Below are 228271 nucleotides of genomic sequence, written 5' to 3' on the forward strand. Positions count from 1 at the left end.
GCTCCGGCCGGACTTCTGGATGTGCTTGAGGCTCTCCCGGCGCGCCGAGACGGATATCCAGGCGGCCGGCTTCCCCGGATCCCTGAGCTTCCCCAGATGCTGGATGACCCGCATCCAGGTGGTCTGGCAGACATCCTCGCAGTCCGCCTCGCTGAGCCTGTGCCCGCGGGCTATGGCCCATATCAGCGGTGTGTAGCGGTCGACGATCCGATTCCAGCTCTCCTGACTTCCGGCCAGGCATTCGTCCACGAGCCGGTGCAGAGCACGATCTCCACGGCTCCCCCGTTGCCCATACGGTCGGCGCTTCGGCGCTGTCACACGACTGCGCGTGCGGCGACTCCCGATGAGTACAAAATCCAACTCAATAACCACCGTCCCCGACGCTACAGGCGTTGACCACAAGGCGCTGCGGGGGCCGCATGTCACTGCCCCTTGGCACCAGAACGGTCACGGTAAAATGAATCGACTTCCTCCACTTCGACAGCCTTCTCGCCTCCATCGTCCGCGTTCAGCGTCATGGTGAAGCTGATGCAAATTCATTGCAGACCGACAGTACCGGCGTACATTCGCTCCGCTATTCGTTGCCCGACCCCTCCGCCGGCCGGTGAGGACACTGCGGAGCCTCCGCTTCAGGCTCAGAGGCCGACGAGGCCACCGGATCCGCCGCATCGGGCGCGTCGTGCGCGAGCGGACAGCCGGCCCGCGCGGCGACCTCGGGCATCGTGACGTCCGGCGCGGCAACAGCCCGGGCTCCGGCGTCCGTCACCGGGCGGAGCGTCATACGGATGCCGTGCTTGGCGCGCAGCGAGATGTCCGGCTGCATCACGATCGGATGCCCGGGGACCATGTCGAGGTGGAAGCGCTGGAGCAGGCAGGCGACCACGATGGTCAGCTCCATGTTGGCGAAGGCCATGCCGACGCAGTTGCGCGGCCCGCCGGCGTAGGGCACGTAGGCGTACCGGGGACGGGCCGCGGCGCGCTCCCGGGTGAACCGCTCGGGATCAAAGCCCTCGGGATTGTCCCAGAACTCCGGGTTCCGGTGCGTGATGTACGTGCTGAGCAGCAGGAAAGAGCCTGCCGGAATGTGATATCCGCTCAGCACGTCGTCCTTCAACGGCATCCGCGCCACCTGCCACAGCGGCGGATAGAGTCGCAGCGCCTCCTGGATGAACAGCTTCAGGTACTTCAGCTGCGGCAGGTCCTCCATGGTCGGCGTCCTGCCGCCGAGGACCTTCTGCACCTCGGCCCTGGCCCGGTCGGTCTCCGCCGGACGGGTCGACAACAGATGGCATATCCACGACAAGGTTGCGGCCACCGTCTCGTGACCGGCGATGAACAGCGTCATCACCTGGTCCCGCAGCTGCTCGTCCGTCATCAGCCGGCCTGTCTCGGGGTCGGCGGTGTGCATCAGCATCGACAACAGATCCTGGGCATCGCCGTCGAGGGGCTCGGCGCGACGCTCGGCGATCAGCCGGTACACCGTGTCGTCGAGGAGCTTGCGTGCCGCCCTGAAGCGCCGGTTGCGCGGCGTCGGCACTTTCTCCGGGATGTCCGCCACCGCGATCAACTTGCCGTTGATGTGCTCCAGTTGCGTCGCCACCGCAGAACCGAGCGCCAACGCGTCCCGCGACCAGTCGGCCCGGAAGAGACAGCGCGCCAGGATTTCCAGGGTCAGGCTCTGCATTTCCGTGCGGGCGTCCAGCGTCTCGCCGTACCGGGCGATCCGGTCCCACCGCCCCAGCATCCGCTGGGTGCTGTCCACCATCACACCGGCGAACCGCTCCAGCGGCTCCCTGCGGAACGTCGGTGCGACCGTGCGCCGTTGCGCCCGCCACACCTCGCCCTCCGTGGTCACCAGGCCCTGTCCCACCGAGACCCCCACCTTGCGGTTGAAGTCGTCGGGGTGCGGATAGTTGTCGAAGTTGTCCGCCAGGATGTGCTTCAGGTCATCGGGGTGCGTGACCAGGACCACCGGCACCGGGCCACGGAACTGCACCAGGTCACCGTGGTCACGCCAGGCGCTGAGGAAGGTCTCCAGGGGGTTGCGGCGGAAGTCGAGCGCCGAGCCGAGCAGCGGCAGCCCCCGTGGCCCCGGTGGACGCCGCCGCGTACCGTTCGGACCTGGCATCACGCGGTTCCTTCCCCAGTGCTCTTGAAGTGCTGCAACCGCATCGGCATGCCTGCGCGCGGGTAGAGGAACACATTCGACGTCGGCTCGCAGACATGCCCGCCGGCAAGGCTCAGCCGGTAGTCCTGCAGCATCCTCGCGATGACCAGCGGCGCTTCCAGGACGGCCACCGACGAACCGGGGCAGAGCCTGGGGCCACGGGAGAAGGGGATGTATGCGTACAGCGGAGCACCGCCGGTCGCGCTCTTCTCGAACCGCTCCGGTCTGAAGCCCTCCGGGTTCTCCCAGAACCCCGGGTGACGGTGCATCAGATAGGGACTGATGAACACCTGCGACCCGGCGGGAATGTGATAGCCGCCGATCTCGTCGTCCTCCAGCGGGCTGCGTGACAGGGTCCACACGGACGGATAGAGGCGCAGCACCTCCTGGTAGAAGGCCCGCAGATAGCGGAGATGAGGCAGATCGGACGCGGCCGGCTCGCGGTCCCCGCACACCTCGGCGACCTCGGCACGCACCTTGCGCTCGGCCTCGGGGTGCCGCGAGAGCAGGGAGAACGCCCACACCAGGGACAGCGCCGTCGTCTCGTAGCCGCCGAGGAACATCGTCACGACCTCGTCGCGCAGTTGCTTGTCCGACATCCGCTCGCCGGTCCGCTCGTCCTGCGCGTTCAGGAAGCGGGTCAGCAGATCGTCCGGGGGCGCGGGGTCCCGGCGCCGCTCCGCGATGAGCCCGTAGACGAACGAGTCCAGGGTCGCCCGTGCCCGCAGGAAGCGCGAGCGTGCCCTGCTTGGCAGCGCCTGCGGCAGCTCGACGAAACGCTGCAGCCGTACGTTGGTGTACGCGTTGCAGATCCGCACCGCGCGGGCCAGCTCTCCCGCCCTGCTGCTCACATCGGTGCTGAACAGCGTCTGCATGACGATGGTCAGCGCCAGCCGGAACATCTCCGGCGTGATGTCGAAGGTCTCCTCACGCGTGGCACGACCGTGCCAGTCCCGTACGAGATCGCTGGTCGCGTCCACCATCGCAGGGCCGAATCCGGAGATGCGCGAGCCCTTGAAGGCGGGCTGGGCGAGCCGGCGCTGGCGGAAGTGGAAATCACCGTTACTGGTGAACAGGCCCTGGCCGACCCAGGGTTCGAACTTGCCGACGGACAGCGGGTCCTTGGGATAGTTCGGCTGCCGGTCGTCGAGCACGTGCTTGATGTGGTCCGGGTGCACGATCAGGAAAAGATTGCGTTTGCCCGGCAGCCGGAAGCTGACGATGTCGCCGTACTCCCGCCAAGCCCGGGTGAAGGTGCCGACCAGGTCGCGAACCAGGTCGGGGCCGCAGCCGACCACGGGATAGCCTGCTGGTCCCGGCGGCCGGCGGAGGTGACCGCTCAGGGTCGGACTCATGGTGCCTCGCTCTCCTGCTGGCCGGGGATCAGCGGTTGCGGATCTTGTGCTTGGCGACATGCAGGATGTTGCCGAACGTCAGCTTGAGGATCGCGCCCAGTCCGCTGCCCGGTTCGGGGGCCATCCCGCACTGCTCGACCAACGAGGCGGTGCTCTCCTCGTGCCACAGCTCGGAGAACTTGCCCTCACGGACGATGTGGAAGTCGAGCCCGGTCATCGTCATCCGCTTCCCGGTGCCCGGGAATCCGTACAGCTCACCGTGGAACGTGCCGGTCGCGGTCCAGCGGTCGACGACCCTGTCGCCCATGATCATCACATCGTCGAGGAAGAAGCGCAGGTCCGGGAAGGCATCGTGCATCAGCTGGACGGCAGCGCGGTGTCCGGCGGGCCCCTGCGGGCACCCGGGCAGCGGCATGTGGTCCTGCCAGTCGTCGGCGAGCAGCTCACGCTCGGTCTCGATGTTGTTCTGGTCCCACACCTCTTCGATGTAGCGGCGGGCCATTTCGTAGTACTTCTTGTCGAGGGAACCGTCGAAGTTGGCATCGGACTTGGTGTCCATGGACGCGGGACGGGACATCAGCAATCCTCTCGGGTGCGGCATCAGGGGAGAACTCGGGGAGTTGTACGGCTCACAGCTCCGGGCCGACATCGGTGACGCCGGCGGTACGCAGGATCTGCTGGGCGGTGTGGCTGCCGGAGACGATCACCCGGAGCGCGCTGGCCGCCTGCGCCCAGTGACCGGAGAGATAGAGCCCCTCGATCGGGGTGTGGTACGTGAGGCGCTTGCTTCCCGCCTGCGCCGGGGTGTTCTCCCAGCCGTACGCCGCACCGCGGTGGTTGCCCGTGAAGCGCTCAAGGGTGAGCGGCGTCGAGCTGGAGACGAAGGTGAGTCCGTCCTTGAACCCCGGGTAGAGCCGCTCGATCAGGTCGAGGTACTTCTCCTCCAGCTTCGGCTTCAGCTCCGACCACGGCTCAGGGCCCTCGTACGGTGCCAGCGCCGTCGAGGTGACCAGGTGCTCTCCGGGTGGACCGAGACTCGGATCGAGGAGCGTGGGCACGACCACCACGGTGGCCGGGGCCTCGCCCTCACAGAACCCGGCGAAGTTGGCGTCGTGGTCGTCGGATTCGTAGATGAAGGTCTCGTGCGCTCCGCCTGCCGCCGCGATGTCCAGGGTCGTGGCGGCGTACACGACGAACATGGACATGGAGCCCTTGAGCGAGCGCAGCCTGCGGCTGTACGCCTTCGGCAGGTGCTCGAGCCCGACCAGGTCGTGGAAGGTGTGCGTGGCATCAGCGTTGGAGATCACGATCGGCGCGCGCAGCTCCTGCCCGCCGGCGAGGACCACGCCCTGGGTGCGGCCGTCCTGGACGAGGATCTTCTCGACCGGTGAGTTGGCGACGATCCTGCCGTTGTCCCGCTCGATCGCCGTGGTGAAGGCTCTGACCAGATGCTGGAAGCCGCCCTTGCAGTGGTAGAGGCCATGCATCTGGGTGTAGAGGAAGCGGGCGAAGAGCTCGAAGGAGAGCTGGGACGGCGGCAGTCCCATGTACGGCCAGCCCGCGCTGCAGAACGCTTTGCAGCGCGGATCCTCGATGTACTGGTCGAGCACGTCCCCGAGTGTGGACATCCGGTTCCGGAAGAGGGTGGGGAACTTCTCGACGGCCCGGCCCAGTTCCTGCGGCGTCAGCTGCACGGGCACTTGGTGGGCCTCTTCGAGGAACGTCGCGCACAGGCCGAAGAAGCCCCGGATCCCCTCCTCCTCGTGCGGAAAGAGCTTGATGTGCGACTCGATGAACGCCTCGGAACCGAAGGGGGCGTCCAGGACGTCGCCGTCGATGACCACCCGGTACAGCGCGTCGGACTCGACGAAGTCACACATCTCACGCACGCCGAGGTAGCGCAACAGGACGTCGATGGTCCCGCCCTCGGCGGCTCCCGGCACGACATGGATGGCCGGGTCGTAATAGCGGTCGCCGGCCCGGAAGGCATGGGCGTACCCCCCGATTCCCTGTCCCCTCTCGGCCACCAGGACACGCCGCCCGAACCTGGCCAGGAAGGCCGCAGCAGCCAGGCCTCCCAGACCGCTGCCGACGACGATGACGTCGTAGTCGGCCTCGGTGGCGGGTGGTTCGTTCGTCGGCATGACTCTCCCAAGGTGTTGACGTGATGTGCTGGTCTCGGCAACCGATTCACTGACGAAGATCTGCACCGGCCACCAGAGATGCTCCTTCGTCCGTGCTGACGCCTGCCGTTTCGGCCGGGCCGCCACCGGCAGGGTCCCGCCGAACCGCCCGTCGCGGGGGCAGGCGCGAGTCCGGCCGATATGGCCTGGGACCTTCTTTCGGATCAAGTTGGAGAAGCGTTCGGTACCTGTCGTCGGAGCGACGCCGACGACAGGGTCCGAACGAGAGGCCTTACCGCCCGCTGCCCCGGCGTGCCTTGCGCCTCAGCCAGGCGAACCGGGCAGCGCTGGTGAAGGTGTGGGCGAGTTGCCCGAGCGGGCCGGTATTCCGTGGCGGTACGACACCCAGCTGGGTGAGCATCCCGAGGTAGTCGGCCTCCTGGTGGAAGTCGATGAGGCGGCCCTCGTCGTCCCAGTGCACGATCAAGATCTCGTCCAGCTCGACCCGGCGTCCGGTGGGCGGGATGCCCATCAGCTCACCGAGTTGGGTGCCGGTGAACCTGACGCGGCATGCCACGTACTGGCCCTCCGCGATCAGGTCGATCAGCTCGAGGCTGAGATCCGGCTTGGCCTGCCACAGATGCAGCATCAGCTCTTTGAACTCGTCGTTGCCGAGCGGGGGGCGCCCCGGCAGGTAGTACCGGGCGTCGGGCCGGGCGAGCTCGTCGAGAACGGTGAGATCGCGTTTGTCGAAGGTGCGCGCGGCCAACTGGCGCGTCCTGGCCTTGAGGTTCGGGCGAGCGCTGTTGCCCGCCGCGTTCTGGACGGTGGTCCCTTCGGACGTGGTCATGCCGTGTGCCCTCCCTGGGCGGCGTTCCGGGCCCGGCTCGCCTTGGCTGCTCTGCCTGCCTTCGCCTGGAGCACCGCGAAGCGGGCCATCAGCCTGAAGGTGTGTGCGATCTGGCCCAACGGCCCCGCACCGTCCGGCGGGGTGAGTCCGAGCTGTTCGAAGGTGCCGATCTCGTCGGCCTGGTACCATACTTCGGCAATCCTGTCGCCCTCGAACCGCAGCACGGTCGTCTCGCTCCTGCGGACCGGAAGGCCCGTGGGCGGGACGCCCATCAGTTCGCCGTGCTGGGTGCCGGTGATCTCGGCCCGCATCACCACGCGGTCGTCCTCCTGGATCAAGGTCAGCTGCCGATGGGCCAGGTCAGGCAGAGCGCGGCGGAGTTCTGCGGCCATCCGCTTGTAGGCGGCGGTGCCGCGCAGATCGGGGACGCCGGGGTAGTGGCCGACGAAGTCCGGGCTCAGATACGTGTCGGCGGCGCTCAAGTCCCCTTTGTTCCAGACGAGGTCACTGAGTTCCGCAACGCGCTTCTTGAGGTCGGGCTCTTCGGTCTCTGCTGTGTGTGCCATCAACAACCTTCCGGGCGGAAGCGGGCGCTTGCCCCACTGCCCTACTGATCCGGGCGGCACGCTGGCAGATACAGCGCGTCCCGCCGCACCTGACCACCGACAAGATCAGCGGAACTCGGCAATGGGCTCTGCGGACTCGGTGAACATCCGGCCCAGCAACCCGTCGGGCACGGCCGAGACCAGCGGGTTGCGCAGGGCGGGCGTCAGCTGCTGCATCCGGCGCAGCCCGCGGGCCCGTTTGTACGTCTTGGCCACCCGCTCGTAGCGGTCCGCCTCATAGCGGCGCAGAGCGGCGACCGGGTCGCCTGCTGCGGTCAGCCTGCGGGCCAGCACCCCGGCGTCCTCGACCGCCAGGCAGGCGCCCTGGCCGACTGTCGGCAGGACGGGGTGGGCGGCGTCACCGAGCAGGGTGACCCTGCCTCGGCCCCAGGCACGGCCGGGTGCCCGGTCGCGGGCCGAGTCGCGCCACATCAGGTCCTCGGGAGTGGCTTGCACCAACTCCCTCACCGTCTCGGACCAGCCGTCGCCGCCTGGCGGGGCGTCGGCGGGTGCCTGCATGAACCAGTAAGTTCGCTCACCGGGCAGGCCGAGGATCCCACAGACGCCGGTCGGTCCGAACACCACGTCGAACCCTGGAAACTTGGGGCTGCCGCCCGGGGACACGCCTTGCCAGCCGGACATCGACGGACTGCGCGGCTCCGCGTGGCCGGGCGGCAGCATGGCCTTGCGGACCGCGGAGCCGACCCCATCGGCGCCGACCACCACATCGGCGCTCAGCGTCTCACCGTCGGCGAGGGACACCTTGCCGTCCTCAGTCACGGACACGACCTCGGCACCGAACCGCACGGGTACGCCGGACACTTCGCCGAGGGCGCGCACCAGGTCGGAGTGGGTGACGCCCAGGCCGGCGACGCCGTACTGCCTGAGCCAGCGACTCAGGTCGATCGTGGTGACGGTGTGCCCCGCGGCTGTCTCCATCCGGGCCTGGTCGAAGGGCTGGGCCACCGTGCGCACGGCATCGAACATGTCCTGGCCGAAGGAACGCAGCGCCATGGCGGCGTTGGGCCAGAAGGTCAGCCCGAGCCCGATGCGAAGCTCCGCCGCGCGTTCCAGGACGGTCACTTCGGCATCACTGCGGCGAAGCATGCCCGCGAGCGCGAGCCCGCCGATCCCTCCGCCCACGACGATCACATGCAGTCTAGACATCGATATCTCCAGCGTTTGGGAGTGGGGAGGACTGCTCGTCGCCGTCCGGTTGCCTACAGGGACGCGGCCTTCGTCTTTGCGCTGTCCTCTTCACCGGCCGTCGCGGCCGCCGTTGCTTGCGCCGCGGCGGCCGCCCGCGCCCGCCGGCCCGGGAGTACGACCAGTGCGACGAGCACGCCGGCCGCAGTGACCGCAGCCCCACCGAGCATGGCGTCACCAAGCCCTCCGGCGAACGCCTCGCGAGCGGTATCGAGCAGCACCCGCCCCTGTTCCCCCCCGATGGACGACGCGACTGCCGTGGCGGCACCGATCGAGTCGCCGGCCGCATCCGCGGCGGGACCCGGCAGCCCGTCCAACCCGGGCAGCGCGTCCCGGTAGGACGTGGTGAGCACACTGCCGACCACGGCGATGCCCAGTGCGCCACCGACCTGCATCGCCGCATCGGTCACCGCGGATCCGGCCCCGGCCTGGCCGGACGGTGCGGCCGACAGCATGGCGTCCGCCGAGGCCGGCATGCCGAGCCCCATGCCGAGGCCGAAGAGGGCGAGGCTCGCCAGAATCCGGCCCTCCGACTCGACCCCGGCCCCTGCGGTCAAGGCCAGCGACGCGGTGACCAGCACAAGGCCAGCTGCCACGGCCCACCTCAGGCCGATGCGCTCCACCAGCTTCGGCGAGAGGGGGGCAGCAACGATGATCGTGGCGATCGGCAGCAGCCGCAGGCCTGCCCCCAGCGGTTCGTACGAGAGCACGAACTGGAGGTACTGGGTGAGAACGAACAGCATGCCGTACATACCGAAGGAAATGGCGGTGATGACGGCTGCGGCACCGCTGAACCGGGCGTCGCGGAACAGCTCGGGTTGCAGCATCGGATGCGGGGCACGCCGCTCCCACAGGACGAACGCGACCAGCAGCAGCGCGCCGGCGGCGAGCGAGCCGATGATCACCGGGTCGCTCCAGCCGTTCCTGGACGCTTCCACAAGTCCGTAGACGAGCGCGACCAGGCCAAGGACCGAGAGCAGGGCGCCGAACAGGTCGAGTCCGGGGTGCTCCTCGTTGCGCGACTCGGGGATCAGCCACAGCGCCGCGGCGAGGGCCACGATCACCACCGGGACGTTGATGAGGAAGACGGAGCCCCACCAGAAGTGCTCGAGCATCAGACCGCCGACCACCGGGCCGAGCGGCACGCCGAGTGCCGCCGTACCGGCCCAGATGCCGATGGCCTTGGCCTGTTCCTCGGGCGGGAACACGTCCTTGATGATGGACAGCGTGGCGGGCATGATCATCGCTGCCCCGACGCCCATCGCGGCGCGCAGGACGACCAGTGTCGTGGAATTGTCGGCGAAGGCTGCTCCCACCGAGAACCCCATGAACAGCAGGAGTCCGACGAGGAGCAGCCGCTTGCGCCCGAAGCGGTCGGCGAGGGTGCCGCAGAGCAACAGCAGCCCGCCGAAGGCCAGTGTGTAGGAGTCGACGATCCACTGGAGTTCGGTGCCGGTCGAGCCCAGGCTGGTCTGGATCTTCGGCAGCGCAAGATTGAGGATCAGGTTGTCCAGGCCGATCAGGACCAGGCTGAGGCACAGCACGGCCAGGATCTGCCAGCGGCGCCGGTGGACGGATGAACGTTCCATGGTCAGTTCTCCTTCGGGTGGCATGGGTACCGCGCCGGAGAAGGGAGGGACAGCTCCGTGGCGTCTCCCCCCGTCCCAAGATCCACGCGGTGGTCGGCTGGATACAGCGGGGAGCCGGGGTGCCGGGCCGCGCGCTCGGCACAGTGGCCGACGGCCTCGAGCCGGGCGCGGCTGATCAGTCCGCTGAAGGGCTTCCAGTGACTGACCGGAAGCCGGACATCCAGCCGCCCGGCCTGCTGTCCCCCGCCCATTCGGCCCCCTGTCTCGAGCGTCGGCGACATTACGATACCGCAGTTCCGGAACTCGAGTGCCGTATATTGGTGTCATGTTGAAATCGGGACCACGACAGGGCCGCCCGAGAGACAGCCAGATCGACCAAGCCGTCCTGAAGGCCGCACGCGAACTGCTCGCCGAGTCCGGCTACAGCCGTGTGACCATGGACGCGACCGCCGCCCGCGCAGGCGTCGGCAAGGCCGCGATCTACCGGAGGTTCGGCTCCAAGGCGGAGCTGCTCTTCGCTGCGGCAGTACACGACATGGACATCGAGCCCCCCGCGGACTCCGGCTCGCTGCGCGGGGATCTGCGCGCGATGGCCCAGATCATCCACGGGCGCCTCGCCACACCCGCGGCCCGCGAAGTGACACCGGCGCTACTGGCCGAGGCGTCCCGCGACCCCGCCCTGGCCGCCCGCCTCCAGAGCACGTTCGTCGCCCGGGAGCACAGGGACCTCGAAGTGATCATGGAGCGCGCCCACCGGCGCGGCGAGCTCTCGCGGCCGGTGGATCCCGCACTCGCCCATCTGCTGCTGGGCGGCCCCCTCTTCGTCGCGCTGCTCGTCCTCACCGGTCCACTGGACGAGGGCCGTCTCGACGACATCGCGTCGGTGATCGCCGCGGGGCTCATCGCCCACACCGCCGGGCCCTCGCGGTCAGGGTGACCGGAAGGTCAGGGCTCACGGCCCACCAGCAGGACCGCCACCGACAGCACCGCTCCCAGCGGGGCCGGCTTGCGCCTCCTGGGCGCCGGATCGTCGGGCTGCCCGAGGCCGAGGTGCTCGACCTCCTCGCCGCGGCACGGGACGAGCCCGCCGACCGGGCCGCGTACCTCATGCTGATCGGACGGGATGCGCCGGGCGGCCCTCCTCACTGCGGTGGCGTGACCGAGTCGAGGAACCGGGCGGTGTGGACGCGTCCGGCGTACTCGACGAGGCGTACCAGGACCTCCTTGCCGGAGTCGCGTTCCCTGGCGTCGCACAGGACGACGGGCGTTCCCTGGTCGAGGTCGAGCGCGCACGAGACGTCCTCGGCGGCGAAGGTCCGGGCACCGGGGAAGCAGTTCACCGCGACGACGAACGGGATCCGGCGGTGCTCGAAGTAGTCGACGGCCGGGAAGCAGTCGCACAGCCGCCGGGTGTCGGCGAGGACCACCGCGCCAAGGGCCCCCTGGGACAGTTCGTCCCACAGGAACCAGAAACGGTCCTGGCCCGGTGTCCCGAACAGGTACAGGGACAGCCCGGCACGGATCGTGATCCGGCCGAAGTCCATGGCGACCGTCGTCGTGGTCTTGCGGTCGACGCCGTCCGTGTCGTCGACCGTGCTGCCGACGCTGCTCAGCTGTTCCTCCGTCCGCAGCGGCCGGATCTCGCTCACCGCGCCGACCAGGGTGGTCTTGCCGACGCCGAAGCCGCCGGCGACCAGAATCTTCAGCGCGAGGGCGGTGGTGTCCTCACCGGGGCTTGCCAGGGTCTGGGAGTCCATCGGTAGCTTCTCTCCGTGGTGAGTGGTACGGGATAGGAAATCGGTTGGCGGGCCGGCAGCGGCCGACCATGATCGGCGCATGCATGTCTTCCTGGAGACCGACCGGCTGACGCTGCGCGCCTTCACCGACGTCGACGCAGGTCAGGTGCGCGGCATCGTGGACGACGCCGAGGTCATGCGCTACATCAACGGCGGCCGTCCTTCTCCGCCCGAGGAGGTGGAGGGCGAGTTGATGCCGCGTTTTCTGCACCGTTACCCCTGCCTCGGTGGGCGGCCGGGCTTCTGGGCGGCCCAGGACCGCGCATCCCGCAGCTTCCTCGGCTGGTTCGTCCTGCGTCCCGAGGCCGACGACAGCTGCCGGGAGGTCGAGCTGGGGTACCGCCTGGGCCGGACGGCATGGGGCCGCGGGCTGGCGACGGAAGGCTCGCGCGCGCTCATGCACAAGGGCTTCTCCGAGCTGGGGGTCGAGCGGGTGACGGCCAACACGATGACCGTCAACACCCGTTCACGCCGGGTGATGGAGAAGGCCGGCATGAGCTTCGTGCGCACCTTCTTCGAGCAGTGGCCGGACGTGATCGAGGGCTCCGAGCTGGGGGATGTCGAGTACGAGTTGACCCGGGCGGAGTGGGAACGCCGGCGGGAGTTCCGACCCGGAGCCCGGTGAGCGCCCCCCGCAACGCCGGTCCGTCACAGCGCCCTCAGCCCCTCGATGACCTCCCTGAGGATCCGCTCGTCCGGCAGCTGCGCAGGCGGCACGGGCAGGCTCACCTTCACGTACCCGGCTTCGAGCAGGTCGCCGAGCAGCACCCGTACGACGCCGACGGGCAGGTCGGCATCGGCGGCGAGTTCCGCCACGGACTGCGTCTCGCACCGGCACAGGGACAACAGCACCCGGTGCTCGGGGCCGAGCAGGGACTCGTCGCCGGGCTCCGGGGCGTCGCTGTCCACGACGACGAGGGCGATGAGGTCGAACCGCACGTTGCTCGGCCCCGGTTTCGTCCGCCCGCCGGTCATCGCGTACGGCCGCACCAGCGGACCGGCGGCCGCGTCGTACCACTGGCTGCCGGTGGGGCCGGTGCCGCCGGGCCCGATGCCTGTGCCGCTCATGTCGCGTCGACGCGCGGTGGAGTGCACAGGTGTTCGCCGACGCGTTTGACGAGGCGGGCCATCTCGTAGGCCACCAGGCCGATGTCGGCGGTGGCCGAAGTGAGTACGGCGAGGCAGGACCCGTCGCCGGCGGCGGCCACGAACAGGAACCCGTCGTCCATCTCGACCATCGTCTGGCGTACGCATCCGGCGCTGAAGTGGCGTCCCGCGCCCTTGGCCAGGCTGTGGAAGCCCGATGCCACGGCGGCCAGGTGCTCGGCGTCCCCACGGCTCAGGGCACGGGACGCGCCCACCGGCAGGCCGTCGCCCGACAGCACGACCGCGTGCCGTACCTCGCGGGCGCGCTGTACGAGATCGTCCAGCAGCCAGTCGAGGTCGCCGAACCGGAAGGGGGCAGCGGCCGTCTCGTGCTCGGTCATGCGTGATCTCCTTGTGTGCCTGGTGCGGTCGGGCCCGGTGCGCTGCCGCCACCCCTGGTCCAGCCGTTGCGGTACGCGGTCATCCGGTCCCGGACCAGTTCGGGGGTACGAGTCGCGGCGCCGCCGTCCGCTGCCGCCGCGTTGCGGGGCTCCACGCGGCCGGGCGCTTCGCGCAACTGGGGGACGAGGTGGGACTGCCGCACGCGACGCGGGAGTTCGCCTTCGCCGGCCTGAGAGGGCGTCTCCCGCAGCCGCAGCGCCCGCAGGGTGGGGGGCGCCGCCGGGGCGGGAGGGGACCCGATGGCGGGCCGGTCGCCCCGGACGAGACCCGGTGCCGGAGCGGCGGGGCTCGCGGGGGAGGGGCGCGGCGGCGCCTCCTCCCTGCCGGTCGGGCGCAGTGTCCGGGCGGCGTCGTGGGCGTCGTCGGCGGCCGGCAGGGCGCTCTGCAGCAGCGCGGTGGGCAGCAGGATCACGGCGGTGCTGCCACCGTAGGGCGAGGCGCGGAGGTGGACCTTGATGCCGTGGCGGGCGGCGAGCCGGCTGACGACGAACAAGCCGAGCCGGTCGCTGTCGAGCAGGTCGAGGGCTTCGGACTCCTCGAGTCGGCGGTTGGCCTCCGCAAGGGCGTCCTTGCCCATGCCGAGCCCGCGGTCCTCGACCTCCAGGACGTAGCCGTTGCCGACGGGCTCGCCGTTGACCCGGACCTTGGTGTGCGGAGGGGAGAACTGGGCTGCATTCTCCACCAGTTCGGCCAGCAGGTGGGTGATGTCGGCGACGGCGGCGCCGGTGACGGCCGTCTGAGGCAGTCGGCGGACCTCGACGCGTGCGTAGTCCTCGATCTCGGACACCGCGGCCCGCACGACGGTGGTCAGGGGCACCGGCCTGCTCCAGGCCCGGCCGGGGGCGGCACCGGAGAGAATGATCAGGCTCTCCGCGTGGCGGCGCATCCGGGTGGTGAGGTGGTCGAGCCGGAAGAGGTCGCCCAGCTCGCTCGGGTCGTCGGCGCGCCGTTCCATGGCATCGAGCAGGGTGAGCTGGCGGTGGACGAGGGTCTGGCTGCGGCGGGCGAGGTTGACGAAGACGCCGGAGATGCCGCCGGCCAGTTCGGCGCGTTCGACGGCGGCGCCAAGGGCTGCACGGTGCACGGTGCCCAGCGCCTCCGAGACCTGTCCGATCTCGTCCTCCGCCGGAGTTCCGGGCGGGGCTTCGGTGTGGATGTCGATCTGCTCGCCGGTGCGCAGCCGGCGCATGGCGTGGGGCAGTTTGCGCCGGGCGATCTCCAGTGCGCTGTTGCGCAGCACGACGAGTTCGACGACGAGGGCGCGTCCGATGCGGACGGAGATGACGAGCGACGCGGCGACGGCGACGAGGCCGAGGAGGACGGCGGCTCCCGCGACGGTGAGGACGCCTCCGCCGAGTGGGTCGGACCGGTCGGCGGCGCTGCGGCGGGCCTGCGTGGCGATGTCGCGCATCCCTTCGGCGACGGCGGCGTACGCCGGGTCCCAGGCGCCGGCCGCGACGGCCGTCGCGGCCCTGCGGCCCCCAGGGGCGGCCAGCAACCGGTCCTCGGCCGCGCGCACTTGACGGTGGGCGGGCTGTGCGGTGAGTTCGCGCCAGGCCACCCGCTCGGGGCCGCGCAGGTCCGCGGCGGCTCCTTCGGCGAGTGCGGTGCGCGTGGCGACGGCTCCGGTGAGCGTCCGCAGCCGCTCCTCGTCGAAGGTTCCGGTGATCCGTGCGGAGGTCACCAGGACGTCCTCGCGGGCCAGCATCTCGCCGGCCCTGGTGAACTCGAGCAGTACCCGGGCGTCCGAGCCCGGCCCGTAGTCCTGTACGCCGGCGACGGCGCCGGTCACGTCGAGCGCGGCGGCGACGGCGTCGGTGTAGGCCCCGTAGGCACTGTCCCAGTCGGCTTTGCCGTCGAGGACAGCACTGCGCACTGCTCCCAGCTCTCCGGCCTGCGAGACGAACCGGTCGAGGCGCTGCGCCACGGCGCGGGGCATGTCACCGCCGTCGGCGACAGTGTGTCCCTCGTCGAGGCTCAGCCGGCCGACAGCGTCGTCGGTGCGGCGGGCTTCGAGCCGGAGGGCGGCCTCCCGCTCGCCGGAGGGGTCGGCCACTTGGTGCAGGGCGGCCCGCCGTTCGACCTGGAGCGCGGTCACGGCCGTGGCGAGCGGGGACGTCACCTCCTCCTCGATGCGCTGGGTCTGGCGCAGCCGGGCCATGTCCTGGGCGGTGGCGACGGTGGCGAATCCCCACAGGGCCAGCAGCGAGAGGACGGGGACCATGAGGAGCGAGATGATCTTCGCCCGTACGGTCCTTGGACGAAACGGCAGGCGCCGGCGGAACTGCGGCTGCGGGGGCGGCTCCGGGCGCGGTTCGTGCCCGGTGTGCCCGGTGTGCTCGACGGCCGGCGGTCCGGCATGCGCGCGGCGTCCGCGGACCGCCCGCCCGGTCGGCGGGGGCGGGAGCGGCGTCTCGCCGCCAGGGGTCGTACGGGGTGTGCGCATGGGCTCCTCGTTCCGGATACGGCTGGGGCGGCAGCGTCGCCCGGACTGGTCCAGGGCCTGTCGGGCGGATCACGGCCGGGTCGCCCCTGGGCCGGGGTCGCCGGACAGGTCTCAGGCGGTGGCGGTGTTCCTGGCGGGCCGGGCGGCGGCAGCCTCCTCTGTCCGCCCGGCCGAGGTGTAGGCGGCGCGTTCCCCGGCCGTGGGGGACAGCGCGACGAAGGCGGAGGTGACGAAGAGGTAGGAGCCGAGGCCGACGGCGAGAGGGAAGATGAACTGCATTGCGGTGGCTCCGGTCAGCTGTCCGTCGGCCGGGGTGACGTCGACGGCGACGGCGAGCATTCCCGTGTAGTGCATGCTGCTGACGGCCGCCCCCATGACGAGTGAGGCGACGGCCACCGCGACGGGTGACTTGATGTTGAGCGCCGCCCACAGCGCCGCGGTCGCGGCGACCACCGCGATCGCGACGGACAGCGCCACGAGAAGCGGGTCGTAGTGCACGGTGCCGTGCAGCCGCAGTGCGGCCATGCCGAGGTAGTGCATGCTGGCGACGCCGAGCCCGGTGGACAGGCCGCCGATCAGCAGCGCCCCGACGCGGTCGCGGCCGTAGCCGACACAGAACACGCCGGCTCCCACGACGAGCATGGCGACGACGAGGCTGAGAATGGTCAGCGGCACGTTGTAGCGGATGTCGGTGCCGCGTACGGCGAAGCCGAGCATGGCGACGAAGTGCATCGTCCAGATGCCGGTGCCGATGGCGGACGCGGCGGTGATCAGCCAGTTGCGCCGGGATCGGCCGGTGGCCGAGAGGGCGCGTACGGTGCAGCGCAGCCCGAGGGCGGCACCGGCGACAGCCATCACGTACGACAGCGCGGGTGTCAGCAGGCCGAAGGCGGCGTGGTCCAGATGTCCCATGGCTCAGGGACGCTAGACCCGAGGGGGGCGCATGTTTGGGGCGCAGTTCGAAAGCTGCTGGAACATGACAGAGAGATGTTTCTGAACGATCGTGCCGCGCTCGAACGTGTGCGCACTGCGCTCATGTCCCGCGGTCTGCCGGTGGCTCGGGACGGCGGCCCTGACGCATCGGGCTCCCATGGCGGATCATGGTGTCCATGGCCGACGATCACACACACGACCACACCCGCGTGCGGGAGTTCTTCGGCGCCCGGGCCGCGGACTGGGACAGCCGCTTCCCGGACGACGGGCCGGCCTATGCCGCCGCTGTCGGCGAAGTGGGGCTTCGCGCCGGGGACACGGTGCTCGACGCGGGCTGCGGCACAGGACGTGCCCTTGAGCCGCTCCGGTCGGCCGTGGGTCCGGCCGGTACGGTCCTCGGCGTCGACCTGACGCCAGAGATGCTGCGCGCGGCCCGGCTCGCCGGGCGTGATCGCAGCGGCCTGCTGCTGCTCGCCGATGTGGGCCGGCTGCCGCTGCGCACGGGTTCTCTCGACGTGGTCTTCGGCGCAGGGCTGATCTCCCATCTGCCCGAGCCGGCCGAGAACCTCCGCGAACTGGCCCGGGTGGTACGACCGGGCGGCCGGCTGGCACTGTTCCACCCGGTCGGCCGCGCCGCGCTCGCCGCACGCCAGGGACGCGAGATCACCGCGGACGATCTGCGGGCCGAGCCCAATCTGCGTGCCATGCTTTCCCGTTCGGGCTGGCAGATGATCTCCTACGTCGACGAGGACGACCGGTTCCTGGCGCTGGCGGTGCGGCAGGAGGGGGCGGCGGAGGGCTGATCAGCGCGGCCACCAGGCCGGGTCTGCGGTCCGGTCCGCGAGACGGCGCCGCCCATGCCGTGGCGACGATCTCGGAGGGACCGGTGCCCTCCCTCCTCGAGGACGGCGGCGAGGGCCCCCGCGTGGTCCTCGAGGGCGTAGCGAAAATCTGCGGGCCGGTCGCTGATCCCGTGGCCAGCAGGTCCGAGGAGTCGGACGACCCCTTCCGGCAGGGCATCCTCACCGTCGGCCGGGCGACGACGGCCGGGCTCGCCCCGACTGCCCGAGACCCTCGGCGCATTCGGCGAGGGAGTCCGGCAGGCGAGAACGTCCGAGGCACTCTCGTCACCGTTCGAACGCGGTGCGAAAATGGAACACTTCACATGTCGGCGTGTCCGCCGCCCCGGAGAAGGTGGTCCCTGTGCTCGCTCGACTCCGCAGCTTCCTCGCCTCCCGCCCCTCCCGGTCGCAGGCGCGCGAGCACTCACGGCAGCACAACATCTTCGAGGCCGCCGCGACGTATGTGACGGCGGCGATCGAGGACGACGACGACCGGCTCGACGAGGCGGCCGGCTGGGTAGCCCCCGAGGCGCTCATGTTCGGCATCAATGAGCTCGCCTGCCGCGCGGTGACCGAGCTGGCCCGGGAGCGGAACGAACCCGTGGAGGTCGTCGCACGCCGGCTCCTCGGTCTCCCACGAGCAGAACGGGCCGGTTCGAATTAGCGGCCTTCCACCCTCGACGTGCGGGTTACCCACTGGTTAAGGTGCGCCGACTGGTTAAGGTGCGCCGACGACCGATGGGAAAGGGAGGTTGCCGTGGCCGGGGCGGAAGACACCGTCGACGACGACTCGCTGTACGTGCTGACCGCGGTGCTGCTCACGCCGGCGCGGTTCCCGAGCGTGCTCGGCGACGACTACCCGGCCGCCTGCGAGGCACTGGCCCTCGAGCCGTACGCCGAGGGCTACGGGCTGGTCCTCGGGCAGGACTGCGACGGGGCGCGCTGGACCGTCGTGGTCGACGACGTGTCGCTCGTCGCCGTCGCCATCGCCTCGTGGGACTGCGGGATGGACTACGACCTCTCCCCCGACGAGCGCAGCGTCGTCGCGGCGCTGCCCGGCTGGCCGCTGGCCGTCGCGGTCGCCGCGCCCGGGGTGCCCGCGCCCCACGACCCCGTCCCCGAGGAGGGCGACCGGGCGCCGCTCGCCCCGCCCGACTGCGACACCTGGGGTCCGGCGCAGCGCCGGCTCGGCGCGGACGAGGTGGCACTGCAGTGGGCGCAGTGGCGGGAACAGATCAACGACGGGGAGGCGGGGATCGCCTCGGACACGCCGGAGGAGAAGCGCAAGAAGCCGCGCGAGGCTGTCCGCCGCGCTCTCGAGGCGGCCAAGGCGTACGTGGAGTCGGCCCCGCCGCCGGGCCGGGTGCGCTCGTCCTTCGCCTCGGACGGGGCCAGGATGCTGCGCGCGGACGGGCCCGGCTGGTCGCTGGTGGCCAGGACCGACGACATCGCCTTCCTGCTGCTGGACGAGGAGCCGGGCGAGGTGGTGGCGGTCGGGCGCGGCCCGGAGCTGCCGGGCCTGCTGGAGGCGCTGGAAAAGGTGGCGGTCCACCCCTCCTGAGCCACGCGGCCCGGCGACACGGCCGAGTACGGCCCCGGGCACGCGGGGCCGTACGACGGGGACCGGGTCAACCGGCCGCCGGTGCGGCGGTCAGCGGCCGATCTCCTTCCGGGACACGCGCCGCAGCCTGCGGCGCTGACTCGGGTCGAGCATCAGATACGCAACCGCCGGCACACCGAGCACCACCAGCAGCGACAGCCAGAACCCGATCAGCGGCATCAGGAGAAGGCCGACGGCCACTCCCCCGACAACGATCTTTGTGCGTGTCGACATTTCCGACGCCTCCTCCGCGGCCGTGGCCGCTCCTGCTGTGAGAACGTGCGCACTCGCCCCTGGGTTCCACTATGCGGCGGTGCGCAGCGGTTTGCCGACCTCGTGCAGATGGGCGAGGGCCTGCCGGTACGACTCGACAGGTCCGGTCTCCGTGTACGGGATGCCCAGTGTGCGGCAGTGGGCGCGCACCAGCGGCTGGGCGAGCCGCAGGTGCGGCCGCGGCATGCTCGGGAACAGGTGGTGCTCGATCTGGTAGTTGAGGCCGCCGAGGAGCCAGTCCGTGACGTGGCCGCCGCGGACGTTGCGGGAGGTCAGGACCTGTCGGCGCAGATGGCCCCAGTTCTTCCCGGTCTCCTCGTCCGGCATCTCCATCCCCTTGTGGTTCGGGGCGAAGGCCATGCCCAGGTGGAGACCCAGGACCATCTGGTGCACGAGCGCGAAGAGCACTGCCTGCCCGACGGGCATGGAGACCAGCAGCAGGGTTCCGTACGCGGCGACGTGCGCGAGGAGCAGCGCGCCCTCGACGACTCGCTCCCCGCGCGACTGGCGAGAGCCGCCGCTGCGGGAGAAGACGGCCCGGAAGCCGTAGACCTTGAGTGCGATGCCCTCCAGCGTGGTCAGCGGGAAGAACAACCACGCCTGGTGACGGGTGAGCCAGCCGCGCAGTCCGGCGCGGCCGGACACGTGCTTCTCACTGAAGACCAGGACTTCGGCCGAGACGTCGGGGTCCTTCTCGATGTGGTTGGGGTTGGCGTGGTGCCGGTTGTGCTTGTCGTTCCACCACTCCTGGCTCATCCCGAGCAGCAGGTTGGCATGGACCAGCTGAAGCATCCGGTTGGTGCGGCGGTCCGCCGCGATCTGCACATGTCCTGCGTCGTGGCCGAAGAAGGCGGCGCGGGTGGAGAAGAGGGCCAGCAGCGGCGCGAGGAGCAGCACCCACCAGGAGCCGCCGGTCAGCGCCACGCCGGTGACGACGGCGGCGAGAGCCGCCAGGTTCCCGATCATGCCGCGGGCGTACCATCCGGTACGGCGCTCCAGCAGCCCCTGTGCCCTGACGGTCCGCAGCAGCGGTGCGAATTCGCTGCCGGCCTGACGGGCGGCAGCGGTGGGGGGCGGGGCGAGGACGGCGGTGCCCTGAGGCATAGGGGGTCTCCGGTCTGTGGACGACGGGTGTGCCGGATGCGCGCGAGCGCGGATGACGACGGGTGCGCCGGATGCGCGACCTGTCCGACTGCTCCGGCCTGACAAACGTATGGACCGGGGGCCCTTCGGGGCGATGACGCCAGCACCCGGGACCCGGCGGGGGCAATCCCGCTCCCCGGGGGTGGCGCTGGCTGCACCTTCGACGGTACGGCAGTCGGAGCGCAGCAGCGGAGTGAGCCATGTCACCGGGCCCGGGCCGCCGCACCGCGGAACGGTGCTGTACCCTCGGCGCTTCGGTCCCCGCAGTAGTCAAATTTGAGGACACGTCATCGCTGTGCATCCCGACCTGCCCGCGCTCTCCGCACTCACCCACTGCTCGGCCGTCTTCATCCCGGGTGATCCCTCCCGTACAGGCCACGTCGCGTTCTGGAACCCGCACGGTGGCGCGCTCCCCGTCACCGGCGACGCGCTGCACCCCCTGACCGTCGTCACGGCCGATGTCCGCACCGCCGAAGTGCCCGCGCTGCTGCTGCCCGTACGGGACGCGCTGCCGGTCCTGACCCGGGCCCGCGCCGCCGCCACCGACGCCTCCCGTTCGGCGGCGTTCTGGGGGGCGGCCGCCCTGCTCGCGCTCCAACTGGCCGCACGCGGCCTGCTGTTGCCCGGACTGAGCCCCACCGACATGGACGCCTGGCGGATCGGTCCCCTGGCACCGGAGGACCTGGAGGGCCTGCGCATGCTGGCGGCCTCCATGCCGCCCGCTGCCCACGCTGTGCCGCTGGACAAGGCGGCCAGGACGCTGTTGCTGCCCGAACCGGAGCATCTGCTGCACCAGTTCCTCGACGCGGTCGCGGACGGACTGCCACGCTCGCCGGCCGCCCCCGTCGCCGCCGGGGGGCGGGCTTTCGCCGCTTGGGAACCGCAGCATCTACCGGGCCTGCGGGCCTGGGCCACGGACATCGCCGCCGGTTACGACGCGGGGGTGCGGCTCTCGCTCAGGGTCGAACTGCCGGGCCTCGAGCGGGCCGGTACGGCGGACGAGGCGCCCGCGTTCCGTGCGGTGCTGCAGATCCACAGCGTCAGCGACCCTGCGCTCGTCGCCGATGCCGCCGACGTGTGGGCCCAGGCACCAGCCGCCGGTTTCGGGCCGCGTGCCCGGCTGGACGCCCTCCTCGCGCTGCGCCGCGCGGCCCAGGCCTGGCCGGCGCTGACGCCCCTGCTCCAGGCCGCCGTGCCCGACGCCGTCGAACTGGCCGACGAGGACGTCACGGAGTTGCTGGGCGACGCGTCACGCGCGCTCGCGGCCACCGGCGTACAGGTGCACTGGCCGCGGCAGCTCGCCCGCAAGCTGACCGCGCGGGCCGTGATCGGCCCTTTGGACCAGAACTCCGTCCGGGGCGAGCGGTCGTCGGGGCTCGGGTCCTTCCTGTCCGCCGACGCTCTGCTCTCCTTCGACTGGCGTTTCGCACTGGGCGGGAGACGGCTCACCCGGGCGGAGCTGGACCAACTGGCCGAGGCGGGCCGGCCGGTGGTGCGGCTGCGTGACGAGTGGGTGCTCGTGGACCCGGCCGAGGCGCGGCGCGCCCGGGAGAGCCAGGACCGCAAGATGTCCCCCGCCGACGCGCTCGGCGCCCTCCTGACCGGCTCCACGGAAGTGGACGGCCGTACGGTCGAGGTGGAGGCGTCCGGCGCGCTCGAGCGCCTGCGCGAGCGGCTCGCCGACCCGGAAGCCGGGCCGCAGGAGTTCGCGCAGCCGGCGGCGCTCGCGGCGAGCCTGCGCGACTACCAACTGCGCGGTATGAACTGGCTCCACCGGATGACGTCCCTCGGCCTCGGCGGCTGCCTCGCCGACGACATGGGGCTCGGCAAGACCATCACGCTCATCGCTCTCCATCTGCACCGGCAGGCCGACGCCTCGGCCGCCGGTCCCACCCTCGTGGTATGCCCGACGTCGCTGATGGGCAACTGGCAGCGCGAGGTCGAGAAGTTCGCCCCGGGCACCTTCGTACGGCGCTTCCACGGCGCCGCCCGGTCCCTGGAGGAGCTCGCCGACGGCGAGTTCGTACTGACGACGTACGGCACGATGCGGCTGGACGCGGCACGGCTCGCCGAGGTTCCCTGGGGCATGGTGGTCGCCGACGAGGCGCAGCACGTCAAGAACCCTCACTCGGCGACCGCGCGGCAACTGCGCACCATAGGTGCGAAGGCGCGGGTGGCCCTGACCGGGACGCCCGTGGAGAACAACCTGTCCGAGCTGTGGGCGATCCTCGACTGGACCACGCCCGGACTGCTCGGGCGACTCGGCACCTTCCGCAGCCGCTACGCCCAGGCGGTCGAGGGTGGCACGGACCCTGCGGCCGCCCGGCGACTGGCCGCGCTGGTCCGGCCGTTCCTGCTGCGCAGGCGCAAGTCCGACCCGGGCATCGCGCCCGAACTGCCGCCCAAGACCGAGACCGACCGGGCCGTTTCGCTGACGCCCGAGCAGACGGGTCTGTACGAGGCGGTGGTGCGTGAGACCCTCGCCGCGATCTCGGAGGCGGACGGCATGGAGCGGCGGGGCCTGGTGGTGAAGCTGCTCACCTCGCTCAAGCAGATCTGCAACCATCCGGCGCAGTATCTCAAGGAGGAACGGCCCCGCATCGCGGACCGCTCGGGCAAGCTCGAACTGCTCGACGAGCTGCTGGACATCATCCTGGCCGAGGGCGCGAGCGTGCTGGTCTTCACCCAATACGTGCAGATGGCACGGCTGCTCGAGGAGCACCTCGCCGGGCGCGGGGTGCGGACGCAGTTCCTGCACGGCGGCACGCCGGTGCCGGAGCGCGAGGCGATGGTGGGTCGCTTCCAGAACGGCGAAGTCCCCGTTTTCCTCCTGTCGTTGAAGGCCGCGGGCACCGGCCTGAACCTGACCAGGGCAGAGCACGTGGTGCACTTCGACCGGTGGTGGAACCCGGCCGTGGAGGCGCAGGCCACCGACCGCGCCCACCGCATCGGGCAGGACCGTCCGGTGCAGGTCCACCGGCTGATCGCCGAGGGCACGATCGAGGACCGGATCGCGCGGATGCTGGAACGCAAGAAGGACCTGGCCGACTCGGTGCTCGGTTCCGGCGAGACGGCCCTGACCGAACTGACCGACGACGAACTGGCCGAGCTGGTGGAACTGCGAGGAGCCGGACGATGAACGCACCCGACGGACCGGACCCGCTCGAGCGGACCTTCGCCGCACTCCCGCCCGCCCACGGCAGGGGCTTCGCGCAGACCTGGTGGGGCCAGGCGTGGATCAAGGCCCTGCAGGACACGGCACTCGACGGCGAGCAGCTCAGGAACGGCCGCCGGCACGCACGCCAGGGCGCGGTCGGGGCTGTCTCCGTCCGCCCCGGACGGATCACCGCGGTGGTAACGGACCGCGACGGCACCGCGTACCGCAGCGATGTGCTGCTCCAGGAGCTGGGCGACCAGGCCTGGGAGCGGTTCGTGGAGATGGCCACCGACCGGGCGGGGCACATCGCGGCGCTGCTCGACCGGGACATGCCGCCGCATCTGGTGGAGGACGCCGCCGCGGCCGGTGTGGAACTGCTTCCCGGCGTCGGAGACCTTGAGCCCGAGTGCAGCTGCGAGGCCTGGGACCACTGCCCGCACACGGCGGCGCTGTGCTACCAGGTCGCGCGTCTGCTGGACCGGGACCCGTTCGTGCTGCTGCTCGTGCGCGGACGCGGAGAGCGCCGCCTGCTGGACGAACTGCAACTGCGGAGCGTGGCACGGGCGAAGGAGCCCGCGCACGACGAAGCACCGGCACGGGGCGCGGTGCGCGCGGAGGAGGCGTTCGGGGCGATCGACATCCTGCCGCCGCTGCCCGCTCCGCCCCCGCTGCCCGACGAGCCGGGACCGGCGCCCGCACTCGACAGCGAGGCGCCTTCGGTGGAGGGAATCGACACCGCAGCACTGGAGTTCCTCGTATCGGACGCGGCGGCACGCGCACGTCTCCTGCTGGCACAGGCGCTCGCCCCCGGACATGACGGGCAGCCACCGCAACCGGTGCCGGCCCTCGACCAGGACGCGGTACGGATGGCCGCGTCGGTGCCGGGCCCGGTGATCGCCGGCCGGCTCGCGGCGGGGACGGCCAGGACGCGCGCAGGTCTCGATCTGGCGGTCCGCGCGTGGCGGTACGGCGGAGCCGCCGGGCAGGCGGTGCTGGAGGAGGACTTCGTACCCGACCCGGAGCAGCAGGCGCGGGCTGTGCGCGCGCTCGACGCCGCCTGGGCGGAGGCGGCGGAGGCGGACCGGCCACGGCTGCGTCCCGCGGGGCCGGCCCGCTGGACGGTGCTCGGTGCCGGGGCGCAACTGCGCCTGGACCCGGACGGGCAGTGGTGGCCCTTCCGCAAGGAACGGGGCGTGTGGGCACCTGCAGGACCGGCTTCTTCCGATCCGGCCGAGGCACTGGCGGGCGCGCCGGACGATACGGCGTGACCGCAGGGGTTACGGGCAGAAGGCCGCGCTCACCGCCCCGGTCTGCGACCGGTACGGCATCCTCAACGGCCGGGCGCAGATCATCGCCCACTCCGAGGTGCCCGGCGCCACCCGCGCCGACCCCGGTCCCTACCGGGACCGGGTGCGCTGCGTCTCTCCGGTGAACCTCTCGTGACGCCGGGCCGGCCGGTGCCCGGGGCCGGGCGTCAGCGGCCGGCCATGGGCGACATCCGGGCGAACGCCTGCGCCCTCGCCGCTTCCAACAGGGCGAGCAGCACCGTCTTGCTGGAGTTGCGGTCGCGGACGTCACACAGGATGACGGGTGTGCTGGGGTCCAGCGCCAGCGCGGAGCGGACGTCCTGGCTGGTGGACTCCCGCCGGCCGTCGAAGCAGTTGACGCCCACGGCGAAGGGAATCTGGCGCTCCTCGAAGAAGTCCACCGAGGCGAAGGAGGCGTCCAGCCTCCGGGTGTCGGCGAGGACCACGGCTCCCAGCGCGCCCAGGGCCAGGTCGTCCCACATGAACCAGAAGCGGTCCTGACCGGGGGTGCCGAACAGATAGAGAACCAACTGGGGGGAGATGGTGATCCGGCCGAAGTCCATCGCGACGGTGGTCGAGGTCTTGCCTTCCACACCCGCCAGATCGTCGATCCCGAAGCTGGCCTCGGTGATGCGCTCCTCGGTCTCCAGCGGAGGCACCTCGCTCACCGAACCGACCATGGTGGTCTTGCCCACGCCGAAGCCGCCCGCGACAAGGATCTTCAGAGCGGTCGGCATGACCGGCTCAGAGCTGGCGGATAGCATCCATCACCCTTTCGATGAGTTCCACGCTCGGCTTCTCCGACTCGTCGGGCGGGGACTGGACCAGGATCAACGAGGAGTTCAGCAGGTCCCCGCAGAGAACTTTCACCACGCTCACCGGCAGATCCAGGTGGGCGGCGATCTCGGCCACCGCCACCGCGCGATCCCGGCAGAGCTCCAGGATCTCGGCGGACTCCGGCTCCAACGGCCCGTGCCCGACGTCGTCCAGGGACCGGGTGACGACCAGCGTGATCAGCGCGAAGGCGTGCTGGCTGTGGCGGGTGCGGCCGCCGGTGATGGCGTACGGCCGGACATGGCGTCCGGCCCCCTCTTCGTCGAACCACGGCGCCTCAGGCATCCTGGATGTGACCGTGGAATGAAGCCTGCACGCGGGGCGCGGCGCTGAGGTACTTGCCCACCTGCTTGACGAGCGTGCCCATCTCGAACGCCATCATCCCGACATCCACTTCCTCCGAGGCGATCGCCGCCAGCCTCGCTCCCCGGCCGGCCGCGGTGACGAACAGGAATGCCTTGTCCATCTGGATGACCGTCTGCTGGACCTCGCCGCCGTGGAAGTGGCGGGCGGCACCGCGGGCCAGGCTGTGCATGCCGGAACCGACCGCCGACAGGTGTTCCGCGTCGTCCCGGCCGAGGCCCCTCGATTTACCGATGAGGAGGCCGTCCCCGGACAGGACGATGGCGCAGCGGATCTCCGGGATCTGCTCGACGAGGCTGTCCAGCAGCCAGTCCAGTTGGGGAGTGGCTCTTACCTGCTCAGTCATTACTGATCTTTCCCTCACAGTTAGTTGGGGCCGCGGTCAGGCGACTCTGCCTGCCCGTCGGCACCAGCCGACTCGTCGGTGTCGGAGATCCGGGCCCGCTTCATGCCCTGCTGGATGGCCATCATGGTGCGAGCCGAGTCGCCGGGGGAAAGGCCGCTGCTCTGGCCCTCGTCGTTCTCGGTCTGCTCCTGCGCCGCTTCCTTGCGCAGCTGCTGCGCGAGGCTCGCACCCCGGGTGCGTTGCGGAAGTACGCGCGGAGTCACCAGTGGCGCGGGCGCGGCCTGGGCGCCCCCGTACACGGCGTGCCCCGCAGGGCCGGCGTCGGGGGCGGGATGCTCCTGGGGCGGCGTCCACTCCGGCACCGGAGCCGGAGCGGGCATCGGCGCCGGGGCGGCGACAGGGCCGGGGGCAGGCGAGTGAGCTGATACGGCCGGCAACAGGCCTGCACCTCCGTACTCGGGGTATCCCTGAGGGTCGTGGATTCTGTCCCGCACGGCTGTGGCTGCTCCGGCGGACGCCATGGCGGGCGGCGGGACCGCGGCGTGGGCCGCGGGTTGGGCGGGAGCAACGGGTGGTGCGGGCTCGGCGGCCGCTGATTTGAGGTGCTCCATCAGCGGGGAGTCCTGCTCCTCCAGCAGCTCCGTCGGTACGAGCACGATGGCGAGGGTCCCGCCGTAGACGGACTCGCGCAGTTCAACCTTGATCTTGTGCCGCTCCGCGAGCCGGGCCACGACGAAATGGCCGAGTCGCGGGTCCTCGCCCAACGTCATCATGTCGAGCTTGGGCGGGTTCACCAAAAGCTGGTTGGCCCGGGCGCGGTGCTCCTCCGGCATACCGAGGCCGTGGTCCTCGACCTGGAGGGCCAGTCCCCTGGCGACCTTCGTCGCGCTGACGAACACCTGGGTGTCGGGCGGGGAGAAGTTGGTGCCGTTCTCGATGAGTTCCGCGAGCAGATGGGTGACGTCGGCGACGGCTCGGCCCGCGAGCGATATCCGACGTCCCGGCGAAAGGTTCTTCACCTTGACCCGGGTGTAGTGCTCGGTCTCCGCCACGGCGCTGCGCATCACGTCGGTGATGGACACCGGGGCGGTCATCCGCCGGGTGGGCGGGGAGCCGCCGAGGATCACCAGGTTCTCCGAGTGACGCCGCACGCGGGTGGCGAGGTGGTCGACCTTGAAGATGTCCTTCAGCAGGTCCGAGTCCTCGTGCTTGCGTTCGAGGTCGTCCAGGAGCGAGATGAGGCGGTGGATGAGGGTCTGGGTACGGCGGATGAGCTTGGCGAAGACCTTCTCCGAGCCCTCACGGCCGAGGGACTGCCGGACCGCGGTGTCCGCGGCGACGCGCGCCAGTTGGTCGATCGCCGCGTCGAGCCGTCCGAGCTCGTCGTCGGCGTGCTGCCCCTGGGCGGGGAGTGTGCCCGGCTCGACGGGTTCGCCCCGTTCGAGCCGGGCGAGTATCTGCGGCAGCCGGGTGCTCGCGAGGTCCTCGGTCCTGTGCTGCAGCTGCGCGAGGCGTGCGAGCACCGAGCGGCGTACGCGCAGGGCCAGCACCCCGACGACCGCCAGGGCGGCCGCGGTGCCGGCGCTGCCGAGTAGGGCGCCGAGCAGGAGGTCGTCGGCGCGGTCCGAGCCGATGCCGGCCAGGTCCTCGAGGAAGGCCGCGTTCAGCTCCTGAAGGTCCTTGACGACGCTGCCGGCGCCGTCCGGCCACGCCGTGGCCTTCTCGGGCAGCTCGCTGTCGCGGTCGGCGGCCACGGCGTCCTCGATCGACGCCAGCGCCGTCCACCGGGGGCTGTCGGTGATGCGCTCATAGGCGGCGGCGCCACCCACCGGCAGGTCGGGAGCGTTCAGGCCGTCGGCGGCCTCGCGACGGACGGCCGTGTACTGGCCGAACCGGATGCGGTCCGGGGCGGCCATCCGGCCGGACGGCAGCGCCCCGGAGATCATCGCGTCCTCACGCGAGAGCATCTCCGTGACCTGCACGAGGGAGGCCGCTGCGGCGACGGTGTTCGCCATGCTTCCGTCGCCGGCCCGGGTGGCCGCGGTGAGCAGGCCCGCGGCGCCGCCGATGGTGTCCGTGAAGTACTGGAAGGCGTCGGTGACGGAAAGGCCGCGCGCATCGATCGTCTTGCGCCGGTCGGACAGCTTGCCGATCGCCTGGTCCAGTTTCGCGGCGCGGCTCTTCAGCGCGGCGGTGTCCAGCCCGGAGGGCGGGACCCGGCGGTAGTCCTCGACCGCCGCGTCGGTCCTGCTCCTGGCGCTGTCCAGGACGGCGCGGGACTCAGGAGTGCGATCGGCCTGCCAGACAGCGGTGAGGCGGCGCTCGTCCTGAAGACTCGACAGCACACCGTGCGCGGGCTGTCCGACGGACACGACCCGGTCCACGTCGGCGCCGAGCCGGACCCGCTCGTCGACGAGCCCGGTCGCCGTGTAGCCCCACAGTCCGGTGAGGCACAGGGCCGGGACCACAAGGGGCACAGCGATCGACATGCGGAGAGATCTGCGAGGGGCGGACCTGTGAGTTGTCCGCTGTTCGCGGGTGCCTGGCATCTGATTCCTCATACGCAGCGAAACACACCACTCATGGCAGTAAGGGACGATTCAATGTCCAAGTAACCCCCACGCGCCACGTTCTGATGGGCCGTCATACGAGGCGTCGGGGCGGTTGAACCGTACCAGGATCATGCCGTACCTTCACCTGCGCCCTTCGGCGGAATTGATCTTGCGGTCCACGGTGGGCCGGCCCGGCCGTTGCACACGCCGCCGAGCAGGTCACAGGAGCGCCAGCAGCTTGGGGGTGTAGAGGGCGCCGACGCTCCCGATGCCGGCGACCATGTCGAAGTAGACGGACGTCAGTTCCGGGTCCTTGCTCACCGCGCGCAGCAGCGACAGGCGCTGTTCGTGGGGAGCCAGTTGTGCCGCCGACAGTGTGGCCTGATATCCCGGGGCGAGGGAGGTGTCGCGCTCTTCCGCGTAGCTCCGCAGCGCCTGGTCGAGCTTGTCGGGGTCACCGCCGAGCAGGCCGCCCACGTGCCGGGTCAGCGCTTCGGCCTGGAGGAACGCGTCGCTGATGCCGCGGGCGGTGATGGAGTCCTTGTGGTGGCCCGCGTCCCCGACCAGGGCCCAGCCGGAGCCGGTGGCCCTACGGAAGAAGTTCTGCTGGTCGCCGGTGCCGCGCAGCCGCTCGACGCGCCGTTTGCCGTCGAGCCGCTCGTACAGCGCCGGCGCCGTGGCCCGTATCTGCCGCAGATAGGCGGCGCGCGGGTCGGTGCGCACCTCCTCGAACCGTGCCTGCGGGAAGTAGGCCAGGACGAGCGTCGCCTCGTTGTTGGTGGGAACGGTGGCCACCCAGCTGCCGGGACTCTCGTACAGCTCCAAAGTGGCCGGCACGTCCTCCCAATAGCCGTAGTAGGCACAGGTCAGCCGTGGGTCCCGGACGGTGAAGCCCGCCTTGGCGAGTCTCGCGACGGTGGAGCGCATTCCGTCCGCGCCGATCACCAGGTGGGCCCGTTCGGTGAAGGAGCGGCCGTCGTGCCGGCCCTCCACGCCGACGACACGTCCGGCGTCGTCGTGCAGCAGGCGGGTCACGGAGCACCGCTCCCGGAAGTCGACGCCGGCGACGACGGCCGCGTCCGTCAGGACGGCGTCCAGGACGTGCCGGCGGGGAGCGTAACCGGCCCGCTGCCCCTCCACCCCCTGTGCGCAGCCTTCGAGGCGGATGTCGGCCACCTCGTAGACCGCGCGGTCCAGCGGCGGGCAACCGGTGGCGCGCACGGTCTCGAGCACCCCCCAGCGGGCGAGCGCTGCCACGCCGGGCTGGTGGATGAGATGGGTGGAGAGGGTGTCGGAGGGGAAGCCCGCCCGGTCCAGCATCAGCACCCGGTGCCCCGCGCGGGCGAGGAGCATGGCTGTGGGGGCTCCGGCGCAGCGCGCCCCTACCACGATGGCGTCGAACATCTACCTGCGTACCTCACAGACGTTGAGAGGATCTGGGGCGCGAACGGTGCGTGCGCCTGCGGTGCGGACCGTTCGCGGCGGGACTCAGCGGCTGCGCCCCAGCCGTGCCAGCAGGGCCTGCCGGTCGATCTTGCCGTTCGCATTGAGCGGCAGCTGCTCCAGGGTGACGATCCGGCGGGGCAGCATGTAGGGCGGCAGTCGCTCGCTCAGCGCGGAGTACAGCTGCTGGTCGGCGCATCCGTTTCCGCTGACCGCGGCCTCGAGCTCCGGTTCCCCGTCCGACGCCTGCACCGCGACGACGACCGCGTCACGCACACCCGGCTGCTGCCTCAGCATGGCCTCGATCTCGCCGAGTTCGATCCGGTGGCCGCGGATCTTGACCTGGTGGTCGGTCCGCCCCATGTGCACCAGGTGCCCGTCGTGCATGGCGGCCCGGTCCCCGGTGCGGTACCAGTGCTTGTCGGTCAGCGGCCGGCCCGCGCTCCCGCGGGTCGCGGCTGCGCCGTCGTCGGAGGGCAGGAACCGGCCTGCGTTGTTGGCCGGGTCCAGATAGCCCGGGAAGCGCTGCGGACCGCGGACGCACAGCTCGCCGCTGTCGGCGGGCCTGCCGTCGTCGTCCAGCAGGAGGATGTCCAGCGTCGGATAGCCGGTCCCGATCGGCACCGTCCCGTTGGCCGTACGGGGCCAGTCCGCCCGGCGGCGCGGCAGCCGGTAGGCGGTGCAGGAGATGGTCAGTTCGGTCGGTCCGTAGAGGACCTCGATGGCGCTGTCCGGCGCTGCCGTCTGCCACTCCTCCGCGGCCGCCAGGGTCAGCGGCTCACCGCCGAACACGCTCCAGCGCAGGGTGGGCATGCTTCCCGGTTTCAGCGTGCCGAGGCGCGAGGCGAAGGTGATCAGCGACGGCACGGAGAACCAGTGCGTGAGACCGAGGGCGTTGACCGTCCTGACCGGTGACAGGAGCTGGCTGCGCTTCGGCACGACCAGCGTGCCGCCGGACGCCCAGGCCACGAACAGGTCGTGCACGGAGCCGTCGAAGGTCAGGTCGAAGGTCTGCGAGAGCCTGCTTCCCGGCCCGATGTCGTAACGGGGCGCCACATGGCCGAGGTAGGCGCAGAGGTTGGCGTGCGAGACGGGAACTCCCTTGGGGGCCCCCGTCGAACCGGACGTGAAGATGATGTACGCGACATCGTTCGGATCCGTCTTCGGATCCGGCAGGTCGGCCGGCGGCCCGGCCGCCAGGGACGTCAACTCGTCGGGTCCCAGCACAACGAGCGGCACCCCGGGGTCCGCGCCGACCGCGGAGGTGTCCGCGAGCACCAGCTCCAGGCCCGCAGTCTCCGCAATACGGGCGGTGCGGGCGGGCGGGTGCTCCGGGTTGAGGGGGACGACGGCCGCACCCGTGCGCAGGACGGCGAGGTAGCCGGCGTACGCGGTCACCGACCGGCTCGCGAGCAGCCCCACCCTGCGGGGCGCCCTGCCGCCGCCCGCCGCGACCAGCCGGGCAGCGATCCGCTCGGCCAGATCGTGCAGTTCGCGGTAGGACAGCCGCTCGTCGTCCACTTCCAGTGCGGTGCAGTCGTCACCGAAGACGGCGGCGGAACGGGCGAACCACCCGTACACGGTCTGCGGGTTGCTCATGCCGTCCGCGCCTCCGTCGCCCGGATCCACTCGCGCAGCGCGCCCACCGTGCGCAGTCGGCCCAGTTCCTCGGGGTCGATCTCATGGCCGGTCTGCTGGGACAGCTCGACGATGATCCGCAGTTTGGCCAGCGAGTCGATCCCTACGTCGACGAGTGTGGAGTCGTCCTCGTAGGTGGTGCGCGCGTGCTCGCACAGTACCCATTCGGCCAGGTCGCCGGTGCGCTCCTCGCACTCCCCGTCGGGCCAGTAGCGCTTGGTCTGCCAGGGGTAGCCGGGCAGCGGGACGAAGCGTCCGGGCTCGCCGGAGATCGCCTCCCAGTCCACCGTCCCGCCGTTGCGGTAGAGCTCGACCGCCTTGGCCAGTTTCCTGGGCGTCCGCCCGTGCCCTTGGCTCTCGCCGGACCCGCCGAGTACCGCGGCCATCTCCTCGTGCGACGACGCGACGACGGCCAGGCGGTGTTCGTGGTGCTGACGGCGGACCGCCGCGCTGTAGCAGATGTCCCGGAGGGGGAACGCGCTGCCGGGCCCGTCGGCGCCGAGGTATGCGGTGTAGGCGCGGCGGAGAGCGGCCAGCGCCTCAGGAGTGCGGGCGGAGAGCGGCAGCAGGTACGGCCGGCCGGCCTTCTCCTTCGTGGCGACCGCCGGTGGGGGGTCGGCCTGCCGGACCACGACGTGTGCGTTGAGGGACGAGGAGCCCTGCCCGGAGACTCCCGCCCGGCACGGCCGGCCGTGGTCCGGCAGGTCGTGCAGCTTCTCCGGTACGAGCACCGGCAGTTCGTCCCAGGCGACCTGCGGAGTGGCCGTGTCCAGGTGCAGACTCTGCGGGACCTGGCCGTGCTCCAGGCACAGTACGGTCTTGATCAGACCGGCGATGCCGCCAGCGGCCTCCGCGTGGCCGATGTTGGTCTTGACCGAGCCGACGAGCAGCGGCCGGTCCGACGGCCGGTCCTCGCCCAGGACTTCGCCCAGAGCGGTTATCTCCAGCGCGTCCAGCACGGGCGAGCCTGCTCCGTGCGCCTCGACGAAGTCCACGTCGGCCGGTGACACCCCGGCGTCCTCGTACGCCCAGCGGAGCACCTCGACCTGGCCGGTCTTCGAGGGGTTCAGCACCGAGCCGCTGGTGCGTCCGTCGTTGCCGACGGCACTTCCTTCTATGACGGCCCGGATCCGGTCGCCGTCGGCCAGGGCGTCGGCGAGGCGCTTGAGGACGACGACACCCACAGCGTCGCCCGGGGTGTGGCCGTCGGCAGCGGCATCGGCGAACTTGCTCCGGCCGTCGGCGGCCAGGGCCCCTGCCTGCGTCATCATCACGCCCTCGTCGGGACGCAGAGCGAGGTTCACTCCGGCGACGAGCGCCAGGGGGCTCTCCCTGACGCGCAGGCTCTGCACCGCGCTGTGCACGGCAACCAACGAGGAGGAGCAGGCCGTGTCGATCAGGACGCTGGGCCCGCGGAGGTCGAGGAAGTACGACAGACGGGCGGGCAGCAGTGAGCGGAAGTTGTTCAACTGCGAGGCCGTCACGCTCTGCAGGCCCTCGCGGAACCGGATCTCCAGGTAGTCCGCCCGCGCGTTGCCGACGAAGACTCCGGTCCGTGTCCCCGCCAGCTCGTCGGGCCGGCGACCCGCGTCCTCGAGTGCGTCCCAGGCCGTCATCAGGAGCAGCCGCTGCTGCGGGTCGAGTTCGACCGCCTCGGTGGCCGACATCTCGAAGAACTCGGCGTCGAAGTCCGCCATACCGGCCAGGTAGCCGGCGCGGCGGCTGCCGATCGTCCCCGGCCCGGGACGCTCGGAGTGCAGCGAGTCCACGTCGTAACGATCAGGCGGTGTCTCGCTGGTGGCGTCCACACCGTCCCGCAGCAGGTCCCACAGCTCGTCGGGCCCGTCGGCACCTGGCAGCCGGCAGGCCATGCCGATCACCGCGATCGAGCGTGCGCCGACGTCGTCCGTCCTGTTCATCAGACCACTCCTTCAGATGCTTCGCTTCGTGATGCCGATGCACGAACGCGCTGTTCACGTACTGCCATGAGGATCCCTGGGAGCGGTGGCGGGCCTGTCGCTTCCGGCGGGCGTCGCCGATCTGCGGCAGGCCCTGCACGGCCGGCCGGGAACGGCTCGGGGTGGACCGAACTCCGGTTCGCCCTGCGGCCGGGTTCGGTACCGATACGGATGTCAGGCCTGTCACGGACTCTCACGGACAGGCACGGGTCACGGGCGGCGGGGACGGCGCCGGGCCCGCGGCTCGAGGTGCTGTCCATAACGACGTAGGGGCGTGATCGGTGGGGCACTGCGCCACGGCGGGATCACCGGCAGGGCGGCACTGCCCGTGGCCGCGGCAGTGTCCCTGCTGTCCGAACCGCACTTGCCCCACTGCTCCGTTCCCCTCCCTGCGCTCCCACGGCACAGCCCGCCGCATGAATACCCACCGCATGATTGTCATATGTAAAACCGCTGCGGCCGATTCCGGTTGATGGTTTGGCGGGAAGTGATCGCCCAGCGTCGAAGCCTTGCCCGATTGAGGCGGAATGCACAGTTCGAGCTGCATGGACAGTGCCGTCACGGTAGACATCACCCCCGCCTCGCCGCCCCTGGCGTATCTCAAGTGAAACGGAAAAGACGGCACTTGGTTCGTCCACAGTGCCGAACATCTGATTTCATCTGGCGCATGGACCCCCTGACACCCGATCAGACCCGTCACGCAGCCGAGCAGCGCAGGCTCCGCTTGCAGGTCCTCGGCCTCAACACCGTTGAGGCCGAGGCGACGTTCGACCGAGTGGCGCGGCTCGCGGCCAGCTTCACCCAGTCACCCCTCGCCATGGTCAACTTCATCAACGACGAGCGGCAGATGTTCCGCGGCATGTACGTGCCGCCCAGCTCCCCCGACGGTGCCGCCGACACCGAGAGCCGCGGCATCGTCTTCGACCTCAGCGACATAGCCCGCGAGGCACCCACCGACTACGGCTTCTGCCCCCACGTGGTCGCCCAGGGGTCCCAACTGGCCCTGGACGATGTCTTCGACTACCCGCGGTTCCGAGGCAACGCGCTGGTCAACGACATGGGCGTGCGCTCCTATCTGGGCACCCCCCTGCGGGACAACACCGGCATGATCCTCGGCACGGTGTGCGTGGCCGACATGGTGGCCCGCACCTGGGACCGCAAGATCAAGGAGGGCATGCAGGAGCTCACGGAGACCCTGCTGTCGGAGTTCAAGCTGCGGGACAGCCTGCTCGCGCAGCAGCACGAATTGTTCGCTGTCTTCGACGGCGCGCCCTTCCCCATCATGCTCACCGAGGGGCCGCACCACCTGCTGCGCTACGCCAACGGGAAGCAGGGCGCGGCCTTCGGCATGGTCCCCCAGTTCAGCCCCGGGCGGCAGGTCCTGTCCGGGCTCGACTCCGTCGGCGTCTTCAACGCGATGGACGAGGCCTTTCACACCGGCCAGACCACCACGCTCCCCCATGCGGCGATCACCACGTACGACTCGCCCTCGCCGCAGGCGTTCAGCTTCCTGTGCACTCCGGTGCGGACGTCACCCACCGCACCGGTCAGCGGAGTGCTCACCGTGGCCATGAACAGCCACGAGTCGTATCCCGTCGCGGAGCAGCACGTGTTCGCGGCCAATGTCCAGGAGCGCTTCGAGCAGTTGGGCAGCAACGGCTTCGGCGGCGTGGTCCCCGGACGGTAGGGCGTACCGCCCCGTACCCGGACCGGTACGCCCGCCGGCGTACCGGTCCCCTGGCGTTCAGCGGTCGCGGTCCGGCACTTCGGCGACGAAGACGGGGATCTCCCGGTCGGTCTTCTTCTGGTAGTCGTCGTAGTCGGGATACGCCTCGACCGCGCGCGCCCACCACACGGCCTTCTCCTCGCCGGTCACCTCTCGCGCCGTCATGTCCCTGCGCACCGGGCCGTCCTGGAGCTCGATCTGTGGGTCGGCCTTGATGTTGTAGTACCAGACGGGGTGCTTGGGCGAGCCTCCGAGGGACGCGACCAGAGCGTAGGCGCCCGCGTGTTCGACCCGCATCAGCGGGGTCTTACGAATCCTGCCGCTCTTGGCACCCCGGGTGGTCAGCACGATCACCGGCATGCCGCGCAGCGTCGTCCCGCTCCGGCCGCCCGAACTCTCGTACTCCTCGACCTGTTCCCGTACCCATGCTTCGGGGCTCGGCTCGTACTCACCCTCGAGAGGCATTGCCCACATCCCGTCCTCGTTGCTCGACCGCTCCACCCGGAGACCGGCACAGCTGTGCTGCTTCCCACCCTGCCACCGCGCAAATCAGGGGCGAAGGCTGCCCACGACATTGGCCGTGGCCGCGATGCCCTCCTGGATCGTCGGCGCCATGCTCGTGCCCGCCAGGAAGAAGCCGAGCAGTGCGCAGACGATCGCATGGCTCAACTTCAGCCCACCATTGCGCAGGAAGATCACTGCGAGCACCAGCAGGAGCAGCACCACCGAGATCGAAATGGCCATCGCCAACCTCCTTCGCCGCGTCGGAATTGCGGCATTCGGCGGCCAGTCTGGCGCAGTGGAGGTCCCTTACGGCCGACTGGCGTGTCCGCCGTACGGGTGTACCTGACCGGGAGCCGGGCAACGGCTGTCGCCGGCCCGACGGGTCGACGGGGCGACGAGCCACTTCCGGCAACTCCCAGGGGGGTGTGCGGGCTCGATCCTTTAGGACCTAGCGGTCATGACGGCGCAGGAAGTGCTCGAGGCCCGCCAGGTCGTCGGTGTTGATGTGGTCGGCGCCGGCGGTCAGCAACTCGTGCCACACCGCCTCCCGCGCCGGGCCCGGGACGTCGGGGGTGGCCCAGAAGCGGACCCGCTGGGAGCGGCGGTGGGCGGTGGTGACGAGGGTGTGCAGCTTCTCGCGTTCCGCGGGCGCGAATTCACCGGTGCCGAGCCAGCTGAAGCTGTGCGTCCAGTTGCTGGAGATCAGCGGGATGAAGGAGGCCGGCGCCGGGTCGGCGGCGGCGAGGTCTTCCAGTCGGCCGTCGTAGAAGGCGTACCGGACACGCTGCGCCTCCAAGGGGGCGCGGGCCGAGCGGTCGCCGGAGATCAGCGGGGTGACGGCACCGGGGCGGACGTGACCGTGGGCGCAGCTGCTCAGCATGCGCCGGTAGCGCCGTAACAGGCGGTCGAGCTCGAGATAGGCGGCGACGCCGTCGGTCTTGATGTCGATCAGCAGCTGGAAGGAGCGGCGGTGCCCGCGGTACACGCCTCCGTGGTTGGCCCTCACCCGGGCGAGCAGCGGGTCCAGATAGAGGGAGCGGAGGGTCCGGGCAGGGTCGAGTTCGGCCGGTTCGTGTGCGACGAGCAGTTCGCCGTCTACGAGGAAGACGTCCGCCTCGACGCTGGTGAAGCCGTGCGACAGCGCGTCGTGCAGGGGCCGTTGGTGAAGATAGTCGTTGTGCGCGTGGGCCCGGCGCAGCGGCGCCGGGCGGCCTTGCCCGCCGGTGGCTGCGGCATGGACGGGCGCCCCGAGGGCACCGGTGAGTGCGGCGGCGAGGGTGGTGACGACTGCGCGACGAGTGGTCGGCACGATGACCTCCGGGCTCTGCGGGTCGGGAGGGACACCGGTGAGTATCCGCCGGGCCGGACGCGATGGGCAGGGTGGCAGGGAGAGTTCGGCCATCCGTCATGTGCGGTACGGGCACCGGGAGTTCACCCGGCCGGGGGACCGTTCACGCCGGTGCGATGTGCGACCACTGGACGGTCCGGTCGCGCCGGCGGTCCGGCAGGGCCTGGTCGTGGCCGACCGCGAGCAGTCATCGCGACGTCTTCGCGGCGGTGGTTCTCGACGACGGCCACCAGCGCGGCCGTCGTCGACGCGTCGAGCATGGGCGTCATCCCGTCGCGGACCAGCCGGCGCGGCCGCGGTGCCGGTGCCCTTGCCAGGCCGGCGCGTTGCCGCTGTCCGTCACTCACCTCGCGCGGCCGCCGGCCGAGGAGTTGGCAGGTGAGACCTACGGCGGCCGGCTCCTCGGTACGGGCGGCGGCTTCGGCCCGCCTCCGGCCGGTGGCGCGCAGCGGCTCGGTGGTCAACTCGCACAGCGACAGCCGCGGGTCGGCCGACATCCGCGGCTGCTGGAAGACCACGCCGGCGGCTGTGCGCAGTTCGCGCGGCACGCGGTGGCGCCGGCCGTCGACGGGGTTCGCCGTCCATGACGACGCGGCCGGCGTCGGGCCGGTGCGGCGGCGCGGCGACCTTCGCCGTGGACCCACCGGCGCCGCCGGGGTCGGAGCAGGCCGCCGTGCCGAAGCTCGATACGGGCCATGGCCGTGGCGGCCGCGGCCCGTATCGATCGGCCCGTCATGCGCGTACACCCTGTTCGGGATCAACTGCTGTTGCAAGCCTTTCGCTTGAGCAGCATGTAAAGGGTGCGGCGTGATCGGGGTTTGTTACGGAGCCTGAAGATCGACGATCCCGGCCAGAGCCTCCTTGTGCCGTCCCGGCGTGCCGAGGGCGATCTCGTCGGCCTTCGCCCGCTTGAGATACAGATGGGCCGGGTGTTCCCAGGTCATGCCGATGCCGCCGTGCAGTTGCACGCACTCCTCGGCCGCGTGGACCGCGACCCCTGAGCAGTACGCCTGGGCGAGGGCCACCGAGAGCGGGGCCTCGGGGCTGCCGGTCGCCAGCGCGTCCGCGGCGGCGCGGGCCGCCGCCCGTGCCGAGACGACTTCGAGCCACAACTGCGCCATCCGGTGCTTGAGCGCCTGGAACGAACCGACCGGGCGGTTGAACTGGTGCCGCTCCTTGGTGTACCGGACGGTCTCCTCAAGGCACCACTCGGCGAGACCCAGTTGCTCGGAGGCAAGCAGGCCGGCCCCGGCGAGCAGACCGCGGCGCACCGCGGCCTCGCCCTTCGGCGCATCGGCGAGCAGCGTCCCGCCGTCCGGAGCGGTGACCGCCGCCAGCGGACGGGTGAGGTCGAACGGGGTCAGCGGCTCGACAACGGCCCGCGCCGCCTCGACCGCGTACAGGCCGTCGGCCCGCAGCACCAGCAGCACATCGGCGCTCGCCGCGTCCGCGACACCGGTGATGCGGCCGGCGCCGTCCGGCAGCGGGCCGTCGGGCGCCGTGGACAGCGGCACCACGACGACGGCCGTGCGCCGTCCCTCCGCGAGCTCGCGCAGCAGTTCGGCAACCGCCTCCGTCCCCGTGTCGAGCGCCAGCAGCACCTCGGTCGCCACGACGGAGCTGGTGAGGTAGGGCGCGGCGACGACGCCCCGGCCCAGCTCCTCCAGCACGACTGCGGCCTCGCGGTGGCTTGCGCCCTGGCCGCCGAGCTTCTCCGGTACGAGCAGGCCGGCGGCGCCCATCTCGGCCGCGAGCGAGGTCCACAGCTGCGGGTCGAGCGGGGAGCCGGCCTCGGCGCGCGCGGCGAGCGCCGCGTGGTCGCCCCGGGCGGCGACGAGCGACCGCACGGCGGCACGCAGGTCGTCCTCGGTCTCCGAGTAGAGCAGATCTGTCATCGCGCGAGGTCCTTCCAGGCGACGTCCTTGTCGTTGCGCGGCTCGGCGGGCAGCCCGAGGACGCGCTCTGCGACGATGTTCAGCAGTACCTCGGTGGTGCCGCCCTCGATCGAGTTGCCCTTGGACCGCAGATAGCGGTAGCCGGCGTCCCGCCCGGTGAAGTCGACCAGATCCGGTCGGCGCATGGTCCAGTCGTCGAACAGCAGCCCTTCCTCGCCGCGCAGTTCGACTTCCAGACCGCTGATCTCCTGGTTGAGGCGGGCGAAGGCCAGTTTCGTGGCGCTGCCCTCGGGGCCGGGCTGGCCGGCGACGAGCTGCTGGCGCAGCCGCTCCCCCGCGAGCCGGGCGACCTCGGCCTCGACCCACAGGGTGAGCAGCCGCTGGTGCAGGTCGTGGGTGCGCAGCTCGGGCCGCTCGCGCCAGGTCCGGGAGACCGGGCCGATCATGCCGCCCTCACGGGGCAGGCGCATGCCGCCGATGGAGACGCGCTCGTTCATCAGGGTGGTCTGCGCGACCTTCCAGCCCTCGCCGACCTCGCCGAGACGGTGCGCGTCGGGAATGCGCACCCCGGTCAGGAAGACCTCGTTGAACTCCGCCTCGCCGGTGATCTGGCGCAGCGGCCTGACCTCCACGCCGGGATCGGTCATGTCGCAGACGAAGTACGTGATGCCCCGGTGCTTGGGCAGGTCGGGGTCGGTGCGGGCGATCAGGATGGCCCAGCGGGCGGCGTGCGCGCTGGAGGTCCACACCTTCTGGCCGGTGACGATCCAGTCGCCGGAGTCCCGGTCCCTGACCGCACGGGTGCCGAGCGCCGCGAGGTCGGAGCCGGCTCCGGGCTCGCTGAACAGCTGGCACCACACCTCCTCGCCGATCCACAGGGGGCGCAGGAAGCGCTCCTTGACCTCCTGGGAGCCGTACTTGAGGATCGTCGGCGCGGCCATGCCGAGGCCGATGCCGAGGCGGCGGGGGTCGTTGTCGGGTGCGCCGGCGGCGGTGAGTTCGGCGTCGACGACGGCCTGCAGGGCGCGCGGGGCGTCGAGTCCGCCGAGGCCCTTCGGGAAGTGGACCCAGGCCAGGCCCGCGTCGAAGCGCGCCTTGAGGAAGTCGGTGCGGTCGGTGGTGGCCGGCGGGTGGTCGGCCAGCAGCTTTCGGGTGAGGCCGAGGAGTTCGGCGGCGTCCGTCATCGATTCGCTCCGTCCGGGACGACGACCAGGCGGCCGGTGGTGGTGCCGTCGGCGACGCGCTGCACGGCGCCGGCCGCGTCCTTGAAGGCGACCCGCTCGCTGACGAGCGGCTTGATCAGACCCTTGGCCGCGTACTCGGTGAGCGTCGCGTGGCAGCGGCCGATGGAGCCCGGGTCCTTGGTGGCGTACAGGCCCCAGTGCAGGCCCATGATCGAGTAGTTCTTGACCAGGGCGTGGTTCAGCGCCGGGGCCGGGATGTCGCCGCTGGCGAAGCCGACGACGATGATGCGGCCCTCGAAGGCCACGCACTTGGCGGACTTCGCGTACGCGTCCCCGCCGACCGGGTCGTAGATCACGTCCGCGCCGCGTCCCCCGGTCGCCTCCTTCACGGCGGCGACGATGTCGTCGGCGCGGCGGTCGATGACGACGTCGCAGCCGATTTCTCGGGCGACGGCGGCCTTCTCCGTACCGCCGACGACGCCGATCACCCGGGCTCCGGCCGCCTTGCCGAGCTGTACGGCGGCGCTGCCGACCCCGCCGGCCGCGGCGTGGACGAGCAGGGTCTCGCCCTCCTTGAGCGCGGCCCGGCGGTGCAGACCGAACCAGCCCGTCTGGTAGCCGATGTGCAGCGCGGCGGCCTCCGCGTCGTCGAGCGCCTCGGGCGCGGGGAGCACGGCGCCCGCGTCGGCGACCACGTACTCGGCGAGTCCGCCGCCCGGCAGGACGGGGTTGGCGATGACGCGGCGGCCGTCCTCGGTCTCGCCGCAGATCTCGACGCCCGGGGTGAACGGCAGCGGCGGCCGCACCTGGTACTGCCCGCGGCAGAGCAGTGCGTCGGGGAAGTTGATGTTCGCCGCTCGGACCTTCAGGAGGAGCTGTCCCTCGCCGGGCGTGGGTCGGTCCACCTCTTCGAGCCGCATCACCTCGCTCGGCTCGCCGTTGCGGTGCACTTGCCATGCCTGCATTTCGGGGCCTCCCACACGTAGGGCAGTACTGTGCTGCGCCGCATACTAAGCGGTCGCTTGCCTCCGGGGAAGCCCCCTCAACCCCCCTTGGGCCTCGCCCGCACGTGCATCCGCTCGCCCTGTGGGCCGAACAGGCTCAGAAACTCGACCGGCGTGTCGTCTGCACAGCCGAACCAGTGCGGCACCCGGGTGTCGAACTCGGCCGCCTCCCCGGCGGTGAGCACCACGTCGTGGTCGCCGAGAACCAGCCGCAGCCGACCGGAGAGGACGTACAGCCACTCGTAGCCCTCGTGCGTACGGGGCTCCGGCGTCTCGCCGAAGACCTTGTGGATCACCTTGTACGCCTGGAGCCCGCCCGGCCGCGCAGTGAGCGGGTACATGGTCCGGCCACCGCGGACGATCGGTTTGGCGCGCACCCGCGGATCACCGACGGGCGGTGCGCCGACCAGTTCGTCCAGCGCGACCTGATGGGCGCGGGCGATCGGCAGCAGCAGTTCCAGACTGGGGCGCCGGCCGCCGGACTCGAGCCGGGAGAGGGTGCTTACGGAAATGCCGGTCGCCTCGGAGAGTGCGCCGAGAGTGGCCCCCCGCTCGCGCCTGATCCTGCGGAGCCGGGGGCCGACCTCGTTCAGCACGGCGTCGAGCCGCGCGTCGTCGTGGTGGTCGTGGTTGCCGTCCCTGCGGTGGCCGTCGTCGCTCATGCCTCCATTGCAGAAACAGCAACGCTCCTTGTCAAATATGTACGATCTGGCGAGGAGGCCTCAGCGCCCGAAGAGCTCGAACGCGACGGCGGGACGGCCGCCGAAGCGCGGCGCCGCCATCTCTGCCATGCGGGTGAGGAACGTGTGGCAGTACTCCTGGGGGTCCTGGTCCGTCAGGCCCTCGATGTACAGCCGGTGCTCCATCAGCGAGGCCACGGACCGCTCGAGCCCCGGGCCCGCGTCGACCGCGTGGGTCGGGCTCGTCGAACCCGCGACGGCCACCCAGCGCACGCCGGCCCACGGCTGAAGGCCCTGCTCGGAGATCAGCTCCGGAAAGATCCAGCGGTTGCCCGCGTCGGCGGCCGCGTCGAGGGTCGCCCGGCCGACGGCGCGGTGATCGGGCGTGTTCCAGGCGGTGCCGCCCCAGGTGTCGCGATGGTTGAGCGTGATCACCAGCTCCGGCCGGTGCCGGCGGATGGCCGCGGCGATGTCCCGCCGCAGTGCGGTCCCGTACTCGATCACGCCGTCCTTGTGGTCCAGGAACTCCACGGTGGAGACGCCGACGACCGCCGCACTCGCCCGCTGCTCGCGCTCGCGCAGTGGCGCACACTCGGCGGGGGCGATGCCGTCGATCCCTGCCTCGCCCCGGGTGGCCAGCAGATAGGCGACGTCGCGGCCCTGGTCGGTCCATCCTGCGATGGCGGCCGCGCAGCCGTACTCGAGGTCGTCGGGGTGGGCGACGACCGCGAGCGCGCGCTGCCATTCGGTCGGCATCTCCTGGAGCTGTTCGGTCTTCTGATCCGTCATGTCCCGCAGGATACGGATCCGCTGATCATGTGTCAGAGCTCCTGCCGGGCGAGCGCCCGCAGCCGGTCCAGTACCCGGGGCACGCCCGCCCGCACCCCGTCGTGCTCGTACTCGTCGGTGACCCAGGTCCGCAGCCCGCTCACGGCACGAGCGGTGCGCAGTGGCGGTGTCCACGTACACCGTCCGGTGCCGCGCGCTGGTCGAGGAGGAGTACACGCAAGTCCTGCACCGCCCGCCCGAGCCAGGCCTGCTTGCCGGCGAAGCGGCGGACCGCGTTGCCGGGGCCACCCCCCAGCTACACCAGCCAGGGCCGATCCTCGGACATGTGGGACGCGGAGGCGACCTCCCTGCCGTAGGGCTCGATCCGCTCGCCCGCCGGGTCGCCGTGGTCGAGCGGGACGGTGAAGTGGTGGTCGCCGAGAACGACTCCCGGCTGCCGGTAGCCGGCCACCGCTGCTCCTGTTCCTGTGCGGCCCCGCCCGTCCAATGGCTCACAGCGGCCGGGCGGGGACGCAGTCAGGTACCGGTCAGCCCGTCGGGAAGCCGTCCGGTGTCCTGATCCGGTCACGGATCCAGACACCGGCCTCCTTGAGGGACGACGTGCCGGTCCAGGGGCCGGCTGCGGCGCAGGTGCCGGTCTTGAAGACGGCGCCGGACCGGTGGTCGTCGGAGAAGTTCCAGTTGACCCAGCTGATCTTCTTGGCTGCCATCAGGTCGAGGTAGCGCTGGGCCATCGCGAAGTCGTTGGCACCCTCTCCCGCGTAGTCCTGGGTGCCGAACTCCGTGACGAACATGGGGATCCGATCGGCGGCACGGGCGAGCGCGTTCAGGTTCTCCTCCCGGTGCGAGGCCGCGTAGAAGTGAAAGGTGTACATGACGTTCGGTGCGTCGACGGGGTTGTTCACGACCTCGCTCTCGTCGCCGCCCTCCGAGAGACCGAGCGACGACCAGGCGCGGGTGCCGACCAGGACGGGGGTGTCGGGGTCCTGCCTGCGGATGACCGGGACGAGTTCCTCGGCGTAGCTCTTGATCCGCGACCAGCTCACCCCGTTGGGCTCGTTGGCGATCTCGTAGAGCACGTTGTTCTTGTTCTGATGGCGCTGTGCGATCTCGGTGAAGAAGGTCTTCGCGCGCGGGAGGTTGTGGTGCGGGTCGCCGGGGCTGAGCATGTGCCAGTCGACGATCGCGTACAGGCCGCGGGCGGTTGCCTGCTCGATGATGGCGTGGACCTTGTCCGTGAAGCCGCGCGGGTCGGTCTCGTAGCCGCCTTCCTGGACGTACATCGAGATGCGCAGGACGTCGGCCTTCCAGTCGGTGGCGAGCGCGTCGAGGGAGCCGCCGGTGACGCACTGGCTGTACCACTGGAGCCCGTGGGTGCTCATGCCCCGCAACTGGACGGGCTTGCCGTACTGGTTGCACAACTTGGTTCCGCAGACCTTGAGCTGTCCGTTGACGCCGACGGGGGTCGAGTCGGTGGTGGGGGCGGTGTCGACGGCCAGATGGTCGACGTTCGGCCCGCCGTCGGCGGTGGTGGCCGTGGCTCTGACGGTGTTGCTCCCCGCTCTCAAGTCGGTGGTGACGGTTGCCGTCGACCAGGAGGTCCAGGAGCCGGTGCCCGCAATGGCCCGATCGTCGACTGTCGGCGCGCCGTTGACGGTGATGTCCATCGGCCGGTCGGCGGGAGTGCCGTTGGCGAAGCGCAGCTTCAGCGTAACGCGGCCGGCCCGGGCGGCGTCGACCGTCCACTGGACGTAACTGCCGACGGAGTTGTCGTAGTTGACGAAGCCGCTGCCGGTGAAGCCGGCGTGGTTCGCATCGACCCGGCCGCGCGAGACGGTCGCGTCCTCCGCCTCGTAGGTGGCGGCGGCCGGAGTGAACGGGGTGGCCGCGGGGGCGGCGGGGGCGGTGGGGGCGGTGGTGAGGGCGAGAAGCAGGGCGGCGCCGAGCGCGCCGGCGCTGCCGAAGGGGCGTAGCCAGAACCGTGCCGGTCTCATGTGGGGGACTCCGTTGGCTGGGCGGACAAGGCCGGAGGGGGCCGATGAATCGGCCCGGGGAAGATTGAAAGGAAACTTTCCTAACGGAGGAATAGCAAGGGACGCGCACCACGGCAAGGGAAAATGACGCAAGAGAACTCTTCCGGCGCCGGCCGGGTCCCGAGCGGCGCGTCGCACTCGTGGCCGGGCTCCCTCGACCGCGTTCGCCGATGCCCCCGTCCTTCAGACGGAAAGCGCTTGCTCATTCCGCCTCGGCGGCTCGCCGCCGCGCCCCCGGGAAGTGTCCGGAGGACCAGTGGTGACCACGGCGGACATCACCGGGGCGTCGGCCGTGACGGTCTGCCGGGCGGGATCGGCGTGCGTCCCCTCCCTGCGGGTCTACGACACCGGCCGAGCCACCCCCTTGTGACGGTCCCCGGCCGTGCGTCGTTCAGCGGCGGGGCAGGCGGTGCAGTTCGACCCCCGACAGCTGCCCTCCGGCCACCCGGGCGGTCATATAGGTGCAGTGGGGCTGTCGCCGGCGGTCGGTCGGCGAGCCGGGATTGAGCAGCCGCAGGCCGGTCGGCGCCGTGGTGTCCCAGGGGATGTGACTGTGTCCGAACACCAGCACATCGAGGCCGGGAAACCGCTCCGCGCACCGGCGTTCACGCCCCTGGGCGGCGCCGGTCTCATGGACGACCCCGATGCGCACGCCGCCGAGCTCGGCCAGCGCGACCTCCGGCAGCCGGGCCCGCAGCTCGGGCCCGTCGTTGTTGCCGTGGACGGCGAGGAGGCGCGCGGACCACGACTCGAAGAGGTCCAGGGTCGCGACGTCGATCCAGTCGCCGGCGTGGATCACCACGTCCGCCTCGCGAACGGACTCCATGAGCTTCGCCGGCAGTCGGCGGGCGCGGGCGGGCACATGGGTGTCGGAGGTCAGCAGCAGGCGCATGTCACCACGATGCGCCGTGCGGCGGCCCCGCGCAGCCCCGTCCACGGCAGTCCCGGGGGGCGCGTTACCGAGCCGTACGAAGTCGTATGCATACCCGGCCGTGGACCGGGCAGCTGAAGCCTGAGCGCTCGCCCGGCCCATCCCCCCCGGCCGTCGGTGAGGCGTCGCGGCCCCGCCCTCGTCCCCCCGGAGGCGGGGCCGCTCTCCGTGTCGTGCCGCCCGGGTCCGCAGGTGTGCCGTGCCGCCAGGCCCCGGTGGTCGCCCTCCATGGGTACCGCCGCGCGGCCCGCGTCAGGGGGGCGCGTCCTCGGGCAGCATCGGGTGGTCCGGGTGCCCAGGCGTCCTGCGTGCCGCCCTCATCTCCGCCTCGTAGAGATGGCCCACCCCGTCGGCCAGTTCCTGCCTGATCTCCTCCTCGACCAGGGCGAAGGGCCGGTAGTACGTCGCGTCGTACTCCTCGACGATCTGGAAGGTCCAGTGCCCGGGGATCACGTTCCGGCCCACGATGTCCCGCTCGACCCGCTCCGCCTGAGCACTGTGACCGGCCTGGCGCAGCAGCCGCACGGCCTCGTCGAGCTGCAGGTCCGCCGTACCCGTCAGCTGGTGGAAGGAGTACAGGTGGCCGCGGGCCCGCTCCGTCGTCTCCAGCGCCTTCGACAGGGCGCCCAGGGCGGCGACCGCGGCGTCGCTCATGCCTTCGGGGCGCCGGGGGACGGGGGGCGGCTCATGCCTCGTTCGTCTGTCCTGATCACCACTCACTCATCGCATGTCCCCGTGCAGCCGTCGTACATGCGCCGCCCTTCGAGTGATCGGGGCGCCCTCCCGGGCACCCCGTCGCCGCACGGGAAACGGCTGATTGGTGGCGTTCCGGTGGAATCGGTGCCCACAGCGGGTACCCGCCAGGGACCCGCCGCCGCCGACGGCCCCGTCACGGCCCTCCGCAAGCGGCCCGACAAGACAGCCCCCCGAGGGCCAGAAGGACAGGTGAACGCAGTGACCGCACCTCCTCAACCACAGCGGGACGAAGGGCGGCCCGTGGGGGTACGGGCATACGCCGAGGCCGAGGCGGTGGAGCGGGAGCTGCCCGCCCTGCTCTCCGACCGCGGGCATCCACCCCAGTTCCGCGCCGGGGTCACGGCGGGATACAGCTGGGCCCTGGGGCGCGAGGCCCGCTCACCCGTCACCGGAACCGGCGCCGACGGAGTGCCCGACATGGAGTTGCTGACCGCGGAGATCGACGCCGCGGTGGTACGGGAGGACGAAGCCGCGGGCGATCCCCTCACGCGGGACTACGTCCGCGGCGTGCACTCGGCGCTGGCCTGGATCTGCGGCTACAGCAACCGGCGTGTGTAGCGGGCGTGCGAAGTGGCCCTCAGGGGCAGGCGTACAGCCCGTCCCTCAGGACGGCGTCCTGCTCATACCTTCTCCGTCCGGGCGGTCACCGGCAGCTGATGCGCCTGGTGGCCACCGCTCGCCAGCATCCTGACCTCGCCGCGGTCGCTGATCTCGGCGCGTACTATCCCGGTCTCGTCCTCGTAGATCGGGCTGCCGCCCGCTCCCGACTGATCGGTGCGCCGGACCACTACCACGTCGTCCACGGCCGACGCCTGAAAAATGAGCTCGTAGCTCTCCGGATATTGCTCCATGACCGCCTCCCGGGCGCTGTGCCCGACCGGGAAATGCTGGTGCCGGCCGTGCGGCGCCCTCCTTCCATCGTCACTCCGCTCCGGGCTCGGCGCCTGTCCTGCCCGCCGGTGGCTCTCCCTGCGGACCGTTCCCGGGCGTCTGCCGGGTCCGCCGGCGCCGATACGCGTTTGGGCGGTCACTCCCGGCCATGGAAGGGTGACCCGGGTGACGACGAATGCGGACACGGGTGGGGAGCGGCTGCTCTACGGGTGCATGGGCCTGGGCGGGAGCTGGGACACGACGCCCCACGGCGCGGCGGACGTCGCCGCCGCCGAGCAGGCGATCGAGGCGGCACTCGACAGCGGGATCACGGCCTTCGACCATGCCGACATCTACCGGCACGGGAAGTCCGAGGCGGTGTTCGGTGAGGTCCTCGCCCGCGCGCCCGGGCTGCGGGAACGCATCGTCCTGCAGACGAAATGCGGCATCCGGCTCGCCGACGGCGACGTGCCGGGCATGTACGACCTGCGGGGCACGAGTATCGTCCGGCGCGTCGAGGAGAGCCTGGGCCGTCTGCGCACCGACGTGCTCGACGTGCTGCTGCTGCACCGGCCGGACCCGTTGGCCGACCCGCAGGACATCGCCGACGCCCTGACGTCACTGCACCGGCAGGGGCTGGTCCGCCGCTTCGGGGTCTCCAACATGAGCGCGGCGCAGATCTCGCTCCTGCAGGACTGCGTCGGCCTCCCCCTTGTCGCCAACCAGCTCGAGATGAGCCTTCACCGGAGGGACTGGCTCGAGGCCGGGGTGCTGGTCAACACCGCCGAGGCCGCGTCGAACGGCTTCCCGCTCGGGACCCTGGAGCACTGCCGGGCGGAGGGTGTCCGCCTGCAGGCGTGGGGCGCCCTCGCGCAGGGACGCTACACGGGCCGGGAGGAGACACCGGCGGAGCGGGCGACGGCGCGGCTCGTCGCCTCGCTCGCAGAGGCGAAGGGCACCACGCCGGAGACGGTCCTGCTGTGGTGGCTGCAGCGTCATCCGGCCCGGATCACGCCGGTCGTCGGCAGCGCGCGGCCCGAACGCATTCGTGCCTGCGGCGACGCCGCCCGGCGCGAACCCGAGCTCACCCACGAGGAGTGGTACCGGCTCTGGATCACCGCCCGCGGCGCCGCGCTTCCGTAGATCTTTCACTGGATCAGGCCGGATCGGTGAGCGCGCCCGCGCGCCCCGTCCGGTGCACTGCCGACGGCAAGGCCGGGCCGGGCGCAGCATCCGCTGAGCCCGGCCCGGCCGACTCGCCGTCAGTGACGGAAGACGTCCTTCGCCTTCTCCTTCGCCTGTCGGGCATCTCCCTTGGCCTGTTCGGCGCGGCCCTCGGCCTCGAGCCTTTCGTTGCCCACGGTGCGCCCCGCCGCCTCCTTGACCTTGCCCTTGGCCTGTTCCATCTTCGCGCGGGATTTCTTCTTGGCCACGGAATTCACATCCAAGCTGGATTCGATGTCTCTCGGCTGGTTCTCGTGTTTCCGTTGAGCCCTGGATCAAACCCGCCCTCGACAATCCGGAATCGACCTGCCACACATAACGTGATTCTCCGTGACGCTGGGGAATGGCGCAGGAGGCGCATGGGCGAACCCGCTTTGCCGAGCGGCAAGGGAAATCGATGAACGACGGTTGGCCGAGGCGGGAGTCGCTCCGGGTTTGTTCGATCTGCTGATCCGCGCCCTGCTGCCGCTTCTGCCGCCTCCCACGGCGGCTTGACCTGGTACGTCGGCGGCTGAGGCGCCGAGGCGAACGACTCGAGCGGTCACCGGGGCGGCCACGGCAGACGTGGGTGGCCGTCACTGTTCCGAAATCGAGAAAGGCCTGTCGGTAGCGCGTCCGGTCTCCCGGTGTGACGCTGGAAAAATGAGCTGGGCGTCTTGGACAACTCGCGATGTGTACACAGGGCGTGGCGGCGCTCTCACGGTGGAGGCCGGCGTCATGACGGGCAATCTCACCGTCCATACGACATGGGCCGATGGCACTGCCCAGGTCGCCCTGCAGTACACGGGCGCGACCGATTGGTTCACGATGGCGGGCAGCCCCACTCCATGCCCTTCGGAAGAAGAAAGCCGGGAACTGCATGACGCCGTCGTGCAGGCCGTCCGCGACGGGGCGGGGGCGGTGGTCCCGTCCTGGGCACCCCGGGAGGGGACGGGCCACTGAGGGGCCGCGTCCGGTTGTCGTCGGCATCTCCCGCCCCCCGGTGGGCACACTTTCCCGGCCGGGCTTCCTTGTACGGCTCCTCCGGCAGGGATCGGCTCGCCGCGTCCTTTCGACGATCAGGAGATTCACGTTGCACGGCATGTGGGCCTATTCACCCGACAGCGGCTACGACCCTGCGCTGGACCTGACCGGTTTCACGGTGGAAGCACCCGACGGGGTGCTGGGACATGTCGACCGGCAGTCCCACAGGGCGGGACGGCAGCACCTGGTGGCCGATACCGGGGCATGGGTCTTCGGCCGCAGCGTGCTGATCCCGGCGGGTTTCGTGCGGCGGATCGACGTCGCCGCGCGGACCGTCACCGTGGCCGCCACCAAGGGCCAGATCAAGAACGCCCCCCGGTTCAACATGGACAGCGAGACGACGGACAGCCGCTATCTGGACGCTGTCGCCCACTACTACGCGGGGCTCGACGTCTCGGATCCACCCCTGTGACCGGTCTTCCCCACGCGCCGAGCCGCCCGTCCTGTGCCCTCGGCGACGGTTCGACGGGCGCGGCCCACCGCGGCCGTACGGGGGGCTGTCCCGAGCCGGTAGGCGCCTTTGCCGTCGGTGGCCGGGCGCTCGGAACGGGGCTCGGGGTCGGCCCCTCGCGGCCGGTGCCGGCCGTCTCCGACGAGCTGACGAAGTCCTTCGGTGCGGCACCACGCGCGGCCTCGGCGCGGATGAGGGCGTTCAGGACGGCACACGGATGCCGGACCACGCGCCGGGGGCCACATGCTCAGCCGTCAGCCACGGCGGCGGCCGGGGCACAGGGCACTGCCCGGAACGTCTCGCCGCCCGGCCCGGCGGCCGGCGTCAGCGGCTCCGGCGGGCGGCACGCCGCTTGAGCTTGCGCCGCTCGGTCTCGCTCGTGCCGCCCCAGACGCCGAGGTCCTGTCCGGTTTCCATGGCCCAGCGCAGACACGGCTCGCGTACCGTACAGCGGTCGCAGACGGCTTTGGCCTCCGCCTCCTGCAGCAGGGCCGGTCCGGAGGTGCCGATGGGGAAGAAGAGGTCGGGGTCCTCGTCGCGGCATGCCGCTTCGTCACGCCAGTCGTCCATGTCTGCCTCGCAATCGTGAGTGGCGCCGGGTGTCGGCGGTTGATGTGCACGTCCTGTTCGGGTGGCCGCCACACGGGCGTTGAAACGGGGCGGTCGGCAGGTTCCCCGAGCGGGGCGTCACGACAGGTGCGGCCGTTCGGGTCCCGTGCCCGGAACGCGCGACGTCGTCCGCGCGTTGGCTGGGTGAGCGCCGTGCGGCGCGCAGAACGACCCGAGCGACATGAACAGAAGCCGAGGTGGCACCAGTGGCAATGTGGGACCGGATCAAGGACCAGGCCAAGAGTCTGCAGCAGGCCCAGGGCACCCGGAGCACGGGCGGTCACGGGCCCGGCTCGCACTCCGCCGGCGGCTCGCGTGCCCAGCTGGTGAACACGTTGAAGTCGCAACTCACTTCTTTGAAGGCGGAGTTGAAGAGCGGTGCCTTCAGGGACGCGAGCATGGCCATGTGCGCGCTGGTGGCGGCAGCCGACGGGCATGTGGACGCGGCGGAGCGGCAGCACGTGGAGTCGCTGATCCTCACCAACGACGTCCTGCAGAACTTCCCCGCGGACCAGTTGCGCCAGCGGTTCAACAAGCATGCCGACCAGCTCTCGGCCAACTTCCTGCTGGGCAAGGCGGGAGTGATGCAGGAGATCGCCAAGGCCGCGAAGAAGCCGACGGAGGCGAGGGCCGTCGTCCAGACCGGCATCGTCATCGCCGGTGCGGACGGCTATGTCGAGCCGGCGGAGCTGGAGGTCATCCGGGAGGCCTGCGCCGCGCTGGGCCTGTCCCCCACGGAGTTCGGCATCTGACAGCACGCCGCTGTCGCCGGTGCCCGCGGTCTCGTCAGGAGTCCCGCGAGCACCGGCGCGCATCGACGCCATGGGCGGTCAGCGACGGGGCGGAGTTCCTTGCGCGGCAACGCGCTTCACGGTGCCAGACGCTGTGCGCAGCCCGTCGGCGGCTCCCAGTGGTCGCGGGTGTATCCGTGGTGCGGCCCGCGACGCGGTCGTCGCCGGGCAGTCGCAGAGCGCTCATGCGAGACGGTCAAGCCCTTCTCGTCGTACCGGGTGGGCGAATTCCGCGCCGGAGGCCCAACGGGCGACCTCGGCTACGGCCAGCTCTGCGAGCCGCCCCCATTCGTTGCCCAGTGAGCCGGCGAGGTGCGGGGTGATCGTGACGTTGTCGCACGTCCACAACGGGTGGTCGGGCGGCAGCACTTCGGGGTCGGTGACGTCCAGTACGGCCCGCAGCCGGCCCTGAACGGCCGCCTCGGTGAGTGCGTCCTGGTCGACGACGGCGCCGCGGGCGGTGTTGATGAGGACCGCGTCGGGCCGCATGGCACCGATCAGTTCCCGGTTGACGAGGCCGTGGGTGGCAGGCAGCAGCGGCGTGTGGACGCTGACGACGTCGCTGCGGCTGAACAGCTCGCCGATGCCGACGGACCGCACGCCGAGCAGCGCCGCGTCCTCGTCGCTGATGTACGGATCGTGCAGCAGCACCTCGAAGTCGTAGGGACGCAGCAGCTCGATCACGCGGCGCCCGATCATGGAGGCGGACAGAATGCCGACGGTCCGGCCGAAGTTGCCGACGTCGCGGGGCGTCGCCGGCAGGTCGGGCCGCCGGCGCTCGGCGCGCAGCTTCCGGGCGCTCTCCAGGGCTCGCTTGCCGCTGAGCAGGATCATGGCGACGGTGTACTCGGCAACCGGCAGGGCGTTGGCGGCGGCCGCGGAGGACACCACGATGCCGCGCTCCCAGCAGGCTTCGGTGATGTGCCCGCGTACGGAACCGGCGGCGTGGACGACGGCCCGCAGCCGAGGTGCGGCAGCGAGCGCTGCGGCGTCCAGCGGCGGGCAGCCCCATCCGGTGACCAGGACCTCGGCGTCGGCGAGGACGTCGCGTGCCCGCTCGGTGGAGAAGTCGTCGAGGGCGGGGCCGTGGGCAAGGTCGCAGACCTCGCGGAGGGCGGCCAGGGCGGCGGGGTCGAGCACCGCGGCGGTTGCGTCGGCCGTCATGGCGAGTGCGGCGCGGGGGCGGTCGGCGGAGCGGGGGGCGGCACTGGTGGTGCGGGGCATCTCTCTCCTGGTACGAGTCGTCAAACCCGGTACGACTCGTCGAAACGGGCCGGCTACTTGACGGCTCCCGCCGTGAGCCCGGGGACATGGCCGCGGCCGGAGGTCCTTTGGCAGGAACACTTCCCGGTGGCTGCGCAACGTGGACCAGAAGGTGACGCGGGTGGCCCTGGTCCTGCTCGCGAGCGGTCGCGAGCCCTTTGCGCGGGCGTCGAGGGCTCAGCCGCTGGTCTCCTCGGGCGCCGGCGTTCCCGGGCCGCTCACTCCCGGCGATCCGGGGAGTCCGGCCCCGGCCTCGTCCTCATCGGGGACGTCCTCGCGGTCCTCCGCGGACTCCCCGTGATCGCCGTCCGTCCCCCGCGGCCGGCCCTCCTCCCCTGCCCGCGGCGCCTCCGCACCGGCCTGCTGATCGGGCATGTCGCGCGGCAGCGGCTCGTCGCTGTCCTCGAAGCCTTCCGGGCGGTACTCGTCGCTCATGGCGGCCTCCCTCGTGGTGTGTGCGTGGCGTGATCGGCACGCTCCACGGGTACCCGCCCGGCCTTTGCCGACACGGGCAGCGACGACCGCACTCTTCCGGTCGGAGTGGGAGCAGCTGCCGCTGACCGGCCGCAGGAGCCGATGACATCCGTCGCCGAAGGAACCCCGCCGCGACGGGGGAGGCGCGGCGGGGCCCAGTTGGCCTATGCCCAGGTGGCGACGGTCCATGCCTGCAGATCAGGGCCGGCACCTCAGGCCCTTTCCGTGAGGCGGGTCAGCATCCGGCCACCGGCCCGTCCTGCACCCTCGGCAGCGTCCCGGCGAACGCCGGTGAGATGCGTCAGCCAAGAGGTCCGGACCGGCGGGGGTTGTGTGCGGGCTCAGCGACCGTTCCTGAGGCCCGCGGGCTCCGGTGTCCTCAGCCCCCGGCAGTCCTGCGGACACAGGCGGCCACCACGTCCCGCAGACTGCCCGTACGGTGCATCAGGGCGCGCTGGAAGAGAGCTCCGTTGCCGGTCTTCCGCAGCGCATCCACCGCCTCCTCCACCTGGCGCGCATCGCCCGAGTCCTCAAGGGCGTCCCTGACGTGGTCGACCAGCGCCCGGACCACGTCGGGCGCGGGCTCGGGGCGCATGGTGAGCGGATGGATCAGCTGCTTCTCCAAGCCGGAGCGACCCGCCCGCCACGAGGCCAGACGCAGCAGACCGATGCCGTGCGGTACGGGCGGCAGACCCGCGCGCCACTCGCGGGCCGCGGTCTCGACCAGCCCGCGGACGAGGGCGGCGACGAGCACGGTGGCGGCCGGATCCAGGCAGACGTCGGCCACCCGGATCTCCACGGTCGGGTAGGTGTAGGAGAGCCGGGCGTCGAAGTAGATCATGCCCCGGTCACGCAGGGCGCCGGTGCCGACCATCGCGGACACCTGCTCGTGGTAGCGCTCCGCCGATCCGAAGAGCTCCACCGGCCCGGCCGACGGCCAGCGGCCCCAGACCCTGCTTCGGTAGCTCGAGTAACCGCTGTCCCTGCCCTGCCAGAAGGGCGAATTCGCGCTGATCGCCACCAGGACGGAGAGCCACGGACGGATCCGGTCGAGGACCGCGACGCCCTCTTCGTCGGAGTCGACCGACACATGGACGTGGCAGCCGCAGGTGAGTTGTTCCTGTGTGGTCAGCGCGAACTCCTCGGCCATCCAGCCGTACCGCTCACCTGCTGCTAGCGAGGGGCTGACGGGCAGCGGCGACGTCGCCAGGGCGGCGACCGCCGCGCCCAACCGTTCGGCGTGACGGGCGGCCTCCGCGCGCCAGCGGACGATCTCCTCGCCGAGATCGTCCATCGAAGTCCGCGGGATCGTGGCGAACTCGAGCTGCTCCCGCTGCAGCTCCGCCTCGAACACCTGCTGGACGTCCCCGCCCTCCTGCCCGGCCGCCGCGAGCACGGCCGCGGACAGTGCTCGCGGTTCCCCGGAGTCGGGATCCACGAGGAGAAGCTCCTCCTCCACGCCCACGGTGCGCACGTCCATCACTTCCCTCCAGCGGCCGAAGTCGAGATTTCTCATGTGCCCTGACATGCGGACTCGATGCGCGCCCGGCCGAGCCAGGCGGGTCCACAGGACCGCACGTCTCTTCTGCCCGGCCGACCGGACACGATGTCCCTGGCCGGGTCGCGGAGGGACAGCGTCGCGTAGGGCGTCGTTCTGGGGGCAGACGCACGGTATGGAGCACTTCGTCCGGCCGCCGGAGCAGCACATGCCACGCCATCGCCTCGCCACCCGCGCCCTGTGCGCTGCGGACCCGTACCGCGCCGCGCCGAGACCTCCGGGCGGCGCCCGCGGCAGGGAACCGGCGCCGTGATACCGGGCGCGGCGGGCGCCGTGGCTCTGGTGGCCGCCGTACTGCTGCCGACGCTGCTCCTCGGACTGGTGGTCGCGCTGGACCGCTACGAGGAGCGTCTGTTCTCGGCGCACGCCGCACGGCGGCACCATGCCGGCCGGCATTCGCGGCCCCGCGGACGCCGCTCTGCGCAAGGACGCGGCTCGTCCGCGCCGCGTCGCACCGCCGGCGCCGGCCCCCGTTCCACGGCCGGCGGCCCACCGGCGACGATCCGGTCGAAGCCGCCTGTCGTGACGCCGTGACGACGATCGAACCCTCGCGCACGGCCCTCGTACCGATCGACGTGATGGACCGGATCGTGGCGTTGCCCTGCCCCCTCAGCGGCGACGATGTCGTCCGCAACGCCACTCACCTGCCGACGCCCACGGGTACACGCTGCTCTTCGCCGAGGACGTGAGGGCGGCGTTCACGGCGGAGGAGCGCACCATGACCTTGTGCTCATGTCGGAGAGATCACCGACACCGCGTCGGCGCCGGCCGGACTCGAGGCCGCACCCGCCCGGCAGTAGCCGACACTCGCCCCGGAGCGGGACACCACGCGCTGCGCGCGCCCCGTTTGCGGGCATTTCTGCGGCACCGGAGGGTAGGCGGGGACGGCCCACGGAGGCAGAGACGCACAGCGAGGAGGAGTCGGTCGTGCCCGAGCAGAATGACGAGGCCAGAAACCCGGTGTCGAAGCATCCGGAACCGGAGTTCCCCCAGCAGGAGCAGGAGCACCCCGGCTGGACCGGGCCGATGGATCCGCCGCCGGACCACGGCGAGAAGAGCTACCGGGGCAGTGGTCTGCTCCGCGACCTCAAAGCGGTGCTGACGGGCGGCGACTCGGGCATCGGCCGGGCGGTCGCGCTGGCCTTCGCGCGCGAGGGCGCCGATGTGCTCTTCACGCACCTCCCCGAGGAGGAGAAGGAGGCGGCGCAGACGCGCGCGCTCGTCGAGGACGCCGGACGCAAGGCGGTGGCCGTGCCCTGCGACATCCGCGAGGAGGACCAGTGCCGGCAGCTCGTCGACCGCGCCGTGACCGAGTTCGGGCACATCGACATCCTGGTCAACAACGCCGCCTACCAGATGTCGCAGCCGGACGGGATCGGCGCGATCACCACGGAGCAGTTCGACCGGGTCGTGCGCACGAACCTGTACGGCATGTTCTGGCTGTCCAAGATGTCCCTGCCCCATATGCGCCGGGGCGGATGCATCATCAACTCCACGTCTGTGCAGGCCTACAAGCCCAGCCCGCATCTGCTCGACTACGCGATGACGAAGGGCGCGATCGTCACCTTCACCCAAGGCCTCGCGCAGATGGTCGCGTCGGACGGGATCCGCGTCAACGCCGTCGCGCCGGGTCCCGTATGGACGCCCCTGATCCCCGCGACCATGCCGGACACCGCCGAGTTCGGCAAGAACTCACCGTTCGGACGTCCCGCGCAGCCCGCGGAGATGGCACCCGCCTATGTCTTCCTGGCGTCACCGCAGGCGAGTTACATCACGGCCGAGATCGTCAACGCGACGGGCGGGACTCCGCTGCCCTGACTTTGTGGGCGCCAACCTGCCTGCCCACGAGGAAAGTCGGGGCCGGTACCACGGCGGACGCTCAGGCGGGCGGAGTTTGGACCAGCCGTCACCGGAAACCCGCGCATGACATCGAGAACGCCGCGCTCCACGAGGGCCACATGCACTCGGCGCGGCGGACCGAAGCCCTGTGAGGAGGTCCGGACGACATGACTGTTGTCCAGGCACAGCAGACCGGCAGCCGCGGTGGTGGAACCAGCGGACTGTACGACGTACTCGAGCTCGTCCTCGACCGGGGGCTCGTGATCGACGCTTTCGTGCGAGTCTCGCTGGTCGGCATCGAGATACTGAAGATCGACGTACGTGTGGTCGTCGCGAGCGTCGACACGTATCTGCGGTTCGCGGAGGCGTGCAACCGCCTCGACCTGGAGGCCGGGGCGAGGAAGAGCCCCGGCCTGCCGGAGATCGTGGGAGGCATCACCGAGTCCGGTGCCGCATCCGGCGCGAGCGACAAGTCCAAGGGGGCGCTGTCGGGCCTCGCACAGACCGTTTCCGACGCCTTCCAGCAGGGACGCGAGGGGTCGCAGGACGACTCGGGGCAGGAGGAGAAGCCGCGTGCGCGGCGCGCCTCCCCGAACTCGAAATCCGCGAAGTCCGAGGCCGCGCCGCGTACCCGGCGCACCGCATCGGCCCGCGGGAAGGACGAGGAGGAGTGAGCGCCACATGAACAGCCGACTGGCCGTGGGACTCGCGGTGGGAGCGGGCTATCTGCTGGGCCGTACGAAGAAGGCGAAGCTGGCGTTCGCCGTGGGAACCGTGGTGCTCGGCAGGAAGCTGGAGCTGAGCCCGCAGGGCGTGGCCCGCCTGGTGACGTCCCAGCTGCAGCAGAATCCGCAGTTCAAGGAGATCGGGGACCAGCTCCGCGAGGACATCCGCGGGGTGGGCCACGCGGCCACCGGTGCGCTGGTCAACCGTCAGTTGAGCGGTCTGGCGGACCGGCTGCACGACCGCACGCTGAATGTGCGGGACAGGACGGCGGGTCCGGTGCCGCACGGCGACGACGACACGGCCGGCGAGGACCGGGCCGATCGGAACGAGGCGGACCGGCGCGAGGACTCGGAGGACTCCGGCACCTCCGGCGAAACCGCGGAGGAACGGCCCCGTAAGAGGACGGCGTCCGCACCGCGCAAGACCGCCCCGACTGCGAAGAAGGCCGCGCCGAAGAAGAAGACCGCCAAGAAGACGACGACGGCGAAGAGGGCGGCAGACGCGAAGAAGACGTCACCGGCAGCCGGCAGGCGGGCTCCGCGGCGGGCGACCGGCGCGAGGGGAGGCCGGTCCCGTGACTGACAACGGCTCCGCGAAGGGCGGACTGCTCGGCAGTGTGGACAGCGAGGTGACGGACCGCCTCCAGGAGGAGCTCAGGAGCTACCTGCTCGCCCACGGCGAGCGGATGCTGACGGGCCTCGGCCGCAAGCTGGGCGAAGGCACCTCGAAGCTCGAGGGCATCGCGCAGGGCAGCAGTCCCGGGTTCGCCCGGCTCGCGGCCGACGGCGGACGCAAACTCGCCGAAGGCAAGGGGCCGGTGCGCAGCGCCGTCGAGCTGGGCGCGGGGCGGCTGAAGGACACCGCGGCCGACACGGTGAAGGGCCTGCTCGGCGGCATACGCGGCAGAAGGGGCGGCGGCGGGCAGAATCCCACCGTCATCCTGGAATCCGTGGACGTCGGCGTGCCGGTCCGCGAGGCGTACAACCAGTGGACGCGCTACCAGGACTTCCCCACATTCGCGCGTGGCGTCAAGAGCGCTTCACCGGTCGACGACACCAGTTCCGACTGGAACCTCAAGGTCCTCTGGTCGAACCGCAGTTGGAAGGCGCGCACCACGGAGCAGATTCCCGATTCCCGGATCTGCTGGACGTCGGAGGGCGCCAAAGGGACGGCCAAGGGTGTGGTGACGTTCCATCCGCTGGGCGACAGCCTGACGCGGGTGCTGCTGATCATCGAGTACTACCCCAAGGGGCTGTTCGAGAAGACCGGCAACATCTGGCGTGCGCAGGGCCGGCGGGTGCGTCTGGACCTCAAGCACTTCGCCCGCCATGTGTCCCTCCGCGGCGCGCCGGCCGAGGGCCGGCGCGCAGAGATCAGCGACGGAGAGGTCGTCCGCACCCACGAGGACGTGGTGGCCGAGGAGGAGGGCGAGGTGGAGCCGCTGGACGAGACGTACGACGACGAGGAGTACGAATACGAGGCGGAGCCCGAGCCCGATGCCCTGGCCGACGAGGACGAGGCGGAGCCGACTGCGGCGGACGCCGTGGACGCAGACGCTGACGCTGACGACGCGGAGTACGACGGGGAAGAAGAGCCGTACGACGAGGAGCCGGAACCCGCGGGCCGGGGCGCCGGTTCCCGGACCGCGCGCTGACGGTCCGGCAGGGCGGGCTCCCGCCGTGGCGATCCCCCGCGAACCTGGCTCCCGCACCGGAGCAGGTCATACGCGGATGGAGCCCTCGCCCGTCCACCCCGGAAGGCGCATGGATCAACGGGCGGGGTCGAGAAGGATCTTGCGAACGCCGTCGGCGCGGCTGTTGAACAGTTCGTACGCTGCGGGGCCCTCGGAGAGGCCGAGGCGGTGGGAGACCACGACCTCCGGGGTGATACGGCCGGCTTGGGTGAGGGCGAGCAGAGTAGGGAGTTCGTAGTGGACGGAGCACAGTCCGATGGCGAACTCCAGCTCCTTGACCTGGGCCAGCCCCATGTGGAAGGGAAAGTCCTTGGTCTGGCTGACCCCGATCACGCTGACCCGTCCGGCCTGCCTGACGGCTTTGAGGGCCAGTTCGATGGTGGCGTCCGAGCCCACGGCCTCTACCACGGCGTCCGGTCCGCGCCCTGCGGTCATCTCCCGTATGACCGTCCGTGCGTCCTCGCCTTCGACCGGCTCGACGCCCAGGGTGGATGCGAAGGCGCGGCGCTCCGCGACCAGATCCGCGCCCAGCACACGGGCGGCGCCCATCGCGAAGGCGGATTGGGCGGCCATGAGGCCGACCGGGCCGAGGCCGATGACGAGGACCGTCTCGCCGGGCCGGATGCGGGCGCGGCGGCAGCCGTACCAGGCCGTGGGGGCGTTGTCCGTGAGGACCACGGCGGCTTCGTCCGAGATGCCCTCGGGCAGGTGCACCAGGTTGACATCGGCGTAGGGCACCGCCAGGGCCTGGCCCTGGCTGCCCGGGAGTTGCGGACTCACGCCGTAGCAGAGGTCCGTCATGGTCTTGGCACGTTCGCACCGGGCGGTGAACCCGGCCGCACAGGCCCGGCAGCGGGTGCAGCCGACCGAGGCGGGGACCAGGACCCGGTCACCGGCCTTGAAGCGGGTGACCTGGTCGCCGGTGTCGACGACCACGCCGACGCACTCGTGTCCCGGTGTGTAGCCGAGTTCCGGGCTGAACGGGTTGCCGCGGTAGATGTGCAGGTCGCTGCCGCAGATACCCGCCGCGGTGACCTGGATGACCGCGTCGGTCGGGCTGGTGACGGCCGGGTCGGGGACGTCCCCGTAGCGGATGTCGTGGCGACCTTGGTAGGTCAGTGCCTTCACCGGATGTCTTCCTCTCCTCATGCGCTGCTCGCCGGGACCTTGAGCACCAGCTTGCTGTGGTCGGCTGGTCGGGCCGGCCGGCGCAGCCTTCAGGCTGCTCGTCGCCGCGAACCGACGCGCCATGCAGGACATACCGTCCAGTCGGTACGACGCCGTGAGCCTACGGTGTCGCCTGCGCCGGGGGCAAGGGAATCGTGGTGCGACGTAGGACGCAGACGACTTAGGTCAGAGGTTCGGCCAGGCACGGGATTCGGATGCACTGCCCAGGGGCTTTCGGTCACCTGGCGCAGTCAGGCCGCGCGGGCGCGGAGGCGGCGCAGCATTCGCGGGTCCTCGAAACCGACCGAGCGGGCGGCGGCGTCGATCGTCGCGCCGTGGCTGATCAGGTGCTGGGCGCGTTCGAGGCGGAGTGTCTGCTGGTAGCGCAGTGGGGTGAGCCCGGTGGCGCGGCTGAAGAGGCGGGTCAGGGTGCGTTCGCTCACACCGACGGCCGAGGCCAGTGTCGGCAGGGGAAGCGGTTGGTCGAAGCGGGCGTCGATGAGGTCCTGGGCGCGGTGCACGGTGTCGTCGAGGTGGGACCGACACCGGAGCATCGCGCTGGACTGCGGCTCATGGCCGTTGCGGCGAGCGTAGACGACCATGTCCCGGGCCACCTGGGCTGCGGCGGCGGGGCCGTGCCGGGTCGCGACCAGGTGGAGGGCCAGATCGATGCCGCTGGCGATGCCGGCCGAGGTGATCACCCGGTCGTCGGCGGTGAACAGGACGTCACGGACGACCACCGCCCTGGGGTGGCGCAGGGCCAGCTCCTCCTGCACGTCGTGGTGGGTGGTGCAGTGGCGGCCGTCGAGCAGGCCGGCCCGACCGAGCGCCTCGGCTCCGGCGCAGACGCTGGCCACCGTCCCGCCCCTCGCGTGATGGTCCCGGAGGACCTGTAGGGAGGCGGCGCCGATGACGGGGCCGTCGGCCAGGGCGTCTGTCCGCCAGCCGGGCACCAGGATCAGATCCTCAGGCCCGAGTTCTGGCCAGTCGAGCCCGGCCACCAGCGGCAGCCCCTGGGCGGTGGGGACCTGTGGCTGCTCGGCGACGTAGGCGAGCGTGTAGGGGTGCCCGAAGTCGGCGGCGCTGGAGAAGACCTGCGCGGGGCCGGCCAGATCCAGCAAATGGACTCCGGGCACCAGGAAGAAGACGATGTGACTCACGATTCGGTCATCATGCCTGAAGTCCTGTCGCGGCCTCCAGCTGGTCGAGGGTCGTGATGGTGGCGAAGCGTCCGGCGAGGGCGTACTCGGTGCGTCTGACGACCTCTTCGGCAGACAGCGTGCGAGGGTCGGCCAGCAGCTCGGCGACGCTCTGGTCGGCGGGAGCGTCGCGGTGCGGGATGGGATTGGTCGCGGTCGCGTCGATGACGAAGGTGACCTGGTAGCCGAGGTCGGCGGCGACGCGGGTGGTGGTCTCCACGCACTGCTCGGTGCGGATGCCGCAGACGGTGAGTTCGCGGACACCGCGCTCGGTGAGGAGTTGCTGCAAGTTGGTGGTGGTGAAGGCGTTGTGCGAGGTCTTGTGGATCAGCGGCTCTCCATCCACCCGCTCCAGCTCCTCCATCAGCCGGACATGGCCGGAGGCCGGGTCGAAGACGGTGCCGGTGCCGGGCTCGGAGTGCAGTACCCACACGACCAGGTCCCCGGCGTGCCGGGAGAGCCGGACCAGGCGGTTCACCTGGTCGGCGATCTTCAGGTCGGAGGTGGTTTCCCACAGCGGACGGGCGCGGAAGGACTCCTGGACATCGATGACGATCAGTGCTCGGGTCATGCCCCAAGACTGAACCGCGCGGGCGGGGCGGCGACAGGCCGCATCGGGTCCGGCAGCGGACCGATCCGGTCATCGGCAGGTCCTGGACTGTTTCGTCGACCCGCCTGGCCGAGTTCCAGTTTGCGGACGCTCGGCCGGCCTCACGCCGAGCCGACGGGGGCGCGCGCCCGTCGGCTAGCCGAGCTCGCCGTGCAGCAGCCCGAGCAGCCGTGCCACCTCGGTGGCGACGGCGTCACGGGCGGGGCCGAGGTACTTGCGGGGATCGGCGGTCTCCGGGTGGGCCTCCAAATAGGTGCGGGCGGCCCGGGTGAAGGCCTTGTTCAGGTGGGTGGAGACATTGACCTTCGTCATTCCCGCCTCGACGGCCTTGGCGAGGCCCGCGTCCCCGACTCCGGAGGAGCCGTGCAGGACGAGCGGCACGCTCACGGCGTCCCGCAGCCGGCTGATGAGCGCGAAGTCGAGGACGGCGTCCCGGGTGAGCATGGCGTGCGAGCTGCCCACGGCCACCGCGAGGGCATCGACGGCGGTGGCGGCGACGAAGTCGCGCGCCTCGTCGGGGTCGGTGCGTACGCCGGGTGCGTGCGCACCGTCCTTGCCTCCGACCTCGCCGAGTTCCCCCTCGACCCATACGTTGCAGGCGTGGCAGTGGTCCGTGATCTCCCGTGTCGTCGCCACGTTCTTCCCGTACGGGAGCCTGGAGGCATCGAACATGACGGACGTGAAACCCAGTTCGACTGCCTCGTGCACCAGGTCCGCGGACTCGGCGTGGTCGAGGTGGACGGCGACCGGGGCGTTCGACGCGCGGGCGACGGCGAGGGTTGCGAGCCCGATCGGACCCAACGCGCCGTGATAGCGGGCGGTGTTCTGGCTGATCTGCAGGATCACGGGCCGCCCCGCGGCCTCCGCCCCGCTCACGATGGCCTCGGCGTGCTCGAGCTGCACCACGTTGAACGCCCCGACACCGACGCCGCCCCGGGCAGCGGAACGCACGATCTCGTCCGTGGGCGTGAGCGGCATGGACTTCCTCCACGAGTACGGCGGTACGGAAACGGCGGTAGGTGCCGACGTCGAAGTCGCCGGCCACGGGACAGGGGACGGCGGCGGCCGACAGCGCCACGGCTTCTGGCAGAACGCCGGGCCACGGCGCGCCGGTTGCAAGCCCCGCCGCGATCGCGGATGACGCATGCGTCGTCCGCCCCGGTGAGGTTCCCGGCGAGTTGCTCCGGCGGTGCGGCGCGCCAGGCACCGTTCGGGGTGACTGCGTGGACGCCGCCGGGACCGGACGACGCCACGACGGCGCGGGCTCGTCGTGTACCTCAGACATGACTGTTCTCGAGGACGACGGACCGGGTGAGATTGCGGGGCCGGTCGGGGTCGTACCCGCGTGCTTCGGCGAGGACGACCGCGAGCCGCTGGGCGCGGACGAGGTCGGCGAGCGGGTCGAGGTCGTGGCCGGCGCCGGTGGAGGCGGCGACCAGGGTGCCGCCGGTGCGTGCGACGTCGTCCGCCAGTCCGGTCGGCAGTGGGCCGAACGCCCAGGCGACGCGGCCGGGTCCGGTGATGCTGATCGGTCCGTGGCGGTACTCCATCGCCGGGTACGCCTCGGTCCAGGCGCCGGCGGCCTCCCGCATCTTCAGCCCGGCCTCCAGTGCCAGGCCGTATGTCCATCCGGTGCCGAGGAAGGTGACCTGCTCGGCACCGCGCACGGCGGCGTCGAGCGGCTCCGCGACGGCCCGTTCGGCGTCGCGGATCGCGGCGTCCAGGGGCCGTACGCCTGCGGGCAGGGCGTCCTGCGCCTCCAGGTGAGCGCGCAGCAGTGCGAGGTTGGTGGTGGCGAACCGGGTCTGGACGACGGACTCCTCGTCGGCGAAGTCCAGTACGGCGACGGCATCGGCCGCCTCCATGACGGGCGTCGTGGGGTCGGCGGTGATCGCGCCGGTGGGCACGGTGCCCTTCACCCGGCGCAGCAGGCCGAGGACTTCGGTGGTGGTGCCGGATCGGGTGATGGCGAGGATGCGATCGTAGCGGCGGCCGTGCGGGAATTCGGAGGCGGCGAACGCGTCGGTCTCGCCGTGGCCGCCGCTCTCGCGCAGGACGGCGTAGGACCGGGCCATGAACCACGAGGTCCCGCAGCCGACGACGGCGACGCGCTCCCCCCGGCGGGGCAGGGCCCCGGCGTGCTGCGGCAGCGACTGGGCGGCCTGCCGCCATACGGCGGGCTGGGAGGCGATCTCGGCCGAGGTACGGGAGGAGGTGGTGGCGGACAAAGTGGCGTACTCCTTCGGGAAGGACGGGTCGGAGCGGATGCGGCGGGGGCAAGGACCGGTCTACTTCACCGAACCGGCGGTGAGCCGGGACACCACCTGGCGTTCGATGAAGGCGAACAGCACCCCGGCGGTGCTCCTGCTGCTGGTCGGCGGACCGCCGCACGCTTGTTCACTGCCTCCTTAACCACCTTGTCTGCGCGTAGTTGCGCAATTTACCCCCCTTTCAAGCATGTGTGAGCACCCGCCGTATCGCGCAGTATTCAGCAGAAGTGAAGGCCAGGTCCAGAGGTCGCTACGCGAACGTCGCCAAGAAAGACGCGCCATGGTTGGCCACAGATGCTTGGAAGGCATGGGTTTCGATCAGCTTCGCGCTGGAACTGCCCTCGATCACTGCTCGCCCACGCGTCCTTTAACGTGTCGACTGCGCAGGACCGACGCCCGAAGGAGTCCGACACATGTCCAAACATGAGCGGTGGAGCAGACTGCTCGAGTTGCTGGCCGCCGAGGGCAGGCTGGACGTCGAGGACGCGGCGACGACCCTCGCGGTGTCACCCGCCACCATCCGACGGGATCTCGACGAGCTCGCCGACCAGCACATGCTGGTGCGCACCCGGGGCGGCGCCATCGCGCACGGCGTCTCCTACGAGCTGCCCCTGCGCTACAAGTCCTCCCGGCACGCCTCCGAGAAACAGCGCATCGCCGCGGCCGTCGCCGAGCTGATCTGCGAGGGCGATGTGGTGGGCCTCAACGGGGGCACCACGACGACCGAGGTGGCGAGGGCGCTGGCGCTGCGTGCGGGGGGCAGCGGCGGCGGTGGCCGGCGGGAGTCGTCGGACGCCTCCGCTCCCTCGTTCACCGTGGTCACCAACGCGCTCAACATCGCCGGTGAGCTCGCCGTGCGCCCCCAGATCAAGATCGTGGTCACCGGCGGAGTCGTACGTCCCCAGACGTACGAACTCGTCGGCCCCCTGACCGTGGGGGTGTTGAACGAGGTCGTCCTCGACGTCGCCGTCCTCGGGGTCGACGGCGTCGACCCGCAGCTGGGCGTGATGACCCACCAGGAGGACGAGGCCAGCATCAGCCGGCTGTTCACCGAGCGGGCTCGCCGCGTCATCGTGGTGACCGACTCGTCGAAGATGGGCAGGCGCGCCTTCGCGAGGATCTGCGGACTGGACCGCATCGACGTCCTCGTGACCGACTCGGCGCTGCCCTCCGACATGGCCGCCCGGCTCACCGAGGCGGGTATCAAGGTCCACACCGTCTGACGCGACCGCCGACGGCACGCCGCGGTGTGCGGCACGCCGCGGTGTGCGGCGGGCCGTCGGTGTCTTCGGGTCGTCGGTGTCTTCGGGTCGTCCCCACGGGGTCAGGGAGCGATGGCCATGTCGAAGACGTGGATGTTCCCGTTGCTCGGCAGGACCACGAACTCGACCTGCTTCGCCGCTTCCAGCGGAGCGGAGTGGGCGAAGATCCGGTAGGCGATGCCCGCGTTCCCGTATCCGCTCGGCCGGTTGCGCCGTCGGACGAGGCGACCAGCGTCGCGCCATGGGCGTTCGCCGGGTCGAACGGCCAATTGGGGAAGCCGAACGAGCCAGACCAGCGGCACCCGCCGGCGAACCTCGGGGCCGCGTACAACAACGTCGGCGTCACGGACGAGAGCAACACCGCGCCCGGTAACCACGACGGCAAGGGCCCGGCCCGAGCCACCGCGCCGGAGGGACCGACGGGCGCCATCCGTCTGCGGGACCACGGGAACAAGGTGCACTACCGCAACATCTGGATCGAGCCCGGTCAGGTAGGGACGCAGGCGGCGGCCGTCCCGGGGACACTCTGGACGGCCGCCGCGGTCGAGAACGGCGGCGTCCCCGGCACCGGCGCAGCGGGCCGTGGACGCCGCCCGTCCGCGGAGCGCGAGTCCTACCGCCCTCCTCCGCTCAGCCACTGCCCCGCCGCACCCAGGAGCGCCCGGACGCCGAGTTCGATGGTCGGGTCCTGGAGGGGCGCGTACTGCGGCGAGTGGTTGTACGGCACCCCGGGCGGCAGCCCGCCGCCCACCAGCGCCTCCGGCGAGGCGTCAGGGAACAGCTGCGGGTCCGCGCCGCCGAAGTGCCAGTACACGGACGGCACCCCCATCGAGGTCCCGAAGGCCCCGAAGTCCTCGCTGCCGGTGATGGGCCCGGGCAGCGTCCACACCCGCCCCTCGCCCAGCACCGACTCGAGCCCCGCCGTCGCCCTCGCCGTCGCGTCCGCGTCGTTGAGGGTGAGCGGGAAGCTGTGCAGCGGGGTGATCTCCGGTTCCTTCGGCGCGCCGGACGCGAGCGCCTCTGCCCGTACGATCCGCTCGACGGCGGCGAGCACCCGTTCGCGTACGGCCGGGTCGGAGCTGCGGACGTTGATCTTCATGTCCGCGGTGTCCGGGATGATGTTCTCCTTGGTGCCGCTGTGCAGAGACCCCACGGTGACGACGGCGGCCTGGTTCGCCCCCACCTCCCGGGACACCACCGTCTGCAGACGCATGACGACCGCGGCCGCCATGACCAGCGGGTCGACGGTGTTCTCCGGTGCGGACCCGTGGCCGCCCCGCCCGAAGAGCCGCACGGCGAAGCTGTCGGAGGCGCTCATGACGGCGCCGGGCCGGGTGGCGGCGACGCCCGCGGGGATCGGCCCCACATGCTGTGCCAGGCACACGTCGGCCCGGGGGAACCGCTCCGCGAAACCGTCGTCGATCATGGCCTGCGCCCCGCTGACCTCCTCGGCCGGCTGGAACACGGCGACCACCGTGCCCCGCCACGCGTCCCGGTTGGCGGCGAGCAGCGCGGTCGTGCCGAGTAGACAGGTGACGTGCATGTCGTGCCCGCAGGCGTGCATGACCGGCACCTCGTTCCCGTCGGCGTCGACGCCGGTCCGCGTGGAGGCGTACGGCAGCCCGGTCGCCTCCCGCACCGGTAGGCCGTCCATGTCCGCCCGCAGCAGGACGACGGGCCCGTCCGGGGATCCGAGCACGCCGACCACGCCCGTGCCGCCCACCCGTTCGGTGACCTCCCAGCCCTGCGCACGCAGCAGCTTCGCCACGATGCCGGCGGTGCGCACCTCCTGGAACGACAGCTCGGGATGGGCGTGCAGGTCACGGTAGAGCTCTCGCAGTGCGGGCAGTTGCGCGTCGAGTCCGGTGAAGAGCGACGTTGCTTCGGTCACGGGTGCGTCCTTTCCACGACGGTTACGCGGTGGTGCGCAGCCACTGTCTCAGCCGGCCGGGTCCTGGCGGCGTGGCCCGGGTGACTCCTTGATGAAGCGGCGCAGTTCGGCGCAGAGACCCTCGGGGTTGTCGAGCGGTACGAGCGTGCGGGCGCCCGGGATCTCGACGTACTCGCCGCGGGGCAGCAGTGCGGCGAGGCGCCGGCCCGTCTCGTGCGGCATCATGCGGTCCTCGGCACCCCACGCGACGAGCGCCGGACCGCGGAACCCTCGCAGCCGCCGGCCCGCCCGCAGGTACGTGTCCTTGCGCGTGCTGCGCAGGAACGCGGTGAAGTCCCGCCGGATCCGCCGGTCCGTGAGCAGGGGCCCGTACCAACGGCGGACCAGCTCGTACGGGATCGGGCGTTCCGCCATGCCGCCGAGCGAGTTCGGCAGCCGGACCAGGAACGGCACCCGGAAGGACTGCAGCAGCAGGAAGATGCCGCCCGGGACCCGGCTCAGTGCCTGCAGGGTCCTGCCCTGCACACCCGGAGGGTAGTTCTCCAGGGCCTCGCACGAGGTGAGGACGAGCCGGTGAACACGCTCGTCCCGTACGCCGACGAGCAGTTGGGCGGTTCCCGCGTCGTTCTGGACGAGCGTGACGTCCCGCAGATCGAGCCGTTCCAGGAACTCGGCCAGGATGTCCGCCACGCCCTGCGCGGACAGGTCGGCGTCCGGGCGCATCGGTCTGCGGTGGCTGCCCATCGGCAGAACGGGCACCACGACACGGAAGTCGGACCGCAGCCCGTCCACCACCCGGTCCCACACCGACTCGTCGAAGGCGAGGCCGTGCAACAGCACCACGGTCTCACCGCTTCCTCGGGTGTCCGTGTACTCGACGGTCCCGGCACTCAACTCGATCTCCGGCATCGGTGACAGCCCCCCTACTGGATTGATCGATCTAGTGAGAGACTAGCCGAGATGAGAACGACGGGCGACACCAGAGCGCGCATCCTGACCGCGGCGACCGAACTCTTCCGCCGCCAGGGCTACACGGCCACGGGCATGAAGCAGATCCTGGCGACGGCGGAGGCCACCTACGGCTCCGCCTACCATTTCTTTCCGGGTGGCAAGACCCAGCTGGGCGAGGAGGTGATCCGCGCCTCCGGCGCCGCCTACCAGGGCCTGATCGCCGAGTTGTTCCAGGGGGAGGGCGACCCGGCAGAGACGACCGCCCAGGCGTTCACCGGAGCCGCGCAGACGCTGCTCGACCTCGACTTCGCCGACCCGTGCCCCGTCGCGACCATCGCCATGGAGGTCTCGGGCACCAACGAGGCTTTGCGGCTGGCCGGCGCGGAGGTGTTCGCCTCGTGGACCGAGGCCCTCGCGGCCTTCTACGGCTCCCGCGGCATCGCCGAGCCCCGTACGACGGCGACGGCGGTGATCGCGCTCCTCGAAGGCGCCTTCATGCTCGGCCGTGCCTCCCGCTCCACCGCCCCCGTCCTCGACGCGGCCCCCGCGGCGGCGGCCGTCGTCCGGGCCGCGGCGGGCCCGCCCTCCGTCGGAGGGTGAACCCGGACGACGGTCCCGAAGGACAGCGCCGCCGATCCGCGGTCGAGGGGTGTCCTTCCCACACGAAGCCGCCCGGCGATACTTGCCCTGTTGCGCCGTACGACCGTGCCCGAGGGGATGGACCCGGCGCGGGCGGTGCTCGCCAGCTGCCGCACGAATGATGAGCCGGGCGCCACGCAGGGCGCACCGCCCGCTCCCGCCCACCCCGGACGCCGTGGCCGCCCGCGAGCGCGTCAGAATCTGAGTCTCCGCCGTCCGCGGCGGCCGAGGACCGACCTCCGGCCGCCGACACCGAGAGACAAGGAAACGCCCCTGTGATCGTTGTGGCCGGTGAGGCTCTGATCGACCTGGTGCCGCAGCCGGGCGCCGGTGTGCCGACACCGTTGCTGCCCGCGCGGGGCGGCGGCCCGTACAACACCGCGGTCGCGCTCGGGCGGTTGGGGGCCCACGTCGCGTTCTGCTCGCGGATCTCGACCGACGCCTTCGGCGAGTCGCTGATCGAGCGGCTGCGCGAGGAAGGCGTCGGGCTGGACCTGGTGCAGCGCGGCCCGGAGCCGACCACGCTGGCCGTCGCGTCCATCGGCTCCGGTGGTTCCGCGGCGTACACCTTCTACGTGGAGGGCACCGCGGACCGGCTCTTCGAGGTGCCGCCCGAGCTGCCCGCCGCGATCCGCGCACTGTCGCTGGGCACCTGCTCGCTGGTGCTGGAACCGGGGGCGAGCGCGTACGAGGAGCTGATGCGCCGGGAGGCAGGGCGCGGCGTCTTCATCGCACTCGACCCGAACATCCGGGCCGGGCTCATCCCCGACGCGGACGCCTACCGGGCGCGGCTGTGGAGCTGGCTCCCCCATGTCTCGCTGCTCAAGCTCAGCGAGGAGGACGCCGACTGGCTCGGGTACGACGTGAAGGAGCTGGCGGCCGCCGGCCCCTCCGCGGTCGTGATCACCCGTGGCCGGGACGGGCTGACGGCGCTCACCCGCGGCGGGGACACCGTCTCCGTCCCCGGCGAACGGGTCGAGGTGGTGGACACCATCGGGGCCGGCGACACGGTGAACGCGGCACTGCTGCACGCCCTGGCCGAGCGGGACCTGCTCTCGCCGGACGCCCTCGCGTCGCTGACGCCGGGCCGCTGGCGGGAGGTGCTGGGCTTCGCCGCCAGGGCCGCGGCGCTCACCTGCTCGAGGGCCGGGGCGGAGCCGCCGTACGCCGCGGAGCTGCGGTAAGGGTGACGTGCGTCATTTGTCCCGGCGGGCGGCGGCGGTAGTTTTGCGCCCCATCTGTTGTCTCTCGATCCGGGCGGCCCCGCTGTGCATGCTGATCTGTCGCCGCTCATAGCGGCGACCACCACCTGGTTCACCCGCGCCTACCCTGCCGTCGGCGGCGCGATGGCGTCGGCGCTGTGCGAGGCGCAGGCGCGTCAGGCCGTGACCGTCGCCGCGCTCCTTCGCTACCCGACGCCGATGGACGCCTCCCTGGTCGCCATGGTCGGGCCTGGCGGCTCCGGAACGCTCGACTCCCTGAGCGACACCGGCCACGCCGGCGCCGGCACTCCGCAGGAGCACGCCTGGCGCAGCTGGGTGGACGAGGTCGTCGCCAGTTGGGCCGCCGCACTGCTCGTCGGCCCCGATCTGGCCGCCGCCGCCGTGGCCGGGCTCGACGACGGTGTCCCCGGCGTCTACCGGCGCCTGGTCTCGCCCGACGAGAGCGACCGGCGGGCCGCCGCGCTGCTGCGCCATCCCGATCTCCTGGCCCCGGTCGCCGAGCTGCACGCCGATCTGCTCCGTGCCAGGCTGCGCCCCGCAGCCTCGGACGCGGCCTGACGCATCCGGTCCCGCTCCAGGGGTGAACAGCGCACCGGTGGTGGATCCACCGGGTGTCGCACCGCCCGGTGGGCGCGCCGGAGCCGGGTACCCGCGTTAGGGTCGCCGGTGAGGCGAGGCAGCCAGGCCCGTGGGGGGACCCTTCGCAGCGAGCGAGAGAGGACGCCAGGACATGGGACACGGCGGGAACGTCATCCAGGAGCTGACGGCCGACCACCGCGAGGTCGACCAGATGTTCACCGAGATCGAGGCCATGGGCCCCGGCGCCCCGCGGCGCCGGGAACTGGTGGACGAGCTGACCAAGGAACTCGTTCGGCATGCGGTCGCCGAGGAGGAGTACCTCTATCCCGCGGTCCGCCGCTTCGTTGACGACGGCGACGACCTGGCGGACCAGGAGGTCGCCGACCATGCGGAGGTCGAGCGGCTGTTGAAGGAGCTCGAGGGCTGCGAGGCCGGCGACCCCCGCTTCGACACGCTCGTCACCCAGCTGAAGTCGTCGGTCACCTCTCATGTCGCCGACGAGGAGAAGCGGCTGTTCCCGCTGCTCGCCGAGTCGTGCAGCGCCGACTTCCTGATGGAACTGGGCGACAAGGTCCGCCGGGCCAAGGAGACCGCACCCACCCGCCCGCACCCCTCCGCCCCGGACACGCCGCCGGCCAACAAGCTCCTCGCGCCCGGGATGGGCATGGTGGACCGGGTCCGCGATCTCCTCACGAGCCGCGGCAGGGGCTGACCGCAGCGCGCGACGCGCACCAGGAGCCCGGCCCTGAAGGCCGGGCTCCTAGCCGTGCGATCACACGCCGCCGGCTGTCAAACCTGTACGCCCGGGACGCCGTCCTCGACGACGGCACTGGCGCGGGTGCTGATCGGGGCGCCGGGCCGGGTCACGTACGGGAGAACCCGGAAGTCCGACGTCCAGCGCTTGCGGTCGACGTTGACGCGCACATAGCCGCGTTGGCCGTTGAAGAACTTCATGTGCGGGTTGGCCGCGAGGAACTTGGTGCCCTCGGCCGTCATGTCGGCGCCGTCGCCGCCGCTGGTGATGGACGTGCCCACGAACTCGGCTCCGACCGTGGCGGACGTGGGGTCCGCGAAGTCGCGCTTGAGGTCCCATGCATAGTTCTGGTGGCGGTCGCCCGTGATGACCACGAGGTTGCGCACTCCGCGGGTGTCCGCCTCGGCGAGGAGACGGTTGCGCTCGGCCACGTAGCCGTCCCACGGGTCCATCCAGACCGTCGTGCCCGGGCCCGGGTCGTGATCCGTCTGACCCATCGGCGCCTGGTTCCCGAGCACCTGCCAGCGCGCGGCGGAACGGCTGAAGCCCTTGAGGACCCAGTCGCGCTGCCGGGCCCCGAGGAGGCTGCGGTCAGGAGAGAAGCGGTCGGCGCAGTCGGCGGAGATGCCGTCGCCGCAGGGCTGGTCGTCGCGGTACTGCCGGGTGTCGAGCATCGTGAAGTCGGCGAGCCGCCCGTAGGAGAGCCGGCGGTACATCTGGACGTCGGGGCCGTCGGGCAACTGGGCGCGGCGCAGCGGCGCGTGCTCGTACAGGGCCTGGAACGCGGCCGCCCTGCGCTCCACGAAGAGCTTCGGGTCCTGGTCCTTCTCGGGGATGTCGTCGGCCCAGTTGTTCTCGACCTCATGGTCGTCGAAGGTCATGATCCACGGGAATCGGGCGTGCGCCTGCTGCAGTGGGGCCTCCGACTTGTAGAGACCGTACTGGAGCCGGTAGCGGGCGAGGTCGAGCGTCTCGGTGTGGAATCCGGGGTCGGTGGTCACCCCCCGCCGGTTGGACTTGACGCCGTACTCGTAGAGGTAGTCGCCCAGGTGCACCACCAGGTCGAGGTCCTCCTCCGCCATGTGTTCGTAGGCGGTGTAGAAGCCGTCCTGCCAGGCCTGGCAGGACGCGAACGCGAACGTGAGGTCCTTGGGGGTCGTCCACGGCAGCGGGGTGGTCCGGGTGCGGCCGACCGGTGAGACCTCGGCGCCGGCACGGAAGCGGTAGTAGTACTCCCGGTCCGGCCGCAGGCCGTGGATCTCGGGGTGCGCCGAATGCGCCAGCTCGGGCGTGGCCACGACGCTGCCCCGGCGCACGACGCGCCGGAACCGCTCGTCGTGGGCCAACTCGTAGTGGACGCGGACGGGTCTGGCGGGCATGCCGCCCATGCCGTCCTGGGCGAACGGGTCGGGGGCCAGCCTCGTCCAGAGCACCACGCCGTCGGACCGCGGCTCCCCCGAGGCGACACCGAGGGAGAAGGGGTTGCCCTTCATGGCGGGGGCGGCGTGGGCGGAGGCGGAGCCCCACTCGCCGGTGCCGAGCATCAGCGCGGCGGCACCCGCTCCGCCGAAGCCGAGCAGCTGCCGCCGGGAAACGGGACGTATGCCCACAAGATCCTCCTTGGCTGTTCGGTGTGAACCGCCCGAAGTCTTCTGTGGGTTGATGTCAGGTGACCGCCCGCGACGTGGCCGGTTGTCTAGGAGTGCGTGAACGCCCGCCCGGCCGGGTCGACGAGGGCGCGGGTCAGTTCCATGAGGCGTTCACGGGCGCCGGTGTCGTAGGCCTGTTCGTGAGCACGCGCGTCGGTGAACCGGTCGAAGTAACGGCCCGTCACGGCTGCCAGCTCCGGGTCGGTGAGCAGCCTGACGGTCGGCCGCACGCCTTCGTCGATGCCGGTGACGGGCGTGAGGCCGTGCTCGCGCACGCCTTGGGTGTCCATCAGGTGGGCCGGGTGGAGGGCGTTCACGGTGACGCCGGTGCCCGCGAGTTCCTGCGCCAGCTCGAACGTCGCCATGATCAGGGCGAGCTTGCTGCGGCAGTAGGCACGCAGCCCCTCGTAGCCCTGCTCCAGCATGATGTCGTCGAAGTCGATGGTCTCCTGGCCGATGGAGGCGACGTTGACGACGCGGGCGGGCGCGGAGGACGTCAGCAGCGGCAGCAGGTCGCGGACGAGGGCGTACGGCGCGAGGTGGTTGACGGCGAAGCGCAGTTCGTGTCCCTGGGCACTGAGTTCCCGAAGCAGCGGCTCGGCCCCGCCGCCGGCGACCGCGTTGTTGACGAGCGCGTCGAGACGGGGCTCGCTCTCGAGGATCCGGGAGGCCATGGTGTGCACCTGATCGAGGTCCGCAAGGTCGGCGAGAACGGTACGGACCGTCGTGTCGGGCGCGGCTGCCCCTACCTCCGCCGCGACCGCCTCGAGGCGTGCGGCGTCGCGGCCGTGGAGCAGCAGAGTCCCGCCGCGGCGGGCGAGGTCGAGGGCGATACCGCGGCCGAGGCCCTGGGTAGCACCGGTGATCAGGGTGGTGGGTCGGTTCATGACGGTGATCATGACGGGCACGCAACCGTGCAGGGAGTGCGTGCTGAGCCTGGTGTCAGCGCCACCAGGCTCGCGGTCCACGCTCCGCGGTGTGCGGTATTGCCCGGTTCACGGCTCTGGGAACCTTCGGGCCCCGGCGCTGCCCTCCGCCGCATGATTCCGACGGCGGTGTGGGGCACGGGCAATGTCGGCCGCGCGGCCATCCGCGCCGTGGCTGCCCACCCTGCGGCAACGACGTGGACACGTGTGCGTGCTGCCGGGGCATTGAGTTCCGCCGTCACGCTCACAGGTCTTCGGCGATGATCCGCTCGATGTTCCGCTCGGCGAGCGCCGTGATCGTGACGAACGGATTCACGCTGGCGTTCCCGGGGATCAGCGCACCGTCGATGACGTACAGCCCCCGATAGCCGTGCAGGCGGCCGTGGTTGTCCGTGGCCCTGTCCAGCACGGCGCCGCCCAGCGGGTGGTACGTGAGGTGGTCGCCCCAGATCTTGTACGCGCCGAAGAGATCGGTCCGGTAGATCGTCCCCTCCTTCGCGTTGATCCTGTCGAAGATCGTCCTGGCGGCGTCGATGGACGGCTGCTTCCATGCCGTCCGCCAGTCCAGGTCGACCCGGCCCGCGGCGGCGTTCCACGTGAACGCAGCCCGGTGCGGATTCTTGGTGATCGACAGATAGAACGAGGCATAGCTCTCGATGCCCGTGGGCAGCGGTGCGACCTCGGCGAACACCCCACCGGCCGCCCAGTTGTCGATGCCGGCCGTGGGCATGGCGGACTGCAGACAACCGGTCGCGTCCCACATGTGGTTGGCGCGGCCGCACATGACGTTGCCGTTGTCGCCCCACCCCTTGCCGATCTCGGCGTTGAGAGCGGGCAGCACACCGGTGGCCTTCAGTCTGGTCAGCAGCTTGCTGGTGCCGACGCTGCCGGCCGCGAAGAACACCTTGTCGGCCGTGACGGTCTTGGTGGCCGTAGTGACCCCGGTGGTGTCGAGTTGGTCGATGAGGACCCTGTAGCCGCCGCCGACGGCCGGCGCGACCGAAGTGACCTTGTGCAGCGGCGAGACGGAGACCCGGCCCGTGGCCAGGGCCCGGGCGAGATAGGTCTTCTGCAGCGACTTCTTGCCGTGGTTGTTGCCGAAGAGGACCTCGCCCTCCAGCGCCGAGCGTGGCACGGTGCCGGCCGCCTCCTGCTCCATGTAGTCCCAGTCGTACACATTGGGCACGAAGACGAACGGGAAGCCGGAACGCTCCGCGTGCTTACGGCCGACCCGGGCGTACTGGTAGCAGGCGGCGCTCTCCCACCAGCCCTGGTCCACGGTGGCCACCCCGAGCCCGGCGTTGGCGCGCGGGTAGTAGACGTCGTACATCTCGCCGGCGTCGACGGTGGGCAGGACGGCTGGGAAGTTCTCCCGCCGGGGCGTGACCGCCATGCCGCCGTTGACCAGGGAGCCACCGCCGACGCCTCGGCCCTGGTAGACGGTGATGCCGCCGAATTCCTCGGCGTCCAGGATCCCGGTGTACCGGGGGACGTCCTTGTCGAGCGGGAAGCCGAGGAAGTTGCTCAGCGGCTGCTTGGTCCTGGTGCGCAGCCAGAACGACCGGTGATCGGGCTCGGTGGTGTTGGCGAATGTCTTGCCGTCAGGGCCGGGCGTGTCCCACGCCATCCCCATCTCGGCCATGTGCACGTCGACGCCGGCGCGGGCCAGGCGTAACGCGGCGACGCAGCCGCCGTACCCGGTGCCGACCACGAGGGCCGGGACGTGCGCCCCGGCGTCGAAGGGGGCGGCGACCGGTGCGGGCCGTGCGTGGGTCGCGGACGCGTGTCCTGCGAGGAGTACGCCGCTCAGAACAGAACCGGTTCCAGCGATGAGGTGACGACGGGACATGCCCTCAACGGGTCTGTCCTGCCCGACAGGAGGGCTCATACGATGTTCCTCACCCTTGAGTGAATGGGAACACGTTCTACTGCCGTGCGTGCTGGAAGTCACGTCATACCTATGGGTAATTTGGCCCCGGCACCCGTACCGCGCGCGCCGCATTCCCTGCGGGTTCGTTCGTGGTCGTCATCGCGGCAGCGGCCGGCTGCTCACACCGGCCCGAGACGGCCCCGTCGACAAGCCGGCGTTCCACTCGTCGACGGGCGGCAACCACCCTGATCCGTATTCCTGTCGACAGGTCGGCAACCGTGCCCGGTCGAGAGGGAGGCCAGCAGTGACGGACGTCGTGGAGGATCGGGGCGGGGTTCAGGTGGACCTCATCGGCTCGGTCTTCCTCGGCGCCGAGGTGGTGGTCGTCCCCGCCGAGCGGCTGGACGAGCAGTTCTTCTCCCTGGGCACTCGCTTCGCGGGCGAAATCATGCAGAAGTTCGTCAACCACCGGCTGCGCCTGGTCGTCATCGGCGACATCTCCCGTCACCTGGAGGCCAGTTCCGCCCTGCGCGCCCTTGTCCACGAATCGAACCGGTCCGACCACGTCTGGTTCGTCCCTGGTGTCGACACTCTCGACTCCCGTCTGAAGGCCATGGCCTGACGTCACGAGTCGTGATCGACGACCTGTGCTGCAGACCTGTCCCCCTGTCGCCGGCATGCGACCGCGCGACGGGCGGAGGGTTTGCCGGCAGCGCAAGGTAGCCCAGCGACGAGCGAAGGGGAACAACAACGTGCGGCCGGGTGATCGGTCGTGGTGGGAGCACTGCTGTCGCCGGCCGGAGCACCTGGCTCAGGAAGCCGGCCACGACTGATCCCGGGGCAGGCCGCCTCGACGGCCGTGCGGCGCGGGGTGCGGCAGCGGCCGCACCTGGAAGCCTCCCGCACCGTCGAATCGCACTTCGTGCACGGCGTCGAAACCGTCGGCGAGGGACGGCCGGCGCAGTCGCCGGAGCGTATCGTGCACACCGACGTCCGGAACCCGTTCCCGCCCCTGACGGGCGGCGTTGCGCCGCAGCGAGCCGTCGAGGTCCGGCGGGAACCAGTACGCCGTCACGGTTGCCCCCATGGCATGCCCCAGTGCGATCAGCGGTCCCCACTCCCTCGGCGACGGGTTGGTGTTGTCCACGGCGACCGGCCGTCCCGACGCCAGTGTTTCCTCCACGAGGCGCATCTGCCGCCGCTGCTTGTTCCGGGCCGCGCGAGGGAACAGATCCTTGCTCACCTGGTCATGGCCGGTGGAGAGGCACTACCGGTAGAAGGTGGATTTACCGGCGGCCTGGAGACCGACCAGCACCGCGACATCTCGGCGCTCGAACGCGTCGGGCTCGAGGCCGGCGTGACGGAGGAACTCCTGCAGGTCCCGCAGGCTGTGGCCCATGCCCATGATCCGGCCCGCGATGCGTACACGCCGGCCATCCGCGGAGGACGGTTCGATGCCGACGACCGGCGGCAGGATGCCCATACGCCCAGTCTGCGCCGACCCGACCGCCGGGGCAGCCGGGGCAGCCGGGGCAGCCGGGGCACGGTCTCCGGACCTGCTCACGCCAGCGCGTTCACGACGGCGGCGAACAGGCGGGGCATCCGCTCCGCCATGGGTACGATCCGCCGGGCCATCGCAGGATGCCGTCGGGCTCTGAGCAAGCACTCCGTCAGCAGCCGGTGCCGTTGCGTGGCACGCCGCCAGGCCGCTTCGTAACCGAGCGGCGTGCCCCGGCGCAGGTGGTCGACGAGGACTTCGGCGCCGGCCAGGGCCAGCGAGATCCCTTCGCCGGTCAGCGCATCGATGTATCCGGCCGCGTCGCCGACGAGCAGCACCCGGCCGTGGACCCGTGTGTGCGCCTTCTGTCGCAGTGGCCCGGCACCACGCACCGGCGTGACGGCCGCCGCAGCGGGGAGCCGGGCGGCCAGTGCGGGGAACGCGTCCAGTTGTCTTTCGAAGGGCGAGCGCTCCGAGGTCAGCAGCGCGACCCCCAGGAGCTCCGGGCCGAGCGGTGTCACATACACCTCTCCACGTCGGCCCCAGTGGACTTCCACGCAGTTCGACCGCGGCGGTACGGCGTAGTGCCTGCGCAGGCCGTACCGAGGCGTGCCGGCGGTCGTCACTCCGAGCCCGAGTGAGCGCCGTACAGGAGAGTGCAGGCCGTCCGCGGCGATCAGCCATCTGGCGCGCAGCCCGGCGTTGCCTTCGGTGACACCCGTGGCGGTCTGCCGTACCTCTCCGACGCGGACGGGCAGTACGGGGACTCCCGCCTCGACGACGGCGGCGTGGAGCGCGGCATGCAGGCTGATGCGCCGCACACCGAGGCCAGGGCCGTGCCGGAACATCGCCTGGACACCGCGAGAGCCCTGGACGTAGTGGATGCCCTCGATCGGCCGGCCGGAGATCGTGAGACCGAGTGCCCGCAATGCCCGGACCGCGCCGGGCATGAGTCCCTCGCCGCATGCCTTGTCGACCGGCGCACTGCGCGGTTCCGCCACGACGACGTCGAAGCCGGCCCGTGCGGCGTGCAGAGCAGTCGCCAGACCGGCGGGTCCGCCCCCGGCGACGAGGAGGTCGTGGATACGGCTCACGCGGTCACTGCCGTGCCCAGGGCGGCGTTCTCGCATCGGATGCGCACCATGAGCAGCATCACGTTGGCCGCGGTCAGCACGCAGGCGGTCATCCACGCCGAGTGGACCAGCGGGAGGGCGGCGACTTCCGCAACGACGGCGACGTAGTTGGGGTGGCGGACGAAGCGGTACGGTCCGGCGCGGACGAGCCGGGCGCCGGGGATCACGATGACGCGGGTGTTCCAGTGCGGTCCGAGGGTGGTGATGCACCACCACCGCAGCGCCTGGGCCAGCAGCACGACGGCCAGCATGGGCCAGCCGAGTGCGGGAAGGAACGGCCGGTTGCCGAGCACCGGTTCGATCAGGCAGCACGCGAGCAGAGCCGTGTGCAGCGCCACCATCACGGGGTAGTGGTTGCGGCCGTGCTCCACACCGTTACGCGAGAGGGACCAAGCCGCATTGCGACGGGCTACGACAAGTTCGACGAGGCGCTCCGCCGCGACGGCCATGACGAGAAGTACGTACCAGGACATGAGCAGTTCCTCACCAGCGCAGGAGGACGAATTCGGCACAGAAGCCGGGCCCCATGGCCAGCAGGACGCCCCAGGTGCCGGGATCGGGTCGGCAACGCGTCGCGACGTCCTCGAGCACACGCAGTACCGAGGCCGACGACAGGTTCCCCACACCGGCCAACGACCGCCAGGAGGAGTCGAGCGCGCCGTCGGGCAGCTCCAGCGCGTCGCCGACCGCCACGAGAACCTTCGGGCCACCCGGATGGCAGATCCAGGTACCGATGTCGTCCGGGACAAGGCCATGAGTGGCGAGGAAGTTCCGCAGATCGTCGCCGAGATGAGTGCGGACAACGTCCGGGATCCCGGCGTCGACGACCACGCGGAAGCCGCTGGCACCGATCCTCCAGCCGAGCAGATGCTCGGTGTCCGGGTAGAGGTGTCCGCGAGTGGCGGCCACCATCGGCCAGCCGGCGCCCCGCCGACCGGCGTCGCCGCCGCGTGCGACGACCGCCGCCGCACCGTCACCGAACAGGGCGCCGGCGACAAGATTCGCGAGCGATCCGTCGCGCTGCAGCGTCAACGAGCACAGCTCGACACTGAGCAGCACCGCCGTGTCGTCCGGGTGCCCGAGCAGGTAGTCGTGCAATCGGCCGAGTCCGGCCGCGCCGCCGACGCAGCCCAGGCCGAAGACCGGGACCCTCTTGACGTCGGCCCGCATGCCCATGCGCAGGGCAAGCCGGGCGTCGAGCGAGGGGGCGGCGACACCGGTGATGGACGTGCAGACCAGCAGATCGATGTCCGCGGCCGTGAGTCCGGCCGCGTCCAGGGCGCCGGACAGCGCTTCCTCTGCGAGGGCCAGACCGACCGTCATCCAGGCGGCATTGGCCTGGCCGAAGTCGCCGAGCCCGGCATACTGCTCGATCGGCAGAGCGAGGTGACGGGTGCGTACTCCGGCCGAGGTGTGCAGACGGCGCAACAGCGCACGGTCCGCCCCGGGCTCGAGACACAGGTCTCCCATCAGCTCCGTGAGGTCACTCTGGGCGTACCGGTGCGGCGGCAGAGCCGTGTGGACGGCGGCGACGGACGTCCCCCGGTCGATGACGGTGTGCCGCTCCCCCACGGTGGAGGGCGCAACGAGATCGTCGACGGCCACAGGGACACGCATCCGGGAATGTCTCCTCACGTCCTGAACGGCGAATACCTTGCCCCCGTGTCTCTATACCCCTCTGCGGCTTCCCGGCGGGCGACACACCGGCTGACGGTGTTGCTGCGCTCCTGCCATCCCGAACCCGCGGTCGCCGTGACGCTCTTCGCGACGGCGCTGGCCGTGTCGGTGGGCCGCGGCCCCGGCGGCTGTGCGGCGGTCGCGGCAGCGGTGCTGGCGGGGCAGCTCTCCGTGGGGTGGTGCAACGATGCGATCGACGCACAGCGTGACACCGCGGCCGGTCGCCGTGACAAGCCACTGGCAGGGGGCGCTCTGCCGCCGCGGGTGGTGGCCGCTGCGGCCGGCACGGCGCTGCTGGTCTGCGTACCGCTCTCCTTGCTCAGCGGAGGCCTTGCCGCGGCTGTGCACCTGGCCGGAGTCGCAGCCGGCGGCTGGGCGTACAACCTGGGCCTCAAGGGCACGGTTCTGTCCCCGCTCCCGTACGCCCTCGGCTTCGCCTCACTTCCTGCCTTCGTCACCCTCGGCCTCGCCTCCCGACCCTGGCCTGCCTGGTGGGCGGTCACCGCTGGTGCCCTGCTCGGAGTGGGTGCGCATTTCGTCAACGTGCTTCCCGACATCGAAGAGGATCTCGCGGGGGGCGTACGCGGGCTGCCGCAACGCCTTGGCGCGACCGCGTGCCGGTGGCTCGCTCCCCTGATGATGCTGGCGGCTGTCGGCGTGCTCGTCGCAGGACCGTCAGGTGCGGTCGGGGCACCGGGTCGGGTAGTGGCAGCCACGGCCGGCGCTGTCGCGGTCGCCGGTACCGCTGTACGGTCCGACGCCGGCAGCCGGTGGCCCTTCCGGGCGGCGATGGCGGTGGCAGGACTGGCGGTGACGCAGCTCCTGCTGAGCGGGGCCGACATGGTCGGGTTCGGCTCCTTGTGGGGCCACGGACCGCCGGACCGACCCTGATGAGGCAGACGCCGACTGTTCGCCGCGAGCGGCTGCAAAGGCCGTGGACAAAGATCGCGCGAGCGGCAGACTGGTCGCATGACCGCAACGGATCCCAAGGCCGACCTCCACTTTTACCTCCAGTCCGCCCGTGATGCCCTGCTGTGGAAGCTCGAAGGGCTCTCGGAGTACGACATCCGTCGCCCGCTGACGCCGACCGGCACCAACCTCCTGGGCATGGTGAAACACGCGGCCGGCGTGGAACTGGGCTATCTCGGCGACACCTTCGGACGGCCCGCCGGCGAGCCGCTGCCCTGGCTCGAGGACGGCGCTGAGCCCAACGCGGACATGTGGGTCACCGCCGACGAGTCACACGAGGACATCGTGGGGCTCTACCGCCGGGCGTGGGCGCACGCGGACGCGACGATCGAGGCACTGGCCCTGGACACGATCGGCACGGTGCCGTGGTGGCCGAGCAACAGGAACAAGGTGACGTTGCATCATGCCGTAGTGCGCGTGATTGCTGATACGCACCGGCACGCGGGACACGCCGACATCGTCCGGGAACTCATGGACGGGGCCGTCGGGATGAACAAGGACAACGACAGCATGGCGCAGGGCGACTCGGCGTGGTGGGAGAACTATCGAAGCCGGCTGGAGCGAGCGGCTCAGGAAGCCGGCCGCGACGCGTGACTCCTGGACCGGACCGAGTCGGACGACGACCGGCGTCCCCTGGCCGGCGGATGCTGCTGCGCGAGCTCGTCGGTCGGTGATGCCTTCGAGGACCGGGAGGTGTCGGCATGTGGACGCAACACTCAGGGAGGCTCGCCGATGCGCAAGCTCGTCGTCACCGAAAACATCACCCTCGACGGTGTGATCGAGTTGTCGGGGGGATGGTTCGACCCCCTGGGCAAGGACATCGACCAGTCCGACATCACGGCGGCGAACACCGAACACCGGGAGGCTGCTGACGCGCTGCTCGTGGGCCGTAACACCTTCGAAGCTTTCCGTGGCTTCTGGCCTGAACAGAAGGACGACCGCACCGGCGTGTCCGCCTACCTCGATGAGGTGGACAAGTACGTCGTCTCCCGCACGATGGAGGACCCGGGCTGGGAGAACTCCACCGTGCTGCGTGGTCCCCTGATCGATGAAGTGCGGGCGTTGAAGGAGGCACCGGGCCGCGACATCGTCGCGACGGGCAGCGTGCAGCTCGTCCACGCCCTGATCGCCGCGAGGCTGGTCGACGAGTACCGGCTGTTCGTCTTCCCGGTGGTCGTCGGCCACGGCGCGCGGCTGTTCGAGTCCGCTGACGCAAAACTGGACCTTCTGGAGACACGACCGTTCGTCTCGGGTGCGGTACTGCTGCGTTATGCGGACAGGAGCGCCGGCTCTTGCGGGCGCAGCGGTAGGTAGAACCCGGTCGGCGCCCTACCGCAGAGCACAACTGCGGTGGTACGACGCCCCTAGCGCGTGGGAGTCCTGCTCGGGTCGGCCAACTTCCGGACGTCTTCGCGTACTTCGCCGGGCGGTGGCCGCTCCCGGTGTCGTCGCGGCGCAGGCACGGGACACGGCGGCCAGGACGGCCTCTGCCGACCGGCAGCACCCAAGGGCGCACTCGTCCGGCCGCAGAACGCGGCGGGACGGCAGAACTACGTCTTTGGTGCCGGTCCACCAGGGCCTGCAGGCCGATTCGCCAAGACCCGACGATGTCTAGCGTCCACACCATGCGTATAGGACTACTTGGCACCGGCAACGTCGCCCGAGCATTGGCACACGGCTGGGGCGCCGCAGGACACGACGTGCTCCTCGGTTCACGACGGCCGACGGACCGGACGGACCTCGGTCTCCCCGTGGCGGGACTGAGCGAGACAGCCGCCCACGCAGAGGTACTGGTCAACGCCACCCCGGGTGCCGTCTCCGTGGAACTGCTGCACTCCATCGGGGCACCGGCGCTGGCCGGCACCCTGCTGATCGATGTCGGGGTCGGGCTCTCCGACGACTTCACCAAGCTCTCGCACCCCAACAGCAGCCTGGGTGAACAGATCCAGGAAGCCTTCCCCCTGACACCCGTCGTCAAGACGCTGTGCACCATGGACTCCACCGTGATGATCGCCCCGGACGGTCTCGACGGCCCGAGCACCGTCTTCCTCTCCGGCGACGACGCCGAAGCCAAACGGACCACCGGCCGACTGCTCACCGACCTCGGCTGGCCCCGGTCGTCCCAGCTGGACATCGGCGGTATCACCACCGCACGGGGACAGGAGCACTTTGCCCTGCTCTTCATGGGCATCGCGGGCGGTCTGGGGGCCCACACGTTCAACATCAACGTGGTCACCCGCCCTTCCGCCCATGTGTAGGAGGCCAGGACGGTGCTGACTCTTGCGCTGAGGCGTGATGCTGGCGGTTGGCCGCCGAAGGCCCCGTGGGGTCACTGGTAGTGGGGTGCCGTGTTCAGTGCTTCAGCTCGTTGGCTTTCAAGAGAGGGGGATCGCCAGCCGCCCCGTAGGTCGGTGGCACGCAATCCGGTGGCCATGAACTGCGATACGGAAAGCGACCGCCCGATGTCCGCCCGGGGCATCGGGCGGTCCCTTTGAGCACCTCTTTCTGAACTGCTGTCCGCGGCAACCGGCTTGGTCCTGTCAACCATCGTCGTATCAGCGAGCACCCAAGATGCCCACGAAGATCCGTACACAACCTGCTGGCCCCTCCTGCGGGATCTTCCCGGAAGGGAATGCATCCACAGGCTCGGAATCTCACCAATCAGAGTGTGACCCTGTACTCGAGCCCGGCCTGCCACGGCGGACCGCTGAGGCCCTGGCTCCGGTGCCGTCGCGTCCTCGATCGTGTTCTTCACTGCCGCATGAACCGTGATGGCGGGACGCATTGAGTGGCAGCAGCCGGATTGGCGGGGACACGTCTGCCTGCCAATGGGGTGATCTTCGCGTACGACACGGTCTATGTGCGGATCGCACGGACGTCGCTCTTGTGTGGATGGCGTACGACTGGTTCACCGACCAGCTCATGGAGTCGCAGTAAAGCGTCTCCACCTGCGAAGAGGGATGTGTCGGTCGTGTCCGTGGGGTATTGCCCGTTCCAGAAAGGTCTTCCTGTGAAGCGGAAAGCGCGTCCGTACCCCCGCATCAGGGCAGTCACCATGGTCTCGGCGGGGACGCTTGCCGCAGCCCTCAGCATGCTCCCGAATACGGTCGCTTTCGCCGATGCGATCCACAGGTCCGGCCTCGGGAACAGCCAGGGGCTTCCCGGTCCGAACGGCGCCACGAGCGATGACTTCACTTCCCGAGCACGACTGGGCGAAATCGATCGCGATCGCGACCCGCAAGGTCCCGGGCGACCGCACCGGGGCGAAGGCCGACCCGGGCCACAGGGGCCTCAGGGCACTCAAGGAAGCCAGGGCGCGCAGGGTGACACCGGCGCCCAAGGGGTGCAGGGTTCCCAGGGGCCGCAAGGTGACACCGGTATTGGAACTCAAGGGCCCCAGGGCGAGCCGGGTACGGCCGGATCGCAGGGATCCCAAGGAAGCCAGGGCGCACAAGGCCCGCAGGGCGAGCCGGGCACGCGGGTGGAGGAAGTCTTCGAGCTGGTCTCGAGCGTGACTCAATCCAGCTTCATCGATGTGGATGAATCGGCCGCTACCAGTCTGGGGGATGAACAGGTCTCCAGCGGGGATCTCATCCGCGACGGCGTCACGGTCGGTGACTTCGGCTCGATCTGCACGGTGACCCGTACCGCGCCCGGCGATGAGTACGACCTGCAATGCGCGGTCACACTCCACCTTCCCGAAGGACGGATCACCGCGGAAGGCCGGTTCACCGTCACCAGCGTCGGTCCTGGACCGATCACGTTCGCGATCACCGGCGGTACGGCGGACTACCGCACGGCCCAAGGCTTCATCACCGCCGACCCTGTCAACGAATCGGAAACGAACCTCACCGTCAACCTCATCCTGTGACGTTCTCGGCGGCTATGAGTACCGCTCCCAAGCTCTTCCTACTGCCGCGAGTGAGTCGACGGGTCATCAGGGTGATGGCAACCCAGGTGATCAGAGTCTCGGAGTGCTGGACGAGCCGTTCGTAGTCGCGCGCATGGCGGCGGGCGTGCATGATCCGGGCGGGACTCCGTTCAACGACCCAACTTCGGGGCAGGACGACAAACCCGGAGGAGTCCTTGGGGCGGCTGACGGTCTTGATCGTGAGGTTGAGGTGTCGTTTCCCCCAGGTCCGTTCATCCTCGCCGAGGGTGCGGTCCAGCAGGCCGTGGACCGCCTGCCCGGCTGCGGCCACGAACGAGTTGCAGGCGGACCAGGTCCAGGAACTCCACTGTCCGGTCGATGTGGCAGACGGTCGGGGCGACCGGGCTGGTGTCCTCGAAGTGTTCGCGGGCCTGTCGGCCCCGCTCGACCTGAGCGTGATTGACCTGGTGGCGGGCGGTGACGTCGCTCATCGCCTTGAAAGCGACCTCCGGCCGACGCAGCAGACCGGTGGTCACCGTGGTGGCGACCTGCTCGTCCCGGGCCAGAGTGTGGATCGCGGTGATCCCGAGCGCCGGTCGACGCCGACGATCCAGCGGGCCCCACTCGGGGCACTCGGCCTCGCCCTGCACCGTCCTGCACGGCCGCCAGGCGCTTGCGTAACCTGCGTTCCGTTCGCCACTGCCTGGCACGGCATGCCGAAGAACAGAACACCGCGTCCGGCCGGGCACCCGGCCTCAGCCCTTCGCCACAAGACGACAGTTCCTCTCCCCGGCCTGCCCGGTGCCCTTGAACACCACGTCGGCGTAGGACCCAGGGCTATTCAAAACCGGGACTGAGTCGGACCTTTCCCCCGACTGCACGCCGACCTGCTCACCGTGCGAGGCCGGGGCGGCCTGCGCGGCAGCCGCGGCGGACGCTGTTCCGGGTGCCTCGCGACTCGCAGAGAGGGTAGAAGTGTCTCGGCCCGTTGAGCACGGGCACGGGGTGACCGTCCGACCAGGACCGGGAAATCGAGGCCCACAGCACCTCGCGGGGCAGGAACGCCGTGCCCTTCGGGTCGTCGTCCCAAGGAGGGGGAACGTGAAAAGGTACCTGCGCCGGGTGCGGATGGACGAGCCGACCGTTTCCGCGGCCGAGCAAGAACTGTTCGGCGGGCCGCTGCGCTATGACATGGCCTGGGCCGAGCACGAGCGCGCCCGCCTGGATCTGACGATGCTTTCCGCCATTCGCGCCATGCCCCGGCTGGTCGGAGGCACGTTACGCAGGGCCTGGGCCGCCGACCGTCCGGCGCTGCTGGCGGTCGGCGTGAGCGAGATCGGTCAGGGCATCGCGGCAGCCGTCACCCTCCTCGCGGTCAACGCGGTGATGCACGCTGTGCTCGGCGACGGCACGCCCCTCGACCGGTTGCACAGCGCTCTTCCCGCCCTCATCGCCGCCGCGGCCGTCGCCGTGGTGAACGCCGGTCTCGCATGCTGGTCCACCTCCCGGGCCGGACGCCTCGAGCCCTTGGTGGAGAGGATCGCCACGACCGAGTATCTGGCCGCGGCCACCGTGGTGGAGCTCGAGGCCATCGAGGACCCGGAGTTCCGCAGGCTGATCGACGTCGCCCAGTACGGTGCCGCCTCCGCCCGGCGCATGATCAGCGCTTGTGTCGCCGCGCTGAACGGCACCATCTCCCTGATCGCCACCGCCGGCGTCCTCACCGTCCTGCACCCCGCGCTTCTGCCCATGCTGCTCCTGATCGCGGCGCCGCGCGGCTGGGGAGCGATGCGGGTGGCGCAGGAGCGCTACGTGTCGGTGATGACGTGGGTCGAGCATGTGCGCGCCAGCCGCTTGATCGGCAACCTGCTGACCGAGCGCAGCGCCGCCCAGGAGGTGCGGATCCATGCGGTCGGCCCGTTCCTCCTGGAGAAGTACCGGGGCATGGCCGAGAGCGCCGAGGCCGAGCAGAAGCGGCTCGCCAACGGCAAGGCGCTCACCGAACTCGTGGCGGCCGCCGCGTCAGGCGTGGCGATGGCCTGCACATACGGGGTGATGCTGTGGCTGATCACGGCCGGGCACATGAGTCTCGCCGTGGCCGGCACCGCGGTGATCGCCGTACGGTCCGGCTCGGCGAGCCTCGGCGCGCTGGTCATGAACGTCAACGACCTGCACGAGGAGTCCTTGTACGTCCAGGACCACGACCGGTTCCTGACGGAGGCCGCTCGACGGGCCATCCCCGCGGGCGGGGAACAGTTGCCGGCGCGGGTCGACCGGGTCGTCCTCGACAAGGTCACCTACCACTACCCGGACCGAGACGCTCCGGCGCTGGACGGGGTCTCACTCACACTTCCCATGGGGTCGGTGACCGCCGTGGTGGGCGAGAACGGCTCGGGCAAGAGCACGCTGATGAAGGTCCTCGCCGGCCTGTTGCTGCCGCAGAGCGGAACGGTGCGCTGGGGCGAGGCCGAGTTGTCCGGCCTGGACCGCACCCAGGTGTTCGACCGCGTCTCCCTCCTGACCCAGGACTTCGAGCGCTGGCCGGTGACGGCCGCCCTCAACATCCGCATCGGCCGGCCCGACCGAGAGGCGGACCAGGACGACCTGCGTCCGTCGGTGGACTACGCCGGCGGGTCTTCCGTCATCGCGAAGCTGCCTCATGGGCTGCGGACCCTGCTGGCCCGGATGTTCCGCGGGGCGTCGGAACTGTCCGGCGGAGAGTGGCAGAAGATCGGACTCGCGCGGACGCACTGGCGCACCGCCACCTGCCCGGCGGACAGTGTGCTGATCGTCGACGAGCCCACCTCCGCCCTCGACCCCGAAGCCGAGATCGCCGCCTTCGACAGCATCCGCCGGCTCGCCGGCCCGCACCGGGCCGTCGTCCTGGTCACCCACCGCATGTCCGGCGTCCGCCACGCGGACACCATCTACGTCCTCAACCAGGGCCGCCTCACCGAGCACGGCAGCCACGACGAACTGATCGCCGCCCGGGGGCGCTACGCGGCCATGTTCCGCACACAAGCCGCCCAGTACGCGCAGCACACCCCCGCCACCAAACTTCCGCACCCCAGCGCCCCGCCCGTCCCGGACCTCTCATGAGACCGCCCACCGAGCGGACCCCAGGGCCGCCACCCGGCCCCACCACACCGACGCGGACCGGTACTCCTCACCTGCTGCGGAACCGGCTGACCGACCAACTCCCGGCAGCCGGAGGGATCGCGCCACGGCCGTCGAGGCCGCCTTCCGCCGGGTGCCACGCCACGCCTCCGACCCGAGGCCGCCCTCGAAGCGGCCTACGCCGACGGCGTCGTCGCACCTCCCCCACGGGCCTCGGCCCGGCCCACATCGCAGCACGGCGCCCGAAAGGGCAGCGGCGGGCGCTTCGGTGGTTGCCCTTGCAGGCGTGTGCGTCAGGCGCCGCCTGGCGCAGCATGGTTGCGGAAGGGGTGAGGGGTCCGTGGTCAATTGCGCAGCCTGCGGGAATCGGTGTGATCCCGGCGAGCAGTTCTGCGGCGCCTGCGGGGCCTTCCTCGAGTGGGCCCAGCCGAACGCCCCGGCAGCCGCGGCAGAGCCGGACGGCGCAGTCCCGACTCCGACAGGGCCCGCGACCGCCACGCCTCGGGAGGAACCCGCAGCCCGGTCGAGCGGGCCGACCGTCCCGCCGAAGCCCACCGCCCCACCCCTCCGCGCCGTACAGCCCCAGGTCGAGGAGCCCGGCCGTCAGGTGCCGCCGCCGGCACGGCACGGGGACGCCGCCGAACCACCGCCCCAGGCCGGCGACCTCATCTGCGGCCAGTGCGGCAGCGGAAACGTGCCGACGAGACGCTACTGCCGACGCTGCGGTGCCTCCCTCGCGGACGCGCCTGTCGTACCCCGCCCGCCCTGGTGGCGGCGGCTGTTCACCCGCCGCCCCAGGCCGAAGCCCGTCGCCGGGGAGCGGCCACCGCGCCGGCGGTGGCGGCGGCCGCGGTTCGTCCTGCCGCTACTGGTCCTGTGCGTCCTCGTCGCGGTGGGGTACGCCTTCCGCGACGAGGCCGGCCGCGCGCTGGAAGCAGTGAGGGACCGGATGTCCAAGACCGAGCAGCTGCATGCGGTGAAGGTGACGGCATCGAGTGCCGGGAAACAGCACCCGGCCGCCCTCGCCGTGGACGGGACCACGGACAAGTACTGGACACCTGCGCAGCCCGGAGCCGCCGAAGGGGAGTATCTGGAGGCGACGTTCGCCGAACCCGTTCGCCTGCTCGATCTCGTCGTCCATCCCGGCAGCTCCCCTGTGGCCGAGAAGTTCCTCACCCAGGCGCGGCCCCGCAGTCTGCTGGTGACCGTCACCTCGAAGGACGGCGGGACGACCGTCAGGGACGTCCGGCTGGCCGACGTGCCGGGAGGGCAGCGCTTCCACCTCGCCGTCAGCGATGCCGTTCGCGTCCGGCTCACGGTCCAGGACGCGTACGGGGGCGGGGCCGGCCGCCATCTCGCCTTGGCCGAGGTCGAGTTCTTCAGACGGCGCTGAGCCGGCTGCCGTTAGACGACGCCCAGAGTGTCCAGCATCTGCGCGTGCCGGCGCTCCGCGTGCCGGGCCGCCACCGGGTCACCGGCCTGCCGGTGGGCCGCGATCAGCAACCGCCACACCGCGTCCTGGAACGGGTCCACGGACAGCGCGTGCGCGGCGGCCGCCACCGCAGCCGCCGCCCGGTTCCGGCCGAGTTCCACCTCGGCCAGCGCATGGGCCGCCCGCACCGCCTGGTTGCGGTACCGCTCACGGATCGGCACCACCCACTCCGCCGGGCCGTCCTCCGGCAGCAACTCCCCGGTGTAGAGCCGCAGGGCCCGCCCCAGCGCCCCCGCCGCCCGGTCCGCCTCCCCGCGCGCGGCCGCCCGCAGGCCCTCCCCGGCCGCGGCCTCGAAGGCCTGTACGTCGCAGCTGCCTCCGGGGTCCAGCACCAGCATGTACGCCTCGCCCGATCGCACCAGCACCTGGGCCCTCCCCCGTCCGGTGCCCGGTTCCAGGACGGTCCGCAGAGCCGAGACCGCGACCTGCAGTCCGCGTCCGGCCGTATGGGCCGGGCTCTCCGGCCACAGGGCGGCCATCAGTTCCTCCCGGTGGATTGGCCGTCCTGCGTGGACGGACAGCAGCCGGGCCAGCGCCCGTACGCGCGGCCGGGTGCGGCTCCAGTCCAGCGGCCGCCCCGCCAGGGTGGCCTCGTACCGCTGGAAGCAGCGCAGGAACAGCGACGCGGACGTCTGTGCACCGGGAGGGTGCGGGGTGCCCGTGTGCCGGGCCGGCCGTGCGCAGTGCCGGGCCAGGTGCGCCCGCAGCAGTGGCACGTCGGTCTCAAGGCCGTACTCCTCGGCGAGTTCCGGCGCATCGGTCCCGTCGTGGCTGCCGGGGTCATCGGGTCCCCGTTCCATCAGACGCACGAGCCGGGGCGGCAGTGCCTCCAGCACTTCCCGGTCCAGATAGGTGCGCAGGGCGGCGGACTCCAGCGGGTCGCGGCCCGCAAGCACCGCCGGCCTGCTGAGTCTGAGCAGACCGGGCCAGCCCCGGGTGAGTTCGGCGAGCTCCCGGGTGAGCTCCGGGGCGTCCGGGAAGACGGAGGCGATCTCGCCTTCGGGCAGCCGCAGTTCACGGGCGCGCAGTACGGCCGTATCGGCAAGTTCCAGCCGGGTGAGGTTCAGCGCGGGCATCCGACGGCCGGCCAGGATCAGCCGCAGGTTCCGCGGCGCCAGCACGGCCAGTTCCTCCAGTAACGCCTCGGCCGGGCTGCCGTGCACATGGTGGACCCCGTCGACGAGCAGCAGGACGGGATCCGCACGGCGCTCGACCGCCAGCAGGACGGACTCCACGGACACCGGGTCGGACAGCTCCAACTGCCTTCCCAGACTGGCGAGCAGCGAAGGCACCCCGAGAGTGTCACGGCACGGCCGCCAGTGCAGCACCTTCCCGGGGAAGACGTCCGCGGCCCGAGTGAGCAGGGTGGTCTTGCCGTACCCGGCAGGAGCGACGAGCAGCGTCAGCGGTGCCGTTCCCCGAGCGAGCCCCGGCACCAGCCGCTGGCACACTGTTTTGTGCATAAAGGCCTCCTCCCCCGACAGGAGGTCAAGGATGGTGCTCACTCTCCGCACCGGCGGAGTAACTGATTACCCCATATGGGCGTGGGGGTGCAACATGAGTGCTTCCCTGGGCGTTCCGTGCGTCGCTGGTCATTCGGGACCGCCGCCCGGGCGACAGGGCGCAGCCGGCTACGGCTCCCCGATCACCTCGACGGTGAACGGCAGGTGCACCGGCCGGTTGCGGGCCACGAGCGCCGACACGGCCGCCTCGTCCACCGCCTCCGCGTCGGGAACCCGCAACCGCACGGTCAGGTGCGGCTGCGGCGCACCCGGGAGCGGGGTCAGCGCGGTCGCCGACGCCACCGTGCCGCCGCTCTCCTCGATCTCCGGGGTGACCCCGAAGACCCGGCGGATCTGATCCCCAAGGCCCTTCGCGGTGCCCCGGGAGGCGTGCCCGGGCACCGCTCCGCGCACCTCGCCCTCCGCGCCCACCCATGCCGCGAGCAGCGCCAGGAAGTCGTCGGGGGCCAGGCGTGGGTCGAAGTACGCGGGAAGGCTGTCGAGCACGCCCAGCACGGGTGCCAGCACCTCGTCGAGTGCATCCGTGAGCCGCTGGACGAGGTCGTCGTCCGCGTACACGCCCGGCAGTTGGGCTCCCAGCGGATGCCTGGTCGGCAGCCCCGGCACGATCCGGCGCTCAGTCGCCACCGGTCACCTCCACTTGTCTCACACCACCCGCACCTGGTGGTCGTAGCTGAAGACCAGCGAGCCCGCGTCCAACGTGATCCGCTCCGTCGGTTCGCCCCGCCGGCGGGTCTGAAGGTCCGCAGGGAACAGCCGTACGCTCTCCACCGCCTCCACCCCGGCGACCTGCTGGAGAACGGCGAAGGCCTCCCCGCTGTGCACGGCCCGCCCGAACGGCCAGCCGTTCCCACTCGGCCCGCCCGTGAGCGGGTTCAGACGGCGGTACAGAGCGGCGAGTGCGGCCCGCTGCACCCGGGTGGCCGGGATGCCCGGCGCCGCCTGGAGCACCGCGACCACCGTCACGCCCTGGTAGTACGGCGGCTCGACGACCAGCCGTGCGCCCAGCATGCGCCGCGCGTCCAGATGCGCCGCGACCCGGGTCAGAAGCTGCTCCGGGCAGGCCATCCGCCCGAACTCCAGGCGTCCTTCGCCGTCGTCCTCCGCGGCCGGGACCAGCAGCACCCGTACCCCGCCCGCGCCCGCGTCCACGCACCGCACCCGTGCGATCTCCGGAGCCGCCTGCCTGGTCAGGTACTCGTAGTCGTCGGCCGTTACGGCCCGCTCCCGGGTGCGCAGCGCCAACTCACCGCGCAGCCGGGCGTTCGCCACGTCCTCGCCGTCGACCCCGCCGCTCGCCGCCCGCCGGTTTTCCACCCGTGCGATGTACGGGATCGAGCTGCGCAGCACGGCGAGGGCGCGGCGCGCCACGTTGCCGCGCCGTCCGCCGCCCGCGAGATACGAGCGGATCCGCACCGGAACGCCCTTGGCGGGAACGGCCCCGTACTGGCGGAGGGTGCCGTCGGCCTGCCGTACCGCCGGGCCGAAGCTCACCTCACCGGTGCTCCGGTCCAATCGGATGTGGCGGTCCAGCGGCCCGGATTCTCCGAAGTGCCCGACCTCGGTCCACTCCGTCCAGTGGTCGCCGGGGGCCGCGGTCTCCACGACGAAGGGCGGGCCGCCCGCCACCACGGGAGCACGGTCGAGCGTGAACGTCTGGGCGGGCACGCCTTCAGAAACCCCGAGGAGCTCCTCGTCGGCCCGTTCGGCGTGAACGGCCGGGGCGGTCCCGCCGATGGTGAACGCTTCGGCGGACAGCAGCTGCGGGGTCGCGGAGTACGTACGCTGCCCCTCGACGGGGGCCTGCACCACGCACCGCAGCCAGGCCGCCCGCTGCCGGGCCTCCACGGAGGACAGGTGACCGGCAGGCAGCTGGAGCAGTACGTCGCCCGGCCGGTTGAAGCCGCCCGTACCGTCGCGGTCGACCTCGCAGCGGATCCAGCCCTCGGCCGTCCATGCCTCCCAGGCCAGCGGCGGGTGTTCGGGGTCGATGCCGTGGCCGGCCACCGGGAAGTCCAGCCGCAGCGCCACCACGCAGGAGGGCGCGGCCCGCGAGAGGCCGAAGAGCACGGCGTCGCCGGGGCGCGGCACGGCGGAGAAGCAGGGCACCCCGTGGCCGCCGGCCAGGTCGGGCCCTTGGTCGGCGGCCACGGCGCCCGGTTCTCCGGTGACGACGGCAAGGGAGGTCAACTCCACGGGGACGACGGCCAGTTCGCGGACCGTCGAGAAGACCACGGCCTCCTCGGTCTCGGTGCGATGCGTGGCGACTTCGGTCCCCTCCCGCACATGGACGGTCTGGTCCTGCGGCGCCGAGAGCCAGAACGTGACGTCGGTGCGGGCGGCCGTGGGCGGGTGCAGGGTGAGCCCGATCAGGTCGAGGAACGCCACGTGGTTCTTGGCCGGTACCCGGTTCAGCCGGTAGATCAGCTGATCGGTCATGTGCGCGAAGGCCTCGATCAGCGTGACGCCCGGGTCGGACACGTTGTGGTCGCTCCACTCGGGGCAGCGCTGCTGCAGCATCCGCTTCGCCTCGTCGACGAGGTCCTGAAAGCGCCGGTCGTCGAGATTGGGCTCGGGCAGGCTCACCGGTCACCTGCCTCCGTGGAGCCGTTCTCGTGTGTGGGAATCACATAGAACGGAAACACCAGGTTCCGGGGGTCGTTCGTGCCCCTGGGCGCGTACCGGATGTCGATGTAGAGGGTGCCCTCGTCCTGCGCGTCGAAGGTGACGCTGACGTCGACCAGCTCGATCCGCGGCTCCCAGCGTTCCAGCGACAGTCGCACCTCGTACGCGAGGTGTGCGGCGGTGGCCGCGTCTGCCGGCGCGAAGACATGGTCGTGGATCGCGCACCCGAACTCCGGGCGCATGGGCCGCTCGCCGGGCGCGGTGCCGAGGATCAGCCGCATGCTCTCCTCGATCTCCCGGTCCCCGCCGACCAGGGCCACGGCCCCGGTCGCGTCCGTCCGTACCGGAAAGGCCCAGCCGGAACCGATGAACTGCTCTCCCACCGTCCTCAGCCCCCGATCAGCACGGTGACCGCGCCCATGACGATCGGCGCCCCGCACGCGGCCAGGTCACCCACGCGCGCGGCCGGCATGCCGCCGATGAGAACGGTGGGGCAGCCGGGCGGGGCGATCGCGGACGGAGGGTGCACGGCCGGGGGCGGGAACGAGCAGATGTGAGGGGTCGAGACGACGGCCGCGGGCATCCCCGCGATGAGCACGGTGGGCACTCCGGGCGGCCCGATCACCCCAGGGTGCCCGGTGGGGTCACCGACGCGTGCGGCAGGCGGCATCTCGTAGGACTCCTCAGGCTGGTTGATACGGTTGGCGACATGGTTGGTGGTACGGCTAGTTGATACGTACGAGGGCGGCGCTGATCGAGCAGCTGGCCCCACCCTTGATCTCGGTGGCGGCCTGACCGTTGACCGCGACGGTGGTGCCCTTGACGTCGACCTGGCCGCTGGTTCGGAGCTTCACCGCGCCCGCGCCGCCGTCGAGGTCGACCCCGGTCTGGGCCTTGACCTGGACCGACTGACCGGACAGTTCGAGCTTTCCGGTGCCGGCGTCCATGCTGATGCCCTGCTCTGCCTTGACGGTGACCTTCTCCTTGGCGGTGATCTCGACCTTGCCGTCACTGTGCACGGTGACGGAGGTGGCCTTCTGGTCGAGGTGCAGGGTGAGTTTGCCGTCGCCGGTGGCCAGGCGTACGCCTTTGGGCCCGTTGGCGGCGTCCAGCAACTCCAGCCGGTTGCCGGAACGGGTCAGCAGCGAACGGCGGTTGGTCGCCCCGCTCGTGGAGTCGACGAGCGCGCAGTCGTGCTCGGAGGGCTTGTCCTGGCCGTTGTAGAGCCCGCCGAGGACATAGGGATGGTCCACCCGGCCCTGTTCGAAGCCGACCAGCACTTCGTCGCCGACCTCCGGACCGAAGATGCCTCCGCCGCCCTTGCCGCCGAGGTCCGCGGTCCTGGCCCAGTCGCTGACGTAGTCCCCGTCCAACCAGGGGAAGGCCAGCTTCACCCGGCCCCGCCCCTCGGGATCCCGGGTGTCGGTCACCGTCGCGTTGACGAGCCCGCCGATGCGGTCCTGGGAGAGTCCGCCGCCCCCGCCCGAGGCGAGCCCGTACAGCGAGCGGTTGGAGCGGCCGCCGACCGTGATCCACGTCTGGTAGCCGGTGTCGGGGTCGAAGACGTGCCGACTGCCGGAGATCGTGTACTTCCCCTCGAAGGGCGTCCCGACGCCTGCGAGGGTGACGGCTGTCCCGGCGCGCAACTGCGGGATGCCCATGGCGACCGCGTCGAGCTCCGCGAACGAGGCGGCGAGGTCCGCGGCGAGCGCCTTCGCGGCCTGGTCGGCCTCGGCCTGGGTGCCGTGCGGGGTGTCCGTGGCCAGGAAGACCGCCTTGCCGAAGGGGTCGGCGGCCTGACCCGGGGTGAGCCCGAGCTGGAGCCGTTCGCTGCGGTCGGCGGGAGCCCGGCCGACGACGGCCGCCTTCGCCTGCACGTCCCAGCCGCGCACCTCGACCTGCTGGACCTGGTCCGCGGCGGTGACCGCGGCATGGCAGCGCAGCAGGTTCCGCCCGAACTCGAGCACGTAGGGGCTGGCCTGCGGCCGGGTGGAGGTCGCGGGCGCCGCCTCGGCCCTCGCCGGATCCCGGAACGTGAACTTCCCGTCGACGACGGCGACTTCGGTGCCCGCGAGATCCGCGAGCCGGTGCAGGAACTCCCAGTCCGTGATGCCGGGCTGGGCCAGATGCTCGTACACCGTGGTCGTGGAGTCGACCCTGCCGATGGGCAGCCCTGCCCGCTTGGCCACCTGCACGGCGATGTCCGAGGCCGTCATCTGCCGGTACCCGGTGACGCGGCGGCCGCGGAAGAACCGGTGTGCGTGGTCGAGCCCGCGGACCACGGTGAAGGTGCCGGTGGAGTCGAGGTCGATCTCCACGGCCGTGACCTCGCCCGACACCAGGAGTTGGCGCTGTGGGTCGTCCCCGGCGCGGGCGTACAGCTTCATCGGCGTACCGATGGTGATGCCCGTCCTGGGCAGTACCAAGTGGTGGGGGTCGCGGAAGCGGACGACGAACAGATCGGGCAGCTGGGTGGAGTCGTCGATGTAGGCGGAGACGATCAGTTCGGCGACGGGTGCGGGCAGCGGCTGTCCGTTCACCTCGACGGCCAGGGTGTTGGCGAAGCTCTCACCGGCCATGCGGGGCCCCGATCTCCTCAGCGGCGGGCAGCAGCAGTTCCGTCCCGGGCGCCAGGCGCATGGGATCGTCGATGCCGTTGGCCTCGGCGATGTCCCGCCATGCGGCCGGGTCTCCGTACTCCCGCCAGGCCAGCAGCGCGAGCGTGTCCCCGGAGACCGCCCGGTGCACCCGGCGGGTGGCGAGCGCGCCCGAGGTGGGGTTCTGCCCCGGCACAGGCCCGCTGATCTCCTCCAGGGTCACCTGACAGGTGGCCCGGATGGGCAGGCCGCCGGGCGTGAAGAGGCTGTACTTGGCCTGCACTTGGCTGACGTACCCGACGAAACCGGTGAGCCCGCCCCAGTGGAAGATCACCCAGGGTGGCACACCCTGCTGCTTCTGGTGGGTCTGGTCGGTGGGCACACAGCAGGACAGCAGCGACTCGACGGCAGACACCACGCTGCCGTCCTGCTTGCCCGTGGCGTCGAAGAACATCTCAAGGGTGAGCTTGGACGGCCCCGCGCCCTTGAACTCCGCGGGCCCGGCCTTTTTGGCGCCCTTGGCGGTCTTCCGCTCCCACTTGGCGGTCTTGGCGAGGGTGAGTTCCTTCGGGTTGAACTGGAAGTCGATCTGCCCCATGCGCGGGCCGGGGGTTGTCGTCCCGCCGTCGGCCGGGGGCTGACGCAGCTCCAGATAGGCCCGTTCGAGCTTGGGGCGGGAGCCACCGCTCCCCTTCGGATCGGCGGGGCCGGGCGGGGCGGCGGAGGCGACGAACGCGACAGGCTGGGTGCCCATGTGCCTCAACTCCCCCCGTGGATGAAGCCGTGGTGGGCGATCTCAAGAGTCTCGGTGGCCACCTTGACGTTCTCCGGGCTGAGGGACGGCCCGGTCCAGCGCACGGGGACCACGTCCATCAGGCTCCAGCGGGCCACGACCGTGCCCTCGACGGTCATCGCGCTGATGTGCGCGGTCTTCCGGTCAACGCCGTTGATCATGCCGGACAGCCAGGCGGTGACCTTCTCGGTGTCCTTGGTGACGGGCCGGCTCAGCTTGATGTTGGAGTACTTGATCCGGGAGGGCAGCTGCCAGACGTATCCGTTGTTGCCGCCTTCCTCGCGTTGCTCCATGACGACTTCGCAGCCGAGGCCTTCACAGCTGTTGAACGCCCCCAGGTTGATGTTGTCGATCTCGACCGTGAAGCACACGCTCACGGCGGGGTCCGGCTGCTGGTTCCGAGCCATGGCTTCCCTTCAGGGCTTTCAGTGACCTTCAGTGACTTCAGCGACTTCAATGCCGGGGGTCGAGTCGTACACCGGCCCGCTCCCGATCGAGCCGCAGTTCGGCGCGGAGCAGTCGGCCGAGGGGCCCGACGAGCCGCCGGACCAGCTCGTCGGTGGACTCACCGCCGGCGGAAGCTGCGGGCGCGGCTGGAACGGCGGCCTGTTGCTGCGCCTGGGCAGGGGGTTGTTGTGGCGGCGGGGGCGGCTCAGGTGCCGGTGCCGGTGCTGATTCCGGTGCCCACTCGGGTGCTCGCTGCACCGGAGCGTGCGGGAGCGCCCAGGACACCGGTGCGGTCGGCCCTGGCTGCGGCCCTGGCAGCGCGGATTGCTGTGCGGACGCGGGCGCGGGTACGGGCCCGGGTCCCCGGAGCACCGGCCCAGGTGAGTCGGGAGCCGCGGATCGCTGCATGGGCAGAGGCGCAGCTACGGGCGGCGGTACCCAGGACGGTACGGCCGCGGACACGACGGGGCCAGGGACCACCGGCTCCGGTCGCCGTACGGGAGCAGCGGGCGGGGACGCCCACGACACCGGCACGGCAGAGGGGGGTACGGCCAAAGGCGGTACGGCCGCCGTCCCGGCGTGCCTCGGCCCTGCCGGCTCCGCCTGAACGGATCGCTGCACGGGCACGGGAGAGGCGGGCGAGGGCATCCAGGTCACCGGCACGGCCGCGGGCGGCGCGGGTTCCGGGGTCGGGGCGTCGGTCCGAGTCACGGGCATGGATGCGGACTGCGGCTCAAGTCCGCGCTCCCCCACGAGCCCGGCCATGGGCTCCGGTCCCGGCCCCGGCTGCGGTGCCAGGGTTATCTCGTCCGCGGCCCGCTGAAGCGGGGTTGCCCGTACGACCGTCAGCGGCTCCTCCTGCCGTTGGACGGGCACGGGTACCGCGAGCGGTTCCTGCGCGACCGCGGACAGCGCCTCCGGTACGACGGACACGGCCATCGCCGCCTCCGGGGCCGCCGCCTCCGGGGCCGCCGCCTCCGGGGCCGGAGGCGGTGCCGATACGTGTGCGGGTACGGGTACGGGTACGGCGGGCAGCGGAGCACCCAGACCTGGCCGCCGGGGTGCGGGGGCGGATCCTGGTGGGGCTGGAGGCTGCGGCTCCTGGCGCTGGACGGGTAGGTGTCCCGGCGCGGACGGCAGCGGAGCCCCCAGTCCGACGCGCCGGACCGGAGCGTGTTCCGCCGTCTCCGGTGGTGGAGCGCCTGCCGGGTTGAGCGGCTGCTCTCCCACCAGCGGACGCTGGGCCGATGGTTCGGCCACCCTGGCCGGGACCTCCTCCTCCAAGCGCTGTACAGCAGGCACCTCATGGCGCACGTGCGGTTCCATCGGCAGGTTCGTGGACAGCGGCGGGGGCGCCGGAGCTTCGGTGGCCGCCCGGGCCGGTGCGTCCACGGAGGCCATCGGCTCGTGCCCGATCAAGGGCCGCTCCTCCGCCCGCCCCATCTCATCGGCAGTCGTCTCTTCGGCCGTCCGGAACTCCGGCCGGGGCTCAGGCTTCTCATCCAGGCAATCCAGCGGGTCCAGGGAAGGCGAGGGCGTGCTCTGCCGCTCCTCGCACAGGGGGTCATGCCGTGGGTCAGGCAGTGGGCCATCAGCCACCCGCTGCAGGTGCTGCCCAGGATCTGGAGCCCGTTCCGGCTCAGCCGAAGGTCCTTCCGGGACGGCGTGCCGGCGCTGCGCGCTCCGCGGGGTGCCCGGGAGAGCTGGAACGATGATCGGCAGGACTGGATGCTCCGCCGGCAACGACCGCTCCTCTCCCACGAGAGGGCCCATGTCATGCGCCCGCTGCACCGCAACCGGCGCGACCGGAGCGAGCGCGTCTGCGGGCCCGGCCTCGACGGCGGGTCGTTCCCCCACCAGGGGGTGCTCCGCGTCCACGGAAGGCGCGACCGGCTCGGGTCCCGGGTCGGACTGTGATCCCTCTTCCACCCGCTGTACCGGCACCGCCTCGCGCGGCGCCGTCACCGAGGGCGCCGCCGCCGGCAACGCCCTGACCGAAAGCGTCCGCAGCGGCAACTCCGTGGCCCGGGCCAGGGTCAGCGACTGCTGCGGCGCGAGCGGAACCACCACAGGAGCCACCGGCGTCACGGGGGCGACCGCCGCCGTGACGATCCCAGGAGCAGACTCGTCGACCGAGGGGGCCGCCCCCACCGACTCGACCGGCCGGACCGACTCGACCGGCCGGGTGGCCGCAGCCCCCTCATCGCCGGCCGCCTGTCCCACAGGCCGCCCACGCGGCGGCACCTGTTCTGCCGACGACTCCCACCTCTGCACGGGCGCGGGACGCGGCGTGGGCTCCAGCACTCCGCCGACGACCCCCGACGGCGCATCCGCGCTCACCGCGTGGCCCAATCGGCGCTGCAGCGACGGGTTGCGCCAGGAGGCCAGCGAGCCGCCGAATCCCTGCGGGTCGCTCACCAGCTCCGGCGGCCCGAACGTGAGCCGCTGCACCGCGAGGTCACGCCAGCCGCCATCGGCCTCGGGAGGTGGCACGGCGGCCCGCGCCGTGTCCGGCCCCGGGCCGGCCGCGGGGGCGCTGCCCCGCAACCAGCTCCGCAGCGCGTCGAACACCACCGCTCACCGCCCCCCGGCCAGCCGGTTCAGCCGGGCGATCTGGTCGACGTAGCGGCGCCGCTCGGGGTGTTCCAGTTCGAGGATCGCATCCATGGGCCAGTGGAAGTGGTAGGCGATGTACGCGACTTCGTCGTAGAGCTGCTCCGTCGCGTACGTCACGATTCCCCCAGGCGCCCACCACCCGCGAGGTCGACCGCGAAGGCCGTGTCACACGAAGGGCACGTCACCTGCGCCCGTGTATGCCCCTCGGCGTTGATCCTCCGGTAGAAGTCCTGCAGGAACGCCAGATCGGAGGCGAACAGGTCCTCGATGACCCCCGTGTGAATGTCCGTCACCGGTCCGATCCGCTCCACCACCCGTCCGAGCAGTACGACCGACAGATACGCCGGGTTCTCACGCACCCGGTCGTCCCGCAGCGGTACGAGCTCGTCGCGGGCGGTGGCGAGCCGCATCACCCCACTGCGGTGCACATTGCCCGCCCCGTCGACGTATCCGCGGGGCAGTTCGAAGGTGAACTCGGTCCGCATGGAGTCGGCTCCGCCCTCGGCCCGGGCCTCGACCGTCCCGACCGCATCGACGGTTCCGGTCCCCGTCCCGTCCTTCTCCCCGACGACGGCCGTCGGCACAATCTTCCGTCGCATCAGGCGATCACGCCACGTCCATCTGCTCGTACGTGATGACGAGCTTCTCGGTCAGGACACTGGTGTCGCCCGCCTTCAGCGAGCTGATCTCCAGGCTCTTGGGCCAGGCGTTCACCAGGGTGTAGCGCTTGATCGCCTGGCCTTCGTAGTCGAAGACGATGATCGCGCCGCCTTTGCGGGCCGTGCCCATCTTCCCGAACCGGGCGTCCTTGATCCATTTCTCGAAGTTGTTGTCCGCGGTCAGACCGCGCGTGAGCGTGACCTCGCCCGCCTTCGGCCGGCCGGGCAGCTTCTTGATGACGTACTTGCCGTCCGCCGTGTTCTGCTTCAGCTCGATGACGTCCTGCTCCATCTTCAGACCCGTCACCTCGTTGATCTGCTTGATGACGACCCCGTCGATCTCCAGCCCGAAGGAGTGACCGACCGAGGTGTCCATGTCCGGCAGTGCCATGCCATCCGCCCCTTACCTGCTCGTGCTCTGCTTGGCTGCTCTACTCATTGACGAGGCTGGTGCCGCCCGAGAACTGGGCCAGCCGGAAGATCACGAACTCGGCCGGTTTCACGGGCGCGATCCCGATCTCGCAGACCACCTGACCGGCGTCGATCCCCTCGGCCGGGTTCGTCTCGCGGTCGCACTTCACGTAGAACGCCTCGTCGGGCGTCAGCCCGAACAGGGCGCCCTTGCGCCACTCGTTGACCAGGAAGGCCGAGATGGTCCGCCGGATACGGGCCCACAGGGCGTCGTCGTTGGGTTCGAAGACGACCCACTGGGTGCCGATGAGGATCGACTCCTCGATGTAGTTGAACAGCCGCCTGACGTTGAGGTAGCGCCAGGCCGGGTCGGACGACAGCGTCCGTGCCCCCCACACCCGGATTCCGCGTCCCGGGAAGCTGCGGATGCAGTTCACACCGATCGGATTGAGCAGATCCTGCTCGGCCTTGGTCAGATGGACCGCCAGGTCCACGGCTCCCCGCACGACCTCGTTGGCGGGAGCCTTGTGCACGCCGCGGCTCTCGTCGTTCCTGGCCCAAACGCCCGCCATGGCTCCGCTCGGCGGCACGAACTTCGTCTGGTTCGGGGCCGTGGGGTCGGCCACCTTCACCCACGGGTAGTAGAGGGCCGCATACTTCGAGTCGTACCCGGCGCCCGTCATCCGCCAGTCCTTGACCCGCTGAGGCGAGAGGTCCGGCACCGGGTCGAGGATCGCCATGCGGTTCCCCATCAGCTCACAGTGCGCGATCATCGCCAGCTGCACGGCCTTGACGCCCTCGGCGTCCAGCGCGCCCTGCTGGTAGGCGCTCATCAGGTCCGGCACGGCCAGCATCGTGATCTCGTCGATGGTCTCCAGCCCGCCGAAGCCGGTGCGTTCGTCGGCGCTGCCGACGTAGTCGGACGGGCTGAGGACCGCCGGGACGGCGGGCGGGACGGCGGGCGCGGGAGCCGGAGCGAGACCCACCGTCTGGTTCTCGGGCCGGCCCAGCACCTGCGCCGGACCCGAGTCCTCCACGGTGATCAGCCGCGACTTGTCGCGTACCACCGTCACCACGTAGTTGCGGTGACTCCGCTTGGCGGAGACCTCCCAGGTCTCCTCGACCCGGTCCCCGCGCTTCACGTTCAGGGTGAAGGCGTCCTCGCCGGACGACTCCCCCTTGGCATCCGCCACCTCGACAGCGATCCCCTCGCCCGTCCCCTCCAGGGCGGCGGCCTGAAACCCGCCGAGCGCGCTGCGTGGCCCCGCGGGCAGCGACCCGGCTTTCCCGCGTTTCCCCGCGGCGGCCGCGGGCCGCGACTCCTGGGCGGGAAGCTCGCCGTCCCCGCCGATCCGTACGACGTAACAGGTCCCGCCCCCGTTGAGGAAATAGGCGTAGACGGCATGGGCCAGGAACGACCCCTCCACGAAGTCGCCGAAGGTGGAGGTGAACTGACTCCAGTTGGTCACCAGGGTCGGCGTGTTGTACGGCCCCTCGGCCGCCAGCCCGACGAAGGCGGCCACGGCGGTCCCGACGCCTTCGATCGGGCGCGAGCCGGCCTCGACCTCTTCGACGTAGACGCCTGGTGACAGGTACGACGGCATCCTGGGCCCTCCCCTGGGACGTAACGGTCGCCCCAAGCGTGCGCCGTGTGCCCGTTCAAGGTCATGACCTGCCGTACGGCCCTGGGGGAATCCCGGGGTGCCCCTTCGGGCAGTCAGTCGAACCGGATGGTGATCTGCGTGTCCTCGGCAAGGACGCCGGCGGGCACGACTCGGGTACCCCATTCCCGATGGGCGTCGGCACGCTCCCTCTCCCCGGCAGAGCCGTCGGAGAAGCCCGAGATATTACCCTTCTCGCCCGACTGGTACGGGTTCCGCACATCGCCGTAGTCCAGGGTGGAGGCGATGGGTCGGCCTTGCTTCCGCCGCAGTTCTGCCAGCATGTCCCGCATGACCTCGGAGCAGCGCCGGCACGGCTCGAACCTTCCGCTCACCCGCAAGTGGAGGGATTTGACCACGGGCCCGCCCGCCTTGGCGACGCCCTCGAGCCAGCTCACAACCTGGCCCTCGGCGTGCGAGGCGTGATTGTCCTTCTGCCCCTCGCCGATGTTCCAAGAGCGCAGCAGCACCTCGTTCTTGGTGTACTCGCCTCGACCCGCCGACACCGTCCGTGAGGCGTCGGGGCCGAACTCGAAGCCGGTTCCGCCGTGCTCGGCGGCGGCCTCCGGCCTGGTCTCCCCGTTCACCAGGATGGGCCGCGGCAGGTGGCGGGGCTCTATGTCTGTCGTGAAAACGATCGAAGCCTGGGCGTGCACGGCGATGCTCTGGCCGCCCCGGTCGGTGAGTCGCGGGGACAGAGACGCCCCCGGGGCCGGTGCCGCCGTTGCGCCGGCGGTTCCCTGATGGGCGAGGACACCATGGAAATCCAGATTCCTCAGGCTGGTGCCCTTCTTCAGCTCAATCCAGTACCTGGGGTGTTCCTTCTTGACCAGGGCGTGGTCCAGATTGTGGAGGGTCTTGACCTCCATCGCCTTCCCGCGCAGCGTCTGAAGGGAGGTCGCCTGGATCCCCTTCGCGACCATGTCGTTACGCGCCGCTTCGATGATGACCGCATTGCCTTTGCTGCCCTTGTTGGTGCGTTCCCGCTTGTCGGGATTGACCTTGCCCTCGATCGCCCAGAAGTCGCCGTCCTTGATCGCGACGAGGGATGCGAGGCCGTAGCGCATGCGGATGCCCGCCAGCACGGGCGTCATGATGGACTGCGGGATGTCCCTGCCCGGTAGCGCGTTGACCGTGCGCAGAGCAGCAGCCATGCCCCTGTCCAACCGCGCCTGCTTCCCCTCCGGGGAGTCGTCGCCGCCCTGGACCTTCGCCTTGAGCTTGCTGAGGACCTTCTTGCCCGCGGTGACGATCTTGTCGATGACCCAGTCGACCGCCTTCATCACCGGCGCCTGGACCTTCTGCAGGATCTCCTTGATCTTCGCCGAGATGCCGCCCAGGCCCAGCAGGCTGGCCAGGAAGTCCAGGACCACCGGGACCGCCTTGGCCAGGCTCTGCTCGATCAGGGCCGGGACGCCTCCGCCACCGCCCCGTGCGATGCCTTCGACCGAGTCGAGGACCGAGTCGACGAAGCTCTTGATCTGCGCCGCGCGGTTCACGAAGAACATCACCACGTCGTAGATCGCCTTGCAGGCCCGCACGAACGCCGACGCCGGGTTCAGCAGGGAGACGATCCACGTGATGCCCGCCGTGACGATCTTCTCCGTCACGAAGTCCTTGATCGCGCCGATGACCGTGTCCTTGAGGTCGGACAGCTTCTCGACGATCCACTTCCACAGGCCGCCGACGCCCTCCGTCACGAGGACCTTGACGATCTCGAAGCCGGTCTCCAGCGCCCCCATCGCGCGCTCGCCGATCCGGGCCACGATGCGGGTGCGGATGCTGGCCCAGGTGAGGCCGAGGATGGAGAGGATCAGCTTGAGGATGCCCTTGGCGTCGAAGGTTTCCGGGATCTCGATGCCACCCGCCGAGAGCTGGCCGAACAGCCACTGCTTGAGGCCGTTCTTGAGGTGTTCACCGATCCGCGCGGCGAATCCCGTCACGCCTGCCTTGACCGCGTTGACGAGGTTGCCGAGGAATCCGATCGGGTTGGAGATGATCTTGTCGATGGCGCCGGCGGCCCGGGCCAGGACGCCGAGGAGCATGTCCTTGAGCTTCATGAGGGTCGCGGCGGTCTCCGCGATCGCGTCCTTCGCCCTGCTCAGCAGGCCCTTGTTCTCCTCCTGAAGCTTCTTGATCTCCTCGTCGAGCTCGCCGCGCGCCGCGACGTACTTGTCCGCCAGGTCCTGCACCAGGCTCTGGGACTTCTCAGAGACCGAGGACTCGAGCTGCTCGAACTCCCCGCCGATGTCGTTCGCCGCCTGCTGCGCGAACTGCCTGATGTTCTTGGGCTGTTGGGCGACCTTGTCGGCGATCTTCTGCTTGCCTCGCGCGATCGCGTTCGAGGCGTCGGCCAGCCGCTTGCCGATCAGGTCCGCGATGTTCGAGATGACCGACCGCATCTCGCGCTCGTAGACCAATCGCGCTTCGGCGAAGATCTGGTTGGCGCGCGGCGGCGGGTCCAGCACCGCGTCGGCGAGCCAGCGGGCCGCGCCCGTGATGCCGGAGTAACGCTCGTCCTTCCAGGCCTTCATCTTGGTCTGGTGGTCGGCGTCGAAGGCCGCTTTCGCGGCCTTCTGCCCGTTGTCGAACGCCGTCTCGACTTCGGTGTCGAGGGCGCCGAGGATGCCCTCGACCTCCTTCTTCGTCGTGTCGAAGATCCCCCTGATCTCCGCCGCGACGCGCGCCCGCTCCTGTTCCTCCTTGGACTGCGTGGCGCCCTGTCCTGCCGCGACCTGCTGCGCGGCACCCGCCCTCGCCGCCGTCATCGCCTGGACGCCGGCCGGGCCGGCGGCGGCCGCGCCGCCCTGCTCGGCGGCCACCCGCGCCGCCTCCGCCGCCCGGAACCGGGCGGGCGCCGTCGCCGCGTGCGCGTCGGTCGCCTTCTTCGCGTCCAGCGCCTCCTTGAACTGCGGCTCGTTGGAGTGCGCCAGCTGCTCCGGGGTGACCTTGGCCTCCGCCATCATGGCGTCGGTCTCCTCGGGCCCCGTACTCAGGTCGGTCTGCTCGGGCGGGGCCTTCGCCACCGCGGCCGCCTTGGGGTCCGGGGGCGCGAGCGTGGGCGGTGCGGGCTGTCCCGGCAGCGGGGTGACCGGCTTCTCGACGGCCTTCGACTCGTCGGGGGCCTTGGCGGTCTTCTCGGTGATGTCCTTGGCGGAACCCTCCTTGCCCGCCTTCACCTGGCCGGAGACCTGGGACTTGATCTCGTCGGTCTTCCCGGAACGGGTGAACTTGTCCGCCTCGTCGAGGGACTTGGGTGCCTTCGCCGCGATCGCGGCGGACACGGCGGCGATGAAGGCCTCCTTGTCGAAGGAGCCGGGCTTCGCCGCGCCCATCTCGCCGGCCTGTGCGGCCTTGGCCTGCGCCTCCTTGTCGTCACCGGGCGGCTTCGCCGCGTCTTTCGCCGCCTTCACCTGGGACGAGGTGCTCGGATGGGCCGCCAGGGCGTTCTTCTTGGCCCGGATGTCACCGGCGACCTTCTGGAAGCGCGGGTCCGTCTCCGGGGTGAGGCCTGTGGGGGCGACCGGCAGCGCCGAGCCGGAGTCCAGCCGCTGTACGGGTGCCGGCTTCGGTTTCGCCACGAGGCGGGCCACGGCGGCGTTCCCCGCACGGGCCTGCAGGCGCTGCACCGCTCGTGGGTCCAGTACCCGGGGCCGTGTGGCCGCGCCCGGGCCGCCGTCCGGAGCCCGGCGCGGCGACGCCTTGGTCTCCCGTGCGGGTTCGTCCCCGGCGGCCCGGTCCGCTGTGGCCTTCACCCCTACTCCGCCGGGGCCTCGTCCTCTTCGGCCTCCTCGGCCGCCGCGCGCTGCACGAACATGCCCTGTACGGACGTCTCCTGGGCCTCCTCGGCCTCCTGGCCCTCTTCGGCCTCTCGCTGCACCGAGGCGGCGGCTACCACAGGGGCCGGGGCGGACATCACCCGTTCGGCGTTGGCCACGGCCTCGCGCTCGAACCGGTCGGACGGATCGCTGACCTTGATGCCCCCGGCGGTCTCGGTGCCGTCCACCGGCCCCGACCGCTGCTGCACGACGTGTGTGAGCTCGTGCGCCAGGGTGGTACGGCCCTGGTGGGAGCCGGGATCGTAGGCGTCCCGCTGGAACACGACATGCGAACCGGCCGTGTAGGCATGGGCGTTGACGGATTTCGCCGATTCGTGCGCGACGGAGTCCGTGTGCACCCGTACGTCGCCGAAGTCGTGCCCGAGCCGGGCCTCCATGTCGGCGCGGACCTCGGCGTCGAGCGGCCGGCCGCCACCGGAGTTCACCACGTCGTGGACGGAGGAACGCTGCACCGCCGCCCCGACACCGCTGTTGCCGAGGGCCCGTTGCAGCCGCAGCATCCCGCCGGGACCCAGCACATCGGCCCGCCCGCCGGCCGCCGCCTTGAGCAGCAGAGCGTCGGAGGCTCCCGCGTCGTCCTGCTCGGCCTTGGGCCGCGGACCGGCCACGCACTCCGCGTCGTGCTCGTGGCCGTGTTCGTGTCCCTGCATCTCTCCCCCTGACCCGGGTGCCGCTGTGAGGCTCGGTTCGCCTGGCTCACCCGTCACCATCCGCTGTACGGCGCGCTTCGGATAGAGGCCCCTGGTGCCCCCTGCGGGCAGGCCGGCTGCCCCTTCGGGCAGAAGGCACCGGCCGACGGCTACCGCACAAGGCCCACATACGGCCCGAACTCGCTCTCCAGGCACAGCCGGCCCAGCTTCCGGTACTCCCTCGCCACCGCCGCCACCAGATCCGCCATCGAGACCGGACGCTCAGCCTCCGCCGCCAGGTAGGCCGCCGTGACCGCCGCCGAGCGGATGTCGCCACCCGCCAGCTCGAACGCCGTCCCGCAGAAGGCCAGGTCAAGGTCGTCCGCCCGTGGGAGCGCCGTGCCCAGGCAGCGGTCCCACAGCGCCTCCCGCTGCTCCGCGTCCGGCAGCGGGAAGTCCACCACCAGGTCCAGGCGGCGCGTGAACGCCTCGTCCAGGTTCGCCCGCAGGTTCGTCGCCAGCACCGCCAGCCCGTCGAACGTTTCCATCCGCTGCAGCAGATACGCACTCTCCACATTGGCGTAGCGGTCGTGCGCGTCCTTCACCTCGGAACGCTTGCCGAAGACAGCGTCCGCCTCGTCGAAGAGAAGCACCCCGTTGGCACCCGCCGCCTCAGTGAAGATCCGTTCCAGGTTCTTCTCCGTCTCTCCCACGTACTTGTCCACGACCGTCGCCAGATCGACCGTGTACAGGTCCAGTCCCAGCGCCCCGGCGATGACCTCCGCGGACATCGTCTTGCCGGTGCCCGAGTCCCCGGCGAAGAGCGCCATCACCCCGTGTCCTCGCCCTCCTCCCGGCCGCATCGCCCAGTCCCCCAGCACCCGGTCCCGGTGCCTGGCCCGCGCTGCGAGCTCTCGCAGTTGGCCCAGTACGCCCAGGGGGAGTACGAGGTCGTCCCAGCCCACCGCCGGTTGGATCCGGCGGGCCAGTCGCTCCAGGCCGGAGGTGTTCTGCGCCCGCGCGCCGTGGAGCAGTTCCGCCTCGCCCACCGCGCCTCCCCCAAGGACCGCCTGCTGCCGTGCCGTCGACGCCGCGCGCCGCATCTGCTCGGGGGTGAGTACGAAGGCCGCCACGGCGTCCCCCGAACTCCCGTCCCCCAGCACCTGTCGCCACAGCGCCGCCCGCGCCGCGGCCCCCAGCCGCTCGACGTCCACCATCAGAGGCGTACGGTCCGACCACTGCGGGTCCCAGCCCGCCTGGCCTGCCAGCAGCACCGGTACGGACAACCCGGCCAGGGCCCGCAACAGCTCCAGGCGTTCGGCCAGCGCCTCGACCGGGGCCGCGATCAGGCCCGCCCCTTCCAGTGCGGCCTCCCGGCCGGCCGCCCGGACCAGTGCCTCGGGGCCGGTCTGCCGGGCCAGCCGCGCCAGGTCCAGGGTGAACGCCGTGCGCCCCGCCCCGGCCAGGGCGTCGGCGGCCAGCTCCTGCGCGGTGCCGCCCGCGGCCTCCCGTAGATACACCGGCGAGATCGCGTCCCGGACGGCACCGGCGAGCCGCTCCGGCAGATCGCCCAGGACCCCCTCGGGCAGGGCCCCGGCACGCACGGGGCGCATCACGTCCACCAGTACGGGGTCCATGGCGTCATCACCCAGCAGATGGCTGGTGACCCGGTCCGGGACCCGCAACGACCTGCCCAGGAAGGGGCGCTCCGGCTCCTCCACGAGCAGCAGTCCACGCTCCGCCAGCGGTGCGTCGGCTGCGAGCCGGCCCCGCGCACCGGCCGAGACGGCGGCCACGCCGCACAGGCCCAGGGCCAGCCCGATCGTCGGGCGCCGGCGCGTCACGTCGTCGTTGAGATAGCCGTAGAGCTGCTCGAACCGGCGGTCGAGGTCCGGTGCCAGCGCGATGAGCAGCAGCTCCACGTCCAGCGGCGTCAGGCCGAAGTTCTGTTGGAGTGCGGTCAGCCTGGAGGTCTCGGCAGCCCGCTCCACGGCCTCCCGGGCGGGCACGTCCACCGGGTCGTCCGGCCATGGCACCGCCTGGGTCTCGTCCAGGATCCGCAGGACCGCGTCCTCCGACAGGTACAGACCCCGGAAGGGGTCGTCCGCCTCCGGGTCCACGGCCCGTCGTGCCTGGACGGCCCGGCGTACCCGCGCCTCGACGATCCCGAGCCGTCCCAGCAGATGGTCCATCAGGCTCCCGTCCGGTCGCCCGGGCGGCGGGCGCGTCGCGGGCCACGCGGCGCCGGGAGGGGCACGGACGCGGGGGCGGTGGTCGGCGCATGGACGTCCGACAGGTCGACCGACAGCCCCTCCTCCACCGGTGGCCCTGCCGGGTAGACCGGTGCCGTGGTGACCGGCGCGCTCACCACGACGTCGAGCGAAGGCTTCAACTCCCCTCCCAGCGCCGACCACACATCCGCGAACGCCCGGTCCTCCGGGGGTGGCAGTGCGATCGAGACCGGCACCGGCAGCCCTGTTGCCGTCAGCTCGGGCCCCAGCCGCCCGCCCGGCAGTGCGTCATGCCGGAGAAAGCACGCCAACAGAGAGGACAACAGCCGGTGTTCGTCCTCCGGCCGCTGGGTCCACGCACTGATCAGGTACGAGAGTTTGAAGTAACGGGGCGGCAGGGTCCGGGCGGTGACCCGGCCCTGCTCGTCATAGATGTTCTGCCGTCCGCGCGAGCGCCGCCGCAGGTCCTCCCGGATGTCGTACAGGTAGAGGTTCACGGTGGGGGTGTTGCGCCGGGCCGCCCAGTCCCGGGTCGGTGCGTCGAGGACGACCTCGACGTCCGCGCCCTCCCCCAGCGCCTCCCCTCGCACCAGGTCCCGCAGCGCCTCGTCCACTTCATGGATCATGTCCGGTTCACCTGCGCCACTGGAAGTCGGACGGCTGCAGCGCTCCGGGCACCACCAGGTACTCGGCCTTCACTTCGCGGAACAGCGGCACGGGCACTGCGTCGTGCGTCGCCCGCAGTTCCCGCGGCCCCAGCGCGTCCTGTACGAGCACGAGCACCGGGGCCGAGAAGGTCCCGTCCGCGCGGACCACCAGCGGCGCGGACGCCGCCGTCACGCCCTCGCTCCAGCGCAGCCGGACCGTGGCCCCGGGCGGGAAGGAACTGCCGCGGGCGTGGGTGACCGCACCGGGCGGTCCCAGCTCGGGGTCGAGCCGGAGCACGGGTCGACGCACGGTCAGCGGTGCGCTCGACGTGTTGTTGGCGGGGTTGCTGTCCGATCCTGTTGTGGTGACCGCCGCCGTGATCGCCCCGGTCAGCGCCCCGTCCGCCGCCAACTGCAGCCGTACGGTGGTACGGGCCCCGGGCGCCAGGCTCCCGAGCCCGCAGCCGTCCGCGGTCGGACACGGCGGCCGGGACACCGACACGATCCGGAGCCCGGGCGGCACGACGACCTTCAGCGTCAACCCGGTGGCGGTGACCGGCCCGCCGTTACGGACGCTCACCTCGGCGGTGATCCGGCCGCCCGAGTAGGCCGTGCGCGGTCCGGCGGTCACCGAGACGGAGGGGTCCGCGGAGCGCCGCGGAGGCGGCGGCCGCTCGTCCACGGTCAGCGGCGCCGAGGCGGAGTTGTTCCCCGGGTTGGTGTCGGGGCCGGGAGTGGTGAGCGTACCGGCGACGGACCCGCGCAGGGCGTTGTTCGCGGTCACCACCCGGGTCACGGTCACCCTGGCTCCTGGGGCCAGGTCCCCGAGGGCGCAGCCGGTGGCGGGGCACGCGGGTGTGGCCGTGACGACCGTCAGCCCGCTCGGCAGTACGGGCGTCAGCAACACCGACTTCGCGGGGGCGTCACCGAGGTTGCGTACCGTGTAGACGACGGTCGACCGGTCACCGGCCGGTATCCGGGAGGGCGCCGCGGTCACGGAGATCGCCGGGTCGGGCATCCGGGGGTCGACGACGGTCAGGTCCACCGACGCGCGGTCGTTGTCGGGGTTGATGTCCCGCGTGGTCGCGGTCGCCCTGCCCTCGATCGTCCCGGAGAAGGCGTTCTCGGCCGTGTAGACGAGGGTCACCTTCTTCTCCGCACCGGGAGCGATACTGCCGAGGTCGCAGCCCGCGGCCGGGCATTCCGTGCCGGACACGAGTGTGAGACCTGGCGGAACGGTCAGCGTGAGGCGGACGTTCCCGGCCGTTGCGGTGCCGTCGTTGCGGACCGTGAACCCGACGGTCGAGTGCTCGCGGATCTTGATGACCGGCGGGGTGGCCGTGGCGGTGACCGCCAGGTCCGGGACCACGACCACCACCACCAGGTCGTCGGTGTTGTCCTCGGGCTGATGGTCACTCAGCCCGCCCTCGGCGGTCGCCGCGATCGTCTGAGAACCGGGTGCCGCGCCCTTCACAGGCAGCTCGATGCGCACCTTGGTGCCGGACGTCAGCACGCCCACCTCGCACACCAGTTGCCGGGCGCCGGCCGGATCGGTCGTGCAAGCCCCCTCCGGGTCGGACGGCGCGACGAAGTCCAGTCCGGTCGGCAGCTCGACGCGGACCCTGGTGCGGGGGGAGTCGGCCACGCCGTGGTTCCACACGACCAGGACGACCGTTCCCCTGTCGCCCAGCATCAGCGGCGAGTCGCGTGTGGTGAGGTGGACCCGCAGGTCGGAGCTCGGCTTCCAGGTTGGCTGCTGCTGCCCGTTGTGGAGCTTGCCGGGCAGCGTCTCTCCCTCGCCGTTGGCCGGGTCGACCACGCGGATCCGGCGGTCGGTCACCGAGTCCCAGCCGGACACCACCACATCGACGGCCAGCCGGTGGCCGTCGGGCGACCACGCGGGGTTGTCCGGCATGTCGTAGCCCGGCCCGTCGCCGTCGTCAGGGGGCACGGCGAGAGGGCATGCGTTTGCGAAAGGCACCAGTCCTCGGCAGCGGGTGCCGTCGTCGCCCACCTCGAGCACCATCCGCGGCCCTTCGTAGCCCGAGACGGGTGCAGCGCGCAGACCGGGTTCGCTCGGCACACTGGTCTGGCGGACGAAGGCGATGCTGCCGGTGCCGGGCCGGTAGGCGGGCCGCAGGTCGACCACGGCGCAGTCGGGACTGCCGCACTGGGCGGCCGACACGTCGAACTGCACGCCGCCCGGCTTCGCCTCGGCGGTCCAGATGTGGCGGTCGCGGGTGTCGTCACGGAATCGGACGGGACCGTCCGACGTTCCGGCGCCGTCGTCCGAAGGCGGTCCGTCGTCGAGAGGAGGCCCGCCGCCGTCCGCCGTACCACCGCTGTCGTCGTCGACGGCGATCCTGGCGCCACCCGGGGCCGGCCCCTTCAGCGGTTCCCCCGGAACCGCATTGATCCTCGAGCAGTAACTCCACCGCGAGAAGGCGAGCTTGCCGCCGTCCGGTGACCAGGTCGGGTCGCGGTCGTCCGAGTAGCACCCGTATCCGGGCCTCGTCCGCTTCGGCACCACGTGGAGGAGCTGCCCGTCCTGCGGTCCCCGGGAGATGTCCACGACCACGATCTCCGCAGCCGGATCCGGCACGTCGGGGTCGGGAGGCGCCGACCGGGCGAAGGCCAGCCTGGTTCCGTCCGGGGACCAGGCCGGCCGCTCCTGATGTTCCCCCTCGTCCATTCCCTCGTACCGGAGCGGCACCGCCCGGGCCAGCCCGAGCTCGTCCCCCACGAGGATCCGCTCGCTGTCCGGTGCATCCGGCCTCCCAGTGGTCCGTACGAAGGCCGTCCTGCGCCCGTCCGGCGCGTACGCGGGGTCGGCCAGGGCGCTCTCCTCGCCCTGTGCGGCCCGCAGTTCGAGACGGTCCAGCGGTACAGCGGCCCGCTGGCTCTCGATGTTGAAGTCCTCGGGGTCCTTCCCGGACACCAGGACGGCAGGCTCGCCCCCGGCCGGGCTGAACCAGCCGACGTTCTCCGTCTCGTACGGCACCACGTCGTCGGGGTCGAACAGCGGCGTGCCCCGGCAGGTGCCGCAGGCTTCGGCCCCGGCGTCGACGAGGTACGGCTCACCGGACAGGAACACCAGCTCGTTGCCGTCGGGCTTCCATGCGGCGCCGTGTCGTCCGTACTGGTAGCGCTCCCCGACCGCCAGGATGTCGGCCGGCGTCTCCCCGCGGCCGGCCGCGGGGACCGTGGCGAGCGCCTGCTCATCCTCGCCGGTGCGGGTGATGTACGCGATCCGGTTCCTGCCGCCAGGGACTGCGGGCTCCCAGACCGGCTTGGCCGCCGGAGTCTCCCCGTACGAGACCGGGACCTCCGCACCGCCCGCGGCAACGGTCGTACGGTAGGCCCGCTCGTCGCGCGTGAAGACGAACTCCGTGCCGTCGGGGGACCAGTCGGCCCAGTCCGCGTTCCTGACGGCCTCGCGCAGCCCGGTGCCGTCCGTACGGACCACCCATACGGAGGGCTGCGCGCCGCCGAACCGGCCGCGGGAGTCGTCGCAGCGGTCGGCCGACGTGCGGCTGCCCTCGCCGTCGTCGTTCTCCCAGGACACGAAGGCGATCAAGCGCCGGTCCGGGGACAGCACGGGATCGGCCAGCCGCCCGCCGTCCAGTTGCACGACCGGGGTCACCGGCCCGTCGCCGGTGCGCCGGAACAGCCCCTCCCCCGTGCCGCTGCGGTCGCTGACCCAGACCATGTCGTCGCCGCGTGCCGACGCCTGGCAGTCATTGCCGGCCGCGCCGGGCGGCAGCAAGGGCGTCAGGGCGCCGTGCGTGCCTATCGTGGCCACGCTGCGATGGGGGCCGTCGCCTATGTACGCGATCCGGCCCGGGTCGGGCTGGGGGTCGTCCACGGCCCGCACGGGCGGGGGTTCGGCAGCCGTGACGGCGGGACCCGTGGCAGGTGTCGCGCCCACGAGCACCATGCCGAGCAGCAGAGCCACTCCTCGCCGCCCACGGACGGAGCGGAAAACACCTTCAAGCACGCGCGTCCGCCGGACGTTTCCCCCGCGTCTCCCGGGGGTGCCCCGGGACGGCGCCGACAGCATCCGGGCAGCCCTCCTCAGAACAATCCTGTCCCGAAGCGCACCCCGCAGGCAGCCCGGGAAGGGGCACCGGTCGGGGTAGCCCCGACTGCCCTAAGAGGCAACACGTCGGGGCCGAGCGAGAACGAGCGTGCCCGGCGACTGGGACCGACCGCGCCGGGCCGGCCCTTCGCGCGGGCCGGGTCCGGGCCGTATCAGATGAAGCCCTGCCGCATCGCGTACGCCACGGCGTGCGAACGGTTGCGCAGCTGCAGCCGCGTCGTCACGTCATGGAGGATGTTCTTGACCGTACGCTCCGAGAAGGCCAGTGTCCGCGCGATCTCCGCGGTGTCGCTGCCCTCGGCGATCAGCCGCAGCACATCGACCTCCCGAGGGGCCAGCCCGGTGAACGCGAGGCCGCGCGGATCCAGCACCTGTCGCTGCAGCCGCCCCACCTGGTCCAGCAGCCGCCCCAGCAGGTCCGCGGGCACGCTGCCCTCGCCGCTCGCCGCCGCCGTGATGACCTGCACCAGCCGCTCAGTGGACGCCTCGGCTCGTCGGACGACACCCAGCACTCCGCATTCGGCGGCGGCGACCAGCCCCGCATCGTCGATCTCGGTGGCCACGAGCACGGTGCCGCATCCACCGCCTCGCTGGAAACGGCGCAACGTCTGCATCTCCGTTTCCCCGATCCGGTCCACGGACACGACGGCCACGGCCGGCCCGTCGTACTCCTCCTCCTCGCCCAGCAGCTGGAGCCGGGGACAGTTCCTCAACTGCCCCGCCAGTCCGGCGCGCGAGATCGGGTCCTGGGCCATCAGCCGCACCCCGATACGCTCCGCGCCGCTCTCTCCTTGGTATCGCATGTTCGGCATCCCCCTGTTCGGCGTCCCCACGCCATGCGCCTCAATCCAGGCACTTCCGCACCGGTCGTCCAGTGAACACCCGGGCAGTCAGCAGCCACTCCACGCCGGCTCAACGGGCAACGCAACGTGCCCCTGGGTGTGTCCGTAGGGGAGCGGAGCGCTCCGGCCCGGGTCCCTACCGTGCCCTCATGACCACTTCCGCTCATCTGGATACCTCTCCCGGCGCGGTGCTGCCCGGCGAGGAGGCACGGATCCCGCTCGAAATCCGCAACGGCGGAAACATCGTCGAGGCCTACAGTTTCGAGATCCTGGGTCCCGCCGCCGACTGGAGTGTGGTCGAGCCCGCGACGCTGTCCCTCAACCCCGGCACGGGCGGGCAGGTGGAGCTGGTGGTCCGCCCACCCCGGGACACCACGGTCCCCCCCGGTGAACTCCTCTACGCCGTAAGGGTGTTGCCTCAAGAACAACCGCATTGCGCCACGGTGCCCGAGGGCGTCCTCCACATCCGGCCGTACGCCGACTTCACTGCGGAACTGAGCCCGCGACTCGGGCAGGGCCGCACGGGTGCCCGATTCCAGGTGGCCTTGGACAACCGCGGCAACTATCCCCTGTACGTTGCCCTTTCGGGCAAGGATCAAGGTGATCTGCTGAAGTTCGGGCTGCCTTCCGGGCCCACAGTGGTGGAGCCCGGCCGGGCGGCGTTCGTGACATTGCCCGTCAAGCCGAAGAGATGGATGTGGCGCGGGGTGGACGTGCCGCACGTCTTCCAGGTGATCGCGGCCCCGTCCCCCGGGCCGGAGGGGGCGCCGGAGGTGGCCCCGGAGCCGCTCGACGGCAGTCTCGTGCAGCATCCGATCGTCTCGGCGGGCCTGCTGAAGCTGCTGATCGCGCTGCTGGTGCTCCTCGGTGTGCTGGCGGGTCTGTGGTTCGGTTTGCTGCGGCCGGTCGTCCGCAGCGCTGCCAAGGAGGCGGTGAAGGCCCCGGTCGAAGCGGCGGAGTCCAAGGCGGCCGAGGCCAAGGACGCGGCGGACGAGGCCAAGGAAGCCGCCTCGGCGGGCGCCGGCGGCGACAAGCCGGGCCCGGGCGGCAGCGCGGCCCCGTCCCCGTCGGCCTCGGCGACTCCGGGCACCGGCCCTGCCCCGCTCCCGCAGGCCGCCCTGTTCTCGCACCGCCTGACCTCCTCGGCGCCCGCGGGGGGCACAGCCGCGGCGACGTACACGGTCCCGGACGGCAAGGTGCTGCGCCTTACGGATCTGGTCCTGGAGAACCCGCAGGGCGACGCGGGCACCATCATGCTGTCGGTGGGCGGCAAGACACTCCTCGCTCCCGCGCTGGAGAACTTCCGCGAGCAGGACTTCCACTGGGCATCGGCGATCCTGGCGGGCCCGGAGCAGAAGGTCACGGTGACTCTCACCTGCCGCACAGTGGGCCGCCCGCCCTCCGGCCCGGCCCCCGACCGCTGCAACTCGGCGGTGCTCTTCAGCGGCACCCTGGAGTGACAGGCGTCCGGGACCGTGCGGTAAGAAGAAGCCTTGGCAGCCGCAGGTCGCACGCCCCGGCTCAGCGCACTCTCCCCCGCGCCTTCAGCGGCGTCGCCGGCAGTTCGGGGGCAGCAAGCGGAGGGCCGTCGTAGCCCTTGACCTCGCCGAACCGGGAGCCGTTCATCCAGTCCTCGCGGGCCTGTGCGATCTCCTCCTGGGACCGGCAGATCCAGTTCCAGAACATGATGATCTCCTCCTCGAACGGCTCGCCGCCCAGCAGCATCAGGCCGGCGTCGGACGCAGCACGCAGGGGGAGTTCGGAGCGGCCGCAGCCGAGGTAGAGCATCGAGCCTGGAAGGACCGGCACGCCGTCGACGTGGGCCTCGCCGGACATGGAGAGGACCGCGTACTCGAAGTCCGGGTCGAGCGGCAGCCGTACCTCCGTTCCGTGGGCCAGAGCGAGATCCGCGCCCACGATCGGGGTGTACGTCGGGCCCGGTGACGTCGCGCCGTCGAGGGAGCCGAGGACGACCGTGGCGGTCAGCCCGGGGGCGGTGACCCGGGGCAGGTCGGTGTGGTGCTGGAAGTGGGGATCGATGTGGCGGTGCTCCGCGGGCAGCGCCACCCACAGCTGGGCGCCGTGCAGGAAACGGCCGTGCGGCTTGGGGCTCTCCTCGGAGTGGCTGATCGCCCGCCCGGACGTCATGATCCCCAGTTCCCGTGGGCGGATGGTGGCGAGAGCGCCGGTGCTGTCGCGGTGCAGGACCTCGCCCTCGTGCAGCCAACTGACCGTCTGCAGGCCCATGTGCGGGTGCGGCGGCACCTGCATGCCCGGCTCGTCGGCGATGTCGTCGGGGCCGTAGTGGTCGACGAAGGCCCAGGCGCCCACCATGCGGCGGCCGAGGTTGGGCAGCAGGCGGCGGACTTCGGTGGATTCGCCGAGCGGGACCCTGCGGGGGCTGAGGAGTTCGCGGACGGGCTCGGCGACGACGAACCCACGACCGCCGCATACGGAGGGGGTGGCCTGACGATCGAGATTGCTCATGGTGCACAACCTATTCCCGTACGGGCACCGGGAGTCCACCCCGAGCGCCCGAGTTTCGTCTCGGTCGTGGTGCGGCGGCCGGGCAGCCGCGCCGAGGATCAGGCGAGGAGCCATGTGATCACGGACAGGGACCCCATGGAGCACACGGTGGACAGCACGACGGTGTCCGAGACGAGCCGGGTGTCCAGGCGGTACTGGGCGGCGAAGAGGAACACGTTCTGGGCCGTCGGCAGACCCGCGCACAGAACGACCGCCAGCAGGTCCTTGCCCTGGAGGCCGAACACCCAGCGGGCGAGCGCGTAGGCGAGCAGCGGCTGGACAACCGTTTTGAGGGTGACCAGGACGAGCCGCTCGGCACGCACGGCCGGCGCCGTTTCCGCGGGCAGTGCGTCGGCGGGCCCCGCCTTGCGGGTGCCCAGGGACATGCCGAGCGCGAAGAGCGCCGTGGGGACGGCGGCGGCGCCGAGCATCTGGGCCGGTGCGGTCACCGCCTCCGGCAGGCGCAGGTCCAGGGCGGCCGCCGCGACGCCTGCCGCCGAGGCGAGGATGATCGGGTTGCGCAGCGGCAGCCGCAGAAGGCGGCGCGTGCCGGCTGCACCGGGTGCGGCTTCGAGGTCCAGCAGGGTCAGGATCAGGGGTGTGACGAACAGGGTCTGGAAGAGGGCGGCCGCGACCATGAACGAGGCGTCGCCCAGTACGTGCACGGCCACCGGTATGCCCAGGTTGGCGGAGTTCACATAGGCGCCCGCCATGGCACCTATCGCCCGCTCGGCCCGCTTGCGGCGGAACACCCACCGTTCGATCAGCAGGCCGAGCCCGAGCATGATGAGGACGCCGGCGGCGAAGACGGCGACCCCGGGGTTCGCAAGATCGGAGACCCGGGCGCGCGACAGTGCGAGGAAGAGCAGCGCGGGCATGGCGAACGCGAAGGCGAACCGGCCCAGTACGGATTGCGCGTGCGGTCCGAGTACGTCGAAGCGGCCGGCGGCCCAGCCGAGCGCGGTGATCACCCAGATGGGCAGAAAGCCGGAGAGCACGGTCACCGGGCCAGCATGCCCGACGATGATCAAAGCCCCTTCGGCGCCCCGTTCCAAAGGGCGGCTCCCGGTCCGGGGCAGGGGAAAAAGGGAAAGACCGATCAGCCTGCCCGGTACGTCTCCAGCAGCCTCAGCCAGACCTCGCTGATCGTCGGGAAGGACGGGACCGCGTGCCACAGCCGGTCGACGGGCACCTCTCCGGCCACCGCGATCGTGGCCGAGTGCAGCAGTTCGCCGACGCCCGCCCCGACGAAGGTGACGCCGAGCAGGATCTCGCGATCCAGGTCGACGACCATGCGGGCGTGGCCGCGGTAGTTCTCCGCGTACAGCCCGGCGCCGGCGACCGAGGCGAGGTCGTAGTCGACGGCGCGGACCCGGTGTCCTGCCTGCTGCGCCTCTGCGAGCGACAGGCCCACGGCCGCCGCCTCGGGGTCGGTGAACACGACTTGCGGCACGGCGGCGTGGTCGGCCGTCGCGCAGTGCGCACCCCAGCGGTCGGACTCCAGCAGCGGGACGTGCTGCGCCCTGGCAGCGATGACGTCCCCGGCGATACGTGCCTGGTACTTGCCCTGATGGGTGAGCAGCGCCCGACGGTTGACGTCACCGACCGCGTACAGCCACTGCGTGCCCTCGACACGGCAGCTGTCGTCGACCTTCAGCCATGAGCCCGGTTCCAGGTCGACGGTCTCGAGTCCGATGCTGTCGGTGCGCGGTGCGCGGCCCGTCGCGAAGAGCATCTCGTCGGCCTCGACGCGCTCGCCGCCGGCGAGGACCAGCGTCGCGGGGCCGCTGCCGCCGGGACGCTCGACGGCGGTCACGTCGGTGTCCGTCCGGATCGTGACGCCGGCCTCCTTGAGGCTTTCGGCCACGAGCTCGCCCACGAACGGTTCCATTCTGGGCAGCAGCCCCCCGCCGCGCACGAGCATGGTGACCTGCGAGCCCAGCGCCTGCCAGGCGGTGGCCATCTCGACGCCGACCACTCCCCCGCCGACGATCGCCAGCCGCCCCGGCGCCTCACGGGCGCTCGTCGCCTCGCGGCTCGTCCACGCACCGGCGCCGGCCAGTCCGGGGATGTCGGGCAGCACGGCCCGGCTGCCGGTGCTGACGACGACGGCGTGCCGCGCGGTCAGCGAGTGGTGCTCGCCCTCCGGGCCGTACACGACGACCTTCTTGGGGCCGTGCAGAGCGCCCTTGCCGCGGTAGACGCGGGCGCCGATGGAGTCCAGCCAGGCCAGCTGGCCGTCGTCCTTCCAGTTCGACGCCTGCTCGTCACGGCGGGCGAGTACGGCCTTCGTGTCGAGAGGGCCCTGCACCGCGCTGCTCAGGCCGGGCAGCCTGCGGGCGTCGGCCCTGGCGATGACCGGGCGCAGCAGCGCCTTGCTCGGCATGCACGCCCAGTACGAGCAGTCGCCGCCGAGGAGTTCGCTCTCCACCACCGCGGTGCTCAGGCCCGCCGCTCTGGTCCGATCCGCCACGTTCTCCCCGACCGGGCCCGCGCCCAGCACTACGACGTCGTACTCCACAGCTCGGGTCATAGGGCCAGTCTGATGCGGGGTGTGCGCCTTGGCCACATGGGCAGGGGCAGGAATAGCACGGCCCCGGGCACCGTTGTCGGGGGCGAGTCCGCCGGACATCAGGAAGAGGTAGCACGTCATGAGCACCCTTGAGCTCACCAAGGACAACTTCGATCAGGTCGTGACCGACAACGACTTCGTCCTGATCGATTTCTGGGCTTCCTGGTGTGGTCCCTGCCGCCAGTTCGCGCCGGTCTTCGAGGGCGCGTCGGAGCGTCACCCCGACCTGGTGTTCGCGAAGGTCGACACCGAGGCCCAGCAGGAGCTGGCGGCGGCCTTCGAGATCCGTTCGATCCCCACGCTGATGATCGTGCGCGACAACGTCGCGGTCTTCGCCCAGCCCGGCGCGCTGCCCGAGTCGTCCCTGGAGGACGTCATCGGACAGGCCCGTGCGCTGGACATGGACGAGGTCCGCAAGTCGATCGAGGACGCCCAGAAGAGCGCTGCCGCTCCCGACGGCAGCCAGGGGGCCTGACGCGGCCCGACGGCCAGTCGTACGTGCGGGGCGTGAGGGACGAGGGCCCGATCACGCCCCGCACGTCTTTCGGTCTGTGGGTCCGTGCTCTGCGCGTCCGTGCATCTGTGCAGTGCGTCCGTGCCGGCGTCCGGGTCGGCGCTCCAGTACGAGCCGCGCAGCGGGCCGTCCCGCTACACCTCGCTCGCGTCGACGACCCGGGCCACCAGGCCCAGTGAGAGCTCCGCGCCGTCCACCAGCAGCGCCTCCACCGCGCGGGTCTCCGGGTCGATGTCGGCCTCGACGCCGTCGCCGACGTATCGGGGGTAGCCGGAGGCGCCCTGTTCTCCGGTGGCGTCGACGACGGCGGAGCGGATCGCGTTCCGGGTGAGCGTGGCGGTGTCGTGGGCTTCGACGGCTTCAGGGAGCACGAGGATCCCGAAGCGCTGCGGTTGAGTGTTCATGCAGGCGACGCTAGACACCCGCCGCGCACCGCGCACTACGGTGACGGGATGACTCGTTCCACCGCACCCGCGACCGGCGCACCCCGCCCGCACGGCTCCTCGCGCACCGACGCCTCCCCTGATCTGCCCGGCAGCACGGGCCCGACCGCCACGACGGAGGCCGATCCGGCGCGCGTCGGGCCGGTGCGCACCTCGTACGCCCCGGACCGGGACGGCGATCCGGACCCGGGCGAGATCGTGTGGACATGGGTGCCGTTCGAGGAGAACGACGGCCGCGGCAAGGACCGGCCGGTGCTGGTGGTGGCCCGGGAGGCGGCGGGCACGCTGCTCGCCGTACAGCTGTCCAGCAGGCGTCACGACCACGACCGCGAGTGGGTGCCGATCGGCGTCGGACCGTGGGACAGCTCCGGGCGCGAGTCGTGGGTGGACCTGGACCGGGTGCTGCGGGTGCACGAGGCGGGCATGCGCCGAGAGGCGAGCGCGCTGGACCGGCCCCGGTTCGACCGGGTCGTGCAGCGGCTGCGGAAGCGCTACGGCTGGAGCTGAACGCCCGCGCCGAGCCGGTCCGCGAAGGCGCTGCGGAAGGCGGCCGGGGCGGGTGATGTACCGGACCGGTCGAGGACCGCGAAGACGACCTCGTCGAAGTGGCCGGCGAACCGCCCCTCGCCGGTCAGCAGCCCATGGAAGACGCCGGCCACCACCGCCGGATCGTTGCGGAACACGCCGCAGCCCCATGCTCCGAGGACGAGACGGCGGTAGCCGCCGGCGACCGCCGTCTCCAGGACCCGCTCGGCGCGCGAGGCGAGCGCGGCGGGGATGCGGTGGGCCTCGCCCGGGGTGCGGCGGGTGATGACCCCGGCGTTGGGCGCGGGTGAGGTGAGGAAACCGACCGTGTACGGCTGCTCCAGCAGGCGGCCGCGGTCGTCACGGAAGACGGGCACGCCCGGGGAGAGGATCACCCGGTCGGTGTAGAAGACGCTGCGTTCGGCGCGGTGGTGGCCGTAGAACCCGGGCACCCGCAGCAGCGTGACGTACAGCGCGGAGGCCCGGCACAACGCCTCTTCCTGCGCCTGCGCCCCGCCCAGGTAACCGCCGCCGGGATTGCGCGCGGAGGCGAAGTTCAGAACGGCGACCGGGCCGGATCCGGCGCCGGTGAGCCGGCGCGCCGCCTGTGTGCTGCTCTCGCCCGTGACCTCGAAGGCGGTGACACGGTCGGTGTCCGGCATGACCGCGACAGGCGCGGGGCCGTACATCCGCGTGCCCTCCAGCGCCACTGTGAGCTCCTGCCGAATGGGCACCTCGCGTCCGCCGGGCAGACGGTACACCCCGGCCTCGACGATCTCCTCGGTCTGTTTCGCGATCCCCCGCAGTCGTGCACTCATGGCCGACATCATCGAGAACCTCGGGTGACGGCGGCAAACACATTTCCGCTGGGCATTCGGCTCCGAAGGTGCGCTCTTGTGCGGGGCCGAGGCCGTGGCCTTAGGTTGGCAGAGTCCCTTCGACAGGAGGAGCCGATCATGCACCCATCCGGGACGGACGACTTCGGCCGTCCGATGTCCGAGGCAGAGGCCGAGGACCTGCTCCGATGTATCTGCTTCAAGACCGGCCCGCCCCGCACCGTCGGTGTGGAGCTGGAGTGGCTGGTCCACGCACGGGAGCAACCGGAGAAACCGGTGGCTCAAGGCCGCCTCGAGGCGGCCTTCGACGACATACGCGCCCTGCCCCTGAATTCCGCGCTCACCTTCGAGCCGGGCGGCCAGCTGGAGCTCAGCTCGCGCCCCGCCGCCTCCCTGATGGAGTGCATCGACTCCACGGCCGCCGACCTGGACGCGGTACGAGCGGCGCTCCGCCCGGCAGGCCTGACTCTGAACGGGCTGGGACTGGATCCCTGGCATCCGCCCCGCCGCCTCCTCCATGAACCGCGCTACGACGCGATGGAGACGTACCTCGACCGTTCCGGTCCTTTCGGACGCACCATGATGTGCAGTTCCGCCTCCGTCCAGGTCTGTCTGGACGCCGGTGAGGAGGAGCCCGGGCCGCTCGGCCACGGCCGCCGCTGGCGGCTCGCCCATCTGGTCGGCGCCGTGCTGCTGGCGGCGTTCGCCAACTCCCCTGTGCTGGCCGGGCGCCGCACCGGCTGGCGCTCCAGCCGCCAGGCGGTGTGGAACATGCTCGACCCCGTGCGCCCCATGGCGCCGCCGCTGGAGGCGGAACCGCGTTCCGCATGGACGGCCCACGCTCTCGACGCCCCGGTGATGTGTGTGCGCATGCCGGAAGGCGCCTGGCAGTTGCCGCAGGGGCTCACCTTCCGGCAGTGGCTGCGCTCCGGTTCACCGCGGGCGGCGACGGCTCGGGACCTCGAGTACCACCTGACGACGCTGTTCCCACCCGTGAGGCCGCGGGGGCATCTCGAACTGCGCATGATCGACGCGCAGTCCGGCGAGGACGGCTGGATGGTGCCGCTGGCGGTCGCCGCCGCGCTCTTCGACGATCCGGAAGCGGCGGAGACCGTGTACCGCGCGCTCAAGCCGCTCGCCGAGTGCATGGACGCGCACGCACCCGCGCCGCGCAACCCCCTGTGGGTGGCGGCGGCTCGGCACGGCCTGGCCGACCAGGAGCTTCACGCCGCCGCCGTGACGTGCTTCGCCGCCGCGCTGGACGCGCTGGAACGGCTCGACGTGTCCACTCCCGTCCGCGACGCGGTCGCCCGCTTCAACGACCGCCATGTCCTGCGGGGCCGGTGTCCCGCCGACGACATGCGCATCCCCTCCGTGGCGAAGGAGTCCGGCACATGACCGACGAACTGCGGCGTCAGGCCCTCGACGCGCTGACCCGTGCCCGTACCCGTACCGCCGCTCTCACTTCCTGCGTGGACGACCGTGATCTGACCGCGCAGCACTCTCCCTTGATGTCACCGCTGGTCTGGGACCTGGCCCACATCGGCAACCAGGAGGAGCAGTGGCTGCTGCGCACCGTCGGCAAGGGCGATGCGCTGCGGCCCGAGATCGACTCCCTCTACGACGCCTTCGAGCATCCCCGCGCGATGCGTCCCTCCCTCCCGCTGCTGGCGCCGGCGGAAGCACGGATCTACGCCTCCGACGTCCGGGGCCGGGTGCTGGACATCCTGGAGCGGACCCCGTTCGAGGGTGGTCCGCTGGTGGACGCCGGCTTCGCGTTCGGGATGATCGCCCAGCACGAACAGCAGCACGACGAGACCATGCTGATCACCCATCAGCTTCGGAAGGGTCCGGCCGCGCTTTCCGCGCCCGAGCCGCCCGCCCATGACACGGGCCCGCTGCCGTCCGAAGTCCTCGTGCCCGGGGGGGCGTTCACGATGGGCACGTCCACGGAGCCGTGGGCGCTGGACAACGAGCGGCCCGCGCACAAGCGCATCGTGCCGGCATTCCACATCGACACCGTCCCGGTCACCTGCGGCCGGTACCAGGCCTTCATCGAGGACGGCGGCTACCGCGACCGGCGCTGGTGGGCCGCAGAGGGCTGGAACCAGATCCGGCAGCACAAGATCGGCGCGCCGCTGTTCTGGCGGCGGGAGGGCGGCGTGTGGCTGCGCCGCCGCTTCGGTGTGACGGAGGAGGTGCCGCCCGACGAGCCCGTCCTGCATGTCAGCTGGTACGAGGCCGATGCCTACGCCCGCTGGGCGGGGCGCCGGCTGCCCACGGAGGCCGAGTGGGAGAAGGCCGCCCGGCACGATCCGGGTACCGGCCGGGTCCGCCGCTACCCCTGGGGCGACGAGGACCCTTCGGCGGCGCATGCCAACCTCGGCCAGCGCCATCTACGGCCCGCCCCCGCGGGGAGTTACCCCGAGGGAGCCTCGCCGCTGGGCGTACGGCAGCTCATCGGCGACGTCTGGGAGTGGACTGCGAGCGACTTCCTGCCGTATCCCGGCTTCGCCGCGTTCCCCTACCGCGAGTACTCGGAGGTCTTCTTCGGCAGCGAGTACAAGGTGCTGCGCGGCGGTTCCTTCGCCGTCGACCCGGTCGCCTGCCGGGGCACGTTCCGCAACTGGGACCTGCCGGTGCGCCGCCAGATCTTCTCCGGATTCCGGACGGCGCGGGACGCCGAGGAGCGGAGCGGCAGGGACGGGGGCATGGCCTGATGTGCCGTCATATCGCTCTACTGGGACCGCCGGAGCCGCTGGGCGAGCTGCTCGTCGCGCCCGCGAACGGTCTGCTGCGCCAGTCGTGGGCGCCGCGCCGGCAGCGCTACGGCACGGTCAACGCCGACGGTTTCGGCGTCGGCTGGTATGCGGACGGCGATCCAGTGCCCGCCCGCTACCGGCGCGGGGGGCCGATCTGGGCGGACCTGTCGTTCACCGACCTGGCGCGAGTGGTGCGCAGTTCCGCGGTGCTCGCCGCCGTACGGGACGCCACCGCGCCCGGCGCGGACGGCGAGGCCGCGGCGGCGCCGTTCGCCTCCGGGCCATGGCTGTTCAGCCACAACGGGGCGGTGCGCGGCTGGCCCGCCTCGATGGGTGCGCTCGCCGGCGCGCTGCCGGCTGACGAACTGCTGTCGATGGAGGCCCGCAACGACTCGGCGCTGCTGTGGGCGCTGGTGCTGCACCGGCTGAGCGCGGGCGACAGCCTCGGCCAGGCGCTCGCCGACACCGTCCGTGACACGGCCGCGGCCTCGCCGGACTCCCGGCTGAACCTGCTCCTCACCGACGGCACGGCGATCGCCGCGACCGCGTGGGGCGACACCCTCTGGTGTCTCGCCGAGCCCGGCCGGCGCACGGTCGTGGCCTCCGAGCCGTACGACGACGATCCGCGCTGGCAGGAGGTGCCCGATCGCACCCTGCTCACCGCGACCCGCACAGAGATCCTGCTGACCGAGCTCAAGGAGCCGATCAAGTGAGCCCGTTCCTGCTGACCCGCACCCTGCCCGAGGACGCGACGGGCGCCGCGCTGCGTGGCGACGTGCTGCACGGCCTGACCCGTACACCGAAGTCCCTGCCGCCGAAGTGGTTCTACGACGCGCGCGGCAGCGAGCTGTTCGAGGAGATCACCCGGCTCCCCGAGTACTACCCGACCCGTGCCGAGCGGGAGATCCTCGCCGACCGGGCGCCCGAGATCGCAGCCGCCACCGGGGCGAAGACCCTTGTGGAGCTCGGGTCCGGCTCCTCCGAGAAGACCCGATACCTGCTCGACTCGCTGCCCGACCTGCAGAGTTATGTTCCGGTGGATGTGAGCGAGAGCGCTCTGACGGGCGCGGCCGAGGCGCTGCTCGCCGAGCGCCCGTCGCTGAACGTGCACGCCTTGATCGCCGACTTCACCCGGGGGCTTGCACTGCCCGGCACGCCGGGCCCGCGGTTGGTCGCGTTCCTGGGCGGCACGATCGGCAATCTGCTGCCGGGTGAGCGGGAGGTGTTCCTGAGGTCGGTGCGCACCCTGCTGGATCCGGGCGACTTCCTGCTGCTGGGGACGGACCTGGTGAAGGACGAGGCGGTGCTGGTCCGGGCGTACGACGACGCGGCCGGGGTGACGGCCGAGTTCAACAAGAACGTGCTCGCCGTCGTCGCCCGGGAGCTGGGGGCGGACGTCGATCCGGGCGACTTCGACCATGTGGCGTTGTGGGACCGCGACAACGAGTGGATCGAGATGCGGCTGCGGGCGCGTTCGGCGCTCACGGTGAAGATTCCGGAGCTGAATCTGGTGGTGCCCTTCGAAGCGGGCGAGGAACTGCGCACGGAGGTGTCCGCGAAGTTCCGTCAGGACGGAGTGCGGACCGAGCTGGTCGCCGCGGGCATGGAACTGACGCACTGGTGGACGGACAAGGAGGGCAGGTTCGCACTGTCGCTCGCGACGGCGAGCTGAGCGGCCAGGGCCAGTGAGCGGCGGTCGGGCCGGCTTCCGGGGAGGATCGGCGGCAACAGCCGGATCTCCGCGGTGAGCGCCCTGGCCGTCACGACCCGCCACAGGGAGGCGAGCAGCGGGTCGTCACCGACGAAGGCCGCCGCTCCGGTCGGAGAAAAGGTGATGCGTACGGGCTGGACGGCGACGCCGGCGTCGAGCGCGGCCTGGAAGGCAGCGGGCCGGAACCGTCCCCGGCCGCGGCCGCACCAGGTGGAGCCCTCGGGGAAGACGACGACCCGCGCCCCCGTGCGCAGCGCGCCGGCCATCACCGCCACGGTGGCGGGCAGCGTGCGCAGCCGGTCGCGCTCCAGGAAGAGGGTCCCGCCGCGAGCGGCGATCGGCCCGAGGAGGGGCCATGAACGCACCTCGCTCTTGGCGAGCATCCGCCCCGGCAGCACGGCGGCGACCAGCGGGATGTCCAGCCACGAGATGTGATTGGCGACGACGAGCGAGCCCCGCAGGCCGTGCGGCACGCCGACGACCCGCACCCGTACGCCGAACGCCCGCAGCACGGCCCGTGCCCAGCAGCGGGTCAGCCGGTGACGGACGGCGGTGCCCAGGGCCAGAGCGAGCAGCGCCGCGAACGGGCCGAGCAGCACGCCCGAGGCGACGGCCGCCAGGCCGGCCAGCAGTCGGACGGCGGCCCTGACCGGTCCGGCCGTGGCTTGGCGGTGAGTGGCGCAGCCCTGGGGTGTGCAGGGCGCTGTGGGCAGCCAGACGCTCATCGCACCGGTGCGAGGGAGAGGAAGTGGCGCAGGTAGCGGGGGTTGGTGCGGCGCAGCGACAGCAGGACGTAGAGGTCGGCGACATTGAAGTCGGGGTCGTGGGCGGGGGCGCCGCACACCCAGGCGCCGAGCCTGAGGTAGCCGCGCAGCAGCGGCGGCAGCTCGGTGTAGTCGGCGGAGCGGGTGACGGTCCCGGCGTTCCAGAGCCTGTGCGGTGTCACCCAGTACTCCTCGGGCGCGAGGTTCTTGGTCCGTACGGTGTCCCAGGTCGCGGCGGCGAGGGTGCCGCCGTCGGTGAGCGGGACGGAGCAGCAGCCGGCCAGCCAGTTGTGGCCGGTGCGGGTCATGTAACGGGCGAGGCCCGCCCAGGTGAGGGCGATCACGGCGCCGTTGCGGTGCAGTGGGTGGACGCAGGAGCGGCCGACCTCGACGAGGTCGTCCCGGATCGGGCCGAGGCGGGTGAGGTCGAACTCGCTCTCCGAGTAGAGGCGGCCGGCGATCCGGGCGCGCTCCGGGGGGAGCAGCCGGTAGGTGCCGACGACGTCGCCGGTGTCCGCCTCGCGGACGAGCAGGTGGTCGCAGTAGGCGTCGAAGGCGTCGGTGTCCAGGCCGGGCTCGGGCCCGTCGAGCCGGGCGCCCATCTCCCCGGCGAAGACCTGGTGTCGCAGTCGCTGGGCGGCACGGACCTCTTCCTGGTCGCGGGCGAGCGAGACCACGTAGCGGGGTGTGTCGCCCTGGGCAGGTCCGGGGGCGGGGGCGGGCAACGGAGCGGGGACGACGAGCGGGGATGCGGGCATGGCGGTCTCCTGTGCCGGACGGAGGGACGGACCGCGGGTGCGGCGGCCCGGCTCCTTGTTTCTTCCGTGGCCGGCTGGATTCGACATGACCGCCCGGCGGAGAGCGGATGTGAGAACTCTGAATGCCGGGCGACCGGACCGACCTCGCCCTTGGGCCCGGAAGGCCGGCTGAGACGCCGCCGGATCAGGGGCGGAGCGCCGCCGTGATCCTGCCGGAGGCTGCGCGGGCCTCACGTGCCGGGTCCTGGCCCTGGAGGACGGCCGTCATGTACGGCTTGATCGGGTTGTCGGCCTCGACCGCGGCCCACTGGGGGGAGTTGGGGGTGGCGCGGCCCTGTGCGGCGCCGGCCGCCATCGCGGCCGTGCCCTCGTTGCCCTCGATGACGCCGGCAAGAGTCGTCTTGTTGGGCACGTAGTTCATCGCCAGCGCGAGCTCGGTCTGCCATTTCTCGCTCGCGAGCGCCTTGACCACCTCGACGCCGGCGGACCGTTCGCGCGCGTTCTCGGGCACGATCAAATCGGAGCCTCCGATGAACACGGCGCCCGGCGCCTCGGCCGTCCTTCCGGGCACCGGGAAGAAGCCCAGCTTCCCCTTGAGCGCGGGGTTGGCCTTCTCGATGGCGGGCACCGCGCTCGGCACCGCGATGATCTGTGCGACGTCGCCCTTTGCGAAGACGTTCGCCTGGGGCGGTGTGACCTCGTCGGCGCCCTTCGGTCCGTCGCCGTGCGACTGGAGCTCCTTGTAGAAGGCCATGCCGCGCAGCGCCGCCTTCGTGTGCAGGGCGCCCTCCCAGTTGCCGCCCTTCTCGACGGCCAGTTGTCCGCCCTCGTCCCAGACGAACCCGGCGAGGGTGTACCAGTCCTGGCCCGAGAGGTAGATGCCCTGCCGGCCGTTGCCGTCGAGCTTCTCGGAGATCCCCAGCCACTCGTCGCGGTTCTTCGGCGGCTGAGGGATGCCCGCCGCAGCGAACAGGTCCTTGTTGTAGATGACGACCCGGTTGGCCGCGTACCAGGGGATGCCGTACTGGGAGCCGTTGATGCTGCCCGGTTCCGCGAGGCCCGGCAGCCATTCCTCGCTGCCGAGGTCCCGGACCGCCTCCAAGGTCAGGTCGCGCAGTGCGTCGCTCTGTGCGTACTGGGCGACCTGGGTGTTGCCGACCTCGATGACCTCGGGGGCGTCGTCGCTCTCGAGCACCGTCATGACCTTCTTGCCGATGCCCGTCCACTCCTGGAAGGTGACGTTCAGCTCGACGGACGGGTGCTCCTTCTCGTAGGCGCTGGTGAAACGCTCGAGGAACTCGTCGGAGACGCTGTCCCGCATCAGCCAGATGTCCACGGCGGTCTTCTGCGAACCGCCGGGCAGGACCCCGCAGCCGCCGAGCGTGACGGCACACACGAGCGCGGTGGGCAGGGCGAACGAGCGTTTCTTCACGTAGGACACCTTCTGCGTGGCACGGAGGATGGACCCGACGTTGGGGGAAGCGCTCGGCGCTCGCACGGGCGTGTGGCTGGATTTTGGTCTGTACCAAAGGTCCGGTCAAGTACGGCAACCGACGGAGAACCCGGTGAGCGCCGGACGCGGGGCACCCACGGGTTCTTCACGCCGCATTCACGCGGTGCGGCCCGAGCGCCGCCGCTCACTGCCGCACGAGGTCGGGCCGGTTCCTGCCGTACACCACCTCGACGGTCAGCCCGGGGCACTTCTCCAGCGCGGTGAGGTCCACGGCCCGGTGGACGTTCTGCTCGGGACGCAGCAGCGTCAGGCGCTTTAGGGACGGGAACGTCCGCGCGACGTGCGCGAGGTCTCCTGTCTCCAGGGCGGTCAGCAGTGTCAGCGAGCGGATGCCCGCCATCGTGGTGGGTGTGTGCCAGATCCATCCCCCGGGGGCGGCGATCGACAGTTGCAGCGCCCGCAGCTTCGGCAGGCTCTTGAGGCTCTCGAGGAGTTCCGGTACGGGCACGGGGTGCCAGAGCGCCAGGCTGCGCAGGCCCGACCACCGGCCGAGGTCGCCGACGTCGAAGCGGTCGCTGTCGACGGAGAGCCTGGCCACCGCGGGGTTGGCCGCCGGCAGCCGGCCGCCGGGCAGCCCCTTCAGCCGCAGTTCTCGCAGGTCCGGCAGTTCGGCGACGACGTCCAGGTCCGACGGCCCGAGCGGATCCGGGACCGGTGCGGACATGTGCAGTTCGGCGTACCGCACGGCGCCGAGCCGCGGAAGAAGGTGCAGCAGCTCACGCCGGTCGATCACGAACTGCAGGTCGTCGATCCGGATGTGGTCCAGGACGTCACGCGCGTACCGCCCGACGGGGAAGTCGGGCCAGGACGCGGCGATGTACTGGCGTACGGCCCGGGCGGGGACCTGGCCGTAGGCGCGGACCAGCGGCAGGCTCTCGGCCGTCCCGATCCTGCAGATGGTGTGGAGGACGAGCAACTGCTCGTGTTCGCCGAGCCCTTCGGCCTGCGGCAGCAGCGGCAGGACGTACGGGCCGAGCTTGGCCAGTTCGGTCGATCTGACGGCGTCGGAGGGCGGCAGGATGGCCGCGACCCGCTCCTCCACCGCGGTACGCGTGCTCTTGTCCAGGTAGAGGGCGCTCGTCGCGCAGGTGGCGGCCAGCAGATGCAGCCGCCAGCGCGTGGGGCCGGTCGCGGCGTCGCCCTGCGCCACCAGGCCGTCGACCACGCGTTTGACCTCGCCCCGGGTGCAGTGCCCGATGACGAGGCTCACCACGTCCTCCCACTCCTCCTCGTCCGCGTGTCGCAGCAGCTCACCGAGATGGTCGCTGTCCCTCAGTTCCTTGGCCGCCAGGTAGTCCTGGAAGGTGCGGTGGATGAACTGGACGCTGTCCTGGGTCCGTTCCTGGAGGACGCCGCTGCGGCTGAGGACGTGCCGCAGAATCTTCTCGACCGGGCCCTGGTCGGCGATCTGCGGCATGCCCTGCAGGGCTGCGGCCAGTTGCCCGCGGGCCTGCTCGTACGACAGCTGGGACTGGCCGTTGCGCACCAGCCAGGCCGCGATGCGCTGGAGCAGCAACTTGTGCTCGCCCGCGTCCAGTTCGATGCCCTCGGGCGCATCGATCCGCCGCAGTTTGTCGCGGCCGCCGAGAAGCATGTCGAGCGCGGCCACATACAGATCGGACCTGCGGGTCGGAAGCAACCCCTGGCGCTTTCTGTGCAGGGCGCAGATCACGGCGCACAGCAGGGGCGTACGGGCCAGGTCCCGCAGGGCGGGCGTGGTCTCGAACTGCCGGGCGAGCTCCTGCTCCAGCTCCGTGAGCACGGTCCGCTCGTCCGCGGAGACGGACGGTTCCAGCCGCGCGGCGTCGTGCCAGGCGCGGACGAACTCCTGGATGTGCTCGTCGCTCATGGGCAGCAGCCGCAGCTCCAGCACACCGTCGTCGAGACCGAGCCAGTCGCCCTCCACGGCGAGCGGCCGGAGTGTGACGAGGCAGCGCATCTCCGGGAACGCCTCCAGCAGATCGGTGAGCCACCGACGGGCCTCGTCCCGGTCCTCCTGCGGCACCTCGTCCAGGCCGTCGATCAGCAGCAGCCCTCGGCCGGAGTCGAGGACGCGCCGCGCCCAGCCCGTCGGGGCGGCGTCCACCGTCAGCCGTGCCACTTCGGCGAGGCCCGACGGGGTGGGGAAGGCGCCGTCGGCGCGGACGCTGCGCATGGGGACGACGAAGGGCACCAGGCCGTTGAGACGGGCGAGATGCGGCGCGAGGGTCCCCGCCGCCGCGTGGGCGGCCAGCCACCACACGAGTGTCGTCTTGCCGGCGCCCGCCTCTCCTCTCAGCAGTACGACACTCTTGTCGGTCGCCAGGAGCTCGTGCAGACGCCGTGGCCGCGCGGACCCGGCGGGCCGGCTCAGCTCACGGTACGAGGACTCCGCCTCCAGGTGCAGATAGGCGGCGTTCAGGTCCCAGCGGGAGGCCTTGTGGCCGAGTTCGTCGATGCCGATGATCTCGGTCCTGCGGAAGCGGCGTCCGAGGGCCTCGGCGTACTGCTCGGTGAAGCGTTCGTCGCGGGGGTGGACCTCGGTGACGTCCTCGAAACGGGGTGGGCCGTGCTCCCCGGGCCTGCGCGGAAGCCTGTTCTTCTCGAGCCGGTCCAACGGCTGGGCCTCCACCCGCAGATGGCCGCGGCCGCGGGGGACGTCCGTGACGATGCCGATCAGCACGCCGCCGGCGATGACGGGTGCGCCGGAGAGTCCTTCGAGAGGCGAGGTGCCGTCCGCGCGTTCGGTGGCCGGTGGCCGGGCGAACTCGCACGTGAGGACCTGCCGTGGCGATCCCGACAGCGGCAGCACGGTGACCTCGTACTGGTCGAGTTCCAGGGCGCCCGTCGGCGGGCGCCGCTGGATGTCGGGGAAACCGACGACCTGACAGCCCCGAATCGGCCGGCTCGTGCTCACCGACCCCCAGCGTGGCCGGTCCAGCCAGCCCTCCGGCGCGATCGGCAGCATCGGCGTCGCGGTCCGTAACAGGGCGATGTCGCCGCTGCGCCAGAGTTCCACGCACTCCACCCGGCCGGTGACGGCGGGATGGGCGACCCGGCCGGCGGGGCGGGGCCCGTACGAGCCCATGACGTGGGCGGCGGTGAGGACCAGAGACGGGGCTATGAGAACGCCGCTGCCCTGAAACGCTCCCTCGACCACCAGCACCCGGTCCGCCACCGACCAGGTTCGGCTGTTGTCCATCACGGCCCCCGCCCTTGAGTCCCACGGGCACGCCCCGGCCTCCTCGCGACCGGCGGCCACGTCCTCCACCCGCCCTTGGGGACGAATCCTCCCGCAGGACGGCGGCGTCGCGCGAGCGGTTCCGTGTGCCTGTGCCGGCCGACGCCTCCCGGCGCTCTCCCCGGACCGGCCCTGGCGCGACGCCTCGCGGGAAGCCTCCTCGTGGGGCACGGTGGAGTGAACGCATCGAGAGGAGTGCGACAGACATGTCGAACCACACCTACCGCGTCACCGAGATCGTGGGTACCTCGCACGACGGTGTCGACCAGGCCATCCGGAACGGGATCGCGCGGGCGTCGCAGACGTTGCGGGGCCTCGACTGGTTCGAGGTGACGCAGGTCCGCGGTCACATCGTCGACGGGCAGATCGAGCACTACCAGGTCGGTCTGAAGGTCGGCTTCCGCCTCGAGGACGGCGACTGACCGTCCCTGCACCCTCACGGGGCAGCAGCCTCAGGTGCGGCCCTCGCGCTCCTGTGCCTCCCGCATCGCGGCCGATGTGCTCGCCGCGCCCCAGCGTGCCGCCCGCACCACCCGGAAGCCGGCGCGCTCCGCGTCCTGGCAGACCAGCTCGTCGTCGTCGACCAGCACGCTGATCTCCCGCTCGCGGGCGAGTCGCCGCAGTATCTCGAGCTTGGTCCTGCGGGCCGGCCGCCGGTCGTCGTTGCGCCGCATGAAGATGCGCCCCTCGGGAAGCCCCTGGGCGGCGAGCCAGTCCACAGTGTCCGCCCTGCACCGCTCCGGCCTGCCCGTCAGATACATGACTTCGCACTCCTTCGCGGTCTCCAGGCACAGCGCCACGCCCTCGGCGAGCGGCGGGTCGTCTGGTGCGGCGGCGAAGAAGGCGTCCCAGGCGCGCGGCTTGCGTTCCAGCAGGTGCTGGCGGTGCCCGGCGTCGGAGAGCGTCCCGTCGAGGTCGAATACGGCCAGCGGCCTGCTGCTGCGCGTCACGTTCCCCACCCTATGCAGGAGAACGGGAATCCCGGCGGGCGGTGAGCGTTGAACCGGGATGTGAGCTCAGCGATCGCATCGACCCGCCTGTCCGTGCTCGACCGTTCCCGCACCCGGGAGGGGTACGACGGTCCCGCCGCCCTGCGCGACACCGTGGGCCTCGCCCGGCATGCCGAGGCACTCGGCTACCACCGTTTCTGGGTCTCGGAGCATCACGGTGTGCCGGGCGTCGCGGGTTCGGCGCCGACGGTGCTCGCGGCGGCCGTCGCGGCGGCCACCGCATCGATCCGGGTGGGGACCGGCGGGGTCATGCTGCCCAACCACCAGCCCCTGGTGGTCGCCGAGCAGTTCGGGGTGCTGGAGTCACTCTTCCCGGGCCGCATCGACATGGGGCTCGGCCGTTCCGTCGGTTTCACCGACGGCATCCGCAGGGCGCTCGGCCGGGAGAAGAAGGACGCCGAGGACTTCGCGGCGCAACTGGAGGAGCTGCTGGGCTGGTTCACCGGCGAGCAGTCCGCGCATCCCCGGGTCCACGCCCGCCCCTCCGAGGGGTTGCGGGTCCCGCCCTATCTGCTCGCCACCGGCGAGGGCGCCGGTATAGCGGCGCATGCCGGCCTGCCGTTGGTCATCGGCGATCTGCGGGGGCGCGACCGGCTGCTGACGGCCGTGGACGGCTATCGGCGGGAGTTCCGCCCGTCCCTGTGGGCCGAGCGGCCGTACGTGGTGGTCGCGGGCACGGTCGCGGTCGCCGGGACGGAGGAGGAGGCGCGCCGACTACTGATGCCGGAGGCCTGGTCCATGGCGTACTCCCGCACCCATGGGACCTTCCCGCCGCTCATGCCGCCGGAGCGGATCGAGGCCCTGGAGATGACCGACAAGGAGCGCGGCTTCTACGAGGCGGGGCTGCGGGGCCACATCGCGGGCACCGAGGAACAGGTCGCCGATGCTCTGGAGACGGCGGTCAAGGAGAGCGGCGCCGACGAGGTGCTGGTTACGACAAGCACGTACGACCGCGAGGCGCTGCTGGACTCGCTGCGGCGTCTGGCCCGGCTGGCGGGACCGAGCCCGAGGGGCTGACCAGCGACGACACCTGGACTCGTCCCTCATGCACACCCTCCCGCGCGACGCCCTGGTCGCGCTCACCGGCGTGTCCGGCTCCGGGAAGTCCTCCCCGGCGTTCGGCACCGTTGGAGGTCGTGGCCGGGGCGGACCGGGTGATCGACATGGGACCGGGCGGAGGTGACGACGGCGGCCGCATCGTCGCGTCCGCCTCCCCGGCCGAGGTGGCGCGGGCGGCCGGCAGCCGCACCGCGCCGTATCTCGCAGAGGCGCTCGGACGGCGGGACCGGTCCCCGGCCTACCGCCTGGCCTTACGGGTCGCCCGAAGCCACTCCCGGTTCATCGCGGCGATGGACGGCAGCGGGATGCCCTTCGGGCAGGCGGTGGCGCACTCCCCGGTGAGGGTGCAGCCGCCGAAGCCCTCGTCGTCCATGGCCGCGACCATGTCGAGCACCCGGGTCTCGCGCTCCGGAGCGCCCTGGGGCAGCACATTGAGGTGGTTGACCTTGGCGGAGGTGAAGAGCATCGCCGAGCCGTTGGGACAGGCCGCCACACACGCTCCGCAGCCGATGCACTCGGCGTGCTCGAAGGCGGAGTCGGCGTCGGGCTTCGGCACGGGCGTGGCATGGGCCTCGGGGGCCGAGCCGGTGGGAGCGCTGATGTAGCCGCCGGCCTGGATGATCCGGTCGAAGGCCGAGCGGTCCACCACCAGGTCCTTCACGACGGGAAAGGCCGAGGCCCGCCACGGCTCGACGTCGATGGTGTCGCCGTCGCGGAAGGAGCGCATGTGGAGCTGGCAGGTGGTGGTGCGTTCGGGGCCGTGGGCGTCACCGTTGATGACGAGGGAGCAGGCGCCGCAGATGCCCTCGCGGCAGTCGTGGTCGAAGGCGACCGGCTCCTCGCCGCGAAGGATGAGGTCCTCGTTGAGGGTGTCGAGCATCTCCAGGAACGACATGTCCGGGGAGATGCCGTCCACCTCGTAGGTGGCCATGGCGCCCTCGGCGTCCGTGTTCTGCTGGCGCCAGACGCGCAGGTTGAGCTTCATGCGTAGCTCCGCTGAGTGGGGTGGACGTACTCGAAGACGAGGTCTTCCTTGTGGAGTTCCGGGGCCTGGCCGGTGCCCCGGTACTCCCAGGCCGCGGCGTAGCCGAACTCCGCGTCCTTGCGGGCGGCCTCGCCGTCGGGGGTCTGTGACTCCGCGCGGAAGTGGCCGCCGCAGGACTCGGCGCGGTGGAGGGCGTCGAGGCACATCAGCTCGGCCAGTTCCAGGTAGTCGATGATGCGGTTGGCCTTCTCCAGCGACTGGTTGAACTCCTCGCCGGTCCCGGGCACCTTGATCCGCCGCCAGAACTCCTCCCGGATCTGCGGGATCCGGCTCAGAGCCTTGCGCAGGCCCTCGTCGGTGCGGGCCATTCCGCAGAACTCCCACATCACCTCGCCGATCTCGCGGTGGAAGGAGTCGGGCGTACGGTCGCCGTCGACGGCCAGCAGCCGCTTCAGCCGGTCCTGTGTCGCCGCGACGGCCTCGCTGACCGCCGGATCCGAGGGGTCCACCGTCTCGAACCCGCCACGGGCGAGGTAGTCGTTGATGGTGGACGGCAGCACGAAGTAGCCGTCGGCGAGGCCCTGCATGAGGGCGGAGGCGCCGAGACGGTTGGCACCGTGGTCGGAGAAGTTGGCCTCACCGACGGCGAAGAGGCCGGGGACGGTGGTCTGGAGGTCGTAGTCGACCCAGAGCCCGCCCATCGTGTAGTGGACGGCCGGGTAGATCCGCATCGGGACGTCGTACGGGTTCTCCGCGGTGATCCGCTCGTACATCTCGAAGAGGTTGCCGTACTTCTCCTCGACCTTGGCCCTGCCCAACCGGGCGAGGGCGTCGGCGAAGTCCAGGTACACGCCCTGGCCGCCGGGGCCGACGCCGCGCCCCTCGTCGCAGACGTTCTTCGCGGCCCGAGAGGCGATGTCGCGCGGGACGAGGTTGCCGAAGGAGGGGTAGATGCGCTCGAGGTAGTAGTCGCGCTCGTCCTCGGGGATCTCGTTCGGCGGCCGGGCGTCGCCGCGGGCCTTGGGCACCCAGATGCGGCCGTCGTTGCGCAGGGACTCGCTCATCAGCGTCAGCTTGGACTGGTGGTCGCCGGTGCGCGGGATACAGGTGGGGTGGATCTGGGTGAAGCACGGGTTGGCGAAGTACGCGCCGCGCCGGTGGGCGCGCCAGATCGCGGTCGCGTTGGAGTTCATGGCGTTCGTCGACAGGTAGAAGACGTTGCCGTAGCCGCCGCTGGCGAGCACCACCGCGTCGGCGAAGTACGTCGAGATCTCCCCCGTGATCAGATCGCGGGCGACGATGCCGCGGGCCCGTCCGTCGACGACGATCAGGTCGAGCATCTCGGTGCGCGCGTGCATCGTGACAGTGCCTGCCGCGATCTGGCGGGAGAGCGCCTGGTAGGCGCCGAGCAGCAGCTGCTGGCCGGTCTGGCCGCGGGCGTAGAAGGTGCGGGAGACCTGGACGCCGCCGAAGGAGCGGGTGTCGAGCAGCCCCCCGTACTCGCGGGCGAACGGGACGCCCTGGGCTACGCACTGGTCGATGATCTCGACGGAGATCTCCGCGAGGCGGTGGACGTTCGACTCGCGGGCCCGGAAGTCACCGCCCTTGACGGTGTCGTAGAAGAGCCGGTGGATCGAGTCGCCGTCGTTGCGGTAGTTCTTGGCCGCGTTGATGCCGCCCTGGGCGGCGATCGAATGCGCCCGCCGCGGGGAGTCCTGGTAGCAGAACTGCTCGACGTGGTAGCCCTGTTCGGCGAGTGTGGCGCCTGCTGCGCCGCCCGCGAGACCGGTGCCCACCACGATCACGGTGTGGCCCCGGCGATTGGCCGGGTTGACCAGCTTGGCCTCGAAGCGGCGCCTGGCCCAGCGTTCGGCGACGGGTCCGGCGGGGGCCTTGGTGTCGGCGATCGGGGCGCCGACCTTGTAGTCGGCGTAATCGGGGTAAGTCATGTCAGCTCACCACTCCGGTCATGACGGCGACGGGTACGGACACGAATCCGGCGGTCAGCACGAGTGCCAGGCCGTTTGCCATGGCCTTGAGGGCGCGGTCGCGGCGGGCGTTGCCGGCACCGAGGGTCTGGGCGGCGCTCCAGAAGCCGTGCCGGACATGGAGGCCGACGGCCAGCATGGCGACGATGTAGATCACGTTGCCGTACCAGGTGGAGAAGGTGTCCACGACGTTCTGGTACGGGCGTCCCTCCTCGAAGCCGCCCACATGGACGGTGCCGGTGGTCAGGTCGAGGATGTGCCAGACGATGAACAGCGCGAGGATGATGCCGCCCCAGCGCATGGTGCGGGTCGCGTAGCTCGCGCGGGGCCGCTTGTGCACATATGCGGTGGGCCTGGCCTTGATGTCGCGCCGGCTGAGCTGGTACGCGCTGACCGCGTGCCCGATCACGGCGGCGAGCAGCCCCACGCGGACGATCCACAGGGCCCAGGAGTGGTGCAGCACCGGGGCGCCCATGGTGCGCAGCCAGTGGCCGTAGGCGTTGAACTCCCCCGGCCCGAAGAAGATCTTGAGGTTGCCCATCACATGGGCGACGAGGTAGCCGAGCATGATCAGACCGCTGAGGGCCATGACCGTCTTCTTGCCGACGGTCGAGCGCCAGAAGATGCGTGTCATGGACGGTTGTGGTTCCGTCCGTCGTTCCGTCCGCGTTGCCAGAGCCATGAGGCCGACGCTAGGGCCGAGGGTCATCAGAGGTCCAAGACATGATTCGGCTCATGTCCATAGGCAGACCCTATCGTGGTCGTATGCAACTGCAGCAGCTCCGCTATTTCACCGCCGTGGCAGAGACCCTTCACTTCACCCGGGCCGCCGAACGGGTCCATGTCTCCCAGCCGTCGCTCTCCCAGCAGATCCGGGCGCTGGAGCAGGAGCTCGGTGCCGACCTCTTCCGCCGCGCCCGGGGCAACATCGCCCTCACCGACGCCGGTCATGCGCTGCTCCCCCTCGCCCGCCGGATCCTCGCCGACACCGAGACGGCCCGCCACGAGGTGCAGGAGGTGGCCCAGCTGCGCCGGGGCAGGGTCCGGCTCGGTGCCACGCCCAGCCTGTGCACCGGTCTGCTGCCCCAGGTGCTGCGCACCTTCCATGATCTGCACCCGGGCATCGAGATCCGGATCGAGGAGTCCGGCTCGCACGATCTCGTGCGCGAACTGGCACGTGGCGCGCTCGACCTGGCGCTCGTGGTGCTGCCGCTGCCGTCCTCGTCACCCGCACTCAGCACCGTCGAACTGCTGCGGGAGGACCTGGTGGTGATCTCTTCACCGGCCGCGCCCGCGCCGCCGGCTCCGCTGCGGATCGCGGATCTCGCGGGCGAGCCGCTGGTGATGTTCCGGCACGGCTACGACCTGCGGGAGCTGACGGTGGCCGCCTGCCGGGCCGAGGGGTTCGAGCCGTCGTACACGGTGGAGGGCGGCGAGATGGACGCCGTGCTCGGGTTCGTCAGGGCGGGTCTCGGGGTCGCCGTGGTTCCGGCGATGGTGGCCGAGGGGGTGGGCGGGGACCTGCGGGTGACCCCGCTCGCCGGGCCCGGCCTGCGCCGGACGATCGGGCTCGCGCACCGCAGTGACGTCGCGCCGCCGCGGGCGGCCCGCGAGCTCCAGCGGGTGCTGCTGGACTCGCGGGCCGAGGAGGGGCGTCAGACCGCGTCGGCCAGTACCAGGGTGTGAATCCGGTCGGGGGCACCTGGCCGCGCGTAGTACCAGCCCTGGGCGGTGTCGCAGCCGAGCTCCCGCAGCTGCTCCGCCTGCGCGCCGGTCTCCACTCCCTCGACCGTCACGGCCAGCTCCAGGCTGTGGGCGAGCGACACGATGCCCTCGACGATCTTGAGGTCGACAGGGTCCGCGGGGTGACGTTGCATGCCCTGTGTGAAGGATCGATCCAGCTTGAGCACGCTCACCGGCAGCCGGCGCAGGTTGGCGAGGTTGGAGTAGCCGGTGCCGAAGTCGTCGAGCGCTATGTCGACTCCCATCTCGGCCAGTTGCCGCAGGGGCTTGAGCCGGTCCTCGTCGGCGCCGATCAGGGCCGACTCGGTGACCTCCAGGCACAGCGCGCCCGGTTCGAGGCCCGACCGCTCGAGCACGTCGACGGTGTCGGCCACCAGCCCTGGGTGCTGGAGCTGGGCCGGCGAGAGGTTGACATTGATCCGCAGCGGTCCACCGTCGGTGTGCCGCCGGCTCCAGAACCGGGCCTGGCGTACGGCCTCCTTGAGCACCCACCGTCCCAACGGCACGATCAGCCCGGTGCGTTCGGCGAGCGGGATGAACCGGTCGGGGCCGAGCACCCCGTGCTGCGGGTGACACCAGCGCACCAGCGCCTCCGCACCGTGCACGCTGCCGTCGCCGAGGTGGACGAGCGGCTGGTACTCGATGAAGAACTCACCGCGCTCCAGTGCGGCGGGCAGCGCGTTGGTGAGCCCGTGCCGGGTGATGGCACGGGCGTCGGCCTCGGGGTCGGCGAGCTCGAAGCGGTTGCCGCCGGCGGACTTGGCCCGGTACATGGTGATGTCGGCGCTGCGCAGCACCTCGGCGCTGGTCCGCTCGCCTGCCGGCCCCTCGACGATGCCGATGCTGCCGCGAACGGTGAACTCCCGGCCGTCCACCCGAATCGGGGTGGCCAGGGCGTTCAGGATGCGGCCGGCGAGCTCGTCGACCCCGCGCCGCGTGTCGGGCCCGGTGGTCAGCGCGACGAACTCGTCACCACCGAGCCGGGCGACCATCTCGCCCGGCGCGGTCGCGCAGCTCTGCAGCCGGTCGGCGACCTCCACCAGCAGCCGGTCGCCGGTGGCGTGGCCGAGACTGTCGTTGATGGTCTTGAAGCCGTCGAGGTCGAGGTAGCACAGGCCGAAGCGGGCGCCGTCAGTCGCGCCGACGGCCTTCTCCAGGCGCTCGAAGAACAGGGTGCGGTTGGGCAGTCCGGTCAGCGCGTCGTGCGTGGCCTCGTACCGCAGCCGGAGATTGAGCAGGCGGCGCTCCGTGGTGTCCTCGAACAGCGCCAGCTGGTACTGCGGCTCGCCGTCCGCGTCGCGCAGCAGGGAGACGGTCAGATTGGTCCACAGGACGGTGCCGTCGTTGCGGTAGAACGGCTTCTCGACCCGGTAGTGCTCGAGCTCGCCCTTCACCAGCTCCCGGTACAGCTCCCAGACCTGCGGCCGGTCCTCCGGGTGCGCCCAGTCGGTGACCTTGCGCCCGCGGACATGGTTCTCGAGACCGCCGAACATCTGGGTGAGCGTGTCGTTGACCTCGAGCACATTGCCTTCGAGGTCGGCGATCCCGATGCCGATCGCGGCACCCTCGAACACCGCACGGAAACGGGTCTCGGTGGCGTGCATGGCCTGCAGCGCCTCACTGCGTGCCAGCAGCGACGAGCGGGCGATGGACTCCTGCTCGGCCAGCGTGCGTTCGCGCAGCGCCTGAGCGAAGCCGGCGGCGAGCGCGTGCTGCAGCCTGGCGCAGCGTGCCCTGCTCTCTTCCGCGCTCTGCGCGGGATCGCCGCAGTAGAGCACCAGATAGGCGTCGACCACGCCGAGGGTGCGGCTGAGGGCGTCCGGGTCGGTGCAGTGCGCGCCGACGAGCGCTGCGCCCACCTGGTGCGCGGGCTGGGCGGTGAAGGGGCGGGCATGGAGCGCGGTGCTCAACTCCGTCGCGAGCGGCAGCAGATGCTGTTCGAACTCGGGCCGGGTCATCGACGTGGCCGTGGCGGGGAAGATGGCCCGGCTCCAGATCGTCGCGAACCGCCTGAGCCGGTCCTCCAGCACGCCCGGGTGCCCCTCCGGATCGGCAACCTCTGTCGTTTGCCTCACGCCTTGCGCCCCACCCCGGCGAAACCGGAGAAGGCATACGGATCCTCCTGGCCGGTCGGCCCGTCCGGCCGCCAGTGCGGCATGGACACCAGACCGGGTTCGACCATCTCGTAGCCGTCGAAGAACCGCGCGATCTGCTCACGCGAGCGCATCACCAGCGGGTTGCGGATCCCCCGGTACACCTCGACGGCGCCACCCGCCCGTTCGGCAGGCAGTGGGATGCCCTCGAACGACGCGTGGGTGAGCAGCAGCAGACTGCCGGGGGCCAGCGCGTCACGCAGCTCGGCCACGGCCGCGTACGGCTCGTCCTCGTCCTGGAGGAAGTGCAGTACGGCGACGAGGAGCAGCGCCACCGGCCGTTCCAGGTCGAGCAGTCCGGCCGCCGGACTGTCGAGGATCTGCCGCGGTTTACGCAGATCGGCGGCGACGACGTCCGACTGCTCGTCACCGTCGAGCACGGCCCTGCTGTGCGCGACGGCCACCGGGTCGTGGTCGACGTAGAGGACCCGCGCGTCCGGGGTTGCCTTGCGTGCGACCTCGTGGACATTGCCGAAGGTCGGAATGCCGGAGCCGATGTCGAGGAACTGCGTGATCCCCGCGTCCACGGCGTAATTGACCGCGCGGCGCATGAACGCCCGGTTCGCCTGCATGATCTTGGGGAGTCCCGGCAGGAACTCCATGGCCTTGCGCGCGGCCGCCCTGTCGACCTCGAAATTGTGGGAGCCGCCCAGGTAGAAGTCATAGATGCGGGACACGCTCGGCACCGATATGTCGATGCCCTGCGGGGCCCAGGCGGGACGCTCCATCGATGTCTCCAACAAGTCGCCACGGGGGAGTTCGGCCATGTCCATGGCCGGTGTTCGAGCCGAGGCTACTGATCGCCCGCCAAGAGGGCGAGTCCAAACGGAAATTAGCGGTCCGTTCTTGGTCACACCTGTTCGTCACTGGCCCTTGGCATCCAGCCCTGTCATGAGCCTCCTGCACATGCGCCGAGCCCGCCGCACGCGCGAGGGCGTGCGGCGGCCCGACGCTGGCCGGAGGCGCAGCGTGGGGACTACTTGGGCGCTCCGACCGGCTTGCCCTCGGGCGAGACGGCGTACCAGGTGCCACCGACGCCCTGGCCGTTGGTGTCGCCCGGCTTGGCGTCGCCCTTGAAGGTGTAGATGGGCCAGCAGTCGATGGTCTGCTGCACGATCCCGTCGGGGCGGTCGAAGGTGACGAAGCCCTTCTTGAGGATTCCTTCGGTGTCGTTCTTGTCGACGGGCGCCACGACCGGCCACTTCTCGAGGCACTCGCCGGTGCAGGCCGTCTTCATGGGCCAGGCGGAGTCCTTCATGAACCGGTAGACCGTCATGCCGTTCTTGTCGACCACGATCTCGCCGAGCTTGGGGTCGTTGCGTACGGAAAGCCCCGCGAGATCGGCGGGCTCGGTGCCCTCGTCGCCGCCGGCCCCGGCGTCCGCACCCGGTGCGGCCTTCTTGCCGTCGGGAGCGGCCGCGTACCACGTGCCGCCGATGCCCTGGCCCTTCACGTCGCCCGCCTTGGTGTCCTTGGCGTAGCGGTACATCGGCCAGCCGTCGATGGTGAGCTGCTTGGTGCCGTCCGCCCTGGTGACCTCGCCGATCAGGGACGGGTCGACGCCGGGGGCGGCGGACGCGCCGCCGGCCGCCACGACGGGCCAGGTCTTGGCGCAGTCGCCTTCGCAATTCGACTTGGGCGGATTGGCGGTGTCCTTGTCGAACCGGTAGAGGGTGAGGCCCTTGCTGTCGGCGACGACCTTGCCCAGTTCCTCGCTCTCCCAGACCGCGAGTTGTCCGGCCGGCGAGGCGGCGGCCGCCCCGCCGCCCGTGTCCGAGCCGTAGCCGGCGTCGGAGCCGTATCCGTTCCCGGGCTGAGCGGCGGGGTTGGCGGCACCGACCGCCTGACCGTTCGGGGTTTCGGTGCCCTTCTCCTGACCGCACGCCGTCGTCAGCGCGAGTACGGCCGCCGCAGTCACCGCGAGCGAGGCGTTCCGCCAGGTGTTCATGTCCACTCCCGTAGTTCATTCAGACCGGTCCGGCGCCCGGAGCGCCGTTCATGGTCCTAGGTACGGACGGGAGGGCGGCACGCGTTCAACCGCATTGAAAAAAACTTTGGGGTCGCGACCGCGAACGGTCGAAATCCCGCTTCCAACAGGAGCATTCCCCTCAAGCGGAGCCGCCGGAGAATTGGCCGAAACTCAACTGCCTCATCGGACGTGTCAGTCACTCGGTGTACCGGAATCGTTCCAGAGCGCCGATGACCTGACTCCGCATCGTGGCACTCCCCTTGTGCCCGGAGTCGTCCACGATCACCAGTTCCGCACACGTCCAGCCACGGCTCAGTTCCCAGGCCGTCTCCAACGGCGAACTCAGATCAAGACGGCCGTGGAAGAGCACTCCGGCAATTCCTTTCAGGTGCCGCGCGTCACGCAGCAACGCCCCTTCCTCCAGCCATGCTCCGTGCGCGAAGTAGTGGGTCGCGATCCGCACCAGTGCGATCCGCGCGTCCGAGGGCCGCCCGCTGTAGGGGTCGGGACCGCCATTCGGCTCCAGGGACAGTACGGCGTCCTCCCAGCGGCACCAGTCGTCGGCCGCCTGCTCCCGCACCGCCCGGTCGTCGCTCTCCATCAGCCGCGCGTAAGCGGCCACCAGGTCGCCTCCGCGCCCGGCCTCGGGCACGCCGGCCCTGAAGCGGTCCCACTGCTGGGGGAAGAAGCGGCCGATACCTCGGTACAGCCAGTCGATCTCCCGCCGCCGGGTCGTCGTGACGCCGTCGACGACGATCTCGGACACCCGCAGCGGATGGCGCTCGGCGTAGGCCAGCAGCAGCGTCGAGCCCCACGACCCTCCGTACAGGAGCCAGCGTCCGATCCCGAGGTGCTCGCGCAACTGCTCCATGTCCGCGAGCAGATGGCCGGTGGTGTTGTGCCGCATGTCGGCGGCCGGGTCGGAGGCGTGCGGTGTGCTGTGCCCGCAGCCGCGCTGGTCGAACAGCACGATCCGGTAGGCATCGGGGTCGAAGTAACGGCGCATACGGGGATTGCAGCCCGATCCCGGCCCGCCGTGCACGACGAGCGCGGGCTTGCCCCGCGGGTTGCCGCACACCTCCCAGTGGACGAGGTTCCCGTTCCCCACGTCGAGCATCCCCTGCTCGTACGGCTCGATGGGCGGATACAGCTCGGCCATGGAGACGTCCCCTCGATCCAAAATTACAACAGCGCTGTTACATTATCCGTATGCCCTCCCCCGCCCAAGGCCCCTCCGCCCAAGGCCCCTCCACCCACGCCCCGTCTCCCGGCCCCGAGTTGCTCGGCACCCGTCTGCGCCTCCTGCTGACCCTGCTCGACGACGGCGTCGCAGCCGTCCATGACCACCTGGGCCTCGAAGGCGTGCGTCCCCGCTACGTCCCTGCCCTGCGCACGCTCGCCGCCGAAGGCCCGAGTTCGATCCAGGAGCTGGCCGCGGCAACCGCTGTGACCCACTCGGCGGCGAGCCAGACCGTCGCCCAGCTGGCCAGGGAGGGCCTGGTCACCGTCGGCCCCGGCAGCGACGGGCGCCGGCGCATCGCGTCGCTCACCGCGAGGGCCGAGTCCCTGCTGCCCGCCCTGGACGCCGAGTGGCGGGCGACGGCCGCGGCTGCCGCCGCCTTCGAGGGCGAACTGTCGTTCCCGCTGAGCGAGCTCATCGGCGAAGCGCTGGAAGCCCTGCGGCGGCGGCCCATGCACGAGCGCATCCTGGACGCGGCACCTCTTCCCACCCGAAACGGGCGCTGAAACGCCGACACGCACATGGTTCCCCCTGCACGGCTCAGCAGAATGACCCGTTTGCCCTACACCGATCGCGGGGGACAAACACCCCTTTTAGCGTTTCGGTGATCGAGGTGCATTTCCCGACCCCTGCGGAAATCGTTCCGCGACTGCCCCTCGGGACCGGAGGACCACCATGCGCGCGATACGTGCCGCATCCGCCGCTCTGCTGGGAGCGGCCGCACTCGCAGTGACGGCGGCCCCCACGGCCATGGCCGTCAACAACACGCCGTACGACTTCAACGTCACACCCTCCACCGTCGCGGCGGGCGGCCGCGTCACCCTCACCGCGGGCGGCTGCCCCAGCAGCACCACCGTCACCTCCGCCGTGTTCGACACCGTCACCGTCCCCCGCAACGGCGCCGCGACAGCCGTCGTCGACTGGGACGCCAGGCCGGGCGCTGTGTACACGGTGAACTTCAACTGTGTCGGACGGACCGGCACACTCGACCTCACCGTCTCCGGCGGTTCCACCCCCACCGCCGGCTCCACGAGGACCGCCCCGCCCGCGGGCGTGCGCGGCGGCGAGGGCGGCAGTTTCGAGGGCATGAACGCCGCGGAGATCGCCATCGGCGGCGCTCTGATCGCGTCCGCGGTCACCGCGACGGTGCTCGTCGTGCGCAGGCGGTCGACGAACCGTCAGCACTGATGGCCGCAGCCACCCGGCTCACCCGTCGTCCGCGTGGGCGCTCGGCCCGACCCTCCCCACCTCGGCACCAGGCGCCGACCGCTCGTCGCCCCGGGTCCTGATCAGGACCCGGGGCGATGAGCGGTTGCGGCCGGACCGGAGGTTCAACGGGTCAGGCCGGACCACCGACCGTGCGACGGCGGCGGACGATGAACAGGCTGCCGCCCACCGCCGCCGTGGCGACCAGACCCGCACCGATCGCCATTTCGGCCTTGCTCGGGCCGATCGAGCCGCCGAGTCCGCCCTGTGCGCCGCGGCCGGACAGGACCCGGAACGAAGCCGTGGCGGTCTGCCCATTGTCGTTGCACCTGACCGTCAGGCTGTAGTTGCCGGGAGTCGCGTTGTTGCGGACCCGGGCCGTGGCGACCATCTCGCCGCCCCTGCCGTTGCCGCCGACCCCGTCCCCACCGTTACCGCCCCTGCCGTCGCCGCCGTTGCCGCCCCTGCCGTCGCCCCCGCCCTCGAAGCCGTTGCCGCCCCTGCCGTCGCCCCCGCCCTCGAAGCCGTTGCCACCCCTGCCGTCGCCACCGTTACCGCCCCTGCCGTCGCCACCGTTACCACCTCTGCCGTTGCCGCCCCCGTCGCCACCGTTACCACCCCTGCCGTCGCCCCCGCCCTCGAAGCCGTTGCCACCCCTGCCGTTGCCACCCCCGTCGCCACCGTTACCGCCCCTGCCATCGAAGCCGTCTCCACCGTTGCCGTTGCCACCCCCGTCGCCACCCCTGCCGTTGCCACCCCCGTCGCCACCGTTACCCCCCCTGCCATCGAAGCCGTTGCCGTTGCCACCCCCGTCGCCACCCCTGCCGTTGCCACCCCCGTCGCCGCCGTTACCCCCCCTGCCATCGAAGCCGTTGCCGCCGTTGCCGCCGAAGTCACGGTCCCCCCGCTCCCCCGGGCTTCCTCCGGAGCCCCTGTCGGCGGGGGAGAGGGTGGCGTCCGGGAACGCGTTGGAGCTGACCACGCCGCCACGGCGGCAGCCGTCGACGGTGATGGTCAGGATGCCGCCCGGGTGTACCGCGGACGGGCTGACCTGAACGTTCCTCGGGCCGCCGCCACCGGCGGCAGCCATGGGAGCGCACAGTCCGACGGCCGCGCAAGCGGTCACCGTCGCTGCTAGAGCGCGTGAGGCACGCATCGTTGAACCTCCAGAAGGAAGACGCCCCAAAGCGGCGCTCCGGGATATTCGACGAGTACGTCTTCCATGACGAACAATCACTGGCTGGTGCTTTCATCGCATTTCGGCCTTGGTCCACCCCGGTGAGCCGACACGCCGGTGAAGCTCTGCGTGACCTGACGGAGCCGCAGGTCACAGAGCATCAGGACTTTTATCCGCCCGCATACTCGGATGGGGCACCCCGACTGGCCCCAGCCACCCGTTCGCGCTTCCCTGCTCGCCGGAGTGCCCCACCCCGCTTAGCGTGCCGACAAGCGCGCGAAGGGAGAACCATGGGCCAGGACAGGTACGGCTGGGAGTCGAGGAGGCGCTCGCCCTGGGGCGTACTGGCTCTTGCGATGCTCACCGGCATCGCTCTCGTCAAGAACGGTGTGGACGTGGGCCTCGGGCCGCCTCAGCCGGCGGCCGCCGCGTCGCAGGCCAGGGCGGGCGAGACGTTCCTTCCCGTGCCGCTCGAGCCGCTGCCGTACGCCGCGCCGGAGCGGGTGCGCATCCCCGCCCTCGAGGTCGACGCCCCGATCGTGAACGTCGGCCTGGACCAGGACGGCTGGGTGGCGGCGCCGCCTGCGCAGGACCCCAATCTGGCCGGCTGGTACCAGAACGGCATCTCCCCCGGTCAGCGCGGCACGGCCGTCATCGTGGGGCACGTCGACAACCAGGCGGGACCCGCCGTCTTCTACGGCCTCGGCTCGGTCAGGACGGGCCACCACATCGAGGTGCCACGCTTCGACGGCCGTGTCGCCGTCTTCGAGGTGTACGGGGTCGAGGTCTTCTCCAAGCACGACTTCCCCGGCGTGCGGGTGTACGCCGACACGGGCCAGCCGGAGCTGCGGGTGATCACCTGTGGCGGCGGCTACTCCAAGGCGGACGGCTACGACGGCAACGTCGTCGTCTTCGCCCGTATGGTCAAGGTGGTCTGAGGCGGACCTCAGCGGCGCGGCACCGTGATCCAGTAACCGTCGTCGAGCAGTTTCGGCAGATAGCTGCGCAGCGCCGCCACGCTCTGCGACCGGTTGCCGCCCGCGTCGTGCGAGAGCACGACCACCCCGGGCGCGGCGCCCCGCATGACCCGCCGGACGATGGCCGAAGTGCCCGGCCGTGTCCAGTCGAGGGTGTCGAGCGTCCATCCGAGCGGCTCCATGCCGAGTTCCGCGCCGATCTCGAACGAGTGCCTGTTCCAGGCGCCGTAGGGGGCGCGGTACCACAGGGGTGCCTCGCCCAGGGACTTCTCGATCACCTCGCTGGTGCGGCCCAGCTGGTCGCGAATGCCGGACGGCGGCAGCTTCGGAACCAGCGGGTGCGACCAGGTGTGGTTGCCGACCACATGGCCGTCGTCGGCCATCTCGCGCAGCAGGTCGCGGTTGTGGGTCGCCATCTCACCGCAGACGAAGAACATCGCGCGTACCCCGTGCTCGCGCAGGATGGCGAGGATGTCCGGGGTGTAGCGGGGGTCGGGGCCGTCGTCGAAGGTGAGCACCATGGTGCGGCCCATGCCCGGGATCTCGAGGAAGGGCCGCTTGCGCACGGGCGGCCGGGCACGCCGCAGGGCCGGCTCCGCATACGCCGCCATGGGCTGCAGCCGGTAGGTGGTGGCCTTCGGCGGAGGGGCGGCGGCCTGCGGGCCTCCGGCCTCCCCCTCGACGGCGGGCCGTCCCGGAGTCTCGGCCTGCTCTCTGACGAACAGGCCTCCGACCACGGCGGCACCGAGGCATGCGGCGATGCGGAACACCGAGCGGCGACCGAGAGGCATCTGATCCTTATTCATGACCAACTGCTCGCACGCCCGCCGCCGCCACCGGTTGATCAACACCTGCGGCACGAGTGAATCCACCCGATGGGAGCAGCACCCGGGGGGTCCGTACGGCTCCTGCCGAGGTGGGGCCCGGCGGGCGGTTCGCCGGGAGTCGATAACCTCGATTGTGTGACCGAGCAACCGTCCCACCGGTTCGAACGGGGCACCGACGGCCCGAAGGTGATCGTCGTCGGCCTCGACGGCTCCGACTCGTCGCTGCGCGCGGCCGCGTACGCGAGCGGTCTGGCCCGGCGGCAGAACGCGCTGCTCGCGATCGTCTACGTACAGCCGCTGATACCGGCGGGCGCCGCCCTGGGCATACCGGTGGCCGACACGACCGGAGAGATCGCCGAGGCGCTGGTCGCGGAGACCCGGGCGGCGGCCGAGCGGGTGCGGGGCATCTGGGACGTGCGCTGGGAGTTCCACACGTTCCGCGGCGACCCGTACACCGGGCTGGTGACGGCGGCGGACGAGCTGCGGGCGGACGCGGTGGTGGTGGGAGCCTCCGAGTCGGCCGGGCACCGGTTCGTCGGGTCGGTCGCCGTCCGGCTGGTGAAGGCGGGGCGGTGGCCGGTGACCGTGGTGCCCTGAGCACCGCGATCGTCGTCAGCGCCCCATGGTGAGCTTGTCTCGCGCCGCGGCCACGGATGAGGCGGCGCCGGCGGCGGCCCCGGTGGATGATCGGGTCGTGCGGGAGTGAGTCCCCGCCGGAGAGGGTGAAGCCGCGAGGCTTGGAGTCGGCACGGGCTGCCGGGGCTCGCCGAGCCGGTGCGGCGCGCGGTCGGGTGGCCGGGGTCGTGTCCGGCACGGCCCGCGGCTCCTGCGAGCGGGACGGCACAGGCGGCCGCCGCGTGGTCCGGGTCGCGAGGGCCGCATCGCCGACCAGCTCCCGTTGGATGATCAACGTGATTTGCGGACGAACCGAATCCGCAGGGGAGGAACGGCCGGCTCGAGCGACGCGACCGACACGGTCGCTGCAACGGACCCGCACGTTCCACTGGCTCCGGCGGCCCGGTCGACCGCTCACCGCACCACTCGCCGCTCGGGTGCCACCGTTCGCCGACAGACCGCGTCCCGCTGTCTGTCGCTGGGCGCCGGGGATGGGTTCCTATACGCCACGTGGCAGCGGACTCCGCGGAGAAGGGTGCAGACGATGGCGACGGCGACCGCGACGACCGACGAGCAGGCCATGGCGGAACTGCAGCGCGAGCACGGCCCCGCACTGCTGAGTTTTCTGCTGGGGCTGACCTACGGGGACCAGCAGCGCGCCGAGGACCTGCTGCAGGAGACGCTGGTACGGGCCTGGCAGCACCCCGAGGCCTTCGCCGCCCCGTACGAGTCCATGCGCCCCTGGCTGTTCACCGTGGGACGCCGTCTCGCCATCGACGCCCGGCGCTCCCGGATGGCCCGCCCCCCCGAGATCGGAGACGGCGTGCTGGCCACCACCCCGGACCCGGCCGACGTCACCGAGAGCGCGGTCGCCGCTCTCGACGTACGGGCCGCGGTCGGCTCTCTGAGCCCCGAACACCGTGCCGTGCTCGTCCAGATCTACTTCCACGGGCTGAGCGTCAACGAGGCCGCGCAGGCCCTCGGCATTCCGCCGGGCACCGTCAAGTCGCGTTCCCACTACGCGCTGCGCGCTCTTGCCCGCTGTCTGCCCGGGTACAGCAGGCGCACCGCCACCTCCGTCCCGCCAGCCACGGTGGTGGCTGCCTCCCCCACCGGCCGCGGTCGTCGGGCGACCGTATGCGAAACGTCACGCGCAAGTTGAGCAAAGACGCCCTCCCCTGCGTGTGTGTCGGTGGAGGCTCGTCATCGAGAGCGAACCCAGTCGTACGGAAGAGGGTGGGGCAACGTGCGGCCCGGAAGTACGAACGGCACCAGCGGAGGCGGGCTCGCCGTCCCCATGGCGTGGCTGTGCGCCGAATACACCGCGGACGAGATGCTGCGCACAGCGGCCCTGGTCGCACCCGACTCGCTCGAGTTCCGGGCCGGTCGGCAGACGCTCGCCCTCACCATCCATCTGTGCGCCGGCGCCGATCCGCTCGCCGGCACGGCACCGCTGGCCCGCGTCGACGACTGGCTGGCCGTCACCGCGTACGGGCACCCCTGGCCCGAGTGGGTGCGGGAACGGCTCGCGGCCCGTGCAGAACGGGAGCGGCACGGCCGCGAGGACCCCGATCTGGCGCTCGCCGCGGCCGCCTGGCGTCTGCTGCAGGGCACCCAACTCCTCGCCACCGACCTCCGGGGCCTCGAGCCGTGGCACCCCTCCCGTCCCGCGGACTCCCCACCGAACGAGGCGGCGCGGGTGTGGATGCCGGCCTGGGAGCTCGGACTGCCCCTCGGGCACCTGGCGATCCACCTGTGGTGAACCGGCCGCTGCGGCGGGCGGGCATCAGGTCAGGGTGCGGGAGGCGGCCGAGGAGTGGACGCCCGCACGGTACTTGGGGATACGGACGGTGATCTTCATCCCGGCGCCGACTGCGGTCTCGATGACCAGGCCGTAGTCGTCCCCGTACACCTGCCGCAGCCGCTCGTCGACGTTGCTCAGGCCGATGCCCGACGAGGTCGTCCGCTCCCCGGCGAGGATGCCGCGCAGCACGTCCGGGTCCATGCCCACGCCGTCGTCCTCTATGGTCACCATCGCCTCCGCGCCCGCGTCCTGGGCGGCGATCGTGACGCGGCACTCGTTCCTGGAGTCCTCGAGCCCGTGCTTGACGGCGTTCTCGACAAGTGGCTGGAGGCACAGGAACGGCAGGGTGACCGGCAGGACCTCCGGGGCGACCTGGAGCGTGACCTTGAGCCGGTCGCCGAAGCGGGCACCGGCGAGCGCCAGATACTGCTCGATGGAGCGCAGTTCGTCGGCGAGTTGGGTGAACTCGCCGTGCCGCCGGAACGAGTAGCGCGTGAAGTCGGCGAACTCGAGCAGCAGTTCGCGGGCCCGCTCGGGGTCGGTGCGGACGAAGGACGCGATCGCGGCCAGCGAGTTGAAGATGAAGTGCGGGGAGATCTGGGCCCTCAGGGCGCGGATCTCCGCCTCTATCAGGCGGGTGCGGGACCGGTCCAGCTCGGCCAGTTCCAGCTGTACGGAGACCCAGCGAGCCACCTCACTGGCCGCCCGCACAAGGACGGCCGACTCCCGGGAACCGTAGGCGACCAGCGCGCCCAGCACCCCCTCCTCCCCGGTCAGCGGCGCGATGACGACCCAGCGCAACGGGCACTCCAGCTCGTCGCACTCGGCGTGGACGCTCCGGCTGCGCCCCGAGTCGAGCACCTCGGCCACCAGCGCCATCACCTGCTGCCGGTGGCGGTCGGCGCCGGGGCCGTCCCAGGCGAGCACCGCGTCGCGGTCGGTGAGGCAGAGGGCCTCTGTCCCGAGCAGCGGGCGCAGCCGCCGGGTGGCCTTGCGGGCGGTGTCCTCCGTGAGCCCCGCCCGCAGCGGCGGCGCGGCGAGGGAGGCGGTGTGCAGGGTGTGGAAGGTGGCCCGTTCGACGGGCGTTCCGAGGTCGAGGTCCGGCCGGTCTCCGCCGCGGCCGGCCGTCAGCCGGCCGATCGCCGTACCGAGGGCCAGCAGCAGGATCCCTGCTGCGGCGAGCGCAGCCACCCCGGTCCCGGTCATCGTGGTGCTCCTTCCCGCTGTGGCCGGCCCACCAGGCCTTCCGGCAGATGCAGCCTGGCCAGGGTGGCCGCGGCGCCGACGGGTATGCGGCGCGGGGTGGCCAGCGACACACCGATCATGGTCCCGAACCCGAGCGGCACCGACCAGACGGCAGGCCAGGCCATCAGCGTGTGCGCCCAGCCCTCCGGAGCCAGCCCGGCGCGGGTGGCCATCACCGCGGTCAGCGCGGCGCCGCCCCCGACGACGAGACCGGCCGTCGCGCCGGGCGGGGTGAGGCCACGCCACCAGATGCCGAGGATCAGCAGCGGGCAGAAGGAGGAGGCGGAGACGGCGAAGGCGAGGCCGACCGCGTCGGCGACCGGCATGTTCGTCGCCACCACGCTCAGGGCGAGGGGCGCGGCCATCGCGAGCAGGGTCGCGAGGCGGAAGTGCCGTACACCGCGCGAGGGCAGCACGTCCTGGGTGAGCACTCCGGCCACGGACATGGTGAGCCCGGAGGCGGTGGACAGGAACGCGGCGAACGCGCCTCCGGCGAGCAGCGCGCCGAGCAGTTCGCCGGCGAGCCCGCCGACGATGCGTTCCGGCAGCACGAGGACCGCGGCGTCGGCGGTGCCGGTGAGCGCCAGTTCGGGTGCGTAGATGCGGCCGAGGGCACCGTAGACGGGCGGGAGCAGATAGAAGGCGCCGATGAGCCCGAGCACGACCAGGGTGGTGCGGCGGGCTGCACGCCCGTTGGGGCTGGTGTAGAAGCGGACGGCGACGTGGGGCAGCCCCATGGTGCCGAGGAAGGTGGCGAGGATCAGTCCGTACGTCGCGTACAGCCGGTAACCGTCCCGGCCGCCGGACAGCGGCTGCGACCAGCTGAACGGATCAGTGCCCCCGGCGGTCCGCCGGGGGACCTCGGCCCCCTCGGGAAAGCCCAGCGTCGTGCCCGCCTCGATGCGGTGCGTGCCTTCGGCGAGCGCGACGGGGCGCTCCTTGTGCCGATCGCCGTCGACCGTGCCGGAGACGGTGAGGGTCAGCGGCTCCTCGAAATCGACCCGGACGGTGTCGTCGACGCGTACGGCGGTGTGCTTGTGGAAGACGGCGGGCGCGTCGAACCGGGCGCGCGGGGCGTCGTCGCCGGCCCAGGCCACGACCAGGAACAGCGCCGGCACCAGCAGCGCGGTGAGCTTCAGCCAGTACTGGAAGGCCTGTACGAAGGTGATGCTGCGCATGCCGCCGGCGGCGACGGCTCCCGTGACGACGACGGCGACGACTACGCTGCCGAGCCAGTCCGGCGCGCCGGTGAGGATCTGCAGGGTCAGGCCCGCGCCCTGCAGCTGCGGCAGTAGGTACAGCCAGCCGATGCCGACGACGAAGAGGCTCGCGAGCCTGCGCACCTGTGCCGATTCGAGGCGTGCCTCCGCGAAGTCGGAGAGCGTGTACGCCCCCGAGCGGCGCAGCGGGGCGGCGACGAGCACCAGCAGGACCAGATGGCCGGCCGTGTAGCCGACCGGGTACCAGAGCATCTCGGGGCCCTGGAGGAGCACCAGCCCCGCGATGCCCAGGAAGGACGCGGCGGAAAGGTACTCGCCGCTGATGGCAGCCGCGTTGAGGGCGGGTTTGACCGTGCGGGAGGCGACGTAGAAGTCGGAGGTGGTGCGGGATATGCGCAGGCCGAGGGCGCCGACGAGCACGGTGGCGAGCACCACGACGGTGACGGCGGTCACCGCGTAGGTCTGGTTCACGTGGCTTCTCCCGCGGGCCCCGTCAGCGGCCCTCGACGAGCCGGCTGAAATCGCGCTCGTTGCGCTCGGCGCGGCGCACGTACCAGCGGGCGATCAGCCACATCACGGGGTAGACGACCACACCGAGCGCGGCCCAGACGAACGGCTCCGGCGACCCGGGCGAGCCGCCGAGGGCGGCGGGCAGTGCGAACAGCAGCGGCAGCGAGCCGACGAGCAGGGCGAGCGTGCCGAGCGCGTACAGGGCTGCCCGCAGCTGACTGCGCATCAACGAGCGGACATAAGTGGTGCCAAGGGTGGTCTGCTCGCTGATCTCGGAGCGGGCGGGCGCGTGGCCGGGCGGGCGGCGGGTGCCGCGCGGCACACCGGTGACCACCTGACGGCGTGGGACTTGCTCTGCAGACATCGTCGTCCGCTCCAGCGTCTGTCGGCGAACTCGGGGAGATGGTGGAGTCTACGCAGGAGCGATTACCGACGGTAGAGACGAGATGAGCCGTCCCCGGCCGCCGCGGGGCGACGGGTCAGCGGCCGGTGTCGCGGACGCAGTCGCGCAGCGCGATCTCCAGCTCGACGTAGGACTCCTCGGCCCTGCGGAAGGCGACCTCCAGGGCCGCTTCCGCACGCGGCCCGGCGATGCCCCGCGCCGACTGCCGGATCTCGTACAGCACATCGGCCCAGCGGCCCGCGGCGCTGCGCACGGTGGAGAGGAGCGCTTCGAGGTCGTGGGCGTCGGCCGGGCAGGTCGGCGGAACGCCGCGGAGCTCGTCCAGCAGTGCGTCGATGTCGCGCATCAGGCCCTTTCTTCCCGGCCCGGTCAAGGTTAGGCGGCAGCGGGTTTCGGCCGTGGCCAGGTCCGGTGCCGCGTCGCCGTGCGGCAGGATCCGGGCGGCGAACGGTCGCCGGTGATCGCCGAACGGTCGGTCCGGGCCTGATCCGCCGGGCAGGGTCTAACCTCTGGCGTGCCGCAGCAGCAGGTCACGCAGCTGGCGGGCGTGCCGTCGGCTGACCGCGAGTTCGGCGTCACCTACCCGTACGGTCGTCGCGCCGGCGTCCAGCCGCAGTTCGTCGATGCGGCCCAGGGCCACCAGGTGGCTGCGGTGGATGCGGACGAACCCGCGCGATGCCCAGCGCTCCTCCAGGGCGGACAGCGGGATACGGACCAGATGACTGCCCGCGGCGGTGTGGAGGCGGGCGTAGTCGCCCTGTGCCTCGACATAGGTGATGTCGTCCACTGCCACGAAGCGGGTGACCCCGCCCAGCTCGACGGGTATCTGCTCCGCTCCCCCGCCCGGGCCGGCCGGCACCGTCTCCGGCGCCGGCGCGGGCTGCTCCGCCCGCTGCGGTTCGCGCAGCGCGACGACCAGGTCGCGGACCCTGCGCACCGCTTCGGCGAGCCGTTCCCTGCGCACGGGCTTGAGCACGTAGTCGACGGCCTTCAGGTCGAACGCCCGGACCGCGAAGCCCTCGTGTGCCGTGACGAAGACGATCAGCGGCGGCCTGGCGAATCCGGCGAGCAGCCTCGCGACGTCGAGTCCGGTGAGCCCGGCCATGTGGATGTCGAGGAACACGACGTCGATCGCGTCCTCACCGTCGGGTCCGGCCTCCAGGGCCCGTCCGATGCGGCGCAGCGCCTCCGTGGCGTCCGTTGCGCCCTCCGCGCTGTGGATCCGCGAGTCGGCACGCAGGAGGTAGAGCAGTTCCTCGAGCGCCGGTTTCTCGTCGTCGACAGCCAGTACGCGCAGCATGCAGCGGAGTCTAGGGCGGCTCCGGGCGGTGCGGCCACGCCCTGAGGGGGCGGCCGGCTTTGCGATTGCGCCTGTCTGGCCCCGGGTTGAGCAGAGCGCCTTCCTGCTGCGTATTCCCGGGTGACCGCCCGTAACACCTGAGGAAACGAGGACCGCCCATGAGCCGGCAGCAGCCGCACCAGGATGTGGCCGCCTATGCGCTGGGCATCCTGGAACCGGCCGACGCCTATCGATTCGAGGAGCATCTTGCCGGTTGCGTCGGGTGCACGGTGGGGCTGTCCGACTTCACCCCCGTCGCGACCGCGCTGTCCGAGCTGGCCGGACCCGGCCGGATCGACGCCCGCCCCGGTCCACAACTGCTCGAGCGTCTGACCGGCGCCGTGGTGGTGCAGCGTCGGCGGGACCGCAGGCGCCGCTTCCGGCTGGTGGCCGTGGCTGCCGCGCTGATCGTCGCGCTGCCCGTCGCCGTGGTGACGGTTCGGGGCGCCGAGGAGCCCGCCGCGCCGCGGGTCGTGGCGTCGGATCCGGTCTCCGGTGTCACCGCGTCGGTGGCGCTGGAGGACCGCGACTGGGGCACGACGGTCGCGATGCGACTGACCGGGCTCGCCGGTCCGCGTACCTGCCGGCTGGTTGCGATCGGCAAGGACGGGGTCGAACATCCGGTGCTCAGCTGGTGGGTGCCGAAGGGCGGCTACGGCGTCCAGGAGGAGTCCGGCCGGCAGGGACCGCTGGACCTGGAGGCGAGCACGGGCCTGCACACGGCGGAGATCGGCCGCTGGGAGGTCCGTTCGGACAGCGGCGAGCGGCTCCTGTCGATCGGCGGCTGAGCCCGCGGCCAGGCGTCACTTGAGCAGGCGGGAGAGCCTGCGGTCGGCGAGCGGCTTGCCACCGGTCTGGCAGGTGGGGCAGTACTGCAGCGACGAGTCGCTGAAGGACACCTCGCGCACGGTGTCCCCGCAGACGGGGCAGGGTTCGCCGGTGCGGCCGTGGATGCGCAGTCCGCTCTTCTTCTCCGACTTGAGCCGGCCCGCCGCCAGGCCGCGGGAGCGTTCGACGGCGTCGCCGAGCGTCGCACGCAGGGCGTCGTACAGTGCGTCCCGCTCCGCGTCGTCCAGGTTCTGCACCGGTTTGAAGGGCGACATCTTCGCCGCGTGGAGGATCTCGTCGCTGTACGCGTTGCCGATGCCGGCGATCAGGCTCTGGTCGCGCAGCGCGCCCTTGATCTGGCGCCGTTCGCCGGCGAGCACCCGGGCGAAGGCGGCGCGGTCGAAGTCGTCGGCGAGCGGGTCGGGCCCGAGACTGACGACACCGGGGACGTCGGCCACATCGCGTACGAGGTGCACGGCGAGGCGTTTGGTCGTGCCGGCCTCGGTCAGGTCGAAGCCGTCGCCCTCGGCAAGAACCGTGCGAAGGGCCAGCGGGCCCTTGCCGGGCCGGGGCGGCGCCGCGGGGAACTCGTCCTTCCACTGGAGCCAGCCCGCCCGGGCGAGGTGGATCACCAGGTGGAGGCCACCCACGCTGATGTCGAGCCACTTGCCGTGCCGGTCCACGGCGGTGACCTGCGCACCTTCCACGGCGGAGAGCGGCGGGTCGTACGTCTTGAGCACGCTGATGGCCACCGGCAGCACACGGGCGATGCCGCGGCCCACCAGATGGCTGTCGAGGAACTCGCGCAGCGCCTCGACCTCGGGCAGTTCCGGCATGCCTCCACCCTGCCGCAGCAGGCGGGCCGTCGCGCGCCGAATCGCTCGAAGCAGCCGTCGGCGGGTGCGGTTCGAACAGCAACGGCGGCTCCATCTGCCCGGGACCCCCGGAGCTTGGGAGACGGGAAGCCGGGTACCCGCGATCCGCACGGGCCGCACCGAAGGAGATCTCCATGCCTGCCCCGGACGCCCTGGCGGAGTACCGCCGCAAACGCGACTTCCACCGGACCAGCGAGCCCTCGGGAAGCGGCGGCCCCCGAGACGCAGACGCCCGCTCCTTCGTGGTGCAGATCCACGACGCGAGCACCATGCACTTCGACTTCCGCCTGGAGGTGGACGGCGTGCTCAAGAGCTGGGCCGTCCCCAAGGGGCCGTCCGCCGATCCCGGGGCGAAACGGCTGGCCATGCCGACCGAGGACCATCCCATGGAGTACGCGGACTACGAAGGGGTCATCGCGCCGGGCGAGTACGGGGCCGGAGCCGTCATCATCTGGGACGAGGGCACCTACCGCAGTCTCGCCACCGACCGGCGCGGAAACGAGGTCCCGTTCGGCGAGGCACTGGAGAGGGGACACGCCTCGTTCTGGCTCGACGGCTCAAAGCTGCACGGCGGCTATGCGCTCACCCGTACCCGCGGCGGCAAGGACGGTGAGCGCGAGACCTGGCTGCTGGTGAAGAAGCAGGACCGGCACGCCTCCTCGCACAACGCCCCGGAGCCGCGCCGCGCCCGGTCGGCGCGCACCGGCCGCACCCTCAAACGGGTCGCGGCGGATGCGGCGGCGGACCGTTCCTGAATCGGCGCTCGCACCGCGCCGCGGCCGAGACCGTGGGCGAGGATGGTGCGGATGATGTTCTCGGACGCCGTCTACGCGGCCCTGGGAGTCGGCGCGCTGGCGGCCGCGGTCGTGCCGCGGATGGTCTTCCGGCGCCCCTTGTCGATGCCCATGGTGTTCCTCGCGGCGGGCGTGGTCCTCGCCGCGCTGCCCCTTCCGGTGCCGGTCGTCGACCCGGTACGGGACCGGCTGTGGGTCGAGCACGTCACCGAGGTCTGCGTGATCGTGTCGCTGATGGGTGCGGGCCTTGCCATCAACCGCCCTTTCGGTGCACGCGCCTGGGCGGGCCCCTGGCGTCTGCTGGCGGTCACCATGCCCCTCACGGTGGCCGCTGTCGCGGTGGCTGCCTGCTTCCTGCTGGACTGGCCCCCTGCCCTCGCCCTGCTGCTGGCCGCGGTGCTCACGCCCACCGACCCGGTTCTTGCCGCGGAGGTACGGGTCGGGGAGCCCACCGACGATGAGCACGACGAGGACGAGGTGCGCTTCACTCTCACCAGCGAGGCCGGTCTCAACGACGGACTGGCGTTCCCTTTCGTCCTCGCCGCGCTCGCCCTCGCTGCCACGACCGCTTCCGGCTGGTCCGCCGAGTGGATCGGCGGCTGGCTGCTGACCGACCTGCTCGGACGGAGCGCCGTCGGCGTACTGACGGGTCTGGCGGTCGGCATGCTGCTCGGCCGGATGTTCTTCCGTGCCAGGGCCCCCGCCCTGAGGCTGTCCGAGCACATGGAGGGCTTCGTCGCCCTGGGCGCGACCTTCCTGTCCTACGGCGTCGCCGAACTGCTGCACGGCTACGGCTTCCTCGCGGTCTTCGTCACCGCCTGCGCCGTCCGGGCGGCCGAGCGGAGCCATGGCTATCACAAGGTGCTGCACGAGTTCACCGAGCAGATCGAGCGGCTGCTGACCGCCTTTCTGCTCTTCCTGCTCGGCGGGTATCTCGCCGCCGGGGGCCTCGCCGCACTCACATGGCAGGCCGCCCTGGTCGCCGTCCTGCTCATCCTCGTGATCAGGCCGCTCACCGGATGGGTCGCCCAGTTCGGATTCAGGACCGGCCCCCGCGAGCGGCTGGTAGCCGCCGCGTTCGGGATCCGCGGCATCGGCTCGCTGTTCTACCTCTCGTACGCCCTCGGCCGGGGCCACTTCGCCGAGTACGCCGAGGAGCTGTGGGCGGTCGTGGCCTTCACCGTCCTCGCGTCCGTCATGCTGCACGGCGTCGCGGCCACCCCGGCGATCAGCCGCCTCGACCGGCTCCGCGACAGCACCGGCCGGCCACCGTGACGGGGGTGCGGGACGGCCGTCGCTTCACAGCGGGGACCGGTCCGGCATCAGGAATTCGCACCACACGCACTTGCCGCTGCCGCGTGACTCGACGCCCCAGCTGTCGGACAGCCGATCCACCAGCATCAGACCCCGGCCGGAGACGCCCGTCACGCCCGGCTCGCGCCGACGCGGCAGCGCGCTGGAGCGGTCCTCGACCTCGACCCGCAGGCGCCGTTCCTGGCCGGTCGGCACCCGTACCGTGACGATCGCGCCGCCGTCGGTGTGCATCAGCGCGTTCGTGATCAGCTCGTCGGCGGCCAGCTCGATCTCGTCCGCGCGGTGGCGGGCCCCCCACGCCCCCACGGCGGTGCGGACCATGTGGCGGGCCGAATGCAAGGCCTCGGGGTCGCCCTGGGCGACGTGCTGCTGGAGGCGGCCGCCGGCCCGGGCGGCGTAGGCGCCCTTGCGGCGCAGCAGCAGGAGCGCCACGTCGTCGTCGCCGCCGCGTTCGTCGACCACTTCGCAGAGCCGGTCGGCCAGCAGCTGGAGATCGCGCGGGCCACTGTGGACCAACTCGGACAGCAGCTGCATCCCGTCGTCGAGGTCCGCGCCCGGCTGTTCGACGAGGCCGTCGGTGTACAGCACCAGTGTCTGTCCCGGGTCCAGCTCGACGGTGCCGACCGGGTACTCCAGGCGGCCGAACTCCGCGGAGAGCCCCAGCGGCAGACCGCCTTGGAGGGCCAGCCGGCGGCAGCTGCCGTCGGGCTCCCTGATCAGCGGGTCCACGTGCCCGGCCCGGACCGCCTGCACCACCCCGGTCGACAGATCCACCTCGGCGTAGGTGCAGGTCGCGAACCGGTCTGTGTCCAGCTCGTGCAGGAAGACGGAGGCGCGGGCCATCACGGTGGCGGGCGTGTGGCCCTCGGCGGCGTAGGCACGCAGGACGATGCGCAGCTGTCCCATCACGGCGGCCGCGTGCGTGTCGTGTCCCTGTACGTCCCCGATGACCGCCCCGACGCGGCCGCCGGGCAGCGCGATGATGTCGTACCAGTCGCCGCCGATGTCCCTGCCGAACCGCGCGGAACGGTAGCGCACCGCGATCTGCGCACCCGGCACCTGGGGGATCCGCCGCGGCAGCATGGCCTGTTGCAGACCCTCGGCGAGATCGTGCTCCTGCTCGTACAGCACAGCGCGCTGGAGGCTCTGCGCGATGCTGCTGCCGAGCGCGACCAGCAGATTGCGCTCCTCGGCGCTGAAGGCGGTCTTGTCGCGGTAGAGCAGGCCGAGCGCTCCGATGGGGCGGGCCTGCGCTATCAGCGGCAGATAGGCGGCGGCGGAGATGCCGAGTCCCCTGATGTGCGGCCACAGGGTCGGGTAGGACCGGGCGAAGTCGGCCTTCGACTCGATGAAGCGGGGGATGAGCGTGCGCACCACTTCGCTCATCGGGTACTGCTCGTCGACCCTGGTGTAGCGGGTGCCCGGCACGAAGGAGCCCTCCGGGCCCTCCGCCACGAGGTGGATCCGGCCGGACTCGAGGAGTCCCATGACGAGGCTGGTGGCGCCGAGGTGTTCCAGACCGTGGGAGTTCTTGAGCAGTTCGATGACGTCCTGCACGGTCCGCGCGTGGGCGAGGGCGGCGGTGGTGCTCTCGACGACGCTGGTCTGTCTGCGGCGTTCGAGGTCGACCTCGACATGGGTGGCGGAGTCGGTGAGCTCCTGGGTGGCGTCCCTGACGATCCCGATGATGCGCACCGGGCGGCCGGTCTCGTCCCGCCGTACGCAGGCCTGGGTGTGCGTCCAACGCAGATTGCCGTCGCGGCACCGGATGCGGAAGTAGGCGCCGTAGTTGTCGTTCCCGTTCTTCAGGGCCTGGGCCACCAAGGAGTCGAGACGGACGGCTTCGTCGGCGGGTACCCGGACTCCCAGGTTCTCCGGGCGACCGTCGTACTCGTCCGGGCGCAGGTCGAACACCTCGAGGCCGGGCCCGTCCATGTGCATCAGCCCGCTGGTGAGGTCCCAGTCGAAGGTGCCCATCCGGTTGAGGATGAGACTCACATCCGCGTGCGCCGGCCAGTCGTCGGGGAGCGACAGGGCACCCGCTGCCCGATCAGCCATGGGGCTACTCTGTCATGATTTGTCCGAGTGCACGAGCTGTCGGACGAGGGCCCTGTGCGGCGGATCAGCGCTGGAGCGCATCCCCCTCCGCAGGGAATTCCGGCGCCGGACCGTACGGCTCGACCGGTTCGGGCAGGACCGGATCCGCCCCTGCCCCGCCGTCCGCCCCCATGCCGGGCCCGGGGTCGGCGGGCTCGGGTTCCATCAGGTCCGGCCCCCCTTGAACCGGGTCCGGGGGGAGGTCGGGCTGGGGAGCGGCGGGCAGATCGGGCCCTACGGGCGGAGCGGGCGGCACGGCCTGCGGCTCGCCGGCCGGCGGGGGTGGGCTCGCGCCTTCCGCGCCCGCGGAGTCGGCGGCCCCGTCCTGTTCGGTGCGGCCTGGGTCGGCGAAGACCTGCGCGGGGTCCACGGGTGGGAGCGACGCGGGCCGGGCGTCGTCCGCGCCGTCGGTGCCGGTGGGGCGCTCGATCCAGCCACTGTCGACGACGCTCACGAGCAAAAGGTTGTTGACGGGCTGCCCCGCCGGCTTGATGACGAGCGTCCGGTCGGCGCGGTAACCGGGCCACGCCTTGCCCTTGGTGACAGTGGCGGCTCTGGCCGCCACCGGCTCCTTCAGCGGTGCGCCGGAGGCGCACCGCACTCGCGGGGCACCGTACTGGTCGACCAGGATCGCCGTACCGGCCTGGAGAACCGCCTGCCGGGCGACCGCCGAGCCGTCGTGGAAGCCGTGGCCCGTGACGCGGATGTCGGCGCGCAGCACGACGGGGGTCAGGCCGCGCAGATGGGCGGCGACGCCCGACCGTTCGACCTCCGCCGCCTCGGCGAAGGCGCGAGCCTTGTCCCTGTCCGCGGCCAGCAGGCCGGCCTGCCGCGCGACGTCACAGTCGCCCACCTGCTGAGTGCCCGCGTACAGGCCCGGCGTCGCGCCCGACAAGGTGCGCAGCGTCACCCCGCTCCCGGACGGACTCTTCGGCGCGCTCGCGACGGGCGGCAGCGCCGGCGGCGCTCCGGGGGTGACGGTCGATGCCGTGAAGGGCTCCGGCCCCGCCGAGGCGGACGGCAGAAGGAGGATCTCCTCCTGTCCCGCCCCCTCGCTCTCGCCACTACAGCCGGCGGCCAGCGGCGCCACGCACAGCACGGCGACCGCCGCGTACAGACCACGCATCGGTGAGCGCACCACGATCTCCTGCCTCCGCAACTCGAGATGTCCCTCAATTTCTGACGGCTCATCACGAAGAACGCGACTTGAACGCGTTCAGTTCACCGCATAGGCTCGGCGGCGAGGAGTTTGAACACGTTCAATCGATGGGGGGCGTGACATGTTCGTACTGGTCAACCTGATCGTCATGCTAGGAATACTGTTCGTCGTGCCCGCGGGGCTGCATCTGGTGGACCCCGTACGGCTCGCGCCCGTTCGGCGGATCTGGCCGCTCTTCGCCATCCCCGGTGCGGTCGCGCTCTGGCTGCCGCGAGGGGGCGCCGCAGCCGCGCTCGCCGTCGTCTACGCGCTCGGCACGCTGGTCCTGGCCGCCGAGGCAGCCCGGCGGCTCGCCGCCACCCGCTCGCTCGTGCCCGGCGAGATCGCGGTGCTGACCGCCTTGGTCACACCGTCCGTCGCAGGGCTCGCACTGGTGGCGGAGCGCACCGGTCATGAACTGTTCGGCTTCACACTGCCGATCCTGGCGCTGACCGTGCCGCACTTCCACTTCGCCGGCTTCGCCGCCGCGCTCGTCGCCGGCCTGGTCTGCGGCCGGGCCGGCGGACCGCTCGCGCGCTTCGCCGCACTCAGTGTGCCGGTCGGCACGCTGACCGTCCTCGGTGGCTACTTCGTGGACGACTGGGCCGAACTCGCCGGCGCGCTGGTGCTGACCGCGGGCATGTGGGCCGTGGCCCTGGTCACCTGGGACGACATCCGGGGCGCGGAGCGCGACCGTTCGACCCGGGCACTGCTGGCCGTCTCCGCGGTCGTGCTGGTGGTGACGATGCTGCTGGCACTGAGCTGGGCGGTCGGCGAGGCAGCGGACCTCCCTCACCCCGACCTGACATGGATGGCCGCCACACACGGCCTCGGCAACGCCCTCGGCTTCGCGCTCTGCTCGGTGCTGGCCTGGCGAAGGATCAAGGAAATGAAGGAGAGTGCCGTATGAGCTCCGCACGCCGGAACACCGCCCGCAGCCTCGCCTACCCCGAGGTCGGTGCGACGAGGCACGGCCCCCTCCCGGTCGGCTACCACCACCTGCACCACACCGCCCGGATCGGCACCGGGCGGGCCGTCTTCGAGGCGGCGGGCAGCGCCGTCACGACCTGGCGGATGCACCGTGCGTCGGGGGCCGGAATGCGGGCGTCGGCGGAGCGCGCCGGGCCCGGGGTGCGGGTCGAGGTCTCGGTGGGCATCGGGCCGTTGCGCATCGCCGCCCCCTGCGAGGTGATCTGGTCGGTGTACGACGAGGACCGCACCGGTTTCGGGTACGGCACGCTCACCGGCCATCCCGAGCTGGGCGAGGAGTCGTTCACCGTCGACCTGCGTGACGACGGCTCCGTGTGGTTCACCGTGCTCGCGTTCAGCCGGCCCGCGGTCTGGTACAGCCGGCTCGGCGGCCCGCTCGTGCCTGTGCTGCAGTGCTGGTACGCACGGCGGCTGGGCAACACGCTGCGGCGGATCGCGGCGGGCTGACACCGGGCCGCAGGCCGATACTGAAAGGGATGGAGTGGTTCGGCGACGACGCTTACTGGCTGAGCCGGCTGGTCTTCCAGCGGGCTCTCGCCGCCGTGTATCTCGTTGCCTTCCTCGCCGCCGCGCTGCAGTTCAGGGCGCTGATCGGTGAGCGCGGCATGCTGCCCGTGCCGGCCTTCCTGCGCCGCGTGCCATGGCGCGACGCACCGACCCTCTTCCGGCTGCACTACTCCGACCGCTTCTTCGCCCTGGTCGCCTGGACCGGATGCCTGATCTCCGCGGCCCTGGTCGCGGGAGCGGCCGACCGGCTCCCACTAGGGGTCGCGATGGCCTGGTGGGCGGTGCTGTGGCTGCTGTACCTCTCCATCGTCAACGTCGGCCAGACCTGGTACGGCTTCGGATGGGAGTCGCTGCTGCTGGAGACCGGATTCCTCGCCGTCTTCCTCGGCAACGAAAGCGTCCAGCCGCCGGTGCTGGTGCTGTGGCTGCTGCGCTGGTTGCTGTTCCGGGTGGAGTTCGGGGCGGGGCTCATCAAGGTCCGCGGGGACGCCTGCTGGCGTGACCTGACCTGCCTCTACTTCCACCATGAGACACAGCCGATGCCCGGCCCGCTGAGCCGGCTCTTCCACCTTCTGCCCCGGCCCGCGCACCGGGTCGAGGCGGCAGCCAACCACGTGGTCCAACTCGGCGTGCCCGTGCTGTTGTTCACCCCGCAGCCGGTGGCGAGCGTTGCCGCGGCGTTGATCGTGGTGACCCAGTTGTGGCTCGTACTGTCGGGCAACTTCGCCTGGCTGAACTGGCTCACGATCGTGCTCGCCCTGTCCGCGGTCGACGGCTCGCTCGTCGCCGGCGAGCACCCCCTGCCCGGTGCGGCGCTCTGGTACCGGATCGTGGTGATCGCCGTGACCGCACTGGTGCTGGTCCTCAGCTACCGCCCGGCGCGCAACCTGCTCTCGAAGCGGCAGGCCATGAACCGCTCCTACGACTCGCTGCACCTGGTCAACTCCTACGGCGCGTTCGGCACCGTGGGCCGCATCCGCCAGGAACTGGTGGTGGAAGGGACGGACGAGCGGACGATCCACAAGGGCACCGTCTGGCGGGAGTACGAGTTCAAGGGCAAACCGGGCGACGTGCGCCGGCTGCCGCGCCAGTACGCCCCGTACCATCTGCGGCTCGACTGGATGATGTGGTTCGCCGCGCTCTCCCCCGCCTACGCGCGGTCGTGGTTCCTGCCGTTCGTGGAGCGGCTGCTCGAAGGCGACCGGGCCACGCTCCGGCTGCTGCGCGGCAACCCCTTCCAGGACGCGCCGCCCGTGCATGTACGGGCGCGGCTCTACCACTACCGGTTCACGACCCTGCGCGAGCGGCGGGAGACCGGTGCGCGGTGGCACCGCACCTTCGTACGCGAGTTCCTGGCGCCGACGCGGCTTTCGTGAACCGCCGGACACGCCCTCGGGAGGGGCTGCGTCAGCCGTGTGCCCCCTGCCGGGCGGGCAGGGGGCACAGGAAGCGCTGGTCAGTCGATGCCCGGCAGGATGTGCGGTTCGGCGAGGTCCTCCTCGTATCCGGCGAGCCGGATCGGGGCCGAGCGGGCCCAGACCTCGAGATTGCGGATTTCCTCGGCCTTGCCGGCCCGTTCGCCGCCGCGCTCCGACGGTTGCTGTTCATGCTTCACATCTGGTGTCACCGCGCACTCCTCTGTGTCGCGTAACTGGGACAGGGCAGTTCGGTCGCGGTGGCGCCGTCACTCGGGCGGGACCGCAGCCTGGTTGCAGACCTGTCCCAGGACGACCGAAGGGGGTTTGTGGATCCCTTTGGTGGCCGTCCATTCACCCCAAGATAACCAAATGAGCGCCGCCGCGCTCGATAGCGCTCCGAAATCCCCTCGATCCAGGCCGATACCGGCCTCCGGAGCGAAACCGACGGCCGGTGCACCCGTGTCGGGTGCACCGGCCGTGGGAGGTGGTGCCGATGTGCCGTCGGTGGTCTACCAATTGGCGGGTGCGTAGTCCTTGAGGAAGCAGCCGTACAGGTCCTCGCCGTCCTCGCCCCGGACGATCGGGTCGTACACGCGGGCCGCTCCGTCGATGAGGTCGAGAGGAGCGTGGAAACCGGCGTCCGCCAGACGCATCTTGTCGGGGTGCGGCCGCTCGTCGGTGATCCAGCCGGTGTCGACGGCCGTCATCAGGATGCCGTCCGCCTCGAACATCTCCTGGGCGCTGGTGCGGGTCAGCATGTTGAGCGCGGCCTTGGCCATGTTGGTGTGCGGGTGGCCCGCGCCCTTGTAGCCGCGACTGAAGACGCCCTCCATCGCCGAGACGTTCACCACGTACTTCCGGCGGCCCTGCGCCGCGGCCATCGCCGGACGGAGCCGGCTGATCAGGATGAACGGCGCGGTGGAGTTGCACAGCTGGACCTCGAGCAGTTCCACCGGGTCGACCTCGGACACGGTCTGGATCCAGCTGTTCGTGTCGTGCAGGTCCGGCACCAGGCCGCCGGCGTCGATGGCCGTGCCCGCCGCGATGCGCTCCAGGGAGGCGGAGCCGCTGACCAGGGCGAGGTCCGTGACCTCCTGCGCGGTCAGCCCTTCGGCGCCGGACGACGGCAGTGCGGCCACCGACTCGACGGCGCCACTGCCGAACGTGCCGATGACCTCGGCGGGCGGCAGCTCGCCGGCCGGCAGCGGCGCCGACTCGGCGACGACCAGCTCCCGGTACGCCTGCGGGGAACGGCGGACCGTCTGGGCGGCGTTGTTGATCAGGATGTCGAGCGGGCCCTCGGCCGCGACGGAGTCCGCGAGGGCGACGACCTGTGCCGGGTCACGCAGGTCGATCCCCACGATCTTGAGGCGGTGGATCCACTCGTCGCTGTCCGGCATCGCCTTGAAGCGGCGGATCGCATCGTTGGGGAAGCGGGTGGTGATGGTGGTGTGGGCGCCGTCACGCAGCAGGCGCAGCGCGATGTACATGCCGATCTTGGCCCGGCCGCCCGTGAGCAGGGCACGCTTGCCCGACAGGTCGGTACGGGCGTCACGGCGGGCACGGTTCTCGGCGGCGCACCGCCGGCACAGCTGGTGGTAGAACGCGTCGACCTCGACGTAGCGCGCCTTGCAGATGTAGCAGGACCGGGGGCGCCGGAGTACGCCCGCGATGTCCCCCATGCTGGAGGACGACGGCAGCAGGCCCTGCGTCTCGTCGTCGATCCGGGCCGCGGAACCGGTCGCCGTCGCCTCCGTGACGGCCTTGTCGTGCGCCGTCTTGGCCGCGCGGCGCTCCTGCCGGCGGCGCTGTTTCACCGTCCGGTAGATACCTGCGGTGGCTCGGCGCACCGCGATCGCGTCAGGGTGGTCGACCTCGAGTTTGTCGAGCTCTTCGAGCACGCTCAGGCAGACGGCCAGCCGCTCCGGATCGATCCCCGGCCCGTACGCCACCGGGCTGTCCTCTGTCACCGTCATTGCTGGTTGCCGTTCCTCGGTCACTCGAATGCCACGTTTCAAAGGCTCGACTTTACTGAGTGTTGGGTTACCGACCAAATGACACCCGTCACGTCGCACCCGGCAGCGGGTCGGAGCCGGGCCGGCTTCCGGGGCGGGCCGGCGGACTGGCCGAAATCTGCGAGCAGGGGTCGGTGATCGACATCGGCTCGATCCGGTGGCGACCTCCGCAGGGCATCGGCAGCCGCGGCGACCGCTTGCCCCAAGCGTCGCCTGACGGGCCGGCCGTCGGAACGAACCCTTCCCATGGCCCGCCGACACCCTGCCGGCTGCCGCAGCTCCGGGAAGCCGCATCCTTTTTGCGCCAGATTTCACAAAGCCCACACACTCACACCGGAGCGCACCGCACTATGTGATCCGACAGAGCCGAGGTGGCGGCACCGTTGTGGTCCTGCCACTTCTGGGGGGACGGGGCATGCCGGATGGGGGTCCGGCATGCCCTGTCGGGGAGGGACCACGTTCCGGCGAACCGTCCGTACCACGGCTCTCGCCTCTGCGAATGGACCGCTGCCGGCTCTCGCGGCGCCGGCCGGCGCGCGCACCCGTCGGAAGGCGGTCTCTCCCTCGTCGGAGAAGCGTGCGGGTGACGGCCGCCGAACGGATACTGGAGACGAGTCGTGTGCACGGTCGACCGCTTCCCCGGCGGCGTGCCCCCACCCGCAGGGGGACCTGGGTGACGCCCGTACTACTCCGGCAGTAGGAGCAAGTGCCTGCTCAAGAACGACGACGTGGAGGCAGAAGGGGGACAGGGTGGTCACTATGAGTTCCCTCGCGCTGTCCGTGATCCTTTCACTGGTCTCCGCGGTCGCCTACGCCGCCGGGGCGATCCTGCAGGAACACGTGGCGACCACCACACCTTCGCGCCCGTACGCGCCGCTGCACCAGCCCGGATGGTGGGTCGCCGTGGCCCTCAACAGCGCGGGAGCGGTGTTGCACGTGGTGGCCCTTGCCTACGGCCCGCTGAGCCTGGTGCAGCCGCTGGGGGCACTGACCATCGTCTTCGCCCTGCCGATGGCCGCACTGTTCGTACGGCGCCGGGCGGGCGCCACCGCCTGGCGCGGAGCGATCATGGCGACCGTCGGCCTCGCGGGGCTGCTCACCCTTACGGGGGAGGCGGAGTCCCGCCCGCTGGACACCGTCGGCCGGGGCGTCCTCGCAGCGGCCACCCTCGGCGCGGTGGCGCTGCTCTTCCTGGTGGCCCAGAGCGTGCACCGGCCGATCACGCGCAGCGTACTGCTGGCCGGTGCCGCCGGCGTCGCCTTCGGCATCGCCTCCGTCTTCACCAAGTCGGTAGCCGTGGACTGGCTGTGGAGCTCACCGCTCGCCCAGTGGCCGAGCCTGACGGTCATCGCCGCGCTGGCGACCGGTGGCCTGCTCCTGTCCCAGGCCTCCTACCGCGGCGCAGGGCTCGCCGCCCCGCTGGCCACGGTCACCGTCGTCAACCCGGTCGTGGCCGCGGTCGTCGGCATCACCATGTTCGACGAGGGCTTCCGCCACGGCGTGGCCGGCACGGTGCTCGCCCTCGGCTGCGGCGTCGTGGCGGCAGGCGGGCTGATCCTGCTCACCGTCGAACGTCTCGGCAACGGGCTGCCCCCGCGGAGCGGCTCAGATCGACACGCCCCTGGCCCGCAGGTAGGCGAGGGGGTCGACGTCCGAGCCGTACCCGGGGCCCGTACGGATCTCGAAGTGGAGATGCGGTCCCGTGCTGTTGCCGGTGGAGCCTGAGCGGGCGATCCGCTGACCGGCGCCCACCTGCTGGCCCGCCCGCACGTTCAGGGCCGACAGGTGGGCGTACTGGCTGAACCTTCCGTCGCCGTGCCGGATGACGATCTCGTAGCCGTACGCCCCGGCCCAGCCGGCCGACACGACCTTCCCGGCGGCGACGGCCTTCACCGACGTGCCGGTGGGCACCGCGAAGTCCACGCCCGTGTGATAGCCGCTCGACCACGACGAACCGGCCTTGCGGTAGGCGGTCGAGGGGCCGGCGGCGACGGGGGCGACGGCGTGCGCGCTCGGCGTCGTCGGCGTCTCCGGCGCCTGTTGCTGTGGCTTCGGCTGTGGCTTCGGCTGCTGCCGCGGTTTCGGTTGCTGCCGCGGCGCAGGCTTCACCTCCGGGCTGGGCTTCGACTCGGGCTGCGGCTTCGCCGGCCGGCGGGGCTGCGGTTTCTGCTGCGGCTTCGTGGCCGGGCGGTCGCCCGTGGTGGGGGCCCGCTCCTCGGGCGGGGCGGTCTTGCCGCGCAGAGCCAGCCGCTGGCCGGGGAAGATCAGATCCGGGTCGTCCCCGACGACCGTCCGGTTCTGCGCGTACAGCTGCTGCCAGCCGCCCCTGACCCGCTCCGAGCGCGCGATCTGGGACAGTGAGTCGCCGCGGGCGACGGTGTAACCCTCGCGCTGCGTCGGAACGGTGGTCGGGGACACGGCGGTCTTCGGCGCCGTCCGTTTCGGCGGTGCGGCCTCTTGCGGCACTGTGCCCGCGATGTCCGGCGCCTCGCCGCCCCGAGTCAGCCCCGCCTTGGCCGAGCAGGTCGGCCAGGCGCGCGGCCCCTGGCCCTCGAGGACCTTCTCCGCGACGGCGATCTGCTGGTCCTTGGTGGCCAGATCCGCGCGCGCCGCGTACTGCCGCCCGCCGTACGCCTCCCAGGTGGCCTGGCTGAACTGCAGACCGCCGTAGTAGCCGTTACCGCTGTTGATCCGCCAGTTGTCGGTGGACTCGCATGCCGCGACCTTCTCCCACGTGTCCACGGAGGCGGCGTGCGCGGAGCCGGCGCCGATGAGAGGCAGAGCCATGCCGGCGCCGCCGACGCTGACGGTGAGCGAAGCACGGTTGATACGGCTCGGCTGGTATCTGCGGTGCCGACCGGTTCCGGCCATGGCGGTCTCCCCCTGGGCGCAATTCAGGTCATGTCGCAGTCGGTCAACTTAGGTGTGATGAAAGGAGAGTGACAAGACTTCAGCCCGATGCTGGCCCGATCCCACCGGTCAGGTCGGGCCCTGGCCGGGGGCGGGTACTCGGGCGTGGCTCCACGTCACGAACACGGCCCTTGAACGGCGTGGGCGGCGGTGGTGCTCGCTGTCGTCGGCGGGAAGATTCCCCCACCCTGCCCCTTCCCCCGACCGGGCCTCGCCCCGGACCCTGGTGGAAACGAACCTGGCGGCCGGCGCCCACGGGGACAGCGGTACGGCGGCGAGCGGCGCCGACCGCACCCCCTGAGGTAGGGCAACTGGCGGGAAAGCGCCTCCCCATGAGCCATGGAACCCGGCCGGAAAGCGACGGACGCAGGCCGAGAGACTCACGGCCACGCGCACGACGGGGACGTCAGCCGCCCAACAGCCGCGTGCCGCCGAACGTCATGCACGCGGACAGCGGAAGCGTCGGCGCGCCGACGGTCACCACGTCATCGCCGAGCCGACCCAGCTCGATCGTCGTCCAGGACGCAGATGCCCTTCATGCTCTTCTCGGCTCCGTCGGCCTCGGCGGCGACGTCGGCGACCTGCTGCCAGGTGGGCTGTGCGGGCGTGGTCGGGCCGTGCTCGGCGAAGACGTCCTTGCGGTACATGAGGAAGGACGACTCGCCGTAGAAGGGCTCGGCGTACACGTGCCGTCGTGGGTGAGCGACCGGGCGACCGGTTTCAGGATGTCGCCCTTGCCCGCTTACGGTGCCCGGGGGTGCGATTGGCGCCCGTGGGCGGGGTCTACCGTGTGCGGAGGCCTGCTCGAGGCTCGATGCTCGATGAATGGCCGGCACCGCCCGTACGTATGCGTAGGGGCGGCACTTACCTACGGACTTCCAGGAGCACACGCATGAGTGGAACCGCCCAGATCGGTGTCACCGGGCTTGCGGTGATGGGCCGCAACCTCGCCCGCAACTTCGCGCGCAACGGGTTCACGGTGGCCGTCCACAACCGTACGGCGGCCAGGACACGCGCCCTGGTGGAGGAGTTCGGTCACGAGGGCACGTTCGTCGCCGCCGAGTCGGCGCAGGAGTTCGTCGCGGCGCTGGAACGGCCCCGCCGCCTGGTGATCATGGTCAAGGCGGGCGAGGCGACGGACGCGGTGATCGAGGAGTTCGCGCCGCTGCTCGATGAGGGCGACGTCATCATCGACGGCGGCAACGCCCACTTCGCCGACACACGGCGCCGCGAGAAGGAGCTCCGTGAGCGCGGCATCCACTTCGTGGGCGTCGGCATCTCCGGCGGCGAGGAGGGCGCCCTGCACGGCCCGAGCATCATGCCCGGCGGATCTGCCGAGTCGTACGCCTCGCTCGGCCCGCTGCTGGAGAAGATCGCGGCGAAGGCCCCCGACGGCACGCCGTGTGTCACGCACGTCGGACCGGACGGCGCCGGGCACTTCGTGAAGATGGTCCACAACGGCATCGAGTACGCCGACATGCAGCTCATCGCGGAGGCGTACCATCTGCTGCGCGCGGTCGCGGGCTTCTCCCCCGAGCAGATCGCGGAGACCTTCCGAACCTGGAACACCGGGCGGCTCGACTCGTACCTGATCGAGATCACCGCGGAGGTGCTGGCGCACACGGACGCGGCGACGGGCAAGCCGTTCGTGGACGTCGTCATGGACCAGGCGGAGCAGAAGGGCACCGGCCGCTGGACGGTGCAGATCGCGCTCGACCTGGGCGTGCCGGTGTCGGGAATCGCGGAGGCGGTGTTCGCGCGGTCCCTCTCCGGCCACGCCGCACTGCGGGACGTCTCGCGCTCGCTGCCCGGCCCGCACCCCAAGCCGCTGGACGCGAACGAGGCGGGCCGTTTCGCCGACCAGGTGGAGCAGGCGCTGTACGCGTCCAAGATCGTGTCGTACACGCAGGGCTTCCACCAGGTACAGGCCGGCAGCGACGCGTACGACTGGGACGTGGACGCCGGTTCCGTGGCCGCGATCTGGCGGGCCGGGTGCATCATCAGGGCCGCGTTCCTGGACCGGATCCGCGGGGCGTACGACGAGCAGAGCGACCTGCCGAGCCTGCTGGCCGACAAGCAGTTCGCCGACGAGATCGGCGCGGCGCAGGACGACTGGCGGGAGGTCGTCGCGACGGCCGCCCGTCAGGGTGTGCCGACCCCGGGCTTCTCCGCGGCACTGGCCTACTACGACGCGCTGCGCGCCGCGCGGCTGCCTGCCGCGCTCACCCAGGGCCAGCGTGACTTCTTCGGCGCGCACACCTACCGGCGGACCGACCGCGACGGGTCGTTCCACACCCTCTGGGGCGGCGACCGCACGGAGGTGGACGCGGGCTGACCTCCCGGCTCAGGGCCCGGCGGGTCCCGGCTGGGGTTCCGGCTCAGGCACGGGGTCCGGGCCGGGCCCCGGCGGCCTGGGGATCGGATCCGGCGAGGGCACCGGCGGCGGGCTCGGCGTCGGCACCGGCCCGGGCAGCGGCCCCGGGTCCGGCGGCGGCCCGGGATCGGGCGTGGGCACCGGCGGTGCGGGGTCAGGATGCGGGTGCGTCATGCGAGCCTCCCGGGTACGTTGCGTGTCTCGGGGTCCGCGTTCCCATGCGTGGCGGATCCACTCCCCACGGGGCGCGCGGATCTCGTACGGCGCGGGCGGAGGCAGGGATCTCCCCACCCCACCTCTTCCCGGATCGGCGGCTCCGTCCGCGGGAGCCGGCCGAGCCCCCTGAGCGGCATCCGGGCGGCGTCCGGTTCGGGAAGGGCGCCACCCCCGAGGGCGCCGACCGGCCCGCCTGCGTCCCGGAGGGACCCGCCTGCGTCCCGGAGGGGATCAGAGCGACGCGGCCGCCTGGGGGCTGCGCTCGGTCTCGCTGCCGGGCACGGGCTCCGAGGCGTCGGATCCGAGCGCCACGATCCTGTTGTCCGCGTCCACATGCACCACGCTCGGCACCAGGGTGCGTGCCTCCGCGTCCTCGACCTGGGCGTAGCTGATGAGGATGACGAGGTCACCGGGGTGCACGAGATGCGCGGCCGCCCCGTTGATCCCGATCACACCGGAGCCGCGCTGCCCCTCGATGACGTAGGTCTCCAGCCGGGCGCCGTTGGTGATGTCGACGATGTGGACGAGTTCACCGGGGAGCAGGTCGGCGGCGTCCATGAGGTCCCGGTCGACGGTGACGGAGCCGACGTAGTGCAGGTCGGCCTGGGTGACCGTGGCCCGGTGGATCTTGGACTTGAACATGGTGCGCAGCATGTACTACTCCCAGAGGGTTGGCTCCCTGCCTGCTCTTGCAGGTCAAGGGCGTTTCTCACTCTACATCGGCACGGTTTTCCAACGGGGTGCCGACCATGGTCAAAGACTGAAGCTGACCAGTCGCTGACTTACCTGACGGCGCGTCCGCAATAAAGTCGAAAGGACCCTACGTCACAGACGCGGTCTGTGCTCGTGAGAGCCGTCACATCACGGGGCTGGATCGCAGCGCTTCGTCAGTCGGCTCCAGAGCGCGGAGGCTGAGCGTTCGGCCCGGTATGGAAGGCGACGATCCGCGGGACTGGGACGCGCTGCGCGCCGCAGGTAAAGAAGTGGACGCCGCTTCTCCAACCCCCGCTCCGTGGTAATCGCCCGCGCACCCCCGGGTGAGCCCCCAACAGAAGTTCCAGGGCCTACTTGGAGGCGTTGTCGCCGCCGCGAGTCGAGAAGGCGGCGACGCCGCCGATGGTGCAGATCTGCAGGATGTGGCTGCATCCCGCTACGCCCTGGCCATCGTCCAACGTGGTCGACCGGACGCCCTGGCCGGAATGCCAGTGCGGCGGCGCCACCGACCCGCGCCGACCGCAGCTGGGCCACTGCCACAGGCGAGAACCCCGGCTACGCCTCGCCCGCAACGCGCACAGGCGTATGCGCACGTTGGGGCGACTGCTCGGGGGGCGCCGAGTGGGTAGCGCTCAGGGTGCTGCTGCAGCGGCCAGTTCCCGCAACTGATTGACTCAGCCGCCGCTCTTGCGCCTGAACGACCGCTGGCTCGCAGCCGGGCCGTGCGCCGCACGCACCTTCGACGCATCCGGGTTGGCGGCACCATCGGCCGCGCCCGCCTGCGCACCGCGCTTGCGCGCCAGGGCTTCGCGGAACTTGCGCTTGAGGTCGTAGTTGCCGTCGCTGTCCGGCGCCAGAGGGGACGTCTCCGGAGCAGCCGGCTCCGAACCTTCCGTAGTTACGGGCTCTGCGGTCATGGTGACCTCCTGGGTTCGGGGGTGGGCCAGCACAGCTTGTCATGCGGGGCGCCGGCACGATCATCCTGCCCCGTTCCGGCGGCTACCCCTGCCGCGGTCCAGGGCGCTCGCTTCGTGGGGTGGGGGGCACAGGACGGGCTTCGGGCCGGGCGGAGGGTTGTCGAGCCCTTGGCCCGGACGTTCACTGCCAGGGCAGCGGCTCTCAGCCGTTGCGACGTACGAGGGCGGCCTTGTGGGCCTCGGCGAGCTTGCGGGCCTCGCCGGCCTTTCGGGACTTGCCGCCGGCGCCGCGGGAGGTGTCCTTGCTGGTGCCGAGGCCGCGGAAGGGAGCGTTGCTGTTCTTGGGCCGGGGGCCGGCGGGCCCGCCGTCGAGCGGGGTGCCGGAGGGAGCCCTGGCGCCGGTGATGCGGCTCAGTTCCGCCTCGCCCGACCGGACCTTGGTGACGGTCGGCTCGATGCCGGCCCCGGCCATCATGCGGCTCGTCTCGCGGCGCCGGCCCGCCAGCACGAGCGCGACCACTCTGCCGGACTCACCGGCGCGGGCGGTGCGACCTGCCCGGTGCACATGGTCCTTGGGGTCGGTGGGCGGGTCGATGTTGACCACGAGATCGAGATCGTCGACGTGCAGGCCGCGGGCCGCGACATTGGTCGCCACCAGAACGGTGATCTGGCCGTTCTTGAACTGCGCCAGGGTCCGTGTGCGCTGTGCCTGGGACTTGCCGCTGTGCAGAGCCCCGGCGTGCACCCCGCTGGCCCGCAGATGCCGGGTGAGCTGGTCGACGGCGTGCTTGGTGTCGAGGAACAGCAGTACGCGGCCTTCGCGGGCGGCGATCTCCGTGGTGACGGCGTAGCGGTCAGGGCCGTGGACGACCAGAACGTGGTGCTCCATCGTCGAGACCGTGCCCGCGGACGGGCCGACCGAGTGGACGACGGGGTCGTGGAGGACATCGCGTCGGGAGGGGCACAGGCACGAGTACGTCCTCGACCTGCGCACCCTGCGCCAGGCGCCGCTCGCCGAGCGCCACAGCGTGGACGAACAGGCCACCTGCCTGGGCAACCGCACCGGCGCCTACACCCTGACCACGAACGGCAAGATCGGCAGCAGTGCCCTTGGGAGCGTCCCGGCGGACGGCACGGGAAACCCGCGTCTGCTGATGCGGGCGCCTCGTCGCCGGCGCCGCTGTAGACGGCACCCCGGCCTGCCGGCCACGCTGGAGGGGCACGGATTCGGGAGCTTAGGTACGTTTCCGGTATGGGCATCGATGTCGACGCGTTCCTCCGTCGTCTGGCTGAGGAGTTCAGACCCCGGGCGGAGGAGTCGGCCGACCTGCTGCTGCGACGCCTGCGCGTCGACATGCCCGAGCTGTGGGAGCACGAAGAGATCGTCGAGCTCGCGCTGGAGGAGACGGCCAAGCACATCACCAGGTTCCTGGACGTGCTCGAAGGGCGCATCGACGCGACGGAGGTCGAGGCGCCGTCCGAGGCGCTGGAGGTCGCCCGCCAGGCCGCCCGGCGCGGGGTGCCGATCAGCCAGCTGCTGCGCTCCTACCGCCTCGGTCACTTGGTCCTGGTCCAGCTGATCCAGGGCGAGGCCGCCCGGCTCACCGATGACTGGGAGCTGATGAACGCCGCGGCCACGCGGCTGGTCGGCGCGGCCTTCGCGTACGTCGACCGCGGGTCGGAGCAGGTCGTCGCGGCCTATCAGGAGGAGCGCGACCGGCGGGTGCAGCGACGGCTGCTGCTGGCCAACGAGGCGAGCCGGCGGATCGGGACGAGTCTCGACACCGCCCATACCGCCGAGGAGCTGGCGGAGTTCGGCACCGAGGACTTCGCCGACCTCGTCACCGTCGACCTCCTCGACTCCCTGCTCCACGACGGCGACGCCCATCCGCCCGCGCCGGCCGCGCGCACGCCGGTGCTGCGTCGTATCGCCCAGCGTTCGGCGCTGGACGACGACGTGGACCTGCCGGTCGCCACCGGCCGGACGCACACCTACCCGGCGGAGTCAGAACCGGCGCGCGCTCTGGCCTCGGGACAGCCCCGCCTGCACCGCGCCACGGCGCCCGCGTCCGACCACCACTCCGCGCTGCTGCTGCCCCTGCGGGCCCGCGGCAACGTCCTGGGCCTCGCCCACTTCCTCCGCCGCGCCACCGCGCCCCCCTTCGACGACGACGACCTTCTGCTGGCCCAGGAGATCGCGGCACTGGCGGCGGTGTCCATCGACAACGCCCGCCGGTACAGCCAGGAGCGCACCACCGCGCTCACCCTCCAGCGAAGCCTGCTGCCGCAGCGCGCGGTGCAGCAGTCCGCCGTCGACACGGCGTCCCGCTATCTGCCGAGCGGTGCGCGGACCGGCGTGGGCGGTGACTGGTACGACGTGATTCCGCTGTCCGGAGCGCGCGTCGCCCTCGTCGTCGGCGACGTCGTCGGCCGCGGGCTGAACGCCGCCGCCACCATGGGCCGCCTGCGCACGGCCGTGCGGTCCTTCGCGGACATCGATCTGATGCCCGACGAACTCCTCACGCACCTGGACGACGTGGTGATCCGCCTCCAGCACGAGGAGACGCGGGACTACGGCGAGTTGAGCGCCACCTGCCTGTACGCGGTCTACGATCCGGTGTCCCGCCTGTGCACGCTGGCCAGCGCCGGCCATGTCGCGCCGGCCGTGGCAACTCCGCCTCCTGCCCGGGGCGTCGACGCCATCTGGGCGGTCGACTTCCCCGAGATGCCGATCGGCCCACCCCTGGGCCTGGGCGGACTCCCCTTCGAGACGTCGCAGTTCGAGCTGGCGGAGGGCAGCCTGCTGGCCCTGTACACCGACGGCCTCATCCAGAGCCGTGGCCGTGACGTCGACTCCGCGCGCGCCGCACTGTGCGACGCCCTCACCGACGGACCGGACGCGCCGGAGGAGATCTGCGACCGGCTGCTGGCCGCCGTACTGCCCGTGGATCGCTCCGACGACGTCGCCCTGCTGGTGGCGCGGACCCGGGCCCTCGACCCCGGCCACGTCACCACGCTGGACCTGCCCTCGGACCCGGCGGCCGTCGCAGGCGCGCGCGGCCACACGTCCGAGGCGCTCGCCGCCTGGGGGCTGGAGGAGCTGTCCTTCGCCACGGAACTGATCGTCAGCGAACTGGTCACCAACGCGATCCGCTACGGCAAGGGTCCGATCCAGCTCCGGCTGATCCTGCAGTCCACGCTCACCTGCGAGGTTTTCGATACGAACAGCACCTCCCCGCACCTGCGCCACGCCCGCACCTTCGACGAGGGCGGGCGCGGGCTGCTGCTGGTCGCCCAGCTCGCCGAGCGCTGGGGCACACGGCACAGCCGCGAGGGCAAGGTGATCTGGGCGGAACAGGCCCTGCCCACCGAGGCAGACGGCGTCCTCAGCTGACGCCCTGCTCCACCCGTCTCTCGGCGTGAACCGGTCCCCGGCCCGGGTTCCTGCTGCCGAGCCATCCGAGAAGGAACGCCGCGGGTACGGAGACCAGGCCCGGGGACCGGAACGGATACCAGTTGAATTCCGCCCCCGGCATGAGCGCGTACGCGGATCCGGACATGGTGGGAGAGAACATCGTCAGGACGGTGCACAGCAGCAGCCCCCCGTAGACGGACCACACCAGTCCTCTGCGGTTGAATCCCTTCCAGAAGAAGGAGTAGACGACCACCGGGGCCACGCATGAGGCCGCGACGCTCATCGAGAAGATGGCGAGGAACTCCAGCGAGTACCGGTGCGCGGCCGCGGACAGCGTCAGACCCATGACGCCCAAGGCGACGATGGCAAGACGCAGGACGCGCACCTGTCGGGTGGTGGTGCGAGGGCCGTCGGCGCGCGCGAACACATCGTGGGCCAGGGAGACGGCGGCTGCGAACACCACGCTGGTCACGGTCGTGAGGACGACAAGGAAAGCGACACAGGCCACGACGGTGATCAGCGCGGCGCGTGTGGCGGAGCCGTTCGGCAGGACGTCGGAGGCGAGCAGGATCGGGGAGGCCTGCCCGTTGGCGTCGACCATACCGATTCCCCAGCCACCGACCACCGCCGCGGCCGCGAAGCCCGCGGCGATCATGAGGAGGAAGTAGGCACCGGTCAGGCCCGCGGCGATGCTCATGGATCGCCGTGCCGAGCGGCCGCTGCGGGACGCGGCGATGCGCAGGATCAGGTGCGGCATCGCGACCGTCCCGAGGATCTGGACGAGGTGATCGCTGATCATGTTGAGGGGCACGAGGCTCGATATGTGTGCCCAGAGCCCCGGGCCGAGATAGTCCTCGGGCGCCACGCTCTTGTCCACCGCGGCCGAGAGCAGGCTCCCCGCGTCCCACGAGAACTTCCGCAGGGACAGCACCGTGAGCACCGCGAGCGTCACCAGGGTGATGACGACCTTGACCACGTGGATGCGGCTGGTGCCCTTGAAATCCGCCACGGCGGCGAAGCAGACGACGAGCCCGCCCATCAACACCGTGCACAGCACCTGGGCCGCATCGGTCGACATGCCGATCAGCATGGCCGCGATGATGCCGCCGGCCCGCAGCTGGAGCACGAGCATGGGAAGCGTGACGGCGAGGGTCACCACAGCCGCGGCGATGCGCGGCGCCGCCCCGGACGCCCGCAGGGAGAAGAGGTCGCCGAGTGTGTAGCGGCCACTGTTGCGGATCTTTTGCGCGAGGAGCAGCAACAGTCCGAGTGCGATGACGCTGTCGACGGCCGAGGCGTAACCGTCGTAGCCGAAGAGAGCGATGGCCCCGGTGGTCGCGAACAGCGTGAGGACGGAGATGTGTTCGCCGGCCATGGCGAACCCGTTGAAGACCGGTGAGAGGGACCGGTCGGCGATGTACAGCTCTTCCGGGTGGTCGTCGTGGGTGGCCAGAGTGAGGACCCACAGCAGGGCCAGACCGATGAAGACGAAGAAGGCGATCAGCACCGGGCCTCTCGCCGCCGAACCGATCGGGTCGTGTCCGCTCGAACTCAGGAGGTACCAGGTCACCGGGTCACCGCCCGGGACTCGTCGGCCGGAGGGGCACACCGGAGGCCCCGGACATCAGGTGCCGTTCGATGTGGTCACACACCCGCATCGCCCGGTTCTCGTACCACCAGACGCTGCCGGCGAAGACGCCGAGCTGCAGGATTCCCCAGCCGAGGCCAAGCGTGAGCCGGCCGTACACGGGAGCCTCGGCGAGCTCGGCGGCACAGGACAGCACGACACCGACCGCGAAGGGCACCGCGTTGAGGGCAAGGAACACCAACTGGGCACGGTGCACGGCGTGGCGGTGAATGTCAGCGTGTTGCGGACGGACGTCCGTCACCGGCTCATCGGGCGGCTTAGGAACGAAGTAGGAGCGCACGGAACTCTCTTGTACGTAAGGGTGCGGGGGTTCGGGACGTAGTCACGGCGATCCGTGGCACGGACACGCTGACGGCCTCGCGGTCCCAGCGGGGCCGTCACTCCCTGCCGTCCGACCGGAACGGTCAGGCCACGGGCACCGAGCCTCGACGGGCGTTGCGCCGGCTTCCGTTGACCAGATCGTTGAAACGGTCGACGGCCCAGATGGTGCGCAGTCCCAGCGGGCCCATCATCATCGGACGAGGGAACGTCGGCTTCTTCGCCCACAATCCCTCCAAGTCCTCGTGTCGCTCGCCGTCGACGATGAGATCGGCGATGAGGGACCCGACGTAGGGTGCTTGAGCCAGGCCGTGGCCGTTGCAGGCGATCGAGTAGAAGATGTTGTCGTCGATCTGCCCGCCGAGCGGAAGCCAGGACGAGGTGATCGCGATCCATCCTCCCCACGCACGATCGATCGCGACGTCGGACAGAGCGGGAAACCGCGTCGCGAAGGCTTCTGCCAGTTCTTCGACGAGCGCCGGGTCCGGCTTCTTCTGCGGGAGGGGATACGTCGTGCCGCGCTCAAGCCGTCGGACGCCGAACACGATGGTGTTGCGCGGCGTCAGGCGGTAGTTCTCCATGATGTTGTGCTGGGTGACGAGTCCCGACCGACTGGTCCACCCCAGTGCCGCCAGACGGGCAGGATCGATGGGCTCGGTCTCCACCTCGATGACCCAGATGGGCACGGAGAGCCGTGGAGGAGTGATGTCCCACTCCCCCGCGTACGCGTTCGTCGCCAGAACCACTTGGTGCGCCCGCACGGCCCCCTGAGGAGTGGTGAGGACCACCTGACCGCGGTCGCGCGTGACATCGGTGACCTTCGTCCGCTCGAAGACTCGCGCGGACGAGCCGAGCAGTGCGCGGCGCACACCCGAAGTGAACCTGCCGGGATTCATCATTCCCCCGACCACCTCGCGCATCCCGCCGAGGAATCCGCGGGGGATTCCGAGTTCTTCGCTCGTACCCAGTTCCACGTGGCCGCCGGCGCGCTGAAGGATCTTGGTCACACGGCGCACTCGGCCCATCTGTCCGCGAGACACCGCCGCGAAGACGTTGCCCGTCGGTTCGTAGTCGCAGTCGATGTCGTACGTCTTGATGAGGTTTTCCACGTGGTGCGCGGCGTGCTCGGCAAGTCGGACCATGCCGGGCATCTTCTTGCGGAACAACAGATTGAGGAGTTGGAGGTCCCCGCCTGGAGCACCCGCCACTTGCCCTGCGTTGCGAGAGCTGGAGCCGTGTCCGCAGAACTCGGCCTCCAGCAGCACCACGTCCTGACCACGTTCCGCCAGTCGCAGCGCCGTCGACATGCCTCCGAGGCCGCCGCCGACGACCGCGACCTCACAGGTGAGGTCGCCGGTCAGGGCCGGCTGGATGTCCACGGGCGGATCGACCCAGCCGCTGAAGGTGGTGTACTCGACGTTGCCGGTCTTCATCTGATCGCTCCTCACGAGCTTGCTCTGATCCTTGGTTCGCTGCTCAGGCCCGAGCAACGCTGCGTTCGTCCGAGGCCGGTTCCGCCCCCGTCGCCACGTTGTGGTTGTGCAGAGCGCGGTAGGCGAGGAAGTACATGAACATCTGGAATCCCCAGGTGGTCAGCGCAGCCATGTAGAAGAGCGTTCGGTGCTCGTCGTCTCCCGGAATCGGGAAGAAGTCGTAGGTGATGGCGATCACCGAGGCGGCCGCGGTCGCCAGCCCGGCGCCGATGGCGAGACCCTTGGCACCGATCTTCCAGACCCGCCACGTGAAGTAGGCCAGGAAGAGCGTCGTGAGCACGTTGACCACGACGTAGTACGTTGCCGGGCCGACGTGGAGCTCGTGGCCGCGGAACTGCTGGAGGTACAGCCCGGCGACGATGGCCAGTGCGAACACGCCGACATCGACCGCGACGGTCGGCTTGTACCGGTGCGTCACGCGCATCAGGCCCATGACGAGAATGAGGGTGATGCCGACGGATCGCGAGAAGGCGTCGAAGAAGTACGCGATGCCGTACAGGATGCTGCCCTCGTCTCCGCCCAGGAGTGCCCAGAGGAGGAAGTTCGAGCCCGAGGTGGCGACGACCATCCATTCCAGGCCGAGCAGGTAGTTGTTGTAGCGTCGGATGAACTTCCATCCGAAGCAGAAGCCGGCGAAGATCATCCAGAGATCGGCCAGCATGAAGAGCAGGTCCTTCATGTCCTTGATTCCTTCGGGTCACGCCTTCGTCTCTGTGTTGAAGGCGGCGAGTTCGGGTCGGGCGCTGCACCCGCCGCGGCGGGTTGTCCCAGCGCAAGGCACAACTGATTCAGACCGATGCGCCTGCGACGCGCCGACCGGACCGAGCGCGTGAGATCAGCACGGTCACCACGACGAGCAGGGCGAGGACTCCGGAGAGCCAGTAGCCGATGCCGTAGAGGCCCTTTGCAGCGACCTCGAGACCGGTTCCGGGCACGGGAACGAGGGAGGCGCTGAGGTCGCCGCTGACCAGTGCCGTGCCGAAGGCGAAACCCACGGCCATGGACGTGCCGGCGATACCGGCTGCCATTCCGGCCTTCTCCTCGGGCACTGCCATCTGCACCATGGTGAAGCCGGCCGCGTAGCCGATTCTGCAGCCGAGACCCATGACGGCAGCGCCCACGAGGTACTGCCACTTCTGGTCGTGGGCCACGGCGAGCCAGGCCAGCCCCGCTGCGCTGATGAGCGCCCCGATGACGAAGACGGGCACACCACGGCCGTTGAACAGAGCACGGTCGAGCACGGCACCGCGGACCAGGAACGCCGCCGCGAAGGGCACCATGAGCCAGCCGGTCTCCAGAGCGCTGAGCCCGAGGCCGTAGGCGTCCGCCGGCCGAAGAGCCGCAGGAATGATCTGGGCGTACGTGCTGGCCAGGAGCAGGAAGGCTGAGTTCACCGCTGCGAACAATGCGATGCACAAGCACGAAGCGGTGACCAGAGGAGCCTTCATCATGGCGACGTCGAACACCGCCGAGGAGGACCTGCGCTCGACGCGCACCCAGGCGATGCCACCGACGATGCCGACCACCAGCGGAATGAGTGCCGCGCTGCCCCACACGAGGCCCTGCGTCAGAGTCAGGAGAATCGCCGCGACCCAAGCGATCATCCACACCGCGCCGAGTACTCCGATGCGGCCGGCGCGCTCGGCGGGCGGGGCGTGGGGGATCGTGGCGTACGACGCGACGGTCGTGGCCGCGCACACGGCGGTGAGGATGATGAAGAAGCTCCGCAACGACAGGTTCTCGACGATGAAGCCGCCGCCGATCATGCCGACGACGATGCCCACACCGGTGGCGATGACGAGGACCGCGACCCCCACCGTGATGCCGCTCTCAGCGAGATTGCGCCGCAGGAAACTGAGCGGAAGCAGCTGTGCCGCGCCCCCGAAGCCCAGCAGAGTGCAGCCGACCAGAAGGGTCGGATACGAGTCACCGACTGCCGGAATGAGCGCGCCGACCGCGAGGAACGCGGACGCCGCCACGGAGGCGTTCCGGTCGCCGTACAGATCGGCGAGGCGCGGCAACAGGATGAAGCCCGCTCCCCCGCCGAGGGTCAGCGCCGAGTAGAGCCAGGTGGTCTCGGCCACTGTGGCGAGGCCGTACTGCGCCTGGATGATCGGCAGGAGTGGCGGCAGGACGAAGATGACTGCGTTGGTCAGGACGACCAGCAGCGCGCCCACGCCGATGAGCACCCCCTTGTTCGGCGCACGGCGAGAAGGCGCCTTGCGGCCCATTGCGGCGGGTTGGTGGATCTCTGTCATGGCTCTCTCCGGTTTCTGATCAGACGTGGCCCGGGAGCCCGGCGCCGATGGCGGTGTCCCACAGGGGTGACGAAGCTGTGGCCGTCTCGCGTGATCACCTCGACCGCGGCGCGTCTGCCATGGCGTCGGGAGCGAGACGCGCGAGTTCGGTTTTTCGTCATGGCAGGTCGGTGCCTGCGAGAAGGCTGGGCCGCGCTGGAGGGCGCCGAGCCGGCCTGGTGATCCGGCTCATACGCTAAGGCAGGGTTAGTCAGCCGTTCAAGACGTATGACTAAGAAGTTGCGGTTCGGCCGCGGGCGCGACTGTTAGGCTGATCGGTGACTTAATCAAGCGTCCAACTGTGTGGATGCCTTACAACGGGAGGATTTCGTGGCACGTCGGATCTCCGTCGCCCAACGGCGTAGCGACTTCATCAACGCCGCTGTGGAAGTCATCGCGGCCTACGGCATCGACGGCGCAACGACCCGACGGATCGCCGAGCAGGCTCAGGCGAACCTGGCGATGCTGCACTACTGCTATGACTCCAAGGAGGACCTCTTCGCCGATGTCTACGAATTCGTAGCCGGCAAGTACCGCGATGTGGTCAAAGACAGTGATCCGCACTCCGACCTGAGGGACACCGCTCGCCAACTCCTACGCGGTGTCATGGAGTGCTACCTCGAGTCGGCCAGCTTCACCGCGGCCACGATGGAACTCATCAGCTGGGCACGGCGTCAGCACGGAGACCGCGGTATCGCGGTGTACGACCAAGCCCTTGAGACGGTGCGCGCTGTGCTTCGCAGCGCACCCTCGGACCACCCGGTCGAACCAGAAACCATCGATCAGATCGCCTATGTCATCGCCACCTTGGCCGACGGTTTCGCCATGAACTGGTTCACGTACGGGGATCGGTCCGCCGCAACGGAGCAGATGGATATCGCCGTCTCAGTACTCGACAGTTGGCTCGCGGTTCGGCTCGGATCTACGCCCGTAGCACCGTAATTGACCCATGAACGCGACGGCGGCGCGGTGCTGGGTGTGCACGGCGGGGGGTCCGGGGTCGGGCGGGGTTGTCACAACGGCAGGTCGGGCGAGTCGACGCCTACGACCCGGTCGCCGCAGAAGACGCGCACCGACTCCGCTGGTCCGTGGCCGCCGATGCCGGCCGGGCCCCAGAAGCTCTGAGCCGACTCCTCACCGAGGTCGGCGAGCTTGGCGCCGTTGACTCGCACCTCGCCGGCCATGACGCGGGAGCCGACGTCGATCGCGCGGTCGGTGTCGGCACCGAACACGTAGGCATCGAGGCCCGAGGGATGGGCGTTGGCGAAGCGCAACGCCTGTTCGTCGGAGTCCACGGCGTGCAGGGAGACGACCGGACCGAACAGCTCGGCGGTGGCCTGAGCGGGGTCGGCGCCGGCGGCGACCGTCGGCGACATGAAGAAGCCGTCGAGCTCCGGTAGCCGAGCGGGCCGGTGGATGCTCGCCCCGAGGCCACGCAGGCCCTCGATCCTGCTCTGGAGGGTCTGGAAATGCGGCGCGTTGGAAATCGGGCCTATCTCGACGCCCTCGTCGAGCGAGTGACCGACGACGAGCTTGGAGATCCGCTCGGTCAACGCCTCGAGAAGAGGGCCGACCAGGCTGCGGTGAGCGAGGATCTTGCCCGGCCCCTCACACCACTGACCGTTGAGCTTGGTCATGCCGTCGAGGATGCCGTCGGCGGTGACGTCGAGGTCGGCATCGTCCAGCACGAGCACCGGATTGTTGCCGCCGAGCTCCAGCTGCAAGACCTTGAAGTCCTCCGCGGCGGCCCGCGCGATGGCCCGGCCGGCCCCCGGCCCGCCGGTGAAGGAGACGACCTTGATGCGCGAGTCGGCAGTCAGCCTGGCGCCGATGTCGCCGCCGCCGTGCACCAGTTGCAGCGCGCCACTGGGCAGGCCCGCCTCGACGAAGCACTCGACGATGATCTGCGCGCTGCCGGGCGCGTGCTCCGAGGGCTTGAGGATGAGGGGGCAGCCCGCCGCCATCGCGCTGACGATCTTGGCGGCGGGAATGAAGCTCGGACCGTTCCACGGCGTGAGGATCGCGGCCGGTCCCCACGGCACCTTGTAGAGGCGGACGTCGCGGCCGTCGGCCTCCAGCGCGGCGACGCGCGGGATGTTCACCAGGTCCGACGCCGATGCCCGGATCCTCGCGGGCAGGAAGGCCGCGACCTTGCGCGTGACGCCGATGGGTGTGCCGCTGGTCAGCGAGTCCGTGCGGGCGATGTCCTCGATACGGGTCTCGATGATCCCGGCGACGCGTTCGAGCATGTCGGCGCGCTCACCCCGGGCGTCCTCGTCCCAGCGGCCGATGTCGTACACGCGCTCCGCGTGCCGCAGCGCCCGGTCGAGATCGTCGGGTGCTGTCGTGACGAGGCGGTGTACGGGCTCGCGTGTGTTGGGATCGACGTTCCAGGCGCCGTCGACCGTCGGGCACTCGCTCCAGTCGTCGGCGATGTAGTTCACCGGCTGGGGGATCGTGATCTTGCTGCTCGCCATGGAGCTCACCTCTGCGTTCACTCGTCGGTCAGGACTGGAGGTCGAGGACGATGCGGGTCACGTCACCGGACTTCATCGCCTCGAAGCCCTCGTTGATCTCGTCGAACGGGATGACCCGCGTCACCATCTCGTCGAGCAGCAGGCGTCCTTGCTGGTAGAGGCCCGCGAGCTGGAGGATGTCCTGCCGTGCCTGGCCCGAGCCCATGTAGGAGCCGATGAGTCGCTTCTCCTCGAAGAAGAAGTCCGACGCCGGGATGCTGAGTTCGGTCCCTCCGGGCGCGATCCCGACCAGGCACGCGGTACCGGTCGGGCGCAGCAGGGCCACGGCCGTCGCCGCGGTGCGGGCCGAGCCGACCGCCTCGAAGGAGTAGTCCACTCCGTCGCCCAACTGGCGGTGGAGTTCCGCGACGACGTCGCCGACCGCGCCGTTGACGACGTGGGTCGCGCCGTAGCCGCGCGCGGCCTTGAGCCGTGCGTCGTCCAGGTCGATCGCGACGATCGCCGACGCGCCGGCGAGCCTGGCCCCCTGGATGATGGCCGATCCCACGCCGCCACAGCCGATGACCGCCACCGTGCTGCCCGGCCTGACCCGAGCGCCGCGGAAGACGGCGCCGACACCGGTGATGACGCAGCAGGCCAAGAGGCACCCGACGTGCAGCGGTACGTCGTCGGGGAGCTTCACCAGAGCGTTCTCACGCATGAGGATGTGCCGGGAGAACGCCCCGATGTCACCGAGCCGCTCGATCGGCCGGCCGTCCGTGGTCTGGAACGCAGGCCGCGGACGGCGGCGTACCTCCTCGACACGCCGGCACTGGGTCGAGCGTCCCGCCTCGCAGTTGCCGCACAGGCCACAGGAGGGAGTCAGCGCGCCGACCACGCGGTCCCCGGGACGCAGGCCGGACACCTGCGCCCCGACCGCCTCGACCACGCCCGCCACCTCGTGCCCGACCACGACCGGCAGGCCGGTCGGCACCGTCCCCGTCATGTAGTGCAGGTCGCTGTGGCACAGCCCCACGTTCGTGACCGCGACCCGCACCTCGTGCGGCTCCGGGTCGTCCACCCGAATGACGCTCAGCTCGAGCGGCTCGTCGACCGCGGTGAGTACCGCGGCCTGGGTGTCGATCATGTCGACGTCCTCTCTGTCGATTCCTCTGGCACTGGTCTGTCGAAGGTGATGGCGAGCTCAGGGCGAGGCTTACGCGCCGGTGCCCCTGGCGGACAAGAAGCCCTTGATCCCCGCACTGAGGACTCCGCTCTCCCACGCCTTCCTCGCAGCGAGGTCCTCACGGGCGAAGGCCGCTTCGACCTCCTCTGCCTGAGGGCGCAGGAGAGCCAGGTGGAGGGCCGTCGTGTTGCCCTCGGGCGTCCACTCGATGACGGTGTCGAGGGCCCGGCCGATCAGGGCGTCGGGCTCGACGATCTCGTCCAGGAGCCGGATCCGCAGCGCCTCCTCGGCTCGGATCCGCGGCGATCCGAGCACCATGCGCATCGCATGGCTCCCGATGAGGCGCCTCAGCAGCACGCTGGACGCGTTCGAGATCGTGATGCCCCGGCCGTTCTCCGGCTGGTAGTACTCCGTCGCCCGGGTTCCTATGCGAGCGTCGCAGCACAGGGTGATCTCCGAGGCTCCCCCGACCGCGAGTCCATTGACAGCCGCGACCACGGGTACCTGCGTCTCCAGGATGGCCCGGGTGATGTCGTGGAAGCTCTCGAACGCCTCACGGACCTCAGCGTCCGTGGACGGCGCGCTCTGGAGGTCCTCACCCGCGGAGAAGGCCCGCCCCTCGCCGGTGAGCACGATCCCGCGCACGCTCTCGCCGGTCCCGAACTCGCGGATGAGCGTCGCCAGCCGCAGCCGGGTGGCAACGTCCATGGCGTTGAGCTTCTCGGGACGCCGGAGCGTCAGCACGGCAACGCCCCGCATGACGTCGACGTCGAGGAATCCTCCGCCGGATGCGGCACGTGCCACCGTCTTGTTCCGTCGTGCACCGAGGTCGTAGGTCACGCCGGGCTCGTCCACGGCGCGGGCCTTGAGGGCCGCCTTGGAGATGCGTTCGGACGGCGTGCGGGGAAAGTCGGCGACGAACTCCACGTACCGCGGCACCTTGAACCGAGCGAGCTCCTTGCCGGCCCGCTCGACGATCTGCTCAGCCGTCGCACGATCGGCGGGCACGCCGGCCGCCAGCTGGACGAAGGCCTTGACCTCCTCACCGAGGGTGTCGTCGGGTTCGGCGACGACCGCGGCCGCTACGACCACGTCGTCGCGCTCGAGGGCGGCCTCGACCTCGACGCTCGCGACGTTCTCGCCGCCGCGGCGCACCATGTCCTTGATCCTGCCGACCAGTTGGACGCCCTGGTCGGGCCGTCGGACGACGACGTCACCGGTGTGGAGCCAGCCGTCGCGCACGACCCTGGCCGTGTCCTGTGGGCGGTTCCAGTAGCCGTTCATCATGGGCCTGCCCGAGACGACCAGCTCACCGGGTTCGCCGGCCGGTACCTCGACGCCGTCGGGGTCGACGACGCGGACCTGCTTGGTCGGCACCGGCCGTCCCAGGCTCCCGCTCCCGACGGCGTCCGCGTCGGCGAACGGGCTGAACAGGTCGACACCGGACTCGGTCATCCCGTAGATCTCCCGCCACGGCGCACCCCATCGCTCCTCCAGTTGCGCGTGAAGACCGACGGGGATGCCCGAACACAGCACGTGGCGTACGTCGTTGTCGCGGTCCTCGGGCGTGGGCGGCTGCTTGAACAACAGCGTGGGCATCGACCCGAGGACGTAGAAGAAGGTCGCGCGGTGCCGGCGGACGTCCGCCATGAACGTCGACGCGGAGAACCGGGGCAGCACGACCAGCGGGGCCCCGATCGTGAGGGCGAGCGCCGTGTTCCACTGCGGGTCCATGTAGGAGAACGGCTGCGCCGTCAGAAGCACGTCCTCGCTGTCGAGTCCGGTCGCCGCCGCACAGATCCAGCCCAACCGGACCCAGTAGTCGTGGGTGAGCATGCACGCCTTGGGGAAACCGGTCGTGCCGGAGGTGTACTGCAGGTTCGTCAGTGTCCCGGCGTCGCCCGGCACCGCCGGCGCTGTCCGCGGGAAGGGATCGGCCCCGTCGTCAGCGACGTCGACGACACGAAGGCCGGCGAGCCCGTCCTCGGTCGCCAGGACGTCGGCGATCAGCCTGGCCCGGTCGGAGTCGGTGAACGCGACGCGTGCACCCGAGTCCCGGAGGACGAAGGCGAGGTCGGCCCGCTGGTAGGAGGAGTTGATCGGCACCGCGACCGCTCCGGCCTTGAGGGCGGCGAGCCACACGACGGGCCAGTGCACGACGTTCGGCAGCATGATCGCGACACGGTCGCCCGGCTGTACGCCGTCGAGCTCGATCAACCGGTGTGCCAGCCTGGAGGTCCATGCGTCGATGTCGGCGAAGCTCCATGACTGTTCGCCGAAGCGCAGGAACTCCCGTTCCGATGAATCCTGTGCGCGCCGTGACAGAAGCTCGGTCAGGGTCGGGACGGCGGGGTCCTCGCCGATCTGTCCGGGCTGCACGACCGGCGGGGGACTGGGGTGGGTGCGACCGCGTTGCTCGGCCGTCACGTTCTCCGTCATCGCAAGCTCCTGTGCGTCTGTTCACCGCAGGGGGCCGCGAGCAGCTCCGCCGCGGCCTGGACGATCCACGTCATCGCCGGGTCCGCGCTCTTCATCCACTCCGGGTGCCACTGGACTCCGAGCACCGGAGCGCCGGGGAGCTCCACCGACTCGATCACGCCGTCGCTCGTCCGTCCGGTCACGACCAGGCCGGTGCCGCAGCGGTCGACGGCCTGGTGGTGCCAGGAGTTGGTCATCGCGCGCTCGCCGAACAGGTCGGCGGCGATCGAGCCCTTCTCGAAGGTGACGAGGTGATCAGTGGTGCCGTCGGTCGGTGCGGCCTCTGCCGACAGGTGGCTGACGGAGCCGGGCGGAAGATCGGCGACGAGCGTGCCGCCGAGGGCGACGTTGAGCACCTGCATGCCGCGGCACACACCCAGCACGGGAATGCCCCGCTCCAGCGCGGCTCGGACGAGCTCGATCTCGTACTCGTCCCGAGCTACGTCGTGGGCCATCGGATCCGTCCGTGGATCGATGTCGCGGACCACTGCCGTGTCGCCGCCCCAGCACGCCGGATGGACGTCCTGTCCGCCGGTGATCACGACACCGGACAGCCACGAGCAGATGTCCGTCGCGTCGGTGTCGTACGACAGGTGCACCGGAAGTCCGCCGGCCTGCGCGATCCGGCTCGCGAAGTCCGACATGTAGCTGTCGGTGCAACGGTCGCCGTACCGCTCGTCGGCTCCCCTGAGCAGGTGAAGCCGGTACCGCCGCCCGGTGATGCCGATCAGCGGGCGCACCGCCACGGCCTCCTCACGCGCGTTCACGGCAGTTCGAAGTAGCGAACCGACTCCCACTGCGAGAGGTCGGCGAACGGGTCGCCGCCGGCGGTGTGGAACTGCATCCACTCCCACTTGCGCGACGCGATCCAGTAGTCGACGAACTCCGGGCCGAGGAGATCGCGCAGGATCAGGTCGGCCTCCAGGGCGGCCGCGGCCTTCGTGATGGTGTCCGGGATCCGCTCGATGCCCAGGCCCGGCGGCATGCACCACGCCATGTCGGTGACCTGCTCGGGCGGGTCGATCTTCCGCTCGACACCGGCGATGACCCCGGCCAGCACGCCCGCGAGCGCGAGGTAGAGGTTCGCGTCCGCGCCCGGGAGGCGGTACTCGAGGCGGGAGTACTTGGGGTGTCCGCAGACGGCGCGCACCGCGGCGGTCTTGTTGCTGATGCCCCAGCTGATCGTGACCGGCGGCCCGCTGAGGTCGACCAGCCGCCGGTACGACGTGATCTGCGGCAGCACGATCGACGTGTTGCCCTCCATCGTCGCCAGCAGCCCGCCGATGGCGTGCAGCATCGTGGCCGACGGCCCGTCCTCGGCGTAGAACGCGTTGGCGCCGTCGTGTTGGAGGGAGAGGTTGATGTGGGACGCCTGGCCGTAACCGGCGGTGGGCTTGGCCATGAAGGTCACGCTGTGCCCGCGCTCGAAGGCGACCTCGCGCATGATCTGGCGGGTCCGCGCCCAGGCGTCGCCGACCCTGATCGGGTCGCCCGGTGCGAGGTTGAGCTCGATCTGACCGGCGGCGTCCTCGTCGCTCCAGGCCTCCCACTCGATGCCGACCTCGTCGAGGCGGTCGGCCACGGCGTTCATGTAGTCGGTCCAGTCCTTGGACTTGGCCAGGTGGTACGCCGTACCCGCGTTGCCGCCCAGGGGAGTCAGGTCGCGGTAGCCGCGGGCGCGTGCCTCGTGGATCGACTCCTCGAAGACGGTCGCCTCGATCTCGACCGCGACGGTCGCGGTGAATCCGTGCGTTGCCAGACGCTCGACCATCTTCCGCACGAGGTTGCGCGGACAGATCGGGACCGGCGTGCCGTCCTTGAGCCAGTAGTCGCCGATGACCGAGTCCAGGCCCGGCTTCCACTCGACCAGGGTCGACATGTCGGGACGCAGATAGACGTCGTCGAGGTGGCCACGCCAGGCGGGGTAGGCGGAACCGAGGGCGGGAAGGTTGCCGAGGTCGAGGCCGAACAGAAGATCCGCGAAGGGGAAACCCGCGTCCTTGCCCGCGGCGAACTTCTTGGGCGAGATGTTCTTGCCGAGGAAACACCCCTCGTGGTTCGTCGCCTCGAGCCGGACGGCTCGCGTGCCGGAGTTGCGGAGCGGCGCGCTCGTGGCGGTGGTGCTGAGCTCAGACATCGAAACGAACCTTCCAGGAGGCGCCGGTCATCACCGACAGCTGGGACAGGGTGCCCTGGATGCCCAGGGCACCCGAGGACAGGACGGCGAAGAGGTCGTCGGCGCCGGAGAACACGCCGGCGAGCGTCTCGGGAGCTCCGGCGATCAGGTAGTGCGTGGGGCCCTCGCCGAGCACGGCCTGCTCCAAGCCCTCGGGTCCTTCGGTGACCGCGATCAGAACGTCGGGAATGCCCGGCAGGGAACGGGTCGCGTCCCAGAACCGCTGAGCGGCATCGCGCCACTCGGGCAGCGGCGGCGTGAGCGCCCGCAGGACGCCCCCGGCGAGGTCGGCGTCACCGGAGGGGTCCGCCGTCGGCGCGAAACGCGCGTTGAGGTCGACGGTGAGGGCGGCGTCCGGCTCGATCAGCACGCCGCTGGAGACGTCGATGCCGTCGTCGCCGAAGCTGATCGTCGCGGCCTGGGGCGTGTCGTGGGAGTGGATCGCCACGGTGCCGGTGGACCTGGTCAACGTGGCGAGGGCATGCCCGGTCCAGGCGGAGTCACGCAGCGTGCGGCCGATCAATCGCACGAGGGGACTCGCGTCGTCCTCGATCCTGACGTCGACCTCTGCGGCACCCGCCGAGGTCGACGTGGGGGCCGTCATGGTTTCGGCCATCCTTCGGTCCTTTCGACTTCTCGAGCCACGCGACACGGACGGGCGCCGCACGGTCTCTGAGCGATCCGCGGTTTCTTAGTCATGTGACTCAAACGCGTGACTAGGATGGTGGGGCACGGTTCACACCGTGTCAACACCTTCTTGTCACCTCGCCGAAAGGCCCCGCACATGACGAAGCCGGTCCCTCCGAGCTGGGAGCGCCTCGACGCCGACGCGCTGCTCGTCGCCCAGGCGATCACCGAGGCGCTGACCACACCCGTCCGCGAGCTCGGAGCCCGGGCGGCGCGCGAGCTGCTGGCGAGCACGCCGTCCGACCGCCCGCTGACGCCCCTCGACCGGGTCGAGGCGGTGACCGTCCCGACCCGTTCGGGACCACTGCGCGCACGCCTCTACCACCCACCCGGCTCGCGGACGAAGGACCTGCGGCCGGCGCTGCTGTATCTCCACGGCGGCGGATTCGTTCTGGGAACCCTCGACGGAGTGGACGAGGTCTGCCGCGCCCTCGCCGCTCGGTCCGGATGGGCGGTGCTCTCCCTGGAATACCGGCTCGCCCCGGAGCACCCCTACCCGGCGGCCCTCGAGGACGCGCTCGACGCGCTGGCCTGGCTGCGCGAGTCAGCCCTCGATTCGGGCATCGACCCGGACATGATCGCCGTCGGCGGCGACTCCGCGGGCGGCAACCTCGCCGCCGCCGTCTGCCTGCACCTCCGGGACCACGGACGCCCGCTCCCCGTGTCGCAGGTCCTCGTCTATCCCGCGGTCGACGACCGGTTCGCCACGCCGTCCTGGACCCGGTTCGCCGACGCGCCCCTGCTCACCGCGGCCGATGCGCGTTGGCTCTGGGAGCAGTACATCGGCGCCCACAAGGGCGGCGTCGACCAGTACGCGGCCCCGATGAAGGCGGCGTCCCTGCGTGGACTGCCGCCGGCCCTGGTCCTCACCGCCGAGGTCGACCCTCTGCGTGACGACGCCGAGGCCTACGCCGAACGCCTGCGACACGACGGCGTACCCACTGCCTCCATCCGCCACTCCGGCGTGTTCCACGGCTTTTTCACCGAGGTCGGCGTCTTCGCCCGGACCGACGCGGCGATCGACGACGTGGTCCGGCACCTGCGGGGCATCGCCGCCGGCCGCGCCACATCGACTTCTTGACGGCCGCCGGGCATTGACGAGGTCACCGTCCGTAGCTACATTCTTGGTCATTCGACCTAGACAAATGACTACCTCCGTGCCGTCTGTCAGCCCCTTGGACCACGAGAAGGCAGAAACCATGACTGACACCTGCTCCACCGCCCCGGTCGTCGATGTCCTGTGCATCGGCGCCGGGTTCTCCGGCCTGTACGCCGCCTACAAGGCGGCCGAGCAGGGCTGGACGTTCGCCGGGTTCGAGGCCGCCCCCGACGTCGGCGGTACCTGGCTCTGGAACACGTATCCCGGCGCCCGATGTGACGTCGAGAGCATCTACTACTCGTACTCGTTCAGCGAGGAACTCCAGCAGGAGTGGACCTGGAGCGAGCGCTTCGCCCCGCAGGCGGAGATCCTGAGCTACATCAACCACGTCGCCGACCGCTTCGACCTTCGTCGGCACTTCCGGTTCCACACCAAAGTGGTCGCGGCACATTGGCTTCCGGACGAGCACCTGTGGGAGCTGACCCTCGACTCCGGCGACACCCGCCGTGGCCGCTACCTCCTGGCAGGCTCGGGCGGACTGTCGACGCCGAAGGACTTCGACGTGCCCGGCCTGGAGAACTTCACCGGGTTGACGGTGTCGACGAGCCGCTGGACGATCTCGCTCGACGACCTCGCCGGCAAGCGCGTCGCCGTCATCGGCACGGGATCGTCGGGCGTGCAGTGCATCCCGCTCATCGCCGAGGTGGCCGAGCACCTGACCGTGTTCCAGCGGACCCCCAACTACGTCTTCCCCGCCCGCAACGCCCCACTGCCCGCGGAGACAGTCGCCGAGATCAAGAGCAAGTACCCGGCCATCCGCGAGGAGTGCCGGCAGTCCCCCGGCGGAATCCCGGACCGTCCCGTGACCGACTGCGCCTTCGACGTCTCCAACGAGGAGCGTCGGAAGCGCTACGAGCGGGCATACGAACGCAGCGGGTTCCTCGGCGTCGGCGCGGAGTTCGCCGACCTCCTCACCAACCCGGAGGCCAACGAGACCGCGGCGGAGTTCGTGCGTCAGAAGATCCGTCAGATCGTCCACGATCCGCGCACCGCGTCCCTGCTCGAGCCCCGGTTCCACCCGCTGGGTGCCAAGCGCAGCTGCTTCGGAACCGACTTCTACGAGACGTTCAACCGTCCGAACGTCTCGCTCGTCTCGCTGCGCGACGAGCCGATCGCGACCATGACCTCCGGCAGCATCATCACCGAGAGCGGGTCCTACGACGTCGACGCCATCGTTCTCGCGATCGGTTTCGACGCCTTCACCGGACCCCTGTACGCGCTCAACGTCACGACGCCTCAGGCAGGCAGGCTCCAGGACGCGTGGAGCGACGGCGTACGCACCTATCTGGGCGTCATGACCGCGGGATTCCCCAACTTCTTCATGATCGCCGGCCCCCAGACCCCCGCGCTGGCGAGCAACGTCGTCGTGACGATCGAGCAGGCGGTCGACTGGATCGCCGACCTGATCGCCCATGCCGAGGAAGAGGGCAGCGACGTCGTCGAAGCCACCCCAGAGGCCCAGGACGACTGGGTGAACATCACCGAGGCCACGGTCGACCAGACGCTGTACGCCACCACCGACTCCTGGTACCGCGGCTCCAACGTGACCGGCAAGCCGACCACCTTCCTCGGCTACGTCGGCGGAGTCGGCAAGTACCGCCGCATGTGTGCCGAGATCGCCAAGCGCGGCTATCCCGGCGTCAGGATCGGCGGAGAGGCGGTTGCCCCCGGGATCGGCCGCATCGACGAGGAGATCGCATGAAGGTCGTCCACCAGCGGTACGTCGCCCACTCCGACGCCCACTACGCCGGCAACCTCGTCGACGGTGCGTTCAGCCTGAAGTTGTTCGGTGACGCCGGAACACACCTGGCGATCGTCGTCGACGGCCACGAGAGCCTGTTCGCGGGATATTCCTCGGTCGAGTTCCTCGCTCCGGTCCGCGGCGGAGACGTCGTCGAAGTCGAGGCGCGCCTCGCGGCCGAAGGCAGACGGAGCCGAACGGTCGAGTTCGAACTGCGCGTCATCTGCCGGTCCTTGGACGAGACCGGCCGGGCAGAGGTACTCGCCGAGCCCATCGTCGCCACGCGCGCCCGAGGCACGGGTGTCGTCCCTGCCGGCGCAATCAGGAACGGGAGTTGAGGAAGCCATGAACACATCGAGCGACGTACGCGAAGAGGCGTGCGAGATCGTCGTGATCGGTGCCGGCATAGCGGGGTTGATGGCGGCGACCACCCTGTCCGATCGGGACGTCGTCGTGCTCGAAGCCACCGGTCGGGCCGGGGGCCGCGTGGAGTCGGTTCGCCAGGGCGACTACTGGATCAACCTCGGAACCCAGTTCACCGAGGGAACCGGCACCCTGATCGAAGCCCTCGAACGCCACCGGATCCCCATGGGGACACTGGCGGGCAAGAAGGTGGCCCTCGCGCTCAACGGAAAGCAGGTCGACACCTCCAATCCGTTCGGCCTGATGCTTCGCTCCCGGATGAACTTCATGGACCGGGTCGGACTGGCGGCCGTCGGCGCTCGCATCATCGCGGCCGTACCGTTCCTGGCGATGAACCCCGACAATTCCCTGGCGAAGCGGGTCCGGGCGGCACTCGATGCCCGCTCCGCGTCGTACGTGCTGCGCGGCATTCACTCCGACGTCGCGCGGGCCATGGTCCGGTCCTGGTCCGGGCAGTGGATGGGGTGCGAGCCGGAGGAGACAGCGGCGACCCAGTTCGTGATCTCGATGGGGATACTCCTGACGGACCCGGCGAAGGTTCCCAACTTCTCCCTGCCGGCGGGAGGAAACCAGACCCTCACCGACATCCTGGCCGCCGACCTCGGCGATCGGCTGCGGCTCAACTCGCCGGTGACGTCGGTGGAGTGGACCGACGACGGCGTCGTCGTGGACTACGAGGACGAGAACGGACCGGCGCGGATACGCGCCCGCCGCGCCATCGTGGCCGTTCCCAGCGACGTTGCTGTGAAGATCATGCCCGGCCTCCCTCCCGGCTATCGGGCGGCGTTCGACGACATTCACTACGGCCGGTATGTGGTGGTGGGCTACTTCACCCGCGAGGAGGGCCCTCAGCGGTGGGACGACTACATCGCTGTGTCGACGCCGCAGCTGTCGTTCCAGGCGATGTTCAACCATGCCGCGGCCATGCGCGGTCCCGACCCACGAAAGCCGGGCGGCGCGCTGGCCTGCTTCGCGGGCGGCGCGGTGGCCGACGGCCTGTTCGAGCTCACCGACGAGGAGATCCTCACCCGATTCACCACCGACCTCCTCTCGCTCTACCCCGAGCTCGAGGGGAAGCTCGACGAGGGGATCGTCCGACGTCACCACCGGGTCGTGCCGTTCTGGGCGCCAGGCGGACGTGCCTCGCTGCCGACGCTGCGCCGGCACTTCGGCCCCGTCCACCTGGCCGGCGACTATCAGCTCGACATGCCCTCACTCGCCGACGCGGCCTCGTCGGGCGAGCGGGCCGCGCAGCAGGTTCTGGCGAGCCTGTCCCGCCCGGTGCGCTGACATCGTGGTCAACAACGCTTCGGCGCTGGCCGTCGACGGCACCGACACGCTGACGATGAAGCGGTTCGACCTGATGGCCGACATCCAACTGCGCGGCACGTATCTGCTCCCCAGCAAGGCCCTCCCCACCTGCGCAAGGGACCAACCCGCACATCCTCTCGCTCAGCCCACCCCTCAACCTGTCTCCCGCCTGGCTCGGCGCCCACCCCGCGTACACGATGGCCAAGTACGGCATGACGATCCTGACCCTTGGCTGGGCGGCGGAGTACGCCGACCACGGTGTGGCGGCCAACTGCTTGTGGCCCGAGACCTACATCGCCACTGATGCGGTGAAGAACATCCTCGGCGGCGACGCCGCGGTCGAGAGGTCACGCTCACCCGAGATCGTGGCCGATGCCGCCGTCACGATCCTCGAGCGGCCCGCGAGCGAGTGCACCGGCAACACATTCCTCGACGTCGAGGTACTCCGCGACGCCGGAGTCACCGACCTCTCGCCGTGCGACGGAACAGGGGAACTCCAGTACGACATCTTCGTCGATCCACCGCGATGACGAAGGAGCACGCCCGCGCTGGGGGGGCGAGGCGCGGACCACACGATCCATCCGCGGGCGAGCGAGCCCGCCGCGAGGCTCATGAGGAGTCACCATGCTGAACCTGTCGATCCTGCTCGAAGACTCCGCCCGTAAGTACCCCGACCGCGAAGCTGTCGTACTGGGCCCGACCCGCATGACGTACAGGCAGGTGAACGCCGCGGCCAACCAGGTCGCGAACCTGCTCGTGGAACGCGGGATCGGCCCCGGTGACAGGGTGGCCCTCAGCTGCCCGAACCTGCCGTACTTCCCGGTCGTCTACTACGGCATCCTCAAGACCGGCGCGGCTGTCGTCCCGCTCAACGTCCTTCTGAAAAGCCGCGAGATCGCCTACCACCTGGACGACGCCGATGTGAAGGCCTACTTCTGCTTCGAGGGCACCCCCGAGTTGCCCATGAGCGCCGAGGGCTTCGCCGGCTTCGAGCAGGTCGATGCCGTCGAGCACTTCTTCGTCATCACCGGTGACCCGGCCGCTCCCAGTCCCATCGACGGCGTCGAGACGCTCGGCAGTGCCCTGGCCGGGCATGGCACCACGTTCGAATCAGCGGCGACCGAGCCCACCGGCACCGCGCTCATCCTCTACACCTCCGGGACCACCGGACAGGCCAAGGGCGCAGAGCTGTCGCATGCCAACACGGTGATGAACGTGCAGGCATGCAACCGCCTGTTCCGCAGCACCCCGGCTTCCGACAGCCACCTGCTCTGCCTCCCGCTCTTCCACACCTTCGGTGCCACGGTGCAGATGCACGCGGGCTTCTCGATGGCTGCCACCCTCCACCTCGTTCCTCGCTTCGATGCGCGGGAAGTCGTCGACCTGATGGGCCGCGAGCCCATCACGTTCTTCGCCGGCGTACCCACCATGTGGTGGGGCCTCTTGAACGCGCTCAGCGACGGCATCGACGTCGAGCGCATCGCGAGCAGCCTCCGGATCGGCATCTCCGGAGGCGCCGCACTCCCGATGGAGATCGCCCACCAGATCGAACAACGCCTCGGGGTCACGGTGCTCGAGGGCTACGGGTTGTCGGAGACGTCTCCCGTCGCGACGTTCAGCGACCCCGATCTCGACCCACGCCCGGGATCGATCGGGGTGCCCATCTGGGGCGTCGAACTGAAACTCATCGACGACGACTGGACCGAGGTGACCGAAAGCGGCCAGGTCGGCGAGATCGCGGTCAAGGGCCACAACGTGATGAAGGGCTATTACGGCCGACCGGAAGCCACCGCAGAGGTCATCCGCGATGGATGGCTCCGCACCGGCGACCTCGCACGGCGCGACAAGGACGGCTTCTACTACATCGTCGACCGATCGAAGGACCTCATCATCAGAGGCGGCTTCAACGTCTATCCGCGTGAGATCGAAGAAGTCCTGATGACGCACCCGCAGGTCAGCTTGGCCGCCGTCATCGGCGTACCTCACGACAGCCACGGCGAGGAGATCAAGGCCTGCGTCATCCTTAAGCCCGATTCCTCCCTCACCACCGACGAGCTCGTCGCCTGGGCCAAGGGAGAGATGGCGTCCTACAAGTACCCGCGCATCGTCGAGTTCGTGCCCAGCCTGCCGATGACCGCCACCGGAAAGATTCTCAAGCGCGAACTCGCCCGCAGAACAATGCAGTGACACACAAGACGCACCAACACACATCGTGGTCGGCGCCCGGGCCAGCCGGTGCCACGGAATCGCTTCGAGCGGGACGACTTCGTCGACCAAACCAGCCGTCACAAGCCAAGGACAATCCAGGGACGAACGACAGCCCTTGCTTTCCGAGAGGCACATCCTCATCGAAACCGAGGAGTTCGACGACTACGGCGGCTGGACCTCGACTCGCAGTTCGAGGTGCAGATGGGGTCGCCCTAGCTGCTCGCTCACGGCCTCGGCGTCCCGGTCGCCGATGCCACCACGACGATCGAGGTCGGAACAGGCGGCACGTACCGCGTCTGGGTTCGCGCCAAGGACTGGGTGCCCTCCCACCATCCCGACCGCTTCACCGTCTCATTCAACGGCGAACGGCTGCCGGTAGAGTTCGGCGCGAACGGACGGGACTGGAGCTGGGAGAACGCCGGCCCGTTCCCACAAGTAGGCTCCCTGCCTGCGTTTTTGCAGGTCAAGGGCTGTTTCCACACCCTTCAACGAGTCGCATGCCGGGGCAGCTGTCCCCAGGTTTTTCAGGACTCATGCTGACCAGTTGCTACTTTTCTGACGGTCCGTCAGGTGGCCCGGGGGAGGGCTTCGCCCACTCTCGCGGACCCCACCGTGGCGACGGCCCAAGCCTACGCAGCACCCCCCGAAGGGCGTCCGTGATCACCGTCACGCGGACGGTCTGGGCGGCAGTCAGGAGCGAGGACTTGGCCCAAATCCGCTGTGTTGACAAGCGCTTCGGCCACGAGCCCGTCCTGGGTGCGGAGTTCGGCCGATGGTGGCGCTTCGTGCAGCTGTCTCCTTGGCCAATCTGCGAGGATGAGCACCGACCTGACTCTGCTGCCGCGTGTCGCCTATCGCGGGCAGGAGGTCACCTCCCCCCGGCTGCGCAGCCTGCTGGCGCTGCTCGCGGGCGACCTGCGCACCGGCTGCGGCATAGAGCGGCTCGTGGAGGGGCTGTGGCAAAACGAGTTGCCGGATCGGCCGGCGAAGGCCGTGCAGGTCCTCGTGTCCAGGGCGCGGGCACTGCTGGGCGCCGACGTCGTCACGAGCACACCGACCGGGTACCGGCTCGCCCTCGCCGAGGGTCAGGTCGACAGTTCCGCCCTTCTGCTGCATGCCGCCGCGAGCGCGGACCGGGCCAGGGCCGGCGACCACGCGGGTTCGCTCGCCGCGGCCGAGGCCGGGCTCGCGCTGTGGGACGGCACCCCTGACGGGCCCCACGACACCGACGACGCCGTAGCCGCGCTGCGCGGCGCGCGCTCCCCCGTCCGCAGCGCGCTGGTACGCGCGCAGGCGCTCGCACTCGCGCGGCTGGGCCGGCACGCGGAGGCTGCCGGTCCGCTGGCGGTTGCCGCCTCGGAGCATCCGCGCGACGAGGAAGTGCTCGCCGAGCTGCTGCGCGGCGAAGCGGCGACGGCGGGCCCGTCCGCGGCGCTGACGCGGTACGAGGCCTACCGCCGTGAGCTGCGCGACGAACTCGGCACCGACCCGGGCGCCGCGCTCAGGGCCGTACAGCAGGAGCTGCTGCGCGGCGAGGCACCGGTGGTCAGGCACGGCGTGCCGCACGAGCCGAACCCGCTCCTCGGCCGGGACGAGGACATTGCGGCGGTGGAACGGCTGCTGCGCTCCCACCGCGCCGTCACCGTCGTCGGCTCCGGGGGCCTCGGAAAGACCCGGCTCGCGCATGCCGTCAGCCGCCGGACCGAGCAGCGTGTGGTGCACTTCGTGCCGCTCGTGGGTGTCACCGCGGACGAGGACGTGGCCGCGGAGGTGGCCTCCGCACTCGGCGCGGGCGAGGGTCGGCACGGCGCCGTGAACGGCCACGCTTCGGCCGATCCCGTGTCCGGCATCCTCGGTGTGCTCGGCTCGGGGCCCGTTCTGCTCGCCCTGGACAACTGCGAGCACGTCATCCGGGGCGCCGCCGCCCTCGTACAGGCCCTGCTGTCGGCCTCGAAGGACCTGCGAGTGCTTGCCACCAGCCGGGCCCCGCTGGGCCTGACGTCGGAGGCGGTGTACGCGTTGCCTGAGCTCGGTCTCGACACCTCGGTCGAACTGTTCACACAGCGGGCCCGTGCCGCCCGGCCCGGCGTGAAGCTGCCACCGGACGCCGTGGCCGAACTGTGTCGCCATCTCGACGGGCTGCCCCTCGCCGTGGAACTGGCCGCGGCACGCGTGCGGGTGATGTCGGTGCCGGAGATCGCCCGCCGTCTCGGCGACCGGTTCGCGCTGCTGCGCGGCGGGGCGCGCGACGTGCCGGAACGCCACCGCACGCTGCACGCGGTCGTGGAGTGGAGCTGGAACCTGCTGTCGGAGGATGCCAGGGCGGCGCTGCGCACCCTGTCCGTCTTCCCGGGCGGCTTCTCCGGCGGGGCGGCGGAGCAGGTGCTGGGCCAGGACGCACTGTTTCTGCTGGAGCAGTTGGCCGGTCAGTCGCTGGTGACCGTCGTCGACACTCCGGTGGGCGTGCGGTGCCGGATGCTGGAGACCGTGAGGGAGTTCAGCGCGGCGCGCCGTGCGGAGGCGGGCGAGGAGGACGAGGCCGTCAGCCGGTTCCTGGCCTGGGCGCGGGACTTCGGGGTCGCGTATCACGACGTGCTCTTCGGGGCGGAGCCGCTGGCGGCCTGGGAGGAGATCAGGGCCGAACAGGACAACCTGGTGCTCGCGTTACGGCACGCGCTGGCCCGGGACGACGGTCCCACCACCGCGGCTCTCACCGCCGTCCTGGCCGCCTTGTGGTTCACCGATTCCAACTACCCGCGTCTGGCCGCACTGGCCGCCGACACCGGGCCGCCCCTGTCGCACTACCACCCCGCCAACTCCTCGCGGAGCCGGTCGACCGGCTCCGGCAGCGGCTGCACGCGCTGCTGTCCGGCCCGCCGCGCACGCCCGGAGAGCTCCCCGTCTTCGGGACGGTGCTGCACGCGCTGGGCATGGCGGGGCTCGCGTCCGGCGACGCCTCCGCCGTACGGATGATCGCGCTGGCCGAACGGCTGCGGGTGCTGCGTGAGTTCCAGCCGACGATGTCGGCGGAGCGCGCCCGGCAGGCGGCCGAGGAGGCCGACGGGGCGGCGTACTCCGACGCGGTGTCGCGGTACGCCGCCCTGGGACGGGACGAGTTGCGGGATGCGGCCCGCGCGCTCGTTTCGGCATGAGGTGCCGGAACGGGATGCCGGTCGAGGAGCGGTTTCAGGGGCCTGTAGGCGGTGTGAAACCACGCTGAATGCGCAGTGCCGCAACCTCTGCGACATGACGACAACGGCATCGCAACCACCAGCCATCGCGGCCAAGGGGCTCCGCAAGGCCTACGGGGACAAGAGATCCTCGACGGCATCGACCTGACGGTGCCGGCCGGGACCATCTTCTCGTTGCTCGGCCCCAACGGCGCCGGGAAGACGACCACCGTCAAGATCCTTTTCACTCTCATCGGAGGCGAGGCCGAGGAGCTGTACGTCGGCGGTCATGACCTGGCCACCGAGCCGCAGGCCGTGCGGGCCTCCATCGGCGTCACCGGACAGTTCTCCGCCGTCGACGGTCTGATCACCGGCGAGGAGAACATGCTCCTCATGGCGGACCTGCACCATCTGTCCCGCAGCGAGGGCCGGCGTACCGTCGCGGAACTGCTGGAGCGTTTCCACTTGGCGGAGGCGGCGAAGAAGCCCGCGACCACCCACTCCGGCGGTACGAAGCGCCGTCTCGACATCGCGATGACGCTCGTCGGCAATCCGAGGATCATCTTCCTCGACGAGCCGACCACCGGGCTCGATCCGCGCAGCCGCCACAACACGTGGCAGATCATCCGTGAACTGGTCTCCGGTGGCGTCACCGTCTTCCTCACCACCCAGTACCTGGAGGAGGCGGACGAGCTCGCCGACCGCATCGCGGTCCTGAGCGACGGCAAGATCGCCGCTGAGGGAACGGCCGACGAGCTGAAGCGGCTCATCCCGGGCGGGCATGTGCGGCTGCGGTTCGCGGCCCCCGCCGCCTACCAGTCGGCGCTCCGGGCGCTGAGTGAGGCCACCACCGACGACGAGGCGCTGGAGATGCAGGGGCGCGGCGACGGCAGCCAGCGCGAGCTGCGTTCCATCCTCGACTGGCTGGACTCTTCCGGCTTCGCCCTGCGGGAGGTGACCAGGGACGACGAGGCACTGGCGCTCAAGATCCCCAGTGACGGCAGCCAGCGCGAGCTGCGTTCCATCCTGGACTGGCTGGACGCGGCCGGGATCGAGGCGGACGAGCTGACCGTGCACACCCCCGATCTCGACGACGTGTTCTTCGCCCTGACGGGCGGTCTGGCCCAGCCCCGGAAGGAGACCGTCCGATGAGCTCCCTGTCCCTGGCGGTACGCGACTCGACGACGATGGTGCGCCGCAATCTCCTCCACGCGCGGCGCTAGCCGGCGCTCACTCTGAACGTCGTGCTGACGCCGCTGATCATGCTGCTGCTGTTCGTGTACGTCTTCGGCGACGTGATGAGCGCGGGCATCGGCGGTGGTGGTGCCGACCGCTCCGAGTACATCGCCTACATCGCTCCGGGCATCCTGATGATGACCATCGGCACCACGCTGGTGGGCACTTCGGTGTCCGTCGCGGACGACATGACCGAGGGCATCATGGCCCGGTTCCGCACGATGGCGATCCATCGCGGTTCGGTCCTCATCGGGCATGTGGCGGGCAGTGTGCTGCGGTCGATGATCAGCGTGCGGTCGCCGTGGCCATCGGGTTCCGGTCGGCGGACGCCACGGTCCTGGAGTGGGTGGCGGCGTTCGTGCTGCTCACACTGGTCGCCCTGGCGTTCACCTGGATGGCGATCGCGGTGGGGATGGCCAGCCCGAACGGCGAGGCGGCGGGCAACAACGCGGTGCCGCTGGTCATCCTGCCGTTCATCTCCAGTGCCTTCGTCCCGGTCGACGCGATGCCGGGCTGGTTCCGGCCGATCGCCGAGTACCAGCCGTTCACGCCGGCCATCGAGACCCTGCGCGGCCTGCTGCTCGGCAGCGAGATCGGGCACAACGGGTGGCTCACTCTGGCCTGGTGCCTGGGTCTGGCCGTCCTCGGCTACTTCTGGTCGAAATCACTGTTCACCCGCGAATCGCGGTAAGAGCACGGGCTGAATCCCTCGCAGCCCGTCCCGCCCCGGGGCGGAGTACTCCGCCCCGGGGCGATCCTTTGATCGCCCCCCAGGCCTCACCACCCTCCGCCTCGCCTGCCCTGCGGCCGCAGGCCTTTCGCCGTGCCCGGACGACACCGGCAGAACCCGGCCGCCTCTCACGCGCACACATTCCAACGTCGTTTCGGCAAACCTCACGAAGGGAGACCGACGCTGTGTCCACCGCGACGATCGACGACAAGGGGAAAGAACAGCATGTGTTCGACCGTGCTCACTGGCAGGACCGCCTCGATGTGTTGCGTTCCCGGTACCACGTGCCGGGGGCGGCACTCGCGGTGCTGGTGGACGGTGAGATCCACGAGCTGGTCAGCGGCGTACTGCACCGGGGTGCGGGTGACCGCGGACTCGTTCCCGCGGCCCACCCCATCGGCCTCCAACTCTCCAGGAACGCTCGACCACGATCGGGGTGACGGAAATCAGCTTTCTTGATCAGAGACGGGGGATGATGTGCACGTTGATGGAGCTGTCCGCGTGCCGGCCGCCATGGGAGAGTGGGCACCCATGGTTCACCAGGAATCTGAGGGGCCGAAGCGGTACGGCCACACAGCAGCCGGCAACCTGCGGCGTCGTCGTCACGTCGGGATCCCCGGGGCCTCGCCGTCGGCGCTCAATCGCCGGACGTCTGCCCCCGGCCCGGCACCTGACGCGCCCTCGCGGCCTCGGCCTTCGCGTCGCTCACTACGGCGGCGGCCTGCTTCGCGACCTCATCGGCAGCCGCGGCGGCATCGAGTGAAAGCGGCGGGATTGCCTCGAGCTCCGGGGCCCCGCCTTCGTCCGACGCGCCGTCGGCATCGGTAGTGGTTGCTTCCTCCTGTTGCGCAGATGCGGGAAGACCCATCGTCGTCTGATCGCCGAATGCGTGGGTGACGGCGCGAACGGCCTCGGTCAGCTCGCCTGGGATCACCCAGAACGTGTTGTTGTCGCTCTTCGCCAGATGCGGGAGCGTCTCGAGGTACTTGTAGGCGAGGATCTTCGGGTCGGCATTGTTGCGATGAACGGCCTGGAAGACGCGCTCCACCGCCTTCGCCTCGCCGTCCGCCCGCAAGATCATGGCTTGTTGCGTGCCCTGTGCTTCCAGGATGTCCTTCTGCTTCGTGCCCTCCGCGGTGAGGATCTTGGCTTGCCGCTCCCCTTCGGCGTGGAGGATGGCCGCGCGCTTGTCGCGCTCGGCCCGCATCTGCTTCTCCATCGCCTCTTTGATGGTGTGCGGTGGATCGATGGCCTTGATCTCGACGCGGTTGACCCGGATGCCCCACTTGCCGGTGGCATCGTCGAGGACGGCGCGGAGGCGGGCATTGATCTCCTCGCGTGAGGTGAGCGTTTCCTCCAGGTCCATGGAGCCGATGACGTTCCGCAGGGTGGTCACGGTGAGCTGATCGATCGCCTGCAGGTAGTCGGCGACCTCGTAGGCCGCCGCCCGCGGGTCAGTGATCTGGTAGTAGAGCACGGTATCGATGTTCACCACGAGGTTGTCCTCGGTGATCACCGGCTTGGGGGCGGACGAATACACCTGCTCGCGCACGTCGAGTTTGGTGTTGACGCGGTCCGCCACCGGCACGACGAAGTTGAGGCCGGGTTGCAGCGTCCGGCGATACCGGCCGAACCGCTCGATGTTGTAGCGGCGCGCCTGCGGGACGATCCGCACCGTGGCGGCCACAAGGAAGACCACGATAATCGCCGCCACAAGAATCGGGATGACAACCGGATCCACAATTCCTCCGTCGGGGTGTGTTCAGCCGTTTCACGGAAGGAGTTCGCGGGGGTAGACGACAGCCGTAGCGCCTTCGATCTCCAAGACGTCCACCAGCGCTCCCACCGGGATCACGAGGCTTTCGTCGAGAGCGCGAGCTGACCATTCCTCACCAGAGATCTTGATCAGGCCGTGGCTCGCGGTGACCTCCTGCATGACCTCGGCCCGCTTGCCGATCAGCGCATCACTGCCCTCAGGTACGAGGGGTGCCTGCGCCATGTGACGCAGCGCGACAGGACGGACGACGAGGAGACCCGCTGCCGCTGCCACTGCGAGCGCCACGAGCTGGCCGAGAAGGCCGATGCCCACACCAGCGACCACAGCGGCAACCAAGGCAGCACTCGCGAGCAACCCGAAAACCAGCGTCAGGGTGAAAAACTCCGCGACACCGAGCGCCGCGGCGACGAGCAGCCATACGAACCACGGCATCGAATCAGCCTCCCTGAGGGGACTCATCCATCAACCTACCCATTCAGAACCCAGACAGAACGGATAAATCCGTCACGGTCTGCGATCAGGCCGCCGGGTCGGCGAGAGGAGGCCCCACCCGCGTAGCCCGTGCTGGTCCGCCCGCTCCGCCAGACGGCCGGCCGCTTGTCGTGCCTCTCGGCCGCCCGGTGCACCGCCACCTGTCCCGGATAAGTGCAAGAGGTCGCGCAGAGGCCGGGCCCGTTCGAGGCCGATGCCCGGTTCACGTTCTGCGTGTGCGGGGCTCTCGGTGCGGGAGGAGCTGCTCACGCAATGCGGTCAGCTGGTGCGAGTGCTCGACGGCACGCGTCTCGTCGAGTGTGGTGAGGGCGAGCAGGAGGGCGTCCGCGACAACGAGGCCGGTCAGGGCTTCGTTGGTGTTACCCGTGGGGGTATGGGGGGCGGTGAGGACGGCGTCGACCCGGTCCCCGAACGCCTCGCCCAGTTCGTCGGTGACGAAGACGACCTTGGCGCCGACCGCGCGGGCCCGCTCCACCAGCACCGCGAGCTCGTGCAACGGCCGCCCCGGCTGGAAGATGACGACGGTGTCTCCCTGGGCGAGGGAGAGCAGCGGGTCGGCGAGCGCGAATCCGGTGGCGCCGACGAACCGGGCCCGGCGGCCGATGCGCCCGAGCGCGAGCGCGAGGTGGCGCGCCGCGAGCTCGCAGGCCGCGACGCCGTAGCAGAACACCTCACGCGCCTCCGCCAGGGCTTCCACCGCCCGCTGGAGATCGTCCGCGCCCGTCAGCCGCCGGCACTGGTCGATACGGTCCTGCGTCTCCTCGAAGACGTCGCTCCAGATGGTCTCGAGGTCATGACCGACATGCGCGATGCGCCGCTTCAGCCGGACCTCCGGCGCGAGTGCCGAGGTGAAGTCGGCCGCCAGCTCCCGCTTGAGCGCAGGAAGACCGGCGTAGCCGAGGCGCTGGAGCGCGCGCACGACGGTGGCGTTACTGGTGCCGCTCGCCGTGCTCAGTTGCTGGGCACTGGCGAACATCACCTGCTCGGCCGGAGCGCTTGCAAGGTACTGGGCCACCGTGCGCTCAGAGGCAGACAATTCGTCCCATTGGTCCCGAATAGTGGCACGCAGGCGAGTGAGCCCACCCGGACCCGCACTGCCGGAATCTGGATTCTTCACCGCCGGGCCGCCCGGCTGGCACGCGCCCGCGAGATACAGATGGTCTTCCAGGACCCGTACGTCTCCCTCGACCCGCGACTCACCGCCCGCCAGTGCCTGCGCACCGCCCTGCGTCTGCATGGCCACGACGCGTCGGACACCCGGGTCCACTCGCTTCTGAACCAGGTCGGCCTCGGCACGCGTGAGGCCGATGCCCGCCCGCACCAGCTGTCCGGCGGACAGCGACAGCGGTTGGCCATCGCACGGGCGCTCGCCGTCGACCCGCAGATCCTCGTCCTCGACGAGGCCGTAGCGGCCCTCGATGTGTCGATCCAGGCCCAGATCCTTCAACTCCTCACAAAGATCAGGCGCGACACGGGCGTGGCCCTGGTCTTCGTCAGCCACGACCTCGCCGTCGTACAGCACATCACCGACGAGACCGTCGTGATGCGCAGGGGCACCGTGGTCGAACACGGCCCGACGGCGCAGGTCCTGAACACCCCATCGGACCCGTACACCCGGCTACTGCTCACCTCCGTGCCGCACCAGGGATGGGACCCCGCGGACGCGATTCGGGCCAGGGCCGAAGTGGACGCCGTGCCGGGCCCGCACGTTCCGTCGTGAGGTTCTGGTCACCTCCGGACGTCCTGGCCCCAACCGCAGCACATGACACAGCGCTCGGCCTCAAGGCCCAGCAGGACTGCCCGTCCCCCCAGCGCCCGCGCGCAGGAACAGCGAGACCCTGCGGAACCGTGCCGGGGAACGCGCCGGTGCAGTTGTCCGCGCTGAGGATCGCCGTGGCCCTCGCGATGGGAACGCTGATTGCTCAAGGCGGCCGAGCCGGCGTCACCGGGCGAGTTTCTGGGAGGACGGACAGGCGCCCGTGCTCGTCGGTGCGGCCCGGTTCTCCCGACGGGGCTGCCCGAATCTTCTAGGGTGCTCGGCATGAGCGAACACTTTGACGTCGTGGTTCTCGGTGCGGGACCTGGAGGATACGTCGCAGCCATCAGAAGCGCGCAACTGGGACTGCGCACGGCAATCGTCGAGGAGCGTTACTGGGGAGGCGTCTGCCTCAACGTGGGGTGCATCCCTTCCAAGGCTCTGCTCCGGAATGCCGAGCTGGCTCATATCTTCACCCGCGAGGCGAAGACCTTCGGAATCCGGGTGGAGGGACAGGTCCACTTCGACTACGGAGAAGCGTTCGCCCGCAGCCGCAAAGTCGCGGACGGACGTGTCAAAGGCGTCCACTTCCTGATGAAGAAGAACAGGATCACTCAGTACAACGGCCTTGGCACATTCACCGATTCCGGCACACTCCAGGTGTCACTTTCCGACGGCGGCACAGAAACGATCAGCTTCGATCACTGCATCATCGCCGCAGGCGCGACCACGAAGCTGCTCCCCGGTACTTCACTGAGCGAACGCGTCGTCACCTACGAGGAGCAGATCCTCACCGATCGCCTGCCGGAGAGCATCGTGATCGCGGGCGCGGGGGCCATCGGGGTCGAATTCGCCTATGTGCTGCACAACTACGGCGTCCAGGTCACCCTGGTGGAGTTCCTCGACCGGCTCGTCCCGCTGGAGGACCAGGAGGTGTCCGCCGAGTTGGCGAAGCAGTACCGGCGTCTGGGCATCAATACGCTGACCTCGACACGTGTCGAGTCCATCGACGACTCCGGCGACAAGGTACGCGTCCATGTCACCACGGGCGGACAACGCCAGACCCTCGAGACCGACAAGGTACTGCAGGCCATCGGCTTCCAGCCCAGGGTCGAAGGCTACGGGCTGGAGAACACGGGAGTGCGGCTCACGGAGCGCGGCGCCATCGACGTCGACGGCCGGTGCCGCACCAATGTCCCGCACATCTTCGCCATCGGTGATGTGACCGCGAAGCTGATGCTGGCACACGCCGCGGAAGCCATGGGCATCGTCGCGGCGGAGACCATCGCGGACGCGGAGACCATGGAGCTGGACTATCCGATGATCCCGCGGGCCACCTACTGCCGGCCGCAGATCGCCAGCTTCGGCTGGACCGAGGCGCAGGCGCGCGAGCAGGGCTACGACGTGCAGGTGGCGAAGTTCCCCTTCACGGCCAACGGCAAGTCACACGGTCTGGGCGACACCGGGGGCTTCGTCAAGATCCTCAGCGACAACCGCCACGGAGAACTCCTGGGCGCCCACCTGATCGGTCCGGAAGCGACCGAGCTGCTGCCCGAGTTGACTCTGGCGCAGCAGTGGGACCTGACCGTCCACGAGTTGGCCCGTAACGTCCACGCACACCCGACACTGGGCGAAGCCGTCAAGGAAGCACTCCACGGACTGGCGGGTCACATGATCAACATGTGACCCGCCTTCTGCGGGCGGGTTCGGCGCGGTCGCCCCTGTCCGACGTCGCTCATCGCACAAAGCCGGTCGTCACACCTGACCAGCGCCCATGGCCTCCGCCGGGCGAAGGTGCCGGGCGGCTTCCTCGTCCCTGCTCAGCCGCTCCAGGGTGCGGCCCAGCATGAGGTGGGCGTACGACCCGACGGGGTCCTGCTCGAGGACCCGGCGCGCAGCTCGGCCTCGACGCGGGTCAGCTGCGCGGAGTGGTAGTAGGCGCGAGCCGGCGGCAGACGCGCGGCCACGTTCTCCGGGGCGGTCTCGACCACCCCACCAAGGATGCGAGCGGCAGTGGCGTAGTCCTTCATCGCGAAATACAGCCGGGCGCGCTCGCACTCCTCGAAACTGTGACGCGAGCTGTTCGAGTGCCGATGGACGACCGCACACCAACCGCCGCTCGACCTCACGAAGTTCCTCGTACGCGTGTCCGCGAATCTGCCCGCGACTCACCCGTTACGGCAGCCGATCGAGGCCATTCTTGGAGCACATGTACTCATCGGCCACCCAGCTGGAGGAACCGTGAACCCCGTGCCCGCTCCTGGTGAACGACCCCAAGACCGCACACCTCCCGGCAAGGCGGTGACCTTGTGAGTGCGCACCAGTCCCCCGAGCCGACGAGCACGGCCGCTCTGCTTTTCAACAGCCGGGGCGAATACCTACTGCACCTGCGCGACGCCAACAAACCCATCTGCGACCCCGGCACCTGGTCCCTGGTGGGCGGTGCCCCCGAGGGCGAGGAGACGCCCGACGAGGCGATTGCCCGCGAGGTCCTCGAGGAGACAGGACTGCGCATCCCGGGGCTCACACAGTGGATCGATGTCCGCGCCGGCCGGCCGCACACGACGGAAGACCGCATCAGGGTCTACGTGGGGCGCTGGGACGGCGACGCCGCCGGCCTGCCGGTCACCGAGGGGATCATGTTCCGGTGGTTCAGCGTGCCGGTGATGGAGCACCTGACGATGTGTCCGTGGGCGTACGAAGCGATCCTCGCCCACCAGGCCGCACAGCCCGCGCATGACACCCGGCGTGTTCCGCACCAGCCGTCGGCCCCACCGGCTCCCGGTGGGACGTCAGCGGTGCGGAACGTGATCGGTGCCCATCTCTACCTCGAACGTGACGGCAGGACCCTGCTCGGTCTGCGCAGCCCCGCCCTGGCTTTCGCCGGGAACGAGTGGCACGCGCTGGCCGGTCACGTCGAGCGGGAGTCGGCGCGGGCGTGCGTGGTGCGCGAGGCCCGGGAGGAGGCCGGACTGATCATCGCCGAGCACGACCTCGCCCTTGTGCACACCGTGCACGTGCTCGACTCCCAGGACGCCGTACCCCGCATCCAGCTCTTCTTCCGCGCCCGGCGCTGGCAGGGCGAGCCACGGCTCTTGGAGCCGGACAAGTGCCTCAGCTGGGACTGGTGGCCCCTCGATGCCCTCCCGGATCCGACTGTGCCGTACACCCGGGCCGCGATCGAGGGCATCCGAGAGGGGCATTCCTACACGGAGTTGGGCTGGACCGGCAGCCGGCCCCTGCTCCCTGCCGAAGGAGGCCGCCACGGCGGCTGACCACGCCCTGGCGCAAGACGCGGCCGAGCAGCGTCTCGAACAGCCATGAGGGGCAGTCCCATCGCGCGGAGTGCAGGACGGCAGGCATGCGTTCCTGCACTCCGCCAGGGCGGCACGGCTGTCGCGGAGGCGTCGCCCGAGAGGAAGAGGGTCACCCCCGGGAGCGGTGCGTCCCGGGGGCCGCGCTGCGCCGAACGCTAGAGGAGGTCGGTCAGCGGCACATCCGGGTCGGCGAGCTCGGCAGGATCGATCTGCCGCCCGGAGGTGACGAGGGCGCGGATGGGGTCGGTCACGTCCCAGACGTTGACGTTCATGCCCGCGAGCACCCGGCCGCCGGAGAGCCAGAAGGCGATGAACTCGCGGGTCGCGGTCGGGCCGCGGAAGACGACCCGGTCGTAGCCGTCGGGCTCCACATGACCGGTGTACTCCATGCCCAGGTCGTACTGGTCGGTGAAGAAGTACGGCACCCGGTCGTAGGTGACGTCCTGGCCGAGCATCGCCTTGGCCGCGGTCTGCGGCTGGTTCAGCGCGTTGGCCCAGTGCTCGACGCGGATGTGCTTGCCGAGCAGCGGGTGGAAGGCGTTGGCGACATCACCCGCGGCGTGGATGTCGGGGTCGGAGGAGCGCAGTCGGGCGTCGACGCGGACGCCGTTGTCGATCTCCAGGCCGGCGGCTTCGGCGAGCCCGGTGTCGGGGGTGATGCCGATACCGACAATGACCGCGTCGGCGTCGACGCGGACGCCGTCGGCCAGCAGAACGCCGTTCGCCCGGCCGTCCGCGCCGGTGATCTCGGCGACCTGCACGCCGCAGCGCAGGTCGACCCCGTGCTCGGTGTGCAGGTCCGCGAAGACCTGGGCCACCTCGCGGCCCAGGACCCGCAGCAGCGGCAGCTCCGCTGCCTCCAGCACCGTCACCTCGGCACCGGCGGCCCGGGCGGCGGCGGCCGTCTCGAGACCGATCCATCCGGCCCCGATCACCGCCACGCGTGAGGCGGACGCGAACGCTTCCTTGATACGGTCGCTGTCGGCGAGCCGGCGCAGATAGTGCACACCGTCCAGAGCGGCTCCGGGCACGGGCAGGCGACGCGGCGACGAACCGGTGGTCAGGAGCAGTTTGGCGTATCCGATACGGCTGCCGTCGGCGAGCGTCACCTCGTGGGCGGCCCGGTCCACTGCGGTGACCGCGGTGCCGAGGCGCAGATCGACCTTGTGGTCGGTGTACCACTGGGGAGGGTGGACGTAGACGGTGTCACGCCCGTCCTTGCCCAGCAGATATCCCTTGGAGAGCGGCGGCCGTTCGTAGGGGTGCTCGGTCTCCTCCCCGAGCAGCACGAGCGGCCCGTCGAAACCCTCCTCCCGCAGGGTCTGCGCGGCTTTCGCGCCGGCCAGGCCGGCTCCGACGATCACAAATGGGTTGTCCACGGGCATGTCCGCTCCTCTGTCGCGTCGGGAGTGCTCGCGGGGCGGCCCCCTACCACCCGCCGAGCTGATCAATCGGGTTTGCGGTCTTCCGGGTTCCGGACGCCGGGCCCCTGCGCGCAGCTTCCGGCGGGGCCGGGCGTGCTGTTGCCTCCCGGCGCGGCGCGCAGTTCCACACAGCACCGTCCCGGACGGGGGGCGAGGACGGCCTCGATCCCCGCGGTGCGCAGTCCGGTGAGGAAGCCCCCGAGGTAGGCGTGGTTGATCCCGCACACCAGCTCCGGGGAGCGGGCGGCGAGCGGGTGGAAGGGGCAGTTGCGCAGCTGGAGCTCGGTCGGGCCCAGACGGTCCGGCTCGAAGCCGTGCTCCTCCAGCACGGCTTCGCCGAGTGAGACGGAACGCTCCGGCCCCAGCCTGCCCGGACGGCTGCGGGCACGGGCGGCCGCCCCGAGCTCCTCGCCCCGCTGCCGTGCCGTGCGCAGCGCGGCGGCCCGCGCGTCCTCGCCCGGCTCCTGACTGAGGACCGCGTCCATGAGGATCTCCGCGAGGACGTCCGGACGACGTTCGGGGATGCTGATGCGGATGTCGGTGCCGGCCGGCTCGTAGACCTTCGGCCTGCGGCCCACCCTGGGCGCCCCTCCAGGGCTGTCGTAGCCGGCGCACAGCAGCCCGGCCGCGACGAGTTTGTCCAGGTGGAAGGCGGCCAGCTTGACCGAGATGCCCGCATCGGCAGCCGCCTCTTCCCGTGTCACCGGCCGATGGGCGCGCCGTATGAAGCCGTACATCCTGCGGCGCAGTTCGTCGGCCAGGACCGAGACCGCTTCGACGCCCTCGGCGGTGGAGGGAGAAGACGGCGTCAGGTCGGAGCTCATGCCCCCACCATAACGCCAATCAGGTCAGACGTAACTTCAAACAAGCGACTCAGTACAGGGGATCCTTGACCACGACCCTAATAAGACCAATACTGATTAGTGAAATTAACATCGCGTCGGCATCGGAGAGTGACATGTACCAGCAGCCTCACCCCACCTTGCACCTGGCCTCCGACGCCGACCAGGCGTCGACACCGGCGCCGGCGGCCGACCATGCGTCGACACCAGCGCCGCCGGCGCCGGCGGCGCTCCGCGTGGTGCACGAGGCACAGGAGGCGGATCTGGCGGCCGCCGAGCTGGCCGCCGGGCAGTTCCTGCAGGCCCTGGGCATCAGCACGGATTCCGAGAGCCTTCGCGGCACCCCGGGCCGGATGGCCCGGGCCTACGCGGAGCTGTTCAGCCCCCGCCCCTTCGACCTGACCACCTTCCCCAACGACGAGGGCTACGACGAGCTCGTCCTCGCCCGCGGCATCCCCCTGCGGTCGGTGTGCGAGCACCACCTGCTGCCGTTCGTCGGCACCGCCCACATCGGCTACCTGCCCGGCAACCGGATTCTCGGCCTGTCGAAGCTCGCCCGCGTCCTCGAGCACTTCGCCTGCCGCCCGCAGGTACAGGAACGACTCACCAAGCAGGTCGCCGACTGGCTCCAGAACCAGCTGGAACCCAAGGGCGTCGGCGTCGTGATCCAGGCCGAGCACACCTGTATGACGCTGCGCGGCGCGCAGGCCACCGGCACCACGACGATGACCTCCACGCTGCTCGGCCTGCTGCGCACGGACGGCCGGTCCCGCAGCGAGTTCCTCGCCCTGACCGGTCCGCACCACTGACGCGGGACGCCCGAGTCCTTGTGCACGGCCGGCCGCGAAGCCGGCCGTGCGGGCGCGCGGCAAAGGGCGCTGCTCAGCCGGCGGCGACGGGCACGCGGGCGATCACGGTGGCAAGGTCGAGACCCGCGGGCAGCGTGCCGAAGGCCAGGCCGCGGTCCCCCGCCAGCCGCGACGCACAGAAGGCGTCCGCCACGGCCGCCGGCGCGTGCCGGACCAGCAGCGAGCCTTGAAGCACCAGGGCCATGCGCTCCACCAGTCGGCGGGCTCCCGGCACGGCGTCGTCACCGGGCACCAGCTCGGCACGCAACTGCCGCCAGGCCCCGTCCAGCCGGGCATCCGCGCCCGTGGCGGCTTCGATCTCGGCGCCGTACGCCTCCAGGCACTCGGGCTCCCTGGCCAGCGCGCGCAGCACATCGAGTGCGTTGACGTTGCCGGAGCCCTCCCAGATTCCGTTGAGCGGCGCCTCCCGGTAGAGCCGGGGCATGCCGGACGCCTCGTCGTAGCCGTTGCCGCCCAGGCACTCCAGCGCTTCGGCGACCGCCGCCGGCTGGCGCTTGCACACCCAGTACTTGCCGACCGCCGTCGCCAGCCGCAGGAACGCCCGCTCCCGGGCGTCGCCGCGCTGTGCCCGGTCGGCTGCTCCCGCGATCCGCAGCGCGAGCATCGTCGCCGCCTCGGACTCGACGCTCAGGTCGGCGACGACGTTGCGCATCAGCGGCTGGTCGATCAGCTTGGCGCCGAACACGGACCGGTGGCGGACATGGTGGACGGCGTGGGTCAGCGCGGTGCGGATGCCGGTCGCGGAGCCGAGGACGCAGTCGAGACGGGTCATCGTGACCATGTCGATGATCGTGCGCACGCCCTGGCCCTGCGGCCCCACCGGCCAGGCGACGGTGTCGTCGAACTCGGGCTCGCTGCTGGCGTTGCTGCGGTTCCCCAGCTTGTCCTTGAGGCGCTGGATACGGAAGGTGTTGCGGCTGCCGTCGGGCAGCACCCGCGGAACCAGGAAGCAGGACAGGCCCCCGGGCGCCTGCGCCAGCACGAGGAACAGGTCGTTCATGGGTGCGCTCGTGAACCACTTGTGGCCGCGCAGCCGCCAGGTGCCGTCGGGCTGTTCGGCGGCGACGGTGGTGTTGGCGCGGACGTCGGTGCCGCCCTGCTTCTCCGTCATCCCCATGCCGGCGAGCAGCCCGCGCTTGCCTTGGGGGGCGTGCAGACCGGGGTCGTACACACGGCTGGTCAGCAGCGGCTCGTAGACCGCGGCCAGTTGCGGTGCGGAGCGCAGCGCAGGGACGACGGCATAGGTCATGGACACGGGGCAGGCATGGCCCTGTTCGGCCGAGCTCCACACCATGAACCCCGCGGCGCGGGCGACATGGGCGCCGGGTCGGTCGTCGGCCCAAGGCGCGCCCCCGAGTCCCTCGCGGATCGCCAAGTCCATGAGCGAGTGGTACGACGGGTGGAACTCCACCTCGTCGATCCGGTTCCCGTAGCGGTCGTGGGTGCGCAGCAGCGGTTCGCAGCGATTGGCCTCCTCGGCCCAGCGCCGGACCTCCTCGGAGCCGGCCAGCCTGCCGATGCGGTGCAGGTCCGGCACGTACCACCCGGCGCCCTCGCGTTCCACGCCTTCGAGCAGCACGGCGTCGTCCGCGACGTCGTGGCCGACCAGGGGCGGCGGCTGGTTGGTCACCTCGTGGGTGCGCGCGGGGTTGCTGCGCGGGGAGGCCTCGCCGGACCGGCCGTGGGACGCGGGCGCGGCGACGGCGGGCGATGCGGATGCGGCGGAGTTCGCGGTCATCACTGGTCCTCGGACGTCGTAGGGGTGGTCAGCCGGCGGGCAGGGCGCCCGCGCAGCGCAGGGACATCGCCACCAGCTCGGTGACCAGGTGCTCGGCGGCGTCGCCCCCGGCCGGGGCGGACAGCGGGTCCACGAGCACCTCGCCGATCGCACCGGTCAGCGCAGCGGCGGTGACGTCGGGGTCCTGGGCAGGCAGCTGCCCGCCGGCGATGCCCTCACGGATCACCTCGGCGAACACCTCGCGGTAGCGGCGCCGGAACTCCAGCCGCTCGCTGCCCACCGCCGGTTCGGCGGGGGCGGCGAGCAGGGCGTGGGCCAGGCCACGGCGCTCCATGGCCCGGCGGGCGAAGACGCCCACCCCGAGCGCGAGCCGTTCGACCGGATCCCCGCTGCCGTCCCTGAGCACTTCGCCGAGGACCTCGACCTCACGTCCGGAAGCACGGCGGAAGACCTCGACGGCGAGCGCTCCCTTGGAGGGGAAGTGCTGGTAGACCGAGCCGACCGACATGCCCGCGGCCGCGGCGACCGCGGCGACGGAGGCGTTCGCCCAGCCGACCTCGGCCACGACGGACGTGGCCTGCTCGACCAGATGCTCTCTGGCGGCGTCCAGGCGGCTCTGCACGGCGGGCGTCTTGCGGTAGGCCATGCAACAAGTGAACCACCGTTCAGGGGTTCATGGCCAGGCCCGCGGCGTCGGTCCGCGCTCGGTCAGTCCTCGAGGGTGTCCGCCTCCCCGGTGACTGCCGAGTCGTCCACGTCCGCGCCGATCTGTCCCTTCGCTCGCCTGCCGACGACCGCGGCCGCGGCCACTGCGCTGGCCGCGAAGGCCGCCGCGAGCACCCACGGCCGGTCGAAGCGGTGGCCGGTGACATGGTCGAGCGAGCAACGGCCGGGGCCCATGACGCCGACAGCGGCCGCCGTGAAACCGAGGAACGCGGGGTACTCGAAGCCGCCGGACTGGGCGAAGAAGCCGGCCGGGGCGTGCACCGAGACCGCGCCCGCCATGTTTCCGGTCACCGCCGCGCCGGCCGCGGGGGTGGCGAGGCCCAGGGCAAGCAGCATGCCGCCGCCGGCCTCCGTGACGCCGGCGGCGAGCGCACTGTGCCTGGGCGGGTGGAAACCCATGGCCTCCATGCCCTTGGCGGTTGCCTCCAGGCCGCCGCCGCCGAACCAGCCGAAGAGCTTCTGGGTGCCGTGGGCCATGAGGACGGCGCCGGTCCCGACGCGCAGGACGAGCAGGCCGAGGTCACGTCGGTTGAGGGGGGTCATCGGTTCTCCCGGTGCGGGTGACGGTGGGCGACGCCATCCACTCTCGGCCTCCCGGGCGCCGGGGCCGCTGCGTTGCTGGGCCGTACGGGTGAGCCGCGTACGCCGTTCTGACCCGCCCTGTCAGCCGCTGCCGTACGCCGGTACGCCGTCCGACGGGCCCTATCCCACCGCTGCCGTACCCCCGTACGCCGTCCGAGGGGCCCGATCCGGTCGGACCTGTCAGCGGCCCGGGTCAGCGGCGGCCGCCCACAGATGGTGCATCGCGTACGACCGCCACGGCCGCCAGCGCCCGGTGTCCGCACCGGGCGGCACCGCAGGGTCGCCGGGCGGCAGGACGTCGGGGTCGCCCAGTGCGTGCAGCCGGACACCGGCGGCAGTACGGGCGTCGATGCCGGGGAGCCGCAGCAGCCGGCGTTCGGCCTCCTCGCGGTCGGCGCCGGGGTCGAGCACGAGGTCGCCGGTCGCGAGCGCCTCGGCCAGGGCGCGCAGCGCGGGCCGTCCGCTGCCGGTGAGGTCCTCGGCGCGGGGGAACAGGTGGGTCAGCCCGCCGCTCGGCGCGTCGAGCTCCTCGCCGTGCGCGGCCACCAGCTCGCCCACCGCCGACTCCCCCACCAGCGTGCGGATCGCCGACTCGTGCGGGTCCGCGGCGCCGGGGACGCGCAGGCCCGGGCGGGCCGCGACGAGCGGGGCGAGGGCCGGGTCGGCTCCGAGGCGTTCCGCGACAGCGCAGGGGTCGGCGTCCAGGTCGAGGAGGCGGCGCATCCGCTGGGTGGCTGAGGTCAGGTCGCGCAGGTCGGTCAGGTGCAGTCGGCACTCCAGCCAGCCGCCTGCGCCCGGGCGTTCGCCGACCTCGGCGACACCTGCGCCGCCGGGCAGCCGCAGGGTCCGGCGGTAGGTGCGCGTGCCGCGTTCGCCGGTGACCTCCTCCACGCCGGGGACGGCGTGGACCGCGAGGTGGTCGAACATCCGGTCCGCCGCGTACCGGCCCCGGTGGGCCAGCCGCAGCGGGATCCCGGAGCCGCCGTTGCCGGCGGAGGTGCGGCCGGGCCGGGCGGCCCGCAGCTCGGTGGGGGTGGCGGCGTAGATCTCGCGGATGGTGTCGTTGAACTGCCGTACGCTCGCGAATCCGGCGGCGAAAGCGATCTCGGCGGCCTGCATCGTCGTGGTCTGCAGCAGTACGCGCGCGGTGTGGCCGCGCTGGGCGCGGGCGAGGGCGATGGGTCCCGCACCGAGTTCGGCGTTGAGCTGGCGCTGCACCTGGCGGGGGCTGTAGCCGAGGCGGCCGGCGAGTCCGGCGACGCCCTCCCGGTCGACGACGCCGTCGCCGATCAGCCGTACGGCGCGGCCGACGACGTCCGCGCGGACGTTCCATTCGGCGGAGCCGGGGACCGCGTCGGGGCGGCAGCGGCGGCAGGCGCGGAAGCCTGCACTCTGGGCAGCCGCGGCGGTGCGGTAGAACGACACGTTCCTGCGCTTGGGTGTGAGGGCGGGGCAGCTGGGCCGGCAGTAGATCCCGGTCGTGGAGACGGCGAAGAAGAAGACCCCGTCGAACCGTGCGTCCCGGCTGCTCACGGCCTCGTACCGGCTGTCCTCCACCGTGTGTGCCTCGGTGGTCATACGGTCAGTATGCGAGCCGCCCCGGCACCCGGCTGGCGGGAATCGGACATGACACCGACGCGGACGGGGCCGCCCTCTGGGTCGGCCCGTGCGATCCAGCCGGCGCGCAGGTGGACGGCCCGGCCCGGCAGGGCGGTGCGCGGCAGGTGCTGCCGGTCCAGTTCTCGGCCGTCCTGGCTGACGAGGAGGACGGGCCGGGCGATGCGCTCTGCGGTGCGGAGGGTGAAGCGCTCCTCCATGGGCGGGGGGCCGTCGGGGTGGACGCGGTTCGGCGCGATCCAGAGCAGGGGCCGCTCGACCGCCAGGGGCACCTGACCGTGGCGCCAGGGCCGGGCCCCGGCCAGCCGGCGCAGGACGTGGGTCGCGGCGCTGCGGCCCTCTGCGGCGGCGATCGCCCCGGGCTCGCCCCCGTGGAGCAGATTGCCGACGGCGAAGACGCCGGGCAGGGAGGTGCGGAAGGCGGTGTCGACGGCCGGTCCGCGTGTGCCGGGGTCGAGAGCCGTGCCGCCGAGCCGGGCCAGCTCGTGGTCGGGGATCCAGTCGCCGGTGAGGACGACGGTGTCGCAGTCGAGGTGCGTGCTGCCGCCGTCGCGGTCCCGCAGGCGTACGCCTGCCAGTCTGCCGCGGCCGGTCAGCTCCGCGACGGCGGTGTCCGTGATCACCGGGACCCGGTGCCGGGGTGACTGCACCGGTGCGCACGGGGCTTCGGTGACGAGGGCCACGACCTGTGCGCCCGCCCTCCGCAGGGTGCGTACGGCGTGGAGGGCGACGGGCTCCGAGCCCACGACGACCGCGCGGCCGCCGACCCGCCCGCCGTGGAGCCGGACGGTCTGCAGGAGTTCGCCGGTGGTCAGGACGCCGGCCGGCCGGGTGCCGGGGATCAGGCGGGCGCTGCGCGGCCGTTCGCGGGCGCCCGTGGCCAGCACCACCGCGCGGGCGGTGATGCGTTCGAGGCCCTGCGGGCCGGTGGTGTCCAGGGTGCGGGGGCCCGCCCACCCCGTGGCCGTGACGCCGGTGCGCAGTACGCATCCGGCAGCGACGGCGGCGTCGACGAGCCGCCCGGCGAACCGGGGGCCGTCGAGCGGCTGGTGGCGCGGCCCGAACCCCCGGTGGTGGCTGTGGCGTGGAATGCCGCCGGGCTGCTGTTCGCGTTCCAGTACCTCGACGCGGCCGGCGCCGGCCGCGGCCAGGCGGGCTGCCGCGGCGAGCCCTGCCGGTCCGGCGCCGACGACGAGGACGTCCACGGTTCTTTCCGTGCGGCTCATCCGCGGCCCTCCTCGAACAGTGCCCTGACCACGGCCCCGCAGTGGAAGCCCTGGCAGCGGCCGGCCCCGGCGCGGGTCCGGCGCCGCAGCGCGTCGAGCGATGCCGGTGGCAGAGTGCTGCTCATCGCGTCGCGGATCTCGCCCCGGGTGACGCGTTCGCAGTGGCAGACGATCGTGCCGTACGCCGGGTCGGCGGCGATCAGGTCGGCACGCTGGTACGGGCGCGGGCCTGCTTCGCCGATGCAGGGCATGTTCACCGGTTCCAGGTCGCGGGCAAGGCCGAGGTGGAGGCCCGCGTCGCCGAGCAGGCCGGTGACGTAGGCGGCGATGGCCATGGAGGCCGTCAGGCCCGTGGACCGGATGCCTCCGACGGTGACGTACCGCTGTCGGGCATGGGCCCGAATGCGGTAGTCCTCGTGCCCGGTGGCGGCGCGCAGTCCGGCGTAGACGGCGGTGACCTCCTCGTCGACCAGTGCGGGCACGATCCGCCGGCCTTTGTCCCTCAGCGTCTCCAGGCCTTCCGCTGTCGATCCGGTGGCCTGCTTGTCGTCGAGGTCCTCCGCGGTGGGTCCGAGGATCACGTTCCCATACACGGTCGGTGCGACCAGGACACCCTTGCCGAGTGCGGTCGGTACGGGGAGCAGGATGTGGCGGACGAGGGGGCGGGCGAGCTTGTCGTAGACGATCAGCTGGCCGCGCCGCGGGGTGACGGTGAAGTCCTCGTGGCCGAGGTGGTGGTCCAGCTCGTCGGCGTGCAGCCCGGCGGCGTTGACGAGGTAGCGGGTGCGCAACAGGCCGCGCGAGGTGGAGAGTTCGTGGTGACCGCCGCTCGTCACGGACTGCACCCGGCAGTTCAGGTGCAGCGTGACGCCCGCACGGACCGCCTGGGTTGCGTAGGCGATGGTCGTGGTCCAGGGGCAGATGATCCACTCGTCCGGGACTTCGAGGGCGCCGAGCGCGCCGGGGCCCAGGTGCGGTTCCCGCCGGGCGAGTTCGGCGGCGTCCAGGAGGCGTGTGCCGTGGTGGCCGTTGCGGACGGCCTTGGCGGCCAGGGCGGGGAGCGCGGCGAGTTGGCCGTCGTCCCAGGCGACGAGCAGCGCGCCGACCGGCTCGAGAGGGACGCCGTTCTGTTGGGCGTAGGCGGCGAGGCGGCGCCGGCCCTCGCGCACGAGCCGCGACTCCAGGGAACCGGGCACGGCGTCGAAACCGGTGTGCAGGATGGCGGTGTTGGCCTTGGAGGTGCCGTCCCCGACGTCCTCGCCCGCTTCCACGAGCGCGATGCGCAGCGGGTACCGGGCGAGTTCGCGGGCGATGGCGCTGCCGACGACGCCGGCGCCCACGACGGCGACGTCGTACAGCTGGTCGGGCAGTGCGCCGCCGGTCGTGACGGTCATGAAGCTCCGGGTCCACCGCCGGCCGCGGGTGAGCGGTCCAGCAGGGCCGCGACCTCGGTACGGAAGGCCGCGAGTCGTTCTGCCGCCTGGTCGGCGCTGATGCGCGGCTCGTAGACGGCGGACGGCCGCCAGGCGGGGACGGCCTCCTCCAAGGTGAGGTCCGCGTCGATGCCCAGCCGGGCGACCGCGGCGGCGCCGAGCGCGGTGACGTCCGGCAACGCGGAGACCTCGACGGGAAGTCGGAGCAGGTCGGCCTGGGTCTGCATGAGGAGCGCGGACCGGGTGAGACCCCCGTCGACGCGCAGCACCGTCAGCGGCGTGCCGAGGTCGGCGGCGACCGCGTCGGTGAGGGAGACGACCTGCGCGGCGAGTCCCTCGCACAGCGCGCGCACGAGGTGGCCCGGCCCGGTGTCCAGGCCGAGGCCGGTCACCGAGCCCCGGACGTCACCGCGCCACCAGGGCGCCGCAAGCCCGGCGAGCGCCGGTACGAACGTGACGCCCCCGCTGTCGGGCACGGTCGAACCGACGGCATCGAGGTCGGTGGCACCGGAGACGATCCCCAGGTCGGTGAGCCATCGCACGGCGGAGGCGGCCGTGTAGACCTGGCCGTCCAGGCAGTAGCTGGAGCGGCCGCCGAGCCGCCACGCGACGCAGCCGACGAGCCCGGTGGTGGAGCGCCGTGGCCGGTGACCGGTCTGCGCGAGCAGGAACGCGCCGGTCCCGTAGGTGCACTTGGCGGCGCCGGGTTCGGTGACACTCTGGGCAAGGAGGGCGGCCTGCTGGTCGACCAGGAGGCCGGTGAGCGGGATCTCGGCGCCGAAGGCCGTGGTGACGCCGACGGGTCCCGCCGCGTCGACGACGTCCGGCAGCCGTTCGCCGGACAGGCCGAAGATCTCGAGGGCCCGCTTCGACCAGGCGACGTGGTCGAGGTCGAGGAGCTGGGTGCGTCCGGCGGTTGCGGCGTCGGTGACGAACGCGCCGGTGAGCCGGTGCACGAGCCATGAGTCGCTGGTGGTGACCACGCCTTCGCGGGTGAGTTCTCGGCGGACCCACGCCATCTTCGGCGCGGCGAAGTACGGGTCCAGTGGCAGTCCGGTGAGCTGCCGTAACTCCTCAGCGTGCGGGGCGAGTTCGGCACACAGTGAATCGGCGCGCCGGTCTTGCCAGACGATCGCGTCGGTGAGCGGTTCGCCGGTCGCCGGGTCCCAGGCGAGGACGGTCTCGCCCTGGTTGGCCAGGCCGACGGCCCGGACGGGCTCACCGGCATCGGCGAGCGCACGGCGCCCGGCGTCGACGACCGAGGTGAGCAGTTCCCCGGGGTCGACCTCGACGCGTCCGCCGGCGCCGTAGCGGGGCGTCACGGGCGCGGAGCCGGTGCCGATCACTCCACGTGCGGGACAGACGACGAGTGCCTTGGTGCCTGAGGTGCCCTGGTCGACGGCAAGCACCGGGCCGGTCATCGGCCACCCCGCTCTCCGGTAGAAGGAACCTTGATCACTGACGAAAGCCTGGGGGCAGGCCGCCATCTCCGTCAAGAGCCGGGGTTTGAGCCCGTGTGACAGCGTTGTCCTCAACTCCTTGTCGTGCCGGGCGCTTTGAGTAAGATCGGCCGCACACGGAAGCGGAGCGGGGGCCGGCGCAGCCCCCCGTGTCCCGCGCTCCTCGCCGACGCCGACGGCCGGCCGCCCACCGCCGTCGAAGCACGCCTCAGCCACCACTGCCCCAAGAGGCCCCATGACCATCAGTGCACGAGCCGAGCTCCACGCTGCGACACAGCACGCGGCGGACCGCCCAGTGACGGTATCGGGGGCACGGCGGCCGTGTTAGCGGACCTCTCCCCGGCGTGCCGGCGCCCGGCGCGGCACCGACGGACGGATCACTGATGGCCCCGGACGCCTTTCGCCCGATCTACCATCCGGCCGGCCAGGACAAGGAACTGCGCGCCGCTCTGCAGGACTTGCGCACCGGCCGCTGGCTGTCGATGCGCGACCTCCTCGCGGCGACGAACGACTGGTCCCTGTGGACCCGGCGCACCCAGGTGCTGGCCGCCGTCGCGGCCGGCTCCGACACGGTGCAGGCGTGGCGGACCGAGGAGCCGGAGAGTTCCGCCGCGGCCGTGATGCACTGCCGGGTCGTCGTCGAGCGGGCGTTACGCGCCCACCGGGAGGGGCACCGGCGTACCCAGGAGTTGTGGCACGAGGCCTGGCAGGCATGCCGGCTGGCCGCGCGCCGGTCACCGGAGGACCCCGTGCCGTGGGTGTGCCTGCTGGCCCTGGCCCGGCTCGACGAGGGGCAGCGGCTCGAGGAGCACCGGACGGCACCGCCCGGGCCGATGCTCTTCCCGGGTCCGTGGGGTCTGCTGGCGCAGGCGGACAAGCGCGACCCGCACAACCGCGAGGCGTACCACCGGATGCTGCAGTTCGTGTACGCGCGGCGGGCCGGCGGCCATCTGGCCGAGGCCGTGAACTTCGTCCAGTGGGCGTCCTCGGCCGCACCCCTCGGTTCGCCGCTCAAGGCGCTGCCGCTGTATGTGCGGGTCGAGCGCCACCGCCGGGAGAACGGCCACGAGAAGGCGCTGGACCTGCACTGGGTCACGGACGACGCGACCCGCGACGGGCGGCTGGCGCTGCACGACTGGTTCGACGTCGTGCAGCCGGCGGCGTGCACACTGCTCGATCTGAGCCACCTGGCGCACGCGTTGTGGGGTTCGCTCCAGTTCGCCGCTGCGGCACGGGTGTTCGAGGCGCTCGGCCCGTTCTGGACGACGCTTCCGTGGGCGTACCGCACGTCCGATCCCCGTGACGCGGGGCTCGCCGAGGAGGTGTTCCTGCGCGCACGGGCCCGTTGCCTCGCGGCGGCACACGACGCCGACCCGGGCAGAGGCCCGTACGCCTGAGCCTTCCCGCCACGACTCCTGCGCCCGCTCCCCCTCCCCGCTGCCCGCATCGCTCAGCACATCCCCTTTCCCCGGAGGTACTCCGATGTCCGTTTCCCCGCCCAAGTGGTCGGGCCCCGGCCAAGCTCGCCCCAAGGACGAGGAGGAACGGCTGCGGGAGCTCGGCTACCAGCCCGTTCTGGCCCGGCGGATGGGCGGTTTCGGCAATTTCGCGATCAGCTTCTCGGTGATCTCGATCCTTTCCGGCTGTATGACGCTGTACGGGTTCGGTCTCGGCACCGGCGGTCCGGCGGTGATGCTCTGGGGCTGGGTGGGGGTCGGTCTCTTCGTGCTGTGTGTCGGCATGGCCCTGGCGGAGGTGACCAGCGCCTATCCGACCTCAGGTGCGCTCTACTACATGGCCGACCGGCTCGGCGGCCGCAAGTGGGGCTGGTACACCGGCTGGCTCAATCTCCTGGGACTGCTGGGCGCCATCGCCGGCATCGACTACGGCTGCGCGCTGTTCACCGGCGCCTTCCTGAACCTGCAGTGGGGGATCGAGCCCGCCCCGGGCTCCACGATGATCATCTTCATCTGCATCCTGCTGCTGCACGCCACGCTCAACCTGTTCGGCGTACGGCTCGTCAGCCTGCTCAACTCCGTCAGCGTGTGGTGGCACCTCGGCGGCGTGGCCCTGATCGTGGGCGCGCTGGCGATCGTGCCGTCGGACCATCAGTCCCCCGAGTTCGTCTTCGGCGAGTTCGTCAACGGCACCGGCTGGGACAATCCGATCTACGTGGCCGCCATCGGCCTGCTGCTGGCCCAGTACACCTTCAGCGGGTACGACGCCTCCGCCCATCTGTCCGAGGAGACCTCCAACGCGTCCGTCGCCGCCGCCCAGGGCATCGTGCG

204 protein-coding genes and 9 pseudogenes (1 of these 213 cut by a window edge) are annotated in these 228271 nt (G+C 71.1%); 77 read left to right on the forward strand and 136 right to left on the reverse strand.

The annotated features are described in order from the left end of the window. The 9 genes from IE198_RS00005 to IE198_RS00045 all read right to left on the reverse strand — a co-directional run. A partial coding sequence (locus tag IE198_RS00005; protein WP_229833648.1) for an RNA polymerase sigma factor occupies window positions 1-249 on the reverse strand: 249 nt, incomplete at its 3' end. Window positions 250-574: 325 nt separating this feature from the next. Then, complete coding sequence (locus IE198_RS00010; protein WP_189881338.1) at window positions 575-2128, reverse strand: cytochrome P450; 1554 nt, start codon at window positions 2126-2128, stop codon at window positions 575-577. Then, window positions 2128-3522 carry a cytochrome P450 gene (locus IE198_RS00015; RefSeq protein ID WP_189881340.1) on the reverse strand — a complete coding sequence of 465 codons (1395 nt, stop codon included), beginning with the start codon at window positions 3520-3522 and terminating at the stop codon, window positions 2128-2130. The genes IE198_RS00010 and IE198_RS00015 overlap by 1 nt, the downstream gene beginning before the upstream one ends. 28 nt (window positions 3523-3550) lie before the next feature. Next, the gene (locus tag IE198_RS00020; protein WP_189881342.1) at window positions 3551-4099 is read right to left on the reverse strand and encodes an ester cyclase; all 549 of its coding nucleotides are present in this window, start codon (window positions 4097-4099) and stop codon (window positions 3551-3553) included. Between the two features lie 52 nt (window positions 4100-4151). Continuing rightward, window positions 4152-5666 (reverse strand): phytoene desaturase family protein, encoded by a 1515-nt coding sequence (locus tag IE198_RS00025; protein ID WP_189881344.1) that lies wholly within the window; start codon window positions 5664-5666, stop codon window positions 4152-4154. 271 nt (window positions 5667-5937) lie between these two features. Then, complete coding sequence (locus tag IE198_RS00030) at window positions 5938-6495, reverse strand: ester cyclase (RefSeq protein ID WP_189881346.1); 558 nt, start codon at window positions 6493-6495, stop codon at window positions 5938-5940. Then, window positions 6492-7061 carry an ester cyclase gene (locus IE198_RS00035; protein WP_189881348.1) on the reverse strand — a complete coding sequence of 190 codons (570 nt, stop codon included), beginning with the start codon at window positions 7059-7061 and terminating at the stop codon, window positions 6492-6494. The genes IE198_RS00030 and IE198_RS00035 overlap by 4 nt, the downstream gene beginning before the upstream one ends. A gap of 105 nt (window positions 7062-7166) precedes the next feature. Further along, window positions 7167-8267, reverse strand: a complete 1101-nt coding sequence (locus IE198_RS00040) for an FAD-dependent monooxygenase (protein WP_189881350.1) — start codon at window positions 8265-8267, stop codon at window positions 7167-7169. A gap of 53 nt (window positions 8268-8320) precedes the next feature. Further along, entirely contained in the window at window positions 8321-9895 is a 1575-nt protein-coding gene (locus tag IE198_RS00045; RefSeq protein WP_189881351.1) for a DHA2 family efflux MFS transporter permease subunit, read from the reverse strand. 325 nt (window positions 9896-10220) lie between these two features. Between IE198_RS00045 and IE198_RS00050 the strand changes: the two genes are divergently transcribed. Continuing rightward, entirely contained in the window at window positions 10221-10832 is a 612-nt protein-coding gene (locus IE198_RS00050) for a TetR/AcrR family transcriptional regulator (protein ID WP_189881353.1), read from the forward strand. An 8-nt stretch (window positions 10833-10840) separates the two neighbouring features. Here the strand turns inward: IE198_RS00050 and IE198_RS00055 are convergent, their stop codons facing one another. Further along, window positions 10841-11041 carry a hypothetical protein gene (locus tag IE198_RS00055; protein WP_189881355.1) on the reverse strand — a complete coding sequence of 67 codons (201 nt, stop codon included), beginning with the start codon at window positions 11039-11041 and terminating at the stop codon, window positions 10841-10843. After that, the gene (locus IE198_RS00060; protein ID WP_189881357.1) at window positions 11038-11652 is read right to left on the reverse strand and encodes a GTP-binding protein; all 615 of its coding nucleotides are present in this window, start codon (window positions 11650-11652) and stop codon (window positions 11038-11040) included. The genes IE198_RS00055 and IE198_RS00060 overlap by 4 nt, the downstream gene beginning before the upstream one ends. 79 nt (window positions 11653-11731) lie before the next feature. On the opposite strand from IE198_RS00060, the gene IE198_RS00065 reads away from it, so the two are divergent. Continuing rightward, the gene (locus tag IE198_RS00065; protein ID WP_189881359.1) at window positions 11732-12316 is read left to right on the forward strand and encodes a GNAT family N-acetyltransferase; all 585 of its coding nucleotides are present in this window, start codon (window positions 11732-11734) and stop codon (window positions 12314-12316) included. A gap of 23 nt (window positions 12317-12339) precedes the next feature. Here IE198_RS00065 and IE198_RS00070 read toward each other — a convergent pair whose 3' ends face one another. The 4 genes from IE198_RS00070 to IE198_RS00085 all read right to left on the reverse strand — a co-directional run bounded on the left by IE198_RS00070 (window position 12340) and on the right by IE198_RS00085 (window position 16597). Beyond that, window positions 12340-12759: a DUF742 domain-containing protein gene (locus IE198_RS00070; RefSeq protein WP_189881361.1), complete on the reverse strand. Its 420-nt coding sequence runs from the start codon at window positions 12757-12759 to the stop codon at window positions 12340-12342. After that, on the reverse strand, window positions 12756-13178 hold the full coding sequence (locus IE198_RS00075) for a roadblock/LC7 domain-containing protein (protein WP_189881363.1): 423 nt from the start codon (window positions 13176-13178) through the stop codon (window positions 12756-12758). The genes IE198_RS00070 and IE198_RS00075 overlap by 4 nt, the downstream gene beginning before the upstream one ends. Continuing rightward, window positions 13175-15685, reverse strand: coding sequence for a sensor histidine kinase (locus tag IE198_RS00080; RefSeq protein ID WP_189881365.1), 2511 nt, complete (start codon window positions 15683-15685; stop codon window positions 13175-13177). Before IE198_RS00080 ends, IE198_RS00075 begins: the two co-directional genes overlap by 4 nt. 111 nt (window positions 15686-15796) lie before the next feature. Then, a complete protein-coding gene (locus tag IE198_RS00085; RefSeq protein ID WP_189881367.1) occupies window positions 15797-16597 on the reverse strand; it encodes an MHYT domain-containing protein in 801 nt (266 codons plus the stop codon). Between the two features lie 197 nt (window positions 16598-16794). Between IE198_RS00085 and IE198_RS00090 the strand changes: the two genes are divergently transcribed. The 3 genes from IE198_RS00090 (at window position 16795) to IE198_RS00100 (ending at window position 19021) form a co-directional block, all read left to right on the forward strand. Continuing rightward, a complete protein-coding gene (locus IE198_RS00090; protein ID WP_189881369.1) occupies window positions 16795-17421 on the forward strand; it encodes a class I SAM-dependent methyltransferase in 627 nt (208 codons plus the stop codon). 391 nt (window positions 17422-17812) lie between these two features. After that, window positions 17813-18124: a hypothetical protein gene (locus tag IE198_RS00095; protein WP_189882705.1), complete on the forward strand. Its 312-nt coding sequence runs from the start codon at window positions 17813-17815 to the stop codon at window positions 18122-18124. A 93-nt stretch (window positions 18125-18217) separates the two neighbouring features. Continuing rightward, a complete protein-coding gene (locus tag IE198_RS00100; RefSeq protein ID WP_189881371.1) occupies window positions 18218-19021 on the forward strand; it encodes a hypothetical protein in 804 nt (267 codons plus the stop codon). Window positions 19022-19111: 90 nt separating this feature from the next. Here IE198_RS00100 and IE198_RS00105 read toward each other — a convergent pair whose 3' ends face one another. After that, on the reverse strand, window positions 19112-19294 hold the full coding sequence (locus tag IE198_RS00105) for a tail-anchor membrane protein (protein ID WP_189881373.1): 183 nt from the start codon (window positions 19292-19294) through the stop codon (window positions 19112-19114). 69 nt (window positions 19295-19363) lie between these two features. Next, window positions 19364-20437, reverse strand: a complete 1074-nt coding sequence (locus IE198_RS00110; RefSeq protein ID WP_189881375.1) for a fatty acid desaturase family protein — start codon at window positions 20435-20437, stop codon at window positions 19364-19366. Window positions 20438-20771: 334 nt separating this feature from the next. Here IE198_RS00110 and IE198_RS00115 point away from each other — a divergent pair, with 334 nt between their 5' ends. Both IE198_RS00115 and IE198_RS00120 read left to right on the forward strand, forming a co-directional pair. Continuing rightward, the gene (locus IE198_RS00115; protein ID WP_373299724.1) at window positions 20772-23615 is read left to right on the forward strand and encodes an SCO1167/SCO6262 family helicase; all 2844 of its coding nucleotides are present in this window, start codon (window positions 20772-20774) and stop codon (window positions 23613-23615) included. After that, window positions 23612-24901, forward strand: coding sequence for an SWIM zinc finger family protein (locus IE198_RS00120; RefSeq protein WP_189881377.1), 1290 nt, complete (start codon window positions 23612-23614; stop codon window positions 24899-24901). Before IE198_RS00115 ends, IE198_RS00120 begins: the two co-directional genes overlap by 4 nt. Before the next feature lie 206 nt (window positions 24902-25107). Here IE198_RS00120 and IE198_RS00125 read toward each other — a convergent pair whose 3' ends face one another. From IE198_RS00125 to IE198_RS00155, 7 genes are all read right to left on the reverse strand, one after another. Continuing rightward, a complete protein-coding gene (locus tag IE198_RS00125; RefSeq protein WP_189881379.1) occupies window positions 25108-25704 on the reverse strand; it encodes a GTP-binding protein in 597 nt (198 codons plus the stop codon). Beyond that, window positions 25685-26059: a DUF742 domain-containing protein gene (locus IE198_RS00130; RefSeq protein ID WP_189881380.1), complete on the reverse strand. Its 375-nt coding sequence runs from the start codon at window positions 26057-26059 to the stop codon at window positions 25685-25687. Before IE198_RS00130 ends, IE198_RS00125 begins: the two co-directional genes overlap by 20 nt. After that, complete coding sequence (locus IE198_RS00135) at window positions 26052-26483, reverse strand: roadblock/LC7 domain-containing protein (RefSeq protein WP_100110475.1); 432 nt, start codon at window positions 26481-26483, stop codon at window positions 26052-26054. Before IE198_RS00135 ends, IE198_RS00130 begins: the two co-directional genes overlap by 8 nt. 20 nt (window positions 26484-26503) lie before the next feature. Continuing rightward, window positions 26504-28972, reverse strand: coding sequence for a sensor histidine kinase (locus IE198_RS00140; protein WP_189881382.1), 2469 nt, complete (start codon window positions 28970-28972; stop codon window positions 26504-26506). 282 nt (window positions 28973-29254) lie between these two features. Continuing rightward, window positions 29255-30439 (reverse strand): FAD-dependent oxidoreductase, encoded by a 1185-nt coding sequence (locus IE198_RS00145; RefSeq protein WP_189881384.1) that lies wholly within the window; start codon window positions 30437-30439, stop codon window positions 29255-29257. An 84-nt stretch (window positions 30440-30523) separates the two neighbouring features. After that, window positions 30524-32077 carry an amino acid adenylation domain-containing protein gene (locus IE198_RS00150; protein WP_189881386.1) on the reverse strand — a complete coding sequence of 518 codons (1554 nt, stop codon included), beginning with the start codon at window positions 32075-32077 and terminating at the stop codon, window positions 30524-30526. Beyond that, window positions 32074-34035, reverse strand: a complete 1962-nt coding sequence (locus IE198_RS00155; protein ID WP_189881388.1) for a beta-ketoacyl synthase N-terminal-like domain-containing protein — start codon at window positions 34033-34035, stop codon at window positions 32074-32076. Before IE198_RS00155 ends, IE198_RS00150 begins: the two co-directional genes overlap by 4 nt. 706 nt (window positions 34036-34741) lie before the next feature. Here IE198_RS00155 and IE198_RS00160 point away from each other — a divergent pair. After that, complete coding sequence (locus IE198_RS00160) at window positions 34742-35761, forward strand: GAF domain-containing protein (RefSeq protein WP_189881390.1); 1020 nt, start codon at window positions 34742-34744, stop codon at window positions 35759-35761. Between the two features lie 57 nt (window positions 35762-35818). Here the strand turns inward: IE198_RS00160 and IE198_RS00165 are convergent, their stop codons facing one another. The 13 genes and pseudogenes from IE198_RS00165 to IE198_RS00225 all read right to left on the reverse strand — a co-directional run bounded on the left by IE198_RS00165 (window position 35819) and on the right by IE198_RS00225 (window position 46822). Next, complete coding sequence (locus IE198_RS00165; protein WP_189881392.1) at window positions 35819-36265, reverse strand: nitroreductase family deazaflavin-dependent oxidoreductase; 447 nt, start codon at window positions 36263-36265, stop codon at window positions 35819-35821. 84 nt (window positions 36266-36349) lie between these two features. Beyond that, complete coding sequence (locus tag IE198_RS00170) at window positions 36350-36544, reverse strand: hypothetical protein (RefSeq protein ID WP_100110468.1); 195 nt, start codon at window positions 36542-36544, stop codon at window positions 36350-36352. Window positions 36545-36752: 208 nt separating this feature from the next. After that, window positions 36753-37613: a phosphatidylinositol-specific phospholipase C/glycerophosphodiester phosphodiesterase family protein gene (locus IE198_RS00175; protein WP_373299725.1), complete on the reverse strand. Its 861-nt coding sequence runs from the start codon at window positions 37611-37613 to the stop codon at window positions 36753-36755. Between the two features lie 142 nt (window positions 37614-37755). Then, window positions 37756-38309: pseudogene (locus IE198_RS00180) on the reverse strand (ATP-binding cassette domain-containing protein); the annotation flags it as partial. A gap of 164 nt (window positions 38310-38473) precedes the next feature. Further along, the gene (locus IE198_RS00185; protein ID WP_189881396.1) at window positions 38474-39547 is read right to left on the reverse strand and encodes an acyl-CoA dehydrogenase family protein; all 1074 of its coding nucleotides are present in this window, start codon (window positions 39545-39547) and stop codon (window positions 38474-38476) included. After that, window positions 39544-40731 (reverse strand): acyl-CoA dehydrogenase family protein, encoded by a 1188-nt coding sequence (locus tag IE198_RS00190; RefSeq protein WP_189881398.1) that lies wholly within the window; start codon window positions 40729-40731, stop codon window positions 39544-39546. Before IE198_RS00190 ends, IE198_RS00185 begins: the two co-directional genes overlap by 4 nt. Next, complete coding sequence (locus IE198_RS00195) at window positions 40728-41696, reverse strand: NADPH:quinone oxidoreductase family protein (protein WP_189881400.1); 969 nt, start codon at window positions 41694-41696, stop codon at window positions 40728-40730. The genes IE198_RS00190 and IE198_RS00195 overlap by 4 nt, the downstream gene beginning before the upstream one ends. Window positions 41697-41773: 77 nt before the next feature. Further along, window positions 41774-42397, reverse strand: a complete 624-nt coding sequence (locus tag IE198_RS00200) for a helix-turn-helix domain-containing protein (protein ID WP_189881402.1) — start codon at window positions 42395-42397, stop codon at window positions 41774-41776. A gap of 60 nt (window positions 42398-42457) precedes the next feature. Further along, complete coding sequence (locus IE198_RS00205) at window positions 42458-43204, reverse strand: PIG-L deacetylase family protein (RefSeq protein WP_189881404.1); 747 nt, start codon at window positions 43202-43204, stop codon at window positions 42458-42460. Window positions 43205-43499: 295 nt separating this feature from the next. Further along, window positions 43500-43655, reverse strand: a complete 156-nt coding sequence (locus IE198_RS36490; RefSeq protein ID WP_373299726.1) for a hypothetical protein — start codon at window positions 43653-43655, stop codon at window positions 43500-43502. A 76-nt stretch (window positions 43656-43731) separates the two neighbouring features. Further along, on the reverse strand, window positions 43732-45198 hold the full coding sequence (locus IE198_RS36495; protein WP_189881406.1) for a cellulase family glycosylhydrolase: 1467 nt from the start codon (window positions 45196-45198) through the stop codon (window positions 43732-43734). A 430-nt stretch (window positions 45199-45628) separates the two neighbouring features. Continuing rightward, window positions 45629-46129: a metallophosphoesterase family protein gene (locus IE198_RS00220; protein WP_189881408.1), complete on the reverse strand. Its 501-nt coding sequence runs from the start codon at window positions 46127-46129 to the stop codon at window positions 45629-45631. Window positions 46130-46420: 291 nt separating this feature from the next. Continuing rightward, the gene (locus IE198_RS00225; RefSeq protein WP_189881410.1) at window positions 46421-46822 is read right to left on the reverse strand and encodes a hypothetical protein; all 402 of its coding nucleotides are present in this window, start codon (window positions 46820-46822) and stop codon (window positions 46421-46423) included. A gap of 300 nt (window positions 46823-47122) precedes the next feature. Between IE198_RS00225 and IE198_RS00230 the strand changes: the two genes are divergently transcribed. Continuing rightward, window positions 47123-47482: a hypothetical protein gene (locus IE198_RS00230; RefSeq protein ID WP_189881412.1), complete on the forward strand. Its 360-nt coding sequence runs from the start codon at window positions 47123-47125 to the stop codon at window positions 47480-47482. 62 nt (window positions 47483-47544) lie between these two features. Here IE198_RS00230 and IE198_RS00235 read toward each other — a convergent pair whose 3' ends face one another. Beyond that, on the reverse strand, window positions 47545-47775 hold the full coding sequence (locus IE198_RS00235; RefSeq protein WP_189881414.1) for a DUF6296 family protein: 231 nt from the start codon (window positions 47773-47775) through the stop codon (window positions 47545-47547). Window positions 47776-47980: 205 nt separating this feature from the next. Between IE198_RS00235 and IE198_RS00240 the strand changes: the two genes are divergently transcribed. After that, window positions 47981-48937 (forward strand): aldo/keto reductase, encoded by a 957-nt coding sequence (locus tag IE198_RS00240; protein ID WP_229833649.1) that lies wholly within the window; start codon window positions 47981-47983, stop codon window positions 48935-48937. A 119-nt stretch (window positions 48938-49056) separates the two neighbouring features. Here the strand turns inward: IE198_RS00240 and IE198_RS00245 are convergent, their stop codons facing one another. After that, window positions 49057-49200, reverse strand: a complete 144-nt coding sequence (locus IE198_RS00245; protein WP_100111556.1) for a CsbD family protein — start codon at window positions 49198-49200, stop codon at window positions 49057-49059. Between the two features lie 460 nt (window positions 49201-49660). On the opposite strand from IE198_RS00245, the gene IE198_RS00250 reads away from it, so the two are divergent. Next, window positions 49661-49960: a hypothetical protein gene (locus tag IE198_RS00250; protein ID WP_189881416.1), complete on the forward strand. Its 300-nt coding sequence runs from the start codon at window positions 49661-49663 to the stop codon at window positions 49958-49960. A gap of 139 nt (window positions 49961-50099) precedes the next feature. Beyond that, window positions 50100-50453 carry a PRC-barrel domain containing protein gene (locus IE198_RS00255; protein ID WP_229833650.1) on the forward strand — a complete coding sequence of 118 codons (354 nt, stop codon included), beginning with the start codon at window positions 50100-50102 and terminating at the stop codon, window positions 50451-50453. A 363-nt stretch (window positions 50454-50816) separates the two neighbouring features. Here the strand turns inward: IE198_RS00255 and IE198_RS00260 are convergent, their stop codons facing one another. Continuing rightward, complete coding sequence (locus tag IE198_RS00260; protein WP_189881420.1) at window positions 50817-51062, reverse strand: WhiB family transcriptional regulator; 246 nt, start codon at window positions 51060-51062, stop codon at window positions 50817-50819. A gap of 245 nt (window positions 51063-51307) precedes the next feature. On the opposite strand from IE198_RS00260, the gene IE198_RS00265 reads away from it, so the two are divergent. Next, complete coding sequence (locus IE198_RS00265; protein ID WP_189882713.1) at window positions 51308-51853, forward strand: tellurite resistance TerB family protein; 546 nt, start codon at window positions 51308-51310, stop codon at window positions 51851-51853. A 222-nt stretch (window positions 51854-52075) separates the two neighbouring features. On the opposite strand, the gene IE198_RS00270 is transcribed toward IE198_RS00265, so the two are convergent. The 3 genes from IE198_RS00270 to IE198_RS00280 form a co-directional block, all read right to left on the reverse strand. Beyond that, the gene (locus IE198_RS00270; protein ID WP_189881421.1) at window positions 52076-53116 is read right to left on the reverse strand and encodes a hydroxyacid dehydrogenase; all 1041 of its coding nucleotides are present in this window, start codon (window positions 53114-53116) and stop codon (window positions 52076-52078) included. 216 nt (window positions 53117-53332) lie between these two features. After that, entirely contained in the window at window positions 53333-53590 is a 258-nt protein-coding gene (locus IE198_RS00275) for a hypothetical protein (RefSeq protein ID WP_189881422.1), read from the reverse strand. Window positions 53591-54008: 418 nt separating this feature from the next. Next, the gene (locus IE198_RS00280) at window positions 54009-55145 is read right to left on the reverse strand and encodes a glutamate--cysteine ligase 2 (protein ID WP_229833651.1); all 1137 of its coding nucleotides are present in this window, start codon (window positions 55143-55145) and stop codon (window positions 54009-54011) included. Between the two features lie 291 nt (window positions 55146-55436). Here IE198_RS00280 and IE198_RS00285 point away from each other — a divergent pair, with 291 nt between their 5' ends. The 6 genes from IE198_RS00285 (at window position 55437) to IE198_RS00305 (ending at window position 59406) form a co-directional block, all read left to right on the forward strand. Continuing rightward, a complete protein-coding gene (locus tag IE198_RS00285) occupies window positions 55437-55721 on the forward strand; it encodes a hypothetical protein (protein ID WP_189881423.1) in 285 nt (94 codons plus the stop codon). Continuing rightward, window positions 55718-55876: a hypothetical protein gene (locus tag IE198_RS00290; RefSeq protein ID WP_189881424.1), complete on the forward strand. Its 159-nt coding sequence runs from the start codon at window positions 55718-55720 to the stop codon at window positions 55874-55876. The genes IE198_RS00285 and IE198_RS00290 overlap by 4 nt, the downstream gene beginning before the upstream one ends. A 238-nt stretch (window positions 55877-56114) precedes the next feature. Next, window positions 56115-57005 carry an SDR family oxidoreductase gene (locus IE198_RS00295; RefSeq protein ID WP_189881425.1) on the forward strand — a complete coding sequence of 297 codons (891 nt, stop codon included), beginning with the start codon at window positions 56115-56117 and terminating at the stop codon, window positions 57003-57005. A 188-nt stretch (window positions 57006-57193) separates the two neighbouring features. Further along, complete coding sequence (locus IE198_RS00300; protein WP_189881426.1) at window positions 57194-57700, forward strand: gas vesicle structural protein GvpA; 507 nt, start codon at window positions 57194-57196, stop codon at window positions 57698-57700. A gap of 7 nt (window positions 57701-57707) precedes the next feature. Continuing rightward, entirely contained in the window at window positions 57708-58334 is a 627-nt protein-coding gene (locus IE198_RS34835; protein ID WP_229833652.1) for a DNA primase, read from the forward strand. Continuing rightward, window positions 58327-59406 (forward strand): SRPBCC family protein, encoded by a 1080-nt coding sequence (locus IE198_RS00305; RefSeq protein ID WP_229833653.1) that lies wholly within the window; start codon window positions 58327-58329, stop codon window positions 59404-59406. The genes IE198_RS34835 and IE198_RS00305 overlap by 8 nt, the downstream gene beginning before the upstream one ends. Before the next feature lie 114 nt (window positions 59407-59520). On the opposite strand, the gene IE198_RS00310 is transcribed toward IE198_RS00305, so the two are convergent. The 5 genes from IE198_RS00310 to IE198_RS00330 all read right to left on the reverse strand — a co-directional run bounded on the left by IE198_RS00310 (window position 59521) and on the right by IE198_RS00330 (window position 64649). Continuing rightward, window positions 59521-60573 carry an alcohol dehydrogenase catalytic domain-containing protein gene (locus tag IE198_RS00310; protein ID WP_189881430.1) on the reverse strand — a complete coding sequence of 351 codons (1053 nt, stop codon included), beginning with the start codon at window positions 60571-60573 and terminating at the stop codon, window positions 59521-59523. A gap of 290 nt (window positions 60574-60863) precedes the next feature. Then, a complete protein-coding gene (locus IE198_RS00315) occupies window positions 60864-61772 on the reverse strand; it encodes a GlxA family transcriptional regulator (RefSeq protein ID WP_189881432.1) in 909 nt (302 codons plus the stop codon). 10 nt (window positions 61773-61782) lie between these two features. Then, the gene (locus tag IE198_RS00320) at window positions 61783-62382 is read right to left on the reverse strand and encodes an isochorismatase family protein (protein ID WP_189881434.1); all 600 of its coding nucleotides are present in this window, start codon (window positions 62380-62382) and stop codon (window positions 61783-61785) included. A gap of 174 nt (window positions 62383-62556) precedes the next feature. Further along, window positions 62557-63399: a class II fructose-bisphosphate aldolase gene (locus IE198_RS00325; RefSeq protein WP_189881435.1), complete on the reverse strand. Its 843-nt coding sequence runs from the start codon at window positions 63397-63399 to the stop codon at window positions 62557-62559. 299 nt (window positions 63400-63698) lie between these two features. Beyond that, the gene (locus IE198_RS00330) at window positions 63699-64649 is read right to left on the reverse strand and encodes an SIS domain-containing protein (protein ID WP_189881437.1); all 951 of its coding nucleotides are present in this window, start codon (window positions 64647-64649) and stop codon (window positions 63699-63701) included. On the opposite strand from IE198_RS00330, the gene IE198_RS00335 reads away from it, so the two are divergent. Both IE198_RS00335 and IE198_RS00340 read left to right on the forward strand, forming a co-directional pair. Continuing rightward, window positions 64639-64833: a hypothetical protein gene (locus IE198_RS00335; protein WP_189881439.1), complete on the forward strand. Its 195-nt coding sequence runs from the start codon at window positions 64639-64641 to the stop codon at window positions 64831-64833. The two genes, IE198_RS00330 and IE198_RS00335, sit on opposite strands and share 11 nt — an antisense overlap. Window positions 64834-65104: 271 nt before the next feature. After that, a complete protein-coding gene (locus tag IE198_RS00340; protein WP_189881441.1) occupies window positions 65105-65914 on the forward strand; it encodes a DeoR/GlpR family DNA-binding transcription regulator in 810 nt (269 codons plus the stop codon). 101 nt (window positions 65915-66015) lie between these two features. Here IE198_RS00340 and IE198_RS00345 read toward each other — a convergent pair. From IE198_RS00345 to IE198_RS00355, 3 genes and pseudogenes are all read right to left on the reverse strand, one after another. Continuing rightward, window positions 66016-66248 (reverse strand): annotated as a pseudogene (locus IE198_RS00345) (NEW3 domain-containing protein); the annotation flags it as partial. A gap of 318 nt (window positions 66249-66566) precedes the next feature. Then, the gene (locus tag IE198_RS00350) at window positions 66567-67844 is read right to left on the reverse strand and encodes an amidohydrolase (protein WP_189881443.1); all 1278 of its coding nucleotides are present in this window, start codon (window positions 67842-67844) and stop codon (window positions 66567-66569) included. Between the two features lie 48 nt (window positions 67845-67892). Continuing rightward, a complete protein-coding gene (locus IE198_RS00355) occupies window positions 67893-68753 on the reverse strand; it encodes an alpha/beta fold hydrolase (RefSeq protein ID WP_189881445.1) in 861 nt (286 codons plus the stop codon). 51 nt (window positions 68754-68804) lie between these two features. Here IE198_RS00355 and IE198_RS00360 point away from each other — a divergent pair, with 51 nt between their 5' ends. The 4 genes from IE198_RS00360 to IE198_RS00375 all read left to right on the forward strand — a co-directional run bounded on the left by IE198_RS00360 (window position 68805) and on the right by IE198_RS00375 (window position 71948). Continuing rightward, entirely contained in the window at window positions 68805-69395 is a 591-nt protein-coding gene (locus IE198_RS00360) for a TetR/AcrR family transcriptional regulator (protein WP_189881447.1), read from the forward strand. Window positions 69396-69709: 314 nt separating this feature from the next. Beyond that, on the forward strand, window positions 69710-70618 hold the full coding sequence (locus IE198_RS00365; protein ID WP_189881449.1) for a carbohydrate kinase family protein: 909 nt from the start codon (window positions 69710-69712) through the stop codon (window positions 70616-70618). 84 nt (window positions 70619-70702) lie between these two features. Next, window positions 70703-71215: a hypothetical protein gene (locus IE198_RS00370; protein WP_189881451.1), complete on the forward strand. Its 513-nt coding sequence runs from the start codon at window positions 70703-70705 to the stop codon at window positions 71213-71215. Window positions 71216-71387: 172 nt separating this feature from the next. Then, the gene (locus tag IE198_RS00375) at window positions 71388-71948 is read left to right on the forward strand and encodes a hemerythrin domain-containing protein (RefSeq protein WP_100110427.1); all 561 of its coding nucleotides are present in this window, start codon (window positions 71388-71390) and stop codon (window positions 71946-71948) included. A 77-nt stretch (window positions 71949-72025) separates the two neighbouring features. On the opposite strand, the gene IE198_RS00380 is transcribed toward IE198_RS00375, so the two are convergent. The 3 genes from IE198_RS00380 to IE198_RS00390 form a co-directional block, all read right to left on the reverse strand. Next, window positions 72026-73534 (reverse strand): alkaline phosphatase D family protein, encoded by a 1509-nt coding sequence (locus IE198_RS00380; RefSeq protein ID WP_373299757.1) that lies wholly within the window; start codon window positions 73532-73534, stop codon window positions 72026-72028. A 152-nt stretch (window positions 73535-73686) separates the two neighbouring features. After that, a complete protein-coding gene (locus IE198_RS00385) occupies window positions 73687-74526 on the reverse strand; it encodes an SDR family NAD(P)-dependent oxidoreductase (protein ID WP_189881456.1) in 840 nt (279 codons plus the stop codon). A gap of 283 nt (window positions 74527-74809) precedes the next feature. Continuing rightward, the gene (locus tag IE198_RS00390; RefSeq protein ID WP_189881458.1) at window positions 74810-76453 is read right to left on the reverse strand and encodes a GMC oxidoreductase; all 1644 of its coding nucleotides are present in this window, start codon (window positions 76451-76453) and stop codon (window positions 74810-74812) included. 286 nt (window positions 76454-76739) lie between these two features. Between IE198_RS00390 and IE198_RS34840 the strand changes: the two genes are divergently transcribed. Next, complete coding sequence (locus tag IE198_RS34840; protein ID WP_229833654.1) at window positions 76740-77057, forward strand: DUF4180 domain-containing protein; 318 nt, start codon at window positions 76740-76742, stop codon at window positions 77055-77057. Window positions 77058-77246: 189 nt separating this feature from the next. On the opposite strand, the gene IE198_RS00400 is transcribed toward IE198_RS34840, so the two are convergent. From IE198_RS00400 to IE198_RS00415, 5 genes are all read right to left on the reverse strand, one after another. Then, window positions 77247-77678, reverse strand: coding sequence for an AAA family ATPase (locus IE198_RS00400; RefSeq protein ID WP_229833655.1), 432 nt, complete (start codon window positions 77676-77678; stop codon window positions 77247-77249). A gap of 24 nt (window positions 77679-77702) precedes the next feature. Next, on the reverse strand, window positions 77703-77918 hold the full coding sequence (locus IE198_RS34845) for a hypothetical protein (RefSeq protein WP_229833656.1): 216 nt from the start codon (window positions 77916-77918) through the stop codon (window positions 77703-77705). Between the two features lie 77 nt (window positions 77919-77995). Beyond that, complete coding sequence (locus tag IE198_RS00405) at window positions 77996-79027, reverse strand: NAD(P)/FAD-dependent oxidoreductase (RefSeq protein ID WP_189881462.1); 1032 nt, start codon at window positions 79025-79027, stop codon at window positions 77996-77998. Further along, window positions 79024-79539, reverse strand: coding sequence for an isoprenylcysteine carboxyl methyltransferase family protein (locus IE198_RS00410; RefSeq protein WP_189881464.1), 516 nt, complete (start codon window positions 79537-79539; stop codon window positions 79024-79026). The genes IE198_RS00405 and IE198_RS00410 overlap by 4 nt, the downstream gene beginning before the upstream one ends. 10 nt (window positions 79540-79549) lie before the next feature. Further along, window positions 79550-80683, reverse strand: a complete 1134-nt coding sequence (locus IE198_RS00415) for a type III polyketide synthase (protein ID WP_189881466.1) — start codon at window positions 80681-80683, stop codon at window positions 79550-79552. Between the two features lie 6 nt (window positions 80684-80689). Between IE198_RS00415 and IE198_RS00420 the strand changes: the two genes are divergently transcribed. From IE198_RS00420 to IE198_RS00440, 5 genes are all read left to right on the forward strand, one after another. Beyond that, window positions 80690-81634 carry a UbiA family prenyltransferase gene (locus IE198_RS00420; RefSeq protein ID WP_189881467.1) on the forward strand — a complete coding sequence of 315 codons (945 nt, stop codon included), beginning with the start codon at window positions 80690-80692 and terminating at the stop codon, window positions 81632-81634. Window positions 81635-81712: 78 nt separating this feature from the next. Then, window positions 81713-82306, forward strand: coding sequence for a DinB family protein (locus tag IE198_RS00425; protein WP_189881468.1), 594 nt, complete (start codon window positions 81713-81715; stop codon window positions 82304-82306). 138 nt (window positions 82307-82444) lie between these two features. Continuing rightward, window positions 82445-83026, forward strand: a complete 582-nt coding sequence (locus IE198_RS00430) for a dihydrofolate reductase family protein (protein ID WP_189881472.1) — start codon at window positions 82445-82447, stop codon at window positions 83024-83026. Window positions 83027-83337: 311 nt separating this feature from the next. Next, complete coding sequence (locus tag IE198_RS00435) at window positions 83338-83970, forward strand: NADPH-dependent F420 reductase (protein WP_189881473.1); 633 nt, start codon at window positions 83338-83340, stop codon at window positions 83968-83970. 1223 nt (window positions 83971-85193) lie between these two features. Further along, entirely contained in the window at window positions 85194-85583 is a 390-nt protein-coding gene (locus IE198_RS00440; RefSeq protein WP_189881474.1) for an allene oxide cyclase barrel-like domain-containing protein, read from the forward strand. Here the strand turns inward: IE198_RS00440 and IE198_RS36270 are convergent. After that, window positions 85573-86143, reverse strand: a pseudogene (locus IE198_RS36270) (DUF6192 family protein); the annotation flags it as partial. The gene IE198_RS00440 and the pseudogene IE198_RS36270 sit on opposite strands and share 11 nt — an antisense overlap. 568 nt (window positions 86144-86711) lie before the next feature. On the opposite strand from IE198_RS36270, the gene IE198_RS00455 reads away from it, so the two are divergent. Continuing rightward, window positions 86712-88682, forward strand: coding sequence for an ATP-binding cassette domain-containing protein (locus tag IE198_RS00455; RefSeq protein ID WP_189882717.1), 1971 nt, complete (start codon window positions 86712-86714; stop codon window positions 88680-88682). Between the two features lie 625 nt (window positions 88683-89307). After that, a complete protein-coding gene (locus tag IE198_RS00460) occupies window positions 89308-90093 on the forward strand; it encodes a discoidin domain-containing protein (protein ID WP_189881475.1) in 786 nt (261 codons plus the stop codon). 11 nt (window positions 90094-90104) lie between these two features. Here IE198_RS00460 and IE198_RS00465 read toward each other — a convergent pair whose 3' ends face one another. From IE198_RS00465 to IE198_RS00500, 8 genes are all read right to left on the reverse strand, one after another. Then, window positions 90105-91655: a BTAD domain-containing putative transcriptional regulator gene (locus IE198_RS00465; RefSeq protein ID WP_189881476.1), complete on the reverse strand. Its 1551-nt coding sequence runs from the start codon at window positions 91653-91655 to the stop codon at window positions 90105-90107. 168 nt (window positions 91656-91823) lie between these two features. After that, entirely contained in the window at window positions 91824-92342 is a 519-nt protein-coding gene (locus tag IE198_RS00470; protein WP_229833658.1) for a phage tail protein, read from the reverse strand. 18 nt (window positions 92343-92360) lie between these two features. Beyond that, entirely contained in the window at window positions 92361-94301 is a 1941-nt protein-coding gene (locus IE198_RS00475; protein ID WP_189881478.1) for a putative baseplate assembly protein, read from the reverse strand. Further along, window positions 94298-94723, reverse strand: coding sequence for a GPW/gp25 family protein (locus IE198_RS00480; RefSeq protein ID WP_189881480.1), 426 nt, complete (start codon window positions 94721-94723; stop codon window positions 94298-94300). The genes IE198_RS00475 and IE198_RS00480 overlap by 4 nt, the downstream gene beginning before the upstream one ends. 5 nt (window positions 94724-94728) lie before the next feature. Next, complete coding sequence (locus IE198_RS00485) at window positions 94729-95010, reverse strand: PAAR domain-containing protein (protein ID WP_189881482.1); 282 nt, start codon at window positions 95008-95010, stop codon at window positions 94729-94731. A gap of 55 nt (window positions 95011-95065) precedes the next feature. Then, on the reverse strand, window positions 95066-96919 hold the full coding sequence (locus tag IE198_RS00490) for a VgrG-related protein (protein WP_189881484.1): 1854 nt from the start codon (window positions 96917-96919) through the stop codon (window positions 95066-95068). Next, window positions 96909-97691 carry a CIS tube protein gene (locus IE198_RS00495; RefSeq protein ID WP_189881486.1) on the reverse strand — a complete coding sequence of 261 codons (783 nt, stop codon included), beginning with the start codon at window positions 97689-97691 and terminating at the stop codon, window positions 96909-96911. The genes IE198_RS00490 and IE198_RS00495 overlap by 11 nt, the downstream gene beginning before the upstream one ends. A 5-nt stretch (window positions 97692-97696) precedes the next feature. Next, window positions 97697-98137, reverse strand: coding sequence for a phage tail protein (locus IE198_RS00500; RefSeq protein ID WP_189881487.1), 441 nt, complete (start codon window positions 98135-98137; stop codon window positions 97697-97699). A gap of 1606 nt (window positions 98138-99743) precedes the next feature. On the opposite strand from IE198_RS00500, the gene IE198_RS00505 reads away from it, so the two are divergent. Then, entirely contained in the window at window positions 99744-100094 is a 351-nt protein-coding gene (locus tag IE198_RS00505) for a hypothetical protein (RefSeq protein WP_189881488.1), read from the forward strand. 660 nt (window positions 100095-100754) lie between these two features. Here the strand turns inward: IE198_RS00505 and IE198_RS00510 are convergent. From IE198_RS00510 to IE198_RS00555, 10 genes are all read right to left on the reverse strand, one after another. Further along, window positions 100755-100910 (reverse strand): DUF6760 family protein, encoded by a 156-nt coding sequence (locus tag IE198_RS00510; RefSeq protein ID WP_189881489.1) that lies wholly within the window; start codon window positions 100908-100910, stop codon window positions 100755-100757. Then, window positions 100907-101278 (reverse strand): hypothetical protein, encoded by a 372-nt coding sequence (locus IE198_RS00515; RefSeq protein ID WP_229833720.1) that lies wholly within the window; start codon window positions 101276-101278, stop codon window positions 100907-100909. Before IE198_RS00515 ends, IE198_RS00510 begins: the two co-directional genes overlap by 4 nt. Before the next feature lie 121 nt (window positions 101279-101399). Next, complete coding sequence (locus tag IE198_RS00520) at window positions 101400-101843, reverse strand: phage tail protein (RefSeq protein WP_100110404.1); 444 nt, start codon at window positions 101841-101843, stop codon at window positions 101400-101402. Between the two features lie 40 nt (window positions 101844-101883). After that, window positions 101884-103467 (reverse strand): phage tail sheath family protein, encoded by a 1584-nt coding sequence (locus tag IE198_RS00525; RefSeq protein WP_189881491.1) that lies wholly within the window; start codon window positions 103465-103467, stop codon window positions 101884-101886. 113 nt (window positions 103468-103580) lie between these two features. Beyond that, window positions 103581-107279, reverse strand: coding sequence for a hypothetical protein (locus IE198_RS00530; protein WP_189881492.1), 3699 nt, complete (start codon window positions 107277-107279; stop codon window positions 103581-103583). Window positions 107280-107281: 2 nt separating this feature from the next. Then, the gene (locus IE198_RS00535) at window positions 107282-108013 is read right to left on the reverse strand and encodes an eCIS core domain-containing protein (RefSeq protein WP_189881494.1); all 732 of its coding nucleotides are present in this window, start codon (window positions 108011-108013) and stop codon (window positions 107282-107284) included. A gap of 149 nt (window positions 108014-108162) precedes the next feature. Then, window positions 108163-110184, reverse strand: coding sequence for an ATP-binding protein (locus IE198_RS00540; protein WP_189881495.1), 2022 nt, complete (start codon window positions 110182-110184; stop codon window positions 108163-108165). After that, window positions 110184-110849: a Pvc16 family protein gene (locus IE198_RS00545; protein ID WP_189881497.1), complete on the reverse strand. Its 666-nt coding sequence runs from the start codon at window positions 110847-110849 to the stop codon at window positions 110184-110186. The genes IE198_RS00540 and IE198_RS00545 overlap by 1 nt, the downstream gene beginning before the upstream one ends. A gap of 7 nt (window positions 110850-110856) precedes the next feature. Beyond that, window positions 110857-114825, reverse strand: a complete 3969-nt coding sequence (locus IE198_RS00550) for a CARDB domain-containing protein (RefSeq protein ID WP_189881500.1) — start codon at window positions 114823-114825, stop codon at window positions 110857-110859. Window positions 114826-115121: 296 nt separating this feature from the next. Then, window positions 115122-115772, reverse strand: a complete 651-nt coding sequence (locus IE198_RS00555; protein WP_189881502.1) for a response regulator transcription factor — start codon at window positions 115770-115772, stop codon at window positions 115122-115124. 188 nt (window positions 115773-115960) lie between these two features. Between IE198_RS00555 and IE198_RS00560 the strand changes: the two genes are divergently transcribed. Then, window positions 115961-117271: a COG1470 family protein gene (locus tag IE198_RS00560; protein WP_189881503.1), complete on the forward strand. Its 1311-nt coding sequence runs from the start codon at window positions 115961-115963 to the stop codon at window positions 117269-117271. A 61-nt stretch (window positions 117272-117332) separates the two neighbouring features. Here the strand turns inward: IE198_RS00560 and IE198_RS00565 are convergent, their stop codons facing one another. The 3 genes from IE198_RS00565 to IE198_RS00575 all read right to left on the reverse strand — a co-directional run bounded on the left by IE198_RS00565 (window position 117333) and on the right by IE198_RS00575 (window position 120870). Further along, window positions 117333-118298, reverse strand: coding sequence for a pirin family protein (locus IE198_RS00565; protein WP_189881504.1), 966 nt, complete (start codon window positions 118296-118298; stop codon window positions 117333-117335). A gap of 98 nt (window positions 118299-118396) precedes the next feature. Then, window positions 118397-119341 (reverse strand): AEC family transporter, encoded by a 945-nt coding sequence (locus IE198_RS00570; protein ID WP_189881505.1) that lies wholly within the window; start codon window positions 119339-119341, stop codon window positions 118397-118399. 95 nt (window positions 119342-119436) lie between these two features. Beyond that, on the reverse strand, window positions 119437-120870 hold the full coding sequence (locus IE198_RS00575) for a dihydrolipoyl dehydrogenase family protein (RefSeq protein ID WP_189881506.1): 1434 nt from the start codon (window positions 120868-120870) through the stop codon (window positions 119437-119439). A gap of 118 nt (window positions 120871-120988) precedes the next feature. Between IE198_RS00575 and trxA the strand changes: the two genes are divergently transcribed. Continuing rightward, complete coding sequence (gene trxA, locus IE198_RS00580; RefSeq protein ID WP_189881507.1) at window positions 120989-121384, forward strand: thioredoxin; 396 nt, start codon at window positions 120989-120991, stop codon at window positions 121382-121384. A gap of 173 nt (window positions 121385-121557) precedes the next feature. Here the strand turns inward: trxA and IE198_RS00585 are convergent, their stop codons facing one another. Then, window positions 121558-121827: a hypothetical protein gene (locus IE198_RS00585; RefSeq protein ID WP_189881508.1), complete on the reverse strand. Its 270-nt coding sequence runs from the start codon at window positions 121825-121827 to the stop codon at window positions 121558-121560. A gap of 48 nt (window positions 121828-121875) precedes the next feature. Here IE198_RS00585 and IE198_RS00590 point away from each other — a divergent pair, with 48 nt between their 5' ends. Next, complete coding sequence (locus tag IE198_RS00590) at window positions 121876-122373, forward strand: type II toxin-antitoxin system PemK/MazF family toxin (protein ID WP_189881509.1); 498 nt, start codon at window positions 121876-121878, stop codon at window positions 122371-122373. Here the strand turns inward: IE198_RS00590 and IE198_RS00595 are convergent. Further along, entirely contained in the window at window positions 122358-123209 is an 852-nt protein-coding gene (locus IE198_RS00595) for a TIGR02452 family protein (RefSeq protein WP_189881511.1), read from the reverse strand. The two genes, IE198_RS00590 and IE198_RS00595, sit on opposite strands and share 16 nt — an antisense overlap. Before the next feature lie 138 nt (window positions 123210-123347). On the opposite strand from IE198_RS00595, the gene egtA reads away from it, so the two are divergent. Genes egtA through egtD form a run of 4 tightly spaced genes read left to right on the forward strand, consistent with a single transcriptional unit; the run spans window position 123348 to window position 127661 of the window. Then, window positions 123348-124625, forward strand: coding sequence for an ergothioneine biosynthesis glutamate--cysteine ligase EgtA (egtA, locus tag IE198_RS00600; RefSeq protein WP_189881513.1), 1278 nt, complete (start codon window positions 123348-123350; stop codon window positions 124623-124625). Next, entirely contained in the window at window positions 124622-125947 is a 1326-nt protein-coding gene (gene egtB, locus IE198_RS00605; RefSeq protein ID WP_189881515.1) for an ergothioneine biosynthesis protein EgtB, read from the forward strand. The genes egtA and egtB overlap by 4 nt, the downstream gene beginning before the upstream one ends. Beyond that, window positions 125947-126702: an ergothioneine biosynthesis protein EgtC gene (egtC, locus tag IE198_RS00610; protein WP_189881517.1), complete on the forward strand. Its 756-nt coding sequence runs from the start codon at window positions 125947-125949 to the stop codon at window positions 126700-126702. Before egtB ends, egtC begins: the two co-directional genes overlap by 1 nt. After that, the gene (egtD, locus tag IE198_RS00615) at window positions 126699-127661 is read left to right on the forward strand and encodes an L-histidine N(alpha)-methyltransferase (protein ID WP_189881519.1); all 963 of its coding nucleotides are present in this window, start codon (window positions 126699-126701) and stop codon (window positions 127659-127661) included. Before egtC ends, egtD begins: the two co-directional genes overlap by 4 nt. Here the strand turns inward: egtD and IE198_RS00620 are convergent. The 4 genes from IE198_RS00620 to IE198_RS00635 form a co-directional block, all read right to left on the reverse strand. Beyond that, a complete protein-coding gene (locus IE198_RS00620; protein ID WP_189881521.1) occupies window positions 127556-128425 on the reverse strand; it encodes a lysophospholipid acyltransferase family protein in 870 nt (289 codons plus the stop codon). The two genes, egtD and IE198_RS00620, sit on opposite strands and share 106 nt — an antisense overlap. Continuing rightward, window positions 128422-129222, reverse strand: a complete 801-nt coding sequence (locus tag IE198_RS00625) for a GNAT family N-acetyltransferase (RefSeq protein WP_189881522.1) — start codon at window positions 129220-129222, stop codon at window positions 128422-128424. Before IE198_RS00625 ends, IE198_RS00620 begins: the two co-directional genes overlap by 4 nt. 184 nt (window positions 129223-129406) lie before the next feature. Then, entirely contained in the window at window positions 129407-130654 is a 1248-nt protein-coding gene (locus IE198_RS00630; RefSeq protein WP_229833659.1) for an extracellular solute-binding protein, read from the reverse strand. A 205-nt stretch (window positions 130655-130859) separates the two neighbouring features. After that, on the reverse strand, window positions 130860-133916 hold the full coding sequence (locus IE198_RS00635) for an NACHT domain-containing protein (protein ID WP_189881524.1): 3057 nt from the start codon (window positions 133914-133916) through the stop codon (window positions 130860-130862). 245 nt (window positions 133917-134161) lie between these two features. Between IE198_RS00635 and IE198_RS00640 the strand changes: the two genes are divergently transcribed. Continuing rightward, window positions 134162-134377, forward strand: coding sequence for a dodecin (locus IE198_RS00640; RefSeq protein ID WP_189881526.1), 216 nt, complete (start codon window positions 134162-134164; stop codon window positions 134375-134377). A gap of 30 nt (window positions 134378-134407) precedes the next feature. Here the strand turns inward: IE198_RS00640 and IE198_RS00645 are convergent, their stop codons facing one another. Then, window positions 134408-134905 (reverse strand): phosphatase domain-containing protein, encoded by a 498-nt coding sequence (locus IE198_RS00645; RefSeq protein WP_189881528.1) that lies wholly within the window; start codon window positions 134903-134905, stop codon window positions 134408-134410. 60 nt (window positions 134906-134965) lie between these two features. Here IE198_RS00645 and IE198_RS00650 point away from each other — a divergent pair, with 60 nt between their 5' ends. Then, on the forward strand, window positions 134966-135982 hold the full coding sequence (locus tag IE198_RS00650) for an MsnO8 family LLM class oxidoreductase (protein WP_189881530.1): 1017 nt from the start codon (window positions 134966-134968) through the stop codon (window positions 135980-135982). 280 nt (window positions 135983-136262) lie between these two features. Here IE198_RS00650 and IE198_RS00655 read toward each other — a convergent pair whose 3' ends face one another. From IE198_RS00655 to IE198_RS00665, 3 genes are read right to left on the reverse strand one after another with little or no spacing between them, the layout of a single operon-like run. Continuing rightward, window positions 136263-137009, reverse strand: coding sequence for a succinate dehydrogenase/fumarate reductase iron-sulfur subunit (locus tag IE198_RS00655; protein WP_189881532.1), 747 nt, complete (start codon window positions 137007-137009; stop codon window positions 136263-136265). Continuing rightward, a complete protein-coding gene (locus IE198_RS00660; RefSeq protein WP_189881534.1) occupies window positions 137006-138958 on the reverse strand; it encodes a fumarate reductase/succinate dehydrogenase flavoprotein subunit in 1953 nt (650 codons plus the stop codon). Before IE198_RS00660 ends, IE198_RS00655 begins: the two co-directional genes overlap by 4 nt. A gap of 1 nt (window position 138959) precedes the next feature. Then, on the reverse strand, window positions 138960-139679 hold the full coding sequence (locus IE198_RS00665; protein ID WP_189881536.1) for a succinate dehydrogenase: 720 nt from the start codon (window positions 139677-139679) through the stop codon (window positions 138960-138962). Between the two features lie 83 nt (window positions 139680-139762). Between IE198_RS00665 and IE198_RS00670 the strand changes: the two genes are divergently transcribed. Continuing rightward, window positions 139763-140683, forward strand: coding sequence for a LysR family transcriptional regulator (locus IE198_RS00670; RefSeq protein ID WP_189881537.1), 921 nt, complete (start codon window positions 139763-139765; stop codon window positions 140681-140683). On the opposite strand, the gene IE198_RS00675 is transcribed toward IE198_RS00670, so the two are convergent. From IE198_RS00675 to pip, 4 genes are all read right to left on the reverse strand, one after another. After that, window positions 140653-142815, reverse strand: a complete 2163-nt coding sequence (locus IE198_RS00675) for a putative bifunctional diguanylate cyclase/phosphodiesterase (protein ID WP_189881539.1) — start codon at window positions 142813-142815, stop codon at window positions 140653-140655. The two genes, IE198_RS00670 and IE198_RS00675, sit on opposite strands and share 31 nt — an antisense overlap. Beyond that, window positions 142812-143621 (reverse strand): SAM-dependent methyltransferase, encoded by an 810-nt coding sequence (locus tag IE198_RS00680; RefSeq protein WP_189881541.1) that lies wholly within the window; start codon window positions 143619-143621, stop codon window positions 142812-142814. The genes IE198_RS00675 and IE198_RS00680 overlap by 4 nt, the downstream gene beginning before the upstream one ends. A gap of 248 nt (window positions 143622-143869) precedes the next feature. Beyond that, complete coding sequence (locus tag IE198_RS00685) at window positions 143870-144841, reverse strand: SCO0930 family lipoprotein (RefSeq protein ID WP_189881543.1); 972 nt, start codon at window positions 144839-144841, stop codon at window positions 143870-143872. A gap of 217 nt (window positions 144842-145058) precedes the next feature. After that, window positions 145059-146021 carry a prolyl aminopeptidase gene (gene pip / locus IE198_RS00690; RefSeq protein WP_189881545.1) on the reverse strand — a complete coding sequence of 321 codons (963 nt, stop codon included), beginning with the start codon at window positions 146019-146021 and terminating at the stop codon, window positions 145059-145061. A 50-nt stretch (window positions 146022-146071) separates the two neighbouring features. Between pip and IE198_RS00695 the strand changes: the two genes are divergently transcribed. Together IE198_RS00695 and IE198_RS00700 are read left to right on the forward strand one after the other, a co-directional pair. Beyond that, window positions 146072-146608: a MarR family winged helix-turn-helix transcriptional regulator gene (locus tag IE198_RS00695; RefSeq protein ID WP_189881547.1), complete on the forward strand. Its 537-nt coding sequence runs from the start codon at window positions 146072-146074 to the stop codon at window positions 146606-146608. Between the two features lie 169 nt (window positions 146609-146777). Further along, window positions 146778-147290, forward strand: coding sequence for a hypothetical protein (locus IE198_RS00700; RefSeq protein ID WP_189881549.1), 513 nt, complete (start codon window positions 146778-146780; stop codon window positions 147288-147290). A gap of 151 nt (window positions 147291-147441) precedes the next feature. Here IE198_RS00700 and IE198_RS36500 read toward each other — a convergent pair whose 3' ends face one another. Then, complete coding sequence (locus tag IE198_RS36500; protein WP_189881550.1) at window positions 147442-148398, reverse strand: hypothetical protein; 957 nt, start codon at window positions 148396-148398, stop codon at window positions 147442-147444. 377 nt (window positions 148399-148775) lie between these two features. Between IE198_RS36500 and IE198_RS00710 the strand changes: the two genes are divergently transcribed. After that, window positions 148776-149423 (forward strand): class F sortase, encoded by a 648-nt coding sequence (locus IE198_RS00710; RefSeq protein ID WP_189881552.1) that lies wholly within the window; start codon window positions 148776-148778, stop codon window positions 149421-149423. 8 nt (window positions 149424-149431) lie between these two features. On the opposite strand, the gene IE198_RS00715 is transcribed toward IE198_RS00710, so the two are convergent. Continuing rightward, window positions 149432-150268, reverse strand: a complete 837-nt coding sequence (locus tag IE198_RS00715; protein WP_229833660.1) for a polysaccharide deacetylase family protein — start codon at window positions 150266-150268, stop codon at window positions 149432-149434. Between the two features lie 156 nt (window positions 150269-150424). Between IE198_RS00715 and IE198_RS00720 the strand changes: the two genes are divergently transcribed. From IE198_RS00720 to IE198_RS00730, 3 genes are all read left to right on the forward strand, one after another. Further along, window positions 150425-150886 (forward strand): universal stress protein, encoded by a 462-nt coding sequence (locus IE198_RS00720; protein ID WP_189881554.1) that lies wholly within the window; start codon window positions 150425-150427, stop codon window positions 150884-150886. Window positions 150887-151448: 562 nt separating this feature from the next. Continuing rightward, on the forward strand, window positions 151449-152066 hold the full coding sequence (locus tag IE198_RS00725) for a sigma-70 family RNA polymerase sigma factor (RefSeq protein ID WP_189881556.1): 618 nt from the start codon (window positions 151449-151451) through the stop codon (window positions 152064-152066). An 84-nt stretch (window positions 152067-152150) separates the two neighbouring features. Next, window positions 152151-152666, forward strand: coding sequence for a hypothetical protein (locus IE198_RS00730; protein ID WP_189881559.1), 516 nt, complete (start codon window positions 152151-152153; stop codon window positions 152664-152666). 24 nt (window positions 152667-152690) lie between these two features. On the opposite strand, the gene IE198_RS00735 is transcribed toward IE198_RS00730, so the two are convergent. From IE198_RS00735 to IE198_RS00755, 5 genes are all read right to left on the reverse strand, one after another. Continuing rightward, window positions 152691-153914 (reverse strand): sensor histidine kinase, encoded by a 1224-nt coding sequence (locus IE198_RS00735; protein WP_189881561.1) that lies wholly within the window; start codon window positions 153912-153914, stop codon window positions 152691-152693. Continuing rightward, the gene (locus tag IE198_RS00740; protein WP_189881563.1) at window positions 153911-155644 is read right to left on the reverse strand and encodes a sodium/solute symporter; all 1734 of its coding nucleotides are present in this window, start codon (window positions 155642-155644) and stop codon (window positions 153911-153913) included. Before IE198_RS00740 ends, IE198_RS00735 begins: the two co-directional genes overlap by 4 nt. A gap of 22 nt (window positions 155645-155666) precedes the next feature. After that, window positions 155667-156047, reverse strand: coding sequence for a hypothetical protein (locus IE198_RS00745; protein ID WP_189881565.1), 381 nt, complete (start codon window positions 156045-156047; stop codon window positions 155667-155669). A 115-nt stretch (window positions 156048-156162) separates the two neighbouring features. Further along, window positions 156163-156432, reverse strand: a complete 270-nt coding sequence (locus tag IE198_RS00750; protein WP_100110365.1) for a hypothetical protein — start codon at window positions 156430-156432, stop codon at window positions 156163-156165. A gap of 156 nt (window positions 156433-156588) precedes the next feature. Continuing rightward, on the reverse strand, window positions 156589-157386 hold the full coding sequence (locus IE198_RS00755) for a LytR/AlgR family response regulator transcription factor (protein WP_189881567.1): 798 nt from the start codon (window positions 157384-157386) through the stop codon (window positions 156589-156591). A 158-nt stretch (window positions 157387-157544) separates the two neighbouring features. Between IE198_RS00755 and IE198_RS00760 the strand changes: the two genes are divergently transcribed. Beyond that, window positions 157545-158213 carry a zf-HC2 domain-containing protein gene (locus IE198_RS00760; protein ID WP_189881569.1) on the forward strand — a complete coding sequence of 223 codons (669 nt, stop codon included), beginning with the start codon at window positions 157545-157547 and terminating at the stop codon, window positions 158211-158213. A gap of 15 nt (window positions 158214-158228) precedes the next feature. On the opposite strand, the gene IE198_RS00765 is transcribed toward IE198_RS00760, so the two are convergent. Next, complete coding sequence (locus tag IE198_RS00765) at window positions 158229-159089, reverse strand: Fpg/Nei family DNA glycosylase (protein ID WP_189881571.1); 861 nt, start codon at window positions 159087-159089, stop codon at window positions 158229-158231. Window positions 159090-159262: 173 nt separating this feature from the next. Between IE198_RS00765 and IE198_RS00770 the strand changes: the two genes are divergently transcribed. Both IE198_RS00770 and IE198_RS00775 read left to right on the forward strand, forming a co-directional pair. Beyond that, window positions 159263-159883 (forward strand): DNA polymerase ligase N-terminal domain-containing protein, encoded by a 621-nt coding sequence (locus IE198_RS00770; protein WP_189881573.1) that lies wholly within the window; start codon window positions 159263-159265, stop codon window positions 159881-159883. A 51-nt stretch (window positions 159884-159934) separates the two neighbouring features. Continuing rightward, window positions 159935-161197, forward strand: coding sequence for a cation:proton antiporter (locus tag IE198_RS00775; protein WP_189881575.1), 1263 nt, complete (start codon window positions 159935-159937; stop codon window positions 161195-161197). A 24-nt stretch (window positions 161198-161221) separates the two neighbouring features. Here the strand turns inward: IE198_RS00775 and IE198_RS00780 are convergent, their stop codons facing one another. Together IE198_RS00780 and IE198_RS00785 are read right to left on the reverse strand one after the other, a co-directional pair. Next, window positions 161222-163294, reverse strand: coding sequence for a SpoIIE family protein phosphatase (locus tag IE198_RS00780; protein ID WP_189881577.1), 2073 nt, complete (start codon window positions 163292-163294; stop codon window positions 161222-161224). Between the two features lie 64 nt (window positions 163295-163358). Further along, on the reverse strand, window positions 163359-164474 hold the full coding sequence (locus IE198_RS00785; protein WP_229833661.1) for a DUF6777 domain-containing protein: 1116 nt from the start codon (window positions 164472-164474) through the stop codon (window positions 163359-163361). Between the two features lie 139 nt (window positions 164475-164613). On the opposite strand from IE198_RS00785, the gene IE198_RS00790 reads away from it, so the two are divergent. From IE198_RS00790 to IE198_RS00800, 3 genes are read left to right on the forward strand one after another with little or no spacing between them, the layout of a single operon-like run. Further along, window positions 164614-165441 (forward strand): YndJ family protein, encoded by an 828-nt coding sequence (locus IE198_RS00790; protein ID WP_189881581.1) that lies wholly within the window; start codon window positions 164614-164616, stop codon window positions 165439-165441. After that, a complete protein-coding gene (locus tag IE198_RS00795) occupies window positions 165438-165968 on the forward strand; it encodes a DUF1990 domain-containing protein (RefSeq protein ID WP_189881583.1) in 531 nt (176 codons plus the stop codon). The genes IE198_RS00790 and IE198_RS00795 overlap by 4 nt, the downstream gene beginning before the upstream one ends. 29 nt (window positions 165969-165997) lie before the next feature. Beyond that, window positions 165998-167404 carry a lipase maturation factor family protein gene (locus IE198_RS00800; RefSeq protein ID WP_189881585.1) on the forward strand — a complete coding sequence of 469 codons (1407 nt, stop codon included), beginning with the start codon at window positions 165998-166000 and terminating at the stop codon, window positions 167402-167404. A gap of 80 nt (window positions 167405-167484) precedes the next feature. On the opposite strand, the gene IE198_RS00805 is transcribed toward IE198_RS00800, so the two are convergent. After that, complete coding sequence (locus IE198_RS00805; protein WP_189881588.1) at window positions 167485-167655, reverse strand: hypothetical protein; 171 nt, start codon at window positions 167653-167655, stop codon at window positions 167485-167487. 300 nt (window positions 167656-167955) lie between these two features. Beyond that, entirely contained in the window at window positions 167956-169422 is a 1467-nt protein-coding gene (locus tag IE198_RS00810; RefSeq protein ID WP_189881590.1) for an SDR family NAD(P)-dependent oxidoreductase, read from the reverse strand. 798 nt (window positions 169423-170220) lie between these two features. Between IE198_RS00810 and IE198_RS00815 the strand changes: the two genes are divergently transcribed. Continuing rightward, window positions 170221-171186 carry a DMT family transporter gene (locus IE198_RS00815; protein ID WP_189881591.1) on the forward strand — a complete coding sequence of 322 codons (966 nt, stop codon included), beginning with the start codon at window positions 170221-170223 and terminating at the stop codon, window positions 171184-171186. On the opposite strand, the gene IE198_RS00820 is transcribed toward IE198_RS00815, so the two are convergent. Together IE198_RS00820 and IE198_RS00825 are read right to left on the reverse strand one after the other, a co-directional pair. After that, entirely contained in the window at window positions 171067-172332 is a 1266-nt protein-coding gene (locus IE198_RS00820; RefSeq protein ID WP_189881593.1) for a peptidoglycan DD-metalloendopeptidase family protein, read from the reverse strand. The genes IE198_RS00815 and IE198_RS00820 overlap by 120 nt on opposite strands. Window positions 172333-172892: 560 nt before the next feature. Continuing rightward, a pseudogene (locus IE198_RS00825) lies at window positions 172893-173101 on the reverse strand (extracellular solute-binding protein); the annotation flags it as partial. A 162-nt stretch (window positions 173102-173263) separates the two neighbouring features. Between IE198_RS00825 and gnd the strand changes: the two are divergent. Continuing rightward, window positions 173264-174706 carry an NADP-dependent phosphogluconate dehydrogenase gene (gene gnd, locus IE198_RS00830; RefSeq protein ID WP_189881594.1) on the forward strand — a complete coding sequence of 481 codons (1443 nt, stop codon included), beginning with the start codon at window positions 173264-173266 and terminating at the stop codon, window positions 174704-174706. A 486-nt stretch (window positions 174707-175192) separates the two neighbouring features. Here the strand turns inward: gnd and panD are convergent, their stop codons facing one another. The 3 genes and pseudogenes from panD to IE198_RS00845 form a co-directional block, all read right to left on the reverse strand. Then, entirely contained in the window at window positions 175193-175615 is a 423-nt protein-coding gene (gene panD / locus IE198_RS00835; protein WP_100110345.1) for an aspartate 1-decarboxylase, read from the reverse strand. A gap of 734 nt (window positions 175616-176349) precedes the next feature. Further along, entirely contained in the window at window positions 176350-176592 is a 243-nt protein-coding gene (locus tag IE198_RS00840; RefSeq protein WP_189881595.1) for a DUF5302 domain-containing protein, read from the reverse strand. A 202-nt stretch (window positions 176593-176794) separates the two neighbouring features. Continuing rightward, window positions 176795-177544 (reverse strand): annotated as a pseudogene (locus IE198_RS00845) (helicase-related protein); the annotation flags it as partial. 300 nt (window positions 177545-177844) lie between these two features. Here IE198_RS00845 and IE198_RS00850 point away from each other — a divergent pair. Beyond that, entirely contained in the window at window positions 177845-179986 is a 2142-nt protein-coding gene (locus tag IE198_RS00850) for an ATP-binding SpoIIE family protein phosphatase (protein ID WP_189881596.1), read from the forward strand. On the opposite strand, the gene IE198_RS00855 is transcribed toward IE198_RS00850, so the two are convergent. The 5 genes from IE198_RS00855 to IE198_RS00875 all read right to left on the reverse strand — a co-directional run bounded on the left by IE198_RS00855 (window position 179979) and on the right by IE198_RS00875 (window position 185724). Further along, window positions 179979-181577 (reverse strand): sodium:solute symporter family transporter, encoded by a 1599-nt coding sequence (locus IE198_RS00855; protein WP_189881597.1) that lies wholly within the window; start codon window positions 181575-181577, stop codon window positions 179979-179981. The genes IE198_RS00850 and IE198_RS00855 overlap by 8 nt on opposite strands. 4 nt (window positions 181578-181581) lie before the next feature. Next, window positions 181582-181836 carry a hypothetical protein gene (locus IE198_RS00860; protein WP_189881598.1) on the reverse strand — a complete coding sequence of 85 codons (255 nt, stop codon included), beginning with the start codon at window positions 181834-181836 and terminating at the stop codon, window positions 181582-181584. A 223-nt stretch (window positions 181837-182059) separates the two neighbouring features. Continuing rightward, window positions 182060-183406 (reverse strand): NAD(P)/FAD-dependent oxidoreductase, encoded by a 1347-nt coding sequence (locus IE198_RS00865; RefSeq protein WP_189881599.1) that lies wholly within the window; start codon window positions 183404-183406, stop codon window positions 182060-182062. A gap of 43 nt (window positions 183407-183449) precedes the next feature. Further along, complete coding sequence (locus tag IE198_RS00870; RefSeq protein ID WP_189881600.1) at window positions 183450-184145, reverse strand: transporter; 696 nt, start codon at window positions 184143-184145, stop codon at window positions 183450-183452. Between the two features lie 109 nt (window positions 184146-184254). Further along, window positions 184255-185724 carry an MFS transporter gene (locus IE198_RS00875; RefSeq protein ID WP_189881601.1) on the reverse strand — a complete coding sequence of 490 codons (1470 nt, stop codon included), beginning with the start codon at window positions 185722-185724 and terminating at the stop codon, window positions 184255-184257. A 369-nt stretch (window positions 185725-186093) separates the two neighbouring features. Between IE198_RS00875 and IE198_RS00880 the strand changes: the two genes are divergently transcribed. Then, complete coding sequence (locus IE198_RS00880; protein WP_229833662.1) at window positions 186094-186705, forward strand: TetR/AcrR family transcriptional regulator; 612 nt, start codon at window positions 186094-186096, stop codon at window positions 186703-186705. 71 nt (window positions 186706-186776) lie between these two features. Here IE198_RS00880 and IE198_RS00885 read toward each other — a convergent pair whose 3' ends face one another. The 6 genes from IE198_RS00885 to IE198_RS00910 all read right to left on the reverse strand — a co-directional run bounded on the left by IE198_RS00885 (window position 186777) and on the right by IE198_RS00910 (window position 194675). Continuing rightward, complete coding sequence (locus IE198_RS00885; protein WP_189881602.1) at window positions 186777-188240, reverse strand: aldehyde dehydrogenase family protein; 1464 nt, start codon at window positions 188238-188240, stop codon at window positions 186777-186779. Window positions 188241-188268: 28 nt separating this feature from the next. After that, window positions 188269-189366 carry a Zn-dependent alcohol dehydrogenase gene (locus IE198_RS00890; RefSeq protein ID WP_189881604.1) on the reverse strand — a complete coding sequence of 366 codons (1098 nt, stop codon included), beginning with the start codon at window positions 189364-189366 and terminating at the stop codon, window positions 188269-188271. Between the two features lie 69 nt (window positions 189367-189435). Next, the gene (locus IE198_RS00895; protein ID WP_189881606.1) at window positions 189436-191844 is read right to left on the reverse strand and encodes an AMP-binding protein; all 2409 of its coding nucleotides are present in this window, start codon (window positions 191842-191844) and stop codon (window positions 189436-189438) included. After that, window positions 191841-192650 carry a gamma-glutamyl-gamma-aminobutyrate hydrolase family protein gene (locus tag IE198_RS00900; protein WP_229833663.1) on the reverse strand — a complete coding sequence of 270 codons (810 nt, stop codon included), beginning with the start codon at window positions 192648-192650 and terminating at the stop codon, window positions 191841-191843. The genes IE198_RS00895 and IE198_RS00900 overlap by 4 nt, the downstream gene beginning before the upstream one ends. Continuing rightward, window positions 192647-194020, reverse strand: a complete 1374-nt coding sequence (locus IE198_RS00905) for a glutamine synthetase family protein (protein WP_189881608.1) — start codon at window positions 194018-194020, stop codon at window positions 192647-192649. Before IE198_RS00905 ends, IE198_RS00900 begins: the two co-directional genes overlap by 4 nt. Beyond that, complete coding sequence (locus tag IE198_RS00910) at window positions 194013-194675, reverse strand: hypothetical protein (RefSeq protein ID WP_189881610.1); 663 nt, start codon at window positions 194673-194675, stop codon at window positions 194013-194015. Before IE198_RS00910 ends, IE198_RS00905 begins: the two co-directional genes overlap by 8 nt. Before the next feature lie 168 nt (window positions 194676-194843). Between IE198_RS00910 and IE198_RS00915 the strand changes: the two genes are divergently transcribed. The 11 genes and pseudogenes from IE198_RS00915 (at window position 194844) to IE198_RS00960 (ending at window position 207164) form a co-directional block, all read left to right on the forward strand. Beyond that, the gene (locus IE198_RS00915; RefSeq protein ID WP_189881612.1) at window positions 194844-195827 is read left to right on the forward strand and encodes an alpha/beta hydrolase; all 984 of its coding nucleotides are present in this window, start codon (window positions 194844-194846) and stop codon (window positions 195825-195827) included. 118 nt (window positions 195828-195945) lie between these two features. After that, window positions 195946-197607, forward strand: coding sequence for a flavin-containing monooxygenase (locus tag IE198_RS00920; RefSeq protein WP_189881614.1), 1662 nt, complete (start codon window positions 195946-195948; stop codon window positions 197605-197607). Beyond that, window positions 197604-197984: a hotdog fold domain-containing protein gene (locus IE198_RS00925; protein ID WP_189881616.1), complete on the forward strand. Its 381-nt coding sequence runs from the start codon at window positions 197604-197606 to the stop codon at window positions 197982-197984. The genes IE198_RS00920 and IE198_RS00925 overlap by 4 nt, the downstream gene beginning before the upstream one ends. A 7-nt stretch (window positions 197985-197991) precedes the next feature. Next, window positions 197992-199359: a flavin monoamine oxidase family protein gene (locus tag IE198_RS00930; protein WP_189881619.1), complete on the forward strand. Its 1368-nt coding sequence runs from the start codon at window positions 197992-197994 to the stop codon at window positions 199357-199359. 233 nt (window positions 199360-199592) lie between these two features. Beyond that, window positions 199593-199910 carry a Rossmann-fold NAD(P)-binding domain-containing protein gene (locus tag IE198_RS00935; protein WP_189881621.1) on the forward strand — a complete coding sequence of 106 codons (318 nt, stop codon included), beginning with the start codon at window positions 199593-199595 and terminating at the stop codon, window positions 199908-199910. Window positions 199911-200004: 94 nt separating this feature from the next. Beyond that, window positions 200005-201567, forward strand: a complete 1563-nt coding sequence (locus IE198_RS00940; RefSeq protein ID WP_189881623.1) for a long-chain-fatty-acid--CoA ligase — start codon at window positions 200005-200007, stop codon at window positions 201565-201567. Window positions 201568-202404: 837 nt separating this feature from the next. Further along, window positions 202405-204399, forward strand: a pseudogene (locus IE198_RS00945) (ATP-binding protein); the annotation flags it as partial. A 119-nt stretch (window positions 204400-204518) separates the two neighbouring features. Beyond that, window positions 204519-204740 (forward strand): hypothetical protein, encoded by a 222-nt coding sequence (locus tag IE198_RS36885; RefSeq protein WP_444545420.1) that lies wholly within the window; start codon window positions 204519-204521, stop codon window positions 204738-204740. 75 nt (window positions 204741-204815) lie between these two features. Next, the gene (locus IE198_RS00950) at window positions 204816-205910 is read left to right on the forward strand and encodes an ATP-binding cassette domain-containing protein (protein ID WP_373299733.1); all 1095 of its coding nucleotides are present in this window, start codon (window positions 204816-204818) and stop codon (window positions 205908-205910) included. Continuing rightward, a pseudogene (locus tag IE198_RS00955) lies at window positions 205907-206685 on the forward strand (ABC transporter permease). The gene IE198_RS00950 and the pseudogene IE198_RS00955 overlap by 4 nt, the downstream one beginning before the upstream one ends. A 224-nt stretch (window positions 206686-206909) precedes the next feature. After that, window positions 206910-207164 (forward strand): hypothetical protein, encoded by a 255-nt coding sequence (locus tag IE198_RS00960; protein WP_189882850.1) that lies wholly within the window; start codon window positions 206910-206912, stop codon window positions 207162-207164. 197 nt (window positions 207165-207361) lie between these two features. Here IE198_RS00960 and IE198_RS00965 read toward each other — a convergent pair whose 3' ends face one another. The 3 genes from IE198_RS00965 to IE198_RS34855 form a co-directional block, all read right to left on the reverse strand. Beyond that, window positions 207362-208465, reverse strand: coding sequence for an SPFH domain-containing protein (locus tag IE198_RS00965; protein WP_189881626.1), 1104 nt, complete (start codon window positions 208463-208465; stop codon window positions 207362-207364). 30 nt (window positions 208466-208495) lie between these two features. After that, a complete protein-coding gene (locus tag IE198_RS00970; RefSeq protein WP_189881627.1) occupies window positions 208496-208933 on the reverse strand; it encodes an NfeD family protein in 438 nt (145 codons plus the stop codon). 262 nt (window positions 208934-209195) lie between these two features. Next, window positions 209196-210110, reverse strand: a complete 915-nt coding sequence (locus IE198_RS34855) for a MurR/RpiR family transcriptional regulator (protein ID WP_229833664.1) — start codon at window positions 210108-210110, stop codon at window positions 209196-209198. Between IE198_RS34855 and IE198_RS00980 the strand changes: the two are divergent. Both IE198_RS00980 and lpdA read left to right on the forward strand, forming a co-directional pair. Then, window positions 210024-210713, forward strand: a pseudogene (locus IE198_RS00980) (ATP-binding cassette domain-containing protein); the annotation flags it as partial. The gene IE198_RS34855 and the pseudogene IE198_RS00980 sit on opposite strands and share 87 nt — an antisense overlap. Window positions 210714-211034: 321 nt before the next feature. Then, entirely contained in the window at window positions 211035-212435 is a 1401-nt protein-coding gene (gene lpdA / locus IE198_RS00985) for a dihydrolipoyl dehydrogenase (RefSeq protein WP_189881631.1), read from the forward strand. A 69-nt stretch (window positions 212436-212504) separates the two neighbouring features. On the opposite strand, the pseudogene IE198_RS00990 reads toward lpdA, so the two are convergent. After that, window positions 212505-212791, reverse strand: a pseudogene (locus IE198_RS00990) (tetratricopeptide repeat protein). A gap of 267 nt (window positions 212792-213058) precedes the next feature. Here IE198_RS00990 and IE198_RS00995 point away from each other — a divergent pair. Next, complete coding sequence (locus IE198_RS00995) at window positions 213059-214024, forward strand: NUDIX hydrolase (RefSeq protein WP_189881632.1); 966 nt, start codon at window positions 213059-213061, stop codon at window positions 214022-214024. Between the two features lie 197 nt (window positions 214025-214221). Here IE198_RS00995 and IE198_RS01000 read toward each other — a convergent pair whose 3' ends face one another. Further along, window positions 214222-215451, reverse strand: coding sequence for an NAD(P)/FAD-dependent oxidoreductase (locus IE198_RS01000; protein ID WP_189881633.1), 1230 nt, complete (start codon window positions 215449-215451; stop codon window positions 214222-214224). Window positions 215452-215513: 62 nt separating this feature from the next. After that, a complete protein-coding gene (locus IE198_RS01005; RefSeq protein WP_189881634.1) occupies window positions 215514-216314 on the reverse strand; it encodes a helix-turn-helix transcriptional regulator in 801 nt (266 codons plus the stop codon). A 134-nt stretch (window positions 216315-216448) separates the two neighbouring features. Here IE198_RS01005 and folE point away from each other — a divergent pair, with 134 nt between their 5' ends. Continuing rightward, complete coding sequence (folE, locus tag IE198_RS01010; protein WP_229833665.1) at window positions 216449-217141, forward strand: GTP cyclohydrolase I; 693 nt, start codon at window positions 216449-216451, stop codon at window positions 217139-217141. A 73-nt stretch (window positions 217142-217214) separates the two neighbouring features. Here the strand turns inward: folE and IE198_RS01015 are convergent, their stop codons facing one another. From IE198_RS01015 to IE198_RS01045, 7 genes are all read right to left on the reverse strand, one after another. Further along, window positions 217215-218939, reverse strand: a complete 1725-nt coding sequence (locus IE198_RS01015) for an acyl-CoA dehydrogenase family protein (RefSeq protein WP_229833666.1) — start codon at window positions 218937-218939, stop codon at window positions 217215-217217. A 28-nt stretch (window positions 218940-218967) separates the two neighbouring features. Further along, complete coding sequence (locus tag IE198_RS01020) at window positions 218968-219585, reverse strand: TetR/AcrR family transcriptional regulator (RefSeq protein WP_189881635.1); 618 nt, start codon at window positions 219583-219585, stop codon at window positions 218968-218970. Between the two features lie 62 nt (window positions 219586-219647). Then, the gene (locus IE198_RS01025; protein WP_189881636.1) at window positions 219648-220208 is read right to left on the reverse strand and encodes a DoxX family protein; all 561 of its coding nucleotides are present in this window, start codon (window positions 220206-220208) and stop codon (window positions 219648-219650) included. A 219-nt stretch (window positions 220209-220427) separates the two neighbouring features. Beyond that, window positions 220428-221825 carry a DNA-3-methyladenine glycosylase 2 family protein gene (locus IE198_RS01030; RefSeq protein WP_189881637.1) on the reverse strand — a complete coding sequence of 466 codons (1398 nt, stop codon included), beginning with the start codon at window positions 221823-221825 and terminating at the stop codon, window positions 220428-220430. Further along, window positions 221822-223090, reverse strand: a complete 1269-nt coding sequence (locus tag IE198_RS01035; RefSeq protein ID WP_189881639.1) for an NAD(P)/FAD-dependent oxidoreductase — start codon at window positions 223088-223090, stop codon at window positions 221822-221824. The genes IE198_RS01030 and IE198_RS01035 overlap by 4 nt, the downstream gene beginning before the upstream one ends. Next, complete coding sequence (locus IE198_RS01040; protein WP_189881640.1) at window positions 223087-224484, reverse strand: FAD-dependent oxidoreductase; 1398 nt, start codon at window positions 224482-224484, stop codon at window positions 223087-223089. Before IE198_RS01040 ends, IE198_RS01035 begins: the two co-directional genes overlap by 4 nt. Then, window positions 224481-225944, reverse strand: a complete 1464-nt coding sequence (locus IE198_RS01045; protein ID WP_189881643.1) for an FGGY family carbohydrate kinase — start codon at window positions 225942-225944, stop codon at window positions 224481-224483. The genes IE198_RS01040 and IE198_RS01045 overlap by 4 nt, the downstream gene beginning before the upstream one ends. 422 nt (window positions 225945-226366) lie before the next feature. On the opposite strand from IE198_RS01045, the gene IE198_RS01050 reads away from it, so the two are divergent. Both IE198_RS01050 and IE198_RS01055 read left to right on the forward strand, forming a co-directional pair. Then, the gene (locus tag IE198_RS01050; protein WP_189881645.1) at window positions 226367-227380 is read left to right on the forward strand and encodes a hypothetical protein; all 1014 of its coding nucleotides are present in this window, start codon (window positions 226367-226369) and stop codon (window positions 227378-227380) included. 85 nt (window positions 227381-227465) lie between these two features. After that, window positions 227466-228271 carry the 5' portion of an amino acid permease gene (locus IE198_RS01055; protein ID WP_189881646.1) on the forward strand. The gene runs 724 nt beyond the window's last position, so 806 of the gene's 1530 nt are visible here — the first part of the coding sequence; the start codon lies at window positions 227466-227468; its stop codon lies off the right edge, out of view.

Origin of the sequence: Streptomyces xantholiticus (assembly GCF_014651015.1) — a bacterium.
Classification (GTDB): domain Bacteria; phylum Actinomycetota; class Actinomycetes; order Streptomycetales; family Streptomycetaceae; genus Streptomyces; species Streptomyces xantholiticus.

Bases quoted from the DNA above. Each gene is read 5' to 3' on its own strand.
- IE198_RS00875 (WP_189881601.1), bottom strand. From the start codon at position 185,724: ATGACAGAGATCCACCAACCCGCCGCAATGGGCCGCAAGGCGCCTTCT.
- IE198_RS00685 (WP_189881543.1), bottom strand. From the start codon at position 144,841: ATGAACACCTGGCGGAACGCCTCGCTCGCGGTGACTGCGGCGGCCGTA.
- IE198_RS00840 (WP_189881595.1), bottom strand. From the start codon at position 176,592: ATGACCGCAGAGCCCGTAACTACGGAAGGTTCGGAGCCGGCTGCTCCG.
- IE198_RS00025 (WP_189881344.1), bottom strand. From the start codon at position 5,666: ATGCCGACGAACGAACCACCCGCCACCGAGGCCGACTACGACGTCATC.
- IE198_RS00495 (WP_189881486.1), bottom strand. From the start codon at position 97,691: ATGGGCACCCAGCCTGTCGCGTTCGTCGCCTCCGCCGCCCCGCCCGGC.
- IE198_RS01015 (WP_229833666.1), bottom strand. From the start codon at position 218,939: ATGACCGCGAACTCCGCCGCATCCGCATCGCCCGCCGTCGCCGCGCCC.
- IE198_RS00565 (WP_189881504.1), bottom strand. From the start codon at position 118,298: ATGAGCAATCTCGATCGTCAGGCCACCCCCTCCGTATGCGGCGGTCGT.
- IE198_RS00015 (WP_189881340.1), bottom strand. From the start codon at position 3,522: ATGAGTCCGACCCTGAGCGGTCACCTCCGCCGGCCGCCGGGACCAGCA.
- trxA (WP_189881507.1), top strand. From the start codon at position 120,989: ATGAGCACCCTTGAGCTCACCAAGGACAACTTCGATCAGGTCGTGACC.
- IE198_RS00800 (WP_189881585.1), top strand. From the start codon at position 165,998: ATGGAGTGGTTCGGCGACGACGCTTACTGGCTGAGCCGGCTGGTCTTC.
- IE198_RS00170 (WP_100110468.1), bottom strand. From the start codon at position 36,544: ATGGCCATTTCGATCTCGGTGGTGCTGCTCCTGCTGGTGCTCGCAGTG.
- IE198_RS00760 (WP_189881569.1), top strand. From the start codon at position 157,545: ATGAGCCGGCAGCAGCCGCACCAGGATGTGGCCGCCTATGCGCTGGGC.
- IE198_RS00745 (WP_189881565.1), bottom strand. From the start codon at position 156,047: ATGTCTGCAGAGCAAGTCCCACGCCGTCAGGTGGTCACCGGTGTGCCG.
- IE198_RS00700 (WP_189881549.1), top strand. From the start codon at position 146,778: ATGCGCGCGATACGTGCCGCATCCGCCGCTCTGCTGGGAGCGGCCGCA.
- IE198_RS00185 (WP_189881396.1), bottom strand. From the start codon at position 39,547: ATGACAGATCTGCTCTACTCGGAGACCGAGGACGACCTGCGTGCCGCC.
- IE198_RS00080 (WP_189881365.1), bottom strand. From the start codon at position 15,685: ATGCGCACACCCCGTACGACCCCTGGCGGCGAGACGCCGCTCCCGCCC.
- IE198_RS00885 (WP_189881602.1), bottom strand. From the start codon at position 188,240: ATGGCGAGCAGCAAGATCACGATCCCCCAGCCGGTGAACTACATCGCC.
- IE198_RS00795 (WP_189881583.1), top strand. From the start codon at position 165,438: ATGAGCTCCGCACGCCGGAACACCGCCCGCAGCCTCGCCTACCCCGAG.
- egtC (WP_189881517.1), top strand. From the start codon at position 125,947: ATGTGCCGTCATATCGCTCTACTGGGACCGCCGGAGCCGCTGGGCGAG.
- IE198_RS00540 (WP_189881495.1), bottom strand. From the start codon at position 110,184: ATGGACCATCTGCTGGGACGGCTCGGGATCGTCGAGGCGCGGGTACGC.
- IE198_RS00595 (WP_189881511.1), bottom strand. From the start codon at position 123,209: ATGAGTGCACGACTGCGGGGGATCGCGAAACAGACCGAGGAGATCGTC.
- IE198_RS00935 (WP_189881621.1), top strand. From the start codon at position 199,593: ATGACGATCCTGACCCTTGGCTGGGCGGCGGAGTACGCCGACCACGGT.
- IE198_RS00355 (WP_189881445.1), bottom strand. From the start codon at position 68,753: ATGCCGGAGATCGAGTTGAGTGCCGGGACCGTCGAGTACACGGACACC.
- IE198_RS00420 (WP_189881467.1), top strand. From the start codon at position 80,690: ATGTCTCCTCACGTCCTGAACGGCGAATACCTTGCCCCCGTGTCTCTA.
- IE198_RS00715 (WP_229833660.1), bottom strand. From the start codon at position 150,268: ATGAATAAGGATCAGATGCCTCTCGGTCGCCGCTCGGTGTTCCGCATC.
- IE198_RS00820 (WP_189881593.1), bottom strand. From the start codon at position 172,332: ATGGCCGGAACCGGTCGGCACCGCAGATACCAGCCGAGCCGTATCAAC.
- IE198_RS00195 (WP_189881400.1), bottom strand. From the start codon at position 41,696: ATGCAGGCATGGCAAGTGCACCGCAACGGCGAGCCGAGCGAGGTGATG.
- IE198_RS00135 (WP_100110475.1), bottom strand. From the start codon at position 26,483: ATGACTGAGCAGGTAAGAGCCACTCCCCAACTGGACTGGCTGCTGGAC.
- IE198_RS34845 (WP_229833656.1), bottom strand. From the start codon at position 77,918: ATGGGCATCCTGCCGCCGGTCGTCGGCATCGAACCGTCCTCCGCGGAT.
- IE198_RS00070 (WP_189881361.1), bottom strand. From the start codon at position 12,759: ATGAGCGGCACAGGCATCGGGCCCGGCGGCACCGGCCCCACCGGCAGC.
- IE198_RS36500 (WP_189881550.1), bottom strand. From the start codon at position 148,398: ATGGCTGCCGCCGGTGGCGGCGGCCCGAGGAACGTTCAGGTCAGCCCG.
- IE198_RS00670 (WP_189881537.1), top strand. From the start codon at position 139,763: ATGCAACTGCAGCAGCTCCGCTATTTCACCGCCGTGGCAGAGACCCTT.
- IE198_RS00490 (WP_189881484.1), bottom strand. From the start codon at position 96,919: ATGGCCGGTGAGAGCTTCGCCAACACCCTGGCCGTCGAGGTGAACGGA.
- IE198_RS00390 (WP_189881458.1), bottom strand. From the start codon at position 76,453: ATGAGCCCTCCTGTCGGGCAGGACAGACCCGTTGAGGGCATGTCCCGT.
- IE198_RS00035 (WP_189881348.1), bottom strand. From the start codon at position 7,061: ATGGCACACACAGCAGAGACCGAAGAGCCCGACCTCAAGAAGCGCGTT.
- IE198_RS00925 (WP_189881616.1), top strand. From the start codon at position 197,604: ATGAAGGTCGTCCACCAGCGGTACGTCGCCCACTCCGACGCCCACTAC.
- IE198_RS01030 (WP_189881637.1), bottom strand. From the start codon at position 221,825: ATGACCACCGAGGCACACACGGTGGAGGACAGCCGGTACGAGGCCGTG.
- pip (WP_189881545.1), bottom strand. From the start codon at position 146,021: ATGGCCGAGCTGTATCCGCCCATCGAGCCGTACGAGCAGGGGATGCTC.
- IE198_RS00790 (WP_189881581.1), top strand. From the start codon at position 164,614: ATGTTCGTACTGGTCAACCTGATCGTCATGCTAGGAATACTGTTCGTC.
- IE198_RS00090 (WP_189881369.1), top strand. From the start codon at position 16,795: ATGGCCGACGATCACACACACGACCACACCCGCGTGCGGGAGTTCTTC.
- IE198_RS00575 (WP_189881506.1), bottom strand. From the start codon at position 120,870: ATGACCCGAGCTGTGGAGTACGACGTCGTAGTGCTGGGCGCGGGCCCG.
- IE198_RS00735 (WP_189881561.1), bottom strand. From the start codon at position 153,914: ATGACCGGGACCGGGGTGGCTGCGCTCGCCGCAGCAGGGATCCTGCTG.
- IE198_RS00750 (WP_100110365.1), bottom strand. From the start codon at position 156,432: ATGCGCGACATCGACGCACTGCTGGACGAGCTCCGCGGCGTTCCGCCG.
- IE198_RS00525 (WP_189881491.1), bottom strand. From the start codon at position 103,467: ATGCCGTCGTACCTGTCACCAGGCGTCTACGTCGAAGAGGTCGAGGCC.
- IE198_RS01040 (WP_189881640.1), bottom strand. From the start codon at position 224,484: ATGACCGTCACGACCGGCGGCGCACTGCCCGACCAGCTGTACGACGTC.
- IE198_RS00380 (WP_373299757.1), bottom strand. From the start codon at position 73,534: ATGCTCGGCACCGGCGAGTGGGGCTCCGCCTCCGCCCACGCCGCCCCC.
- IE198_RS00050 (WP_189881353.1), top strand. From the start codon at position 10,221: ATGTTGAAATCGGGACCACGACAGGGCCGCCCGAGAGACAGCCAGATC.
- IE198_RS00590 (WP_189881509.1), top strand. From the start codon at position 121,876: ATGACTCGTTCCACCGCACCCGCGACCGGCGCACCCCGCCCGCACGGC.
- IE198_RS00810 (WP_189881590.1), bottom strand. From the start codon at position 169,422: ATGACGGTGACAGAGGACAGCCCGGTGGCGTACGGGCCGGGGATCGAT.
- IE198_RS00255 (WP_229833650.1), top strand. From the start codon at position 50,100: ATGTGGGCCTATTCACCCGACAGCGGCTACGACCCTGCGCTGGACCTG.
- IE198_RS00340 (WP_189881441.1), top strand. From the start codon at position 65,105: ATGTCCAAACATGAGCGGTGGAGCAGACTGCTCGAGTTGCTGGCCGCC.
- IE198_RS00890 (WP_189881604.1), bottom strand. From the start codon at position 189,366: ATGATCGACACCCAGGCCGCGGTACTCACCGCGGTCGACGAGCCGCTC.
- IE198_RS00680 (WP_189881541.1), bottom strand. From the start codon at position 143,621: ATGGAGCGTCCCGCCTGGGCCCCGCAGGGCATCGACATATCGGTGCCG.
- IE198_RS01020 (WP_189881635.1), bottom strand. From the start codon at position 219,585: ATGGCCTACCGCAAGACGCCCGCCGTGCAGAGCCGCCTGGACGCCGCC.
- IE198_RS01025 (WP_189881636.1), bottom strand. From the start codon at position 220,208: ATGACCCCCCTCAACCGACGTGACCTCGGCCTGCTCGTCCTGCGCGTC.
- IE198_RS34835 (WP_229833652.1), top strand. From the start codon at position 57,708: ATGAACAGCCGACTGGCCGTGGGACTCGCGGTGGGAGCGGGCTATCTG.
- IE198_RS00275 (WP_189881422.1), bottom strand. From the start codon at position 53,590: ATGAGCGACGAGTACCGCCCGGAAGGCTTCGAGGACAGCGACGAGCCG.
- IE198_RS00075 (WP_189881363.1), bottom strand. From the start codon at position 13,178: ATGACCGAGCACGAGACGGCCGCTGCCCCCTTCCGGTTCGGCGACCTC.
- IE198_RS00110 (WP_189881375.1), bottom strand. From the start codon at position 20,437: ATGCCTCAGGGCACCGCCGTCCTCGCCCCGCCCCCCACCGCTGCCGCC.
- IE198_RS00020 (WP_189881342.1), bottom strand. From the start codon at position 4,099: ATGTCCCGTCCCGCGTCCATGGACACCAAGTCCGATGCCAACTTCGAC.
- IE198_RS00125 (WP_189881379.1), bottom strand. From the start codon at position 25,704: ATGCTATCCGCCAGCTCTGAGCCGGTCATGCCGACCGCTCTGAAGATC.
- IE198_RS00300 (WP_189881426.1), top strand. From the start codon at position 57,194: ATGACTGTTGTCCAGGCACAGCAGACCGGCAGCCGCGGTGGTGGAACC.
- IE198_RS00710 (WP_189881552.1), top strand. From the start codon at position 148,776: ATGGGCCAGGACAGGTACGGCTGGGAGTCGAGGAGGCGCTCGCCCTGG.
- IE198_RS00870 (WP_189881600.1), bottom strand. From the start codon at position 184,145: ATGAAGGACCTGCTCTTCATGCTGGCCGATCTCTGGATGATCTTCGCC.
- IE198_RS00695 (WP_189881547.1), top strand. From the start codon at position 146,072: ATGCCCTCCCCCGCCCAAGGCCCCTCCGCCCAAGGCCCCTCCACCCAC.
- IE198_RS00865 (WP_189881599.1), bottom strand. From the start codon at position 183,406: ATGAAGACCGGCAACGTCGAGTACACCACCTTCAGCGGCTGGGTCGAT.
- IE198_RS00245 (WP_100111556.1), bottom strand. From the start codon at position 49,200: ATGGAACAGGCCAAGGGCAAGGTCAAGGAGGCGGCGGGGCGCACCGTG.
- IE198_RS00160 (WP_189881390.1), top strand. From the start codon at position 34,742: ATGGACCCCCTGACACCCGATCAGACCCGTCACGCAGCCGAGCAGCGC.
- IE198_RS00770 (WP_189881573.1), top strand. From the start codon at position 159,263: ATGCCTGCCCCGGACGCCCTGGCGGAGTACCGCCGCAAACGCGACTTC.
- IE198_RS01045 (WP_189881643.1), bottom strand. From the start codon at position 225,944: ATGACCGGCCCGGTGCTTGCCGTCGACCAGGGCACCTCAGGCACCAAG.
- IE198_RS00915 (WP_189881612.1), top strand. From the start codon at position 194,844: ATGACGAAGCCGGTCCCTCCGAGCTGGGAGCGCCTCGACGCCGACGCG.
- IE198_RS00235 (WP_189881414.1), bottom strand. From the start codon at position 47,775: ATGGAGCAATATCCGGAGAGCTACGAGCTCATTTTTCAGGCGTCGGCC.
- IE198_RS00190 (WP_189881398.1), bottom strand. From the start codon at position 40,731: ATGACGGACGCCGCCGAACTCCTCGGCCTCACCCGAAAGCTGCTGGCC.
- IE198_RS00120 (WP_189881377.1), top strand. From the start codon at position 23,612: ATGAACGCACCCGACGGACCGGACCCGCTCGAGCGGACCTTCGCCGCA.
- IE198_RS00625 (WP_189881522.1), bottom strand. From the start codon at position 129,222: ATGCCCGCATCCCCGCTCGTCGTCCCCGCTCCGTTGCCCGCCCCCGCC.
- IE198_RS00060 (WP_189881357.1), bottom strand. From the start codon at position 11,652: ATGGACTCCCAGACCCTGGCAAGCCCCGGTGAGGACACCACCGCCCTC.
- IE198_RS00375 (WP_100110427.1), top strand. From the start codon at position 71,388: ATGGGACACGGCGGGAACGTCATCCAGGAGCTGACGGCCGACCACCGC.
- IE198_RS00270 (WP_189881421.1), bottom strand. From the start codon at position 53,116: ATGCCCCGCACCACCAGTGCCGCCCCCCGCTCCGCCGACCGCCCCCGC.
- IE198_RS01050 (WP_189881645.1), top strand. From the start codon at position 226,367: ATGGCCCCGGACGCCTTTCGCCCGATCTACCATCCGGCCGGCCAGGAC.
- IE198_RS00895 (WP_189881606.1), bottom strand. From the start codon at position 191,844: ATGACGGAGAACGTGACGGCCGAGCAACGCGGTCGCACCCACCCCAGT.
- IE198_RS01000 (WP_189881633.1), bottom strand. From the start codon at position 215,451: ATGCCCGTGGACAACCCATTTGTGATCGTCGGAGCCGGCCTGGCCGGC.
- IE198_RS36495 (WP_189881406.1), bottom strand. From the start codon at position 45,198: ATGAGACCGGCACGGTTCTGGCTACGCCCCTTCGGCAGCGCCGGCGCG.
- IE198_RS00465 (WP_189881476.1), bottom strand. From the start codon at position 91,655: ATGCACAAAACAGTGTGCCAGCGGCTGGTGCCGGGGCTCGCTCGGGGA.
- IE198_RS00555 (WP_189881502.1), bottom strand. From the start codon at position 115,772: ATGCGATACCAAGGAGAGAGCGGCGCGGAGCGTATCGGGGTGCGGCTG.
- IE198_RS00040 (WP_189881350.1), bottom strand. From the start codon at position 8,267: ATGTCTAGACTGCATGTGATCGTCGTGGGCGGAGGGATCGGCGGGCTC.
- IE198_RS00640 (WP_189881526.1), top strand. From the start codon at position 134,162: ATGTCGAACCACACCTACCGCGTCACCGAGATCGTGGGTACCTCGCAC.
- IE198_RS00515 (WP_229833720.1), bottom strand. From the start codon at position 101,278: ATGCGGACCGAGTTCACCTTCGAACTGCCCCGCGGATACGTCGACGGG.
- IE198_RS00045 (WP_189881351.1), bottom strand. From the start codon at position 9,895: ATGGAACGTTCATCCGTCCACCGGCGCCGCTGGCAGATCCTGGCCGTG.
- IE198_RS00520 (WP_100110404.1), bottom strand. From the start codon at position 101,843: ATGGCACTGCCGGACATGGACACCTCGGTCGGTCACTCCTTCGGGCTG.
- IE198_RS00850 (WP_189881596.1), top strand. From the start codon at position 177,845: ATGGGCATCGATGTCGACGCGTTCCTCCGTCGTCTGGCTGAGGAGTTC.
- IE198_RS00165 (WP_189881392.1), bottom strand. From the start codon at position 36,265: ATGCCTCTCGAGGGTGAGTACGAGCCGAGCCCCGAAGCATGGGTACGG.
- IE198_RS00920 (WP_189881614.1), top strand. From the start codon at position 195,946: ATGACTGACACCTGCTCCACCGCCCCGGTCGTCGATGTCCTGTGCATC.
- IE198_RS01035 (WP_189881639.1), bottom strand. From the start codon at position 223,090: ATGAGCCGCACGGAAAGAACCGTGGACGTCCTCGTCGTCGGCGCCGGA.
- IE198_RS00535 (WP_189881494.1), bottom strand. From the start codon at position 108,013: ATGCAGGGACACGAACACGGCCACGAGCACGACGCGGAGTGCGTGGCC.
- lpdA (WP_189881631.1), top strand. From the start codon at position 211,035: ATGAGCGAACACTTTGACGTCGTGGTTCTCGGTGCGGGACCTGGAGGA.
- IE198_RS00775 (WP_189881575.1), top strand. From the start codon at position 159,935: ATGATGTTCTCGGACGCCGTCTACGCGGCCCTGGGAGTCGGCGCGCTG.
- IE198_RS00660 (WP_189881534.1), bottom strand. From the start codon at position 138,958: ATGACTTACCCCGATTACGCCGACTACAAGGTCGGCGCCCCGATCGCC.
- egtB (WP_189881515.1), top strand. From the start codon at position 124,622: ATGACCGACGAACTGCGGCGTCAGGCCCTCGACGCGCTGACCCGTGCC.
- IE198_RS00145 (WP_189881384.1), bottom strand. From the start codon at position 30,439: ATGTTCGACGCCATCGTGGTAGGGGCGCGCTGCGCCGGAGCCCCCACA.
- IE198_RS00415 (WP_189881466.1), bottom strand. From the start codon at position 80,683: ATGCGTGTCCCTGTGGCCGTCGACGATCTCGTTGCGCCCTCCACCGTG.
- IE198_RS00620 (WP_189881521.1), bottom strand. From the start codon at position 128,425: ATGAGCGTCTGGCTGCCCACAGCGCCCTGCACACCCCAGGGCTGCGCC.
- IE198_RS00320 (WP_189881434.1), bottom strand. From the start codon at position 62,382: ATGACCCGAGCACTGATCGTCATCGATGTCCAGGAGTCCTTCCGCGCC.
- IE198_RS00385 (WP_189881456.1), bottom strand. From the start codon at position 74,526: ATGAACCGACCCACCACCCTGATCACCGGTGCTACCCAGGGCCTCGGC.
- IE198_RS00220 (WP_189881408.1), bottom strand. From the start codon at position 46,129: ATGCGCCTGCTGCTGACCTCCGACACCCATGTGCCCGCCCGCGCCCGC.
- IE198_RS00940 (WP_189881623.1), top strand. From the start codon at position 200,005: ATGCTGAACCTGTCGATCCTGCTCGAAGACTCCGCCCGTAAGTACCCC.
- egtA (WP_189881513.1), top strand. From the start codon at position 123,348: ATGCACCCATCCGGGACGGACGACTTCGGCCGTCCGATGTCCGAGGCA.
- folE (WP_229833665.1), top strand. From the start codon at position 216,449: ATGTACCAGCAGCCTCACCCCACCTTGCACCTGGCCTCCGACGCCGAC.
- IE198_RS00085 (WP_189881367.1), bottom strand. From the start codon at position 16,597: ATGGGACATCTGGACCACGCCGCCTTCGGCCTGCTGACACCCGCGCTG.
- IE198_RS00105 (WP_189881373.1), bottom strand. From the start codon at position 19,294: ATGTCGACACGCACAAAGATCGTTGTCGGGGGAGTGGCCGTCGGCCTT.
- IE198_RS36885 (WP_444545420.1), top strand. From the start codon at position 204,519: ATGGCGGGGCTCGCGTCCGGCGACGCCTCCGCCGTACGGATGATCGCG.
- IE198_RS00755 (WP_189881567.1), bottom strand. From the start codon at position 157,386: ATGCTGCGCGTACTGGCTGTCGACGACGAGAAACCGGCGCTCGAGGAA.
- IE198_RS00260 (WP_189881420.1), bottom strand. From the start codon at position 51,062: ATGGACGACTGGCGTGACGAAGCGGCATGCCGCGACGAGGACCCCGAC.
- IE198_RS00425 (WP_189881468.1), top strand. From the start codon at position 81,713: ATGACCGCAACGGATCCCAAGGCCGACCTCCACTTTTACCTCCAGTCC.
- IE198_RS00455 (WP_189882717.1), top strand. From the start codon at position 86,712: ATGGACGAGCCGACCGTTTCCGCGGCCGAGCAAGAACTGTTCGGCGGG.
- IE198_RS00130 (WP_189881380.1), bottom strand. From the start codon at position 26,059: ATGCCTGAGGCGCCGTGGTTCGACGAAGAGGGGGCCGGACGCCATGTC.
- IE198_RS00435 (WP_189881473.1), top strand. From the start codon at position 83,338: ATGCGTATAGGACTACTTGGCACCGGCAACGTCGCCCGAGCATTGGCA.
- IE198_RS00485 (WP_189881482.1), bottom strand. From the start codon at position 95,010: ATGCCGCCTGCCGCACGCGTCGGTGACCCCACCGGGCACCCTGGGGTG.
- IE198_RS00150 (WP_189881386.1), bottom strand. From the start codon at position 32,077: ATGAGCAACCCGCAGACCGTGTACGGGTGGTTCGCCCGTTCCGCCGCC.
- IE198_RS00815 (WP_189881591.1), top strand. From the start codon at position 170,221: ATGAGTTCCCTCGCGCTGTCCGTGATCCTTTCACTGGTCTCCGCGGTC.
- IE198_RS00430 (WP_189881472.1), top strand. From the start codon at position 82,445: ATGCGCAAGCTCGTCGTCACCGAAAACATCACCCTCGACGGTGTGATC.
- IE198_RS00200 (WP_189881402.1), bottom strand. From the start codon at position 42,397: ATGAGCGACGACGGCCACCGCAGGGACGGCAACCACGACCACCACGAC.
- gnd (WP_189881594.1), top strand. From the start codon at position 173,264: ATGAGTGGAACCGCCCAGATCGGTGTCACCGGGCTTGCGGTGATGGGC.
- IE198_RS00140 (WP_189881382.1), bottom strand. From the start codon at position 28,972: ATGTCGATCGCTGTGCCCCTTGTGGTCCCGGCCCTGTGCCTCACCGGA.
- IE198_RS00725 (WP_189881556.1), top strand. From the start codon at position 151,449: ATGGCGACGGCGACCGCGACGACCGACGAGCAGGCCATGGCGGAACTG.
- IE198_RS00360 (WP_189881447.1), top strand. From the start codon at position 68,805: ATGAGAACGACGGGCGACACCAGAGCGCGCATCCTGACCGCGGCGACC.
- IE198_RS00930 (WP_189881619.1), top strand. From the start codon at position 197,992: ATGAACACATCGAGCGACGTACGCGAAGAGGCGTGCGAGATCGTCGTG.
- IE198_RS00410 (WP_189881464.1), bottom strand. From the start codon at position 79,539: ATGTCCTGGTACGTACTTCTCGTCATGGCCGTCGCGGCGGAGCGCCTC.
- IE198_RS00970 (WP_189881627.1), bottom strand. From the start codon at position 208,933: ATGCCGTGGTTCGTATGGCTGCTCGTCGCCGCGGCGCTCGGTGTCGCG.
- IE198_RS00910 (WP_189881610.1), bottom strand. From the start codon at position 194,675: ATGGCCGAAACCATGACGGCCCCCACGTCGACCTCGGCGGGTGCCGCA.
- IE198_RS00545 (WP_189881497.1), bottom strand. From the start codon at position 110,849: ATGATCCATGAAGTGGACGAGGCGCTGCGGGACCTGGTGCGAGGGGAG.
- IE198_RS00250 (WP_189881416.1), top strand. From the start codon at position 49,661: ATGAGCTGGGCGTCTTGGACAACTCGCGATGTGTACACAGGGCGTGGC.
- IE198_RS00225 (WP_189881410.1), bottom strand. From the start codon at position 46,822: ATGAGCGACGCCGCGGTCGCCGCCCTGGGCGCCCTGTCGAAGGCGCTG.
- IE198_RS00500 (WP_189881487.1), bottom strand. From the start codon at position 98,137: ATGGCTCGGAACCAGCAGCCGGACCCCGCCGTGAGCGTGTGCTTCACG.
- panD (WP_100110345.1), bottom strand. From the start codon at position 175,615: ATGCTGCGCACCATGTTCAAGTCCAAGATCCACCGGGCCACGGTCACC.
- IE198_RS00905 (WP_189881608.1), bottom strand. From the start codon at position 194,020: ATGTCTGAGCTCAGCACCACCGCCACGAGCGCGCCGCTCCGCAACTCC.
- IE198_RS00585 (WP_189881508.1), bottom strand. From the start codon at position 121,827: ATGAACACTCAACCGCAGCGCTTCGGGATCCTCGTGCTCCCTGAAGCC.
- IE198_RS00205 (WP_189881404.1), bottom strand. From the start codon at position 43,204: ATGACGGATCAGAAGACCGAACAGCTCCAGGAGATGCCGACCGAATGG.
- IE198_RS00780 (WP_189881577.1), bottom strand. From the start codon at position 163,294: ATGGCTGATCGGGCAGCGGGTGCCCTGTCGCTCCCCGACGACTGGCCG.
- IE198_RS00665 (WP_189881536.1), bottom strand. From the start codon at position 139,679: ATGGCTCTGGCAACGCGGACGGAACGACGGACGGAACCACAACCGTCC.
- IE198_RS00065 (WP_189881359.1), top strand. From the start codon at position 11,732: ATGCATGTCTTCCTGGAGACCGACCGGCTGACGCTGCGCGCCTTCACC.
- IE198_RS00765 (WP_189881571.1), bottom strand. From the start codon at position 159,089: ATGCCGGAACTGCCCGAGGTCGAGGCGCTGCGCGAGTTCCTCGACAGC.
- IE198_RS00155 (WP_189881388.1), bottom strand. From the start codon at position 34,035: ATGAACAGGACGGACGACGTCGGCGCACGCTCGATCGCGGTGATCGGC.
- IE198_RS01005 (WP_189881634.1), bottom strand. From the start codon at position 216,314: ATGAGCTCCGACCTGACGCCGTCTTCTCCCTCCACCGCCGAGGGCGTC.
- IE198_RS00325 (WP_189881435.1), bottom strand. From the start codon at position 63,399: ATGCCGCTCACGCCCACGGACGAGATCGTGCGTTCCGCTGCCCGGGGC.
- IE198_RS00560 (WP_189881503.1), top strand. From the start codon at position 115,961: ATGACCACTTCCGCTCATCTGGATACCTCTCCCGGCGCGGTGCTGCCC.
- IE198_RS00655 (WP_189881532.1), bottom strand. From the start codon at position 137,009: ATGAAGCTCAACCTGCGCGTCTGGCGCCAGCAGAACACGGACGCCGAG.
- IE198_RS00505 (WP_189881488.1), top strand. From the start codon at position 99,744: ATGCCGTGGGTCAGGCAGTGGGCCATCAGCCACCCGCTGCAGGTGCTG.
- IE198_RS00280 (WP_229833651.1), bottom strand. From the start codon at position 55,145: ATGAGAAATCTCGACTTCGGCCGCTGGAGGGAAGTGATGGACGTGCGC.
- IE198_RS00635 (WP_189881524.1), bottom strand. From the start codon at position 133,916: ATGGACAACAGCCGAACCTGGTCGGTGGCGGACCGGGTGCTGGTGGTC.
- IE198_RS00010 (WP_189881338.1), bottom strand. From the start codon at position 2,128: ATGCCAGGTCCGAACGGTACGCGGCGGCGTCCACCGGGGCCACGGGGG.
- IE198_RS00030 (WP_189881346.1), bottom strand. From the start codon at position 6,495: ATGACCACGTCCGAAGGGACCACCGTCCAGAACGCGGCGGGCAACAGC.